General features: G+C 37.8%; 181 protein-coding genes, 3 pseudogenes and 2 riboswitches (1 of these 186 cut by a window edge). Of the genes and pseudogenes, 132 read left to right on the top strand and 52 right to left on the bottom strand.

The annotated features are described in order from the left end of the window. From F4694_RS12980 to F4694_RS12970, 3 genes are all read right to left on the bottom strand, one after another. A protein-coding gene (locus tag F4694_RS12980; protein ID WP_179598482.1) for a LysE family translocator crosses the window boundary here: on the bottom strand, positions 1 to 405 show its 5' portion. Its footprint begins 222 nt before the window's first position; 405 of the gene's 627 nt are visible here — the first part of the coding sequence; its start codon is at positions 403 to 405; its stop codon lies off the left edge, out of view. Between the two features lie 111 nt (positions 406 to 516). Continuing rightward, complete coding sequence (locus F4694_RS12975; RefSeq protein WP_179598480.1) at positions 517 to 978, bottom strand: DinB family protein; 462 nt, start codon at positions 976 to 978, stop codon at positions 517 to 519. 302 nt (positions 979 to 1,280) lie between these two features. Then, entirely contained in the window at positions 1,281 to 1,757 is a 477-nt protein-coding gene (locus F4694_RS12970; RefSeq protein ID WP_179598478.1) for a DinB family protein, read from the bottom strand. A gap of 75 nt (positions 1,758 to 1,832) precedes the next feature. On the opposite strand from F4694_RS12970, the gene F4694_RS12965 reads away from it, so the two are divergent. Together F4694_RS12965 and F4694_RS12960 are read left to right on the top strand one after the other, a co-directional pair. Then, positions 1,833 to 2,831 (top strand): serine hydrolase domain-containing protein, encoded by a 999-nt coding sequence (locus F4694_RS12965; protein ID WP_308806346.1) that lies wholly within the window; start codon positions 1,833 to 1,835, stop codon positions 2,829 to 2,831. After that, the gene (locus tag F4694_RS12960) at positions 2,824 to 3,351 is read left to right on the top strand and encodes a dihydrofolate reductase family protein (RefSeq protein WP_179598476.1); all 528 of its coding nucleotides are present in this window, start codon (positions 2,824 to 2,826) and stop codon (positions 3,349 to 3,351) included. The genes F4694_RS12965 and F4694_RS12960 overlap by 8 nt, the downstream gene beginning before the upstream one ends. A 30-nt stretch (positions 3,352 to 3,381) precedes the next feature. Here the strand turns inward: F4694_RS12960 and F4694_RS12955 are convergent, their stop codons facing one another. Continuing rightward, complete coding sequence (locus tag F4694_RS12955) at positions 3,382 to 3,717, bottom strand: DUF3889 domain-containing protein (protein WP_179598474.1); 336 nt, start codon at positions 3,715 to 3,717, stop codon at positions 3,382 to 3,384. A 112-nt stretch (positions 3,718 to 3,829) separates the two neighbouring features. Between F4694_RS12955 and F4694_RS12950 the strand changes: the two genes are divergently transcribed. Next, the gene (locus tag F4694_RS12950; protein ID WP_179598472.1) at positions 3,830 to 4,492 is read left to right on the top strand and encodes a hypothetical protein; all 663 of its coding nucleotides are present in this window, start codon (positions 3,830 to 3,832) and stop codon (positions 4,490 to 4,492) included. Here the strand turns inward: F4694_RS12950 and F4694_RS12945 are convergent. After that, positions 4,489 to 4,794 (bottom strand): putative quinol monooxygenase, encoded by a 306-nt coding sequence (locus F4694_RS12945; protein WP_179598470.1) that lies wholly within the window; start codon positions 4,792 to 4,794, stop codon positions 4,489 to 4,491. The two genes, F4694_RS12950 and F4694_RS12945, sit on opposite strands and share 4 nt — an antisense overlap. Positions 4,795 to 4,943: 149 nt before the next feature. Between F4694_RS12945 and F4694_RS12940 the strand changes: the two genes are divergently transcribed. Then, the gene (locus tag F4694_RS12940; RefSeq protein WP_179598468.1) at positions 4,944 to 5,567 is read left to right on the top strand and encodes a CBO0543 family protein; all 624 of its coding nucleotides are present in this window, start codon (positions 4,944 to 4,946) and stop codon (positions 5,565 to 5,567) included. 424 nt (positions 5,568 to 5,991) lie between these two features. Here F4694_RS12940 and F4694_RS12935 read toward each other — a convergent pair whose 3' ends face one another. Beyond that, a complete protein-coding gene (locus F4694_RS12935) occupies positions 5,992 to 7,224 on the bottom strand; it encodes a C40 family peptidase (protein WP_179598466.1) in 1,233 nt (410 codons plus the stop codon). A gap of 347 nt (positions 7,225 to 7,571) precedes the next feature. Between F4694_RS12935 and F4694_RS12930 the strand changes: the two genes are divergently transcribed. Beyond that, positions 7,572 to 7,817, top strand: a complete 246-nt coding sequence (locus F4694_RS12930; protein WP_179598464.1) for a hypothetical protein — start codon at positions 7,572 to 7,574, stop codon at positions 7,815 to 7,817. A 292-nt stretch (positions 7,818 to 8,109) separates the two neighbouring features. After that, positions 8,110 to 11,502, top strand: a complete 3,393-nt coding sequence (locus tag F4694_RS12925) for an Ig-like domain-containing protein (protein ID WP_179598462.1) — start codon at positions 8,110 to 8,112, stop codon at positions 11,500 to 11,502. A 204-nt stretch (positions 11,503 to 11,706) separates the two neighbouring features. Here F4694_RS12925 and galU read toward each other — a convergent pair whose 3' ends face one another. Next, the gene (gene galU / locus F4694_RS12920; protein ID WP_179598460.1) at positions 11,707 to 12,591 is read right to left on the bottom strand and encodes a UTP--glucose-1-phosphate uridylyltransferase GalU; all 885 of its coding nucleotides are present in this window, start codon (positions 12,589 to 12,591) and stop codon (positions 11,707 to 11,709) included. A 240-nt stretch (positions 12,592 to 12,831) separates the two neighbouring features. Continuing rightward, positions 12,832 to 13,773, bottom strand: coding sequence for a polyisoprenyl-teichoic acid--peptidoglycan teichoic acid transferase TagU (gene tagU, locus F4694_RS12915; RefSeq protein ID WP_179598458.1), 942 nt, complete (start codon positions 13,771 to 13,773; stop codon positions 12,832 to 12,834). Between the two features lie 227 nt (positions 13,774 to 14,000). Here tagU and F4694_RS12910 point away from each other — a divergent pair, with 227 nt between their 5' ends. Then, positions 14,001 to 14,156: a hypothetical protein gene (locus F4694_RS12910; protein WP_179598456.1), complete on the top strand. Its 156-nt coding sequence runs from the start codon at positions 14,001 to 14,003 to the stop codon at positions 14,154 to 14,156. Between the two features lie 38 nt (positions 14,157 to 14,194). Here the strand turns inward: F4694_RS12910 and F4694_RS12905 are convergent, their stop codons facing one another. Next, entirely contained in the window at positions 14,195 to 14,953 is a 759-nt protein-coding gene (locus F4694_RS12905; protein WP_179598454.1) for an SGNH/GDSL hydrolase family protein, read from the bottom strand. 423 nt (positions 14,954 to 15,376) lie between these two features. Here F4694_RS12905 and F4694_RS12900 point away from each other — a divergent pair, with 423 nt between their 5' ends. The 16 genes from F4694_RS12900 to rfbB all read left to right on the top strand — a co-directional run bounded on the left by F4694_RS12900 (position 15,377) and on the right by rfbB (position 33,717). After that, entirely contained in the window at positions 15,377 to 16,129 is a 753-nt protein-coding gene (locus tag F4694_RS12900) for a YveK family protein (protein ID WP_179598452.1), read from the top strand. After that, positions 16,101 to 16,823: a CpsD/CapB family tyrosine-protein kinase gene (locus F4694_RS12895; RefSeq protein ID WP_179598450.1), complete on the top strand. Its 723-nt coding sequence runs from the start codon at positions 16,101 to 16,103 to the stop codon at positions 16,821 to 16,823. The genes F4694_RS12900 and F4694_RS12895 overlap by 29 nt, the downstream gene beginning before the upstream one ends. A 41-nt stretch (positions 16,824 to 16,864) precedes the next feature. Continuing rightward, the gene (locus tag F4694_RS12890; RefSeq protein ID WP_179598448.1) at positions 16,865 to 17,629 is read left to right on the top strand and encodes a tyrosine-protein phosphatase; all 765 of its coding nucleotides are present in this window, start codon (positions 16,865 to 16,867) and stop codon (positions 17,627 to 17,629) included. Between the two features lie 645 nt (positions 17,630 to 18,274). Further along, positions 18,275 to 18,940, top strand: a complete 666-nt coding sequence (locus F4694_RS12885; RefSeq protein ID WP_179598446.1) for a sugar transferase — start codon at positions 18,275 to 18,277, stop codon at positions 18,938 to 18,940. 119 nt (positions 18,941 to 19,059) lie between these two features. After that, complete coding sequence (fcl, locus tag F4694_RS12880; RefSeq protein ID WP_179598444.1) at positions 19,060 to 20,001, top strand: GDP-L-fucose synthase; 942 nt, start codon at positions 19,060 to 19,062, stop codon at positions 19,999 to 20,001. 18 nt (positions 20,002 to 20,019) lie between these two features. Next, entirely contained in the window at positions 20,020 to 21,099 is a 1,080-nt protein-coding gene (gene gmd, locus F4694_RS12875; RefSeq protein ID WP_179598442.1) for a GDP-mannose 4,6-dehydratase, read from the top strand. Positions 21,100 to 21,522: 423 nt separating this feature from the next. After that, positions 21,523 to 22,332, top strand: a complete 810-nt coding sequence (locus F4694_RS12870) for a hypothetical protein (RefSeq protein WP_179598440.1) — start codon at positions 21,523 to 21,525, stop codon at positions 22,330 to 22,332. Position 22,333: 1 nt separating this feature from the next. Then, complete coding sequence (locus tag F4694_RS12865) at positions 22,334 to 23,758, top strand: oligosaccharide flippase family protein (RefSeq protein ID WP_179598438.1); 1,425 nt, start codon at positions 22,334 to 22,336, stop codon at positions 23,756 to 23,758. A gap of 81 nt (positions 23,759 to 23,839) precedes the next feature. Next, positions 23,840 to 24,901 carry a glycosyltransferase family 4 protein gene (locus F4694_RS32660; RefSeq protein ID WP_218895640.1) on the top strand — a complete coding sequence of 354 codons (1,062 nt, stop codon included), beginning with the start codon at positions 23,840 to 23,842 and terminating at the stop codon, positions 24,899 to 24,901. Positions 24,902 to 24,909: 8 nt separating this feature from the next. Then, positions 24,910 to 26,061, top strand: coding sequence for an O-antigen ligase family protein (locus tag F4694_RS12855; protein ID WP_179598434.1), 1,152 nt, complete (start codon positions 24,910 to 24,912; stop codon positions 26,059 to 26,061). 132 nt (positions 26,062 to 26,193) lie between these two features. After that, entirely contained in the window at positions 26,194 to 27,384 is a 1,191-nt protein-coding gene (locus F4694_RS12850) for a glycosyltransferase family protein (RefSeq protein WP_179598432.1), read from the top strand. 38 nt (positions 27,385 to 27,422) lie between these two features. Next, entirely contained in the window at positions 27,423 to 28,181 is a 759-nt protein-coding gene (locus tag F4694_RS12845; RefSeq protein WP_179598430.1) for a glycosyltransferase family 2 protein, read from the top strand. A 327-nt stretch (positions 28,182 to 28,508) separates the two neighbouring features. Beyond that, entirely contained in the window at positions 28,509 to 29,828 is a 1,320-nt protein-coding gene (locus F4694_RS12840; protein ID WP_179598428.1) for a UDP-glucose dehydrogenase family protein, read from the top strand. Between the two features lie 65 nt (positions 29,829 to 29,893). Further along, entirely contained in the window at positions 29,894 to 31,282 is a 1,389-nt protein-coding gene (locus F4694_RS12835; protein ID WP_179598426.1) for a sugar phosphate nucleotidyltransferase, read from the top strand. A gap of 60 nt (positions 31,283 to 31,342) precedes the next feature. Then, entirely contained in the window at positions 31,343 to 32,410 is a 1,068-nt protein-coding gene (locus F4694_RS12830; protein ID WP_179598424.1) for a glycosyltransferase, read from the top strand. A 287-nt stretch (positions 32,411 to 32,697) separates the two neighbouring features. Beyond that, entirely contained in the window at positions 32,698 to 33,717 is a 1,020-nt protein-coding gene (gene rfbB / locus F4694_RS12825) for a dTDP-glucose 4,6-dehydratase (protein WP_179598422.1), read from the top strand. 103 nt (positions 33,718 to 33,820) lie between these two features. On the opposite strand, the gene F4694_RS12820 is transcribed toward rfbB, so the two are convergent. The 4 genes from F4694_RS12820 to F4694_RS12805 form a co-directional block, all read right to left on the bottom strand. Next, positions 33,821 to 34,087 (bottom strand): helix-turn-helix domain-containing protein, encoded by a 267-nt coding sequence (locus F4694_RS12820; protein WP_179598420.1) that lies wholly within the window; start codon positions 34,085 to 34,087, stop codon positions 33,821 to 33,823. A gap of 209 nt (positions 34,088 to 34,296) precedes the next feature. Further along, complete coding sequence (locus F4694_RS12815) at positions 34,297 to 34,518, bottom strand: helix-turn-helix domain-containing protein (RefSeq protein WP_179598418.1); 222 nt, start codon at positions 34,516 to 34,518, stop codon at positions 34,297 to 34,299. Positions 34,519 to 34,942: 424 nt separating this feature from the next. Then, positions 34,943 to 35,470 (bottom strand): competence protein ComK, encoded by a 528-nt coding sequence (locus F4694_RS12810; RefSeq protein WP_179598415.1) that lies wholly within the window; start codon positions 35,468 to 35,470, stop codon positions 34,943 to 34,945. A 358-nt stretch (positions 35,471 to 35,828) separates the two neighbouring features. Next, positions 35,829 to 36,317 carry a sigma-70 family RNA polymerase sigma factor gene (locus F4694_RS12805; RefSeq protein ID WP_179598413.1) on the bottom strand — a complete coding sequence of 163 codons (489 nt, stop codon included), beginning with the start codon at positions 36,315 to 36,317 and terminating at the stop codon, positions 35,829 to 35,831. 1,598 nt (positions 36,318 to 37,915) lie between these two features. Here F4694_RS12805 and F4694_RS12800 point away from each other — a divergent pair. From F4694_RS12800 to F4694_RS12780, 5 genes and pseudogenes are all read left to right on the top strand, one after another. After that, a complete protein-coding gene (locus tag F4694_RS12800) occupies positions 37,916 to 42,130 on the top strand; it encodes an Ig-like domain-containing protein (protein ID WP_179598411.1) in 4,215 nt (1,404 codons plus the stop codon). Positions 42,131 to 42,856: 726 nt separating this feature from the next. Beyond that, positions 42,857 to 43,018 carry a hypothetical protein gene (locus F4694_RS12795; RefSeq protein ID WP_179598409.1) on the top strand — a complete coding sequence of 54 codons (162 nt, stop codon included), beginning with the start codon at positions 42,857 to 42,859 and terminating at the stop codon, positions 43,016 to 43,018. Between the two features lie 13 nt (positions 43,019 to 43,031). Continuing rightward, entirely contained in the window at positions 43,032 to 43,310 is a 279-nt protein-coding gene (locus F4694_RS32655) for a hypothetical protein (protein ID WP_179598407.1), read from the top strand. Positions 43,311 to 43,741: 431 nt separating this feature from the next. Next, a complete protein-coding gene (gene manA, locus F4694_RS12785) occupies positions 43,742 to 44,686 on the top strand; it encodes a mannose-6-phosphate isomerase, class I (protein WP_257029224.1) in 945 nt (314 codons plus the stop codon). 320 nt (positions 44,687 to 45,006) lie between these two features. Further along, positions 45,007 to 45,339 (top strand): annotated as a pseudogene (locus F4694_RS12780) (DJ-1/PfpI family protein); the annotation flags it as partial. Positions 45,340 to 45,977: 638 nt separating this feature from the next. On the opposite strand, the gene mngB reads toward F4694_RS12780, so the two are convergent. The 3 genes from mngB to F4694_RS12765 all read right to left on the bottom strand — a co-directional run bounded on the left by mngB (position 45,978) and on the right by F4694_RS12765 (position 51,468). After that, positions 45,978 to 48,587 carry a mannosylglycerate hydrolase gene (mngB, locus tag F4694_RS12775; protein WP_218895638.1) on the bottom strand — a complete coding sequence of 870 codons (2,610 nt, stop codon included), beginning with the start codon at positions 48,585 to 48,587 and terminating at the stop codon, positions 45,978 to 45,980. Positions 48,588 to 48,653: 66 nt separating this feature from the next. Continuing rightward, positions 48,654 to 50,594 (bottom strand): PTS 2-O-a-mannosyl-D-glycerate transporter subunit IIABC, encoded by a 1,941-nt coding sequence (gene mngA / locus F4694_RS12770; protein ID WP_179598400.1) that lies wholly within the window; start codon positions 50,592 to 50,594, stop codon positions 48,654 to 48,656. Positions 50,595 to 50,736: 142 nt separating this feature from the next. After that, complete coding sequence (locus tag F4694_RS12765; protein ID WP_257029223.1) at positions 50,737 to 51,468, bottom strand: MurR/RpiR family transcriptional regulator; 732 nt, start codon at positions 51,466 to 51,468, stop codon at positions 50,737 to 50,739. Between the two features lie 77 nt (positions 51,469 to 51,545). Between F4694_RS12765 and F4694_RS12760 the strand changes: the two genes are divergently transcribed. From F4694_RS12760 to F4694_RS12715, 10 genes are all read left to right on the top strand, one after another. Then, positions 51,546 to 52,682 carry a glycerate kinase family protein gene (locus F4694_RS12760; RefSeq protein WP_179598397.1) on the top strand — a complete coding sequence of 379 codons (1,137 nt, stop codon included), beginning with the start codon at positions 51,546 to 51,548 and terminating at the stop codon, positions 52,680 to 52,682. Positions 52,683 to 52,831: 149 nt separating this feature from the next. Continuing rightward, positions 52,832 to 53,776 (top strand): mannose-6-phosphate isomerase, class I, encoded by a 945-nt coding sequence (gene manA, locus F4694_RS12755; protein ID WP_257029222.1) that lies wholly within the window; start codon positions 52,832 to 52,834, stop codon positions 53,774 to 53,776. An 872-nt stretch (positions 53,777 to 54,648) separates the two neighbouring features. Next, a complete protein-coding gene (locus tag F4694_RS12750) occupies positions 54,649 to 55,671 on the top strand; it encodes a LacI family DNA-binding transcriptional regulator (RefSeq protein ID WP_179598393.1) in 1,023 nt (340 codons plus the stop codon). Between the two features lie 68 nt (positions 55,672 to 55,739). After that, the gene (locus tag F4694_RS12745; protein ID WP_179598391.1) at positions 55,740 to 57,104 is read left to right on the top strand and encodes a glycosyltransferase family 4 protein; all 1,365 of its coding nucleotides are present in this window, start codon (positions 55,740 to 55,742) and stop codon (positions 57,102 to 57,104) included. Between the two features lie 34 nt (positions 57,105 to 57,138). Further along, positions 57,139 to 58,470, top strand: a complete 1,332-nt coding sequence (locus F4694_RS12740) for an ABC transporter substrate-binding protein (RefSeq protein WP_179598389.1) — start codon at positions 57,139 to 57,141, stop codon at positions 58,468 to 58,470. 56 nt (positions 58,471 to 58,526) lie between these two features. Further along, positions 58,527 to 59,429: a carbohydrate ABC transporter permease gene (locus F4694_RS12735; RefSeq protein WP_179598387.1), complete on the top strand. Its 903-nt coding sequence runs from the start codon at positions 58,527 to 58,529 to the stop codon at positions 59,427 to 59,429. Positions 59,430 to 59,441: 12 nt separating this feature from the next. Continuing rightward, entirely contained in the window at positions 59,442 to 60,260 is an 819-nt protein-coding gene (locus F4694_RS12730; protein WP_179598385.1) for a carbohydrate ABC transporter permease, read from the top strand. Between the two features lie 10 nt (positions 60,261 to 60,270). Further along, the gene (locus F4694_RS12725; protein WP_179598383.1) at positions 60,271 to 60,960 is read left to right on the top strand and encodes an SGNH/GDSL hydrolase family protein; all 690 of its coding nucleotides are present in this window, start codon (positions 60,271 to 60,273) and stop codon (positions 60,958 to 60,960) included. Between the two features lie 43 nt (positions 60,961 to 61,003). Continuing rightward, complete coding sequence (locus F4694_RS12720; RefSeq protein WP_179598380.1) at positions 61,004 to 62,638, top strand: MGH1-like glycoside hydrolase domain-containing protein; 1,635 nt, start codon at positions 61,004 to 61,006, stop codon at positions 62,636 to 62,638. 42 nt (positions 62,639 to 62,680) lie between these two features. Further along, positions 62,681 to 64,378: a sugar phosphorylase gene (locus F4694_RS12715; protein ID WP_257029221.1), complete on the top strand. Its 1,698-nt coding sequence runs from the start codon at positions 62,681 to 62,683 to the stop codon at positions 64,376 to 64,378. A 39-nt stretch (positions 64,379 to 64,417) separates the two neighbouring features. On the opposite strand, the gene F4694_RS12710 is transcribed toward F4694_RS12715, so the two are convergent. The 3 genes from F4694_RS12710 to F4694_RS12700 all read right to left on the bottom strand — a co-directional run bounded on the left by F4694_RS12710 (position 64,418) and on the right by F4694_RS12700 (position 68,120). Beyond that, positions 64,418 to 65,323, bottom strand: coding sequence for an ROK family protein (locus tag F4694_RS12710; RefSeq protein ID WP_179598378.1), 906 nt, complete (start codon positions 65,321 to 65,323; stop codon positions 64,418 to 64,420). Next, positions 65,313 to 67,097 carry a class I mannose-6-phosphate isomerase gene (locus F4694_RS12705; RefSeq protein WP_179598376.1) on the bottom strand — a complete coding sequence of 595 codons (1,785 nt, stop codon included), beginning with the start codon at positions 67,095 to 67,097 and terminating at the stop codon, positions 65,313 to 65,315. Before F4694_RS12705 ends, F4694_RS12710 begins: the two co-directional genes overlap by 11 nt. Positions 67,098 to 67,232: 135 nt before the next feature. Next, positions 67,233 to 68,120 carry an AraC family transcriptional regulator gene (locus tag F4694_RS12700; protein WP_179598374.1) on the bottom strand — a complete coding sequence of 296 codons (888 nt, stop codon included), beginning with the start codon at positions 68,118 to 68,120 and terminating at the stop codon, positions 67,233 to 67,235. Positions 68,121 to 68,339: 219 nt separating this feature from the next. On the opposite strand from F4694_RS12700, the gene F4694_RS12695 reads away from it, so the two are divergent. The 15 genes from F4694_RS12695 (at position 68,340) to F4694_RS12625 (ending at position 85,846) form a co-directional block, all read left to right on the top strand. Then, complete coding sequence (locus F4694_RS12695) at positions 68,340 to 69,302, top strand: ROK family protein (RefSeq protein ID WP_179598372.1); 963 nt, start codon at positions 68,340 to 68,342, stop codon at positions 69,300 to 69,302. Positions 69,303 to 70,024: 722 nt separating this feature from the next. Continuing rightward, positions 70,025 to 70,903, top strand: a complete 879-nt coding sequence (locus tag F4694_RS12690) for an aldose 1-epimerase family protein (protein WP_179598370.1) — start codon at positions 70,025 to 70,027, stop codon at positions 70,901 to 70,903. Positions 70,904 to 71,266: 363 nt separating this feature from the next. Continuing rightward, entirely contained in the window at positions 71,267 to 72,130 is an 864-nt protein-coding gene (locus F4694_RS12685) for an ROK family protein (protein ID WP_179598368.1), read from the top strand. Between the two features lie 256 nt (positions 72,131 to 72,386). Beyond that, positions 72,387 to 73,892, top strand: a complete 1,506-nt coding sequence (locus F4694_RS12680; RefSeq protein WP_179598366.1) for a BglG family transcription antiterminator — start codon at positions 72,387 to 72,389, stop codon at positions 73,890 to 73,892. A 20-nt stretch (positions 73,893 to 73,912) separates the two neighbouring features. Next, the gene (locus F4694_RS12675; RefSeq protein WP_179599032.1) at positions 73,913 to 74,386 is read left to right on the top strand and encodes a PTS sugar transporter subunit IIA; all 474 of its coding nucleotides are present in this window, start codon (positions 73,913 to 73,915) and stop codon (positions 74,384 to 74,386) included. A gap of 12 nt (positions 74,387 to 74,398) precedes the next feature. Further along, complete coding sequence (locus F4694_RS12670) at positions 74,399 to 74,716, top strand: PTS fructose transporter subunit IIB (protein ID WP_179598364.1); 318 nt, start codon at positions 74,399 to 74,401, stop codon at positions 74,714 to 74,716. A gap of 18 nt (positions 74,717 to 74,734) precedes the next feature. Then, positions 74,735 to 75,820, top strand: a complete 1,086-nt coding sequence (locus F4694_RS12665; protein ID WP_179599030.1) for a PTS fructose transporter subunit IIC — start codon at positions 74,735 to 74,737, stop codon at positions 75,818 to 75,820. A gap of 27 nt (positions 75,821 to 75,847) precedes the next feature. Further along, complete coding sequence (locus F4694_RS12660) at positions 75,848 to 76,699, top strand: class II fructose-bisphosphate aldolase (protein ID WP_179598362.1); 852 nt, start codon at positions 75,848 to 75,850, stop codon at positions 76,697 to 76,699. 25 nt (positions 76,700 to 76,724) lie between these two features. Continuing rightward, positions 76,725 to 77,636 carry a ketose-bisphosphate aldolase gene (locus F4694_RS12655; RefSeq protein WP_179599028.1) on the top strand — a complete coding sequence of 304 codons (912 nt, stop codon included), beginning with the start codon at positions 76,725 to 76,727 and terminating at the stop codon, positions 77,634 to 77,636. 108 nt (positions 77,637 to 77,744) lie between these two features. Further along, entirely contained in the window at positions 77,745 to 78,269 is a 525-nt protein-coding gene (locus F4694_RS12650; RefSeq protein ID WP_179598360.1) for a type 1 glutamine amidotransferase domain-containing protein, read from the top strand. Positions 78,270 to 78,534: 265 nt separating this feature from the next. Continuing rightward, entirely contained in the window at positions 78,535 to 80,454 is a 1,920-nt protein-coding gene (locus F4694_RS12645; RefSeq protein WP_179598358.1) for a BglG family transcription antiterminator, read from the top strand. Between the two features lie 165 nt (positions 80,455 to 80,619). Then, the gene (locus F4694_RS12640; protein WP_179598356.1) at positions 80,620 to 82,566 is read left to right on the top strand and encodes a PTS fructose transporter subunit IIABC; all 1,947 of its coding nucleotides are present in this window, start codon (positions 80,620 to 80,622) and stop codon (positions 82,564 to 82,566) included. Positions 82,567 to 82,632: 66 nt separating this feature from the next. Beyond that, positions 82,633 to 83,592, top strand: a complete 960-nt coding sequence (manA, locus tag F4694_RS12635; protein ID WP_179599026.1) for a mannose-6-phosphate isomerase, class I — start codon at positions 82,633 to 82,635, stop codon at positions 83,590 to 83,592. Between the two features lie 167 nt (positions 83,593 to 83,759). Continuing rightward, positions 83,760 to 84,275 carry a type 1 glutamine amidotransferase domain-containing protein gene (locus tag F4694_RS12630; protein ID WP_179598354.1) on the top strand — a complete coding sequence of 172 codons (516 nt, stop codon included), beginning with the start codon at positions 83,760 to 83,762 and terminating at the stop codon, positions 84,273 to 84,275. 908 nt (positions 84,276 to 85,183) lie between these two features. After that, positions 85,184 to 85,846 (top strand): DNA-binding response regulator, encoded by a 663-nt coding sequence (locus F4694_RS12625; protein ID WP_179598352.1) that lies wholly within the window; start codon positions 85,184 to 85,186, stop codon positions 85,844 to 85,846. A gap of 957 nt (positions 85,847 to 86,803) precedes the next feature. Here F4694_RS12625 and F4694_RS12620 read toward each other — a convergent pair. The 3 genes and pseudogenes from F4694_RS12620 to F4694_RS12610 form a co-directional block, all read right to left on the bottom strand. Beyond that, on the bottom strand, positions 86,804 to 88,084 hold the full coding sequence (locus tag F4694_RS12620; RefSeq protein WP_179598350.1) for an SH3 domain-containing protein: 1,281 nt from the start codon (positions 88,082 to 88,084) through the stop codon (positions 86,804 to 86,806). 379 nt (positions 88,085 to 88,463) lie between these two features. After that, a pseudogene (locus F4694_RS12615) lies at positions 88,464 to 88,840 on the bottom strand (NAD(P)/FAD-dependent oxidoreductase); the annotation flags it as partial. Between the two features lie 27 nt (positions 88,841 to 88,867). Then, complete coding sequence (locus F4694_RS12610) at positions 88,868 to 89,620, bottom strand: DeoR/GlpR family DNA-binding transcription regulator (protein ID WP_179598348.1); 753 nt, start codon at positions 89,618 to 89,620, stop codon at positions 88,868 to 88,870. Positions 89,621 to 89,809: 189 nt separating this feature from the next. Between F4694_RS12610 and F4694_RS12605 the strand changes: the two genes are divergently transcribed. From F4694_RS12605 to F4694_RS12405, 41 genes are all read left to right on the top strand, one after another. Continuing rightward, positions 89,810 to 91,273 carry a CoA-acylating methylmalonate-semialdehyde dehydrogenase gene (locus tag F4694_RS12605; RefSeq protein WP_179598346.1) on the top strand — a complete coding sequence of 488 codons (1,464 nt, stop codon included), beginning with the start codon at positions 89,810 to 89,812 and terminating at the stop codon, positions 91,271 to 91,273. A gap of 122 nt (positions 91,274 to 91,395) precedes the next feature. Beyond that, complete coding sequence (gene iolB / locus F4694_RS12600; RefSeq protein WP_179598344.1) at positions 91,396 to 92,214, top strand: 5-deoxy-glucuronate isomerase; 819 nt, start codon at positions 91,396 to 91,398, stop codon at positions 92,212 to 92,214. 19 nt (positions 92,215 to 92,233) lie between these two features. After that, entirely contained in the window at positions 92,234 to 93,211 is a 978-nt protein-coding gene (gene iolC, locus F4694_RS12595) for a 5-dehydro-2-deoxygluconokinase (protein ID WP_179598342.1), read from the top strand. A 41-nt stretch (positions 93,212 to 93,252) separates the two neighbouring features. Beyond that, a complete protein-coding gene (iolD, locus tag F4694_RS12590; protein ID WP_179598340.1) occupies positions 93,253 to 95,163 on the top strand; it encodes a 3D-(3,5/4)-trihydroxycyclohexane-1,2-dione acylhydrolase (decyclizing) in 1,911 nt (636 codons plus the stop codon). 219 nt (positions 95,164 to 95,382) lie between these two features. Continuing rightward, complete coding sequence (locus tag F4694_RS12585; RefSeq protein WP_179598337.1) at positions 95,383 to 96,159, top strand: endonuclease/exonuclease/phosphatase family protein; 777 nt, start codon at positions 95,383 to 95,385, stop codon at positions 96,157 to 96,159. Positions 96,160 to 96,290: 131 nt separating this feature from the next. Beyond that, the gene (locus tag F4694_RS12580) at positions 96,291 to 96,974 is read left to right on the top strand and encodes an MgtC/SapB family protein (RefSeq protein WP_179599024.1); all 684 of its coding nucleotides are present in this window, start codon (positions 96,291 to 96,293) and stop codon (positions 96,972 to 96,974) included. Positions 96,975 to 97,118: 144 nt separating this feature from the next. Next, the gene (locus F4694_RS12575; protein ID WP_179598335.1) at positions 97,119 to 98,009 is read left to right on the top strand and encodes a metallophosphoesterase family protein; all 891 of its coding nucleotides are present in this window, start codon (positions 97,119 to 97,121) and stop codon (positions 98,007 to 98,009) included. A gap of 61 nt (positions 98,010 to 98,070) precedes the next feature. Beyond that, complete coding sequence (locus tag F4694_RS12570) at positions 98,071 to 99,090, top strand: histidinol phosphate phosphatase domain-containing protein (RefSeq protein WP_179598333.1); 1,020 nt, start codon at positions 98,071 to 98,073, stop codon at positions 99,088 to 99,090. Then, positions 99,080 to 100,372 (top strand): glycoside hydrolase family 125 protein, encoded by a 1,293-nt coding sequence (locus F4694_RS12565; protein ID WP_179598331.1) that lies wholly within the window; start codon positions 99,080 to 99,082, stop codon positions 100,370 to 100,372. The genes F4694_RS12570 and F4694_RS12565 overlap by 11 nt, the downstream gene beginning before the upstream one ends. Positions 100,373 to 100,522: 150 nt before the next feature. Further along, complete coding sequence (locus F4694_RS12560; RefSeq protein ID WP_179598329.1) at positions 100,523 to 101,788, top strand: ABC transporter substrate-binding protein; 1,266 nt, start codon at positions 100,523 to 100,525, stop codon at positions 101,786 to 101,788. Positions 101,789 to 102,039: 251 nt separating this feature from the next. Beyond that, positions 102,040 to 102,978, top strand: a complete 939-nt coding sequence (locus F4694_RS12555; RefSeq protein ID WP_179598326.1) for a carbohydrate ABC transporter permease — start codon at positions 102,040 to 102,042, stop codon at positions 102,976 to 102,978. Next, on the top strand, positions 102,978 to 103,805 hold the full coding sequence (locus F4694_RS12550; protein WP_179598324.1) for a carbohydrate ABC transporter permease: 828 nt from the start codon (positions 102,978 to 102,980) through the stop codon (positions 103,803 to 103,805). The genes F4694_RS12555 and F4694_RS12550 overlap by 1 nt, the downstream gene beginning before the upstream one ends. Then, entirely contained in the window at positions 103,805 to 104,416 is a 612-nt protein-coding gene (locus tag F4694_RS12545) for a YesL family protein (RefSeq protein ID WP_179598322.1), read from the top strand. The genes F4694_RS12550 and F4694_RS12545 overlap by 1 nt, the downstream gene beginning before the upstream one ends. A gap of 42 nt (positions 104,417 to 104,458) precedes the next feature. Then, a complete protein-coding gene (locus tag F4694_RS12540; protein WP_179598321.1) occupies positions 104,459 to 107,572 on the top strand; it encodes an alpha-mannosidase in 3,114 nt (1,037 codons plus the stop codon). Positions 107,573 to 107,745: 173 nt separating this feature from the next. After that, positions 107,746 to 109,782, top strand: coding sequence for a BglG family transcription antiterminator (locus tag F4694_RS12535; protein WP_179598319.1), 2,037 nt, complete (start codon positions 107,746 to 107,748; stop codon positions 109,780 to 109,782). Between the two features lie 12 nt (positions 109,783 to 109,794). After that, positions 109,795 to 110,112, top strand: a complete 318-nt coding sequence (locus tag F4694_RS12530) for a PTS lactose/cellobiose transporter subunit IIA (RefSeq protein WP_179598317.1) — start codon at positions 109,795 to 109,797, stop codon at positions 110,110 to 110,112. A gap of 1 nt (position 110,113) precedes the next feature. After that, positions 110,114 to 110,458: a PTS sugar transporter subunit IIB gene (locus F4694_RS12525; RefSeq protein WP_179598315.1), complete on the top strand. Its 345-nt coding sequence runs from the start codon at positions 110,114 to 110,116 to the stop codon at positions 110,456 to 110,458. Positions 110,459 to 110,472: 14 nt separating this feature from the next. After that, positions 110,473 to 111,777, top strand: coding sequence for a PTS sugar transporter subunit IIC (locus tag F4694_RS12520; RefSeq protein WP_179598313.1), 1,305 nt, complete (start codon positions 110,473 to 110,475; stop codon positions 111,775 to 111,777). 20 nt (positions 111,778 to 111,797) lie between these two features. Next, on the top strand, positions 111,798 to 112,760 hold the full coding sequence (locus F4694_RS12515) for an aldo/keto reductase (RefSeq protein ID WP_179598311.1): 963 nt from the start codon (positions 111,798 to 111,800) through the stop codon (positions 112,758 to 112,760). Then, positions 112,760 to 113,542, top strand: a complete 783-nt coding sequence (locus tag F4694_RS12510; protein ID WP_179598309.1) for a sugar phosphate isomerase/epimerase family protein — start codon at positions 112,760 to 112,762, stop codon at positions 113,540 to 113,542. The genes F4694_RS12515 and F4694_RS12510 overlap by 1 nt, the downstream gene beginning before the upstream one ends. 199 nt (positions 113,543 to 113,741) lie before the next feature. Then, positions 113,742 to 115,550 (top strand): LamG-like jellyroll fold domain-containing protein, encoded by a 1,809-nt coding sequence (locus tag F4694_RS12505; RefSeq protein ID WP_257029219.1) that lies wholly within the window; start codon positions 113,742 to 113,744, stop codon positions 115,548 to 115,550. An 86-nt stretch (positions 115,551 to 115,636) separates the two neighbouring features. Continuing rightward, a complete protein-coding gene (locus F4694_RS12500; RefSeq protein WP_257029218.1) occupies positions 115,637 to 117,250 on the top strand; it encodes an S-layer protein in 1,614 nt (537 codons plus the stop codon). 181 nt (positions 117,251 to 117,431) lie between these two features. Beyond that, positions 117,432 to 119,114, top strand: coding sequence for a DUF4091 domain-containing protein (locus tag F4694_RS12495; protein ID WP_218895637.1), 1,683 nt, complete (start codon positions 117,432 to 117,434; stop codon positions 119,112 to 119,114). Positions 119,115 to 119,136: 22 nt separating this feature from the next. Beyond that, on the top strand, positions 119,137 to 120,054 hold the full coding sequence (locus tag F4694_RS12490) for an ROK family protein (RefSeq protein ID WP_179598305.1): 918 nt from the start codon (positions 119,137 to 119,139) through the stop codon (positions 120,052 to 120,054). A gap of 102 nt (positions 120,055 to 120,156) precedes the next feature. Then, entirely contained in the window at positions 120,157 to 123,276 is a 3,120-nt protein-coding gene (gene lacZ / locus F4694_RS12485; protein ID WP_179598303.1) for a beta-galactosidase, LacZ type, read from the top strand. Between the two features lie 564 nt (positions 123,277 to 123,840). Continuing rightward, entirely contained in the window at positions 123,841 to 124,293 is a 453-nt protein-coding gene (locus F4694_RS12480; RefSeq protein WP_179598301.1) for a hypothetical protein, read from the top strand. 105 nt (positions 124,294 to 124,398) lie between these two features. Further along, on the top strand, positions 124,399 to 125,235 hold the full coding sequence (locus F4694_RS12475) for a hypothetical protein (RefSeq protein ID WP_179598299.1): 837 nt from the start codon (positions 124,399 to 124,401) through the stop codon (positions 125,233 to 125,235). A 102-nt stretch (positions 125,236 to 125,337) separates the two neighbouring features. Next, positions 125,338 to 126,216, top strand: a complete 879-nt coding sequence (locus F4694_RS12470; protein ID WP_179598297.1) for an aldose 1-epimerase family protein — start codon at positions 125,338 to 125,340, stop codon at positions 126,214 to 126,216. A gap of 666 nt (positions 126,217 to 126,882) precedes the next feature. Then, complete coding sequence (locus F4694_RS12465; protein WP_179598295.1) at positions 126,883 to 127,371, top strand: hypothetical protein; 489 nt, start codon at positions 126,883 to 126,885, stop codon at positions 127,369 to 127,371. Between the two features lies 1 nt (position 127,372). Further along, positions 127,373 to 130,210, top strand: coding sequence for an ATP-binding protein (locus F4694_RS12460; protein WP_179598293.1), 2,838 nt, complete (start codon positions 127,373 to 127,375; stop codon positions 130,208 to 130,210). A 27-nt stretch (positions 130,211 to 130,237) separates the two neighbouring features. Continuing rightward, positions 130,238 to 132,640, top strand: coding sequence for a midas domain-containing protein (locus tag F4694_RS12455; RefSeq protein ID WP_179598291.1), 2,403 nt, complete (start codon positions 130,238 to 130,240; stop codon positions 132,638 to 132,640). A 458-nt stretch (positions 132,641 to 133,098) separates the two neighbouring features. Continuing rightward, positions 133,099 to 133,272, top strand: coding sequence for an asparagine synthase (locus F4694_RS12450; protein WP_179598289.1), 174 nt, complete (start codon positions 133,099 to 133,101; stop codon positions 133,270 to 133,272). 414 nt (positions 133,273 to 133,686) lie between these two features. Continuing rightward, the gene (locus F4694_RS12445; protein ID WP_179598287.1) at positions 133,687 to 134,691 is read left to right on the top strand and encodes a substrate-binding domain-containing protein; all 1,005 of its coding nucleotides are present in this window, start codon (positions 133,687 to 133,689) and stop codon (positions 134,689 to 134,691) included. A 17-nt stretch (positions 134,692 to 134,708) separates the two neighbouring features. After that, positions 134,709 to 136,502 (top strand): cache domain-containing sensor histidine kinase, encoded by a 1,794-nt coding sequence (locus tag F4694_RS12440; RefSeq protein ID WP_374757424.1) that lies wholly within the window; start codon positions 134,709 to 134,711, stop codon positions 136,500 to 136,502. Between the two features lie 24 nt (positions 136,503 to 136,526). Beyond that, positions 136,527 to 137,756, top strand: coding sequence for a response regulator transcription factor (locus tag F4694_RS12435; protein ID WP_459426302.1), 1,230 nt, complete (start codon positions 136,527 to 136,529; stop codon positions 137,754 to 137,756). Between the two features lie 189 nt (positions 137,757 to 137,945). Beyond that, on the top strand, positions 137,946 to 138,905 hold the full coding sequence (locus tag F4694_RS12430) for a sugar ABC transporter substrate-binding protein (protein ID WP_179598284.1): 960 nt from the start codon (positions 137,946 to 137,948) through the stop codon (positions 138,903 to 138,905). Between the two features lie 88 nt (positions 138,906 to 138,993). After that, complete coding sequence (locus F4694_RS12425; protein WP_179598282.1) at positions 138,994 to 140,484, top strand: sugar ABC transporter ATP-binding protein; 1,491 nt, start codon at positions 138,994 to 138,996, stop codon at positions 140,482 to 140,484. A gap of 1 nt (position 140,485) precedes the next feature. Next, positions 140,486 to 141,484 carry an ABC transporter permease gene (locus F4694_RS12420; RefSeq protein ID WP_179598280.1) on the top strand — a complete coding sequence of 333 codons (999 nt, stop codon included), beginning with the start codon at positions 140,486 to 140,488 and terminating at the stop codon, positions 141,482 to 141,484. A gap of 44 nt (positions 141,485 to 141,528) precedes the next feature. After that, positions 141,529 to 142,557, top strand: a complete 1,029-nt coding sequence (locus tag F4694_RS12415) for a carbohydrate kinase family protein (RefSeq protein ID WP_308806338.1) — start codon at positions 141,529 to 141,531, stop codon at positions 142,555 to 142,557. Between the two features lie 15 nt (positions 142,558 to 142,572). After that, the gene (locus F4694_RS12410) at positions 142,573 to 143,454 is read left to right on the top strand and encodes a class II fructose-bisphosphate aldolase (protein WP_179598277.1); all 882 of its coding nucleotides are present in this window, start codon (positions 142,573 to 142,575) and stop codon (positions 143,452 to 143,454) included. A 15-nt stretch (positions 143,455 to 143,469) separates the two neighbouring features. Further along, complete coding sequence (locus F4694_RS12405) at positions 143,470 to 144,009, top strand: D-lyxose/D-mannose family sugar isomerase (protein WP_179598275.1); 540 nt, start codon at positions 143,470 to 143,472, stop codon at positions 144,007 to 144,009. A gap of 78 nt (positions 144,010 to 144,087) precedes the next feature. Here the strand turns inward: F4694_RS12405 and F4694_RS12400 are convergent, their stop codons facing one another. After that, complete coding sequence (locus F4694_RS12400) at positions 144,088 to 145,392, bottom strand: cell wall-binding repeat-containing protein (RefSeq protein WP_218895634.1); 1,305 nt, start codon at positions 145,390 to 145,392, stop codon at positions 144,088 to 144,090. Between the two features lie 584 nt (positions 145,393 to 145,976). Between F4694_RS12400 and F4694_RS12395 the strand changes: the two genes are divergently transcribed. After that, positions 145,977 to 146,366: a hypothetical protein gene (locus tag F4694_RS12395; RefSeq protein WP_179598271.1), complete on the top strand. Its 390-nt coding sequence runs from the start codon at positions 145,977 to 145,979 to the stop codon at positions 146,364 to 146,366. Between the two features lie 97 nt (positions 146,367 to 146,463). Here F4694_RS12395 and F4694_RS12390 read toward each other — a convergent pair whose 3' ends face one another. From F4694_RS12390 to F4694_RS12380, 3 genes are all read right to left on the bottom strand, one after another. Next, positions 146,464 to 146,574 carry a YjcZ family sporulation protein gene (locus tag F4694_RS12390; RefSeq protein WP_179598269.1) on the bottom strand — a complete coding sequence of 37 codons (111 nt, stop codon included), beginning with the start codon at positions 146,572 to 146,574 and terminating at the stop codon, positions 146,464 to 146,466. A 163-nt stretch (positions 146,575 to 146,737) separates the two neighbouring features. Further along, the gene (locus F4694_RS12385; RefSeq protein ID WP_257029217.1) at positions 146,738 to 147,454 is read right to left on the bottom strand and encodes a hypothetical protein; all 717 of its coding nucleotides are present in this window, start codon (positions 147,452 to 147,454) and stop codon (positions 146,738 to 146,740) included. A 165-nt stretch (positions 147,455 to 147,619) separates the two neighbouring features. Next, a complete protein-coding gene (locus F4694_RS12380; RefSeq protein WP_179598267.1) occupies positions 147,620 to 149,044 on the bottom strand; it encodes a GGDEF domain-containing protein in 1,425 nt (474 codons plus the stop codon). Positions 149,045 to 149,665: 621 nt separating this feature from the next. On the opposite strand from F4694_RS12380, the gene F4694_RS31755 reads away from it, so the two are divergent. Continuing rightward, the gene (locus F4694_RS31755) at positions 149,666 to 150,007 is read left to right on the top strand and encodes a hypothetical protein (RefSeq protein WP_218895633.1); all 342 of its coding nucleotides are present in this window, start codon (positions 149,666 to 149,668) and stop codon (positions 150,005 to 150,007) included. Between the two features lie 162 nt (positions 150,008 to 150,169). On the opposite strand, the gene F4694_RS12375 is transcribed toward F4694_RS31755, so the two are convergent. The 3 genes from F4694_RS12375 to F4694_RS12365 form a co-directional block, all read right to left on the bottom strand. Beyond that, on the bottom strand, positions 150,170 to 150,526 hold the full coding sequence (locus F4694_RS12375) for a hypothetical protein (protein ID WP_179598265.1): 357 nt from the start codon (positions 150,524 to 150,526) through the stop codon (positions 150,170 to 150,172). Positions 150,527 to 150,700: 174 nt separating this feature from the next. After that, entirely contained in the window at positions 150,701 to 150,889 is a 189-nt protein-coding gene (locus tag F4694_RS12370) for a DUF4177 domain-containing protein (RefSeq protein WP_179598263.1), read from the bottom strand. 78 nt (positions 150,890 to 150,967) lie between these two features. Continuing rightward, a complete protein-coding gene (locus tag F4694_RS12365; protein ID WP_179598261.1) occupies positions 150,968 to 152,254 on the bottom strand; it encodes an NCS2 family permease in 1,287 nt (428 codons plus the stop codon). A gap of 107 nt (positions 152,255 to 152,361) precedes the next feature. Between F4694_RS12365 and F4694_RS12360 the strand changes: the two genes are divergently transcribed. Together F4694_RS12360 and add are read left to right on the top strand one after the other, a co-directional pair. Next, complete coding sequence (locus F4694_RS12360; RefSeq protein WP_179598259.1) at positions 152,362 to 153,231, top strand: LysR family transcriptional regulator; 870 nt, start codon at positions 152,362 to 152,364, stop codon at positions 153,229 to 153,231. Between the two features lie 58 nt (positions 153,232 to 153,289). Further along, a riboswitch (purine riboswitch) is annotated at positions 153,290 to 153,388 on the top strand. Positions 153,389 to 153,455: 67 nt separating this feature from the next. Then, positions 153,456 to 154,448, top strand: coding sequence for an adenosine deaminase (gene add / locus F4694_RS12355; protein WP_179598257.1), 993 nt, complete (start codon positions 153,456 to 153,458; stop codon positions 154,446 to 154,448). 85 nt (positions 154,449 to 154,533) lie between these two features. On the opposite strand, the gene F4694_RS12350 is transcribed toward add, so the two are convergent. Next, positions 154,534 to 156,387 (bottom strand): cell wall-binding repeat-containing protein, encoded by a 1,854-nt coding sequence (locus F4694_RS12350; RefSeq protein WP_179598255.1) that lies wholly within the window; start codon positions 156,385 to 156,387, stop codon positions 154,534 to 154,536. A gap of 276 nt (positions 156,388 to 156,663) precedes the next feature. Here F4694_RS12350 and F4694_RS12345 point away from each other — a divergent pair, with 276 nt between their 5' ends. The 4 genes from F4694_RS12345 to F4694_RS12330 all read left to right on the top strand — a co-directional run bounded on the left by F4694_RS12345 (position 156,664) and on the right by F4694_RS12330 (position 164,797). After that, positions 156,664 to 156,981, top strand: a complete 318-nt coding sequence (locus tag F4694_RS12345) for a PilZ domain-containing protein (protein WP_179598253.1) — start codon at positions 156,664 to 156,666, stop codon at positions 156,979 to 156,981. A 117-nt stretch (positions 156,982 to 157,098) separates the two neighbouring features. Then, complete coding sequence (locus F4694_RS12340; RefSeq protein ID WP_179598251.1) at positions 157,099 to 158,328, top strand: EAL and HDOD domain-containing protein; 1,230 nt, start codon at positions 157,099 to 157,101, stop codon at positions 158,326 to 158,328. A gap of 421 nt (positions 158,329 to 158,749) precedes the next feature. Continuing rightward, positions 158,750 to 159,292, top strand: coding sequence for a hypothetical protein (locus F4694_RS12335; RefSeq protein WP_179598248.1), 543 nt, complete (start codon positions 158,750 to 158,752; stop codon positions 159,290 to 159,292). Positions 159,293 to 159,460: 168 nt separating this feature from the next. Beyond that, positions 159,461 to 164,797: an Ig-like domain-containing protein gene (locus tag F4694_RS12330; RefSeq protein ID WP_179598246.1), complete on the top strand. Its 5,337-nt coding sequence runs from the start codon at positions 159,461 to 159,463 to the stop codon at positions 164,795 to 164,797. Positions 164,798 to 164,860: 63 nt separating this feature from the next. Here F4694_RS12330 and F4694_RS12325 read toward each other — a convergent pair whose 3' ends face one another. The 4 genes from F4694_RS12325 to F4694_RS12310 form a co-directional block, all read right to left on the bottom strand. Continuing rightward, positions 164,861 to 164,998 (bottom strand): hypothetical protein, encoded by a 138-nt coding sequence (locus F4694_RS12325; RefSeq protein WP_179598244.1) that lies wholly within the window; start codon positions 164,996 to 164,998, stop codon positions 164,861 to 164,863. 23 nt (positions 164,999 to 165,021) lie between these two features. Continuing rightward, a riboswitch (cyclic di-GMP riboswitch) is annotated at positions 165,022 to 165,105 on the bottom strand. A 708-nt stretch (positions 165,106 to 165,813) separates the two neighbouring features. After that, on the bottom strand, positions 165,814 to 167,022 hold the full coding sequence (locus F4694_RS12320) for a SpoIIE family protein phosphatase (RefSeq protein ID WP_179598242.1): 1,209 nt from the start codon (positions 167,020 to 167,022) through the stop codon (positions 165,814 to 165,816). Then, the gene (locus tag F4694_RS12315) at positions 167,022 to 167,873 is read right to left on the bottom strand and encodes an alpha/beta fold hydrolase (RefSeq protein ID WP_179598240.1); all 852 of its coding nucleotides are present in this window, start codon (positions 167,871 to 167,873) and stop codon (positions 167,022 to 167,024) included. Before F4694_RS12315 ends, F4694_RS12320 begins: the two co-directional genes overlap by 1 nt. 742 nt (positions 167,874 to 168,615) lie before the next feature. Continuing rightward, positions 168,616 to 169,461 carry a hypothetical protein gene (locus tag F4694_RS12310; RefSeq protein WP_179598238.1) on the bottom strand — a complete coding sequence of 282 codons (846 nt, stop codon included), beginning with the start codon at positions 169,459 to 169,461 and terminating at the stop codon, positions 168,616 to 168,618. Positions 169,462 to 170,015: 554 nt separating this feature from the next. Between F4694_RS12310 and F4694_RS12305 the strand changes: the two genes are divergently transcribed. After that, entirely contained in the window at positions 170,016 to 172,073 is a 2,058-nt protein-coding gene (locus tag F4694_RS12305) for a catalase (protein ID WP_179598236.1), read from the top strand. A 78-nt stretch (positions 172,074 to 172,151) separates the two neighbouring features. On the opposite strand, the gene F4694_RS12300 is transcribed toward F4694_RS12305, so the two are convergent. After that, on the bottom strand, positions 172,152 to 173,123 hold the full coding sequence (locus F4694_RS12300) for an SMP-30/gluconolactonase/LRE family protein (RefSeq protein ID WP_257029216.1): 972 nt from the start codon (positions 173,121 to 173,123) through the stop codon (positions 172,152 to 172,154). Between the two features lie 349 nt (positions 173,124 to 173,472). On the opposite strand from F4694_RS12300, the gene F4694_RS12295 reads away from it, so the two are divergent. The 12 genes from F4694_RS12295 (at position 173,473) to F4694_RS12240 (ending at position 189,902) form a co-directional block, all read left to right on the top strand. After that, complete coding sequence (locus tag F4694_RS12295; protein ID WP_179598232.1) at positions 173,473 to 174,207, top strand: GntR family transcriptional regulator; 735 nt, start codon at positions 173,473 to 173,475, stop codon at positions 174,205 to 174,207. A gap of 291 nt (positions 174,208 to 174,498) precedes the next feature. Continuing rightward, complete coding sequence (gene deoD / locus F4694_RS12290; protein ID WP_179598230.1) at positions 174,499 to 175,218, top strand: purine-nucleoside phosphorylase; 720 nt, start codon at positions 174,499 to 174,501, stop codon at positions 175,216 to 175,218. 123 nt (positions 175,219 to 175,341) lie between these two features. Further along, the gene (locus F4694_RS12285; protein ID WP_179598228.1) at positions 175,342 to 176,745 is read left to right on the top strand and encodes an MFS transporter; all 1,404 of its coding nucleotides are present in this window, start codon (positions 175,342 to 175,344) and stop codon (positions 176,743 to 176,745) included. A gap of 1,277 nt (positions 176,746 to 178,022) precedes the next feature. Next, positions 178,023 to 178,781 carry a nickel pincer cofactor biosynthesis protein LarB gene (gene larB / locus F4694_RS12280; RefSeq protein ID WP_179598226.1) on the top strand — a complete coding sequence of 253 codons (759 nt, stop codon included), beginning with the start codon at positions 178,023 to 178,025 and terminating at the stop codon, positions 178,779 to 178,781. A gap of 707 nt (positions 178,782 to 179,488) precedes the next feature. After that, complete coding sequence (locus tag F4694_RS12275) at positions 179,489 to 180,835, top strand: gluconate:H+ symporter (RefSeq protein ID WP_179598224.1); 1,347 nt, start codon at positions 179,489 to 179,491, stop codon at positions 180,833 to 180,835. Between the two features lie 201 nt (positions 180,836 to 181,036). Further along, complete coding sequence (larE, locus tag F4694_RS12270) at positions 181,037 to 181,846, top strand: ATP-dependent sacrificial sulfur transferase LarE (protein ID WP_179598222.1); 810 nt, start codon at positions 181,037 to 181,039, stop codon at positions 181,844 to 181,846. A gap of 43 nt (positions 181,847 to 181,889) precedes the next feature. Further along, positions 181,890 to 183,641, top strand: a complete 1,752-nt coding sequence (locus tag F4694_RS12265) for a sigma-54-dependent Fis family transcriptional regulator (protein WP_179598220.1) — start codon at positions 181,890 to 181,892, stop codon at positions 183,639 to 183,641. A gap of 284 nt (positions 183,642 to 183,925) precedes the next feature. Beyond that, complete coding sequence (locus F4694_RS12260; RefSeq protein ID WP_218895632.1) at positions 183,926 to 185,272, top strand: four-carbon acid sugar kinase family protein; 1,347 nt, start codon at positions 183,926 to 183,928, stop codon at positions 185,270 to 185,272. Positions 185,273 to 185,366: 94 nt separating this feature from the next. After that, a complete protein-coding gene (gene pdxA, locus F4694_RS12255; protein WP_179598218.1) occupies positions 185,367 to 186,371 on the top strand; it encodes a 4-hydroxythreonine-4-phosphate dehydrogenase PdxA in 1,005 nt (334 codons plus the stop codon). A gap of 127 nt (positions 186,372 to 186,498) precedes the next feature. Beyond that, positions 186,499 to 187,749 (top strand): nickel pincer cofactor-dependent isomerase, group 22, encoded by a 1,251-nt coding sequence (locus F4694_RS12250; protein WP_179598216.1) that lies wholly within the window; start codon positions 186,499 to 186,501, stop codon positions 187,747 to 187,749. Positions 187,750 to 187,960: 211 nt separating this feature from the next. Continuing rightward, entirely contained in the window at positions 187,961 to 188,644 is a 684-nt protein-coding gene (locus F4694_RS12245; RefSeq protein WP_179598214.1) for an urease accessory protein UreH domain-containing protein, read from the top strand. Positions 188,645 to 189,425: 781 nt separating this feature from the next. Beyond that, the gene (locus tag F4694_RS12240; RefSeq protein ID WP_179598212.1) at positions 189,426 to 189,902 is read left to right on the top strand and encodes an LURP-one-related/scramblase family protein; all 477 of its coding nucleotides are present in this window, start codon (positions 189,426 to 189,428) and stop codon (positions 189,900 to 189,902) included. 326 nt (positions 189,903 to 190,228) lie between these two features. On the opposite strand, the gene F4694_RS12235 is transcribed toward F4694_RS12240, so the two are convergent. The 4 genes from F4694_RS12235 to F4694_RS12220 form a co-directional block, all read right to left on the bottom strand. After that, entirely contained in the window at positions 190,229 to 190,567 is a 339-nt protein-coding gene (locus F4694_RS12235; RefSeq protein WP_179598210.1) for a DsrE family protein, read from the bottom strand. Positions 190,568 to 190,682: 115 nt separating this feature from the next. Then, positions 190,683 to 190,862: a sulfurtransferase TusA family protein gene (locus F4694_RS12230; protein ID WP_308806343.1), complete on the bottom strand. Its 180-nt coding sequence runs from the start codon at positions 190,860 to 190,862 to the stop codon at positions 190,683 to 190,685. 69 nt (positions 190,863 to 190,931) lie between these two features. Continuing rightward, positions 190,932 to 192,161 carry a selenium metabolism membrane protein YedE/FdhT gene (gene yedE / locus F4694_RS12225; RefSeq protein ID WP_179598206.1) on the bottom strand — a complete coding sequence of 410 codons (1,230 nt, stop codon included), beginning with the start codon at positions 192,159 to 192,161 and terminating at the stop codon, positions 190,932 to 190,934. Between the two features lie 203 nt (positions 192,162 to 192,364). After that, entirely contained in the window at positions 192,365 to 193,327 is a 963-nt protein-coding gene (locus F4694_RS12220) for a LacI family DNA-binding transcriptional regulator (RefSeq protein ID WP_179598204.1), read from the bottom strand. Positions 193,328 to 193,926: 599 nt separating this feature from the next. On the opposite strand from F4694_RS12220, the pseudogene F4694_RS12215 reads away from it, so the two are divergent. Together F4694_RS12215 and F4694_RS32955 are read left to right on the top strand one after the other, a co-directional pair. Beyond that, positions 193,927 to 195,479: pseudogene (locus F4694_RS12215) on the top strand (histidine kinase N-terminal 7TM domain-containing diguanylate cyclase). 506 nt (positions 195,480 to 195,985) lie between these two features. Further along, complete coding sequence (locus tag F4694_RS32955) at positions 195,986 to 196,060, top strand: hypothetical protein (RefSeq protein WP_179599010.1); 75 nt, start codon at positions 195,986 to 195,988, stop codon at positions 196,058 to 196,060. A gap of 42 nt (positions 196,061 to 196,102) precedes the next feature. Here the strand turns inward: F4694_RS32955 and F4694_RS12205 are convergent, their stop codons facing one another. Then, complete coding sequence (locus tag F4694_RS12205) at positions 196,103 to 197,221, bottom strand: oxygenase MpaB family protein (RefSeq protein ID WP_179598202.1); 1,119 nt, start codon at positions 197,219 to 197,221, stop codon at positions 196,103 to 196,105. Positions 197,222 to 198,321: 1,100 nt separating this feature from the next. Here F4694_RS12205 and F4694_RS12200 point away from each other — a divergent pair. Then, positions 198,322 to 198,681: a putative zinc-binding protein gene (locus F4694_RS12200; RefSeq protein WP_179598199.1), complete on the top strand. Its 360-nt coding sequence runs from the start codon at positions 198,322 to 198,324 to the stop codon at positions 198,679 to 198,681. A gap of 956 nt (positions 198,682 to 199,637) precedes the next feature. Here F4694_RS12200 and pelA read toward each other — a convergent pair. Next, positions 199,638 to 204,275 carry a pectate lyase gene (gene pelA, locus F4694_RS12195; protein WP_179598198.1) on the bottom strand — a complete coding sequence of 1,546 codons (4,638 nt, stop codon included), beginning with the start codon at positions 204,273 to 204,275 and terminating at the stop codon, positions 199,638 to 199,640. A gap of 1,165 nt (positions 204,276 to 205,440) precedes the next feature. After that, on the bottom strand, positions 205,441 to 207,465 hold the full coding sequence (locus F4694_RS12190) for a helix-turn-helix domain-containing protein (protein WP_179598196.1): 2,025 nt from the start codon (positions 207,463 to 207,465) through the stop codon (positions 205,441 to 205,443). Positions 207,466 to 207,613: 148 nt separating this feature from the next. Between F4694_RS12190 and F4694_RS12185 the strand changes: the two genes are divergently transcribed. The 3 genes from F4694_RS12185 (at position 207,614) to sdaAA (ending at position 211,939) form a co-directional block, all read left to right on the top strand. Beyond that, positions 207,614 to 208,843 carry an MFS transporter gene (locus F4694_RS12185; RefSeq protein ID WP_179598194.1) on the top strand — a complete coding sequence of 410 codons (1,230 nt, stop codon included), beginning with the start codon at positions 207,614 to 207,616 and terminating at the stop codon, positions 208,841 to 208,843. A gap of 3 nt (positions 208,844 to 208,846) precedes the next feature. Then, the gene (locus F4694_RS12180; protein ID WP_179598193.1) at positions 208,847 to 210,301 is read left to right on the top strand and encodes a M20 family metallopeptidase; all 1,455 of its coding nucleotides are present in this window, start codon (positions 208,847 to 208,849) and stop codon (positions 210,299 to 210,301) included. A gap of 75 nt (positions 210,302 to 210,376) precedes the next feature. Further along, positions 210,377 to 211,939 (top strand): L-serine ammonia-lyase, iron-sulfur-dependent, subunit alpha, encoded by a 1,563-nt coding sequence (sdaAA, locus tag F4694_RS32645; RefSeq protein ID WP_179598192.1) that lies wholly within the window; start codon positions 210,377 to 210,379, stop codon positions 211,937 to 211,939. A gap of 784 nt (positions 211,940 to 212,723) precedes the next feature. Here the strand turns inward: sdaAA and F4694_RS12170 are convergent. Next, the gene (locus F4694_RS12170; protein WP_179598191.1) at positions 212,724 to 213,170 is read right to left on the bottom strand and encodes a GyrI-like domain-containing protein; all 447 of its coding nucleotides are present in this window, start codon (positions 213,168 to 213,170) and stop codon (positions 212,724 to 212,726) included. A gap of 61 nt (positions 213,171 to 213,231) precedes the next feature. After that, positions 213,232 to 213,609 carry a VOC family protein gene (locus F4694_RS12165; RefSeq protein WP_179598189.1) on the bottom strand — a complete coding sequence of 126 codons (378 nt, stop codon included), beginning with the start codon at positions 213,607 to 213,609 and terminating at the stop codon, positions 213,232 to 213,234. 237 nt (positions 213,610 to 213,846) lie between these two features. On the opposite strand from F4694_RS12165, the gene F4694_RS12160 reads away from it, so the two are divergent. Continuing rightward, a complete protein-coding gene (locus F4694_RS12160; RefSeq protein WP_179598187.1) occupies positions 213,847 to 214,029 on the top strand; it encodes a hypothetical protein in 183 nt (60 codons plus the stop codon). Positions 214,030 to 214,602: 573 nt separating this feature from the next. On the opposite strand, the gene F4694_RS12155 is transcribed toward F4694_RS12160, so the two are convergent. From F4694_RS12155 to F4694_RS32830, 7 genes are all read right to left on the bottom strand, one after another. After that, complete coding sequence (locus F4694_RS12155) at positions 214,603 to 215,343, bottom strand: creatininase family protein (protein ID WP_179598185.1); 741 nt, start codon at positions 215,341 to 215,343, stop codon at positions 214,603 to 214,605. A gap of 15 nt (positions 215,344 to 215,358) precedes the next feature. Then, positions 215,359 to 215,970 (bottom strand): bifunctional 4-hydroxy-2-oxoglutarate aldolase/2-dehydro-3-deoxy-phosphogluconate aldolase, encoded by a 612-nt coding sequence (locus F4694_RS12150; RefSeq protein WP_218895630.1) that lies wholly within the window; start codon positions 215,968 to 215,970, stop codon positions 215,359 to 215,361. Positions 215,971 to 215,982: 12 nt separating this feature from the next. Next, entirely contained in the window at positions 215,983 to 216,900 is a 918-nt protein-coding gene (locus tag F4694_RS12145) for a phosphotriesterase family protein (RefSeq protein WP_308806342.1), read from the bottom strand. Positions 216,901 to 216,967: 67 nt separating this feature from the next. Then, positions 216,968 to 218,236, bottom strand: coding sequence for a PTS ascorbate transporter subunit IIC (locus tag F4694_RS12140; RefSeq protein ID WP_179598181.1), 1,269 nt, complete (start codon positions 218,234 to 218,236; stop codon positions 216,968 to 216,970). Continuing rightward, a complete protein-coding gene (locus tag F4694_RS12135) occupies positions 218,237 to 218,524 on the bottom strand; it encodes a PTS sugar transporter subunit IIB (RefSeq protein WP_179598178.1) in 288 nt (95 codons plus the stop codon). A 13-nt stretch (positions 218,525 to 218,537) separates the two neighbouring features. After that, positions 218,538 to 218,969, bottom strand: a complete 432-nt coding sequence (locus F4694_RS12130; protein WP_179598176.1) for a PTS sugar transporter subunit IIA — start codon at positions 218,967 to 218,969, stop codon at positions 218,538 to 218,540. A gap of 4 nt (positions 218,970 to 218,973) precedes the next feature. Further along, positions 218,974 to 219,747 (bottom strand): GntR family transcriptional regulator, encoded by a 774-nt coding sequence (locus F4694_RS32830; protein ID WP_308806336.1) that lies wholly within the window; start codon positions 219,745 to 219,747, stop codon positions 218,974 to 218,976. A 302-nt stretch (positions 219,748 to 220,049) separates the two neighbouring features. On the opposite strand from F4694_RS32830, the gene F4694_RS12120 reads away from it, so the two are divergent. The 10 genes from F4694_RS12120 (at position 220,050) to F4694_RS12075 (ending at position 229,484) form a co-directional block, all read left to right on the top strand. Next, on the top strand, positions 220,050 to 220,814 hold the full coding sequence (locus F4694_RS12120) for an IclR family transcriptional regulator (protein ID WP_179598174.1): 765 nt from the start codon (positions 220,050 to 220,052) through the stop codon (positions 220,812 to 220,814). A gap of 17 nt (positions 220,815 to 220,831) precedes the next feature. Then, positions 220,832 to 222,295, top strand: coding sequence for an aldehyde dehydrogenase family protein (locus tag F4694_RS12115; protein ID WP_179598172.1), 1,464 nt, complete (start codon positions 220,832 to 220,834; stop codon positions 222,293 to 222,295). Between the two features lie 25 nt (positions 222,296 to 222,320). Then, positions 222,321 to 223,646 (top strand): ABC transporter substrate-binding protein, encoded by a 1,326-nt coding sequence (locus F4694_RS12110; protein ID WP_179598170.1) that lies wholly within the window; start codon positions 222,321 to 222,323, stop codon positions 223,644 to 223,646. Between the two features lie 68 nt (positions 223,647 to 223,714). Beyond that, positions 223,715 to 224,665 (top strand): carbohydrate ABC transporter permease, encoded by a 951-nt coding sequence (locus F4694_RS12105; RefSeq protein WP_179598168.1) that lies wholly within the window; start codon positions 223,715 to 223,717, stop codon positions 224,663 to 224,665. Positions 224,666 to 224,793: 128 nt separating this feature from the next. Then, positions 224,794 to 225,477, top strand: coding sequence for a carbohydrate ABC transporter permease (locus F4694_RS12100; RefSeq protein ID WP_218895629.1), 684 nt, complete (start codon positions 224,794 to 224,796; stop codon positions 225,475 to 225,477). Between the two features lie 15 nt (positions 225,478 to 225,492). Beyond that, positions 225,493 to 225,963 (top strand): RidA family protein, encoded by a 471-nt coding sequence (locus tag F4694_RS12095; protein WP_218895628.1) that lies wholly within the window; start codon positions 225,493 to 225,495, stop codon positions 225,961 to 225,963. Between the two features lie 13 nt (positions 225,964 to 225,976). Next, entirely contained in the window at positions 225,977 to 226,924 is a 948-nt protein-coding gene (locus F4694_RS12090) for a sugar kinase (RefSeq protein WP_179598164.1), read from the top strand. 12 nt (positions 226,925 to 226,936) lie between these two features. Continuing rightward, positions 226,937 to 227,722, top strand: a complete 786-nt coding sequence (locus F4694_RS12085) for a creatininase family protein (RefSeq protein WP_179598161.1) — start codon at positions 226,937 to 226,939, stop codon at positions 227,720 to 227,722. Further along, positions 227,709 to 228,809 carry a mandelate racemase/muconate lactonizing enzyme family protein gene (locus F4694_RS12080; protein WP_179598158.1) on the top strand — a complete coding sequence of 367 codons (1,101 nt, stop codon included), beginning with the start codon at positions 227,709 to 227,711 and terminating at the stop codon, positions 228,807 to 228,809. Before F4694_RS12085 ends, F4694_RS12080 begins: the two co-directional genes overlap by 14 nt. Positions 228,810 to 228,827: 18 nt before the next feature. Next, on the top strand, positions 228,828 to 229,484 hold the full coding sequence (locus tag F4694_RS12075; protein WP_179598156.1) for a bifunctional 4-hydroxy-2-oxoglutarate aldolase/2-dehydro-3-deoxy-phosphogluconate aldolase: 657 nt from the start codon (positions 228,828 to 228,830) through the stop codon (positions 229,482 to 229,484). Here F4694_RS12075 and F4694_RS12070 read toward each other — a convergent pair. Continuing rightward, a complete protein-coding gene (locus F4694_RS12070) occupies positions 229,437 to 230,036 on the bottom strand; it encodes a replication protein (protein WP_179598154.1) in 600 nt (199 codons plus the stop codon). The genes F4694_RS12075 and F4694_RS12070 overlap by 48 nt on opposite strands. Positions 230,037 to 230,686 lie beyond the last annotated feature (650 nt).

Below are 230,686 nucleotides of genomic sequence, written 5' to 3'. Positions count from 1 at the left end.
TGGCAGGAAGGTTAGGAAAAATACCGCTACTTTTGGATTGAGAAGATTGGTTAGGAAACCTTGTTTAAAACAAGACTTACCTTCATATTTATTTTCTGAACCTATTTCAGGCGTGGTATTCTTGCTCCTGAGTGCCCATAATGTTTTCACGCCTAAATACACGAGATACACAGCACCGACGTATTTAAAGATAGAAAACAACATGGCAGACTTTACAATAATCGCTGAAAGGCCAACGACGGCTGCCAATGTGTGAATGAGTAAGGCACAACAAGTACCAAATATCGTTTTAAAGCCGCCTGTTCTACCGACAGTGAGGGTGTTTTTTGTCGCAATGGCCGTATCAGGGCCAGGTAAAAGAATGAGCAGAATGCACATCACGACAAACAAATAAAAGTTCTCCATTTTAACCATCTCCTTTCGAGAATTTGGGTTAACGTTAATTTACCATAAATAAGTAGAATAGTAAGTAACTTTAGTCCTCTTTTTTCTCACATACATGAAAGGAGCCTTGTCCTACTTCATGCATTTCTTCAAATCGAGAATGGTCTGGAGATGCATGCCTTCATGAAAAATAGTTCGAATGAGAACTTGTTCGATGGTGTGCATGCCCAATTCGGTCGGCGGGAACTCTTCTTCCAATCGCTCGCCGTACTGCGCCTTAATCTGAGCAGGTTGTTCTTTTAGAAGATTCTTCAATTCGTCAATCGTAGGTGTCTCTGGAGTGAAGTTTGCGGGTGACGTTCCGTATCCAAACCAAGTTTGAAACTGTTCAGGAACTCCTGCCTTCTCTTTTGTCACAGCCTGAATCCATAGGTATTGGTCGAGATAAATATGCCCAAGGTTCCAGCGGATATTATTGTTGAATCCCTGTGGAATCACATCAGCCACTTCTTCAGATACATTTTCTAGTACCCCTAAAATATAACTTCGATAGGTTTCTAATTGCGTAAACAGCACCTCATGACGACGCTTCATATGTATACCTCCTTTTTTTCACTAGCATTTTATTCGATATAAAATTGGAAATTCCTTCTATAATCTTGTGGTTTTATCTAGACGGGTGGGTTTGGTACGTAAAGTTGGAATTTGGCACGTAAATTTAGAAATCGGCACGTAAAAGATAGATCCGGCAAGTAAAAGATAAATCCGGCGCGTAAATTAGAAATTAGGCACATAAGTCCGTGATTTGGCCCGTAAAAAAAGACTGACTTTGGAAAGTCAGTCTAGGTGATGCGAGGTGCTTCCTCCCATCTTATATAGTATATGTTAGAACAGGATTAAGGGTTACAACCATTCTGCCAATACGCTTCTTTCACCCGCTCGATTTGGGCTAGATGTCCGCGGACATGCTGAACACGATATTCTAGCAATTGTCTGAACGTGAACGGTCCAGCGTCAGTATACATCCCGACACGCTTACTTTGCTCGGCATTCAGCCCCTCTAAAACAGGCACCATGCTGGAACGAAGTAATTTGAACAGGAGAAGATAAGTTTCACGGTCCAAATCCTCATACCTTAACTTCTTAGCCCATGCCTCCTGGTCAAATGACTCAAGAACGGGCGACTCTTCGACTAATACTTTTTTCATTCTCTGTGCCGAAACCATCTCAGAATCCGCAACATGGATAATGATTTCATGAATGCTCCATTGATCCGGGCTAGGTTTGAACCGCAACTCTTCCTCATTCAGCCCTTCAATGGCGTCCAGCAGCAACCCATATCCACAACGATACTCTTCAATCAACTTTTTCACGTCCATATCCCCCTACTAAAGGATAATACCAAGTACATATAGAATTAAAGAATACTAGAAAGGTGTGTGGCTACGATTTTTCAAAAATTAATTTCATATATAGAAGATATAAAGAATCTCAACCATAGCAGCGGGGCCGCACTTGTGATTATCAAGGACAATATGATCGTGCTAGAGCACTACAGCGGCTATCATTCTAACATAAAAAACTCCCGTCCGATTGATGAAACTTCGCAATTCAATGTCGCTTCAGCAAGAAAAAGTTATCTAGGTTTAGTGATAGCATATGCTTTGTATGAAGGTAAAATGAATTTAGATGACCTAGCTGTCCAATATTTTGAACACATAGATAAGGATCTTCTAGAAAAAACCACCATCCGGCATCTGGTTACCCATTCTCACGGCTTACATCAAATGGAGGATGGAGCCATCATCAGGGAGTTTCATCATGGCGAGAGTTGGGCGTATAGAGGGATTAACATCTTAATGATAACCGAACTAGTAAACAGGCTTCATGGTAAAAGCTTCCCCGAACTGCTCGAAGAACGAGTGTTCAAGCCGTTGGGTTTTACAGAAACGGCTTGGCAAACAAAGCCAAATGAAAACTTGGTTCCGGTCGTTGATGCCCCCGAAGAGCCTGCCTCCTATAAATTGGGACAAACAAACAACGGGATGGATTCCAATCTCCATACCTCGGCTCGAGAGTTTGCACAATGGGGAAATCTTCATTTGAACAAGGGAATGGGAATCGTTCCAAAAGAAGTGATTCAATTGGCAACGGAAGTCCAAAGTCCTCCTTTTAAAAATAAAGAATTGCCGCAAAACGGCTTATTCTGGTTTGTCCAAGGTACCCCGGCCAAACACAGCGAATTGGGTGAACGTGTCCCAAAAGGCTCCTATCAAATACTTGGTGTCACCGGACCAACATTACTTGTGATTCCAGAATACAATGTTGTTGTCGCAAAAATGTTCAATAAACGATATAACTATGGAGGTAGTAATTATCTTCATTACCTAAGGGAGTTTAGCAATTTAGTGGCGGATACGTTTCAAGGGAGGATTAACGATGAGTAAACAAAGCAAGTTAGTATTTTACGGTGCAATCAGCTTGGATGGCTACCTCGCCCGTGAAAATCATTCGTTGGATTGGTTATTTGGGACGGAGGGGGAAGAAGAAACAGGTTATCAGGAATTTTACGACAGTGTTGATACGATTTTGATGGGAAGAAGTACGTACGACCAAATTGCGATTCTTTCACCTGAAAAATTCCCTTATGAAGGGAAGGCATGTTATGTTTTTTCCCGTAGGATGACAGGCCAAGATGAACATGTTACATTTATTAATGAAGATATCGCAGGTTTTACGCAGTCCTTGAAGGAACAGGAAGGCAAACGGATTTGGGTAGTTGGTGGTGGAGAAGTATTAAAGCCGCTACTAAGGCTGGTAGATGAATTTATTATTCAGATTGCGCCAACGATTATTGGAAAGGGAATTCCGTTGTTTGTGCCAGGGGACCAGGAAAACAAACTCACGCTGGTCGATGTTCGGCGCTATAAACAGTTTGCTGAATTGCATTATGAAGCCAAAAGATAACACCTGTCATGGACCCCTGGCCGGCCGCCATTACCTAGCCGTTTCTGTATAAGTAACATTGACAACTTGCTCAGTTTCTTTGGTAAATTCAATGTCTACATAGACACCGAATTCTTTTTGATTTTCTTTTAACCATAATTTGAACTTCTCAGTTGTGGTACGGTCTCCATTTTTTCGTCCAACATAAAGATAGTCAACGATTTGCGCGTTCGGATACTTTTCCTTCGTTTTGTCCATTGCTACCTTACTCCACTTAGCATAGGGAGGAGTCGGTTTCTGCTCTGCATAGGCAGCATCGTCGAATGGAGGTAGATAGGCACTGTTACAGCCAAAAAGGATCATTAAACAAACTAGAAGCTTTTTCATGTAAGCACCCCCTTTATGTGTCTTACTATGATGGCATCCAGTGTAAAAAATATGTACTTGGCTTCATAAACGGGATATTAGACCCATTAAAAAAAGGAAGAGGTGCGAGAGCATGAAGAAAAGAATTGGCTGTTTGCATGCACATTATTCGAACATTGATTATATCGAAATAGCACTTTCGGCCTATGACGTTGAGTTAAGTCATTTTGTTGATCCGGGATTGATGGTTCGTGTGATGTCGGACCCGGATTTCACGAAGTCCGATGCCAAAAGGAAAGTAAAGGAACAAGTAGAATGGGTGATGAAATCAGGTGTGGACGCCGTCCTCATCACCTGTACCAACTATATTGCCTTACTGGGGGAACTTTCAACAAACGTACCGATCATTAAGATGGATGAACCGTACTTTGAAGCGCTTTGTCAGATTGACCAGCCCCAAACAATTGTGTTTACCAACCCTGATACTGTTCCAGGAACAATGGACAGGCTTCAGCAATTTGCGAAAAATCATCAGAAGAAGCTGGATATCGAAGTTCAGGTCATCGAGAATACTTTTGCATTAATCATGAGCGGGAAAAAAGATGAGTACCAAAATGAAGTTTATAATTTTTTGAAAAAATATCAGCAGAGGGTTGTTTCGGTTGCACAACTATCAATGGTTAGCGCGGCACAGCAAGTAGAGCAGGAAACATCTCAAACCATTATCAATCCTTTGAATACACTTGTTACATCTTTGGTGAAGCAGCTAAATCTAAATGGCAAAGGAATAGACTAAATTCCTTTGCCGCCTTTAGGAACAAGCGTCGAAATCCTTTCCATTCCAGCAAGGATGGGTTTCGCACGCTGAATTAATGTTTGTGTAGATTCTAGCGTTAATGACCCTTGATGGGCACTCTCGCTGCTCCATACCTCATACACATAAACCGCGTTAGGGTCCTCTGGTGCCACACTGACAAGATATAATTCGCAATCCTCATGATTTTGCAGCGATTCAGCTGCTTCTAAAAGAATCGCTGCCAGTTGTTCGCGCTCGCCTTCTTTTGCAATTAACTTGCCGTATATCCCGAATTTCTCCACATTTCATTCCTCCTCGTGTATGTAACCATTCTACTGTCATCGCCTTAATTCCTTTTACATATACAAATTAAAAAATTTTTAGGGCATCCATTTTTTTACCAGCACTTTGGGCAAATTAAAATGAAAATACGATCAAGGCAGGGAAATCCATGAGTGATGCTCAAAGAGAGGCTTTACATAAGTTAATAAAAGAACAGCAACAGGGATCCCACCAATGGCTAAAATATTGGCTAGAGTATTCCGCTTTTGATACTTGGCAATTTTGGTTTCACGTTGTGATGTTTTTGTCCCCGCTAATCATTCTTTATTTTGCGATGGACTGGAAGAGGGCACTCCAGCTCGGCTTCTATGGATTCAATGTCCATGTTTGGTTTGGCTATTTTGATGACTTTGGTTCGACGCAAGGACTTTGGACGTATCCTTATAAGATGATTCCTTTTGTCGCGCATAGTCTCGGAATGGACGCATCGCTGGCCCCGGTCTCGTTCATATTGGTGTATCAATGGACGACTAAACATAATAAAAACTATTACCTCTATACACTGATATTAAGTCTCGGTCTTTCGTTTGTCCTAAAACCGATCTTTGTCATGCACAATTTGTTCAAGTTCAACTCATGGGCAAATTACTTTCACCTGTTTCTAACCTATGGCGTGATCCTCGTCCTATCAAAAGTGATTACGGATATCTTTTTGTGGCTTCAAAAAAATGCGAAGGAGAACGGCAGCAAAGTGGGAACTAGAATTAAAAAGAAAGGTCCGGTGTTAAAGTAAATTTGGTTACCTGCCAAAAGGTGTGCTCTACCTGCAGATAGGGCTTGTTTACCTGCATAGATTCCATTTAATCTGCATATATGCATTGTTCACCTGCCTAACAAATTCAAAACACCATACTCACCGCTGAAAAAGCCAGGCGGCGGCCTGGCTCAGGTATTTAAATTACCTATATATGGATATTACGCTCGAAAGTAAGCTCAGAGTCTAGATTCAAGTGTGCATTTTAGTTACCTCTTTTATCTTACCTGCCAAAATGAATCCTCCACCTGCCAAATTGGATCACTTACCTGCATAGATTCCATTTTACTTTTACCTGCACATTTCCCAAGTTTACCTGCCTAACAAACAAAACGGCCAATCCACAACACCCAAAACACAAATAAGCCAGGCAAAAATGCCTGACTCCTAAGAAATAATAAACCTAATAAAACCTCTTGAACCCATCAAAATGCGCCTTATAGTAAGAGTTATTCAGGTTTGCGATGCTAATACCTCTTTTCTCATCAGCATGGATAAATTCATTGTTACCAAGATAGATACCTAGATGCGTAATACCTTTTTTATATGTATTTTCAAAAAAGACAATATCACCTGGTTTTGGCTGATCGACGTAGTAGGTACGGCTATAGTAGCCTGCTGCGGAATAGCGGCCGATTTTGTAGCCTGCTTTATTGGCAACATAATAGATAAATCCGCTGCAATCAAAGCCATTTATCGTAGATCCAGCCCAAACATAAGGGACACCCATTACGCTCTTGGCAGCGTTGATGAAGTCCGACGCAAAATCTCCTGTTGGTCCTGATGTTTCCGCTGGCGGGTTCACGACCGCGGCACTACCAGAAACCTTCAGTTTTTGACCCACATAAAGCATGTCTGATGTTAAACCGTTGAGGTCCTTTAATTTCTGAACGGTCATGTTGTATTGCAGTGAAATTTTCCCTAAGGTATCTCCGCTTTTCACTGTGTATTCAGTCGTTTGCTCAGGCGCAACAGGTGTTGGTGTTACAGGCTGCGTTGGAGTTGGTGCTGGCGCTACTGTCTTTCCTGTAACCTTCAAAGTTTGTCCCACATAAATCATATCTGAATTCAAACCATTAACCTGCTTCAATTGTGCAACACTCATGTTGAACTGTAAACCAATTTTGCTTAAAGAATCACCGCGTACAACGATATAGACGGAGTTGGCAGTTGAATCAGCAGGTGGAGTAACCGGAGTCACTACTGGTGGTGGAGTTGGTGTTGTTGCTGCTGTTCCTGAAACCTTGAGTGTTTGTCCAACAAAAATCAAGTCGGAAGTTAATCCATTAAGAGACTTAAGAGCACTAACAGTAGTATTAAACTGCTTGGCGATTTTGCCAAGGTAGTCACCACTTTTGACAACGTATAGACTTGTAGAAGCAGGTGCCGGTGCAGATGCTTCTGACTTTACTGGTGCGTTATCAGCCGAAACCTTAAGTGTTTGATTCACCTGAAGGAAATCAGATGTTAAGTTATTCAAACTCTTTAATTCGGAAACAGTAGTTTGATATTTTGATGCAATTTTCCATAGTGAATCTCCCTTTTCGACCGTATGCGTGCTCGCGTATGCCGAACCAGCATATACCGTCGAAAGGAAGGCAGCAGTCGAAACTGCTCGAACGATTGTTTTCTTCATCTACATTTCACCTCTATTATTCTGGTATATTACACATATTCTACCATGAATTTCCTCTAAAACGGTATAGAAAGTTTAAAAGAATGTCTAGAGCTATGCGAAATAAGGAAGATCCTCATAGTTTAATAGGGAAAAGCTCGCTTTTTGAAAAAAGAAAGTGTTATTTTGACAGCATAAAAGTAGGTAATTTTTTAGCCAATTGCACTATATAATAAATGGACTATTGTCCTAGGAGGTCTATTTTGATAATTCGAAATACCTATTTGAAAAATCGGTCAGGCAGGAATTTCTGCACCTGACAATAAAACTCAGAATGGGGATGTAAAGAACGAAAAAGGAGGGAAAAAGTGAAAAAGTATTGGATAATTACGGCCGTTGCCATCATGGTGATCGGTGCCTCACTTTTAATCTTTTTGAACAAGGATAAAAAAGATACAACAACCGGAGGTCAAAAAGCAGAAGAAACCGTACATAGGACAAATCATGTTTATCAAGTCGGCGGCGGCGTGAACCCGACGGCTTTGGATGATCTATTAAAGCAGAATAACGAAGAACGGGAGCTCCACTTTAATAAGCGGGGCTCTTTTCTATAGGGGAGAGCCTGTATAGGAGCAAAAGTGGCATTTAATAAAAGGAACCCCAAACGTACGTATCCAACTCTTCTATTACTATATTACTATCATAAAAAATCCGAAAAACTGCAACCCACAGTCTTAATATTCATTTAGGTTACTCGTATTAACACCCTTCAAATAGTGTTAAATCCCATAATATTCTAAAATATGACATTAGTTTGAACGATGAACAAAAACTGGCAAAAAAGGTAGAAAAATAGAGTAATATAGCATTGTAACTCAAATAATGTAGAAAAAGGGTGAGTTAATTTTGGGAAGTAAGAGAGAGAAAAAGGTTATACCTACAGTACTTACAGTATCATTGCTGGCAGGAAATTTATTCGGCACCATTCCTGTCATAGCAGCAGGTGAAGCAGCAACACCAATCACAAACCTCGCGACAGGGGAATTTAAAGATGCGGTTGCGCTGGAAATCAACAAAGCAGTCACGGGTGCGCTTAAGGAAAATGTAAGTGACTACTACAAGTTCACTGTTACGGCCAAACAACAAGTCCGTTTTTCAATTCCGAGAGTGCCGAATGTAGGCTGGACAGTGTCTATCTATAATGGAAGCGAAAGTAAGATTACGTACTTCCATACAGGTCACGGTTCACTAGCAACGGGAGTGGAAGAGAAGACAATCGTTTTAGAACCAGGAACATATTATGTAAAAGTTTCTGAGTATTCCCAAGCAGTAGACGTACCGTATCAACTAACAGTTTCCTCTCCATTGTTCTCTAAATCACAAATAACCGTGACAGATAATAAAGACAGTGCAGATGTTGTGAATGTAGCAGGGTTAGAAAAAGGCGATACCATTAATATCTATGACGCAGCAACTGGTGGATTAAGGCTGGCAACAGCAACCGCTTCAGACACCGGACAGGTATCATTGTCCCTTAAAGAATTTGGTCTGGTATCAGGCAAAGTGTATGTAGCATTGAAAAAATCAGGATGGGATGAGAGCCAACGAGTAGAAGTTGAAATCACAGGTGTACAATCGAATCCACTCAAAGCGGATCAAGTTGTCATTGTAAATAATACAGGCGTAGTAGATGTGATAACTATTAAGAATCTAACAGAAAATGATGTTGTGAAGCTTTACGATACTGCCGGCAACTTGCTTGGAACCAGTCTGCCAGCTGTATCAGGTCAAGCAACTATTGAAGTAGCTCAACTTGGCCAAGAAGCAGGTAAAGTATATGTTACTGTAACATCACTGGGTTATGCAGAAAGTGCAAAAACAGAGCTTACTTACTTGGGAGAAAAAGACGTAACACCTCCAGCTCAACCAGTGGTGGATGAGGTAAATGATAAGAATACAACACTTACAGGACAAGCAGAAGCTGGTGCGAAAGTAGAAGTTTTAGTAAATGGAACCGTCATTGGCAGTACGACAGCTGGAGCAGATGGAAAGTTTACGGTCACTATCCCTGCTCAAAAAGCAGGAATAGAATTAGAGGTTAAAGCAACAGACGAAGCTGGAAATATCAGTACAGCAGCAAAAGTAGTAGTAAAAGACGCAACAGCACCAGAACAACCAACAGTAAACCCAGTTACTGATAAGGATACTACTGTAACAGGACAAGCAGAAGTTGATTCGAAGGTAGAAGCAAAAGCAAATGGAGCGAACATTGGTAGTGTAACAGCTGGTGCAGATGGAAAGTTTATCGTGACAATCCCTGTTCAAAAAGCAGGAGTTGAAGTGGAGGTTACAGCTACGGACAAAGCTGGGAATATAAGTACAGTAGCGAAAGTGGCAGTAAAAGACGTAACAGCACCTGAACAACCATCGGTAAATCCAGTAACAGATAAAGATACTTCTGTAGTCGGACAGGCAGAAGCCGATTCTAAAATAGAAATAAAAGCAAATGGAACGGTCATTGGCAGTGCTACAGCTGGGGGTAATGGGAAGTTTACCGTCACAATCCCTGTTCAAAAAGCAGATACAGAATTAGAAGTTACGGCAACAGACAAAGTTGGAAATGTAAGTGAAGCAGCGAAAGTAGTAGTAAAAGACCTAACGGCATCTGGACAGCCATCAGTAAATCCAGTTACGGATAAGGATACTACTGTAACAGGAGAAGCAGAGGCTGGATCAAAGGTAGAAGTTAAAGCAGATGGAACAATTATTGGTAGCTCTACAGCTGGTCAAGATGGAAAGTTTACGGTCACCATCCCTGTTCAAAAAGCAGGTACGGAAGTAGAAGTTACCGCTACAGATAAAGCTGGAAATGTAAGTGCCGCAGCAAAAGTAGTGGTAAAAGACGTAACCTCACCTGTAAAACCAACTGTAAATGATGTAACTGACAAGGATACTATGGTATCAGGGCAAGCAGAAGCAGGCTCGAAAGTGGAAGTGAACGTAAATGGAGCAGTTATCGGCAGTGGCACAGCAGGTGTGGATGGTAAATTTACCGTTACAATCCCCGTTCAAAAGGCAGAAACGAAGTTAGTAATTATAGCAGCTGATGAAGCAGGAAATGTAAGTGATGGGTTCATAGTAACGGTAAAAGACGTAACAGCTCCAGGAACACCAACAGTTACAGAACTAACCGATATGGAAACAGTAGTGAAAGGTACTTCTGAACCGAATGCCACAGTAATTGCGAAAGTCTCTGGTGTAGAAATTGGCCAAGGAGTGAGCGATGGTAGCGGAAATTATTCAATTACGATTCCTGCCCAGCTAAGTGGTAAGGTTGTTGAAGTGTACGCAGTCGACAAGGCAGGTAATGTAAGTATTGCAACACAAGTTACCGTTCAGAAAAAGCTAGTAACCTTAATCGGTGATACAAGATATGCAACAGCTGCAAAGGTATCGCAAACAGGCTGGGAGACCGCAGAGAGCGTGTTGCTAGTAAACGGCTTTGCGATTGTTGATGGATTGACAGCCACTCCATTAGCGTCTGCAAAAAATGCGCCAATTCTATTAACAACAGCAGATTCAATCCCACAAGTAACATTAGATGAACTTGCACGCTTAAAAACAAAAGAAATTACATTAATTGGTGGAGAGGCAGTAATTTCTCCTAAAGTTGAAAGCATGTTAAAGGCAAAGGGTTATAAAGTCACTCGCATAGGCGGCGTAAACCGTAAAGACACCTCTTTGTTAATTGCGAAGGAACTCGATAAGCTAGTCGATGTGAACACTGTTTATGTAGCCTATGCTTTTGGGGAGCCTGATGCACTGTCAATTTCAGCACAAGCAGGTTTGAAAAAACAGCCAATCATTCTAGTAGACAAAACAACAGTGCCAACAGAGACATTAGCGTGGTTAAAAGATGAACAATTAACAGATGCTTACTTTATCGGCGGGGAAGCGGTCATCGCATCTGCGATCATTAACCAAATTGACAAGATTACTTTGGCAAATGTGCTCAATAACCGAATTAGCGGTACAGATCGGCATGAAACGAATGCAAAGGTCATTAGCAAATTCTATCCGGAAGCGCATTTAAACTCAATTCTGGTAGCAAAATCAGAAACCCTGAGTTTAGTGGATGCTCTAACAGCAGGACCATTAGCAGCTAAATTAGGTTCGCCTGTGGTGTTGGTATCATCCTCTTATGGATTGTTATCATCTCAAAAACAAGTTTTAGCTGGTAAACATTCTAAATACATTCACCAAATTGGCGGAGGAGTGAACCTTTCGGGCATGAAGTAATTACATAAATAATAGAAGAAAAATGGAGCTCCGCTTTTGCTAAGCGGGGATACTATTATATATTATTACAATCTTGATATAACGTATAAGGATTCCAACTAGTTATAATAATATTCAATCTAACAAAAAACTGCATGAACAACTAAACAGAAAAAGCTGATACTTATATGTGAACGTATCCATAAAGTATCAGCTTTTTTAAATTTATTTAATAACAGTGTCTTTCCTAACTAACTCTTTTAAAAAGTCTAGTACCTCTTCATGCAGCTCTTCATCCTGCAAAGCAAACTCCACTGTAGTTTTCACAAAACCAATCTTTTCACCCACATCATAGCGTTTGCCTTCAAAGTCATAAGCAAACACACGTTGAATGCTGTTTAACTTCTGAATGGCATCGGTCAGTTGTATTTCTCCGCCAGCGCCGGTTTCTGGGTTATCTAAAAATCTAAAGATTTCAGGTGTTAGGATGTATCGGCCCATAATTGCTAAATTTGATGGAGCTGTTCCACGTGCTGGCTTTTCAACAAAGTTATTCACCTGGTAAAGACGCCCCGTTTGAATCAATGGATCGATAATCCCGTAGCGATGTGTTTCATTTTCTGGAACCTGTTGGACACCAATGACTGAAGAAAGGGTAGCTTCATATTCCTCTATTAATTGTCGCAAGCAAGGTGTGTTACTTTGAACAATATCATCACCTAAGAGAACAGCAAACGGCTCATCCCCAATGAAATTGCGAGCACACCAGACAGCATGTCCAAGCCCTTTTGGTTCTTTTTGACGAATATAGTGAATATCAGCTAGGTTAGAGGAATACTGAACCTTGTCGAGTAATTCAAATTTCCCTTTTTCAGCTAAATTTTGCTCAAGTTCATAAGAAGAATCAAAATGATCTTCAATCGAACGTTTTGATTTACCGGTAACAATAATGATATCTTCAATCCCGGAAGCAACAGCTTCTTCGACAATATATTGGATTGTTGGTTTATCAACAATCGGCAGCATTTCCTTTGGCATTGCTTTTGTAGCGGGTAAGAATCGTGTTCCTAATCCTGCTGCCGGAATAATTGCTTTACGTACCTTTTTCATAAAACTAGTCCCGCCCTTTCAATTTTTGTGTTTTTTAGTTTGTTACAAATGCTTGTTTTGAAGGCATGTAAATATTATACAATAGATTCCTGTAAATAATATTCTGACAATTTAGTGGAAGGCTGATTCAAAAAAGTGGAAAAAAGGTCCTGCTTAATTAAGAAAAGGTAAATGGTTTATTTACAAAAATTAAAAGTAGTTATTTGAAAACAAAAAAACTGATTGGGAAACTCATCCCAATCAGTTTGTAGATGCTGTAGTAGACTCTAATTCTAATTGTGCTTTTAACTCATTTTGAACGCGTAATCGTTCATCTTCAGGAATTTGTAGGTAGTATATTCCGTTAATTTTCGTTCCTGCACCTTTTATTTCCATTTGTTGGATGTTGCTTCCTGCACTTTTGTAATTCTTTTGAATATCAACCATTTGATCAAAGGTTAAATTGGTCTTAACATTTTCGCCAATCGCTTTGAATATATCTGAGAAGTTGGCTAAGCTGGAAACACTTGCGCCCTCTTTGATAACAGCCTGGATAACTTGGCGTTGTCTTGTATTACGGCCAAAGTCACCATTAGGATCCTGTTTACGCATTCTAACGTATGGTAATGCTTCCTCTCCAGTTAAGGTAATTTCACCAACTGGGAAATGGACATTGTCTTGAGTAAACTCGAGGTTATTTATGACAGTTACCCCACCAACTGCATTAACGATATCTTTAAACCCTTCCATATTCACCTTCATATAGTAATCAATTGGGATATCTAAAAAGTTCTCCACGGTATCCATCGCCATTTCGACACCCCCAAAGGCGTGGGCATGGTTGATTTTATCCTCAAATCCTTTACCAATGATTTTAGTACGTGTATCACGAGGAATGCTAAGCATTTTAGCAGTGTTTGTATTTGGATTCACGGTAAGGACAATAATCGTATCTGTGCGCCCTTTATCACTTTGTGAATCAACACCAAGCATTAAAACAGAGAAAGGATCCTTTTCAACAAATTCTACCGGCTCTGTACGTTTTTCAGATTGTTTGCGCTCAATCGGAACATGCATGGTATCGACAGCATTTTTAAAAGAATTGTAGACTGTGAAAGCATAGGTTCCGCATGCAATCATTACCACGAGTAGAACAATTCCAGTGGCCTTCAACCACTTCTTACCTTTTTTATTAGATCTCATATGAGTTTACCTCCGAAAAAATGACATTTTTTACGTCTAAGAAATAGAATACCAAAAATGTAGGGAGAATAATACAAGAAAGTTATTACCAATAGCTTAAATCGTAAATTTATTGATAATATTACACAAATATTTCTATTTTACATTAGTTGACAAATGATTTACAAAATTTGAGAAGTTTAGTAGAATAGGCAAAAGATAAATAGAAGGAAGGAGAAATTTGCCGAATGGGGAGTAAGAATAAGGAGGAAGAGTTTACTCCGAATGAATTCTTTGATATCGTTAAGAAGGCTTATGATCGTGGCGTAAGTGACCAAGGTGTTACTGTTGCAAAATTGATTGAAGATTTGAAAATCGACCTGATGAAAATGAAGGCTCAATAATATAGAAGAAAGGCAAACTAGCTTAAAGCTAGTTTGCCTTATTTTTTAACGAAGTATTCAACAAGGTAATTTGCCCATACGTTTAACCCTTCGGCATTGGGACCGCTTTGAGTCACATAATCATTTATTTGAGGATTATCGGTTGCTGGCCAAGCTGACCAATGGTCTAGATACGTTAAATTGTTTAATGTAGCATATTCCTTTAATGCCTTTACTTGAATGGAATAATAATTAGGAAGATAGAATGGATAGGATGGCTGAAGAATGAAGGTAGTTTCTGGACTTTCAGCCTTAATATCATCCATTATTTTTGTCAAATTGGCTAATGTAACATCAATGGTAGTTGTACCGTTGTCATTTAAAAGAAAGGGTTCAATGACAACGAGCTGTGCCTTTTCTGCTGCTATTTCTAACTGTTTATTCCCTGCAATAAAGTCATCTGACGTTGAATCAAATGTATGAAGTGAAGTAGATATTCGTTTACTACCGAAACTTTCTGTTAAGCCTTGAGAAACCACGTTTCCCCATTGAAGTGCACCAGAGCCAACGAAGAGAATCTTAAAAGGGTTACCAGCCTTCATAGAAAGGAGGAACTGATCTTTTGCGGTTTCAGGCCAATTTCCAGCCATCTTCAAATATTCTTCATAATTGTTAGCCGTGTTATTTTCCTGGTCGACTTTCTTATCATGTTCAGATTTAACGGCCTGTACTGTTGTTTGCTTATTCCAAGAAATATGGCTAAAAGCAAGAACACCTATGCAAACCAACGCCCAAATGGCAGTAAGTAAATATTTCATGTTTATACCCCCAAATGCAATTCTTCTATATAGTATAGCAAAAATATACGAAAGAATTGGATTCTATTTACAAAAAAACTATATAATTTACAGATTACTAGTGAAAGTAGTTTTTTTATTGTGATAATATGAGTAATGTCGTAAAAATTCCATTTAATTATGATTAAAGAACTAAATGGGAAATAAGACCATATACAAAAAACTACAAATATTTACAAAAGGTATGGTATTATTGTTTAGGTGATTTACAAAAAAATTGTAAATCTATTTCCAAGTAATAACTACTTTTATTCTACAAAAATCATGTTAAAATGACATAGGTTGAAATAAATATTCACCACCCGTCACAAATTGACAAAGTTCGACAGGTAAAAATGGTATAATACTCTTTGTTTTAAAAAGACACGCACAGGAGGATCTGTAATGGAAGAAACAATTAGTTTGAAAGAATTACTAGAGACGTTAAAGAAACGACTCGTTATGATTATATTGATTACGCTGACTGCTGGTTTAGTGAGCGGAGTCGTTAGTTACTTTTTCCTTACCCCAATATACCAGACTTCGACACAAATTCTTGTTAACCAAGCAAAGAGTGATCAGGCTGCATACAACTACAATGAAGTTCAAACAAATCTTCAGTTAATTAATACCTACAATGTAATTATTAAAAGTCCTGCTATACTAGACAAGGTTGCAGACGAGCTAAAGCTAGATATGACTGCAGCACAACTGAATGAAAAAGTTACTGTTGGAAGTGAAAAGGATTCACAGGTCGTAAACATTTCCGTCCAAGATGAAAGTGCAAATACTGCAGCGAAAATAGCTAATAAAACAGCTGAAGTTTTTAAAACTGAAATTTCGAAAATTATGAATGTAGATAACGTCAGTGTCCTCGCTAAAGCAACAGTAGCTGAGAAACAATCACCAATCAAACCGCAACCGTTGCTAAATGTGGCAATTGCGATTGTTGTTGGTTTAATGGCATCAGTTGGCCTTGCCTTTTTACTTGAATATTTTGATAACACGGTAAAAACTGAACAGGATATTGAAAAAATACTAGGACTTCCTATTCTTGGTGTAATTGCAACGTTTGATAATCAAAAGATGGAAGAATTGAAAAGACGTAAGTCAGCAGTAGGTAGAGCGAATGGAAGAGGTGAGAGTATTGGTGTTTAAGAAAAATAAAAAGGTAAGAACTATAGACCCAGCTAGAAAACTTATTGCTTCATTAGATCCGAAGTCGCCAATTTCAGAACAATATAGAACGATTAGAACAAATATACAATATTCGTCTATTGATAATGAAATCCATACGATCATGGTTACCTCTTCAGGACCTGGTGAAGGTAAATCTACGTCGGCAGCTAACTTGGCGGTTGTCTTTGCTCAACTTGGGAAAAAAGTCCTACTTGTAGATGCGGATCTTCGTAAGCCGACTGCACATCGTACATTTGGTGTTAATAATTTATTTGGTTTTACAACAGTTCTAACAAAGCAAGCAACGCTTGAAAAAACAGTCATTGAAACGGAAGAAAAGGATTTATTTATATTAACTAGTGGACCAGTACCTCCGAACCCGGCAGAACTTTTGAGTTCAAAATCAATGGAGCAATTCATTGAATCTGCACAAAAATTATTCGATTATATTATTTTTGATACACCGCCACTATTAGCAGTAGCAGATCCTCAAATTATTGCAAATAAGGTGGATGGTTCTATTTTTGTTATTTCTAGTGGTAAGACTGAAATTGAACTTGCAAAAAAAGCAAAAGAATTGCTCGATAATGCACAAAGTAAAATGTTAGGAGTTATTTTGAATAATAAAGAAATGAAGAATAACGACTACTACTATTACTACGGTACAAAATAAATATATGAAATAATTAAGTTATTAGAAAGAGAGTGATGGTCGTGATTGATTTACATTGTCATATATTACCAGGTATCGATGACGGAGCACAGTCTCTTTCTGATAGTATTAACATGGCAAGAAAGGCTGTTGAGCAGGGGATTCATACAATAGTTGCAACTCCACATCACATGAATAGTCGTTATGAAAATCCTAAACATTTAATAATTGATAGAGTCGAAGAGCTTAATAAAAAGTTGATTGAAGAGAATATAGATTTGAAGATACTTTCAGGTCAGGAAGTCCGAATACATGGAGAATTGATTGAAGGATATAAAGTGGGAGAAATTTTGCCAGTAAATCATACCTCTTACCTATTAGTAGAATTTCCATCAAACCATGTACCCCGTTATTCTGAAAAATTATTTTATGATCTGCAAATGAATGGACTAACACCAGTGGTTGTCCACCCAGAACGGAATCAGGAAATCATAGAATCCCCAGATATACTTTATCAATTAGTGAAAAAAGGGGCATTGACACAAGTGACTGCAGGGAGCATAAAAGGTGACTTTGGAAAGAAAATAAAAAACTTTTCACTCCAATTAATCGAAGCTAATTTGACTCACTTCATTGCATCTGATGCTCACAATATTAAGGGACGTTCTTTTAAAATGAGAGATGCCTTTGAAGTTATTGAAAAAAAGTACGGTACTGATATTGCTTACATGTTTGAAGAAAATGCTGCTCTCGCCATCGCAGGTAAGCATGTCTATAAAGAGGATCCTGAAAGTATCAAGAGAAAAAGACTATTCAATATATTTTAAATACTAATATGCCGATAAGAATGGCTAACAAGCCAACATATCATTCAGACTTACAGGCTGAACGGCGAGCCGTCCCTGTCCGATATCCAAGGGAGCACTCGATCACGCTGTGGGAGGGAAGAGAGATCTCCAAATCCTTAGACGCATGTCGTCAAAGGTATGATGTGAGGGCGGGTTAGATGCCCAATTTTAATAATATAAAATACATATCTAATGAAAGCATAAGCATTTGTTGGGCTGCGTTTTTATTAGGTATTTATCTTTTTGCAAATTGGTTAGATCTCCATAGAAAAATTGGCGCGAGGATAAAAATGAAAAGGGTCAGAACTGAGGTCATATCCTAGCGATCCTATGTAAAAGAATTCTATTTGTACCTAAAGTAATGTCTACCCTACTATAACTACAAATATGAGTAGATATAATTCTAACACTGAAATCATTTTGTTCCGAAAAAGACAAGTACTGGGAGCAAATTCCAGAGTTTTTTTAATGTAATTTTTATGGAAAATGTCATTGCGTTTGGAAAGGTTAGGATTTTAATACAAAAAGATATTTCTATTCAGCCAAAAGAGATAATAATGAACTTGTCAAATTCAATAAGAGTTCTAATAGTAATATAGAGTTTGATTGCGGGAGGGGATTCCGTTGGAACATAAGAGACAATTTGATTTTTTTCAGGAATATGCTGTTTCAGAAACTTATATCCAATATCTTTATAAAGAAGAAAAGAGACACTTTTACCATCTGACGAAACGCTTATTTGATATTATTTTTTCATTTTTGGGCTTATTAATTACTCTGCCAGTAATATTAGTATTTGCCATAATAATAAGAATTGATTCTCCAGGTCAAGCATTTTTCCTTCAGGAGAGAGTAGGCCTAAATGGAAGTTACTTTAGAATAATCAAATTGAGATCAATGAGAATTGACGCGGAAAAAGGTGGAGCACAATGGGCACAAAAAAATGACCCAAGAGTAACAAATATAGGTTGGTTTATTAGAAAGACTAGAATTGATGAACTACCACAACTTGTAAATGTTCTAAAAGGAGACATGAGTTTAATAGGACCTAGACCAGAAAGACCGGTATTTACTGCACAATTTAATGAAGAAATACCTGGCTTTGTTGAGCGTTTGCGAGTGAAGCCAGGAATAACTGGTTGGGCTCAAGTTAATGGAGGTTATGATATTACACCAAAAGAAAAGCTTGATCTCGATATGGAATACTTAAATAATCTTAGTTTTATTTTAGACCTTTTAATAATAATTAAAACTGTAAAGGTATGCCTAACTGGTAATGGAGCGAGATAGGGCATACGATAGATATATAAAGAGTAATACTTAAATTAAAAATTATATAAATTATAGTTAGTTCATATTTGTTAGTAATCGCATAATTTGACTATATCATTTAAAAGGGAAGGATAAAAATGAATAATAAATCAAAAATATATGTGGCTGGCCATCGTGGTTTAGTCGGTTCAGCAATTGTTAGAATGCTGAATAAAAAAGGTTACAAAAATATCGTATTTCGTACTAGTAAAGAACTAGACCTTAGAGATAAATTTGCAGTGGATAGCTTTTTTGCTGAAGAAAAACCAGAATTTGTTTTTCTTGCTGCAGCAAAAGTTGGGGGTATTGTTGCTAATAACCAATATCCTGCTGACTTTATTCGTGATAACTTATTGATTCAAACTAATATCATAGACGCAGCATATCGAAATAATGTGAAAAAGCTATTATTCCTTGGAAGCACATGTATATATCCAAAATTAGCACCACAGCCATTAAAAGAAGAGTACTTATTAACAGGTTTACTTGAACCTACAAATGAACCATACGCTATTGCAAAAATTGCTGGGATAAAGATGTGCGAATCATATAATCGGCAATATGGTACAGAATATATCTCAGTAATGCCGACTAATTTATATGGGGAAAATGATAATTTTGATTTACATACTTCCCATGTGTTGCCTGCATTGATTCGCAAATTTCATGAAGCAAAAGAAAATAATGCGGAATTTGTTGAAGTATGGGGTACTGGTACACCCAAGCGTGAGTTCTTATATGCAGATGACCTTGCAGATGCATGTATTTACTTAATGAACAATTATACAGGTAATGAAATTGTGAATATCGGAGTTGGAGAAGATATATCCATTAAAGAATTGGCTGGAAAAATTAAAAAGGTTGTAGGTTATACTGGTGAAATAAAGTTCGATACTACTAAACCAGATGGAACACCAAGAAAATTAGTCGATGTTAAAAAGCTTAATCTTTTAGGCTGGAGAGCCACAACAACTTTAGATGATGGACTAGAGAAAGCTTATAACTGGTTCATAGAAAATGAATTTACTAAAATAAACTAATAAATATAGGAGGACAAAATGAAAAAGGCATTAATTACAGGTGTAACTGGACAGGACGGTTCTTATTTAGCAGAACTTCTATTAGAAAAGGGTTATGAGGTACACGGAATGATTCGAAGAAGTTCATCTTATAATCAAGAACGCTTAGAGGATCTACTTACTGAAGAAGAAGTAGATGCACTTTTCAATAGTGGAAACTTTTACCTCCATTATGGAGATGTTACCGATGCGTTAAACGTAACACGAATAATTGGTGAAATACAACCGGATGAAATATACAATTTAGCAGCGCAATCTCATGTGCGAGTTTCATTTGATATGCCAGGATATACATTAGATGTTGATGCAAAAGGGACATTAAATATCCTAGAAGCTGTAAGAATCTTGGGTTTAACAGAAAAAACTCGTGTTTACCAGGCTTCTACTTCTGAGCTGTTTGGAAAAGTTCAAGAGGTACCACAAAGAGAAACAACACCATTTTATCCTCGCTCTCCATATGGTGTAGCAAAAATATATGGATTTTGGATTACAAAAAACTACCGTGAATCTTACAACATGTTCGCAGTAAATGGTATTTTATTTAATCATGAATCAGAACGTCGTGGAGAAACCTTCGTTACCCGAAAAATTACTTTGGCTGCAGCACGTATTGCACAAGGTAAACAAAAAAAATTAACATTGGGTAATCTTGATTCTTTGCGTGACTGGGGATATGCTAAAGATTACGTTGAATGTATGTGGCTAATTCTTCAACATGATACCCCGGAGGATTTTGTTATTGCAACAGGTGAAATGCATACAGTCCGTGAATTTGTAGAAATTGCATTAAAACACGTAGGAATTGAAATTGAATGGTCAGGAAAGGGCATTGAAGAAAAAGGAATAAATAAAAAAACAGGAGAGATAATTGTTGAAGTTGACCCAAAATTCTTCCGTCCTGCAGAAGTGGAGCAGCTATTAGGTGATCCAAATAAGGCTAGAACATTATTAGGATGGAACCCAACAAAAACTTCTTTTGAAGAATTGGTACGTATCATGGTTACAGCAGATGTAGAAAAGGTCGAGAAAGAAGTAAAAAATAAGAAAATGTTTGATTAATTTAGGATAATTACGGAAATTAATCCGTAGCAGTATTGTGACCCAAGGGCATATACAATGCTATAAAACATTTTGTTTATTTACTACAGAAAATGATATTTCTGCATATTAAAATAATTCAATAAGGAGTCTTCCGTCAATTAGGTGATAATCAATTAGGTTATTAGTAGAAGGAAGGCTTCTTTTTTTTAGAAGTGAATTAGATAATGTTGGGAATTTGTCATAATGCATTGGGCAGGAAAATATTAAGAATTAATACTATTAAAATTAGTATAGTTATAATTAAAAGGTTTAAGCTTATGTTTTGCACTAATAGTTTTAGATTTCTAAAATTAAATTTGATAAAAAAACATATTGCAATACAAAAAATGATTACTGTAAAATCATTAGATCTGTTTAATATGAAGAGGGAGATTGAAGATTTTGAAGATTCTTTTGAATTATGCTGATATCAACTTTAGAAAACAACAAAAGCTAAACTCTAAAACAGGTTTAAATGTAGGAGGATTTGATAAAGTTATAGAATTTAACCCTGAATTATTAGGGGATGAATTTTACAAAGAACATGGATCCTTCGTTGCAAATAATAAAAAAGGGGCAGGCTATTGGATATGGAAACCCTATTTAATACTAAAGACTTTATTAGAGTATTCAAATGAGGGAGATTATATTTTTTATTGTGATTCTGGGGCCATGTTTATTAATTCCGTTGAGTATTTAATAGAGGCTCTAGAGAAGTCTAATCAAGAAATTCTCTTAACTGAAATTCCATTATTAGAATATCAATGGACAAAGAAAGAATGTTTTATTGAATTAGGTTGTGAAGGAGATGAATACAAAAATACTAATCAAATTCAAGGTGGATTTATCCTAATTAAAAATAGCAGAAACACTATAAGGTTTTTCGAAAATTTCATGAATGTTTGTTCTAATTATAAATTAATTAGTGATGTAATGGATGAGAATATTAACAAAGATTTACTTTCACATCGACATGATCAATCTTTATTAAGTTTGTTAGCAAAAAGGGAAAAACTTGAAGTCTTTAGAGATATTTCTCAATATGGGATTAGACCATGGCAGTATATTAAACCTGATAGGGATTACTGTATTAGGAAATACCCGAACTCAACATATCCTCAAATTGTAAATTTATTCCGGAGAGACAATTGGAGAAAAGTACTAGTAAAAGAAAAAATAAAAGATTTAATTGGTGCTAGATTGAGGTATTAAAATGAAAAGGCTAGTTCAAAATTATTTATATAATTTAGGTTATCAGATTATAGTACTTATATTACCATTTATTACAATTCCTTATTTAACCAGGGTGCTCGGTGCAGAGAATCTAGGGATTGAAACATATACACTCTCAATAGTATCAATATTTTCAGCATTTGCAACATCCGGGACAACTGTTTTTGCAACAAGAATGGTTGCAAATTTAAGGAATGAACAAGATGAGTTAAATAAAATTACCTATAATATTTTTCTAATAAGAACAGTTATGGGAATAATTGTTATAATAATATTTTATCTAATTGCATTTAAATTAAAGTATACAAACTTTCTAATCTTACAAATGATATTATTATTAGCAAACGTTTTATTTGATTTCACTTGGTATTTTTCTGGGAAAGAAAGGTTCAAAGAATTAACAACAAGAAATCTTCTCGTAAAAATAGTAGGTTTCCTCTTGACAATAATACTAGTAAAGGATTTAGGCGATTTAGATATTCTAATAATTATAAATGGTTTAGTGTTATTAGTTCCTAACATATATTTTACGATAATATTCTTGCGAGAAGTTGGGAAGCCAAAAAGGAAATATTTTAATACCGAAACACTATTGAACCTTGTTAAGTTGTTATCCCCTTTTTTTTTGTTGGCATTTGTAACTCAAGTTTATATGAATATTGATAAATTAATTATCGAACATTTTAATATGACTTATGAATTAGGTATATATAGTCAAATGATTAAATCTTTTAATGTATTTTTAGCACCAATTACTGCAATAGGGACCATTTTAATGCCTTTTATGTCAAATTTGCATTATAAAAAAAGTCAGAATGAAATGAAAGACATATTAAAATTGAGTACAAATCTAATTTTTCTATTATCGATTCCTATCTTTTTTGGATTGTTATTGATATCGGAGGAATTTGTGGAACTATACTTTGGACATAATTATATTGATTATCTTGGTATTTTTAGAATCGGCCTTGTGTTAATTATAACTGGTAGCTTATCAAATATTATTATCCAACAAGTCGTTTTACCTAATTTTCAAGAAAAAATATATTTACAGGGACTAGTAGTAGCAACAATTGTCAGACTACTAATTTTAATATTGTTTATAAATTTTATTAATATTTATGCTGCAATCTTAGCATTCCTGATAAGTGAACTTTTATTATTGTCTTGGTGTATTTTTAAGACAAAAAAAATAATCAATGTTATTCCTGAACTATTCAGTCTAAATAATCTTAAAATAATTTGTTCAGGGTTAATTATGATAATTGTTTTAAAGATATTAAGCTTAGGGATTTTTGGAAGTATTATTTTGGGATGTTTAATATATCCTCTATTACTGACTATATTTAGGGAGAATTTATCCAAAAAAATAAAATTAAATTTCTCTAAATTGTTTAACAATTAGTTTTTCTTACACTATTTAATGGAATAAATTTAGAGGTTTTGAAGGTGATTTCTCATTACTTTAGTTTAAAATAAATAAAAAGTGATTAAGGTTGTGGAAAATATGCATAAAGTGTATTTGGCCGATAATAGTTTTTCCGGACATCATAAGGTTTATTTAGATTCATTATTGGCTATTGATAGTACAATTGATATTTCTATTGAAACGAAATTTAATCAAGATAAAATCAATATAAATTATTATTTAGATAGATATAAATTCATAAACAACATTACTTCAATGATTGAAGGACCAAATAATAGCTTGATTCTTCATCTTTTATATATTGATAATCTGTATACCAATCCCGTGTTTCCATCTTTTTTGAAAAATCATACGATTATTGGAACATTACATCACTATCCCCAAAATAAAATAAAAATGAAATTATTAAAAATTTTTTCTAGAAAAATTACTTTAATAATTGTTCATTCCGAATATATAAAAAACATATTGAAAAAGAATGGGATTTCTAATGTTGAAGTAGTTCATTATCCTAGTTTTTATGAATATGAAATGATTAGTGATAAGTATGCAATCAAGAAAGATCTAGGAATACCTACTGATAAAATTGTTTTATCTGCTCTTGGGGGAACACGATCAGATAAAGGTCTAGATATATTATTAGAAAGCTTTAAATATATTCCAGATGATATAAAGAGAAAAGTATTATTAAACATTGTGGGTAAAGAAGAAACATATAATGAAGAATTTATAAATGAAAAAATAAAAAATTATGGTATCAATTCAAGAATCTATCTTGATTTTGTATCTGATGAAGATTTTATTTCAAACGTACTAATTAGTGATTTTATTATATTACCTTACCGTAAATTTTTTACTGGAAATAGTGGTCCTATGACTGAGTCTATAAGAAATAATATCCCTGTTATTGGACCTGATTATGGAAATCTTGGTTACTTAATTAATAAATATAACTTGGGCTATACCTTTGATGTAGAGGATCCTATTTCTTTAGCAACAACAATTACCAATGGTATAGAAAATAAAAACAGGGATTTTAAAAGTAAATATAGTGAATATATTTCGGTGGAAAAATTTAAAGAAAGCTACAAAAATTTGTACAAAGGATTAGCAAAATAGGAGAAGTTATGAAAACTAGTTTAATACAGGATAAAATTTTACCCTTCTTAATGGTTGTATTTATCTATAGCTATGCATTAGAGGCAATACTTATAAAAAATATTGATATGACAATACCGACTTTTTTTATAATATGTCTTGTTATAATATTGCTTGTATTTCAGAAAAATTCCTTAAAAATATTTAATGTTGAAGATTATATAATATTAACATTTATTTTATATTTACTGACGCATTCTATTTTTATATCCGAGCCCCAAGAAGCCCTTAAGATAATATTCGGTTCTATAATTGCATTTTATATAGGGCGTTATGCAGATATGTTAAAGGAAGGTAATTACAAATTTCTTAAAAAAACAATAAATATATTCACATATATATTGTTAATTTTTATCTTTATAAATTTTTTTAGTGATAGTAACCAATATAGAGTAACTGTAGGAGAGTCAAACCCCATAGCAATTGGCGAACTTTTGGGAATTTTTGCTATATTAAATTTTTTTGATGAAAATGGAATAAATAAAAGTAAAATTGAAATTTTAAATACTTTTATAGGACTTTTTGTAATTTTGGCGATTGTTGGTAGTAGAGGTGCCTTTTTTGCAACCATTTTATCAATTGTAGTAATCTCGATTATTATTTCTACTTTGAAAAAGAAAATTTATTTAATTTTAGGTATATCATTACTCTCATATCTTTACTTTATTATTACTACAAGTTCGTATGTCTTAAATAAATTTCCAACAATATTTAGATTCTCCTTTAATAATATTATAAATGATCCATCAATTACTGGTAATCAAAAATTTACTGGGCGGTTTGATGTATACTTGGAAAGTATTAGATTATTCCAGGAAAATCCCATTTTTGGTGCAGGCGCAAATGTTGTTTATTCTCACAATATTTTTCTCGAACTATTAGCTTCCACGGGTTTAGTTGGCTTTTTGATTATTGTATTTTTCTTAGCAATACTATTTTTCAGGATTTGGCATTTATTAAAAAATAAATATGCAATCTCCTTAATTAGTGTTTTTATCTTTCTTTTTATTTACAGACAATCTAGTTTTAATCTAACCAACTCTAAAAGTGTATTTTTATTCGCAGGAATAATTGTAAGCATATATTACTCCTTAAAATTGAAATCTAAAAAAGAACTTTAATAAATCTCATTTATCAATAATCTAAAATATAATTAAAATAATTAGAAAAATAGTTGAAGATAAATTTATTAAACTAGTATCTTTACAACTATACGTCCTGAAAAGATATGAGGTAGGTGTATTAGTATTAATATGTACTCAGAAATAACAATTGTAGTTGTGGCATTTAATCGACCAAAATCTTTATTAAGAATTTTAAGTTCAATTTGTAATGCAAATTACGGAAAAGATTCAGTTAGATTAGTTATTAGTATAGATAAGGCTTCAAATAATAATGATGTCATTGATATCGCAAATGAATTTAAATGGGATTTTGGCGAGAAAATTGTAAATGTCCAGGAAACGAACCTTGGCTTAAAAAAGCATATAATTCAGTGTGGAGACCTAACAGAAAAATACGGTAATATCATATTGTTAGAAGATGACCTGTTTGTATCTAAAGAATTTTATAATTATGCAAAGGACGCTTTAAATTATTATAGTGAAAATAATGAAATAGCTGGTATATCTCTGTACTCACATCGGTTTAATGAAACTGCGGGATTACCTTTTCAACCAATTTCAGATGGTTATGATAATTTCTTTATGCAATTACCTTCCTCTTGGGGGCAACTATGGACTGAAAAACAATGGAAACAATTTAAAGAATGGTATATAAGGAATAGTGAAAATAATACTAGGTTTAATTCAAATTTACCAAATAATATTAAGAATTGGCCAGATTCGTCTTGGAAGAAATATTTTACACTATATATGATTGAAGAAAACAAGTTTTTTGTTTACCCTTTTACTTCTTATACAACGAATTTTGGAGATATTGGAAAGCATTATTGGAAAACTAATACTACACTTCAAGTACCAATTAATAATGTAGGGAAAAAACACTGTTTTTCAAATTTAGAAGAAACTGATTCTATATACGATGCTTATTGTGAAAATATAAATTTGTATAAATATTTAATTTTAGAAAGTCCTGATGATATCCTTGTTGATCTTTACGGTGGTAAAAAAGAATATAAAAATAAGCGTTATATAATAACTACAAAAATACTAAATTATAAAATTATTAAGTCTTATTCTATGTCTTTAAAACCTCTAGAAGAAAATATAATTAGAGATATATCAGGAGATCAAGTTTATATATATGATACTTTTGAAAAAGAAATAAAGGGTGGATTAAAAGATAATGAAAACCTACATCATCAACTTGAATACTATTACCCTGGTATGGATATAAGAAAAGCATTTAAATTGTTATTCAATTTATATACAGTAAAGCTAATTTGGAAGGCAATAAAGGTTAAGATTCTAAAGGCTAGATAAAAATGAGCATAACTATTTATGGATAAGGGGAAACAATTTTGAATCCAACTGTTAGTATTATTACAGTAGCATATAATAGTGAGAAAACAATTAAGGACACTATCGAATCGGTTTTATGTCAATCATATCAAAATATAGAATATATAATAGTAGATGGGAAATCTAATGATAAAACCATTGAAATTGCAAGTTCATATAAGAATAAATTTAAAGAAAGATTAAGAATTATTTCGGAAGAGGACAATGGTCTTTACGATGCTATGAATAAAGGTATTACTGCTGCTAAAGGGGATATTATTGGTATAATAAATTCAGACGATTTTTATATTGACAAAAAAGTTATAGAAAAAGTAGTAAGTAGAATGGTTAGGGAAAATGTAGATTCCCTTTATGCTAATTTAGTATTTATTAGCGATATTGATAAGAATAAAATAGTTAGAACTTGGATTGCTAAAACAGGAAGTTTTAGGATGGGGTGGAACCCACCGCATCCAACTGTATTTATAAAGAAAAGTGTTTACGAAAAATACGGATTATTTAATACGAGTTTTAGAATTGCGGCGGATTACGATATCCTTTATAGATTTTTTGAAAAATATAAAATAACAACTACTTATTTAAATGAATATATTGTTAAGATGAGAATAGGTGGAGAATCTACTAAAGGGATAAAAAGTAATATTAAAGGTAATATGGAAATTTATCGTATTTTGAAAAAGTATAATCAAAGATTTTGTTTTTTAGTTCTTCAAATTCGTCTTTTAAGGAAAATATTACAGGTGAAAATAGGAAAATAAAATGTTTATAATATTAGTGAGCATTACCTACTTTTCAAAAAATAAACGATGATGTCATATCATGTGAATCTAATACTCATAAAGCGAATAGGCATTCTCAAGTTTATTATTCGAAATCTTATCAGAGTAAATGGATGAGCTGTAATTGCTGTATACCCATTTAACCTCTCACTTTAGGACAAGTAGAAGAGTTGTTTATTCTAATTGGATGCTCTAAAAGTCATTTGATCAGTCTAATAATAAGAGCAACATAGAATTGGTTCGATAATGTGATAATAAATCTATTAAAATTCAGTGACATTTATTATAAAGGAAGGTGGGACAAAAATGAAAATTGCTGTAGCTGGAACGGGTTATGTTGGCTTAGTTACCGGGGTTTGTCTGGCTGAACATGGTCATAACGTAACTTGTGTAGATATAGACGATAGTAAAGTTGACTTAATGAAGGCTGGAGTTTCCCCGATATTTGAACCTGATCTTGAAGAATTAATGATAAAAAATTTAGATGGATTGTATTTTACTACAGATTATAAAACCGCTTATAAGGATGCGGATGTTATATTTATTGGTGTTGGTACTCCAGAAAAGAAGGATGGATCAGCTAATTTAAGCTATGTTTATGGAGTAGCTGAGCAAATTGCTGAAAGTATAGAGAAGGATTGTGTAGTAGTTGTTAAATCGACAGTACCAATAGGTACAAATGATAAGATTGAAGCTATGATTAAATCCAATTTGTCACATAATGTAAATGTATATGTAGCTTCTAATCCTGAGTTTTTGGCACAAGGTACTGCAGTAAGGGATACACTGCACCCTTCAAGAATTGTTATTGGTGTCGAAGAGCCAATAGCAGGTGAAGTTTTAAAAGAGGTATATAAGGATTTTGATGCACCTATTGTGATTACAAACAGGAAAAGTGCTGAGATGATCAAGTATGCATCAAATGATTTTCTAGCCCTAAAAATATCCTTTATTAATGAAATTGCAAACCTTTGTGAAATTATAGGGGCTGACATAGAAGATGTTGCTCATGGAATGGGCTATGATAGTCGGATAGGAAATAGATTCTTAAATGCAGGTATAGGATACGGTGGCTCTTGTTTTCCTAAAGATACAAAAGCACTGCATTGGCTAGCTAATTTTCATGATAATGAGTTAAAAACTATTAAGGCTGCAATTGATGTGAATGAGAATCAAAAACTTAAATTGGTAAAAAAGTCTCGGAAGTACTTTGATAATTTTAAAGGTCTTAATGTAGCAGTTTTAGGATTAACCTTCAAACCAGGTACTGATGATTTAAGGGAAGCTCCATCTCTTTTAAATATTCCAATTATGCTAGAGGATGGCGCTAATATTAAAGCATGGGATCCGGTTGGAGTAGATAACTTTAAGAAAATATATCCCCATGAAATAACTTACTGCAACACGATTGAGGACACCCTAAAGGCTGCGGACGTATGCTTTATATTTACTGAATGGGATGAAGTTAAGAATTTTGACATAACAAAGTATAATAAGTTAATGAGAACTCCAATTGTACTTGATGGTAGAAACTGTTATGACTTGGCAAGTGTAAAAAAAGCAAACATCACTTATGATTCCATTGGAAGAGAAACTTTATATATATTAGAAGCGTCTCCAGTTTAGTTTTAAGCGATTAAGTATTAAACAATTTTTTTAGGTCCAAGAGGCTTTTTTAATGGAGGGTAATTATGAAACTCGTATTACTATCAGGTGGATCGGGGAAGCGGCTATGGCCTTTATCAAATGATACAAGGTCTAAACAATTTTTAAAAGTATTAGAAGGTAACAGCGAAGAAAAACAATCAATGGTCCAGCGTGTATGGGGGCAATTGGAAACAGTAGGTCTTGCATATTCTTCTGTCATTGCCACTTCTAAAATGCAAAGGGATATGATTCATAGCCAAATTGGAACGGATGTCCCACTTATTATTGAACCTGAACGTCGAGATACATTTCCTGCTATTGCATTAGCAGCTTCTTATTTGTATTCAATTCAAAATGTAACAGTAGATGAAGTGGTTGTTGTATTACCAGTTGACCCGTATGTAGAAGACGGATTTTTTGAAAAGGTAAAAGAATTAGAGAATGTCTTGCTAGATTCAAATGCAGATTTGGCTTTAGTAGGTGTAAGGCCAACTTACCCGTCCTCAAAATATGGGTATATTGTACCAAATGAATATGTAACTAGTGATTCCTATTTTACAGTTAATCACTTTACTGAAAAGCCAAGTGAAGAAAAGGCACAGACTCTTATAGATTTAAATGCTCTCTGGAACTGTGGAGTATTTGCATTTAAATTAAGTTATATAATTGATATTTTACTAGAAAAAGGTTTCCCACTAGATTATGATAAACTATCACTTCAATATAAAAATCTACCAAAAATTAGTTTCGATTATGAAGTAGTAGAAAAGGCAAAGCACATCGTTGCTCTTCCTTATGATGGTTTTTGGAAGGACCTTGGAACGTGGAATACCCTAACGGAAGAAATGGCTACAACCCAGATTGGTAAAGGTGTTTTAAGTGATGATAACGAAAACACCCATTTAATTAATGAACTTGATATCCCGGTTACAGTTATTGGATTAAAAGATATTGTCGTTGCTGCGAGCCCAGATGGAATTTTAGTTGCTGATAAAGCTTCAAGTCCAAAAATTAAAGAGCTAATTAGTGGATTTGAACAGCCGCCTATGTATGAAGAGCGGATCTGGGGATGGTCTCGTGTGCTTGATTATGCGAATTATGAGGGCGGTAACGAAATGGTTACTAAACGTATTTGCATTCACGCAGGAAAAAACTCAAGCTATCATTATCACAACCTGCGCGACGAAGTTTGGACAATTGTCCGTGGTGAAGGTGAATTAGCGTTGGATGATTATATTACTCGTGTTAAAGCAGGAGATATTATCCACCTACCAGCTGGTAAGAAGCATGGTATAAAGGCATTTACCGAATTAGAATTTATTGAGGTTCAAACTGGTATCGGAATTAGTGATGAAGATTTCACTCGCTTGTATTTTGAATGGGATGATGTTATTAATCATTTCCAAAAATCAAAGGCAAAAGTAATATTATAAATTTTTTTCGGGGAAGGACTTAGACTCTTCCCTTTTTTTATTTTGGAGGTGGAGGGATTCTTGAAAACAATTGCATATTACGTATCGGATTATGGATATGGTCATGCATCAAGAAGTATAGCAATAATAAGAAAACTCCTTAATCATGCTGAAATCAATATCATTCTCTGTCATTCCTTCGCAATTTCTTTTATAAAGGCATCTCTTAATTCAACCCGAATAACTTACAGAAACATTAGAACAGACATAGGATACTTTCTTAAAAAGGATTCATTACATCCTGATAAAGATTTACTACTCAAGGAGTATAAGAGCTTCGTACAAGATTGGGATAAATATATCAAAGAAGAAAGAGAATTTCTGACAGTGAATTGTGTTGAATTGGTTATATCTGATATTTCACCATTACCATTTTATGCCGCTGAAGGTTTAGGTATACCTTCTGTAGGGATCTCGAACTTCACGTGGTTTACTGCCTATCAGGGGTTAATTGACGATAGTGAATTACTCACATTTAAAGAAGCATATCAAAAAATGACCCACTTCTATTCCTTAGCAACAAGTCAAGAACAGTGGGACATAAAGACAAGTGTATACGGATTCTACTCAAGGGAAGTTGATTTAAAAGAGGTTAAAAGAATTAAGGAACTTGTCAATCCTCATGGCAATAAGAGGATTGTATTTCTGGGGTTAGGTATGAAAATAGATGTTGGTACACTTAACAAACTTCCCATCTGGGATAGTCCTAACTGTGTATTTCTTGTCTCTTCAAATGTACATGTAGATCGACCAAATATTTTTCCAATACCGAGTGATTATTTGGAATCGCAGAACTATATCGCTGCGTCAGATTTAGTGATTTCGAAAGCAGGTTGGGGAATGATAGGTGAGGCTTTAAGTGCAGATGTACCTCTTTTAATTCTAAATAGACCAAGTATGAAAGAGGATCAAAATACAACAAATTATTTAAATCAACGTAATTTGTGTGAGACAATTGAATGGAATGATTTTTTAAATTATAAAGTTGATACATCTAAAATTAAATCAAATAATAAAGAAAAGGTAAACTCCAATGATCAAGCTGAGAAGATTGCAGCTGACCTATTGGAAATCATTCAACTAGAATAGGAAAATTTATGGAGATTTCTAAAGACACCTAGAATTCAGTACGGATGGCATACGCGAAGAATTGATACTAGTTGGATTGAAATAATGGCTTTTGGAGATTACTCTACATCCATTCGCTCCGCCAAACCAATGTCTTGAATTTTACCTAGCAGATGGTTCATGGTTTTGTCTTCGTCCATCAAAATAATAATCGATGGATAGATTCTTTTCCTTATGTGATAATTTAACAGAACAAATATTTATAACTCATAGTACACATCTTAAGTGCATTAGGAGAAATAGCGAAAATGAAAAAGATTCTTGTAACTGGCGGGGCAGGATTCATTGGTGGAAACTTTGTTCAATATATGGTGAATAAATATCCCCAATATGACATTTACAATCTTGATTTATTAACATATGCTGGTGATTTAGCAAAGCACCGTGACATAGAAGAGAAGGATAACTATCATTTTGTACAAGCAGACATTGCGGACCGTGAGACAATTATGGCTCTATTTGAAAAGGAAAAGTTTGACTTCGTAGCTCACTTTGCAGCGGAGAGCCATGTTGACCGCTCTATTACGGAGCCAGAAATTTTTGTTCGAACAAACGTCTTAGGAACTCAGGTATTATTAGATGCTTCGAAGCAAATTGGAGTTACTAAATTTGTTCATATATCAACGGATGAGGTATACGGTGAATTAGATTTTAACCCAACTACCTTTTTTACAGAGGAAACACCATTACAGCCGAATAGTCCATATAGTGCTAGTAAGGCATCATCTGACTTCTTGGTACGTGCTTACCACGAAACATTTGGTCTTCCTGTCAATATCACTCGTTGTTCTAATAATTATGGACGGTACCATTTTCCAGAAAAGCTAATTCCGTTAACCATTTCTCGTGTATTAAATGATGAAAAGGTACCAGTATACGGAGATGGCAAAAACATTCGTGACTGGTTACATGTACTTGATCATTGTGCAGCGATTGACTTGGTTTTACATGAAGGTGTTAATGGTGAAGTTTATAATGTCGGCGGACATAATGAAAGAACCAATTTAGAAGTTGTTAAAACCATTATTAGTACTTTAGGTAAATCAGAAGATTTAATTGAATTCGTTACGGACCGTTTAGGTCATGATAAGCGTTATGCTATCGACCCTACCAAGTTAGAAAAGCTAGGTTGGAAACCAACGTACACGTTTGAAACAGGAATCGCCCAAACAATTGATTGGTATCTCAACAATAAATGGTGGTGGGAGCAAATCATTAGTGGGGAATATAAGAATTACTTTGACAAACAGTATTCTTTAGACAACTGATTCTGCAATTAAGAAACCCGTACCACCGAAAGTGGATGCGGGTTTCTTCTTTGTAAACCATCGATAATATTCTTTACAAATTATTTTTCCTACTTATTTTGGGTTATGATTTGGGATGCTTTTTTTCAGCATATCTGTATACCATTTCATCTTTAATGTTCTTTAGAAATTCCCAATGCTCCATCTCAAAACTTTCAGCAAGTGAACAGATTGTGTTCAAAGTGGGGGTATTCTCATTGCTTTCAAGCTTTTGTATCGTTCGTGGTTCCAGCTTACTCTTTCCTGCTAACTCTTCTTGTGTCCAGCCTCTCTCTTTCCTCAAACGTCTTAACCCAGTTCCTATGTAAGTATCCTTTTTGGCCTCAGTCAAAGGGATTTCTCCTTTTAGACCAATTACATGATACCAGCTAAATCTTTAACACGAACTGCAATACGTATTTTGAGAATTTGATTGAAATAATCTAAATTTATTTTAGAGAGACATATATTGTTATTTTGTAATTTATTAAGTAGGACACACTTATAAAATTAGTGGTGTAAATCCTTAGCGAATAAACAGGAATAATCGATGTTGTTGAGTTAGTCTTCAATTTTTTCAAAGGTAATAATTTCGTTCATATCATCAATATCAAGCGCATCAGCAATACGGGCAAGATGATGAACGTGAACATTGATCCTCTTTTGGTTCGTTAAATCACATATAGCCGAATGACGGACATCACTAAGGCGAGATAATTTTCTTATTGTCATACCCTTCGCTGAAAGTAGTTCTTTTAATTTTATGACAACGACTCTACTCATCGTTCTTCATACACCCACTCCATTTTTTATAGGTAAAGTTAATTAAGACATGGTACGCTAAAGCATTGCAATAAGGCATTTCCATCCATTGAAGGAGGTTCTACGTGTTAAAACCATTACATAATGATAACTGGATTTACTCCACGTACTGCAGTACTGATAACGGCCTATAATAAAGAATCTCTTATAATTTGCTAAAAACGACACAAATGTTGATTTCCTTTTGAAATACTACCTGAGAATTGTACGTTTAACCGTCTTATTCACCAAAGATTGGTTAAAGAAACAGCCTAATCATTTCATCAGGCTGCTATAAAAAATGATCATAACAGGTTATTAACATCAAGAATGCATATTGGCTCCAGGTTTTGTTTCTAAGCAGATTTATAGAAAATACTAGTTTTATTGGCAATGCAGTGAGACTCTATTTGATTTTGCTCTTCCTTTTTCTAATTTTATTTGGTGGTTCAATGATAAAACATACAGGATTATTGGCATTTTCTATCGTAATTTTGCTTAACTGTTCAGCAGACTTCAATTTGTGATTGAAAGAAAATAGTTTGGAATCGATTATTAATACTTTTCTATTTCGAAACTCTATATGTGTTTTTCGTTTAAGGCTTTGGGTTCTTAAGATATGGTAGGGATTAAACCAAATGGCATCTTCGTTTTTATGTGATTTATCGGGAAAGACACAAATATTATGTATATGGTTGATCATCACAGGGCACATCATATTGTTCCCCATGATAATCTTGGAGGTATCCATTGCTCCTTTTAAATTAAATCCAATACATCTAAGGCTATCATCGAGGATTTCCAAGGGTGATCGATCCACGATGAACACCCGGTCGAACTGCGTTACTAGTGTACACACCTTTCCATTTCGGTCATAAAATCCATACATGTACATCAAATACTGATTGATTAAGTAGTACTTTTCAATAGACAATACATCACTCCTAAGTTTAGAGAATCTTTGTTTCAAATAGAGGGTTGAAATAAGTATCAATACCTAAGTTTGTAATTGCATGTTGAGATATTCAAGATGGTTTTTATCATGAGTAAGGTCTAGTTGAACAACGATAAAACTAGTATAGTGCAGTAATAAAAGAAGGGGATAGCTTTGTAGAAGTATTAAACCTATTTAAACCTTTAATGAAAAAATACCATATAGTAATATATTATTTGTTCCGCATACACGTACCATTGGTGTATACTTTGTGAATAATATCCGATTTTGTCGGTTATTGTAAAAAAGGTGCAGTTCATGTAGTAAATTGACTGCACCAAATTGAAATGGATCTATGTTAATTATGCTTACCTACCTTTACCTTCAATTTTGTTAGTGCCCCTAACCTCCATTGCTTAACAGCAGATACGGACACCTTCTCCCTTTCCGCTATTTCCTTATTAGATAGTTGCTTTATAAAAGATCCATTGACCCATTTTGTTTCTTTTTCCGTTAATCCTTCGCAATAGGTTTGGAATGTTTCCTTTTCAAATAGAGGAGTATTATCGTGATCTTCAATCAAATCAAAGAAACTCATCTCAGGAAAAATATTTTTTTCTTGCCACTGGTTGGTTTGGTTCATTTGGTACAACATTTTCCCCTTCACACAGGTATAAGCGTAATTCGAGAAACTGCCTTTTTTATCGTCAAATGACTTCGTTGCTTCCCATAGTGCGATTAACCCTGTCTGATAGAATTCATCTTCATTTCTATAAATGTGCAAGGAGCGAATAATCTTATGAATCATGGGTTGGTACTGTACAACTAACTCATCAAAGCTCTCCACAGGTAGATCCTTTATGGCAGCGCGCTTCCGTTTTATTCCTAGGTAGCTCTACCATAATCCATTCATGGAGAACGTTCGAATCATAGAAAATTGAATTTAATATAGAAAAATAGATTTAAACTGCAAAATACTTTTCAAATTGGAACATACTGCTCAATAATTCTACTGGGTTATTAAAAAGTATAAGAGTTAACAAAGTACCATGGAGACGGTACTAAAGGAATAATTTTATTGGAGTTTTTCTTGCTTCCGATACCAGTCACTCCCCAGTACGCAAACAAGATAACAGCCCTGTAGGAAGGTCCAATACTTATTTAAAAGCCAGGTCCTGCTATCACTCGATTTCCTTACTAGAAAAGTCTAGGCTGATTCATTCAATTTGACGAAATAGAGATCAAATGACACGAAGAGCATTACTCTTGAATCAAACTGCACGATACGCTGACATAACCTAACGTAATACGATACGTGGGCAAGAAGAAGAAATAGAAAAAGAAGAAGAAAAAAAGAAAATAAAAACAAAAATATACTCTTACTCAAAATATAATGAAACTCCACATTCAATTTTCAACAAATAAAATATCCATTTAAATAATAAAACTCAACCAAATTTGGAAAAATCTTTAGGCTTAGCTCATATATTGGGAATAACATTTGGATCAGTTAGTAAATAGAATAGAAAAAAAAGGAGGAATAGGAATGCTATATTTTTTAGTGATTATTTTACCACCTGTAGCAGTACTATTAAGAGGAAAACCATGTAAAACAACTTGAAAATGACGGTAGATTGGATGACCGTTGTAAAAACGCTATGTTTTTATTAGTACAGAACTATTATGTTTCAGTTGAGGAATAAGGCTTAACTGTTAGGGAAATATCTGAGATAATAGGAAAGTCTCGGCAATTTATTAGGAGTATTATTAAAGAAATAGATAGTTATCAGGTAATTAGCCATAGAGGAGAACGCCCAATAATCTATACAATTAGTGATACGTATTTTGAGTGATTACTACTTAGCCCTTACTTATATAGAGTAAGGGCATTTTTTTACCAGATTATTAACTTGATTATTCCAAAAAGCGCAATCCATAAAGGAACACTTAACCCTATTCCCCAGGATAGACCTTTAGCAAAATTATTATCGTCATCCATCATTATCACTCCTAGGTACTTTATTCCCTAAAATGACGAATGATAATACTAATATCCAAAAAACTTTTTAACAGCTGCATCAACTGCAAAACGATCAGCACTGGATAACGAAATCACTTTATCACCTTGGTTGTAGATTTTATCAAACCAGTTTATAACTTTAAAACTAGTGAAAAATTTGTAGCAAGTAGGTATAAAAGATCATAGTGTCAATGGTTTGGAGACTTCTATCTAGTCTCTTTTTTTTATTACATTTATAGGGATTACAACTTTGATTGATGAAAAAAATGTTGGACATTGTCAGTTTCTGGTTGTGAAAAATGGTAAAATAGTTGTATGAAAAATCGAAATTAATTAGACCGCAAATAAAAGTATCTGAGAAAACAGCGTACTAATTGGAATCGATAATAATCGATAAAAAAATATATTAATAGGGGGATTCCGTTTTGTTTTGGAAAAAGTTTGTAAGTGTTTTTCTGATTTGTGTACTTCTTTTCAGTATGTTCCCGAATCTAAATAAGGTTAAAGCCGAAGGAGGAACAGTCGTTTCAGGACCTATCCTATCTGATACAGTTTGGACGAAACAAAATTCTCCTTATATTATTTCAGATAAAGTCCAGGTAGCAGAAAATGCAACCTTAACTATTGAGGCAGGAGTGGAAGTTCAAGGAGGTACCATTGAACTATGGGGTAACTTTATTGCAGCCGGTACGAAGGAAGCCCCTGTTATTCTTAAGAAAACTAGAATGGCAGAGGCTTCTACTAATAGAGAAACGGTTCAAATCGAGCTTGATTATGTTTTTGCTAAAGAGATTTATCTTGCTAATAATAGCAATGATGGGATTTTAAAAATTTCTAATAGTCAATTCGAAGATTCTTATCTGTATGCTGATACTACAAGTTATATAACCAATAATTTATTCGTAAAAGGGTACTTTTATTTTATTAATGATTTCTATAATAAGTTAATGTCCGTTCAAGATAATAGTTTTTTTCAAAGTAATCTCTATTATCAAAACGCATTTTGGGTATTTGAGAATAATAATTTATATTCTTCTACATTAAGAGTGAGTGATATGAGTCCTGCTTCTACTGTTTATGCTCAATCCAATTATTGGGGCAGTACAGACAGTAAAGAGATTGATAAAATGATCATTGATAGAAATGATGATTTAAATTTATTGGGGTATGTAGATTATTCCAATTATCTAACTCAACCAAATATTAGTGCTCCGGATACTAACAATTTAACAAAAGAGCCTTCCGTTTCAGTGGAGGAACTTACTGATAAAAGTAGCCAATTAAAGGGGAAAATAAATGATGATATCAATCCTCTTTTTACAAAAATAGAAATTTATTATCCGGGAGTTCCTTATGAAATTCTTCCGGTTGATAAAGATGGAACATTTACGATTAAGTTTTTGGAGTACTTAAGAGGTGGGATTGATTTTACCCTGAGAATATCCTACTTTGGTCTTCCGTTTAAAGATATCGCTCTAACTGTCAAAGATACGACACCTCCAAAAAGTCCTGAAGTGTACGAAGTTACGGACCAACAGACACAAGTAGCAGGTGTAGCTGAGGAAAATACGACTGTTTTAATTAAAAATGACCTAGTAGATTTAGGTTCAGCGGTGGCAAATGAGCATGGTAACTTTGTAGTCGATATTCCTCAGCAACAGGCTGGTTCAATATTATCGGTGATTGCTACGGATCATTCTGGGAATCACAGTCTACCAACAAAGGTAACGGTCATTGATGTAACTGCACCTAGTATTTCTATCATAGGGGAAGTTAATGATCGTTCCACCACTGTAACCGGAATAACAGAAGCAGGTTCAACGATTATCATTGAAAGTGGAATGATAGAGATTGGCAAAGGAGTTGCAGACTCTAAAGGGGAATTTTCAATTACGATCCCAAAACAAAAGGGTGGGACAAATTTAATAGTAAAAGCAATAGATCGCGCAGGTAATAGAAATGAAGGTATTGCTGTAACAATAGTGGATAGAACAGCACCAAATGTTCCTGATGTTTATCCTGTTTTGGAAAATGATTCCTATGTATATGGTATGGCAGAAATAGACTCAAAAATAGAAGTAAAAGTTAATGGTATATTACTTGGAACAGGTGAGGCTGGATCATATGGTTATTTCTATGTGGCAATACCTGGCCAAAAGCCAGGGACTGAATTAGAGGTTACTGCTACAGACAAGGCAGGAAATGTAAGTGAAATAGTCAAAACTGTTGTCTATGATATAACACCACCTGGAAAACCGATTGTAAATGAGGTAACGGATCAAGATTTAGTGATTACCGGACAAGTAGAACCAGGTTCATATGTGGAAGTAAAGGTAAATAAAAATGTAATAGGAACCGCTACATCAGAGAAAGATGGTATGTTTAGTGTTACGATTCCTGCGCAAAAGGCAGGTACTATATTAGTGATAACGGCAACGGATAAAAATTTAAATGTGAGTGAAGCCGAGACGGTTGTGGTAAAAGATATAACAGCACCTGCGAAGCCATTCGTAGATGAAGTAACTGATCAAACGACTGCTGTTACGGGTCAAGCGGAAGCTGATTCAAGTATCGAAATGAAGGTGAAGGGTTCTGTTGTAGGAAAAGGGGTTGCTGGAGCAGAGGGTAAATTTACAATTACTATTTCAGCCCAAAATGCCGGAACAGAGTTAGATTTTACAGCGACGGATAAAGCAGGAAATGTGAGTGAAGTTACGACAGTAGTAGTAAAAGACCTAACCGCTCCAGCGAAACCAGAGGTAAATGAAATAACTGATCAAACAACTACTGTTACCGGTCAAGCTGAAGCCGGATCAATGGTGGAAGTGAAGGTAAATAGTTCGGTTATAGGAAGAGGTACGGCAGGAATAGACGGGAAGTTCACTATAGAAATTACCCGGCAAGAAGCAGGAACGGAATTAATGATTACTGCGAAGGATAAAGCAGAAAATGTTAGTGAAGCAGTGATGGTTGTGGTAAAAGATGTCACTGCACCAAGTAAGCCATCCATAACTGAAGTAACTGATCAAGATTCAACGGTAGTGGGGCAAACAGAAGTAGGAGCCAAAGTAGAAGTTAGAGCAAATGGTAATTTAATTGGCACTGGAATTACAGGAGTAGATGAACGTTTTGTTATACCGATCCCAGTTCAAAAAGCAGGAACAAAAATAGAGGTGACTGCAACAGACAAGGCTGGCAATGTAAGCGAAATAACGAATGTCATCGTAAAAGATATTACAGCTCCAATGAGGCCAATTGTAAACGATGTGACAGATAAGGATACAAAGGTTACAGGTCAGGCTGAGGCAGGATCAGATTTAAATGTGAGCGTAAACGGCAAAGTGATTGGAACCGGAGCTGTAAATAATGAAGGTGAATTTTCAATTACGATCCCTGCTCAAGCAGCAGAAACCATTTTGGAAATTAGGGCAACCGATAAAGCTGGAAATAATAGTGATATTTGTGTGGTGACAGTTATAGACGGTATTTCTCCAGTTGCACCGACAGTAGCTGAGGTGACAGATCGAGAAACGGTAGTGAGAGGTACTGCGGAACCTCATTCAACCGTTATTGCCAAATCCTTTGGTGCAGAGATTGGTCGGAGTGTTAGTGATGGCAGTGGAAAGTTCTCTATTACAATTCCTAAACAGACTGCTGGAAAAGTGATTGAAGTTTACGCGGTTGATAATGCTGGAAATGAAAGTACTGCAGCGAAAATCACCGTTCAGAACAAGTTGGTATCATTAGTGGGTGATACGAGGTATGCAACAGCCGTTAAGGTTGCACAAATTGGCTGGAAAACAGCAGACACGGTGTTGTTGGTTAATGGCTTTTCCATAGTCGATGGGTTAACGGCGACTCCGTTAGCTTCGGCAAAGGATGCACCTATTCTTTTAACAGCAACTGATTCGATTCCACAGCAAACCTGGAATGAAATCACACGCTTAAGGGCAAAAGAAATCATTTTGATCGGTGGAACAAGCGTGATTTCACCAAAAGTGGAAAAAGAATTAGTAGCAAAAGGATATAAAGTCACACGAATTGGAGGCGCTAACCGTAAAGATACATCCCTGTTAATCGCGAAGGAACTTGATAAATTAGTCGATGCCAGCATGGTTTATGTAGCATATGGTTTTGGTGAACCGGATGCGTTATCAATTGCTGCACAGGCAGGTTTGAAAAAGCAACCGATTATTCTAGCGGACAAAACGTCTGTACCGACTGACACTATGGCTTGGTTGAAAACAGAAGATTTAACTGATGCCTATTTTATTGGTGGTGAATCAGTTATTGGACCTGGAATTATCAATGAAATGGATAAGATCATCTCAAGGAATGTCCAAGCAAATCGGATTAGTGGCTTGAGCCGCCATGAAACTAATGCTAAGGTCATCAGTAAGTTTTATCCGGAGGGAGAATTAACGAGTATTCTTTTAGCAAAATCCGAAACAGAAAGTTTAGTAGATGCCCTAGCAGCAGGACCATTAGCAGCAAAATTGGGATCACCTGTTTTATTAATATCATCCTCTTATGGAATTTTATCATCTCAAAAACAAGTATTGGCTGGTAAACATGCTAAATACGTTCACCAAATTGGCGGAGGTGTTAATCCTTCTGCTGTAAGTGAGATGGTGCAGTAGAATATGTTGAGAAATCTTGTTTAAGTCTTGAAGTATATTATAAAGACATGAAGAGTGACAGATCTTTTCCTGCCTAAATGAAGCAAAAGATCTGTCACTCTTGTTACATAGTTATCTCCAATAAAATTGAGAAAGAGCTCCATTGTGATTCAATTGAGGGTACTCTAGTAGGGAATCTTCATATAGGTAGCAGCTCTTCGTTGAGGAGTCCCCTGTAACTTTATTTGTAATTGTAATAGTTTTATGAGAACGCATGTCTTCGTCTTCGGGGAGAAAACACCTCAATGTTTGTGGTCGGAAACTGTATTGAACCTTATGAGGTATTGGAATCACGATACGCTGACGTAACGTTATACGATACGTGGGCAAGAAGAAGAAAAAGAAAAAGAAAAAGAAGAAGAAAAGAAAAAAACAACAACAAGTTCTTACTCCAAATATAGTGGAACTTCAATCATCAATTTCCTAAACCTAATATTTTTTAATACCCTATCCATTTTGCATTTTTAGCTATATATATCAGGTTGAAGGAACTGAAAACCTACAGCTGGATTGCTACAATTTAATGGCCGATACAAGATTCCCTTACAACTAGGATTTAGAAAGGATATTGTTTTTTTAATGTTAATCTGTAACAGATTAATCATTTAGACAAAATCATATTTTATTGGATATTAACCCATTAATGAAAACGCTGTAATTACCAGTGAAGTTAAAGGAGGGGTTAATATGCAAGTGAAAACTGAGATAGATGTTAGAAGAAATGAGCAAAATCCTCTTATTTCACCAGAGGATGTGAAGCCTTCTCGTAGTGATTTTACAATTGAGTGCGTTTTCAACGCGGGTGTGGCGAGATATAAAGATGAAGTAATCCTGTTGATGCGTTGCTGAGAGACCTGTTCAAGTGAATCCTGAGGTTCTACGTGTACGGGTTTTAAAAGAGATAGATGGAGAATACGTAGTTGATGTTTTAGATATTGATAGAAATAATTCAGCATATGATTTTTCTGATCCCCGAAAAGTGAAGCAAATTGACATTGATACCTATGTGTTCTTAACATCGATGTCGCATTTACGAATTGCTCGTAGTAAAAATGGTGTGGATTTTGAGGTGGAAGAAAAGCCATTTTTATACCCTAGCAATCGGTATGAAGGTTTTGGATGCGAAGATCCACGTATCTAAGGTGAACGATTAATGGGAAAAAATTAATAGATTGCTATAAGTGTTATATACCCTTGGGTGCAATGTGGCTGTCGTCAAATCCGTAAAAAGCGGGGAGGTCGGCAGTCTTATTGTTTTCACAGGAAAGCCATTCAACATTTATTTTACACAAAGATAGTTCTAAGTTACTGAGTACAAAGGATTTCGCAGAGTTTAATCAAACGATTAATTAGTTGATTTATAGCTAATCAAACGTTTGATTAAAAATGCTGTATTTCCTATTATGATGGGCTTTCTAGCAGAGAAAGAATAAAAAATTTGTTGATATTTGAATTGCTGTTATATAGCCACCCTCCATAAACACTATCTTTAGTATAATGGGTGTAATAAAAAACGGTGGCTGTCACCGCATTGTGGTAGTATATAAAATACATTTTTTAGGAGGAATCCAATTGCAACCTTTATTTTTGAAGCCAGTTTTTAAAGAGAGAATTTGGGGAGGTACGACCTTACATACAGCTTTCGGGTATGAGATTCCAAATGAACATACAGGAGAGTGCTGGGCGATTTCTGCGCATCCCCATGGACCATCAATCATTGAAAATGGTCCCTATGCAGGAATGGGATTGGATCAGGTATGGAGGAAACACCCAGAGTTGTTTGGAAATCCCATAGAAGAGGTTTTTCCACTGTTAACCAAGATATTAGATGCCAATATGGATCTTTCTGTCCAAGTACATCCAGAGGATAACTATGCAAAGATACATGAAAATGGCGAGCTAGGGAAAACGGAATGCTGGTATATCCTTGATTGTAAAGAGGATGCTGATATGATCTTTGGTCATAATGCTCAGTCAAAAGAAGAGTTAATACAACAGATTAACGAGGGTAATTGGAATGAAATGCTTCGTCGGGTAAAGATTAAACCAGGAGATTTTTTCTATGTGCCAAGTGGAACGATACATGCTTTATGTGAGGGGACACTCGTACTAGAAACGCAACAAAGTTCCGATACAACCTATCGTGTCTATGATTATGACCGTCGTGATGATAATGGAAACTTACGTGAACTTCATTTGGAAAAAGCCATTGATGTGACCACGGTTCCGCATCGTGAAACGGGTGTTACTCCAAGTGTGGAGGAGAAGGAAAACGTTAGGATTACAACTTTCGTAGAATCTGAGTTTTTCTCTGTATATAAATGGGATATCACTGGTAAGTCTACTTTCTCCTATGATGATCAATATTTATTGATGAGCGTGATTAATGGGGATGGAAGTCTTGTTCATGATGGGGAACGTTACACCCTAAACAAAGGAACGCATTTCATTATTCCTGTTGGTTTAGGAGAATTCAGTATTGAAGGAGATTGCCAATTTATTGTCTCCCATAAATAAAAGAAAGCGTAAATGGACTTTTATTAAGTTCTTTTACGCTTTTTTTGCCACTGCACTTTAATAGGGACACAGAAAAACTCAGAAAATTGTAATTGTTTATTCGCTCTCACTTTCGTGCTGCTCTTTAATTCAGTAGGAAAAGCAAAATTATATGAAAAAGCTTCCCGTAAACAGGAGGAGCCAGTTCCAGCTGGCAGCATGTACTAATAGGATTGAGTACCAACTGTAAAATCAAAAAGAATCCACATGGGTTACTAGTGGATTCTTTTTGATTCTTCACTGTAGTGATTGAGTTTAAATCTACAAGGGAATTGGATTATATGAGACTACAAGGAACGAAAATTATTAGCCTGGAGCATTATGAGTTTGAAGACTTGGAACTTTGGTATCCGATTTATAGACTTCGAGAAGAAGGAGCCATTGTCCATCTAGCTGGGGAAGAGGCCGGAAAAGAATATATAGGGGAGTACGGAGTACCTGCCCAATCGGAATACGCGTATGGCGATGTTAAGGCGGATAACTTTGATGCAATATTAGTACCAGGGGGATGGGCTCCAGATAAAATCCGTCGATTTCCAAACGTAATATCCTTAATACAAAAAATGAATGCAAGTGAGAAGGTAATTGGCCAAATATGCCATGCTGGCTGGGTAAAATAAAAAGCGTAAATGGGCTTTATTAAGGTCCTTTACGCTTTTTTGCTTTTCTAGTTCATATCCTTATGTAAAAAACGGTGATAAAATCCACAATATAAACGGTTAAAAATTCCCCCAAAAATAACAGATAATTGTCTCGATACAATAAAAATTATTGAGTGGAGAGGCAAACAGGGTAAAAAGTAATTTTTTTTAATAGCGATGCCCGTCACTCCCGAGTTTTGTCGAAAATGATAGGTTGTTTGATAGCTAAATAGTTATAGAATGGAGTTGCCCTGAAAATTGTTAGGGTGGGTGGTTGTCGATTTCTTTCCTGTTAGGAAAAGAAGTGATGATCATGGAAGCGTTTCTTGAACTGCTTGTCTAGTTTTCTCTAAAAGAACCTTAAAAAAATCGCAAACTATGAGCCTGTTTTTTTACAAAATTCGATTTCATTCAAAATATATGTCCGATTGGGTAAAAAAGAGAGCCGCTCATTGGGATTACCTGTTAAGTATTAGATTTTTTTAAATAAAAATAAATTTTTCCTGATATTTTTATAAAAAATTTTTTACTGGAATAGCTATAAATGATGTACAAATATACCAAAAAGGCGTGAAAGATCCCTAAATTAGAGGAGCTCTCACGCCTTTTTACTATAATAGTACTGTTTTTACCTGATTATGTTTTACAGGAACGGTAAATTGGTTGTTTTCCATTTTCAACGGTGTAACTGCTTTTTCGTTCAGGTTTCCTTCTTGTACTTGATCGATGAAACGGTTGATAGTAAATGATCCGTTAATTTCTGTTTCAGTCGGGTTGAAGAATCGAAGAACGAATCGATCTTCTTTTTCTGCTTTTTTCAATGTGCTGAGAACAGTATTATTGCTTGTTTCTTCTAGGAGACTAAAACTTACTGGTGTTTTGATGCCAGTAGGATTTAATTTCATTGCGTTATAAGGTATTTTGTTGTACATCTGAATCGGTGTTGTATATTCCTTTGCGGCCCTGCCGACATTTGCATTGGTGGTTGAGCTTTTATGTGTTAGTATCGCAAACTCTAAGTTCAATTTACCAAGCATTTGTGAGTCTGGGGTTGGTAATTTAATACCGGATGGACGACCTGGTCGTCTTAGCATTTCTTCTTTACCTAATACACCGACGCTGCGGAATAAAGTAATCGCAATCGTATCATACTTTTCATCAACGATTTCAAATTCGCGTGTGCTGTTGGTTAGAACGCTAACTCCATGTTCATTATCAGAAAGACCAACGAATGTAAGCATTGGATAAATGGAATCTGGGCGCTCATCCCAATTTTCTTCTTTCCAGTAATCCATTGCTGAATCATAAACATTGCGCTTAATGAAACCGAATTGGTTGTCTGAAACTGAGAAGGAAGAAGCAATCCCGGTCGGAATCAATGTACGAAGACGATGATCCTTCGCATGGTTATTGATTTCAGCATCAATCTTTATGATTGACTGGTGATTAGGGATTCTTACTTTCCAGTGAACTTCAACAAATCGATCCACTTTATTCTTTTTACGGTTTTCTAAATCCCCAGGTACATCAAGCTTCACTTGAATATCGATTTGTCCTTCATAACGATTTTGAGTGATTTTTACATCTGCTTCAACATTGTCACTGTAAATAAGTGTTTCATCAGCAAGTGGTGAGAAGTCATATTCGTCACCATCATCTCCGCCGTTTTCTAAACGGAGCACTTGGTCAAACTCCTTTTCAAGCTGTTTGTCATAGATTTTCAACGTTCCATTAGGATTCACAGATATAACATAATAATCTGTTTCAATGGAATCTTTTTCAACCAGAGTATTACCCATATTGCTTTCTGCGTTGACAACAAAGTATGTTTTATAACCCATCGCTGGGATAGAATCTTGTAATTGAATCGTATATTGGAAAAATGGATCATAGTTGCCGTAGTGAACAATTTGACGGTCAATCAAGCCTGGATCCAAGATTTCTTTTTTCAATACTTCAAGTGGAATGGTACTTCCATCTGCATCCTCAAGTGTAAAGGAATTTAGTTTTGTAATAACAGTAGTGGTGACCACATCTTTACGCTCATAAGGAAGCAGGTTAAATGCTGTTAATCGATCCTCTTCACGAGTAGTGTCGATGGAATCGGTAATTTTTCGCTTATAGAATTCAATCAATTGATCGGTCTTTTCTTCTGCTAGGAAGAAACGGTTGATGATTTCACGATGAACTTTATCAGAGCAGCAGCAGCCGATACTGTCATGAGCATGGTTTTTCATGATTTCTTTCCAAATCAACTCGATTAAACCATGATGATATTCAAAGCCTAAAGAATAGGCAATGGAAGCCAATGGTTCCAAGATATTCGTGATTTTATTTTCGATCCGAGCGTTCGCTGCTTTAATATCCATACGAGTCGAATAGATGCTTCGATGAACACGCATGTATTTTCCGTCTAAAAATTCACCTTGAATCGTCGGTAAAGTTTGGTTCTTTTCTAGTTCTGCAAAGACATTTTCATATTTGCTTAGGAAAAATTCACGATCCGGGTATAACTTACGAAGTTTTTCCATGATCGTAAAAATGTTCTTTTGAATCGGCATTTGGTCGTGACCATTAGGAAGAATGATGTTTTCAGTTGTTGCCCCGCGGTCAAGAACAGTAAAGTATTTGTTGATACGTTCCTGTAGTTTTTCTTCATCTTCAGGAAGGTACTTACCAATGGCATAGCCTAATGGGAATAATTGAACAAGAACCTTAGAACCATCATCACTTTCCCAATAAAATTCCGTTTTATTTGTGCCATGACGTTCAGAAGTACCCCGCCAGAAAATCGAATACTTAATGTCAAAGCCATTTAAGATTTGCGGCATTTGAGATGATTGACCAAATGAGTCCGGCAAGTAACCAATCATCATTGGTTGGCCGAATTCCACTGTATCTTTTAGTCCGTATAAAAGGTTGCGAACAATGGATTCTCCGCCAACAACCATTTCGTCGGTTTGGGTATACCATGGACCAATGATAAGTTTACCTGCTTGGACGAGCTTGTGAACACGCTCTTTATTTTCTGGCTTTACTGCAAAGTAGTCTTCAAGGATGGAAGTTTGACCGTCCAATACGTAGTAAGGATAATCTGGATTGTTTTCAAGCATTTCCATGATTTCTTCCATATTGTTAACTAACAAAATCCGAGATTCTTCGGTTGAAAAGTACCACTCTCTGTCCCAATGCATGTGGGGTATGATATGAACTTTTTTCATGATGTCCTCCAAATATTTTAGGTACCTAAGGAATTTACCCTAGGTACCGTATTTTTTTTTCAATGATTATGCCGCTTGTTTTGTTACAGCTACTTCTTTATTTTCCTTTTTCAACTTGCTTTTTCTAGTGGCGATTAATAATACCATTGATATAAGAGCTCCGATAATCGCTGCTCCAAACCAAATGCTGGCAGCGAGAAGGATTGGTTGTCCTTGTACTAACGCTAAGGAGAAAATACCTGCACCTGGAACATTTAACCCAATATTGAAATAAGCAACAATTGCACCTGTTACGGCCGATCCTGCAATTAAGGAAGGAATTACGCGTAATGGGTCGTTAATCATGAATGGAATTGCGCCTTCTGTGATACCTGCTAAACCAAGAAGCCATGTTTGTTTCCCAATTTCCTGTTCTTCTTTTGTAAAATATTTTTTACCGATAATCGTCGCGCCTGTTACAGAGAAGGCGGAAACCATTTTAACAGAAGCAAAAGCGGCGTAAGGAACGATGTTTCCGCTCGCCATTGCCCCGATACAGAACGTGTAAGCCGCTTTATTTACTGGACCTCCCAAGTCAAAGGAAACCATGGCACCAAGGATGGCACCTAAAAGGATGGCGTTTGCACCTGATAAGCCCCCAAGCCAATCTACTAAGCCTTGGTTTAACGCAGCAAGCGGTTTACCGACTACGAATAACATGATGGAACCAACAACAAGAGTTCCTACAACTGGGTAAACCCAAAAACTAATGAATCCTGCAAAAGTACCCTTTGGCTGGATCTTTTTCTTTAAAAACTTTAAGAAGAAACCGGCTAAGAAACCGCCAAGCATACCGCCAAGGAAACCTGAGCCAATTAAGTTGGCTGCCACACCGGCTGCGAAACCAGGTCCAAGCGCTGGTTTATCCGCGATGGAGTAGGCCATATAGGCTGCTAGAATTGGTACCATCAACTGTCCGAGTAATCCGCCGCCAAGCTGTCTTAATAACCATAACCATGAACCTTCTTCCGCGTATACCTCTTGAAGACCGAATGCCTGTGAGATTAAAACGGCTGCGGCTAATGTCATACCACCGGCAACGATAACCGGGATAATATAAGAAATACCTGTTAGGATTGAGTCTTTAATTTCTGTTTTAAATGATTTTTCTCCTGTTTCATCTGCTACAGCAGCTTGATTTGGATTGTATTGCTTCTTAGGAGTCTTTTCAGCCTTATCCAATGCTTCATGGATTAAACTTGTTGCATTACGAAGCGGAGCTGCGACGGATGTTTTCACCTTTGGCAGGTGTGCGAAACGTTCCTCATTTTTAATCGCTACATCATTTGCAAAGATCACCGCATCTGCTTTTTTCAATAAAGTCGTTGTATGGCGATCCTCTATACCGTTTGCCCCTTGCTTTTCAACAAATACTTCGACACCTAATTCTTTACCTGCTTTTATAAGGGCCTCTGCAGCCATATACGTATGGGCGATTCCTGCAGGACAGGCTGTAATCGCGAGAACCGTTTTATTCAAACTTTTTGCCGCTTTTGATTCTTTTTCTGCTTCTACTTTGTCTAATGCATCATATAACTCGGCATTTGTTTTTGCATGTAAAAGTCTATTTTTATAAGCTTCGTTTGATAATCTTGTGACAAATTCTGAAAGTAATTGAAGGTGGGTAGAACCCGCTTCATTCTCTGGAATTGCCAATAGGATAATTAATTGTACTTGATTGTTCGGATCAATACTTTCCCAGTCTGATAGCGGTTTTTTCAGGGTTGCAACGGCAAACGATGCTTCCTTAACTGTTGTTGATTTTCCATGGGGAATCGCCAGTCCTCCTTCAAATCCAGTTGGTGATAGTTTTTCTCTATCTAATACGGCTTGTAGAAATTTCTCTTCGGAATGTATTTTACCCGCTTCACCGAGCTGGTTTACTAAGTACTGAATGGCTTCTTGTTTTGATTCAAAGACCTTTCTAGTACTAATTAAGCTTGGTGAGGTAAGAACTTGTAGTTGCATAATAGTTACCTCCATGTTGGTGTGAAAGTGTTTTCAATTTCATGGTCTTATCGTAACAAAAAAAAAATAAGAAGATCGATTCTTCTTATTTTTACACAAAGAGAAAAATATAAAGCGGTTTCATGTGTATATGTACACATTTTTAAAAATGGTCCCAATAAAATTGCGATAATGTCTGTATTATAACCATCACTGGTGTCCGATCAGTAATGTTGTAACCGTTCTTTGTTTTTTTAGGGGCATAGCAATAGAGATTGATTGCGGCTGCTTCTTGCAGTGAGTTCCGAGTAAAGTGGGTCAATGAAATAATCGGAATCTCCCTTTGTTTTGCTTTTTCAGCCATTTCGAGCACTTGTGGCGTTTCACCCGATAAGCTGACCAGGAATAAAACGTCGTGTTGATTCATTTGATCCAGCATATGAATCATTTCATGACGATGGATATAATGTTCCGATGTTTTACCTACTACTCGTAGATTACGGGCCATCATGTCACAAAAGTCAGCCGAGTCGCCAACACCAAAGAAAAGGACATGCTTTGACTCGTGTAACATCTTAGCAGCTGTCTCGATTCGTTCCATATCAATAAGGTCAAATGTCTTTTGGATAAAATAATAGGAACTATCCTCTTCAGGAGTTTTGGCCGAATCCAGTTCTTCCTTAATACTACTTTTGAGGTGTGAAAAACCATCATAGCCGAGCTTTTTTGAAAGTCGGGTAATGGTGTTAGGTACTGTGTACAGGCTGGCGGAAACGCTTTGAATTGATTGGTTGACAAAGTCCTGCCTGTTTTTTTCGATATATTCAACAATTTGGTCATCTGTATCATTTAACTTATATTCAAACTTATGTACGCGTTCTTCAAATCGCATCATGTTCACCCCAGGATTTCAGTCATTTTATTATAGCAAAGAAATAGAAGATTTCACTAAGGGTTTAGGAGGGATTCATCATGAATATTTTAGTAGCCATGGATTCTTTAAAGGGAAGCCTTTCATCCGTTGAAGCAAATAAGGCTATCGCAGAGGGGTTTTTACAAGCGAATTCAAATTTTATTGTCAAAACGGTGCCGGTTGCGGATGGCGGAGAAGGAACGGTAGAGGCATTGGTGTACGCTACAAATGGAAAGTTTGTGGAAACCGTTGTAACCGGACCGATTGGGGAGTCTGTTCATGCTAAATACGGGATACTAGGAGATGGAGTTACTGCGGTTATTGAGGTGGCGGAAGCTTGTGGATTACCTTTATTAACGAAGGTGAAACGTAATCCACGAATAACAACCTCATACGGTGTTGGCGAGATGATTTTACATGCCATCGACAAGGGTTGTAGTGGTATCATCGTTGGTCTTGGAGGTAGTGCGACCAATGATGCGGGAGTCGGAATGCTCCAGGCGCTTGGTTACCGGTTTTATAATCAGGAAGGCGGTATGGTTGGGTTTGGCGGTGCGGAGCTTAATAACATTGTCAAAATAGACGGAGAAAAGGTTGCTGAACGTGTAAAGAGCGTGAACTTTCGGGTTGCCTGTGATGTCACGAACCCGTTACATGGAGTAAATGGTGCAGCCTATGTATTCGGTCCGCAAAAAGGTGCCACTCCAGAAATCGTTTTGGAATTGGATGAAGGTCTGAGGCACTTTGCTGATGTAGTGTTGAATCAATTCGGGTTAAACCTGCAAGACATTCCAGGTGCAGGTGCAGCTGGCGGATTAGGTGCGGCATTTGCCGGTTTCTTGGGAGCTAAATTAGAATCAGGTGTAGATCTGATATTAGGTCAAGCTCGTTTCGAGGAGAAGCTCAAAGGAGTTGACCTCGTCATTACGGGCGAGGGAAAACTCGATGGACAAACCTCTATGGGTAAAGCACCCGCAGGAATTGCTAAATTGGCAAAAAGGAAGAGAATTCCCGTCATCGCACTGGCAGGTGACATTTCTGAAGGTAACCCATCCTTACACGAATCAGGTATTAGTGCCTACTTTACGATTGTGACCGGCCCTGTTGAACTGAAAACCGCCATGGTACCGGAAATTGCAAAAAATAATATGAAAAGAACGGCAGAACAAATCGGAAGAATTCTCATCATGAAGTAGATATGCCCGAGGTTATTTCCGTGATTTTATTATCTTCTTCTTCCAAAATAGTGATTATAATGAAATCACCCAAAACACCTTTATTTCGCCAACATTTATTAAAACAAATTAAAAATGGTGCCTGTCACCGGAATTTGGAGGTAATACTCTTGCAACCTTTATTTTTGAAGCCGGTTTTTAAAGAGAGAATTTGGGGCGGTACAGCCTTGAAAACAGAGTTTGGATATGATATACCAACTGAAAATACAGGAGAGTGCTGGGCGATTTCGGCACATCCAAATGGACCATCTGTGACTGAGAACGGCCCTTATGCGGGAATGGGGTTGGATCAGTTATGGAAGGAGCATCCAGAGTTGTTCGGTAATCCTAAGGAAGAGGTATTTCCCCTGTTAACCAAAATATTGGATGCCAATATGGATTTGTCTGTCCAGGTTCATCCTGAGGACACCTATGCAAAGGTTCATGAAAATGGTGAGCTAGGAAAAACGGAATGCTGGTATATTATTGATTGTAAAGAAGATGCCGACATGATCTTCGGCCATAATGCACAGTCAAAGGAAGAGTTAATTGAACAGATTAGTGAAGGTAAATGGAATGATCTGTTACGCCGTGTGAAAATTAAGCCCGGTGACTTTTTCTATGTACCAAGTGGAACGATCCATGCATTATGTGAAGGGACCCTCGTGCTAGAAACACAGCAAAGCTCTGATACGACGTACAGGGTATATGATTATGACCGTCGAGATGCAGATGGAAACTTGCGTGAACTTCACTTAGAAAAGGCGATTGCTGTAACTAATGTACCACATCAGGAAAACGGTGTTTCTCCAAAAGTAGAGGAGAGGGAAAATGTCACCATTACTACTTTCGTAGAATCTGAGTTTTTCTCTGTGTATAAATGGGATATTAGCGGTAAATCTACTTTCTCGTATGATAATCAGTACTTATTGATGAGTGTGATTAATGGGGAAGGAAGCCTTGTTCATAATGGGGAGCGTTATACAATAAACAAAGGTACGCACTTTATTATTCCGGTTGGTTTAGAAGAATTTAGTATTGATGGGGATTGTCAATTAATTGTTTCCTATAAGTAATTAAAAAGCGTAAAAGGACTTGTAAAAAGGTCTTTTTACGCTTTTTTATATTCTAATACAGGCAGGCTACAAGTCTAGACAATATTCTTCGTTAAATAAGTTTAAGAACCTTAACATCAAGAGGTAATTTCTAAATCTAATCAATCGTTTGATTAACAGCAATTTTTGTCATTCCAAGTCAAAATCTGTCTTCCACTTCAGGTTTTGTGGATGTATCTCAAATATTGTAACCAAGTCCTCGACAATAATTTATCATAAATAATAGCCAAAGTTCATTTTTCAAAAGGGCTCGTATCGATTCTAATCAAACGTTACGTTAACTTTTTTGATATTGAAAGTACTAGGGCCATGTCATTGGAAGAGACAGGTGCTTAACTTAGTTGCTTAACTAAGTACCTGGATGACTCTTGTTTCGAGCCGAAGGTCTTCCCAGTACTGATTAGGCTTGCTGCGGAGAGTGCTTAGTGTTGCATTACGATTACTTCCTGCAATCATTTTAAGGGTCTATCGTAGCGGAAAAATAAGAAGAGCGATTCTTCTTATTTGTACACATGTTTTTTTGGATTAAGCGTTTTCATGTGTATATGTACTCAATTTTAATAGTGGTCTCAATAATTTTGAGATAATTTCTATAATAGAAGTTATACGGAATAACTTGAAAAGAACTGCGGAGAGGCTTGGACGAGAATTGAATCGTTCCCTTTCGTGGGATGAATAAATGTTTATTAATAAGTCATGGTTTTATAGGTGTCTATTACAGAAGCATTAAAAAAATTAAAAAATATTTTATAAAAAAATTGTAAACGATAACAAGGTCATGTTAAGATGTATACAGATTCCAAAAACGTTTTCGGAAATTTAGGTGAAAAAGTATGACTTCTATTAAAGACATCGCGAAAAGAGCTGGAGTATCTGTATCTACAGTTTCTAGAGCACTGAATAATTACCAGGATGTTAATCCACAAACAAGAGAGAAAATAATTCAACTGGCAAGGGAATTAAATTATTTTGCTAATGCTGCTGCCAAAAGTTTAGTTCAAAAACGTTCTTATACCATTGGGGTTTTTTTTGGTGATCAAATGAACTCCGGGTTTGATCATCCATTTTTCCTTGAAGTAATCTCTGCTGTCAGAGAGGTAGCTGGCAATGCCGGGTATGACTTGCTTATCTTTACGAATTCTAATAAAAATAGAGCAACCTATACGACGCTTTGCAGAGAACGGGGAGTTGACGGTGTATTCTTGATTTTGACTGGAGAAGGGAAAAAGAAAAATGAGCAGCTGGTTGAATTACAAGAAAGCGGCATCCCATGCGTAGCGATAGATTTACCTTTAGAGGGTGAAAGATGCAGCTATGTAGAGTCAAACAACTACTTAGGAGCGAAGAAAGCTGTTAACTATTTGTTAGGCCTTGGGCATAAAAAGATTGCCTTCATCGGCGGGGATGAAATTGGTAAGCTTAGTTTTGACCGGCTATATGGCTATAAAGCTGGACTAAGCGAAGGTGGAATTGAGATCGATTCTGACCTAGTGAATCTTGGTTATTTCTCAGAAGAAAAAACGAAAGAAGCCACCAAAACCGTATTAAATAAACATAAAGATATTACAGCATTTTTTGTTGCAAGTGATAGTATGGCACTTGTTGTAATTGAAACTTTGATAGAAAATGGGTATCGGGTGCCTGAGGACATATCTGTTATTGGGTTTGATGATATTAAAGAAGCTTCACAACATAAACCAGCCCTAACCACAGTGAGACAATCAAAATATGTAATGGGCAGTGAAGCAATCCACTTATTGATGAAAATTATTGATGAAGCTACATATCGGCCATACCCAGTGGTGGTACCTTGTGAATTGATTATTAGAGAAACAACAGCTCCTTGTAAGAAATAATTTTTTTTTGCTTTTTACCAAAAACGTTTTCGGTAAAAAACAAAAATACATAAAATGAGGTGACAATTTTGAAAATAGCGTTAACCCACTTTCGAGTTGGTGAAACCGACGGAGTTTCACTTGAAATGGAAAAATGGAAACTGATTTTTGAACGAATGGGGCATGAGGTTGTTTTTTTAGCAGGAAGTGAAGGTTTAGTAGATTCATATATCATTGAAGAGCTTCACTATAAGCATCCTATTAATGAACGCATTGTTGAGAATGCTTATGACAACCTAAAGGATTATCCTGATGAAGATTCATTGAAAAAAGAAATTCTCGATTATGCACATACAATTGAGCAAAAACTACTAGATTTCATCCAAAAAGAAAAGATCGACATCATGATTCCGAATAATATTTGGTCCTTGGGTTGGGGATTGTCAGCAGGAATTGCCTTTACGAATGCGGCGAAAAAATCAGGGATAAAATTTGTCGCACATCACCATGATTTCCATTGGGAAAGGGAACGTTACAGCAAACCAACCTGCGGATTTGTCCAAGATTATCTTGAGGAATACTTTCCACCAAATCTAGATAATATCACTCATGTTGTCATCAACCAGATTGCCAAGAAAGAGCTGGAGGAGCGAAAAGGAATTATTGCAACGGTTGTTCCGAATGTTTTTAACTTTGAAGCTGAAACTTGGAAAGTTGATGATTATAACCAAGATTTTCGAAAGTCGATCGATGTAGGGGAAAATGACATTCTTGTCTTACAAGCTACCAGAATCACGGAAAGAAAAGCGATTGAGCTGGGAATTGAAGTCGTAAGTGAAATGAAAAGTGCCATTCATCTAAACAAATTAAAGCACCTTTATAATGGAAAATTGTTTAGTGAAAACAGCAAAATCGTTTATGTTTTAGCAGGCTTACCTGAGTCCACTCCTCAGTACCTTCAAGACTTAAAGAATAAGGCTGAAAGTCTGGGTGTAGATATCAGGTTTGTAAATGATAAAATCGCCCATTCAAGAAGCATCGAGAAAAATGAAAAGGTTTACTCTTTATGGGATGCTTACGTATTCTCGGATCTAGTTACATATCCTAGCATTTTAGAAGGTTGGGGGAATCAGCTGTTAGAGGCTGTTTTTGCAAATAAACCGATGGTTGTTTATGAATATCCGGTCTATTTAACTGACATTCAGGATAAAGGATTTTCGTTTATTTCACTTGGCGCTAAACATACAACAAATGATCAAGGATTAGTAGAAGTCGAGAATGAAAAAATCATATCAGCAGGAGCAGAAGCAAGGAACATCCTTTCTGATGCAAAGCTATATAAGGATGTCACGGATATCAACTTTGACATTGCAAAAAAATATTACTCCTATGAAGCACTATATGTATATCTGCAACATCTATCAATCTTCAATAAAGCAGCAATGCAGCTTTAATTGTATATAAAAATAATAGTAAGGGTGGTTTTTTATGAGAAAGTTGATTTTGCTAGTAATCTCAGTTTTGACACTGTCTTTAGGGTTATTGGGTTGTGGCAATGCAGAAGAAAGTTCAACCCCAGGTAAAAAAAGCGAATCAAAAGAGCCTGTCTCTATTAGAATGCAAATTGCATGGCCTAGTGATTCTGACAGGGGCTTAGCAGTTCGTGAAGTTTTGAATCAATTCGAAGCAAAGAATCCGAATATTAAAGTTGAATTGGTTGGTAGTGCTCAAGGAGATCAAAAATTATTAACACAGATCCTAAGCGGAAAAGCTCCAGAGGTCATTCAAGTAGCATACAGAGATCTACTTGGGCTGGCACCTCAGCAAGGATTTAACGATTTAACGAAAGAATTAAGTGGTCTGAAAGATAATTACTATGAGCAGTCTTGGGATCAAGCTTTATATGAAAAGAAAGTGTATGGACTTCCTTGGTTGGGGCATACGATTCAGTTAGTTTATAACAAAGATTTATTTGAGAAGGCTGGAATTAAAGAGGCTCCAAAGACGTGGGCGGAGCTATATGAAGCTGCAAAAAAATTAACTGTCGACACGAACGGAGACGGAAAAATCGATCAATATGGAATCGGGCTTGTAGGTAAGCAAACATATGATATCACTTGGATGGTTAATATGTTTATGACTCAGGCAGGGGCTGAGTTAGTAAAACAGGATGGAAACGAATATAAAATTGCAGTTAATTCACCAGAAGCAAAAGAAGCACTTGAATTTTACAAGAAGCTGGTTACAGAAACATCTCCTCCAGACACCACCAATAAAGATGGCGGAGGTGTAATGGCCGATTTCCGCAACCAAGTAGTCGCGATGGAATTCCAAGGTCCTTGGGGAGTTACAGACATTTGGAAATCAGGAAACACTTTTAAAGTTGGAGCCGCAGCAATGACGGAAGGTCCTGCAGGAAAAGGCGCAGATGTTTCGACTTATATGCTAAGCATCCCTACTGGAGTCGAAGGTGCAAAATTTGATGCATCAATTGAACTAATTAAATATCTAGGTTCTAAAGAAGCACAGGAAATGATCATGAAGGGTGAGAAAATCAACGGAGAATATTACCCGTTTCGAATTCCTATCCGTAAAGATCTTGCAGATATGCAATATTTAAAGGATCATCCAGAGTTCAATATTTTCATTGAAGGGTTAAAGTATCCTAGTATTTCAACACCGATTCCGGCATGGACACAAATTGAAACAGAAGTGTATACAAGTATCCTCAACCAAGTTGTATCTGGCCAGCTTAGTATTGAAGAAGGCTTGAAAACAATTGAAGAAAGAGGAAATGACATCATTAAACAGTCCAAATAAGTTTTTGGAGAAGAGCACCTATTTTAGGTGCTCTCCTTGTGAAGGGGGACAGAGCAGTGAGGAAAATTCGAAGTTCACTCGGTGATTTGAGCAGTTATATATTTATTTTACCTACTATTATCGTTTTAGGATTATTTTTGGTTTATCCAATCCTTTGGTCCTTTCTAGCCAGCTTTAAGGATGTTAATCCTATCCTGCTGAAAAACTCGAGCTTATTTGAAGTACCCGGAACTTTTGCGGGGTTGGATCAATATATGCAGGCAATTGATAATCCATTATTTTTTAAATCCATTTTTAACACACTTTACTTTGGAGTCATTTTTATTCCCATCACGATGTTTGCCTCTGCTGGTCTGGCGATCCTGGTAAATCAGAAATTAAAAGGGGTAAATTTTGTCCGTTCCGTCCTTTTTATCCCTTATATCATATCCGTCGTCAGTGCCAGTTTAATCTTTATGTTCCTTTTTAATGGGGATAGAGGGCTTGTGAATGCATTACTTCAAAACTTTGGTGTGACTGGACCGAACTGGTTATCAAGTACCCTATGGGCAATGCCGGTCATTGCCATCATGCATTGTTGGGAAAAAATCGGCTATTTCATGTTGATTTATTTAGCTGGATTGCAAAACATCCCCAAGGAATTGTATGAAGCTGCTGATGTAGATGGCGTCACTACGTTTCAAAAATTTAGACTGATCACTTGGCCGTTATTAGGGCGGGTATCTTTGGTTGTGTCTATTTTATTAATCATTGATGCACTTAACATTTTCCAGGAGATCATCATTATGACTGGAGGTGGCCCTGCGGATTCAACGATCACGGTTCCGTTCTTAATTTATAACGAAGCCTTTAAGTATTTTAGAATCGGACCTGCAGCTGCCATGTCTTATTTGTTATTTGTTTTTGTCATTGTCATTACCTTTGTACAAAAAAGGATTGTGGATAAAAGATTAGGATAGGAGGGGGAAAACATGAAAAACAATAAGTCCATTTTAACGATATTGCTTTGGAGTACTGGTATTATATTTTTACTTCCCATTTATTGGTTAGTCATAAGCAGCTTTAAAAGCGATGCGGAGATTACTCAATTTCCTCCAACATATTGGCCAAAGGAATTCGTCTGGAGTAACTACCCGCAAATATGGGATTTATTGAATTTTGGTCAAACCATGATCAATTCTATAATTGTTTCTATAACTACAACTGTTTTAATTGTTGTTTTTTCTACTATGGCTGGTTATGCCTTTTCGAAGAAACAGTTCTTAGGTAAAAATATATTATTTGTTGCTCTAATAGGAACAATGACGGTTCCACCAACAGTATTATTACTGCCTTTATATTTTATTATCTCGAAAATGGGAATGTATGATAGTTTGACAGGGTTAATTTTACCCTTTTCTGTAACCGTGTTTGGTATTTTCTTTACCAAACAATATATTGATGATGTTCCAACAGAATTACTCGAGGCAGCAAGAATAGATGGATGTGGAGAGTTGCGTATTTTCTTCCAAATGGTCGTCCCATTAATTAAGCCGGCGATTACTACATTAGCTATCATCATGTTTGTGCAAAATTGGAATTCATTCACCATGCCATTGGTTTTACTTCAATCTGAAGATAAATTTACCATTCCGTTGCGTTTGGCTATGCTTGCCCAACAAAATGTGGCTGTTCCTTGGTCACATATTCTAGCAGCGAATGTCATCTCACTGCTACCTGTAGTCATTTTATTTTTAAGTCTGCAAAGACAATTTATTTCAGGGATCATGTCTGGTTCTGTGAAAGGGTAGGAGGATCATCATGGGCAAAAAGAAAATCATTGCTTGCTTAGGAGACTCCATGACGGAATTTTGGGGTTCTGAAATGCCGGAGTTAAAAGAAAGTTTATCAACTGCATTTAGTGACGTGGAGTTTGAATTGCACAATTATGGTGTAAGTGGAACACGGACTGAATATGGAAAATATCGAATTACTCATGATTATCCCAATCCATTTAAAGACGGAAATATGAAATGTTTATCTGCCGTTAGCCCGGATTTAATCATTGTAGAGTCGTTTGCCTATAATCATCGTTTGGATGGAGAACACCAAATTAAAAACTATCAAAATGAATTGCGTCTGCTCATCAAGGAAATTAAAGAAACCACTCCAGCAGAGATCATTTTCTTAGTGACCATTCCACCTGACAAAGAAAATTTTTTGGATAATATCCCTACCTATAGAAATGTCAATATTGAACTTAGAAAGGAATGGGCCGAATATTCGGATCGTTACCTGAAAGCTGCTCTTGAATTTGCGAAGGAAGAAGGTCTTCCTCTAGTGAATGTATATGAGCGTGTACAACAAGAAGTTCATCAGGGAACACCGATTCATTGGTTTATTGACCAAAATGATCATATTCATCCAAGTAGATATGCTTACCGTTTTACGGCAAAAGAGATTGTGAACGTTATTGAAAACTATCAATTATTGACTACTGATGGAAAGTAAATAAATAGAATATATTCGTTTATTAATAAAGAGAGGTATCTTAATGGGACATCAATTCTCTAAAACCCAACAGCGCGGACAGTTTTTTAAGAAAAAAACATATCAGGATACACCAATTATTCCATTTAGTGAAGCACGCCGTTTAATCCCAGAGCCCATTTGTGAAAACTATCCGATTGAAATCGATTGTTATTGGCGGACATGGGAGCTTGCTTATCAAAATGTTTATGCACCTACAAAAGAGAGCGGATTTGTCAGCAATTTTGTCGACGCGGCCTTTAATGATGACATCTTTATGTGGGATACGGCCTTTATTACGATGTTCTGTAATCTTGCCCATCCCTTTATCCCGGGGATTCGCTCGCTAGATAATTTTTATTGTAAACAGTTTGATAATGGGGAGATTCCAAGAGAAGTCGTTAGAGAAACGGGCGATGATTTCTCAAAGTGGGTGAACCATGATCGGAAACCGCTTCATTCCTACTTTCATAACCATTATCAGCATCGCGGTTTACATGGCGCACAGCCGCCAAAGTATGATGACATGCATCATCCAAAGTTAGGCCGAGAAGTAGAGACGCCTCCCTATCTTACTTTGGATAACCTGAACCATCCAATTATGGCTTGGGCCGAATTGGAAAGTTATCAGCAAACGGGCGATTTCGAACGTTTAGAATTGGTTTGGAGGCCTCTTTTTAAATACTATGGAGCACTGTGTTACCACTTATATAATCAATATGGGTTATTTGTTACAGATTGGGCGAGTATGGATAACTCACCTAGAAATAAGTACCTCGGCAGCGGTGTGGATATAAGCTGTGAAATGGTCTTGTTTGCCCGTAACTTAATTGAAATGGCACAAATCATTTCCGCAAAATCGGAAACTATTGAACTGGAAGTCACAGAGGCTATTAAACGATTAGAAAGCGATGTACGTAAATTTACAGAATCCATCAATGGTTTGATGTGGGATGAGAAAAAAGGGTTTTATTTTGACATTACCGATGACGGTGAACGTGCTCCGGTTAAAACGATTGCTGCGTTTTGGTCCTTGTTGGCAGAAGTGGCAACTAAAGAACAGGCGACCCGTTTAATTGAATGGCTTGAGGATCCGAAAACCTTTAACCGTGTTCATCGTGTGCCGACTCTTGCTGCAGATGAAAAAGATTACAATCCAAAAGGCGGTTACTGGCAGGGATCGGTTTGGGCGCCAACCAATCAAATGGTCGTCCGTGGTCTTGAGAAATATGGATATGATGAATTAGCAAAAGAAATTGCCATCAACCATTTGGAAAATGTTGTCCAAGTTTTTGAAGATACAGGGACCATTTGGGAAAATTACGCACCTGATAGTGTGACCGCAGGTGATGCGAATAATGTAGATTTTGTTGGCTGGTCAGGGATTGCCCCGATCTTATATTTCGTCGAATATCGACTAGGCATACGCGGAAATGCCCCGAGGAATGAACTAACTTGGAATATCGACATGAGTTTAGGGGAAATCGGCTGCAATCGCTATTGGTTTAATGGGAAAACGATTCATCTTCTTGCTGTACCACAGGAAGATGGGACTGTGAACGTGAAGGCAGAAAGTGATGGTCCTATAACACTAAGGGTGAAGGTAGATGGACGTGAACAAATGGTTGAACTTAATGGACACCTGCAATTTATTCTTTAAACCAATCCGTTAGGAAAAGAGATGTTGAAGGAGGTAAAAAAGATGATGAGTACAACAAGTTTAGAAAAACGGGAGAGTATCATCCAAAAGCTAGAGTTATTGTATGGCGATAAGGCCCAGGAATTCTATCAAAGTATTGAAAAATTAATTGAGAAAAATTCAAGTGCGGATTTGTCACCGAAGCCATGGGTAACAGAAGATGATGTCATGCTGATTACCTATGGTGATTCCATTAAAGAGGATGGAAAAGCACCCTTGCAAACATTGCGGGAATTTTTAGTGAAATATACAAAGGATACAGTATCGGCAGTTCATATTTTACCGTTTTATCCTTATACATCCGATGATGGATTTTCGGTAGTGGATTATCGGGAAATCGACCCACAACTAGGCTGTTGGAAAGATGTTAATGACATTGCTGATGATTTTGATCTGATGTTTGATGCGGTCATTAATCATATATCCAAGAGCAGCGAATGGTTTCAAGGGTATTTAAATAGTGATGAAAGGTATAAAGATTTCTTTATCGAGGCAGATCCTTCCTTAGACTATAGTAAGGTCACTCGCCCAAGAGCTTTACCTTTACTGACACCTTTTGAAACAAGTGAGGGAATTAAGCATATTTGGACAACGTTTAGCGATGATCAAATCGATATTAATTTTAAGAACCCAAAGGTAATGATCGAGATTCTTGATATCCTAAATATGTATGCAGTGAATGGCTCACGGTTCCTAAGACTCGACGCTATCGGTTTCATGTGGAAAAAAGTGGGGACAACCTGTATGCATCTTGAAGAAACCCATGCCATCATTAAACTCATTCGGGAGGTTTTGGAACTAAGTGCACCTGGTACGATATTAATCACAGAAACCAATGTTCCGCACAAAGATAATATAAGCTATTTTGGGAACGGTTATGATGAAGCGCAAATGGTTTATCAATTCCCATTGCCGCCATTGACTCTTTTCTCCTTCCAAACGGGGAATGCCCGTAAATTATCAGAGTGGGCTGCAAGTCTTGAACCTACAACCGACGCGACATCTTTCTTTAATTTCCTGTCTTCTCATGATGGAATCGGTATGAGACCGACGGAAGGGATCTTATCGGAAGAAGAAAAACAATTCATGGTTGATCAAACCATTGCCCATGGCGGCCTTGTCTCTTATAAGGATAATGGCGATGGAACAAAGAGTCCCTATGAGTTAAATATCAACTACCTGGATGCTTTGACACACCCCGACGCGGAACAGGATGTTCGTGTAAATAAGTTTCTTGCTGCTCACACGATTTTATTATCCGTCATCGGAGTTCCGGGAATCTACATTCATAGCTTGCTTGGCTCTCAAAACTATTACCAGGGTGTAGAAGAATCTGGGATTAATCGAAGAATCAATCGTGAGAAACTAAATAAAGAAGAATTATTTGCTGAGTTAGAAGCAGATACGCTTCGGAGTGCGATTTTTAAAGAGTTTGGAGCTCGCATCAAGCTAAGAAGAGCCCAAAAAGCTTTCAGCCCGAATGCGAAGCAGGAAGTGTTATTTTTAGATGATAGAGTTTTTTCTATTAAAAGAACGAATGTAGAAACAGGCGATGAAATGGTTGTCCTTGTCAACGTATCTAATGTTACCGTAAATTTAGAAACAGGGTATTCAGGTTTGGATATTATTGGGTCAGAAGAAATTGTTAATACTGTGACGTTACAGCCATATCAATCCATGTGGATCAAAATCAAAGAATAATAAAGAAAAAGGAAAACGACCAAGATCGTTTTCCTTTTTCTATGCAAACATTAGAGAAATACCTAGAAACGTATAATGTAATGCATCCTCAAGCTCATTTACTTTCGTGCTTGTCCTTTTTAGTTTCTCCTCTAAACTGATTTGAAATAGATCGAAGCTCTTGGCTATTTGTCCGCCGATGATGATTCGATGCGGCTGAAAGTTTTCGATATAAGGGAGCAGCATTTCACCAAGGTCACTGCCGAATTGAGTGAAAATGGCCTTGGCAGTACTATTTCCACGTCTGGCTATCTCTGCGAGTTCTTTCACATCAACCTTATTTACATTAATTGCAGCGGCAGCCTGTAAAATACCTCTCCGCGAGAAATGATTGTCTATGATGGAATCCCGAAAGGGTTGATTGTAAAGATATCCTTCAGGTGGAATGTTTTCAGCATTTTTTATTATTTTCCCTTGGTCAATAAATACTGAACCAAGTCCAGTGCCGATGGTCAAGCAAATCATTCGCTCATTCGGAAAGTTTTTACTTGCTCCCAGTCCAAAAAGACACCCGTCATTCTCAAATAACAAATGGATTTTCTTCGTTTCCAGCCAAATTTCAGTAGCGTGTAATCTTTGGAGTAGTTGTTCCCGGAGATTTACGCCGTACAAGGACTCAAACTTATTCAGCCCTTTGATATAGCTTATTCCATTTACATAATCAAAAGGACCAGGGAAGGTGAAGCCAATCCCTAGTACTTTTTGATATAAACCAGCGTTCTCTTTGTATTTTGCCGCAAGGGAATTGAGTATGCTGACTAAGTGAGTAATGATGTTTTCTTGGCTTTCATGCGACCGTGCTTCAAATTGACAAATGGTGTTATCGAGAATTCTATCTTGTTCGAGTACGCAAGCCTTGATATAGGTCCCCCCGACATCTAAAGCAAACACCACATCAGCCTTCAATGAAACTCACATCCCAATTTGGTGAAACTCCTGCTTTAATGAGCTTACATGGAGTAGATCCAAGATTGATAATTTTATAGCCGCCCAGCACTGAAGGTAGAATATAAGATTCAGCATAGGCAAGTTCAACAAAAACAGATTCGTCTGCAAGAGAAACAATCCGGATACGTTCTCCTTCGACGAGATTATACATAACGAATTCATTGTTCGTGTTATCCATCCATTCGGTTTGAAGATGAATTCGTCTTACATAGAATAGGAGATCATCTCGTTGGCCAAGCAAGTATTCTTCATTCTCACCTTGTGTTTGGATAAGCTGTGGTACAGGAATAAGATATTCTTTCACCCAATCTGTTTTTTTATCAAAATCAATATTTTCAAATGCATGGTCAATGTTGACTGGGCGCGGTTTTCCGTCCAAATCTTTCCGTAAATAATCATAGATTTTAAAGGTAAACCACCAGGTAGTAGATGAAATTTCAAGAACAAGATTATCTTTTCCAGAGCAGTGAACCGTCCCAGTTGGAATAAGGAACAAATCGCCTTTTTCTGCAGCGAATTCATTTACATAGTCGGTGAAAGGCATGGGTACAGCAGTTTCTTGCGCTTGTGTCACCGCATTCAGGAATCCTTCCCGGGTACAGTTTTCTGTTAATCCAAGGTAGACCTTCGATTCGCCCTTTTTATCCATAATGTAATAGGATTCTTGCTGCGTCATTAGTTCATTAAAGTGCTTCCGGACATATTCTTGCTTTGGGTGAACTTGGCAGGAAAGATTATCTCCATCAATTGTATCTAGATAGTCGAAGCGTACAGGAAAATAATCGCCGAACAACCTTACATTGCGTTCCCCCATGATGGTTACGTGTTCATAGGCCATAATGATGAGAAAGGGTACTTCGATGATGGTATCTTGATAACCGATAAGGATTGAATTTTCAGGTGCAATGGGCTCGAAGCCCCAAGCGCAGTTTACCCAGTCCTCTGGTAAATCGACCATTTCTTTCAGATACTGGCCGCCCCAAACCCCTGGAGCGAAGAAAGGCTTTACCCTCATCGGCGCGCGTGAAATGTGTGCAATGATTTCTTTTAGTCCAACACCTGTAGTGGCAACTGGTTTATTTGGCTGATTCATATCAACGTAAACATCAATCTTGGTTATTAGTTGTTTCCGGTAATTCTCGAGGATTGGCCATTCCACGAAATAGGCAATCTTATATTTTTCCACTCCGTCCCGGTTCCAAGTCATCCCGAAATTTAAAAGATGGTTCTTATATTCTAGCTGTTGAGCTTCTCTAGAAATGTCGAGAAAATAGAATAGATCGCATTTGCCCTCTGTAAGCCAATAGGCACCTGGACCAAAAACAATGACCACTTGCTTTGTGGTAGTATCATTTGGCAGTGAATGAGCGAAGGTTGACTGGGCATCATCCACAAAGTATATAGATACATTTGCTTCGATTACATATCCAAAAGCACGATTATCAGTAATGTTCTCTGCAAATTGATGACGAAGTTGTTCCCCAGATTTTAAGTAGCCAGTGGTACTGTGAACCAATGGAGTGTAACCTTGTTTTTCAATTGTAGCAATTAATGGCTGAAGGAACTTTTGATAATCAACACCATGAGTCCCGTCTATGACAAGAAGTGGGATTCCATTTTGCTGTTTTTCCAAAAAAGATAAGATGCCATTAATGATAGAATTATAACCAACGGTGAGTGGATTGGTATCGAGCTGCTCCCGAACCGGGTTTACCGGATATTTATTGAACATGATGTAGTTCCTCCCTATTTAAATCGTTTCTACATTCATTATATCTATCGAATGAAGTGAAGTATTTACATAAGGAAGTCATGTTTTTTCAAAAAGAGGACATAAAAAAACCTTCCGTAATGGAAGGAAGTTCTACTAATTAGTTTGGAGTTGTTTGTTAAATTCACCTGGTGTAACGCCAATGATTTCCTTGAAAACAGTGGTGAAATAATGGACAGTATCAAATCCTGTTTCTGATGCAATGGATTTAATCGATAAGTCAGTGGTAGTTAAAAGAATGGTAGCAAGGTTGATCCGTTCATTCCTAACATATTGGGTAAAAGTAACTCCTAATTCCTCTGTAAAGAGTCTAGATAGATGCCGGCTTGAAATACGCAAGTTATCTGCTACGTCCTTTAAGCGAAGTGGCTGAGATAGGTTATCTCGAATATATAATTTTGCCCGGTGAATATGCGTTGTGGATAATGGTTGATTTTTAATGTCTTTATCGTTATGGTTTTCTTTAATAAAATGCTCTGCCAATGAAAAAATCAGTGAGCCGCTAGTTGAAATGATGGTATCATGGATAAAATTCGTGGATTGCTGCGCTTGAAGGATCAACATTTTCCACATCATTTCAATAAAGAGATCTTCCTCATCTTTTATAAGGAAGGGTTCTACGGTAGATAGGAGCTGAAACAATTCTTGCCCTTTATCTGTTGATTCGGCATAGATTGGTTCAAAGGCAACAAATAATATATACAAGTCATTTTGGCTGATGATTTGATGTTTAATATGGGGACGAGATATGAAAAGTGTCCCTTTGGATAAGGGGTATTCTTTTCCATTCTCCAAATAAATTCCCGTACCACTCACGATATAACAGACTTCAAAAAAAGAGTGTTTATGCAGCATATTGGATTTCAGGGTTTTGTCTCCACCCCAATAGTGTAAATACAAAGATCCTTCTGTTCCTTTTATATAAACAGCGTGTTGGTTCAATAAGGTAATCCCTTTTTGCAATTGGTTTTGAGTTAACTCCATGGCAGTCTCTCATTTCCTCATCAATATTGACGACCGTTGCTAGTTTCTACTTAATATTTATAGTAAAGTGTCAAATAGGTTTGTCAAGGGAAGATTGTTGTTGTCGACGATAGAGCAACACAGAGATTGAAACGGTCTTATTTTATAAAAAGATGACGCATTGTTGTATAGGCGATTATTATGTGCCTGTCTATACTGAAAAAAAGGAAGTGAAATCTATTGTACAATCATTATTATCTTGCGTTTGATGTAGGTGGGTTATTTATCAACGGGGTGGTATTAAATAGCCGCGGAGAAATAATGCCTAATTCTGAGTCTTATTTTCCTTCTAAAAGTGATGTAGGCCGTGAAGAGTTATTAAATCATTTTGTACAAATCATTTGCCGGCAAATCGGAAAGATTTTAGATAAGTATTTTATTATTGATGGCATCGGTTTTGCTTTTCCAGGTCCTTTTGATTATCAAAAAGGAGTCTCTTTTATAAGTAAAGTGAATAAGTTCGAATCCCTCTATGGGGTGGATTTACGAAATGAATTGACGATGAGATTACGTCAGCAAAAGGTGTTTTTCCTGCATGCTGCTCAACCATTTCGTATCGTGTTTGAAAACAATGCGAATATGTTTGCTTTGGGTGAATGGGTCACTGGTAAAGCGAAGGATTATCATCGAGTCATGTTTCTAACCCTTGGAAATGGTACAGGATCTGCGTTTATGGAGAATGGAGAAATAATAAAAAATCGTGAGGATGTCCCGCCAAACGGTTGGGTTTACTGTCATCCTTTCCGTGAATCCATTGTAGATGATTATCTTTCAACGAGAGGAATCCTTCGTATTGCACAGCAATTAAATGTCAATCCAAACATAGGTTTGAAAGAAATTGCGGATGCTGCGCGATCCGGTCATAAAGATGAAAAAGAAGTGTTCCATAGATTCGGTGAATTATTAGGGGAAATGCTCCTGATATTCATTAAACCATTCCAACCTGATGCTGTGGTTATTGGAGGACAAATTGCGAAAAGCTACGATTTGTTTATGGGTCAGGTACATAGAGCATTAGATAATCAACAAGTCAGTATTTTGTTCTTAGACCGAACTTCTTATCCTACATTTGTGGGTCTTTCTAAAGCCATTACTTTGGAAAAAGAGGGACAGGAAATAGAGAAAAGTGAGTTCAGATTATAATATTCTGACCATGCCGTTGCAAATGGTGGGGAAGGTGCGGTTTTATTAAATATATGGTGTCGACTGTCGAACAATCCGAGAAAATTTGGAATTGACGGGGAAAGAGATTATAGTGGAAAGTTATCAGAATTAATATATTTTATTTCGACTTATCTAAATATGAATTTTTTGTCATCTATGCAATGATCTTTTCCCACTCTCCATGCCATTGTTTTTATTGTAATTTAGTAGTATTGTCTTTTTCACTGCTTACCATTATGAGCCTTATGGTTGCAGCCAAAAAGGAGACCATCAGTTATAGATTTTACAAAATGAAGGAGCTTACCAAAATTAAACCTGTTACATAAGTAATTCTGAAGAACATTATGGTACTTCACCAATGGGATTTGAACTTAGGAACAGGATTTGGCACAAACGATTGGTTAGTGTGCTATTTTCTAATCAAACGTTTGATTGAATATTGATATTCGTTGCTAATTGTGAATTTTATTTAATTGAGTAGAGAAAAAGTTGTCGTGAGACTTCCACAGTAAGGCAATCTCATATTGATAGTTAGCCTTTTATTCATGAAGCGTTTATTCTTGGAGAGAATACCACCTTTTCGAGCCAAAAACTGGGCTCATTATATTGGATTTGTTTCCACATTCAGCTAATCTGGTTTTACGGTCATAATAATGATTAGATAAATATGAATTGCCATATTAATGAGATGAGGGAAAAAAATGATTGTTATTGAGAATGATTGGTTGAAGGTCAATATTGATAGACACGGTGCGGAAGTACGTAAAGTGACGCATAAGAAAAATGGGCTCGATTATATGTGGACAGGGGATGAAGCTTATTGGGGGCGAGTCTCTCCTGTGTTATTTCCGATTGTAGGACGGTTAAAGGAGGATCAATATCAATTGGATGGCCAGACCTACAAGATGTCGCAGCATGGGTTTCTGCGTGATGTTGAATTCGCTGTGGATGAACAGACATCAGCCACTGTTTCTTTCGTGTATGAGTCTCTTGGCTCCCACGTTCATGTATATCCTTATGACTTTACAGCGAAGATTCGATATCGTCTTGAAGAGAATTCATTGATTGTTCAGTGGCAAATCCTGAATGTAAATAACGAAGAGATGTATTTTTCAATTGGTGCACATCCTGCATTTAAGATTCCGCTGGAAGAAAATGAGACCATTGAAGATAACCAAGTGAACCTTGCACCGGCGCCGAATAAGAGTGCGATGGAATATGAGCTAAAGAATTCCCTCATTCATGAGAAAGGGATAGTAACTAATCTTTCAACAATACCACTCACAAAGTCCATATTTGCCCATGATGCCCTTATTTATAGCAACATCGATAAAGTCACATTGGAATCTAAACAGTCGAGATATGGTGTAGAAGTTATGTTCCAAGGTTTTCCGTTTGTTGGGATTTGGTCAAAGTATTTGGAAACAGATGGGACAATCGCTCCGTTTGTTTTCATTGAACCTTGGTACGGCATAGCAGATACTCACGATACAACAGGAAACTTAAAGGAGAAGTTTGGCGTGAATAAGCTTAAGGCAGGAGAAACCTTTCAAGCGGAATATATGATGAAGTTTTATTAAAGGAACCGGGTGCCAGGCACCACAAGTGTTTTCTTCGACACTAAATCTTCTTAAAGCAGGAAAAAAGTTGTTTTGTCAGAAGGACTTACAAACTATACAATTTCGACAATTATTTTACACAAAGATAGCCTTAAGTTACTTAGTCCAAAGAAAATCCGAAGAGTTTAATCAAACGTTTAATTAGTTAATTTATAGCTAATCAAACGTTTGATTAAAAATGCTGTACTTCCCATGAACATGGGCTTTCTAGCGGAAAAAGAGTGAAAAATTTGTAAATATTTGAATTTCCGTTATATAGCCACCCTCCATAATCTGTATCTTTAGTATAATGGGTGTAATCTCAAACAAAATGGAGGAATGTATATGTTGGGTGCAATTGAAGCGGGTGGTACGAAGTTTGTTTGTGCTGTCGGCGATGCTACAGGGAAAATCATTGAACGTATTCAGATACCAACCACAATCCCTGAGGAAACCATCGTCCAGGTTATTGATTTCTTTAAACAATATCCTATTAAGGGGATGGGAGTAGGATCTTTCGGACCGATTGATGTGAACAGGGATAGTCCTACATATGGATATATAACGTCTACACCAAAACTTGGCTGGCGGAATTATCCGATTGTACGAACCTTAAAAGAAACCTTTGGTGTGCCTATCGGGTTTAATACAGATGTGAATGGGGCAGCATTAGGTGAGGCAACGTACGGAGCAGCCAAAGGGCTGGATAGCTGCCTCTATATAACAGTCGGGACAGGGATAGGAGCAGGCGCTGTGGTACATGGTAAACTCCTACAAGGATTTTCGCATCCGGAAATGGGGCATATTCTTGTTAGAAGGCACCCAGAAGATACGTATCAAGGAAAGTGCTCTTATCATCATGATTGCTTAGAGGGACTTGCGGCGGGACCAGCCATTGAAGAGCGCTGGGGAGATAAAGGGGTAAACCTTGTAGAGCGGTCCGAAGTTTGGGAAATGGAAGGCTATTATATTGCTGAAGCTTTAATGCAATATGTGCTGATTCTTTCACCAAAGAAAATTATTCTCGGCGGTGGAGTCATGCATCAAGAGCAGGTTTTTCCATCAATCTATAAACATTTGAAGAATCTATTGAACGATTACGTCTCTTTACCTGAACTGTCTGAATACATTGTCCGTCCAGGACTTGGAGACAATGCTGGAATCATAGGAGCCTTATTGCTAGCTCAACAAGCGATAGAAGAGAGATAAAGGGGAAGGTTACACCCTAAACAAAGGAACGCATCTCATTATCCTGTTGATTTAGGAGAATTCAGTATTTAAGGAAATTGCCAATACATTGTCTCCCATAAATAAAAGAAAGCGTAAATGGACTTTTATCAAGTTCTTTTACGTTTTTTTTTGCCCGTGCACTTTAATAGGGACATAAAAAAATTCAGAAAATTGTAATTGTGTATACGTTTTCACTCCCGTATCATAAAGACATAGAAAAGAGGTGATAAGTTGAATGGCATATGAGTTAAATGAACGCCAGCATAAGATTCTTAAAATCTTGAAAGATAAAAATGATTATGTTACGGCTAACGATTTGTCTGCTCAATTGTCTGTTTCGACGAAAACAATTTATCGGGATATCCAAAAAATATCAGACCATCTAATGAAGAACTATTCCCTCAGCAAGAAAGAAAACCTCGGATACTTACTTACACCAAATGACAACGTTGAGAAAGACGTGCAGGTTATCTTCAACAGTTCTAAAGAACGGCGGATCAATTTATTACTCTATCTTCTTTCGATAGCTCCAATGAAAACTTCCATCCAGAAGTTATCAGAGAGATATTTTGTAAGCCAAAGCTCTATCATTAACGATTTCAAATTTATAGAGGAAAATATTGGGCCTTATAACCTTCAATTATTAAAAGGAAATGACGGGTCTTTTATTGAGGGGCATCAGCTTTCAATCAATCGATTAATGTCCGTAATGATAGAAAGTTTTTTAAAACAATCAGGCGATCCGTTTAGCCAATATCACATCCCAACATTTATCGAAGAGGTAAGAAACCATTACAATAGGCTATATGAGATCAAAAAGTTTCTTCATGAAATTCAGGAGGAACAAGAAATCCTTTTAGATCAGCCATTTTATTTAACTTTATTTTGCAGCCTTCTTTCCATTATCGAGAAACACGTTAATTATTCACAATATCCATACAGGGAAGAGTCATTTGAAGCTTTGGATAAACAATCGAACGCCTACCATATTACTGTTGAATTGGTCAGGAAAGTGGAGTTATTTTATTCATTTAAAATGGAAGAGTTTGAGGTTCATAAGCTTTACTATATTTTGAAAGCGTATAAACTGACTTCTAGATTTCTGCTGAATCAAGATACAGAAGAAATCATGAACGAGAAAGTGAAGCTGCTTTCCAAACAGCTGGTAAGAAAAGTATCTGAAAAAATAGGCCATAACCTGGAAGATGAGGAATTATTACAGGATCAGTTAACCTGTCATCTTCACAGCATGGTGTACCGCTTGAACCACGATATTTATATTGTGAATCCCATTTTAGAGTCTATTAAATCGAATTTTCGCGATGCTTTTCAAATGGTTAAACAATGTATCAATCAGGTAAATAAAAACGGGAAGTTTGTGAAAAGTTTATCAGATGAAGAAATAGGATTTGTCACGCTGTACTTTCAAATTTCAATTGAAGAGCGGCTATCAAAAAAGATTCCTATATTAATAGAATGTACGAGTGGAATTGGAACTTCCCATTTGTTGAGTGAAAAGATAAAGAAAACATTTCCGAACATTGAAATCAAAAGAATTGTTGCCCAGCACCGACTCCAAAAAAGCGATTATGAAGATGTGGAACTGGTGATTTCCACGGTGAAAACCCATAGCATCATCGATAAGCCTACTATTTTGGTTAGCCCGATTTTAAACGATGAAGATAAAATGAAAATTGATCAGTTTATTGGTCGCTACTATAAGAAGCAAAAAGCAATATGAAAGGGGACTTGAGATTGGAAATGAAGTTGGAAGAAATTGATATTACGAAAGTCATCACAGAGGAATTAATAGATTTAAACCTGAAGGCAACGACGAAAATGGAAGTCATTGAGGAATTAACACATTTACTGTATGTCAATCATTGTATTGATAGTGAAGAAGGTTTCATTAAGGATGTGTTATATCGTGAGCAAGAGGGGGTGACAGGGCTTGAAAAGGGAATAGCCATTCCACATGGAAAATCTGAAAGCGTTATCAAAACGACGTTGGCTATTGGCCGAACGAAACAGCCAGTGGAGTGGGAATCGTTGGATGACAATCCAATCAATATTATTCTCTTATTTGCAGTGAAAACTTCCGATGCCACTACGGTCCATATTAAATTATTACAAAAAGTGGCTACTTTATTAGCAGATGATGAAGTTCTTCAGAGCCTTCAGGAAGTAGAAACAAAGCTAGAGGTCATTAATCTATTGTCCAAAAATAATGAGTAGGGGGATATCGTTATGAATATTGTAGGAATTTCAGCTTGTACGGCAGGCATTGCACATACGTATATTGCAAAGGAGAAATTAATCAAGACAGGTCAAGAACTTGGCCATAACGTCCGGATTGAAACTCAAGGAACCATTGGAATCGAGAATGAACTAACAAAGCAAGAAATTGAGGCTGCTGATTTAGTCATTATAGCTGCTGATATTAAGGTAAGCGGAAAGGAGCGTTTTAAAGGAAAAAGAATTATCGAAATCCCGACACACATTGCTATTAAGGCACCGAAGCAATTATATAAAAAAATCGAAATGGAATTAAGCGCTAGCAAATGATAAGGAGGAGCTCGTATGTTGAAGAAGCTGCAAATTAAAAAGCATGCATTAACTGCCATTTCGTATATGTTACCTCTCGTTGTTGCATCAGGTCTGTTGATTGCTATTGGAAATCTAACAGGCGGTACAGTGATTGAAAATTATAAAGAAAGCTTCTCTATACCGTCCGCACTCGTTTCGCTGGGTGTCCTGGGTATGGGATTACTGGCGCCGGTTATTTCCGCAGCCATCGCTTACTCCATTGCCGATCGTCCAGGGATTGCGCCAGGTCTATTAATGGGTTTAATAGCAAATGCGATCGGTGCAGGGTTTTTAGGTGGAATGTTAGGCGGTTTTATCGTAGGATTCTTTGTTCTCTTCCTTAAAAATCATCTAAAGGTTCCAAAGTGGGCAGAAGGTTTAATGCCGATGATGATCATTCCGTTAATTTCTAGTGTGGTAGTAGGGTTGTTAATGTTTTTCGTCCTAGGTCTTCCGATTGTATGGGCGACTGATGGTTTAACCTCTTTCCTAACAAACATGCAAGGATCAATGAAATTCGTCTTTGGTGCAATCCTAGGTGGAATGGCAGCTTTTGATTTCGGTGGACCTGTTAACAAAGTAGCTTCCTTATTTGCAGATGGTCTATTACTGGAAGGGATTTATGAACCGGAAGCTGTTAAGATCTTAGCTTCAATGGTTCCTCCGTTTGGAGTCACTATCTCATGGATTCTGGCAAAAGCCCTTAGAAAGAAGCGATATACGAAAAAAGAAGAAGATAATATTAAAATTGCCTTTCCAATGGGTGTCTGCATGATTACAGAAGGTGTTATCCCGATTGCAGCGGTTGATCTACTTCGTGTCGTAACCTCCTGTACATTAGGTGCTGCTGTAGGCGGAGGCTTATCGATGATGTGGAATGTAGGTTCACCAGTTCCATCAGGCGGAATGTTTATCGTCCCGGCAATGACTCATCCATTGTTATTCACTTTAGCTTTATTGATTGGATCTACTGTTACAGGAGTCATGCTATTTTTATGGAAAAAAGAGCCGGTTGAAAATCAAGATTTTTCACTGGATGAGGAAGAAGAAGAAATGGACTTATCTGGTATAAAGATTTCATAATCAAATGCTTTCTGGAGGGGGTGCAACATGTACGTTTCGATGAAAGGAATATTGGGACGAGCAAATGAAGGGAAATATGCGGTAATGGCCTTTAACTGTTTTAACCTTGAGACCGCTAAGGCAGTTATTCAAGGGGCACAAGAGTTGCGGGCACCTGTTATTATCAGCCTGCTGCAAGACCATCTAAAGGATCACTTAGGAAGCCATTTATTAACCAAGCCTATTATTCAGATGGCCAATGAAGCAAGTGTGGAAGTAGCGATTAATCTTGACCATGGCCAGGATATTGGTTTTGTTAAAAGGTGCTTACAAGATGGTTTCTCGAGTGTCATGATGGATGCATCTGCTTACCCATTTGATCAAAATATTGAAATTACGCGCGATATGGTTGAGTTTGCTCAAACCTACAACGCAAGTGTAGAGGCAGAGGTAGGGAATATTGGATCAGCTAGTGATATCATGACAGGCGATAGTATGCACACTGACCCTGAACTTGCGATTGAATTTGTTAAAAAAACAGGTATAGATGCTTTAGCGATTTCATTCGGATCTAGCCACGGCAATTATCCAGAAGGTTTTGTTCCGAAATTTAACTTTGATATTGTGGAAAAAATAAAAAAGGAAACCAATATTCCGCTCGTGCTGCACGGAGGATCCGGCTGCGGTGAGGAGAATATTAGAACGTCGATTGAATTAGGGATTAATAAAATTAATGTTGGTTCTGATTTTATGAAAGCGCAAGTGGATCAAATTAGGTATGAGTTAGATAAGAATCCCGCCATTAATCTCTTTGATTTAATCCACAGCACAATTGATGCTGGTAAAGAAGCTGTCAAGTATTATATTAATCTTGCAAAATCTACTGGTAAATCTTTATAAAAAAACAAGGAAAGAAGTGTTGATGATGTTAGTAACGATGAAACAATTATTGGAAGTAGCCAAGGAAAACCAATTTGCCGTTGGGGCATTTAACGTCGCGGATAGTTCATTTTTAAGGGCCGTTGTGGAAGAGGCTGAGAATGCTGAATCACCAGCAATTATTGCAATCCATCCATCTGAATTGGAGTTTTTAACAGACGAATTCTTCTCTTATGTGAAGCACCGTGTATACGAAAGTCCTGTACCATTTGTTATTCATCTCGATCATGGCGGTTCGATTGAAGAAATCTTAAGAGCGATTCGATGCGGTTTTACCTCTGTCATGATTGACGGTTCGCTGCTCCCATATGAAGAAAATGTTGCCTTAACGAAGAAGGCCACTGAAATCGCCCATGCGGTAGGAGTATCGATCGAAGGAGAGTTAGGTACCATTGGAAGTACAGGGAATTCAGTGGAAGGCGGAGTTACCCAAGTAACCTATACAAACCCGGCTGAAGCAAAAGATTTTATAGAGCGAACAGGCGTTGATACACTAGCGGTTGCAATTGGTACAGCTCATGGGATTTATCCAAAGCATATCAAGCCAGAATTACAAATGGATCTGTTGGCTGAAATTAATCAGCTAGTAAGTATCCCATTGGTACTTCATGGAGGTTCTTCAAACCCGGATAGTGAAGTGGCACAATCTGTGAAACTAGGAGTAAGTAAAATCAATATATCTAGTGATATGAAACATGCTTACTTTAAGAAGGCTCGTGAAATACTGAGCACAACAGAATATTGGGATCCAAATGTTATCTATCCAGAATGTATTTTGGAAGCACGGAAGGTAATTAACCAAAAAATGCACCTCTTTAATTCAGTAGGAAAAGCAAAACTATATGAAAAAGCTTCACGTAAACAAGAAGAGCAAGTTCCAGTTGGTGGTATGTACTAATAGGATTGAATACCATTTGTTAAATCAAAAAGAATCCACATGGGTTACTAGTGGGTTCTTTTTTGATTCTTCACTGTCGTGATTAAATTCAGAAGGGAATGGGATGATATGAGATTACAAGGAAAGAAAATTATTAGCCTAGTGCATCATGAGTTTGAAGACTTGGAACTTTGGTATCCGATTTATAGACTTCGAGAAGAGGGAGCAGTCGTCCATCTTGCTGGAGAAGAAGCCGGAAAAGAATATATTGGGAAATACGGAGTTCCTGCACAATCGGAATACGCGTATGGCGATGTTAAGGCTGAACAGTATGATGCAATATTAGTGCCAGGAGGGTGGGCTCCAGATAAAATCCGTCGATTTCCAGAAGTACTATCCTTAATACAAGAAATGAATGCAAGTAAGAAGGTAATTGGCCAAATATGTCATGCAGGCTGGGTGCTCATTTCTGCCAAGATTCTAGATGGAAAAAAAGTAACAAGTACACCTGGAATACGGGATGACATGGAAAATGCAGGAGCAATTTGGTATGACGAACCTGTCGTTACAGATGGTCACCTCGTATCAAGCCGCCGTCCCCCTGACCTCCCTGATTACATGAGGGAATTTATCCATGTTTTAGAACAAAAGTGAACATTGGGGACGGTTCTGGTGGCTTTTGTCTCTTAGGAATTCTAAGTAATTAAGGATTCCAAGGTATGATAGCGGTCACGAAAGATGTAGTCGATCGTGATCATTGAGAGGTTCCGTTCGGAAGGAGCCGTCCCGATGGTACGCTAATTAAATTTGTTTTGCAAATCCTACTTCCACCAGCATGTTAATTCTGGCACTCAAGTTTGATTTGGCCTGAAATTCACGATACACTTTGGTATATTGGAATTTTGAGCAGGTGCAAAACATGAATAGTAGACAGAAGGAATTATTGAGGTTGTTACTTCTTCATAAGGAAGATGACCTACAAATAAAAGATTTGGCAGCGGAGCTGTGTTGTGCGGAGAAGACGGTGCGGAATGATTTGGACCGGCTTGAGGAGTTTTTGCAGGATTACGAAAGTGCACACTTGTATCGCAAGCCTGGAATTGGTATCGGGATAGAAATTGACGAACATGACCGATCGGAAATCATGCGCGGCCTGTTAGTGAATGAGTCGAAGACACTGGAAGAGCGCTTGTTCGAGATGGCTTTTCAGCTGTTAACAAGTCATAAGCCTTTCACCCTGCAGTATTGGGCAGACCGCTATTATGTGCCGAAACCGACCATAAAAAGAGATATAGAAACAATTACCAATTGGTTGCAGCGCTATGGTCTTGAGTTGATTTCAAAACAGCGGCTTGGGAATATGGTTCAAGGCTCAGAGTTGAAAAAACGTAATGCTCTGGCACACTTACCTGAACTGATTCCAGCCTTTTCGAACACAAACAATGTCGTGCTGGATTTATTTTTACCCTATGAGATCGCTGCGGTGAGAAAAGCATTAATAGACATGCAACACACCTTTTCCGTAACGTTCACAGATGAAGCGGTGGAAAGTTTATTGGTGCATGCATTAATCATGGTTAAACGGATAAGGCAAAAGTCGCCGGTTTTTATTGAGCAGAATGAAAAAACTGTAACTCATACACATAAAGAGTATCAATATACCGAATGGCTTTTCAATCAACTAGAAGCGGCATACCAGTTGAAATTTCCAGAAGAGGAAAAGGTGTACTTTACGTGGCATCTGATTAGCGCGAAACGGATGGCGGAGGGTTCGGATCAGGAAGAACTACAATACAATGAAGAAACAAGTCAAGTCGTTCACTCGCTGATTGAGAGGATGGGAAAGCTGACACTCTTTCCTTTTGAACAGGATTTGATTTTACGAAATGGCCTTGCTGTTCACATGCATTCGGTAATTAGTCGAATTCGCTATCAATTCCCGATTACAAATCCTCTGCTTGCAAATATTAAGCATATGTATCCTTACATGTTCAGTATGGTGATTTTGTCATTAGAAGAAATCAGCAAAACTTTTGATATTGAAATCCCGGAAGATGAGGCTGCGTATATTCTCCTTCATTTTCAGGCCTCCATTGAACGGCTTGAAGGTAAACGTGAAACAGAGAAAAAGAAAACGCTAATTGTTTGTCATATGGGAATTGGCATGTCCCATTTACTTGAGGCGAAAATTGAACAGCAATACCAAGACATTGAAGTAGTCGCTTGTGTCGGAAAAGCGGAGGTCAATGAGTTTTTAAGACAGAATTCAGTAGATTTTATTATCACAACCGTCCCGCTTGAAAAGGTAGGCACAGACACCATTGTGATTTCACCACTTTTTGGTCAGGAAGATAAAAGGAAATTAAGTCAGTTCGTTGCGAAAATCCAAGTTGATGAATCAACTAGCCCATTCTTACCTTATATAAATGAAGAACTTGTGTTTTTTAATCTTAGTAAAGAGCACCGATACGAGGTTGTTGAAATGTTGGCCATGGCTCTTTATAAAGAAGGCTACGTAAAAAGAGAGTTTATTTATAGTTCGGTAAAGCGCGAACAGAAATCAGCGACTGCAGTTGGTGGAGGGATTGCGATTCCACATGGAGATCCAGCGTACATTTTGAAGCCTGCTATCGCGGCAGCAGTTTTACGGGAACCATTGATTTGGGGTGAGGAGAAAGTTTCGCTTGTCTTTCTGCTTGCGCTCACAAAGGAAAATCAAGCTGAGCTCCGTGAAATCATCGGGAAAATTGCTTCGATAAGTGATTCACCACTTGTTGTGCATGAGTTAACAGAAACCGAGAACTTCCACAGTTTTGTGAAGGTGCTTGAGGAATACTAGAGTAAAGAGAAAAGGCAGTGGGTAAACCCCCACTGCTTTTTTAGGTTTAAATAAACACATTTTACCGCTGGTTGTGGTAAAAATATAAAAAAATAACTGGACAAGGAGGGTTTACTATATAAGTAAGCGATTACTAAATCTATTAAATAGTCAGGAGGAACTAGCATGGCGAAAATATTAGCTGTAACAGCTTGCCCTGTTGGTATTGCTCATACGTATATGGCTGCCGAAAACTTGCAAAAGGCAGGCAAGGCGCTGGGCGTCGATATAAAGGTTGAGACACAAGGTTCCATTGGTGTTGAGAATGCATTAACAGAGCAAGATATTGCAGAAGCAGATGGCATTATCATTGCCGCCGATAAAGAAGTACCAAAGGAGCGTTTTGCGGGTAAAAAGGTTATCATTACTGGCGTTCAAGATGGCGTTCATAAGTCAGAAGAACTGATTAAAAAGGTGTTAAGCGGAGATGTTCCTGTATATAAGCCAGAGATGGCCGGTGCTAGTAAGTCAAGCGAGGGGAAAAAGAAAGACAATCCGATTTATAAGCACTTGATGAGCGGGGTTTCTTACATGGTTCCATTTATCGTTGTTGGGGGATTGTTAATAGCGCTTGCATTAACACTTGGCGGCGAACAAACACCAGGAGGAATCGTGATCCCAGAGGATTCCATTTGGTCTAAAGTTAGTGCACTTGGTGGAACAGCGTTCACTTTTATGGTGCCGATTTTGGCCGGATTTATTGCCGTAAGTATTGCTGACCGTCCGGGACTTGTACCAGGGATGATTGGCGGTTACATTGCAGCAAACGGCAGTTTTTATGGCAGTGAAGCGGGTGCTGGATTTATTGGTGGTATTATTGCAGGTTTCTTAGCAGGTTATGTAGCGTTGGCGATTAAAAAGATTAAGGTCCCAAAAGCTATACAACCAGTCATGCCAATTATCTTTATTCCGATTATTTCTTCAGTCATTGTTGGATTATTGTTTATTTATGTAATTGGGGCACCTGTTGCTTCTATATTCGAGTCATTAACATCTTGGCTGGCTGGAATGCAAGGTGGAAGTTCCATTTTACTAGCCATTATTCTTGGCGGAATGATTGCCGTTGACATGGGTGGCCCATTCAACAAGGTTGCATTTCTTTTCGGTTCTGCGATGATTGCTGAAGGAAACTACGACATCATGGGGCCGATTGCGGTTGCGATCTGTATTCCTCCGATTGGTTTAGGTCTTGCAACATTTATTAACAAGCGCAAATTCCGTCCAACGGAAAGAGAGGCAGGAAAGGCTTCATTTACAATGGGTCTATTCGGAATTACTGAAGGGGCGATTCCATTCGCTGCCCAGGATCCGCTCCGTGTCATTCCAAGTATTGTTGTCGGTTCAATGGTTGGTTCTGTGATTGCCATGCTTTCAAATGTAGGGAACAGAGTGGCACATGGCGGCCCGATTGTCGCGGTATTAGGCGCGGTTGATAACGTAGTCATGTTCTTTATTGCAGTGATTATTGGAGTACTTGTAACCGCGTTTATGGTTATTGCTTTGAAAAAGAATGTTGACGGTGAAGTAGCTGTTACTGGTGCTGAAAATGTTGGTGGCACTGCAACACCGGTACGAGAAGATAAGATTGAACAGTCTACTGTTACTGATACAGAAATAAAGAAGTTAACCGATATTACAAGTGAATTCTTGATTGAAACCGATTTAGCAGGTACAACGCGTGATGACGTCATTGATGAGTTGATTGCGAAATTTGATGCGAGTGGTGTGTTAAGCTCGAAGGAAAAATTTAAACAAGCCATCTTAAATCGTGAAGAACAAAGCTCAACTGGACTTGGAATGAATATTGCGATTCCGCACGGTAAATCAACTGCGGTGAAACATCCAGCAGTGGCTTTTGGAATCAAACGTGACGGTGTTGACTGGAAGAGCTTAGATGGCACAGATGCAAAACTAATTTTTATGATTGCAGTCCCAGAAAAAGCTGCAGGTGATGCACATTTGAAAATTCTTCAAATGCTATCACGCAAGTTGATGGATGAAGATTTTAGAAATCAATTATTAAAAACCACGACAAAAGCAGATGCATACAATTTGCTTGAAGATATCCAATAATCTTGTTGAAAAGAGAGCGAAGACCATATGCTCTCTTTTCAGCTATCACAGAAGGGAAAGATGATGATGTACAAAACAGAACCAATTTTTTTACAACCGGTATTTCAGGAACGAATTTGGGGCGGTGAGAAATTACATACGGAGTTCCATTATGAAATTCCCTCCGCTCATACTGGGGAGGCATGGGTGATTTCTGCACATTCTAATGGACCAAGCATGATCAAAAATGGACCATTAGCAGGAAAGACACTAGCAGATGCGTGGAAGGAACAAGGTGGGCTTTTTAACAAAGCTACTAGTAATGATGAAGAGTATCCATTGCTGGTGAAAATATTAGATGCAGCCGAAGATCTCTCTGTCCAAGTGCACCCGAATGACCAATTCGCTCGTGAAGTGGAAGGTGTTCCCTATGGAAAAACAGAATGCTGGTACGTGGTCAGTGCAGAAGAAGGCGCAGAATTGGTATTAGGCCACCATGCGAAAACCAAGGAAGATTTGGCTCAGATGGTCGAGCTAGGAGAATGGGATCAGTTGCTCAGAAAGATCAAAGTCAAAGCTGGAGACTTTGTCTATGTTCCAAGCGGGACGATTCATGCCATTGGAAAAGGAATTGTTATTCTCGAGACTCAGCAGAGCTCTGACATTACGTACCGTGTCTATGACTATGATCGGATCGATGCGGAGGGCAATAAGCGGGAATTGCATCTTGAACGTTCGATTCAAGTAACAACAGTTCCTCATCAGGATGCCTCGGTCGAGCAAACCGAAACAAATATTGGGGATTTGGTAGAAAAGAAGCTTGTTGAGGAGCAATACTTTACTGTATATCATTGGAACTTGAACGGCAAGGCCCTAAAGGACATGACAAAGGATTTCTTACAAGTAAGTGTCATCGACGGGCAAGCGGCTCTAACTATTGGAGAAAACACCTTCCAAATAGAAAAAGGCACTCATTTCATCCTGCCAAACGGAATCGGAAAATATAGCTTAGAAGGTCATGCAGAATTTATTGTGTCACATGTTTAATCATCAGTATTTATGATGGCCTTTAAGGATAATAAGAATATGAAATCCCAGAACATAGAGAAGAGGGAAAAAAGATGATTGTCATTGAAAATGAGTGGTTGAAGGTCAGCATTGCTTGTTTCACCCAATAAATTTAAGGGTACTGTATGGATAAGGAGTTGATGATAATGAGTAAAAAAATTGCTGTTTTACTAACGAATGACTTTGAGGATTCCGAATATGTCGAACCTGTACAGGCTTTTAAGGAAAAGGGGCATGAGGTAACCATAATCGAGATGGAAAAGGGAAAAAACGTGAAAGGAAAGCAGGAGAAAATCGAAGTCGTTATTGATGAAAGCATTGATGATGTATCCCATGGAGAATTTGATGTACTTTTCATACCAGGCGGATTTTCACCGGATATTCTTCGTGCCGACGAGCGTTTTGTTCGTTTCGCAAAAGCATTTATGGAAGCTAAAAAACCTGTATTAGCCATTTGTCATGGACCTCAGCTGCTTATTACAGCAAAAACGCTTGAAGGGCGTGACGTAACTGGCTATAAATCCATTCACGTTGATCTAGAAAATGCTGGCGCTAATTTACATGACAAGGAAGTAGTTGTTTGCCAGAACCAGCTGGTCACAAGCAGACAGCCGGAAGATATACAAGCATTTGTGCAAGAATCCTTAAGAATAATAGGATAATAGTTAGGCAGAAGGGGATCCTTCTGCCTAACTGAAGTTGTTTACCCGTTATCCCCACAAAGATAATGCCAAAAATCCTTGTTGGTTTTGCAGCTATGTACAGTTTTAGGCTTTTATCGACTGTATCGAAATAAATCCAAAAAAGGATTTTTAGTAGCTGCCCTATGACAGCTACTGTTTTTTTATCTGAAGAACTACTATCAGCTGGTCTGTGTTTGAGTTGATAGTTAAGCGGAGAAATTCTGCCTAATTCGTAATTAGTATTAAAAAAGCTTAAATAGAAGGAGAGATTACGCCTATTGGCTCAAGAAATTCGAAAATGGGGGGTTTTGCTTTGATTAAGCGAAAAACCTCCGCTTATTTCCCCCGATACGAGCTCCATTCTGCGTTTAACCGGAAAACCTCTGCTTATTATTTTACTTTTGCTGATTACTCGATTAAGTATAAGACATATTAACTAAGAGACACCGCGTTTTTGTACAAAAAGATGAACCAAAATACGGTTTTTTGATGGAGCCAGGGATTAATATAAGTGTTCTTATCGGTAATAGGATAATATTGACAAACTTAAGAAATCTACTAAACTAAAAATAGTTCTATACTCAAATTCTCCTTTTATAATACTCCAAGTCTTTATTTGCCCTTTAATTTCTTCAACAACAATTTAAGCAACATCCCTCATTGATTTTACAAATATTACCTATTTCAAATGAATACATAATCGAGATGCTCCATTATGTACGTTGTTTAACTGCCCATGTTACTGATTCTTTCTTATTAAAAAGGAGTATATAGATACTATTTGGCAATCCACTTTGAAAGTAGAATATATTGAGGAAAGAACGGTTTCCAAAAGGCTAGCTGTTTTAATTGATTATGCCCGTAATACAAGTAGGAGGAGAGATGCAATGGGTTTTGAAGAAGAATACCAGACCTTTATAAATGCTCACTTACAGGAAAGAAATGGTGAACGGTTGCGGCGCTTGCAAGAAGGCTCCCAACATGCGGAAAAGTTGTTTTTGAAACAAGTTTGGTGGCCCATATTCCACCATTTTCGTTATCTGCATCCAGAATATGAAGTTGATGATTTTAAGGATGGAAAAAGGTATTTGGATTTTGCTTATATTCGTCCCGCCATCCGGATTTGCTTTGAGATCGACGGATTCGGCCCTCACTTAAAGAACATAAACAGATGGCAATTTTCCGATAGTCTGGAACGTCAAAACCAATTGGTGATTGACGGCTGGACCGTGATCCGCTTTTCTTATGACCACGTTAAAGAGCATCCTCGTCGATGCCAACAAATTGTTCAGCAAGTGATTGGCCGATGGCTGGGTGATGAACTGGATCAGACCACTCTGTCCTTTGCAGAAAAGGAAGTGCTTCGGCTAGCGATTCGCAAAGGAGAAGCCATATCCCCTAGAGAAGTTGAGGCGTATTTGAATCTGAGTGACAAGACGGTGAAAAAAGTACTTTCACAACTAGTCGATAAGAAACTACTGAATCCGGCATCTGGGATTGTAAGGATCCGCTCTTATCGGTTGGGGGATCAGGTTAGGCATCCAATCTGATAGATAGACGGAGAAATTTCTCTTAATTAGTAAATAAAATTAAATATGACTTCAATAGACGGAGGAATTCCGCCTATAGACTCGAAAAACGTGAAAATGGGTGATTCTGCTTGGTATAATCGGAAAACCTCCCCTTATATACCCCAGAACTAATTCTATTATGAATCTAACCGAAGAATCTCCGCTTATGTAACTTACTATTCTTGTTTACCCAAATTTAATATCTAGAGGTTTTCTGTTATATAGATTGTTCCATCCAGGTGTTTGCCGGATAGTTCAATTGGTCACTGTTACGAACCCTTGTATAGAAAGTAGGTTCAAATAATAAAAAAAGTGGCCATATTTATTGTAAAATGGAAGCACCTATCACAGACAGCGTGAAGTGAATGGAACCGAATAAGCCGAGGAACGGTTGGATTAATAGTTGACCCCATTCAAGATCCAGAATATGGACATGTCTGGGAGAATTACGTAACTATTACTAGAACAATATAGATATAGGGGAACCGCTCGAAGGGCATTTGAACTATTATTATCACAAAATATTGAGAGAAATTGGAGCTGCACAGTTCACAGAGATAACATTGCGATAGATGGCTTAGAAAGAATGGTACTTGGGAATGGTTTCAAAGAGGTGCCAACAGGAACAGAGGCATACAAATCATGGGTATTGAATATTTAATGCGCTCAATTCGAAAATCCATGCACTATCGTATTGTCGAAGATCATTCCTGAAGTCTTATAATATTAGTTTTATTTAAGAATTTGGGGACAGTCCTCCGCTCAGCTCAATAAAAGGGCCATTCCTGCTCATATTCGGAGCGTGAATGGCTCTTCTATTTTAAGTTCTATTAAAAGAAACAACATTAATGGATGGACTCATCTGTCTTTTTTCAGCCTTTGAAAAACCTTTGTCGGCCTTTCAAAAGACCTGCATAAGAACTGTTCACATGATTCCTAATGAATAGAAAGGAGGTTCATTTTTTGACCTCTTTTTGCTTCGAAAGTTAGGGTTACTTTTTCTCCTTTATGTGCGAATAGTACGTTGATCATATTGCCTGCTGCCTTTGCGTCGTAGGTGCTGCCGTTAGACGTGATAAATCGGAAGGTTCCATTCGGTTCGACATCTCCAATTTGAGCTGTCACCATTAGTTGGTTTGCAGTAGATACAGTTGCAGCAGGGACTTTGATTTTTTGTCCAATTTTTAGCCGAGTTGGCTCCAAAGCTGGATTGAGTGTTTGTATGGTTGAGGCAGGGACCCCTAAAGCTTTGCCGATTTTTGTAAAGGTATCTCCACTTTTAATCTCATACACAGATGAATCAACTGGTGAGCTGTTGTTGTTACTAGACTCATCTGGTGCAGTAGCTGGCTGTTTTTTCGTTAAAAAGGTTTCACTCACATACGCTGTTTTGCCTTGGAATTGAATCTTGGCCCACCCTTTTGAACTGGAGATTACCGTTACACGATCATCGAATTTTAACGAACCTAGGACAGCACTGCTGGTAGTAGCAGCTGCACGAACTCTTAAAGAAGATGCCGTTACATACATGGTTTTCGTTTGAGCTTCGACTGTAGAAGTGCCTGCTTGTGCAGGTGCCTTTGTGAGATAGTCAGCGCTGACGAAACAAAGCCGCCCTTTGATCAGAATGCCAGCCCAACCATCTTCGATAAATGCAACCTTCACGATATTTCCTTTTTTATAGGTTCCAATTAAACTGCTTTCCGTGCTTGGCTGTGAGCGGATATTTAGTGTGGTAGCGGTCACCGTTCTATCTTCTACTTTTGGTAAAAGAATTTTTTTGCCGTCGATGGAAGTCAGTCCATTGGCCTCTAATATTTCTTGGGCTGTGACACCATGCTGCAACGCGATGGTTTCAATTTTATCGCCGCTTTTTACCTGATAGGTGTATTCTTGAATATGAATGGCTGCATTGGCCGTGCTGGTGTACAAACCAAGGACAACCATAAAAATGCCAGTCACGACCAGTTTTTTTACCACATTTTTTTGAATCCATTCGTGAACCTGTGATACATATGTATTCCAATTAGTGTGGATATCCTTTAAAAACCCTTGGACATCTAGGACATTTCGAATATCAAAATGGATACTCTTATAATATTCACGTTTTTCCATTCTTGTGGTGAAAACAGGAACACATTTCGCCTGCTTGCCTTTTCCATAGGTTTCTTTCCTGCTAAGTGTCCATTCACCATTAACAACTAATTGTGTAGTCAAAATAACTAATTCCCCTTATCTCTCTCTAAATTATCTCTTACTCTGTAATATTCGTAATACTTTACCATTTTCTGTCCCAAAACTGTCATAATAAGTCGAAAAATGTATATATTGGAGAAAATACCGTTTTTCTGTCCGCATTGTTGGGGTGATTGGTTGTCGATCTTCTTCCGTAATTGCGGAAGGAGGCGATAATGATGGAAACATTTCTTGAATTTCTACGAGAAGTTCCTGAAGGGAATTGTGCAGGAAGTAACCGCATATTCGTGTCGGAAGAATGTTCTAGAATACAAGAAAACCACCCTGCGTCGCGAAAGCAAAAGGGTGGTTTAGCTAAAATAAAAACATTGTTCCAGAATCATTCATTCTTTCTTTTATCTTATCTTATCTTCTGTATAGTATCCTGTTCATTCCCATAAAGATTGTCCCAAAGCTCGTAAATTTTCCTGCGGCCGTTTGCAAGTTCTGGGTTAAATTGGATAGCAGCGTTTTGACGGACAGTATGAACGTTCTTCATTGCCTGTTGAAGTTTCTCGTTGATATCAGTGCTGCCTTTTCTAGCGTGTTTAGCAATCGAAATGTCAGCAGTTGTTCCTTGGGCCATGGCGATTTTTCCGCTTTGGAATGATGCGGAACATGTCCACCAAGTTCCGGTACGTATTGGAATGGGCACCCGGCAACGGCTGTAAGCTCTGCTAATGGATACAAGCCACCTGCGATACATACGAAATCAGCTTCGTAAATTTTTTCCGTTCCTTAACGTTTGATTAGATGATATTATCGTTATTCTGCAATAACCAATTTTACATTATTCTCCGCCACGAGGTTCTGGTACTCAAGACTGGGCATTTTATCAGTAATTAAGTAATTAACTTTGTTTAATTCACAATAAGTTGTTAATCCATATTGACCAAATTTATTATGATCAACTAATAAATAGATTGTTTTACTCCTTTCCACAATTTTTCTTTTTAATTCTGTTTCAAGAAGAGAAGCGTTTGTAATGCCGTTAGTAGGTGTAATACCGGTTGAAGCCATAAATGCCTTATTGATATTGTAGGTATTTAATATTTCTATATTATTGTTGATACCAAAAGATTTGGTTTTTCTCTCAAGAACGCCTCCAATCGTTATGATTGTAAAATTTTCATAAGGAAGAGATCCAACAATAATATCAATATTATTTGTAATGATTGTTATGTGCTTTTCTTTTATATGATTAAGCATCTCTGTGGTTGTAGTTCCCGAATCAATAAATATGATATCTCCATCCTCGACAAAAGTGGCTGCTGTCCTGCCTATGATTCTTTTTCCATGATGATTTCGTACTTCCCGTTCATGATACGGCTCAAGTTTTTGATTGACGGCAATCCCGCCATAAACTTTTTTGAAAGCTCCTGTATTTACTAACTCTTGAAGATCACGTCTTATCGTATTTTTTGATACGTTAAATTCTTTGACAAGCTCATCTAGGGAGGCAGACTCCTGTTTTACTACATATTCCTCTAATTGTTTTATCCTTTTTTCCTTTATCATCTCTATCCCCTCAATCATAAAAACCCTCATTTTTTATAATGTTAATATTACCACAAGTTAATCAACAGTTCACCAATAATTAACCAAAAAATCTTGACTACAAGATTCTTAACTATTATGATTTAATCATAAGTTGCCAAAATTTAACGAAAATATAACCAATTTTTATTGAAGGGATGGAATAAACAAATGGGAGAAATAAGAAAACTTAAAAATTTTATTAATGGTGAGTGGGTTGAAAGTAAATCGGCTGTGTATGAGGATGTATATAATCCTGCAACGAAAGAGGTAATTGTCCAAGTCCCTTTATCTACATATGAAGATGTTAATGATGCAATAGAGGCTGCACGGGTGGCATTTGAAGATTGGAAACTAGTGCCTGTCCAGCAGCGTGCTCGAATTCTATTCAAATTTCAGCAGCTGCTGCAAGAAAATAAAGAAGAATTAGCTCGTTTGATTACAATTGAAAATGGGAAGAATCTCGCCGAGGCACTAGGAGAAGTCGGCAGAGGAATCGAAAATGTAGAATTTGCAGCTGGCGCCCCTACCTTAATGATGGGAGATTCTATAACCACCATTGCAACAGATGTGGAAGTGACTAGTTATCGCTATCCTATCGGAGTAGTCGGCGGGATTACACCTTTCAATTTTCCAATGATGGTTCCATGCTGGATGTTCCCAATGGCAATTGCGGTAGGAAACACATTTGTATTGAAGCCATCTGAAAGAACACCATTGCTCACCGAAAAATTAGCACAATTATTAACGGAAGCAGGTCTGCCAAAAGGTGTGTTTAACATTGTTAATGGAGCTCATGATGTTGTAAATGGTCTCCTAGATCATCCCACTGTTCAAGCTATTTCTTTTGTTGGTTCTAAACCTGTTGGTGAATATGTTTATAAACGCGGAAGCCAGAACTTAAAACGAGTTCAAGCGCTTACTGGTGCAAAAAACCATTCGATTGTTTTAAATGATGCAGATATAGACCATGCGACAACAAATATCATCAGTTCTGCATTTGGTTCTGCTGGAGAACGCTGTATGGCTTGTTCCGTTGTGACAGTAGAGGAAGGTATAGCAGATGAATTTATGTCATTACTTCTAGAGAAAACGAAGAAAATCAAAATTGGAAACGGCTTAGATGAAGGTGTGTTCTTAGGACCCGTGATTCGAGAAGAAAATCGAAAACGGACTCTTGGTTATATTAATCAAGGTATTGAGGAGGGGGCAAAGCTAGTATGTGATGGGCGTGAAAATTGTTCTGAAGATGGTTATTTTGTTGGTCCAACTATTTTTGATAGTGTTACGACTGATATGACCATTTGGAAGGATGAAATATTTGCTCCAGTCCTTTCTATTGTCCGTGTTAAGCACTTGAAAGAAGCAGTAGAAACAGCAAACAAATCAGAATTTGCAAATGGAGCCTGTATTTATACATCCAATGCTTCAGCTATCCGTTATTTTAGAGAAAATATTCACGCTGGAATGCTGGGGATTAACTTAGGTGTACCCGCTCCGATTGCATTCTTTCCATTCTCAGGCTGGAAATCTTCATTTTATGGTACTTTGCCTGCGAATGGAAAAGATGGTGTTGAATTCTATACACATAAAAAAGTTGTAACAGCCAATTATAAAGCGCCAATATTTGAGTAATGTACCTGAAGCTATTATTCTACTGTACTTTTAGTAGGATAATAGCTATTAACAGTTTTTGGCATCCTTTGTAACATTTTTTATCATATAGGTTACTGAATTTTTTAAGGAGGGAAATTATAATGAACACATTACTGCGGAAACCCATTTTCCAGTCATCTAAGGATGGAATCACCATTGTTCATGACGTAACAACTGATAATTCTCCATTGAAATATGTTGGATTTAAAGTTGTCGATTTACTCCCTGGTGCAGCATATGTGCAAGAACTTGAAAAAGAAGAATGCTGCATTGTAGCGTTAACTGGAAAAATCAATGTTTCTGATGGTGAGCATACATTTGAAAATCTAGGTACGAGAGCAAGTGTTTTTGAAAAAAAGCCGACGGATAGTGTCTATGTTTCAAATGAGCGCACTTTTGAGATAGTGGCAACAACAAAAGCAAGAGTGGTTCTCTGTTATTCATCTTCTGAAACACAATTGCCGACGAGATTGATTAAAGCAGAAGAGAACAGTATTGAAACTCGTGGTAAGTATAGCAACAAACGGTTAGTTCATAATATTTTGCCTGATTCAGATCCATCTGCTAATAGTTTGCTAGTTGTGGAGGTTTTTACTGAAAGCGGTAACTGGTCAAGCTATCCTCCCCATAAACATGACCAGGATCAACTCCCTGATGAATCACTATTGGAAGAGACGTATTATCATGAAATGAATCCAAGACAAGGTTTTGTCTTTCAACGTGTGTACACGGATGACCGCTCCATTGATGAGACAATGGCAGTAGAGAACGGTGATGTTGTTTTGGTGCCGGCAGGTTATCACCCTGTAGGCGTTCCAGATGGATATGAGTCCTACTATTTAAACGTAATGGCTGGTCCAAAGCGAATCTGGAAATTCCATAATGATCCAGCTCATGAATGGATAATAGATCGTAAATAAACTAGAGGAGATTGGAAAAATGAGAATAAATTTTCATACCGATCGTGAATTTGATCTTATTGCGATTGGAAGGGCATGTATGGATTTAAATGCGGTAGAATATAACCGGCCAATGGAAGAAACAATGACCTTTAAAAAGTATGTAGGCGGTTCGCCTGCTAACATTGCAATTGGGGCAGCGAAATTAGGATTAAAGTCAGGTTTTATTGGCAAGCTCTCAGACGACCAGCATGGACGTTTTATCGAACAATACATGCGTGAAGCAGGAGTAGATACTTCTAATATGGTGATAGATAGAGAGGGGCATAAGACTGGGCTTGCTTTTACGGAAATTAAGAGTCCTGAGGAATGCAGTATCTTAATGTATCGCGAAGATGTAGCTGATTTGTATTTACAGCCATCAGAGGTAAGTGAAGAGTATATAAAAAAGTCAAAAATTCTTCTTGTATCAGGAACGGCACTTTCAAAAAGTCCATCTCGTGAAGCCGTGTTAAAAGCAATTAAATATGCCAAGCAAAACGATGTGAAAGTCGTATTTGAATTAGATTATCGGCCATATACATGGGGATCTTCTGAAGAAGTATCCGTTTATTATTCACTTGTTGCAGAGCAGGCAAATGTGGTGATTGGTACTCGCGATGAATTTGACATGTTGGAGAATGTTGTAGAAGGTAACAATGAAACAACAATTCGGTATTTGTTCGCTTACTCACCAGAGTTAATTGTCATTAAACATGGTGTTGAAGGTTCTTATGCGTATCTAAAAACTGGTGAAACGTGCAAGGGCCTGGCTTACTTAACGAAAGTACTAAAAACATTTGGTGCAGGGGATTCATATGCTTCCGCTTTTCTATATGCATTAATTACTGGTAAAGATATTGAAACAGCATTAAAATATGCCAGTGCTTCTGCGGCCATTGTTGTCAGTAAGCATAGTTCTTCAGAAGCAATGCCAACAGCAGCAGAAATTGAAGCGCTGATTAAAGAAAGATCGTAAAAAAATAGAAATAGAACAATCTTTCCGAGGTGAAAATAGCGATGGGGAAAATTAAATTAACAACGGCACAAGCATTAATTAAATTTTTGAATCAACAATATCTTCATGTGGATGGTGAAGAATTTCCATACGTAGAAGGGATCTTCACATTGTTCGGCCATGGAAATGTATTAGGTATTGGGCAGGCACTTGAACAAGATTCAGGACACTTAAAAGTATTTCAAGGGAAAAATGAGCAAGGGATGGCCCATGCTGCTATTGCCTATAGTAAACAAATGCTTCGCCAAAAAATCTTTGCTGTTACTACATCTGTTGGTCCAGGAGCAGCTAATTTAGCTGCAGCTGCAGGTACAGCATTAGCAAACAATATTCCCGTATTATTTTTGCCGGGTGATACCTTTGCTACAAGGCAGCCAGATCCCGTCTTACAACAAGTCGAGCAGGAATATAGCCTAGCTGTAACAACAAACGATGCGTTGAAACCGCTCTCAAGGTATTGGGATCGCATTACTCGTCCTGAACAATTAATGTCAAGTCTACTCCGAGCTTTCGAAGTCATGACAGATCCGGCAAAAGCGGGTCCTGCAACCATTTGTATATCTCAGGATGTAGAAGGTGAAGCATTTGAATATGATGAAATATTCTTTGAAAAACGGGTTCACTACCTTGATAGAACGATACCTGTACAGCGTGAATTAAATGGGGCAGCAGAGTTGGTGAAATCTAGTAAAAGGCCCGTTATTGTCGTGGGCGGCGGATCAAAGTATTCTCAAGCGCGTGATATATTAATCAAACTTTCCGAAACTCATAAGATCCCATTGGTCGAAACACAAGCTGGGAAAGCGACGGTCGAGTCTTGGTTTCCGTACAATTTAGGCGGTTTAGGTGTAACGGGAACATTAGCAGCAAATAAAGCGGCACAACAAGCAGATTTAATTATTGGCATCGGAACTAGATATACAGATTTCGCCACTTCCTCTAAAACAGGCTTTAATTTTGAAACAGCAAAATTTTTAAATATTAATGTTAGTAGAATGCAAGCCTATAAATTAGATGCTTTTCAAGTTGTAGCAGATGCTAAAACCACCTTAGAACAATTGGCACCATTACTAGAAGGTTATCAAACTGATTATGAAAATACCATTTTTGATTTGAAAGAGGAATGGATTAAAGAACGTGACCGTTTGAGTCAAGTAACTTTTCATCGCAAAAATTTCGATCCCGAAGTGAAGGGTCACTTTTCTCAAGAAATCCTAAATGAATATGCGGATTCTTTAGAAACTGAACTTTCGCAAACCGCCGCATTAATTACGGTAAATAATTCGATTGATTCTGACAGTATTATTGTTGCCTCTTCAGGATCGCTTCCAGGTGATGTACAGCGGATTTGGAATCCGGAGGTGCCCAATACTTATAATGTAGAATACGGTTATTCTTGTATGGGTTATGAAATATCCGGTGCATTAGGGGTGAAGTTAGCCCAACCAGATAAAGAAGTGTACTCACTAGTAGGTGACGGAAGTTTCTTGATGTTACATTCTGAACTGATTACAGCCATTCAATATGGGCAAAAAATTAATGTGATTCTTTTCGACAATGCTGGGTTTGGCTGCATCAATAACTTGCAAATGGGAAATGGAAGCAGCAGCTATGGTACAGAATTTAGAACATTTGATAATCAAATCCTGAATATTGATTATGCAAAGGTGGCAGAAGCTTATGGTGCAAAAGCCTATCATGCTACTACATTAGAGGATTTAAAAGCAGCCATTGAAGATTCGAAAAAACAAAACAAGTCTACGTTTATTGAAGTGAAGGTTCTGCCAAAAACCATGACTGATGGGTATGAGAGTTGGTGGAATGTCGGCATAGCGGAAGTATCTCTGAATGAAGAGGTTCAAAAGATTTACCAAGACAAGGTGGATATGAGAAATAAAGCTAAGCAATATTAATTACGCTTTATTCTATGAATACCCCTTGTCCGTTCACTGTTATGTGTGAAGAAAGGTTTGATACCAATGGCTGTAACCGTAAGAATTTAGTGCCAATGGGTGAAATGCTTTTCATATGCAAAAGAAGCCAAATATGCTGTTGGCCACTTTAACGTAACTGAAAGCTAAAATAAGAGAATTCGGCTCTAATTATAAAGCTTAGCAGGTGAATGGAGAAATATGGATATCGTAATCATGACATTTAATTTAAGGTATGATAATGCCTCTGATGGAATAAACAGCTGGACTAACCGGATAGGGAAAATCGTTCATATCCTAGAACAGACACAGCCAGCCGTTATCGGTACACAGGAATTGCTTCCGACCATGATAACAGATTTTGCTAGAAGGCTCCCTGATTATGATTGGTTTGGGAAACCGAGAAGAAGTAATGATGAGCATAGTGCTATATTTTTTAGAAAAGACATGTTTCGGGTTATAAATAGTGGGACTTTTTGGTTGTCTAAGACACCATCAATAGAAGGAAGCAGCAGTTGGAATTCATCATTGCCCCGAATTTGTACATGGGGTGAATTTCACTGTCTAGACCAACCTAATAAATTCAGAGTATTTAATACTCACTTGGATCATATGAGTAAAGAAGCACGCGTTAACGGTGTCCGGGTTATTAAGCAATATATGGATACATTGAATCGAGAGGACTATCTTCCACACATGTTGATGGGAGATTTTAATGCGTATCCTAACAGCGAGGAAGTAAGATTTTGGCAGGAAGATCCCCAATTCACGAGTGTTTTTTCAACTATGGATAGGCATGAGACCTTAAGAAAAACATTTCATGATTTTGAAGGTGGATATCAAGGCGAACCCATCGACTATATATTTGTATCCAAAACCGCACAAATAAAGAGTGGCAGCATCATTTATTCTAAGGTGGATAACATGTATCCATCTGATCATTATCCTGTCTGTGCACGAATAAATATTCCAGTCTAGATAAAGAGAAGGAAGGGTATTTTCCCTTCTTTTTTCTATATCTATTTTAAAGATTCATCGTTAAGGGGGAATTTCGTACTAACAATATCAATTTGAGGGTGAATAAGGTGTGGGAATATCTTACTTTTAACATGGATGTATTAATGAAATTTGGAATTACAGCTGTCTTAGGGTTGATGATAGGTTTAGAGCGGGAACTTAAAAGAAAACCAGTGGGTTTAAAAACATGTTTAGTGATATCCATTGTTTCCTGTCTTTTAACCATTGTTTCGTATGAGGCTGCCTATATAGCCCCCCGTTCGGAGCTAGGTGTGGCCGTCACAATGGATCCACTGCGTTTAGCTGCACAAATTGTCTCTGGAATTGGATTTTTAGGTGCGGGTGTGATCTTAAAAAGGGGAAATGATAGCATTTCAGGATTAACAACTGCTGCCATTATATGGGGAGCAGCAGGCATTGGTATTGCAGTTGGAGTAGGTTTTTATTTTGAAGCCATTACGGGTGCATTGTTTATTTTGATAAGTGTGCAGCTGACTCCTCTTGTCATGAAATTCATAGGGCCTAAACAGTTGAGAGATCAAGAAGTAACATTGAGGATTGTTGTTTCGGAAAATAAATATTTAGACGAAATCATAAATGAAATTCGGAATGATCATTTTTCTATTTATCGGTTGAGTATTCGTAATAACAATGAAGGGGGATATCAAATCAATCTTCAGATTGGAATCCATTACAAACAAAGTGTTACAAGTCTCTACAATTTCACTAATAGCATGGATGGAGTTGTTAAAGTTGAATTAGAGAGTGCTGCTTGACATGGTATTTAATTCGTAAATAACTATTTTGTTGATATACTTCGACAAATTGTGTTATTAAGAGCATTCTGTACCTAAATTGTGATGATATAATCTGGGAATGAAGATAAATCTATAAATCTATTTATTTGGAGTGAGAGAGTAATGGAATTATGTATTGGAAAAGATGGTACCTTTACTATTTTACAATTAACTGATTTGCATATTGGTTCAATGCCATTTAATGAACGAGACTTATTTACATTTGATCACATAAAAGATATGGCGGATAAAGCTAATCCGGATTTAATTGTCATTAGTGGTGACTTAATCTGGTCAGAAGGGGTTCCAGATCCAAAAGCTAGTTTTGAGGAGTTAATACAGGTTTTAAATGATTTGGAAAAACCGATTGCCATTACATATGGAAATCATGATACAGAGGAAGGAATTAGCCGTTCTGATTTACGTATGTTAGAAGATCAAATTGTTTTGTTAGTAGAGAAGAAAAACCTGCATGTAGTTGAGGACCGAGAATCTTACTGTGTTGAAATAAAAAATCAGGCTGGTGAAATATCGAACGTATTGTACTTTATTGACAGTGGAGCAGAAGATCCGTTGAAAATTGGCCAATATGAATTTGTTCACCCGAATCAGGTTACCTGGTTTAATGAAGTATCCAAAAAATATACAAATAGAACCAAGAATTTCAAACAGGATTTACTCATTCTTCACATACCACTTCCTGAATATAAGGATGCGTTCACTAAGGGCCAAGTAAGTGGGACTAAATATGAAGATATTTCATCCCCAGAGGTGAATACTGGTTTATTTACATCCTTATTATTAAATGGGAATGTTGCAGGTGTCTTTTGTGGACACGATCACGACAATGATTTTGTTGCGGATTTTCAGGGAATTAAATTGTGCTTTGGAAGAATTAGCGGTTTTAATTGCTACGGTGAACTCCATCGTGGTGCGCGGGTTATCACGGTATATGAAGAAAAGCCTTTTGACACCAGGATTATCGAAACGGAAAAATATTTGCACTATAAGTGAGACAGTCCCTTAGTCCAAACGTAATTATCTAAAAAATCTAAAAAGGAAGGAATGTGAACGAATGAAAGTAGATTATCATGTTCATCTTGAAGAAGGACCATATTCCCTATCTTTTGTGGAAAGAACATTAAAGGCGATCGAGCATTTTGAACCGATTAAAGGAGAAAGACACACCAAAGAATGGTTAATTCAATCGATGAATACGATTGCTAACCGCTTATCAGAAACAGAATATTCAAAGTGGTGGCTAGATTTATATTTACAAGAGGCTTTGAATAAAGGGCTGAAGGAAGTAGGGATTGTCGACCACTTATATCGTTTTAAAGAAACTAGAGATTATTTTAGAAAATATATGGACCTCGAATCGAAGACTATTGGCGTAAGGCAGTTAGATTGGCTTAATAAGGTGATGGTAAGAAATTTCGACGAATTTATCACGATGATTGATTCAGCAAAGGAAGAATGGGAAAGAAATGCTGTTACATTAAGACTAGGAATTGAAGCCGATTACTTTGCAGGCGGTGAAAAGGAGTTAAGCGACCTTTTAAGCAAATATCAATTTGATTATGTTATTGGTTCTGTCCATTTTTATAATGGATGGGGCTTTGATAATCCAGAGCTTCAAGAAAAATTTCAAGAATATGATTTAGTGGAACTCTATAAAAATCATTTCGAGACCGTTAAAAAAGCAGCGAGAAGCGGATTATTTGATATTGTTGCTCATTTAGATAATCTTAAAGTTTTTAACTATCGTCCCAACGAAGATTTATTAATTGATTCATATAAAGAGGTTGCCCAAGCATTGGTTGAAATGGATGTGGCAACAGAAATTAATCCAGGCTTGTATTATCGTTATCCTGTGAAAGAAATGTGCCCGAGTTCGCGGTTTTTAGATATATTAGTTGATTACGGGGTTCTCTTTACCACATCATCTGACTCTCATTTTCCAAATGATATCGGCATTTTCTCCGATCAAATTAAAAATATGCTGCTAGAGCGAAATGTCTCGAAGGTTGCCACTTTCAAGAATAGACAGAGAATCATGAAACCCTTTCACCAGGTAGCAAATAATGCCCTGTAGAGGAGGAGACAGGTTGTATAAAGAAATTCTATCAGAAGCAAATAAGATGGTAAGAAATCAGATTCAAGATCAAAAAGTGGTCGATATGTTTGAAAATTGTTTTGGTGATACATTAACAAAAACAACCAACTATTTGGATGATGGAACTGTATTTTTGGTAACAGGGGATATTCCTGCCATGTGGTTAAGAGATAGTACTCTGCAATTAAGACCGTATTTGCTCTTCTTAGGTAAATATGAGGAAATAGATCGTTTGGTTGAAGGTGTGAGCAAACGTCAAATACAGTTTATTTTACAGGATCCTTATGCTAATGCCTTTAATGAGGGCCCAAATGGGAACAGATGGGATGATGATATACCATTGCAAAAGCCCTCCATCTGGGAACGAAAGTATGAAGTGGATTCTTTATGTTTTCCGTTTCAATTAGCCTATCAATTTTGGAAGTATACAGGGAAGACTAGTGTTTTTACAGATTCTTTTAAGAAGGCAGCACAAACGGTTATATCTCTTTGGAAAGTAGAACAAAACCATACAGATTTTTCTAGTTATACGTTTCAAAGGCCAGGCACAAATGAACTTAAGTCTGATGGAAAAGGATCTCCAGTTGGCTATACGGGAATGACCTGGTCGGGCTTTAGACCAAGTGATGATGCGTGTTTTTATCATTATTTAATCCCTAGTAATTTATTTGCTGTAAGAGTTTTAGAAATGCTGTCCGAAATCTTTGAGGATGTTTATCAGGATGCTACTTTACAAATAGCTGCAAAGAATTTATCAGTAGAAATTGAGCGAGGCATTCAGCAATATGGACTAATAAAAAATGATGCTGGGGAATGGATTTATGTGTACGAAGCAGATGGATTAGGAAATTCCTTGCTTATGGATGATAGTAATATGCCAAGCTTGTTGTCCTTACCTATGCTAACGAACCATTCAAAGGCAGATAGAATCTATCAGTCAACAAGGGCATTTATTTTAAGTGAGCAAAATCCATATTACTATAAAGGACGATATGCGAGCGGCATAGGAAGCCCGCACACACCAAAAGGGTATGTTTGGCCCATTTCTCTAGCCGTAGAAGGAATTACCGCCAGCAGTCAGGAGGAAAAGTGGGAGAAAATTCAGCTTATATGCCAGAACGATGCCAATACAAAACAAGCACACGAATCCTTTGATTGCGATAATCCTTCGAATTTTACTAGAGAATGGTTCTCATGGGCAAATGCCATGTTTTGTGAATTAGTGTTGGATTTTTGTGGTCATCCTGTAAGCTGCAAGTAATAGATTACATTTATAACTTTTTTAGAGAATATTCGATGACAAAAAGTGTTATTCGACCCTTTGAAAGCGCCGTCATTAATTTGTAAGATTAATATGTAAATGAGCCATAAAGGTGAATTTATTCTATTAAATTAGTAGGGGGAAAAATTAATGAGAAAAAGAAAAAAGTTTTTCGGATTTCTTAGTAGTTTACTGGTTTTAATGTTAGTTTTAGCTGGATGCTCAGGTTCTGACGAAGCCGGCAGTAAAACATCAGATGGTAAAGTCAAATTAACCATTAATTATTATGTTGGGGCAATCAGTAAAGGTTCCATGGATGCAGCAAAGAAGGCTTTTCCAGATTATGAATTAAACTTTGTTGAATTACCAGCGGATAATAATTATGATGTTAAATTAAAAACAAGCTTGAATTCCAAATCAGCCCCAGATATTGCAACTGTTAACAGTAATATTCAAGATTTCCTCCCTTACGCTGATAAATTTGTAAACTTATTGGAATATGATGCTGATAAAATAGCTGACCAATATGTTGAGTGGAAATGGGAAGCAGCTAAAACCGGCGATAAAAAGAGTATGATTGCAATGCCATTGGATATTGGTCCTACTGGATTGTTCTATCGTGTCGATTTGTTTGAAGAAGCTGGACTTCCTACCGATCCAAAAGAAGTTTCAAATTTGATTGTTACGAAGGAAGATTATTTAGAGGCAGCCAAAAAAATGAATGAAGCAATTGGGAAACCTATGTTCCTCTCAGCTGTCGGACTACTCGGAGAACAATACAGAGCACTAGATTCAGGTATGTATAATGAAAAAGGAGAATTAACTCTAGCGGACGGTCAATTGAAAGACGCATGGGATTTCGTCGTTAAAGCAATTGATGCAGGTTATACATTAGGAACCAAGTCAAATTCCATTGATAATGTGAATGCAATAAACGAAGGAATGTATGGTGCCTATATCGGAGCCTCTTGGGGTGTAATGGATGTAAAGGATGCAGACAAGTCTGCTGGAAAATGGCGTATTGCTAAGACTCCAGGTGGTTACTCAAACCAAGGCGGATCTTATTTAGCAGTATTAGGAAATACAGCTAACCCTAAAGAAGCTGTTGAGGTAGTGAAATATTTAACAAATGAAGAAAGCCAATTAGCTAACTTAACCGAAAATAGTCTTTTCCCTTCATTAAAAAGTATCTATGAAAAGCCAGAAATGATTAGTAAGGATGAATTCTTTGGTGGACAAGATGTAAATGAGTACTTTATTGATGCGGCTGAAAATATTACTTACGTTTATCGTGATACAAGAGACACCTCTGCATTCACCTATTTCGAAGATCAAATTAGCTTAGTAGAATCACAAGGTAAGGATCCTGAGAAAGCTTGGAATGATGCAGTAAAGAAAGCAGAAGTATTGAAATAATAAATAGAGATTAAGCAGTTCTTTACATGCTTAATCTCTATCTTCTTTTTTAACGTTTACATATACATCAATAAGTCATGTTACTTCCATTTACTATCTCTCCATTTCTTTAAATAGAAACTCTTGAAAATATTTCACTATTCCATAAAAGTAGAAAAATATGATTTTCGTGGATAGTAATAGCTCGCTATCATGAAAATTTAAAATATATTTGAAAATAGGTTAACAAGCCACAATATGAGGTGAAAGTCATGGATGATACGATCAATGATGTGAAAGATAAGAAGAGTTTTAAGGATAAATACAGCAAAATTTCAGAAAAGGCAACTCCTTATATATTTATAGCTCCATTTTATATACTCTTTCTTATTTTTGGATTATTCCCCATTGTCTTTTCTGCTATCCTAGCATTTAGTAAATGGGATGGTATTGGAGATGTACAATTTACTGGATTAGAAAACTTTAAGACTTTATTAGCCGATACAGACTTTTGGTTATCGATAAAAAATACGCTGATCATTTGGGTTATCCAAACCGTTCCAATGCTAGTTATCGCTCTAGTGTTAGCTTTCTTAATTAATCTTAGTATCGTTAAGCGAAAGGAATTTTATAAAACAACCTTTTTCTTACCTTATGTTACATCGGTAGTGGCAGTCACGATTCTTTTTGGGCTTATATTTTCCAATCAGAGTGGATTAATCAATGCAGTTTTGGAATTGTTAGGGAAGGAACCGATTGCTTTTATTGATAGCCCATTCTGGATTCGAATTATTATTGCATTAGTTGGTATCTGGCAATATCTAGGTTACAACATGATTATTTACTTTAGTGGCTTGCAAAAAATTTCAGCAGACTATTATGAAGCAGCCATCATTGACGGCGCTTCAAACTATCAATTATTCACCAAAATAACAGTCCCATTATTAAAACCCATTATTTTATTCACAGTGATGATGTCTACCATTGGAGGTTTACAAGTATTTGCTGAAGCACAAGTACTCGTTCCAACCAATGCAACAGCTGAGGGAGGCGCGTTAACCATTGTGTACTATATTTACCAAACCGCATTCCTGCAAAGTAGATATGGATATGGCTCAACTATCACCTGGGGATTAGTTGTCATCATATTAATTATTTCCTTAATTAACTGGTACTTAACATCTTACAGAATAAAGGGGGAGGATGACTAATGAAGAAATTATCACTTTCTACTATTGTTATAAGGTTTACATTAATTGTTGGAGCTATTTTCTCTTTATTCCCCTTTTATTGGATGATTGTTATGGCAAGTAGAACCAATAGTGAGATTTTTGCTATTCCTCCCTATTTAACATTAGGTGGACATTTAATAGAAAATACCATCATTGTCTTAACAGAAACCAATTTCTTTCAAGCTTTTTTGAATACGGTATTTTATGCTGTTGTATCCACGATACTGATTCTGTTCTTTGATTCTTTAGCAGGATATACATTTGCGAAAATGAAGTTCAAAGGAAAGAAAATACTGTTTGTGTTTTTGCTAGCGACCATGATGATCCCAGGGCAAATCAACATCATCCCGCAATTTATCATGATGGATTGGATGGGCTGGGTGGGCTCTTATAATGCATTAATCATACCAGGAATGGCGAATGCATTTGGGATATTCTGGATAAAGCAGTATTGTGAAAATGCAATTCCAGATAGTATTATCGAAGCCGCAAAGATGGATGGATGTAGTACATTTGGGACCTATTGGAGAATTGGTATTCCTATATTAAAACCGGCCTTGTCTTTCTTAGCAATTTACTCGTTTATTGGTGCCTGGAATAATTATACATGGCCGTTAATTATATTAAATGATGAGTCGAAATATGTAATATCACTGGCTTTAACAAGATTACAAGGGTTATATTTTACAGATTATCCACTTGTCATCACTGGTACATTAATAAGTACTATACCGGTACTGCTCATATTCTTCTTCTTTAGCAGGCAGCTCATGGCAGGTATTACGGATGGAGCTGTTAAAGAGTAATGAATAAAGATAAATTCTTTTCTTTACTAGATAAAGTAATGGATACCATATTGTTAAGTCTATTAATCTTAACTTTCTCATTGCCTATCATTACCATAGTTGCTTCCTTTTCTGCCGGTATTCATGTTTTCCATCAGAAAACTACAGGAGTCGCTTCAGGTAACTTGTTTCAGCTCTTCATAGCTAACTTTAAAGCGTCCTTTTTTAAAGGATTAATAGCTGAAGTCATCCTTTGCTTTTTCTATTTACTTGGTCTGCTAAACTTTGAAATTGCCCAAACTACTACTCGTCTTACTAGTATCTTGATCTATTCTCTGTCCATATTTTTCTTAATGGTTATAACGTTTAGTATGATAAATTATATGTTCGTAATGACCACTAAAGAAGAGCCAGTGAAAGAGATGCTGCGGAAAAGTATTATAATGACTTTTGTTAAATTTCCTTATTCCTTTGTTATAGGAATTTGTTATTTCATATTCATTGGTTCTAGTATTATTTTTCCTCCCTTGATTATTATTTCAATTGGTGCAGTCTGTTATTTACACCAAAAGTATGGAAGCAAAATATGGAAGTCAGCTTGGCAGCCAACCTCAGAAGCTGCGCATATGTAATGCCACAAGCTGATAATGGTCCTATTGAAAGGCGGATGCAATATGTTTTTTACACAAGATAAATTAAAAAATAGAATTGAAGAATTAAATAGCTATCGTTATCAAAATCGTATAGGAATTAATGATTGGTACCATAAAGAGGATGAAACAAAATCAGAAAAATACCCGCCACGAAGAGACGAAACCTGGAAAGTGTTTCGCCGCGGCGATACATGGTCAGGAAGGGACTATTATATTTGGTTATCAACTGAACTGAGTATTCCAGATACAAAGGATAAAGAGATTGTATTGCTTTTTGATTTTGGAAAAACAGATGGCGGAACAAATTCCGGCTTTGAATCCTTACTTTTTATCAATGGAGTTCCCTATCAAGGCGTTGATGCCAACCATAAAGAAGTCTTTTTAAGAAAAGAATTTTATGGTACTACGATTGAGTTGAGCTTGAAATTATGGTCAGGCTTAGAAGGCGGCGGACCGCCAAGAATCAGTAAGCATGAATTTAAATATAGTGATATTGCCTATCTTCAGCCAGATGTAGATGATTTATATTACTCAGCAAAAATGGTTTTAGAAACGGCGAATATTCTTGATAAAAATGACCCTGCTAAAGTTGCTTTAGAACAGGTATTATCCAAAACCTTTAAATGTATTGATTGGTCAGAGCCTGGCAGTACCTTCTTTTATGAATCATGTCAGGCTGCAAATCGTACTTTGCAAAGTGAAGTTGAAAAATTTGACAAGCATACACCTGTAACAGTCACAGCTATTGGCCATACTCATATCGATGTAGCTTGGTTATGGAGATTAAAACATACGAGGGAAAAAGCAGCTAGATCATTTTCTACGGTTTTACGATTGATGGAGCGATATCCAGACTACTACTTTTTACAATCACAGCCACAATTATATTCTTATATCAAAAAAGATTATCCAGAAATCTTCGAGCAAATCAAGGAAAGAATTGAAGATGGATTGTGGGAAATTGACGGCGGTATGTGGCTGGAAGCAGATTGTAACATTCCATCAGGTGAATCGATTGTAAGACAGCTATTATATGGAACTCAATTCATGAAAAATGAATTTGGTAAAGAACCTAATTATTTATGGTTACCTGATGTTTTTGGATATTCATGGGCATTGCCGCAAATTTTGGTTAAATCCAATCTAAAAACCTTTATGACCACAAAAATCAGCTGGAATCAATTTAACAGAATGCCACATGATACTTTTTGGTGGAAGGGTATTGATGGAAGCGAAATATTGACGCATTTCATTACAACACCTGAACCAGAGGACTATAATACGGATTCATTCCACTATACGTATAATGGCGTTTTAGAACCAAAAACGGTTAAAGGAACCTATGATAACTATATCGATAAGAACATTAATCAAGAGCTGCTTCTAAGTTATGGCCATGGAGATGGCGGAGGCGGGGTAAATAGAGAAATGCTTGAACAAAGGAGAAGATTGGATAAAATTCCGGGTCTTCCTCATGTTAAGACAGGTTCTGCCAAGCAATACTTTGAGAAACTGCATGAAACGGTAGAAAACACAGATGAATATGTACATACCTGGGATGGAGAGCTTTATTTAGAATACCATCGTGGAACCTATACATCCCAAGCCTTTGTAAAACATATGAATCGGAAGCTTGAATTAGGTTACAGGGACGCAGAATTTCTAAGATTATGGGCCTTAAAAGAAAAAGAACAGATTGAATATCCAATGGGAAAACTGCATGAGGGTTGGGAGATTATCCTTCGAAATCAATTTCATGATATTATACCTGGTTCCTCTATTCACGAAGTATATGAGGATGCGAAAGTCGAATATGGTGAGGCACAGGAAATTTTAGCTGCGATAAAAAGTGAATTCCTTGGTAAAGTGGTAAAAAATAATCAATTTGATTGGACTATTTTTAATAGTAATGCATGGGACCGCAGTGACTTTGTTTTTATTTCCGAAAGAGAAAAGAAAATGAGTTTTGTTGATCAGTCTAATACACTACTAGAATCTGTGGAATTACCGGATGGTTATCTTGTATATGTTCAACATATTCCATCACTAGGTTATAAAACTATTAGAGGAATAAACAAGAAAGAAGAAGTAGTCCTTGAAGGTAATGGTTTTAAAGTTGAGGACCTGAAGGTTGAAACGCCATTTTATGTCATTGAATGGAATAACGAAGGACAATTAGTTGGACTGTTGGATAAAGAAAGTGGTAGACAAGTGCTTGCAGGTAAGGGAAATGTGTTCCAATTATTTGAAGATAAACCGATGAACTTTGAAGCATGGGATATTGATATTTATTACTCCGAAAAAATGAAAGAAATAACCGCAAGTAATATCAGTATAAAGGAAATCAATCCATTGTTTGTGGAAATTGAATTTACTTATCAATTTGGAAAATCGTCGATGACGCAAAGGATGATTGTCTATTCAAAAACAAAACGGATTGATTTTAAAACAAATGTTAATTGGAATGAACGCCAACAATTATTGAAAGTAGCGTTTCCTGTCAACGTTCGGACGACAGAGGCGACTTATGATATCCAATTTGGGAATGTGAAACGCCCTACACATTGGAACACAAGCTGGGATATGGCACGATTTGAAACAGTTGCCCACCAATGGGTGGATGTATCTGAATATCAGTTTGGAGTTAGCCTGTTAAATGAATCTAAATACGGTCACGATATTAAAGATCATGTTATCCGATTAACATTATTAAAGGGTGCTATTGATCCAGATCCTACAGCAGATATTGGCTTACATGAATTTACGTATAGCTTATTCCCACATAGCGGCGACTTTATTCAGGCTAATACCGTTCAAGAAGCGTGGGCACTCAATTGTCCGCTAGAGGCATTGCCAGGAAGAGTTCCATTTGATGCTGCGCAGCTGATTGAGTTTATGAATGAACCAAAAATTTCAATTGATGCTATTAAAAAGGGAGAAAATTGTGATGGAGTCATTGTCAGATTCCATGACTACACGGGTGGAACACAAAAAGTAACATTCAAACCGAACTTCCCATTTCATTCATGGACTGAAACGGATTTAATGGAAAATCCAATCATGGAAAGGTTTACCTCAGACGTGGTGGAACTAACTGTAAAACCATTCGAAATTAAAACGATACTGTTTGAATAGATCATAGAAGGGAGAGGGGGAGTATGCCTTTAAAACTGTTGATTCATCTCTCCCCTCTTTTTCTATTGTAATTTATAATAATAACTTTTCGTTTTTTAGGCGTCAAAAATTGTTACATAGATGATTGTTTCAGTACTTATTCTTTTTTATATTACAAATAGGGGGTAGCAATCATGGTGAGATTAAAGCAAAGAGAGCTGCAAATATTAGACTTTTTACTAAATCAAGAAAACTTCATTACTTACAAGAGTATCTCTGAAGAGTTAAATCTCACCGAAAGGCAAGTTAGGTATGACCTGAATAATGTCGAAAATTTCTTGATCAAAAACCAGCTGGACATTATTAAGAAAAATCATAAAAGAGGCATTATGGTGTTGGAAAAGGATGAGGTTAAGAATAAACTGCGACTTTTCAAGCAATTTACGACCACTCAAGAGTATAAATACTCAAAGAAAGAGATTCAATATTTCATCCTGCTTAAATTATTAATTGCTGATGAAATCGTTCCTGTTTCAGAGTTTGAAGATATTTTATTTATATCCAGGACATCTGTATTAAATCATTTAAGCGTAATTGAAGAAATGCTCTATTCTGAAAATCTATCATTAATTCATCAAACTAGAAAAGGTTATTTCATTTCAGGGCCAAAAATAAAAAAATATAGCTTATTTACAAGGGCATTAATGGAATTAATTAATATTAGGGAAATTTACAGTTTTCTTATAGACAATGAAAAGGTTTTTTCAAAGCAAGCCGAATTAGTTTTATTCAATTTGGTTGAAATCGACTATTTGTATCAAGCCTTACTAGAGTGCCAGGAAATCGAAAAGTTTATTGGGAAGGTAATAGATGACCGCAATTACGTTTTACTACTAATCATTGTCATGAAAATTATCAAAGAAAATAATGAGTGGCATTTTGATCCTATTATCCAGGATGGAAAAAAACAGTCTGAACATGAGTCCCTACTATTAAATATCATTGGAAATGTGAAAGGTCATTCCGCTGATAACAGCCATAACAATACAACAAAATTCCTCGAAGAAATTGTTGAATATATAAGCAAGGCCTACCATGTTGATTTTACAGCAAATCATTCTTTTATGACCCAATTAAAAGCTCATATAGATTCAATGGTTCAAAGAGTGACACAATCGATATTTGTGAAAAATCCAATCTTTCATGAATTTGTCTCAGACTATAAAGAGCTATTTTTGGCCACAAAATCTGCATGTGAAAATGCTGAGAAATATTTGGATACGAAAATTGGGGACCAAGAAATTTCATTTATTTCAATTTACTTTGCGTCTGAAATAAGAAGACAGGAAGATCGTAAAGAAAAGAAAGCGAAAATCTTAATTGTTTGTGTGGAAGGTTTAGCAATATCACAAATGATCATGACGCAAATTAAGAAAATATTTGAATATGGAGAAGTGAAAACACTACCAGTTAGGGAGTTTAATAGGGAACACTTAAACAATTATGATTTTATTATTACGACCATTGATATTCCCGATGTTCAATCTTCAAAAATATTAAAAGTAAATAATTATTTACAAAAGAAGGATTTAGAAATTTTACAACAGCATTTAAGTTTAAAGCTTGTTATGAAAGAGAAAAAAGAACTAGATAAATTTAATCTCATAATGAAAACGATTCGAGAAAATACCAGCAGCATTACGAATTTAAGCAAACTAGAATTAGACTTAATAAATATCCTATCAAAAGGTGAAACAAGAGTACCTAAAAAGGAAACTCGCAGAATTCACTTTAATGAGACAAGTATTACTAAGGACAAAACAATTCCAAGCAATAGATGGGATTTAGCAATCAAAATTGGAACAAGTTCTTTAATAAAAAATGAGCTCATTCTAAAAAGCTACGAAAATAAAATTATTACAAATTTGAGAAAGTTTGGTCCCTATATGGTAGTTGCCCCAGGGGTGATGATTGCCCATGCAGGGATGGAGGATGGCGTTATTGAAGATTCCATGTGGATTACGATATTACCAAACGGAATCAATATAAATGATAGATTCGAAAAACCGATTAAGTTAATTTTTACTTTAGCTTTTAAATCAAAAGACACCCATATGCTAGTTGAAAATATAGCAAAGTTAGCATTAGATCATGAAAAGGTTGAAGAGTTAATTAATTTAAATTCAAATACAGAAATATACGATTTGATTATTGCGACAATTTATAGTTAAAGGGTGATATTTATGGAAAATGGACAGGTATCGTTTGAGATGATTTCAAAAGCAGGAGAGGCATTTTCAATTCTTGTAAAGGCACTGGAATATGTACGAACTGGTAATCCAGAAATGGCAGAGCAAAGTATCAAAGAGTCAGAGAAATTAATGAATGAAGCCCATAAATTACAAACTCAATTAATTGTTACGGAAGCAAATGGCGGTAAAAATGAATTCTCAGTCTTATTAATTCATGCACAGGATACACTTATGAACACAATCCTTATGTCAACGATTGTGAAAGAAATGATTAAAATGTTTCAAACTTTAAAGAATGGAGAGAGATAAAATGAAGATTAGCAATAAGCTGCATATTCTATTGCTTTGTAATTTAGGTGCCTCAACAGGGATTTTAGTTTCTACGATGAGGGATATTGTTAGCAAAAGTGAGAAACTAAGGGATAAAGATATTAAAATAGAGGCTCGCCCAGCTGGTGAATTAAACGAATATATATCTAATTTTGATGTATTGCTTCTCGGTCCTCAAATTGGACATCGCTTTGATGAACTAAAGGAAATTGCAGATTCTTATCAAAAACCTTTAGAAATTATTAATACAAAAGACTACGGAACTATGAATGGAGCAAATATTTTAAAACAAGCTATTTTAATGGACTCTCAAAGGAATAATTAAAGGAGCTAGTTTCAATGAAATTACTCTATAGTTATTTAGAAAAACGGATAACTAAAATACAAAAGGCAATTGCTCCTATGGCTGGGAAAGTCGAAAAGCAAAAGTATTTGGCTTCTATTAAAAATGGATTTAAGGATATCACTCCTGTCTTATTAATTGGATCGTTTTTCTTGGTTTTTTATATCATTTTACAATATCTTCAGCAAAACTATGGAAGCTTCAGGCAGTTAGATTTAATCATTTTTAAAATTCCGGTTCAACTTACATATGGTATGCTCTCAATTTATGCTGCCATAGCTATTTCATATAGACATGCTAAAAGAATTGAGACCCAGATCATACCGTCGATATTTTCAAGTGTTTTTACAGTTGGAGTTGCAATTGGCGGGATTACTACTAGTGGAATACAATATGAAAATTTTAATTCAGAAGGTTTATTAGTGGCTTTAATTGTGTCCTTATTGACAGTTGAAGTATTAAATAAATGTACTAAATATAACTTAACAGCAAAATTTAAACATATCCCTGAAGGCAGTGTCCATACCTTTCAATTAATCATGCCAATTGTTTTACTCTCATTTCTTTTTCTGGCAGTAAATTTTTTAATTGAAAGAACAACTGAACAATCAAATATATCAGAGTATATGTTTGGCCATTTGTTTTGGGGAATTAAATCGATTGATACTCCGGTTATGGTATTTATCATCGTCTTCCTCGAGATGCTTTTTTGGTTCATCGGAATAAATGGTTATGCTGTTTTAGCTGGCTTTGTACTTCCATTTGCCACCTATTATTTGGGGGAAAATATTTCGGCATTGATGAACGGAGGTCAACCTGAATATATTTTCACCCCTAACTTTTGGGACTACTTTGCTAGTTTATCAGGGGCTGGTTTTGCAGGTGCACTGGTCATACTAGCTTTATTCAGTAGAGTGAAGGAAATCAAAAGTGTGGGTAAAACTTCCATCATTCCTAGTCTTTTTTCAATTACTGAACCCATTCTATATGGATTGCCTATTACTTTTAATATCTACTTGTTTATTCCATTTGTAATTGGAACCCCTATATTAGCAACGCTTCAATGGTTTGTATTTAAGTGGGGGTTTGTTAATATACCAGTCGTTCATGTTGCAGATGCGCCCATTCCTATTGCTCAATTACTATCTACCATGGACTGGCGAGTATTATTGTTGATAATCGGTGTATTTCTACTTGCCATATTGATGTATTATCCTTTTTTTAAGCTTTATGAGAAAAGTGTAGAGCAGCAAAACAATAAGGTTGATGACAAATATGCTGACCTTGACTTAGACTTTTAAACATTATTGGAGGAAGAAAAATGAAAAATATTACAATTGTCGGAACCAGAAAGCAGCATCCCATTTCTCTTTCATGTTCAAATATTGTGATGGGATCCGGCGATTTTTTGAGACTCGACAATATAGATTTTGCCGCACCCGTTCTAGATGAATATATGGCTCTTGGTGGAAATACCTTTGATACGGCAAGACATTACCGTCATAGTGAAAAGGCGTTAGGAAAATGGATGGATATGAGAGGCAATAGAGACAAGATAAATATTTTTACTAAGGGCTGCCATCCTATAAGGGAAAATGCTAATCAACCAAGAGTAACACCGGAAGCAATCGAAGAAGACTTAATGACCAGTTTAGAATATTTAAAAACAGATCATGTTGAACTTTATGCCTTGCATAGGGATGATCCAACCAAACCTGTTGGACTCATTATGGAGGCCCTTCACAAACAGGTGGAGGCTGGAAGAATATATGCAATTGGGCTTTCGAATTGGGAGTTAGATAGAATTATAGAAGCTGATACGTATGCAAAAGAAAATGGATTGACACGTCTAAGCTTCAATAGTCCAAACTTAAGTTTAGCCAAACCTTTAAAGCCACGTTGGGAAAATTGCGTATCCGCAAACAGTGAAATGGTGAAATGGCATGAAGAAACACGTCTTCCGTTATTTTCTTGGTCTAGTCAAGCAGGCGGATTTTTCTCAGGGCGCTTTTCTCCGGAAGTTATAGTGGATCAGGAAATTGCGGATGTTTATTATAGCGAAGAAAATTGGGAGAGATTCAACCGTGCAAAAATAGTGGCTGAGAAGAAACAAGCAAGTCCTATTCAAATCGCTTTAGCCTATGTATTAAATCAATCATTCCCTACAGCAGCACTTATTGGTTCTGAAAACAAGGAAGAATTGGTAAATTCCATTTCAGGTTCTACGATTGAATTAACTTCCGATGAAATCCGTTTTTTAGACCTTAAAAGGGGAGAGCTGTAATGAAAAATTTTAAAAGTAAAATTGCAGCTCAAATGTATTCCGTAAGAAAAGAATTTGCAGAGGACGCAGAGGGCACGTTGAGAAGACTGCGTGAAATTGGTTTTGAAGCTGTTCAGCTGGACGGAATGAGAGGGAATGACCCCCTTAAAGTTGCTGCTTTACTTAAAAAATATCATTTTCAAGTTGCAGGTATGCATATCAAACATGAACGTTTTTTTAATGATGTTGATGGAATTATTGAAGAGGTCTATTTGTTTGGCTGTAAAACCATTTTCGATAAATATATTGATGATGATGAACAAAATGAACAAGGTTACCGTAAGACAAAAGCAACTTTGTTGGAAGTTGCTCAAAAGTTGAGTCCTTTGGGTTTTAGGGTCGGAATACATAACCCTGAATACGATTACAATCATTTAGTGGATGGACGGAAGGTAATTGATTTTATCACGGATCCAGTAAATGGCATTTGTATCTACCCTGAACCGGATACCTACTGGATGACTATTGCTGGTGAAAATCCAGTTGAAACTATAAAGAAGTATAGTGGGAGAGCCCCTATCCTCCACTTAAAGGATTATCAATCTGGATATGATTTGAACGATATGGAAAACAACTTAATCGAGGTTGGCAGCGGTGAAATTGACATGAAATCGGTTGTTCAATGGGGCGAGGAAAATGGTGTTGAATATTATTGTGTTGAACAGGATTATTCTAGAATTGGAATCTTTGAAAGTTTAAAAATCGGTTTTGATTATCTAGTTAGCCTGGAAAGGGAATTGTAACAAGAAAGGGAAATTTGAATAATAGGACGACATTTTGCGAGCACTGCAATTATTGAACTAAAGTTGTCTAGATAGCCTCGTGTTTGGTACGAAGGGCGCTAAGCATATGTTACAAGTCGTTTGATCGAAGGTCTGCGATACGTAATGATGTTTTTGACCATAGATAATGATAGCTATTAATGAGAGGAGGAAACGATGTATGAAAATGAAAAATACGTTATTAGGTTTATCGGTCTTTTGTATGATGATTCCAAGCTTTACAGAACCAGCAGAGGCTAAGAGTAATGCAGCTAAACAAGAAACGAATAGTATTGTAGCAGATTGGAAGTTTTCAAAAGATCATGTGCAAAGTGGAACGTTTGAAAATGGGAATATCATTATTGAAGATGCAAGTAAAAATGGGAATGACCTAGAATTAGTGACGGTGGGTGATCCATCTTCACCAGGCTTGGAAGGGTTGGTAAAATGGTCTGAAGACGATTATTACAATCTAGACAATGTAGAAAGTTTACAATTCGCTAATTATAAAAATGCTCCCGCGGGAAGATATTTCAAAACAACGAATGGTGCACCGATTAATTCCGAGAAATTTGATAACGGGTTTACCGTCGAAGCCATTTTCAAATTGCCCGGTAATTTTAATAGTAGATTACATAGTTGGATGGGAATTTTAACAAGACAAGGGCAGGCCGCCGATCTTAATAAAATAGAAGGTGAGAAAGAAATCCTGACTACGTTATCTGTATCCAATGATAAAGAAATTCAATGGACAAGTCATCCATCTAATTTGAACTATAATGTGACGAACTGGTCCCGTTCATTAAATACAGACGAATGGTATCATTTGGCGATTGTGAATGATGGGCAAACGACGACTTTAACTGTAAATGGCGTTAGTGATTACGGGAAGTCAATAGAGGTCAAAGGCATAGCTTCTATAGAAGGAAAAGGCTGGAACATTGGTGCTTCCGAGTGGGGAAATGAATTAGACGCATTATTTGCAGGTAACATCCAAGAAATACGAATTGCTAATAAGGCTTTGACTAAAATGGAATGGCTTGTTCAAGATGCTCGTGATAAACAACCAGTTGAAGGAACAAACGATGAAATACCATTCTTGACAAATAAAAATAATTATAATTTTCTTTTTGTTCCAGATACACAAAAATACTCAAATATGAATCCTGAGATATTTGCTAGCCAAATGAATTGGATTGCTAAAAACACCAAGAAGAACAATATTGTCATGAATGCATTTGTTGGAGATATCGTCGATGGGAATACAGAAGAGCAATGGAAAAATTCCCTTGAAGCCATTTCTTACTTAGATAAAAAAGAAATCCCTTACATTATGGCAGCTGGAAATCATGATTATGCAGCTGGAGACCCTTTCTTAACCTATTATGGTCCACAACGCTTTGCGAATAAAGACTACTATAAAGGATCTTCTCCTTCGGGGTATGGGTCTTACACAATAGTAAAAGCAGGCAGCTACGAATACTTATTCTTAATTGTTGATATGAAAAATCTCCAAACAGATATAGAATGGTCAAAAAATGTCTTAATTCAACACAAAGACAAACCAACAATCATCGTTTCTCATGATGTGATTTATCCTGAGACGGTTGATGATAAAACCGTTGCGGTTGAGTCGAATAGGGGACAAATAATCTGGAATGAACTTGTGAATGAACACAATCAAGTATTTATGACAGTGAATGGACATTATTTTGGAATCGTCCATCAGGTCAAGCAGAACTCAGCAGGGAACGATGTTATTCAAATGCTAGTCAACTATCAAGCAGATTATCGAGGGGGAAATGGCTGGCTGAGACTTGTTGAATTTGATGAAGCTAAAAACAAACTATTTTTCCGTACCTATTCACCGTTTGTAGATGAAATGTCAAAGAAAGAAAGAACGTATGTTGATTTTAAATATTTAACAAATGAATACAACTTATTTGAATTAGATTTAAATTTTAAAAAGAGATTTAATCTGAATAAATAAAAAAGGAGAGGATTGAAATAATGGGGGGTAAACTAAAGACTATTATTTGCGGTTCGATTGCGGCGTTCACTCTGTCACACGGAATTATGACAGTATCAGCAAAGTCAACAGATTCTCATAAAGATGCAGGTAAATGGATGTCTGGCGAGTATCATGTCCATACTATACAGTCGAGTGATGCGTCAGAGCCTTTTATGAAGTTGGAAAATATATTAAATGCTGCCTTCCGTGAGAATATTAACCAAATGCCAGCAGAAACGATGATAAAAGTACCTTACGGCAAGCCTTTTGACTATATTATGCTGGCCGATCATTTGGGTAATTCTCCTAGAGATCCGGACGGTAATGAAAAACCTACTGCACGTTGGGAAGCCATTCAAGATCAGATGACCAAAATCCGTTCACTACAAGCTGCTGGAAAATTCACTGGCAAGTTGATCTATCCCGGTTTTGAGTGGGATATGATGGATTTGGATCACGCTTCAGTTGCTATTATTGATTCCAAAAGTGATACCGTACCAATTGATGGGATTCGTCAGTTTGAATGGTTATACAGCTATGATACAAGTACAGATAGATTTAAATCGAACGAAGCCGAACTATGGGGAGACAGACCTGATAGGGATAAGCTGAAATCAGATAAAAGTAAAACCTTTGAAGCAATTGAATGGTTAAAGGATAACTATCCTGATAGTTATGTATTGCCGAATCATCCGTCCAGGCACAATGGGGGCGGCGGAGAAGTTAAAATAGAAGATCTCCGTAAGATGAACGACATTGCACCAGAAATTGTCTTTGGCATGGAAGGAATGCCAGGAAATCACATGGCCGCCAGCTTTAATCGATCTGAGTTATCTGATATATACGGTGGTGTGGATGTGATGGTGGCTCAGGTAGGAGGCGCATGGGATGCAATGCTTGGAGAAGGGCGCCATTTCTGGAATTTTACCAATTCGGACTTCCACTTCAAGGTAAGCAGCAATCGAAAATACTCAAGCGGTTACTGGCCTAGCGAATATCAAAGAAACTATACTTGGGTCAAGGGCAATGAGTTCAAGGATATCGTAGAGGGCATGCGGTCAGGTAAATCCTTCAGTGTATATGGCGATCTCATAAATGCACTGGAATTCAATTTGAAAGGAAATAAAAAGCAAGCGGAAATGGGTGAAGATTTGCAAGTGTCTAAGGGCGATCAAACAACTATTACCATTCGCTTTAAAAGTCCAGAGTACAATAACTACGCACCAATTACCGCTCATGACATTTCCGTTACGAACAAGGTTCAGGTTGATCATATAGATTTAATTTCTGGTGAGGTAACTGGCAAGATCGACAAGAGCCAATATGCCACCAATACGACGAACGATACGACTAAAGTAGTCAAGCGCTTTACGAAGAAAGACTGGGGAAAGCCGGGGAAAGATGGCTATTATACAATCACCTACAAAGTAAAGGCGGATACGGACAGATATTATCGCCTGCGAGGTACTAACCTTGGTACTGATGTGGAAGGCTACATGAGTAATGGTGAGCCGCTGAAAGATCAATCCTTTGACTATGAAGGGACTCCTACACCCGAGCAAAATGAAGAGCGTTTTAACAAAATCAATGACCGCAATTACACCAGCATGTGGTTTTATTCCAATCCGATCTTTGTAAGTGTTACTGAATCAAACCCTGATAAAGCTTTAAAACAGTAAAACACGATTGAAATAGAGACGAGAGACCAGCCGCATCTAGTCATTCTTTATGAAAAATATTTTACTATTATTTAAATCCCTTAAGGAAAATGCCATTTTGTTTCTTAAGGGATTTTTGTTAACTGGATGGAAATTCAAAATATTAGAGTAATATTTCATATTAATAGACAGGAGGATTTGAATGATAGAGAGCAATTATTCCTTCGAAACAAGATGTTTAAGCCCGCTTGTAAAAGTTTTTGCTGATGAGGAGTTGACTCACCCTTCATTTATTCAGGCAACTTCTTTGAGAAATGAGGTTTTCTCCTTTCAAATTGCTTATAAATTTGTTGGAGAACCAATTAAAAATATTAATGTGGATGTACAATCAGATTTCCAAATTCCGGTTCGAGTTCGAAGCGTTGGACTTGTTCCATCGGAATACCCAAGCTTTTATGATCATGATGACCAAATCCTCCGTTCTACACCAGGGTTATATCCTGATCCACTATATCCAATCGGTGAAGAGGGGATGATAGGTTATCCTAATCAATGGCGTTCTGTTTGGGTAACGGTTTCAGTCGATAATAAGGATGAACCTGGTCTACATAAAATCACTATCAAGTTTACCAATCACCATGGAGATAAAATGGGTGAAGAAAAATTTATTCTAGAAGTTATTCCTGTTGAGCTGCCTGAACAACAATTAATCCATACGGAATGGATTCATTCTGATTGTTTGGCTGTCCACTATGGGGTAGAAGTTTTTAGTGAGAAATATTGGGAATTGGTTGATTCTTATATAAAAACAGCATCGGACCACGGAATAAATATGATTCTTACTCCTTTGTTTACCCCTCCACTTGATACAGACATAGGAGGAGAGAGGCCTACTGTACAATTAGTTGAGGTGGAAAAGCAAGCGGATAAATATTATTTTAATTTTGACAAATTGACACGCTGGATAGATATTTGTTTGAGGCGCGGTATTAAATACATTGAATTCTCCCATTTCTTTACCCAATGGGGTGCAAATTACGCACCAAAAATTATTGCGTCAATTGATGGTCAGAAGGAAAAGGTTTTCGGTTGGGATACGGATGCAAGCAGTGATAAATATAAAAGTTTCCTCTCTCAATTTTTACCGCAGATAGCTCAATATATTAAAGATAAACATTTGGAAAACCAGGTTTACTTTCATATCTCAGATGAACCAAACCTTGAACACATGGAATCCTATAAAAATGCAAGTGAAATAATGCTTACCTATCTATCGGAGTTTTCAATTATGGATGCGTTATCAGATTATGAGTTTTATAAGAACGGATTAGTGAAAATACCAATTCCAGCAACGGATCATATTGAACCATTTTTGAATAACGGTGTGCCAAATCTTTGGACTTATTATTGCAATGCACAATATAAACAAGTTTCTAATCGATTTTTAAATTTCCCATCTGTAAGAACTCGTATTATCGGATATCAACTTTATAAACATGATATTAAGGGCTTTTTGCATTGGGGCTATAACTTTTGGTTCTCGCAATACTCGCACAAAGCAATTGATCCCTTTAAGAATACAGATGCTGATATTAGCTTTCCTTCAGGAGATGCCTTTTTAGTCTATCCCGGAGAGGATGGTCCTATTGAATCTATCAGATTAGAGGTTTTTTTTGATGCCCTGCAGGATTTAAGGGCATTGCAATTATTGGAAAGTTTAATAGGGAAGAATGAAGTCATTGAATTAGTAGAAGGTCAATTAGAAGGCCCAATTACTTTTAAAGAATACCCATGGAATAGCGAGTGGCTTTTGGGAATCAGAGAACAAATTAATCGGAAAATAACAAAATCGCTTAATTTAAAAATTACAAGGGAAACTAGTTGATTCTTAAGGGGGGAGGATAATCATGGAATCAATAAAAGATAGCAGATATACGATTGGAATTGATTTAGGAGGAACGAATGTTAGGGTAGCATTAGTGGACTCTAATGGTACCATCGTCAATGAACTAAGCAAACGTACAGAATCCGATAAAGGTGGTACATATTTAATAGAAAGATTGTTTTCTATGATTGATCGAGTGAAAGGGAATTATCAGATTGAGGGGGTTGGTATCGGTTCACCAGGTCCTCTTAATCCTTCAGAGGGGATGATAGTAGACCCTCCCAACCTACCAGGTATTCATAATTTTCCTATTGTGCAGGAGTTAGAAAAAGGATTATCCATACCTGTATTTCTTGAGAATGACGCTAATGTGGCAGCTCTTGCTGAAGCACTAGTTGGCGTGGGGAAAGGAAAATCAAGTGTTGTCTATATCACTGTTAGCACGGGTATAGGTGCTGGTATTGTAATTGATGGAAAGTTATATTCAGGAGCAAATGGAAATGCTGGAGAAGTTGGAAATATGATCGTACTTCCCCGAGGACCGCAATATTCTAATTTAAACAGTGGCGCGTTAGAAGTCATGTCATCTGGGACTGCAATTGGAAGCAATGCAAGGGACATACTTGCTATTAGGGGAGGGGCAAAAGAGGTCTTTGAATTAGCTATATCTGGGGATAAGACTGCACTTTCCATTATAGATACTGCAACTGAATATTTGGCAATCGGTATAGCAAATTTAATGCATATTCTAGATCCAGCTATATTTGTTTTAGGTGGGGGAGTCATGCAGCAAAAAGAATTAATATTGCCGATGTTAAGAGAAAAAACAAGTAAATATTTATATCCGAGTATGCAGCCCCACCTGTTAATTGAACCTGCTAAATTAGGAACAAAAGCGGGAGTTATTGGTTCGGGACTATTGCCATGGGGACGGTTCTGATGGCTTTTATCATCTAAAGTACCAATGCTAGTCGCTCCTCGAGTTTTTTCCAAGATTGATTGTTTAATAATCACTAAAAAGCTAGTAATTAGGAGGTTACCTATGATAAAAACATTAAAAAAATACCAGTACGTTCCACCCGAAAACGGTTATCCTGAATGGAATAATAATCCGGAAATCTTTCAACTGAATCGTCTACATGCTCATGCGACCCTTATGCCGTATGAGACAGTGGAAGAAGCGTTGCAAGGGAATCGGAACGCTTCCAGCTATTATTTTTGTTTGAATGGAAATTGGAAGTTTCACTTCTCTGAAAACCCTGATCAACGGATTCGGAATTTTTATGAAACAGAATACAGCGATCGCTCATGGGATGAAATCAAGGTCCCATCCCATTGGCAGCTCCAGGGGTATGATTATCCACAATATACTAACATAACTTACCCTTGGGAAGGCAGGGAGGATATTAAGCCGCCATTTGCCCCGACAAACTATAATCCTGTTGGGCAGTATCGAACCACATTTACTGTTCCGAAGGGATGGGATGGACAGCCTGTTTATCTTCATTTTCAAGGAGTCGAGTCCGCCTTTTATGTGTGGGTGAATGGGGAATTGGTTGGTTACAGTGAGGATACCTTTACGCCTGCAGAATTTGATTTAACCCCTTATCTTCTAGAGGGTGAAAATCTTCTTGCGGTCGAGGTGTATCGTTGGTGTGATGCCAGTTGGCTGGAGGACCAGGATTTTTGGAGAATGAGCGGGATTTTCCGAGATGTCTATTTGTACTCCTCTCCAGAGGTACATATCCGTGATTTCTTTGTTACTACAGATCTGGATGAAAACTATGAAAATGCACAATTAAAGATTCAGGCAAAGGTAACCAACTACTTTGAACGTCAGGTGGGCAGCATTACATTTGAAGCAATGCTGTACGATTCTGCAAAGAGAGAGGTCTTGGATGAGAAACTAAGGTTCGCTGTAGATATTGATGGGAAAGCAATCGCTGCAGTAAATGTTTCACAATTAATCGAAAATCCACTGAAATGGAGTGCAGAGAAGCCTAATCTGTATACACTTGTTTTAAGTTTAGTAGATCACAAGGGTTCTCTCATTGAAACGGAAAGCTGCAAGGTCGGTTTTCGCAAATTTGAGCTAAAAGACGGACTTATGAGGATCAATGGACAAAGGATTGTGTTTAAAGGTGTGAACCGTCATGAATTTCATGCAGAAAAAGGGCGTGCCCTGAGTTATGAAGATATGCTAGCAGACATCAAATTGATGAAACAGTTCAATATCAACGCCGTCCGTACCTCGCATTATCCAAATCATCCCTTATGGTACGAACTGTGTGATGAATATGGTCTCTATGTGATTGATGAAAACAATCTTGAAACGCATGGTTTATGGTCCCCTGGTCAAATAGATGAAGGAGATACCGTCCCTGCTAGTAAGCCTGAGTGGACAGAAAATGTTCTAGATCGCTGTAATAGTATGTTTCAACGGGATAAAAATCATCCTAGTATCTTAATCTGGTCGCTTGGGAATGAATCCTGGGGTGGGGACAACTTTCTGAAGATGCACCAATTTTTTAAAGAACATGATCCTACGAGGCTTGTGCATTATGAGGGTGTAATCCATTGCCGGAAATCCGACGCAGCTTCCGATATCGAAAGTACGATGTATGTAAAGCCGGAGGATGTGGAGAAGTACGCAAACAATAATCCAACCAAACCTTATATTCTTTGTGAATATAGCCATGCGATGGGGAACTCATGTGGAAATCTGTTTAAATATTGGGAGCTGTTTGACAAGTATCCGATTCTTCAAGGCGGGTTTATTTGGGACTGGAAGGATCAGGCTATAAAGACCCAAACAGAGGATGGCATTGAGTATTTGGCCTATGGCGGTGATTTTGGCGATACTCCTAATGATGGAAACTTCTCGGGGAATGGTCTAATTTTTGCAGATGGAAGTATTACCCCTAAGATTTATGAAGTCAAAAAGTGCTATCAAAATGTGAAGTTTAAAGCTGTTGATTTGGATAAAGGTGAGGTAAAAGTCATCAATCAAAATCTTTTCAGTGATCTTCGTGAGTATGATTTGATGTGGGAATTATTGAAAAACGGAAAGGTTGACGATACAGGATATGCACAGCTTGCAGTACAGCCCAATCACTCAAGTGTAGTAACCCTTTCCTATACATTGCCTGAAAAGCGTTTGGATGAATACATCTTAACGGTTTCCCTTCATTTGAAGGAGGAAACGTCTTGGGCAGAAAAAGGCCATGAAATTGCCTTCGAACAGTTTGTCTTTCCTTTTGAAAAAGTATCAAAGAGCACCCTTGGTTCCCAAGCGGTGAGGGTCGAGGAAGGTGACGCTAAACTGCAGGTTGAGGGCGAGGATTTTGTCGTTGAATTCAATAAAGTCCTTGGTGAATTGGTTTCTTACTCCTATAAAGGACACGAATTGCTAAAGAGTGGTTTTGAACCGAATTTCTGGCGGGCAGCCACGGATAATGACTTTGCCAAAGGTATAGGAATGTCGGTAGTATCACAAACGTGGAGAGAAGCTGGAAAAAACAGAGCTTTGAAGAACTTCCAATTTTTTAAAAAGGGCAATGGAGCCCAAGTTGAAGTAAGGTTTCAGTTAGCTACCACTGTCCCAACTCAATGTAACATCATTTATGAGATTCTTGCGAATGGTCAAATCAAGGTGACGCAGACCCTTGTCCCTGGTGAAGGATTGCCGGAGATACCTGAAATCGGGATGATGGTGACGCTTGATCAGACATTTGAGAATATCACCTGGTATGGTAAGGGACCGCATGAAAATTATTGGGATCGCTCAACGGGAGCCAAGATTGGGACTTATAGTGGGAAAGTAAAGGATCAATATATTCCATATTTAAAACCTCAGGAATGTGGGAATAAAACAGAGGTCAGATGGGCCGCCATTACGAACAATGAAGGAATCGGTCTACTGATTAACGGGCTGCCAACTCTTGAAGTGAATGCTCTTGGTTATACCCCGCATGAGCTTGAGCAGCATGATCACGTATATAAGTTGCCGGAAAGCGATAAAGTCGCCTTACGTATCAATTACAAGCAAATGGGTGTCGGCGGAGATGATAGCTGGGGGGCAAAAACGCATCCGGAATTTACCCTTTACGCAAACAGGTCGTATACCTATTGCTTTACACTGCAAGGGATTAAAATGAAGTGATTAGTAAAGTGACAGGAAGGGCAAGTGTTCCTGTCCTATTTTATTTGAAAATTGATAGGGAGAATAAAAAATACTAATCAAATTTGAACAACAAGCTCCAGGTAAGATTTAATTTTTTAAAATAGATAAAATATTTTTTCCCAAAGGGAATTCCTATTGATATTAATGTCGTAGGGACTCATTTTCGCAGCTTCCCTCTAGGTGTAATGTCCTAATTATCCTATAATCACCCAATATTTTAAAATAAAATTTTTAAAGGAAAGGGGAATTGAGGCGTATCCGTATTTGTTGGAATTTAACGACAAAGATTTTGCCTCTATAAAGTATAAAATCCTTAAATAACAGGTTTCATACCTGTTTTACACAATTGATTGATTAGTAAATCTATTAGTTAATCAAACGTTTGATTGAAATACATGTTAATCGTTGCTAATCGTGGATTTGATGTAATAGTGTAGAGGAAAATTTGTCGAAAGGTAGCAAACAATAAAGAGAGAAAAATTGTAAAAATTTCATTATTAGCAATGGTATAATATTGTAAAAAAGTAAGAGGGTTGTGACATAATGAAGATTCAAACGCAGGACTTTTATCATGGTGCAGTGCTAACACAAATAACGGAGCACCCATCCTTCAAAGCGTTGAATAAAGTAGATTCGTTATATGGCCATTACTTGGTGAATCATGATACTAAATTGTTTGTAAAGTACTTATCCAAGGAAAGTTCACCGTGGAATTTTAGTTTACATAGAAATGAGTTACAGGCAATCTCAGATGATCATGAATCATCCGCAAAAGTGTTCTTATGCTTAGTTTGTGGGGAAGAGACCATCTGTGCACTCAACTATCAGGAGATTACTACTTTAGTAGATTTAGAATCTGAAAGACAAGAAATTAATATAAGTGTACCACCTGGAGGATCCATTTGGGTTAGCGGAAGTAAGGGTGACCTGCCAAAAACGATTAGACATAACTCATTTCCTGAAAAGTTATTTGTAGAGCAAATGATTGAGATTTAAACGGGTGACGAGCTTAACAGTAGAATTTTTCAGAGCTTAGAAGTGTTTTACTAGGCTCTTTTTCTCATGGAGAAAGGCCATTTTCTTGAATTTTTGGAGGGTAACATGGATGCTATATTAGAATTTTCGCTTGGAGTATATGTTGTTTTAGGAATCATCATCTTCCTATTTTTAAAATTGATTTTTCATTTTTCATCAAAAATGTCATTTTGCTTGTCAGCAGTACTAGCAGTTTTATTGATAGAATTCCCTTGGATTAGTCTTGTACTTGGATTGATTTGTTTTTTTATAGTAAAAAAGAAGAGTAGCAAATATATCACTACAGGTCTCACGATTCTGTTACTTGCGACTGGTTCTTTATTGTCTCATGAAATAGATAAAACAGCAGAGCAAGAGTCTCAAGAGGTTGTACATAATAGTGTAAGGAATATGGAGTCAATAGAAGAAGAAAAAAATGAAGGTCAAACTAATAACGAAGAGGAACCACGAGCACAAGTTGAGGTACCAGCAGATGTTCCAGATGAGAACACTCAAAGTGTGCAAATAGAAGAAGTTAATGCAACTGAAATCGTGGAGGAGGAAACATCAGTAGATACAAGTGAAGTTATTGAAAACACTGTAACAGAAGAAAGCCCCTATTATTATGAAGAGGTTGTTTATGATGATGGAAGCTCGTATAAAGGGAATTTTGTGAATGGTTTATATCACGGATATGGAATGCTCACCTGGGCAGATGGAAATAAATACGATGGTGATTTCGCAAATGGCTACTTCCATGGAGAAGGTACCCTTACATGGTCGGATGGAAGTATTTATAAAGGGCAGTTCCGAAATAACTTACAGAATGGTTACGGTGAAATGACTTGGCCAGATGGAACAATGTTCAAAGGGAATTTTGTAGATGGAAATTACACAGAAGATGGGGAGTGGATTTATCCGTAATGATCAATGAACTTGGTTCCACTTGTCAGCTAATCTGGTTTTACGGTCATAATAAAGATTAGATGAATCTGAAATGTCAATTTAATGAAATGAGGGAAAAAAATGATTGTTATTGAGAATGATTGGTTGATGGTTAATATTGATAGGCACGGTGCAGAAGTACGTAAAGTGATGCATAAGAAAAATGGGCTGGATTATATGTGGACAGGGGATGAGGCTTATTGGGGTCGAGTCTCTCCTGTCTTATTTCCGATTGTGGGGCGATTAAAGGAAGACCAATATCAACTGAATGGCCAGACCTACAAGATGTCGCAGCATGGTTTTCTGCGTGATGTTGAATTCGAAGTGGCTGAACAGACATCAACCACCGTTTCTTTTGTATATGAGTCCCTTGGCACCCACGTTCATGTATATCCTTATGACTTTACAGCGAAGATCCAATATTGTCTCAAAGAGAACTCGTTGATTGTTCAGTGGCAAATCCTGAATGTAAATAAGGAAGAGATGTATTTTTCAATTGGTGCACATCCTGCATTTAAGACTCCACTGGAAGAAAATGAGGCCATTAAAGATTACCAGGTGAACCTTACACCGGCGCCAAATAAGAGTGTGATGGAATATGAGCTAGAGAATTCCCTCATTCATGAGAAAGGGATAGTAACTAATCTTTCAACAATACCACTTTCAAGCTCCTTATTTGCCCATGATGCCCTAATTTATAGCAATATCGATAAAGTCACATTGGAATCTAAACAGTCAGGACATGGTGTAGAAGTTATGTTCCAAGGTTTTCCGTTTGTTGGGATTTGGTCTAAGTATATGGAAACGGATGGAACGATTGCTCCGTTTGTTTGCATTGAACCTTGGTACGGCATGGCAGATACCTATGATTCAACAGGAAACTTAAAGGAGAAGTTCGGTGTGAATAAGCTTGGAGCAGGAGAAACCTTTCAGGCTGAATATATAATGAAGTTCAATTAAAGTTAAAGGAGACAATCGAAAATCTTGCGCTAAAAAAATTGATGACCAGGATTGTCTCTGAGCCCTATCCGCAATGATTCGGATAAGGCTTTTATTTTTAACTTAGGTTAATCATCCACGATAGGCTTGGAATGTTTCCTTTTCAAACAGAGGGGAAGCTTCTTGTTCATAAATCGTGCCAAGAAATTCTCCTGGGGATAAATATTTTTTTCTTGCCATTGGTTGGTTTTCATTCATTTGATACAACATCTTCCCTTTCATTCAGGTATAAGTTTAATTCGAGAAACTACCGTTTTTATCGTCAAATGACTCCGTTGCTCCCCATAGTGCGATTAGCCCTTTCTGATAGAACTTATCTTCATTTCTATAAGTGCAAGGATTGTCTTATAAATCATTGGTTGGTACAGTAAAATTAACTCGTCAAAGCTCTCCACAAGTAAAATCCTTTATAGTGATTTAATGGTCAGATTTAAGAGATACACCTCTGACCCAAGCAATAGCATAGAATAACTATGATAAAAGGAACTAATTACCTAAAACTCTATTAATACCTTCTACCTTTTTCTTGGAAATTTTATTCACAAAATTGTCAAAAACTGTTTCGCAAAACGAAAAAATTAGGTAAAATGAATTGGGTAAAAAGAAACAAGGGGAGAGATACATAAAATGAAAATTTCTGCAATGAATATTGTTCAAGAGGATGCCCATATTTTCTGGGATAGGGCGTCAATGGCACCACAAGTAATGACTCGTATTGAGGAAGAACTAAGAGCGGCGAATCTTCCTGTTAAAGCAGGTCTCGAAAAGGTTTCAGCAGGTATGTTAAAAGGTTCTAAACAATTTCTAGTTATTGAGGGCCCTAAAAAGGACGTAAAGATTTTAATCTCAGCTGAGGGATATGGTAACTTCCTGCATGTCTTTACATATATGTTATCGGAGCCAAGCATGTTTAAACAATTAGGTGCTAGTTTAACAGCGGTTGCTTCTAAAAATCCAGGAGCGGCTGGTTTAGCTTATAACTTAAGTCAGAATCCATTTGATCAACAAGAATATTCTATGTTCTGGAACTCGGTTACTAGTGTGGTAGACTTCTCACTTCATAACCTAAACTTGAAAAAAGGTTTTGCAGGTCTTGAAGTGCCTGTAGGAGTGTAAGATGTTAAAAAAACTGGGGAAATTTTTCACACAAGTATTAAAGGAAGAATCCCAGGTAACAGAAGCCCCTTTGGCCCAGCCAGAGCGGGCTTCTGTTGCAGAGTGGGAGCAACCATCGGCACTTCAACTCACTGAATCTGGTATTTTAATGGGGAATCAGCAAATTTGGGTAGACAGTGAACCTGAATTCAGGCAGGTGGGTTTGTGGGCCGCAGAGATCAAGCGCATCCCCGATTCCATGCAAATTCATGAAAATGAAGAACAGGCATTAAGGCTTACGTTGGACTATTTTTCACGAACATTGGATCAATTGTCCACCTTCCCTAGCAATTCATTGGAATTAGTGTGGGATTGCATTCCGGATCCGAATAGCCCAACTAAGGCAAAAATTAGTTTATATTTAATAGGGCGCGTTCTGACTGATAGCAGAACGGATGTTGTGCCTGTCACCAATCGATTTTGGCAACTAATCTCATCTGCCTTTCCAAACAAATATTACGCTCTTGAGCGAATTTCCACGTCACAGATTAGTGAGATTCAACATCATCGCAATGTATCCTATACAGCGGTGGTTAATAAAAGCCAGATGCTGGCGGATTCTCAATATGTTCCAAATGGGGATTTCTTTTATTGGACGAATCCTTTTCCAAGAAAGCTACCAAGTTCATTAGAATTTATAGCGGAATCCTTAATTAATTATGGAGAGCGCTGTTCCCTCTCCTTTACTCTTGCCACGACAGAGTGGACACATGAGGAAGGGAGAGCTATCGAACAAGTTGCGAATTTCCTTCATGGAGCTGCCAATGGCCAACAACATCACTATTTTGGTCATGTTCCACCTGATACGAACGCCAAACTGGCATTTCCGAGTTATCAATATTATCTAAATGAGTTACGAAAACCATGTTTCTTATATAAGATCCAGGTTTTTGGTGAACAACCTTACACGGATTCCCTGATTTCAGGTCTTCGTAGTTTGCTAGTTTCCACTTCCCAGGATGAGATCCCTTCAGAAATTGATATTTTCGAAGGGGAGTACTTTCGGGATGGAGTAGATAAGTTTCTGACCGGTGCTTGGGATCCGGGTTATGTCCAGCATTGGCGCGAATCGAACGGGGCGACCTTTTGGGAACGTGAAGATGCCCCGCATATGTTAAGAAGATTACCATATCTGGTTACCAGAGATGAAGCAGTGAGTTTTTTTCGCCTGCCGATTGCGATTAACGGGGAATTTCCGGGCATTACAATTCGGGAATCGAAAGGAAGCCGTGTAGCACAGGTTCCACCTGAAGCGACACAGGGAGATATTCCACTTGGAAACGTGGTTTCACGTGATCAGCTTACTGATGTTCCAATTAAAATTACCCTAAGTGATTTGAAAAAACATATGCTCGTCTTGGGAGTTCCAGGATCAGGGAAAACTACCTTTACGTTGGATGTGGTCCAACAGTTATGGAACAACCACGGTTTACCAACGTTGGTCATCGAACCAAGTAAAAAGGAATATCGATCACTTCTGTCTGTTATACCTGATTTGCAAATCTTTACTGTTGGAAATGAAGGGGTATCGCCATTCCGCCTCAATCCATTGGATGTTCCAAATGGTGTAACACTTGAAGTTCATTTGTCTTCGCTAAAGACAGCGTTTATGGCAAGCTTTCCGATGGGAGGCCCGCTGCCCGCATTGTTTGATCAAGCATTAAATGATACGTACCGACAATATGGATGGAGAACATCGAACCAAGGAGGACAAGGTCTGCCAATTCCGTCATTCCGTGACTTTGTGGAAGTATTTCGGAATATGGATTTAGGATACTCGGCAAATACTAGCAGTGATATTTTGACGGCAGGTTTGGTCCGCCTCGAGTCCATGCTCACCGGTACAAGGGGCAGATTGTTTGATACAGTCAACAGTGTCCCGCTTGAGGATATCTTAAGCAAGCCAACCATCATCGAACTAGATGCAATTATGGATCCGGATGAAAGAGCACTTATAATGTCACTTTTGTTGATTCGATTAAACGCTTATCTCAAAGTGACCCGATTAGCGGGTTCCCCTTTAAAACATGTGATGTTGTTGGAAGAAGCCCATACATTATTGGCGGAAACTAAGGAAGTGTCTGATGATAAAGCAAAAGCTCGCTCAACAGCTGTAGAGCTGTTTACGAATATGTTAGCTGAAGTAAGGAATTTGGGAGAGGGACTTATTGTAGTCGATCAATCACCAACGGCTATATCGAGCAAAGTGGTCCGATACACCGGCATTAAAGTGGCTTTCCGTTTGGTGGATCAAGAGGATCGACGTGTGGCAGGAGAAAGCATGAACATGGACGACACACTTAAACGTGAGTTTGCATCGCTTAAACCTGGGGAAGCCTTGACCTATTTTGAAAAATTACCTCGACCGCAGCTCATTCAATCAAGGGATTTTAAGGAGTTATATAATGTTCAAGAATCCTTTACTGATACAGAAGTGAAGGAACGCTCAACTTACTGGGAGACTCGCCAAGACCGTTTGATCCCATTTTATGAATGTCCAGCCGTTGGATGTAGTAAAACATGCCGTCGGTATGTACGTGAAGATTCCGAGTACTATTCCGCAGATCCAAGTCGTCTACAAGCGTTTGAGGAACTCATGAACACCACACTTGAGACAAAAAGTCGAGCACGCTTTAATGAAGGATGGACTCGTATCATGCCAGATCTAATGATGTCTGAAGAGGAGAAAGATATTTTTACCGGATGTTTCTTAATGCACTGTCTGCGCAGTTCCACAAAACAAATCAAAACACACACAGGGCGGTCCAATTTTATACAACAAATGAAGGTGCCGAAATAATCGGCACCTTTTTGAAAGGGGAAAATTATGAAACGAAATGATTGGGATGAAGGAGATGACATTCCTTCCTCTGCACCTCAGAAGCCAGCGGATTACAAACGTGAAAATGAGTCCTTTGAATTTAGTGACATGGAGGAACCGGGAAAAGGAAAAGCGCATTCGAAAGAATCTTTGGACACCACGATAGAACGAAATAACGAGTTATCGCCAGAACAAGGAGAGAAGTCATCGCTGGAGCGTTACCAAGAGGCGAAGGAAGCGGTGTTTGGTAAAGCAACCGAAGAGAATACTTCCTTTTTTGATGAAATGATGGAGAAAGGGAAGAAAAACAATCCAGAAGATTTCCGTTTTGAGGATGATCTGGCTGGCAAGCAAGAGAAAGATAGTGACTCAGTGGAACGATACCAAGAGGCGAAGGAAGCAGTGTTTGGTAAGGAAACGGAAGAGAATACTTCCTTTTTCGATGAGATGATGGAGAAAGGGAGGGGAAATAATCCAGAAGATTTCCGTTTTGAGGATGACCTGGTCGGGAAGCAAGAGGAAGACGGTTTTTCTTTGGAACGATACCAAGAGGCGAAGGAAGCAGTGTTTGGTAAGGAGACGGAAGAGAATACCTCCCTTTTCGATGAGATGATGGAGAAAGGAAAGGAAAACAATCCGGAAGACTTCCGTTTTGAGGATGACCTGGTCGGGAAGAACGAAGAGGATGGTTCTTCTTTAGAACGATACCAAGAAGTGAAGGAAGCGGTGTTCGGTAAGGAGACAGAAGAGAGTACCTCCTTTTTCGATGAGATGATGGAGAAAGGGATGGAAAACAATCTAGATAATTTCCGTTTTGAGGATGACCTGATCGGGAAGAACGAAGAGGATGGTTCTTCTTTAGAACGATACCAAGAGGCGAAGGAAGCGGTGTTTGGTAAGGAAACGGAAGAGAATACATCCTTTTTCGATGAGATGATGGAGAAAGGGAAGGAAAACAATCTGGAGGACTTCCGTTTTGAGGAAGACCTGGCCAAAAAGCAAGAGGAAGATACTTTCTCGTTGGAACAATACCAAGAGGCGAAAGAAGCAGTGTTTGGTAAGAAGACGGAAGAGAATACCTCCTTTTTCGATGAGATGATGGAGAAAGGGAAGGAAAACAATCCGGAAGACTTCGGTTTTGAGGAAGACCTGGCCGAAAAGCAAGAGGAAGATACTTTCTCGTTGGAACAATACCAAGAGGCGAAAGAAGCCGTGTTTGGTAAGGAGACGGAAGAGAATACCTCCTTTTTCGATGAGATGATGGAGAAAGGGAAGGAAAACAATCCAGAGAATTTCCGTTTTGAGGATGACCTGATCGGGAAGAACGAAGAGGATGGTTCTTCTTTAGAACGATACCAAGAAGTGAAGGAAGCGGTGTCCGGTAAGGAGACAGAAGAGAGTACCTCCTTTTTCGATGAGATGATGGAGAAAGGGAAGGAAAACAATCTAGATAATTTCCGTTTTGAGGATGACCTGATCGGGAAGAACGAAGAGGATGGTTCTTCTTTAGAACGATACCAAGAGGCGAAGGAAGCGTTGTTCGGTAAGGAAACCGAAGAGAATACTTCCTTATTTGATCAACTTAATGTTAATACGGAATCCAAGACGGATAAAAATGAACGGGATTTGATTAGACGTCTACGAGAAGATATTAATCCTGGAGATAAAGCCATAAGGACCATGAAGGAAGCCGGAAGTGATGTTGTAAATGACGGTGTAGATACATTAATTGACGCAAGTGCCGAAGCATTGTTAACGGAATTGGTATTACAGGATATCTATCAGGAGAAAGATACAAAAGGGCTTTGGGAAGATGTTGGAGATAAATTTGTTAGCAAATTAGAGGAAAAACTGGATTGGGAAAAGTGGTTTCCGGAAGCTATGCCTGGTGATGTGGATTCCGAAATGGAAAAGTTCATGGACGATATGACGGAAGCGTATAACGTTAATCCGGACATCGCTAATACAATGGATATATATGTAGGTGATCGAATTGACTTGAAAACCGAAGAAATCTTAGCTGAAGGTAAAGAGGTTACCGATGAGATGTTAAGGGATTGGCGAGATGAAGCAGTTGGAGAAGTATTGGAGAAAACGTCTGAGCTTCTTGTCGGGGAATTTTTAGGATTTGTTCGTCATGTTCATAATCGATATGAGGAAGGCAAGAAAAATGGTGAAGGGGCGACGTTAAAGGAGCAACTCCGCAATTCGATGGAAGATTATAAAAAAGCTTATGACGAAGGTAGGTTTCTTCAGCACATGAGGGATGGTTTTAAACAAGAGGCATGGAACGTAACTAAAGATATAGCCAAAACCACTTTTGCTCTCCCGCGGTTAGGCTACTCCGTTGGAAAGGTAGCCTATTACGGTATTCGTGCTGGAATTCGAGCAAATCAAAGAAAAAGATAGGTCAATTTTAGAAAAAATGGTATAGCCAAAAGGGTTTGTCTATAAAGGGGTTAAGCACTATTAATCAATCGATTGTGTAAGGCGGGAAATCAGAAAGTCACTAAAGTATGCAACAGTTATAAGTGTAACCCATCCATCTGGGGTGGGATCGGTAAAAATATTGATACTATTAAACGACAAATATTTTTCCTCTATCAAGTGGGATAGCTTTAAATAACCTGGTTCATGCCGTTTTTACACAAACGATTGGTTAGTATATTTTTGTATAATCAAACGTTCGATTTAATGTTTGATATTCGTTGCTGATCGTAGTTTTTTATATAATGGAGCGGAGAAAAATTTGTCGAGTGTCAGCAAAACAATAATGAGTTAGCTTTTAGAAATAATAATTACGAGTGAAAAGGGAAAAGTATTAATTGGTGTCTATACACCACTAACTTCGATGTGGAGGGATATTCGTGGATATTCGCGAGGGCTTGATTCCAACGGTATTGGGTACGGCTGTAACAGCAACTGGGTATGCCTTAAAACAAAAACGAGGTTCCAACAAAATGATCGCAAATACGGTTTTCGGATTCGGTCTTGCACACATTGTGTTAGGGGCCATCGACCTTGTAGAACATCGAGGTTAGGTAAGAGGCGAGCACCATTGAGTGCTCGTCTTTTTTTATTTGGTGATTCGGGTCGACACATTTCTCATTCAACTTGAATATAGAGCTCTTTATTAACAAGCCATGGAGCAAATTTAATTAAACGATTAGTTGAATATTTCTGCGTTAATCAAACGTTTGATTAGGATTGCTTTAAATGCCGTCATACCTCAGTTTACACCTCGTTTGTGGAAGAGAAATTGTCGAAAAGAAGAACTAGTAAAAAGTGTGAATTGCTAAAATAGTAATAGAGACTGAATTATAAAATTCCTGTTCCGCACCTATTTGACCTTCCCACTAATTCCGACAAAATAAGTAAAGCTGGTAAATTCGCTACCAAATGTCCCCTTACTTTTTTATAATACTAGTATGTTAAATTTTGAGAGGGGGGTTCAAGTGAAAAGACTATTATTTGTGTATTCTCTATTAATCATCGCCTTTCTACTGTTTTTAATGAACTTTCAATCACGCGAATCCATCGCAAGTTTGGATGGAAAGCCAAAAGGACTACAGGGTGAAATGGATGAAAAATATGTCATGGTTACCTTTCAAGCCGGGATTGATTATTGGAAAAATATATTAAAAGGTTTTGAGGATGCTGCACAGACACTAAATGTATCCGTGGAATATCAGGGTGCTGCCCAATATGATGTGAATGAGCAAATCACCGTTCTTGAACAGGTTATTGCGAGGAAACCTTCAGGGATTGCAATTTCTGCTATTCATCCGGATGCACTAGATGTAACCATCTATAAAGCCATTGACGCAGGAATTCCAGTTGTCTTATTTGATTCTGATGCTCCCAAAAGCAATGCCTATTCGTATATAGGCACAAATAATTATAATGCGGGTGTTACCGCAGCCCATGAAATTGCGGATATGATTAATCATAGTGGAAAGGTTGCTGTTATCACGCTCCCTAATCAGCAAAATCAAATCGACCGGTTGAATGGTTTTAAAGAGACGATTGAAAAGCAATTTCCTAACATTGAACTTGTGGCAATAAAAGATGGTGAAGGCAATCAATTAGTGGCCAGGCAAGTGGCACAGGACTTATTAACTGAACATTCGGATTTAAAAGGGATTTTCGCAACAGAAGCAAATGGGGGAGTTGGGGTTGGGGAGGCTGCTCTTCAGCAAAATAAAAGCAATCAAGTTAAAATAGTTAGTTTTGATACAGATAAGCAAACGCTTGATATGGTGAAGGACGGGACGATTACCGCTACCATTGCTCAAGGAACGTGGGACATGGGGTACTGGTCTTTAAATTACTTGTTCCATCTTCGGCATGATCTGATAAAACCTCAAATGGATCCGTATACAAGCGATATTCTCCCGAAAATGGATACGGGCATCGCCGTGGTAACAAAAAGAAATGTAGATAAATATTATGCGAATTAAGGCAGCTGTAGAATTGAGTGATAGCATTGAGGAAAATAACTTCATTAGAAATAAATGATTTACCCATTCGTTTTAAAATTATCGCACTATTGCTGGTCATCAGTATTCTGCCCTCTATTGGTTTTGGTTCTTTAATTAGTATTGGGGTAGATAAGGTAATTGATAAACAAACAACGGGGCATACCCTGCAATTACTTGGTCAAGCAAACAAATCGCTAGAATCATACATAGAAAATATGCAGGATATTTCCTATATCATTTCATTTAATCCGGAAATTAACACTTTTCTTCAAGGTGGTGGAGATCCTGGAGGTGATAATCATTATGGGATGAGGCAATTTTTGCAAGGGTTCACAACCATTAACCCTGAGATTGCTGGTATCTTAGTGATAAATAGTAAGGGTGACTATATTAGTAATGAGATGTATGCGCAAGATTTCCAAACGGTAACGGATGAAGAGTGGTATCGAACAGCTGTTGAGAATAATGGTATTTTTAAGATCATCGGGCACCCTGCGAATAGGAGTTTTAAGACTCACGTAAATTATCAGAACAGTGAAATTGTTTCGGGGGCACGCGCCATCATGGACCCCGAAACACAAACAGTGATTGGAGTTATATTAATTGATTTAAAGGTACGAGTGATATCTGAAGTGATTGAGGATATAGAATTGGGGAAATCAGGGTACTTGATGGTCATGGATGACGAGGGGGAGTTCATTTATCCACCACAACCTTTGCTAAAGGATCAAATACAACCAAGTTGGTTTGAAAAAGGTTCTTCAGGGACTTTTTCCAAAAGTATAGATGGAGAAAACATGCAATTCATTTATAGAAAATCCCCCTTTGCAAATTTAACCACCATCGGGATATTTTCATCCAACCAATCGGTGATGGAAGCCCGCCAAATTAACTTTTACGTGATTACTTTTTTATTTATAGTTTGCGCGTTCGGAATTGGAGCATCCTATTATCTTTCCTATTCGATGTCAAAACCGATCAATCAATTAAATGCTTTTATGAATCAAGTAGAATCAGGGGATTTATCGATTCGCTATAAGGGTGATCGGGCTGATGAAATTGGGATGCTAGGACGAAGCTTCAATAAAATGTTAGAACAAATTAGCAAATTAATCTCTTTAATTGAAATCCAGGGGAGGCAAAAGCGGGACGCGGAATTACAGACGCTGCAGTCACAGATTAAACCACACTTTTTATACAATACATTGGACACGATTAATTGGATGGCCCGGAAGAAAGACGCACTGGATGTGGCGGAAGTAGTTGAATCCTTATCACAGTTATTTCGAATTGGCTTAAGCAAAGGAAACGACATCATCCCATTAGAAAAGGAAATCGAGCATATTTTTAGTTATTTAAAAATCCAAAAAGCTAGATATAAAGATAAATTGAATTATAGTATCTCGATTGATTCAAAACTATACAATCTGTCAGTGGTTAAACTGATCCTCCAGCCAATTGTGGAAAATGCAATTTATCACGGCATTAAGGAAAGGAGGGGGCCGGGGCATATCTCGATTACTGGCGAGGAAAGTAATGGAAATTTAGTCCTTTATGTGAAAGATGATGGAGTTGGAATTCCAGGTGAAAGATTAGCTATTTTAAATGAAAACTTGTCTACTAACTTTGACAGTCTGGAGGAAACGAAAATGACGAACCATATTGGTTATGGAGTCATGAATGTACAAGCCAGAATTAAGTTAACGTATGGAGAGCCGTATGGTCTATCCATTGATAGTTTACCTGGTAAAGGTACAACTGTGAAAATTCTGCTTCCTTTAAATAGATGAACTTAGCTCCTAAAACGTAAAGAGGTGGTATGTTTGCAACCGTTATTAAAAGTATTAATCGCAGACGATGAGCCCAATATTCGAGAAGGCATTCGCTATTCAATCGACTGGCATGAAATTGGGATGGAAGTGGTAGCAGAAGCCGAAGATGGTGAAGAAGCATTGGAATTGGCGCTAAAATATGAAGTGGATGTCCTTTTAGCTGACTTGAATATGCCAATTATGAATGGATTAACATTAATTAAGAATTTAAAAGAAAAGCTTCCAACATGCAGGGTAGTCATCATTACGGGTCATGATGAATTTAGTTATGCTCAAGAGGCCTTACGATTAGCGGTTGAGGATTATATCCTAAAGCCAATTAAACCTGATAGTTTAACAGAGGTTCTTAAAAAAGTACATCATAAACTGCAAACGCAGACAGCGCAAAGAAAGTATTTAGAAATAGCCTCCAATCACATTTCACAAAATACATTGCTCATTCAAGAGCAGTTTTGTCTAAATTGGGTTGAAGGAAAGTTGTCAGATGGAAAAATTAAGGAGCAGTTAGGCTTTTGGGGGCTTCCAGAGGAAGTACCTCTATTACTGGCAGTTGTTCGAATTCAAGAATTAGAGATTAGTAAACAGCCACTCATACAGGGGACGGAAAAGGAAGTTTTTATCTTTAGGGTTAAGCAAATTATAGTAGAAATCTTGGAACTGCAACCAAAGTTAGTTTTTAGTGATGAATCCGGGATGCTATTTCTATTATTGTGGGGATATGTACAAGAAGAGACCTTTTCAAAAATTGAAAGAAGGATAGAATCCAATTTACATGTATCTCCAACACTTTTTTCAACGTCGATCACGGGAGATTTCGATTCTGTTCCTTCTTGCTACCAAAGCTATAAGCAGAAGGATCATGAAGAGTTTCTCCTTTCTCCGATTGTTAGGCGTGCAAAAACCTATATACGTGAGCAATATACAAATCCTGATCTTACTTTAGAATGTGTTGCCCAACAGTTACAAATATCATCTGTATATTTAAGCAGGATGATTAAGCAAGGGCTGGGGACGTCCTTTGTAGGTTTAGTGACTGAAATGAGAATCAAAAAGGCCCTGATGCTGCTGAATTCTACCAATCTACAAGTGAATGAAATAGCAGAACAAGTAGGGTATGAATCGCAGCATTATTTTAGTACTGCTTTTAAAAAGGTAGTAGGTGTTTCTCCCAATCAGTATCGAAAAGGGGCTGTACTGCTGGCAGATAGCTAAATTCCAAACAGGAGGGTGGGGACCAATTGGGTTCTCACTCTTTTGTTATATTAAAATGAAAACGCTTTAAATAATGTTAAATTTTTATAAAAATTGTTAATTTTCTAAAAAGACGAGTTGGTATGCCCTTGGTATGATGTGTGTAGAGAAAGGCAGCCAGCCTTACTTACTAAAAGAGGGGGAAGTACAATGAAAAAATTTGTTTCTTTGTTTTTAGTTGCATTACTAACGTTTGCATTAGTTGCATGCAACAAAGAAGGTGCAAGTGGTGGTTCGAATGGAAAGGATTCTGATGATCAAATTGTTTTTGGATACACCTCTATGACACAGAATAATCCATTTTTCCAAGTACTTGAAGAGTCAATTCGCAAGGAAGTAGAGAGTAAGGGCGATAAGTTAATCACCATGAATCCAGCAATGGATGTATCTCTTCAAATTAACCAAATTGAAGATATGATTGCACAGGGCATCGATGCTATTTTCTTAAATCCAGTAGACTGGGAAGGAATTAGACCTGCGCTGGTTATGCTCGAAGAAGCAGGTATCCCAATCATTAACTATGACACAGAAGTTAAAGACTTTAAATATGTTACCGCTTACGTTGGCTCGGATAACAAGAATGCTGGCCGTGTAGCTGGTCAAGACTTAGTGAAAAGATTCCCAGATGGTGGGAAAATTGTCATCCTTGATAGCCCAACGATGAATTCAATCAATGACCGAATTGCAGGCTTTGAGGAGGCGATAAAAGGAAAAGGCTTTGAGGTAGTTGCCCAGCAAGATGCTAAAGGAGACTTAGAAACAGCCCTTGACGTGACAGAGGATATTCTTCAAGCTAACAAAGATGTAATCGCTATCATGGGTGGGAATGATCCTACAGCCTTAGGTGCTTTAGCTGCAGTAAAGGCTGCCAATAAAACAGACATTGCCATTTATGGTGTGGATGGATCTCCAGATGCAAAAGCTGCCATTGCAGAAGGCGGACCGTTTGTTGGTACAGGAGCACAGTCACCCATTTCCATTGGAGTTAAATCTGTAGAAGTAGCTTATAAAATTCTAAACAAAGAGAAAATCGAAAAGAGAACGCCGGTCGAAACCTTCTTAATTAACAAAGAAAACGTTGGGAAATATGGGGTAGATGGCTGGCAGTAATAGGAATCAATAGAATTAAGATTAGTGGTGGCTCAAAGTACAAGTATCCGTTTTGGGCCACCCTTTATCATTTAGTGAGGTGGATGACATGAGCGGCAAACTGTTGGAAATGAAAGGGGTAACGAAGAAATTTCCTGGAGTTTATGCTTTAAAAGGAGTTGATTTTGACCTTGAAGCTGGAGAAGTTCACGCACTTCTAGGAGAAAATGGTGCAGGGAAATCAACTCTAATGAAAATACTGAATGGTATTTACAGCATAGATGAAGGGAAAATCTTTATAAAGGGAAATGGGGTTCAAATTTCAGGGGTAAAAGATGCACAGAAATATGGCATCAGTATCATTCACCAAGAAATCAGTTTAGTTCCTTATCTATCAATAGCAGAAAATATCTATTTAGGTAGAGAACCTTTAACAAAAGCAGGGTTAATTGATAAAAGAACCATGTATGAAAATGCTCAAAAATTTCTAAACGATTTCGACTTAGGGTTATCTGCTAAAACAATGATTCATACCCTCAATGTTGCTCAACAACAAATGATCGAAATCATAAAGGCTGTATCCTTTCATTCGAAAATTATTGTAATGGATGAACCCACCTCTTCGTTAACGGAAAAAGAGGTAGATTTCTTATTTAAAACGATTCGCAATTTAAAAGAGCAAGGCGTCGGGATGGTTTATATCTCACATAGAATGAATGAATTATTTGAGATAACAGATAGAATCACGGTTATGAGAGATGGTACGTATATCGGGACCGTTAAAACAAAAGAAACGACCAATGAAAAATTAATCTCCATGATGGTTGGCAGGGATTTAACCAATTACTATGTTAGAGATTTTTCGCCATCCGGGGAAAGTGTCTTAAAAGTTAGTAATCTTACGAAAAAAGGTGTTATTGAAAATGCGAGTTTTGAATTAAGGAAAGGTGAGATCCTGGGCTTTTCTGGGTTAGTAGGCGCAGGGAGATCCGAACTTATGAAGTGTATCTTTGGTTTAGACTCATTTGAACAAGGTGAAATATTTGTAAATGGTGAAAAAACAACGATAAAGAATCCTAATGATGCCATCAGAAATCGGATTGCTTACGTGACAGAAAATCGAAAGGAAGAAGGATTGTTCCTCATTCAATCCGTCCGGTACAACATCACTATTAAAATTATGGATGAATTTATCAAGTTCTTTAAGGTTGACTCTAACTATGAAAATAATGAAACCAATAACTATATAAAGGAATTATCGATTAAAACACCAAGCCCTGACCAAGAAGTAAAAAACTTAAGTGGCGGAAATCAGCAAAAAGTTTTGATTTCTAGATGGTTGGCAACAAAGCCAAAAGTTCTAATTCTTGATGAACCAACAAGAGGTGTTGATGTTGGTGCAAAGGCAGAAATCTACTCAATTATGAACAGGTTGGTTAAAGAAGGTGTTTCCATTATCATGATTTCCTCTGAACTCCCAGAAGTGATCAATATGAGTGATCGGGTTGCTGTTATGTGCAAGGGCAAAATTCAAACGATATTAAATAAAGAGCGTTTTAGTCAAGAAACGATTATGCATTACGCTACAGGAGGTAATTGACATGGCTCAAGTGTCTATTCAGGCAAAAAAGAAAGAAAATATGCTTTTAGATGTTGGTATTGGGATGAAAGAGTTTGTTCGAAATAATTTAGGTATCTTAATCGGACTTTTCGTTTTATGTATTATCATTTCTGTCATCAATCCAAACTTTTTAACATCTAATAATCTACTAAATGTATTAAGACAAACATCGACCAATCTATATTTGGCCCTGGCCATGACCATGATTATTATTTTAGGCGGAATTGACCTTTCTGTAGGGTCCATTATGGCCGTGGTCGGTGTTGTGACAACTACGCTAATTGCCTCTTTAGGGGCTCCGGTTTTAGTAGCGGTTGCTGTAGGCCTTTTAGTAGGGGTATTAATTGGAGCGGTAAATGGATATGTAGCTGCTACTACCATTATTCCTCCATTTATTATTACCCTTGCAACGATGAATATAGCACGTGGAGCCGCTTATGTTCTGACAGATGGAAAACCAGTACGTGTTATGTCTGACTCTTTTAACTTTATCGGATCAGGTTACATTGGGGGATTCTTACCAACACCCGTCCTATACTTAATTATTCTGTTAATCCTTTGCTACTTTATTATGAATAAAACCAAGCTTGGCCGTCATATGTATGCCGTTGGAGGGAATGCAGAAGCAGCTAAATTCTCGGGTATTAATATCAAGAAGGTAAAGTTCTTTGCTTACGCATTTAGCGGGTTAATGGCTGCAATCGCAGGGATCGTACTTGCTTCACGTATGTTCTCTGGACAGCCAACTGCGGGAAATGCTGCCGAACTTGACGCGATTGCAGCGGTAGTTTTAGGTGGAACAAGTATGACAGGCGGTTACGGCAGGATTGGTGGTACCGTCATTGGTGCTCTGATTATTGGTGTACTTAGTAATGGACTGAACTTAATGGGTGTAAGCTCATTTTGGCAATTTATTGTAAAAGGGATCGTCATTTTAGTAGCCGTTTATGCGGATGTTATTAAAAGAAGGAAGGGATAGTAGTCTAGTCCTGAAAAAATTGTTTTATAGGCGGTGAACATGTTGTGGGCACTTCATTGAAAGAAGGAATTGCATTCGCAGGTACGATTGCTGTGGATGAAATTAAGAAAATTGAAAAGTACCCTAATAAATCGGAACTAACAACCATCCGAAGTGTTGCAAGGTCAAATGGAGGAGCAGTATCTAATTGTGCGATTACTCTGGCAAAAATGGACCCTAATGTGCCGATTGAACTTGTTGCTCTTCTTGGTGATGACGATAAAGGACATTTCTTAAAAGAGAGATTAGGAAACTATAAAAGTATTGATATGAGTCATGTAAAAGTAGTTGGAGATACTCCCTTTACAGACGTGATTCAGGATCAAGACGATCATACCAGGACTTTTTTTACCTACCGGGGCAACTCTCGTTTTTTTGATGAGAATACCATCGATTTTAATAGATTAAACGCTAAGATACTCCATATCGCCTACATTCTATTATTAGATTCTTTAGATCAAGAAGATAGTGAATATGGCACAAAGATGGCGAAGGTATTGAAACAAGCTCAGGATAATGGGATTAAAACATCCATCGATATTGTTAGTGAAAATAGTAACCGATATGAAAAACTTGTGCCTCCCTGTTTAAAGTATACAAACTACTGTGTGATTAATGAGCTAGAGGCAGGCAAAAGTGTTGGAATCAGCTTAAGAGATGCATCAGGTGAATTAATCACTGCAAACATCAATAAGGTTCTTTATAAACTTAAAGAATCTGGCGTCAAAGATTGGATAGTGATCCACACTCCGGAAGGCAGCTTTGGCTTTGATGGAACCACTATCTATAGTATTCCTTCTTTAAGGCTAGAACGTCACTGGATTAAGGGAACAGTAGGTGCAGGTGATGCCTATGTGACCGGTGCATTATACGGAGCTCTTAAGGGCTTGAATCTGCAAGAGTCAATGAAATTAGGAACGGCAGCTGCAGCATCTTCTTTATTTGAAGAGGACAGCACTTCTGGAATTAAAAGCTACGAACAACTGGTGACCATGTATAAGGAATTTCCGAAAAGAGAAAAAATTGAATTGTAAAAGGAGATCGATAGGATGCTAGTTACATTAAAAGAAATTTTATCAAAAGCGGAAGAGGGAAATTACGCAGTCGGTGCTTTTAACTCGCCAACCTTAGAATCTGCAAGGGCTGCTGTTGAAGCTGCAGAAGAATTGCAGGTACCGATTATTTTGTCGCATGCAGAAGTGCATTTTGAGATTACTCCCCTCGAAATCATGGGTCCGATCCTTGTGGAATTAGCTAAAAATGCTAGTGTTCCGGTAGCGGTGCATCTTGATCATGGTTCAGATCTTGAAAATGTTAAAAGGGCGATTGATATTGGTTTTAGCTCTGTGATGATTGATGCCTCCCATATGAGTTATGAAGATAATGTTAAAACAGTCGCAGAAGTCGTTGCATATGCCCAAAAGCGTCAGGTTTCCGTAGAAGCAGAACTAGGAATGATTACGTCATCTGGCATTGGCGGAGAAGAAACGCCAGGTGGAGAACATCATATGGATGGAGATGCTGCAGATTTTTATACAGATCCTGAAGTAGCAAAAGACTTTGTTGAGAGAACAGAAATCGATGCACTAGCAGCATCTTTCGGAACGGTTCATGGAATCTATCTCAAGGAACCAAACCTAGATTTTGCGCGACTAAAATCGATTTACGAAAACATCCAAAAACCAGTTGTTATGCACGGTGGTTCGGGATTAAGTGAAGAAGAATATGTAACGGCTATTAATTCTGGTGTGAGAAAAATCAACTATTATAGTTATTCTGCCAAAGCGGGTGCGGAAGCCGTCAAAGAATATATCGATAGCCACCCCAATCATTTTTATCATGACTTTGCAGTTGTTGCAAAAGAGGCGATAAAAAGGGATGTTAAAAGGGCGATGGAAATTTTCTCATACAAACACAAGGCAGTTAGGTAAAGAGGAGGAAATAGAGTGAACCGACAGGTATATGAAGAAATAAAGGACAAAGCTTTAGACTTGTTTAATAAGGCAAATATCGTTTTGACAGAGGATGAAAAACAGGCACTAGAAGTTGCTGATTTTGGACTGGAAAAGATAGAGGATACAGGATTGCAACTGATCACGTACGTCAATACAGATCTGGTTTGTGCAAAGGAACTCGCTTTACTGCCATACCAAACTTGTCCTGAGCATAAGCATCCAAAAAAGGAATTTGATGAAGGAAAAGAAGAGACTTTCAGATGCCGGTATGGAACCGTTTATCTATACGTAGAAGGAGAAGAAACAGCCAATCGCTCTACTCATCCACCGAAAGGGGATGATGAATACTACACCGTATTCAATGAAATTATTTTAAAACCAGGTGAGCAATATACCATTTACCCGAATACACTTCATTGGTTCAAAGCAGGAAGTGAAGGGGCGATTGTCTCTGAATTCTCGACCAGAAGTACCGATGAAAGTGATGTGTTTACAGATCCTAGAATTAAAAGATTACCGGAAATAGACTAAAAGGTTAGATTGGAACATCGACGTTAGGTAAAAGACGAGCACCAATGTGTGCTCGTCTTTGCTTAGTTAATTGTATCCTTACTCTAAATTTCGAATGACATCCCATAAATCACGCTCTACCTGGTCACTAACAGCTCCTGAACCGCCTAAAATCGTAAACTTTATTGCGCTAAATTCTCTAATAACCTCTTTAGTATCTTCAGTCAGGTATGTTGGTGGTGTAAGTAAAATAGGGGACCCAGATACTCCTGCTAAAACAGAACCGGACAATGCGTCAGGGAAATTTGCTCCGCTGGCAAGATAGACGACATTATCATAGCCCATCATCAAAGAAACTAATAAAGAGGTTTCATACCTGTCTTGTCCAGCAATTCTCTTTGGCTTTGGTAAACCGCTAAAGACTAATTCTGAAACTGCATTGGTTCCTCCGATTACTGTTGTGGTAATAACCCCTTTGGTTCGTAACGTCTCAGCTGTAACAGCTGGTAATGTTGTTGTCTCTGACAATAGAATAGGTATCCCGCCTAAGGACGCATAAGGAGCGATAGATAGAGCATCCGGGTAGTTTCTACCATTCACAATCACGGCTTCAGAAATTTTCCCAGGAATAGCTTTAGCGATGTTAGCAGCTGTCTCAAATCTGTCTTTTCCTGCGATTCGATTAACATGTAGTCCAAGTGTATTACGAAGGTAATTTTCTACTTGTTGCGAAATAACGGCTGTTCCTCCTACAATGGTTACGGTCTGTACATCACTTTTTTCAATGAATGATAAAACCGTGTTAGGTAGTTGATTCTTTCTAGTTAGAAGAATAGGGCCACCTAAATAAAATGCCAGAGGTCCGGCAGCTAGTGCATCAGGAAAGTCCTCACCAGTAGCTAGAACAATGTCTTCTGTTCCTTCTGCCCAACGCTCATTGGCAATTTTAGTTGCGGTTTCATATCGGTCAGCGCCAGATATCCTATTAACAGAAGGAGTAGTAAAATACATGTTGAATGTATATCCTTCTCCATTAACCGCTAAATCATTATCCCCAGAGGTTATTTGAATATAATAGGTGCCGGGCTGTACCACCTGATCACCACAGTAAAATTCTCGGCTACCTTCCTTCTCGCCGCAATCGAAGTAAGATGTTCCATCTTCACTAATTAGTGCTGGAGAAACAGCATTCACCCTGTCGTGGCTATATCCCCATAATGAAAATAACCCTTGTTCAGGTATAGTAATCTTATAATTATCAACGTCTATGTTTGTAAGCGTACCTGTTACAAAATCATCTAAACGAATTTCGTTCGCTGTAGAAATATCATCATTTGGTTCCTGTTCATAAACGGATGTGCCTGCTTCTGCCTGTATTGAAGGCAAACAACTCCAATAAATCATTGTAAAAATTAACAGCAGTCCAACCCATCTTCACATCCCGCACTCCTCCTAAATTTTCTATCAATCTACTAAATTATAATCCTCTTCCAATATATTGAATAGATGGTATAACTTTTAAAAATTGGGAGGAGTGATTTAAAAATACATTAACCGACAAAAATTTTGTTCCATTTAAGGATAAAGTTCGTTTAAAAAAGGGTTAAAGCATGATTTAATTAAACGTTTAATTAGTAAATTTTGTTATAACTAATCGTTTGATTGGAATCACACTAAAGGTTTATACATATTTTGCATGGGGAAAATTGTCGAAAAGAGGATCTAGTAAAAATGGGGGAGGCTTTAAAAAAAGGGTGACGAACGATAAAGTGCACCTCTTTGTGGGAGTTTCTGCCAAGATAAGATTTCTAATTTTAGTGAACAAATTACGCAATATTTCGAAGAAAAATAGAAAGATACTGCGGTGAAAAAGGAAGTTGGATACGAGACGATTAACAAAAATTCTTTATTTTTATTCATAATTTTGTCCACACCATGGGACAACTCCATTCATAGCTTATGGTAAAGAAATTAGGAGGGAGAATTTATTGGCAGAGAACGATAAAGATTATAAACTGAATGGAGAAAATGAACGTTTCACAAGATTAATGTTTGGAAACCGTAATCGGAATAGCCACTTTGATGATACCGAAGATGATTCACAATTTAAATCAGAACAAAAATACAATTCCCAATTCGTTAGGCAATCAAAAGACTTCGATGATTGGTTTTTGGGGAATAGGAGAAAGGTATCGGCAAAGAAATCAACCACTAATCTAAACCCGATTGAAAATACGCTGAAAAATGTCGATATTGAATTGCTTATGGAAACAATGCATATGTTTATTACAACCTCTAATCAATATAAACCAATAATTAAAGAAATCAGCCCTCTTTTTAATCGCTTTCTTAAAAAGTTCAAATCCAAAAAGGATTAAAAAATCAGAATGTGTCTCATTTTTGTGTAAAAAAGAAAACAGAAGCGTCGGTTGACGCTTCTATCAATAAAGAATGTTACAGGATACTTTTACAAGGTTAGTACCCGCCCATGAAACTTGCACCAATAATAATTAAAAGAATAAAAAGAACCACGATTAGTGCGAAGTTCATTCTAGATCCACCACCATATCCGCCTTGGTTTGACATAATGTATCACCACCTCTTCATAGAATATATATTATGGAATGATGGTAAATCTGAAATGGACAAACATGGATTTATGAATTTATCCGTTTAATTACTTTTCAGCTATGATTTTGAGGTGGAATTACTTCAGCATTGGAGAATATTGTGAAGAAGTGCACGTAAGTTAAAGGGTACTTGAGTTTTGTTCCCCGGGTTTATCATGCTCTTCCATTTTCCTGAATTTAATATCATCACTTATTTTCTTTTCATCCTGGTTTTTCAATGCGAGGACTGCCGCCTTCCCGTCACTGGGTGACCCATCTGAAAAATACATAGGAAATAGTGAAAAAAACAGGATATAAAATGAGAAATAGGTAAACTGAGACCAAAAAACTGACTCATCTAGAACCCCCTGAGAAATGAGGGAGTGTACCAGAAAAATACTTAACAGGTTAAATAATGACCCACCAAGGTATATTAATGTGTTTGTGACACGGTTATCATGCCTTAATGATTTAAACTCACAGGCCCCATTCCAGAAGTAGTATTTCCTTACTTCAATATTCCAAAAGGAAAAAACCATTGGCCCGCAACCGATTATGATTTTTTTCTCTAATCCTCTGAAAAGCGTAACAAAAAAAACATGCCCACTTAAATGGATAAGAGTAACGATAGGCAGGATCACGAAAAAGGAGATTAGAAATTTTATTATATCTGCGATTACAAACATGATTATCCTCCTCAAATATTCTATGTAGAATATGTAATTTCGTAGTGTACAGAACGTTATTTTATGTACCCAGTAAATGAGAATGTTAACTGGAATAAATTTGCAGGATAAGTGGAGTGCTGGATGTATTTCTATAGTAGAAAAGAAGAAGCAGCCTGATGAATTGTTCATGGGGGCTGCTTCTTTTTTTGGGAGTGATTTCCTGACTTTTTGGCTACGTGAAGGCTAAGTTGACGGAGTGTATTATCCATATTCAACCATAGGATGCGCATCACAAGGACCAAGCGGGCCGTGCAAATTTCCGATGCTTCCCAAATAAAAAATGCGCCATTTGTTTCATCTGTGCATGAACTTTTCTTTATACATTTCCTGGTCCGCAAGTTCAAGGATTTCATCAGGGCTAAGGTTGGTTCCTGTTCGATATTGATACAAACCGTGGCTGGCTGAGATTGGATAGGGCTTTTGGCCAGTTATAACCAACTCCTGAAACTCACTTTGAATGCTGGACCAGATTGCCTGTACGACGTCCATTTGTCGCTCGAAAAATAGAATGATAAATTCATCACCGCCAAGGCGGAAAAGAACGTCCTTTTCTCTGATATGGCGCTTGATTGTTTCGCAGCAAGCAATAATCAGGTCATCGCCAGCAGAATGTCCGTACCTGTCATTTACCATTTTTAAATTATTTATATCAATATAGCAGACGATGAATTCTGATACTCCGTCCGTAAGGGATTGTGAAAGGATTTCCATCCCTCTCCTTCTGTTGAGGACCCCTGTAAGTGGGTCAAGCGATGCATGATGATAAAGCTCTTCTTCCGTTTCCTTCAAATCTGTAATATCTGTGCTTCCAATAAGGACACAGTCCTCCCCTAAGTAATTGACCAGTTCAAAATTGAGCATTGCCCATTTCTGTTTATATTTGACCATATAATTTTTTAAGCACTGATGTTCTTCGAGTTTTTTTGCTATCGTTTGCTTTTCCTCAGGCGTGGACAGCATGAACCATCCATCAAGCTTTGTCATATCTTTATTTTTCAAATGAAAGTATTCGATGGCCTGCTGATTCAAAAGCGAAATGTTGCCAGTTTTAAGGTTGAAAAGGACCAATGGATTAGGATTCATGTGAAATAATCTGCGAAAGCTCTCTTCATTCTTCTTTAGTTTCCATTCGTTTGTAAAGTTATTTCTGCGAAAGGAATAGAAGGCATACGCAATCGTAAATGAAATGACAGCGGCACCTGTTGAATTCACCAGCTTAAATAGGAACGAAAAGTGATTTTTTTCAAGCAGCAACAACCCTGTCATGAAAAATAGATGAATTCCTGTGATGAGGCCAGCCTGGTGCCGGGGCTGGACCGGGAAGATGACAGCAGCGGCTAAGAGAATAATAATATAAGCATAGATATTACCGTTATTAAGCTGGCTGTTGATTGAAGAGACGGCGCCTATAAACAAATAAAGAGATAAATAGGTGAGAATAATCGATCCTTTGGCATTGCCCCTCCTCCGGCGGTAGAGGATTAAAAAGATGAGGGAGATTATCAGACCAATAATATGAAAGGTTGAAAGGATAAATTTATAAATCGGGTTGTTTAGTTTCTCCAAAAGGATAAAGTCCACAATGAAAAAAAGAGGATATGTGAAGATAAGCATATAGGAAACATGCTTAATTCGCTCGAATAATAGGTTTTCATTACTCTCAATAAATTGATGCTCCAAATCATTTTCACTCGTTGCGTTTTTTGCCAATAAATTCATCAGAACAACCATCCTTGTAATCAAATCACACATGTATTTTATCATTGAAAACAGCGACCTGTCACGGAAGTAAGGGGTGGGTTCTGTTGATAATTTATTCTAGACAAAAAGGATAAATTTCGCTTGCTAAAAGGGCTAACGTACAATTTAATCAAACGGTTAGTTAGTTGAATTCCTTTTAATTAATCGTTTGATTAGAATGGTATAAAATATGGTCAGACCCGCACTTATTCACCATTCGTAGGGTGGATTTTGTCGAAAGTTGGATTCATTAAAAAGGGTCAACGTATGATTAGAGAGTTATCCAATCAACTAAAACCCTTTCCATCATAGCTAGTTACGTTAGTATATAGAATACAGAATACTATGGTTTTTGCAGTTCTCATATTCCCACCATTTAAATTCTATTAGAAGAGGTTGTTAAACACTTGTTCACTATCACAGAAAATCAAAACATTTTTTTCCTACATGGGGAATATTCTATTTCGATTGTGATTCTTTCTGTTTTCATTGCCTGCTGTGCTTCTAATACAGCTATTTCCTTGAACCAGAGAATGCAGCAGAGTAAAAGTGAAATATTGAAAACAAAAAATATTAGTGATAAACATGAGAAAAGGGGGAATGCATAATGGAATTCAATTTGGGGACTTTGCTATCGTTCTACCATCTTTACCTATTACGATTATTGCTATCATTATGATTTTCTTATTAATAAAGTGGAGCAAGCAACTAGAAACACGACGTTTTACCATTTTCTTTTACTTTCTGATTAGCACTTACATTGCTCCAATTTTTTCACATAGTTCAAAAGGAGGTGTCTTTCAGCTGTGGATTCCATTGGGATTTATAGTAGTTTTTTTCTACTTACATTACAGCAAAAGAAACCATCCTTCTAAAATGAAGGCAAGTATTTTAGGACTTTCCATAGCGTTATATCAGTTACTTCTTAAATATGTCGGGTAGTTTTTTGTGTTGATGGGCTAATTTTGAATGCTTTTTTAATTGAACTTCCTCTCTTATGGACTTACTAGACAGATAGTGTAAAGGAGGAGTCAAAAAATTACCAAAGTATCCTTTATGGCACTTTGGTAATGGTTGAAATAATTTGATTCATAACTTAAACAATTACCTAAAAGCATAATTAAATAAGCCGAAATATAATGGTCCGATAAAGATAATTAATGGAATTTCGATAAAAACTAGTTTAATTGCTTGAGGCGTATCATCGTCATCTTTAACCTCTTCATTGAACTTTTTGAGACTAAAATAGACATCCCAAAATAAGCCAAATACAAATACGAATTTCCATAAAAGCGGAGAAAGAATCTCTGTATTCGTAACATAACCAAATAAACCTATCCAAGTAATGACGGAAATTACAAAATCTAAGATACCAAAGGTTTTTCTATAACCAGTTATCAGTATTGCAATAGCAGCAATTGCCAGAAAGGCTAAGTAGCAATACCAAAGAATATCTATCATAACTTTTATGTCCTCTCCCTTGAGTTTATTGATTTCATTATAAATTGAATTATTTTAGATATAAATAAAATTAATACACAATTCGAGAATCGTCATTTGGTTTTGATGGCTATTGAAGGACAAAAAGCACATACGCATATCATATTGGACCAATTGTTTTTATTGGAAAATAATTTAATTGAGAGATCTTTCAAAAATAATCTCAAAAAATGAAGATGCGCCATTTCCAGAAGTAACCGGAGCAAATAATTGAACGAATCTCCACCCATCTTTTGCGTGCTTGGCAATGATTTCATGATAATTTTCTTTCGGTACATTGTTCCATCTACTAAGCTTAATTTGAATAAATTTATATTCGTACATTATTTGAGCCTCCATTTAACAAAGATCAATGTAACCTGCAACCACTTTAAGATTTCCATGGTTTCTGCGCTTATTTACTTAAAATACGTACTGAATAACAAAATTGCTAAAAAACAGAATGGCAATAAAATAAAGAGCAGGGTGAACTTCCTTCCCTTTCCCCAATAAAAGTTTCAACAATGGGTATAGAACAAAGCCAATTGCCATTCCATCTGCAATACTATAGGTTAATGGAATCAATACAATAATCAGGAGTGCCGGAAAGCTCTCTGTTAAGTCATCCATGGAGATATGAACAATGTTTTGCAACATAAGAACACCTATTAATATGAGAATAGGCGAAACCGCACTAGCGGGTACAATCTTAATAACTGGTATAAATAAGATCGAAGCAAGAAACAATATTCCGGTCACAATGGTGGTTAACCCTGTTCTTCCGCCGGCTGTTATTCCAGCTGCTGATTCTACAGATGCAACCGTGGGACTCGTACCGAATATTCCAGAAGCCAAAACCGAAATACCTGTTGCCTGTAGAGATTTCTTACCATCCTCAGTGCTTTTTAACATCTTGTTATGTCCATGAATCAAACCAATATTTTCAAATACGACCACCATTGCTAAAGAGATTGAAGTTAACCAGAAGACTATATTCCCTGCTTGTGCCCACGATAATTGCCCAAATACACCTAGATATTCTTGAAGAGATGGCATTGTAAGGGAAATCCCCTCGACTTTAGATCCTCCAATCCAAATCGATAACAACGATGTAATTAAAATACTTAATAGAAGGTTTCCGGGTACATTTTTAATAAATAAAATTACCGTAATTATCAACCCAATAATTGTAGTGACGGCACCGGGACTGCTTAAATTTCCAATTGCAAGCAGGGTGTGCTCGGAATCTGTAATAATACCTGCATTGTCAAACCCAATTAATATCAATAAGATTCCGATTCCAATGGTTATGGCTTCTTTTAAGGAATTAGGAATCGAGGATGTTATCACGTTCGCTACGGGTGTAAAAGCAATCACAACAAAAATAAGCCCTGTAACGAAAACCATCGCCAACGCTTCTTGCCATGTAAATCCCCCTGATTGAACGATTGTATAAGTGAACATCGCATTTAGCCCCATACCAGGAATGAGAAGAATAGGGGTATTGCTCCAAAAACCAATAATTAAACATCCAAAAAAACTAGTTAATATCGTCGCAATAATACCCGCCTCCAAAGGAATACCAGCTGCAGCTAAAATCGTGGCATTGACAATAATAATATAGACAACGGTTATATACGAAATAAAACCGGCAGAAAGTTCCTTTGCAAGCGTCGTACCATGTTGCTGTAACTTAAATAGACGTTCCATGTATTTCTCCTTTCTCGTTTGTTGGTTATCGTAACATGGACATGTCTATATGAAAAATATATAATTTGTTTCAAAACCATATATTTTTTAAATGAAGGAAGAAGACTATGGACATTAAACAATTACGGTATTTTATCGCTATAGCTGAAGAAAAGAATATAACTGCGGCTGCCAATCGGCTTCATATGTCACAGCCACCTCTTAGCATACTCTTGAAACAAATGGAGGATGAACTAGGTGTAAAATTAATCGAGAGAAATGGAAAGCATATGGAATTAACCGATAAGGGACATCTGCTTTATCAACGTGCTCGGCAATTTGTGAATAGTTTTGAAGAAATAAAAAATGAATTAAAGGATACAGAAGAGGGGAAAAAGGGCGCACTAAATATAGGAATCAATACTTTATCTGTTTCAGGTTTCTCGGAAATGCTTCAATCCTTTCACCAAACTTATCCGCTTGTGTCATTAAAAATTGTGCAAAATGATTCTATTTATTTAGCTGAAATGGTTAAAACGCGGGCAATTGAAATGGCATTTGTACGACTTCCACTTGAACATCAAGAATTAACCTATCATCATCTTATTAATGAGCCTTTTATTTTTGTGAGCAAAAAAGAAATAAACACTATATCCTTAGAAGAGATATCACGTATGCCCCTTATTATTCCTAGTACAGAAGGCTTAGGTATATATAATACGATTCTTGAAGCTTTTACTAGGCAAAAGCTTCCACTAACGAGTATCGCAGAATGCTCTGATATGCATGTATTAATGGAATTGGTTAAGGGAGGAATGGGAGTAACGATTGTGCCAAAGTCTGTTTTTGATGTCTATGGGGAAAAAACACTTTACGGGGCACCAATCCACAATGCCAACATGATCTCTTCTTTAGGAGTCATTTGGCGTGAACATCATTATGTTTCTACACCTGCCAGAAATTTTGTGAAACTGGTACAGGAATATTATAGACATTAAACACTTATTAGGTACCATGTTGACAATCTAAACGTTTTTTATTATCCTTTAAAAAACGTTAATGAATTCAATAAAATTTCGTATAACTCCAATAATATGGTTTGGAGGTCTCTACCAGGAACCGAAATTCCTGATTACGAAGAAAGTACAAGATTTGTATTTTCTTCGTAGTCAGGAATTTTTTTTTGTATCTTAATCCAATAATTTATTCCAGGGGGTCAAAAATGAACTTTTTAGCATTGCCAAAAATAGAACTTCACTGTCATCTAGATGGAAGCCTTAGGGTTGAAACAATTATCGATATTGCCCAGAAGGAAGGCATTCCGTTACCCTCATTTGATAAGAATGAACTGCAAAAGGAACTGATTGCTCCGTTAGAATGTGAATCCCTTGATGAGTATTTAAAAAGATTTTCTCTTCCTAATTTGGTCATGCAGTCCAAGGGGAACTTAAGAAGAATTACTTTTGAGCTATTTGAGGATGCAGCAAGGGAAAATGTGAAATATATGGAAGTCAGATTTGCCCCGTTACTTCACACATTAAAAGGGCTGGATGTTGAAGAAGTTATTCAATCTGTTATAGAGGGGATGAGGGAAGCTGAAAGCTGTTACGAAATAAAAGGAAATATAATTTTGTCTTGCATGAGGACAATGTCTGTAGAAAGGGCATTTCAGGTGGTGGAAAAGGGGAAAAGGTTTCTAGGGAAAGGTGTAGTGGCAATTGATTTATGTGCATCAGAAGAAGAAGGTTTTTGTGAAAGATTCATAGAGCCGATTCTCTTAGCCAAAGAATATGGCTATAGAGTCACTATTCATGCTGGTGAAACGGGAATTGGGAAAAACGTTCTAGAAGCTGTTAAACTGTTGGGTGCTGAAAGAGTAGGACATGGAGTATTTATTAAAGACTGTGCTGAGGCTTATAGGATCGTGAAAGAAAGACAGGTAGTGCTTGAAATGTGTCCAACCAGTAATGTCCAAACGAAAGCTGTTCATCATTATTCTGAACATCCAATTTATACGTTTCATAAAGATGGAATAAAGGTGACAATTAATACGGATAACAGAACAGTATCTGATACTACAATGACAAAAGAAATCCATCTAGTTAACAACGAATTTAATCTAAGTGAAGAAGATTACCGGCAAATTTATTTAAATAGTATAGAAGCATCCTTTGCTGACCAAGAAACGAAAGAATGGTGCTTGGAACAATATTAAACGGAAATTAGACTTAGTGATCATATCTTTTATTTTATCTGTTATAGAAAAAAACCAAGGATTTCTCCTTGGTTTTTAAAACTAGTTATTGAAGCGAATATGTTGCTAATTCTGCTAGTTCATTGTCAACATTAACAACATCCGAACCTCCGAGGAGGGTGAAAGTATGGATACTGCGTTGTTTAATGATAGTTTCAATAGGTGTTCGAACATCATCTTTTGTTACTAATAATAGCGAAGCGTTTTTCTTTGCCGCCAGTACAGCACCCGTTAATGCATCCGCAAAGCCTGTACCTGTTGCTACTAGTGCTTGCTGATCCCCTAGATCAAAAGCATTAATAATTTCTGCAGCCGTATCATAACGAGTTTCACCTGCAATTTGTTGCACAGTTCCTGGAAGTTTATTAATTACTGGTGCATTCAATGCATTCTCTCCACCGATAGCATAGATGGTTGATTTTCCTTGGAGTGCTTGCATCGTAGACTCCGGTATATAATTTGGATTTGTTAAAAGTATTGGAATTGCATTTCGAGCAGCATATGGTGCAACTGCAAGAGCATCCGGGAATTCAAAGCCCGTTGCGACAATTGCCTTTCCATTAGTAGAACCTAATTCATTTGCAATTAATTGGGCTGTTTCAAAACGAGTTGCTCCACCAATTCTCTTCACTTCTTTGAGATTCATAGAAACCAACGCATCTTCAACTTGTTTACTTACCGCTACTTGACTTCCTAATATAATCACTCTGTCTGCACCAAGTCTTTCTATTTCCTTCTTGGTTGCATCTGTTAGTTTTGCGGTTTCCGTTAATAAAATCGGTGCATTATATTTGTAAGCTAAAGGTGCACCTGCTAGTGCATCTGGAAAGTTCATGGCCTGTGCAAGAACAACTGTATCAGCGCCATCCTGCCAGCCTTCTTTTGAAATTTCAATAGCAGTCTCATAGCGAGTAGCACCAGATACCCTTGATGTAATCGGCTCTAGTGCACCTGATGTTACATAGCCTGTTCTTCCATCCTGTAATTGGATATGATAACGAACCCAATGGCGGAAAGGTGATTGTAAAGAGGTGTCATAAAAAACGGTTTCTTCAAGAATCTCAGCAACTTGTCTGCTACTTAGAGGATTATTACCTGCTCCGTCCTTGCTGGTTCTCAAATTAGTACCGACAACTGTGTACACTTTATCGCCTTCTGAGAATAATTGTCTAGACTTGGTTAAAGGGCCCGGTACTTCATAGTGCAGTTTGTTAAAGATAAGCGCTGTATCCTCATCCGCAGGATCATATTTAAAATCTTCTCTAGTAAATGGAAGAGTTTTTAAGGTCATACCATTATTCTCTTCAATAAATTTAAATACCTCTTCCTGATAGGCAGTTGCATTTCTGCTGCCATCAAGTTTCTTAGTAGGGCTATTTTTTTCCACTACGCCATTGTAGGCCAACACTGCAAAATACCAGTTTTCGATAACATCTCTTGAGTTATCATTGATCGTAGGAATGACCCCGCGTATGCCGAGCTCCCACTTTTCATTTAGAATTTCTAATCCTTTATCAATATTATATTGAATATCGTTCTTCAAACTTTCCTCATTAAAGCGTCCACTCTTATCGGTTACTTGCATAATGCCAATCCCGCCATCATTATTCTTATTGAATGTAGGGATCGTCTGCTCTTTATCTTCCCACTGCTGCCAATTTGATTCCCTGAAGGCCACTGCCTTAGCAACTTCTGGAGGAATTCCATGAGCAATTGCACTTTCCGTCAACATCTCGTTGATCTCACTACATGTGTATTCCACACCTGGTTGTGCACACGGATATGTCAAAGCCTGTGACTGAGAAGTAACCCTTTCAAAATTTTCAGCCGCAAATAATGACTGCGGAGAAGATGTAACCACAAGCAAAAATACTACTAAGATACTAAAAACTTTTCTCATAGTTGCCCCCTATAATATATTTGTTATCTACTATTCTAACATCTTTATCCTATTATTTCTAAAAATATGGGATAACTGGAAACTTCTTTATCGAAAGATGTAATAAAAAAATAAACTTAACTAAAGTAACAACAAATTCTGACAAATTTTTCAAATAATATTGCTATAATTTATAATTAATAGAAATATCAGGTATTTTAATTTGGTGCTAAATACCTATAATTATTATAATATAGGTCAAAGGAAAACGTTGTGGATTTTTAAGGGGATATACATATGCTTAATCGTCGAGAATTCAATAGAGTGAAATTAGATAAACCCATACTAGCGACGTTAGAACTAATAACTCGATCATTTTCTAATGATTTAAGTTTGAACGATGTTGTCTATGTACATGTGGTTGATATTAGTGCAGGTGGGCTAAGATTTATTTCTAAGGTAGAGCTTTTCGTGAATTTTTTAGCAAACTATAAGATACATTTGACCTTAAACAATAATGATCTAGTCTTTTTGGGGAAAATAATCAGAAAAACAAAAATTAAAAATAGTTATTATGAGTATGGTATCAGGTTCGAATTTGATTTAGTTATTTAGTAGGGGAAGACTCATCTAGATATCCATTATATCTAGAGTTCAAACGAACGGAACTTTTATTTATTCATATGAAGCAAATACAACATACATAGTATTGCGCGTTTGAGGGGGATAAGTATGGAGGTCTTCGTAGCAAGACAACCAATATTTACTAGAGAGAAAGAAATCATCGCCTATGAATTGCTGTACCGTAATAGCCAAAAAAATAGTTTTTCAGATATTAATGGTGATGTGGCTACCACCGATGTTATTATTAACAGTTTTTTAAATATCGGTATGAATGAACTGTCGGATGGAAAACCTTGTTTTATTAACTTTACAGAAAACTTATTGCAGTCAGGGGTTCCTGCCTTTTTTAAACCAGATGAGATTGTAGTTGAGATTTTAGAAAGTGTTGAAATCGGGATTGAATTAGTGAATATTTGTAAAGAACTTAAGAGTAAGAAATTTCAAATTGCTTTAGATGATTTTATTTTCAATAAAAACAATAAGCATTTCTTTTCCTTGATTAACTATATCGATATTATTAAAGTTGATTTCAGAAATACAACCGAAGAAATGCGACGAGTCATTGAGCGTGTTTCGTTAAAATATAATATCAAATTACTTGCAGAAAAAGTTGAAACGTTAGAGGAGTTTGAATCAGCTGTAGATAAGGGCTATGTTTATTTTCAAGGCTATTTTTTTTCTAAGCCTGTAATCGTTTCCACCCAGGAAGTTCCGGAGTATCTTCAAAACCATTTTCAAATCAACCAGCTTCTTTCTAAAGATGAACCGGATCTTAATGAAATAACGTGGTTGATAGAACAAGATTTATCGTTATCTTATAAACTACTTAAACTAGTTAATTCACCAGCATTTCGGGGCGTCAATAAAATAAACTCCATCAAGCAAGCTGTGGTTCGTATCGGCTTGAAGGAACTAAAAAAGTGGTTATACCTACTGTCGATTAGGGGAAATGTCAATGAATATAGTGAATGGACGAGAGAAATTTTACATAAAAGTCTTACGAGAGCAAAAATGTGTGAAGCCCTCGCTAAACAGAGATATCATCAAAATGAATCGTCCTCCTACTTTTTAACAGGTATGTTTTCCCTTATGGATACATTGCTAGGGATGGACATGAATCATATTTTGAAATTAATGCCGCTGGCGGCAAACATTTGTGAAGCCCTTAAAGGGGAAACGAATCAGCTGAAAGAAATTTTAAATTTGTGTATTTCAATAGAAAAAGGAGATTGGGAAGACTTTGATTCTTGGTGTGACAGATTGAAGATTGAGGATCACTTTGCGCTAAATCAATACAATGAGGCTTTTAAATGGACTAAAAGTATTATGATGGTTTAATTTTGAGTAAAGCCTACGGACAATCTGAAAAACTCGAGAACCTTCCGTTTTATCTTATACGGAAGGTTTTCTTGTATGTAGCCAGCTTTAAGCAAAATTGTGGAAGTTGTTTTCCTTATAGTCGGCATTTTTTCATGTTAGTGCACATTTTCACATTGATCCGTTTCGGAAATTATGATTGTGTTCTTTCTTGCCCACAATGAATGCATTTATCAGTATAATAGCTAAATTTATGGTATCTACGAATAAAACAAAGAATAGCTTTTAATTTTCTCATATGTCAGTACTCCTCTAGTTGTTTTTACATGGAATACTGCTCATCATACAGAATGAACATTAAACCACGATTACAAACAAATTAAGAACTATGACAAGGGAATTAAATTAAAGTTGCAGCGATTATTTTGAAAGGCGGATTAGAGTGCTAAAAGCCAAAAACATCATTCCTACTATCAGTTTTGTATTAGTCATTTTTATTATCTATGTCTCTGATATACCTACATATATACAGTTGGTACTTACCATTTTTTCTATTTCATTTTTATTACCTATTGCCAGAAAAGTCATGTTTGAAGATAGACTTAGAAAAATAAAGACAGCTTTGTATACAACACTTATTTTCTCATTTGGGCTTACTGCAGCATCTGTAATTGCGGCTCTACCTTCTTTTGATGTTTCTATTATTATAGGATTTCTATCTACTGTATTCTTCAGTTCTATAGGAATTTTTTGTTATGGAATTCCTGTTTCTATCATTGCAGAACTTATATCGAACAGATACCTTGAAAAACGTGCTTTTATATCTGCCGTTATCCATATAGGATTTGGTCTATTTACTGCTGTTTTTAGTCTGTTTGACGACGTGTACGGTCTTGTTTTCATTATCCCAACTATATGTTCTATTATTTTTTTCCTGATGGATGAATTCACAAAAAGAAAAACTGGAGGAAAGCGATTAACTTGAGTTACTTTTTTGTTAATCTTAAAAAACAACATTCCATAAAACTGGAATTTCATATAAACTTATTTATTGTTGCAGTAAAATAGTACTATGCTCTATCAAAGGGATCCCGTACATATTCCTTTTGATAGACCAAGATAGAAGAGATTAAATATGGAAGAGGTTGGGGACTTGAGGAAGGTAGTAGCAATCATACTTGTAATACAACTGATACTCGTCAATGGGGTTGTATATGCACAGGAACAAGGAGTGAATACTCCTAAAACAGAAGAAAGTATCAATGCAAAGGTCATGGGAGGCAGTGAGCCTAAACAATCTTTATCGGTAGAGGCTGATTATCGGGATCCAGCTAATTATCCACTTATAGCAGAGAACGGTTTGGTTGATAATTTACTTGATAGTTATCTAGGTTATCAATCTATCTACTATAAAAATGTTACTGATTCTACATTATATTCCGATTTTATGAGAATTCAATTGTACTACGGCTCCAATCAGGCTTATTCAAAAGATAGCAGTTTAACCATTGAGTTTTATAAGGAAGATAATAACTATTTATCGAATGTAGGATATACACAATATAATACGGCAGGGATTACGGCAACGTATGTAAATTCACATATTGCTAAAGCTGATTTCACCAATGAGCCTTATATCTATATGAGAGTCGGTATTTCTAAAACGGCTTATGATGCCTACTACTCAGATGTCACGACTTTTAAGGTTTCGAATCCATTTTACTCTTCAGGTGAAAGTACAGAAGCGGATTCGTATGCAGTCATTAGCAATGAATCTACCAATGCTTTTTCAACGCAGCCCACAGGTATGTTTAATCTAGAAACCAAGAACTATACCATGGATGAAAGTTTAGAGCAGGATGCCTACAAGGTAGATTTTAATAAACCTTTTGATATCGCTGCGAATAAAGGCAAGCTTTTTCAAAAAAGCACAAAATCTATTCTTCAATCTTTCAATAAAGGCGACTATAACAATTTTTGGGTAACGAATTTACAAACTAATTCGGATTATCAAATTAATGCTAGATTAGCCTACAGCGGTACGAAAGCGAATGTATGGGTTCATGAGAACCAAATAACTGATTTGCAAGCGGAACAGCTGGGGAAAGAGTTTGATGCGAAAATCTATTCATCGGTCACGAATAATTTTGGCCGTGAATCAGATGTGAATGCTGATGGGAAGATCAATATTTTAACGTTTGATATCCAAGACGGATTTTCTGGCAGTGGGGGATATGTCGGCGGATATTTCTGGTCGGGCGATCTCTATAACACTACCAATTCTAATAAATCCGAGATTTTTTATATTGATACGTACCCAGCAATGGGGATGGGGTCCACTAAAGATGTGACAAGTGCATTTGAAACGCTGGCACATGAATTTCAGCATATGGTGAACTTTAATCGAAATGTTCTCATTGAGAAAGGAACCAGTAACATGGAAACCTGGCTGAATGAGGCTCTATCTATGGCAGCAGAACAAATTTATTCTGGTCAAGGACTAAGCAGTCGAGTGAATTATTATAATTCGTCGAATGCCATTACAAATGGTCATTCTCTTTTGTACTGGGATAATAGTGGTGACACGCTATCAAACTATGCTTTGTCCTATTTATTTGGGCAGTATATTAAACTTCAATCAAACCAAGGGGATTCTATTTTTAAAGAAATCCTAAATGATACAAGCAATAACTATCAAGCAGTAGAAAATGTTGCGAAAAAGTATATTAGTCCTGATATGAACTTTGGAAAGTTAATGACGAATTTTAGAATTGCCTTGCTGTTAAAAGAGTCAACAGGACTATACGGCTTTAAAGGTGATCCGTTTTTTGATGCATTAGAAGAAAAAATCTATACAGGCAGCTCTGCTAACCTTCGTGGAGGGGGCGCTGTGGTTACAACCTATAATTCTAAAGACGGCTTTCAAATCCCATCCGATAAGGGCGGAGATGTCACCTACACGACTTATTCTATGAAAGGGGAAACTGGGGAAGGTGATACTACCCCTCCAGCAAGCCCGATAGTTAACCCCGTTAGTGATGCAGACAATCAACTAACAGGCTATGCGGAATCCGGCGCAGCGGTCTACGCAAAGGTCGGCCAAAGTGAAATCGGAAGAACCACCAGCAGTGGAGGAGAATTCACACTCGTGATCCAGGCACAACCAGCCGGTACCGTGATCCAAGTCTATGCCGAAGACACAGCTGGAAACTTTAGTAATCCAACCAGCATCACCGTTCAGGACAAAACTGCTCCAGCATCTCCAATAGTAAACAAAGTTTCCAATAAGGATACATTGGTGACAGGCACCGCAGAAGAGGGTTCTACAATGGATGTACATGCAAATGGGTTTGTGATAGGTACGGGAACAGTTGAAGCAAATGGTCAATTTTCTGTAGCTATTCCGTTGCAGACAGTCGGGACGGAGTTAGCGGTAACGGCGACGGATCTTTATGGAAATGTAAGTGAGGCAGCCACAGTTACTGTTACTGAAGAAAGTACACCTGTTTCTTTCGTATCCCTATCCGTGGATAAGAAAATGGTTGAGTATGGAGATTACTTGAAATTCTTTATTGACACATCTGAAAACTCAACGGTTCGAGGTGCATTTATTAACTATATTGCACCTAATAGTAAGGTGATTCAGTCGATACCACTTGCCTATGATGGACAAAATCTTACTTTTCAGATGACTATAGATAGCTCGATGGAACTTGGGAAATGGATCGTTGATTCTGTTGAGATTGTTGATCAGAATGGAAATTTTATAGTTATTGATGCGAATTCAGTGGATTTAAGTGCAGGGAATTTTACCATCCTTTCATCAGTCGCTCCACTGGATAATTATATTGTAAGTTCAGATGAAACCTGGTCGAACAAAACGGTGTATTCAGATGTTTACATTGCTCCGGGTGCCGTCTTAACAATCAACCCAAACGTCACGATTTACGGAAATGTCTATGTTCTAGGTGGTTTACGCAGCTATGGCGGCCTTAAATTATACGGGACGCTAAAGGCCAATGCCATTTACTTTGGTTATTATACTCCTGCCAATGGGCAGGCGGTTTTAACAGGGTCAAACACTATTTCTACGATCTCAGCTAGTAACCGGATTCTTACCGAAGTGCCATTTACTCTCTATGACACTCCGCTTGTCAGCAGGGATGGCAGAGTAAATCTATCTGGGGCAACACTTCCTTTTGTGGTGTTGGAAATCAATGGTCAACATATCCCATTAAGGTCAGATGGGACATTTAAAGTGAACGATTTTTATATTGGAAACAATGCTTCCTTGAATATTAAAATCACAGATTTATCCGGATATAACTATTACCAGTCCTTTGAAGCAGCAGAGCTTTATATTGATGATTTCGACACGAATTCACAGTCGATTACGGGGAAAACATACCCTAATTCAACACTTAAGGTAGTAGAAAATAATCAACTTTTAGGAACGACTACTACGAATGAGCAGGGATATTTTGAGATCCAGCTTGGAAATCTAGTAGAAAATAGCACCTTAACATTTGAAGTCTATAATACTCAAAATGAACTGTTAACATCCAAAGAAATAATGGTTATGGACAATACTGCACCAGAGGCACCTAGTGTAAATCAGGTATCCGATCAAGATCTTGCGGTAACCGGTTTAGCAGAGAAACACTCAACTGTTGAGGTGAATGTCAATGGAAACAACATTGGCAGTGGTACAGCAGGTGAAGACAGTAAGTTTACTGTTATAATTCCTGTTCAAAAGGCTGGAACGGAATTAGTGATTACGGCTATAGATCAGGCTGGTAATGTAAGTGGAGCAACCAAAGTGGTTGTCGAAGACGTAACGTCCCCTCTTAAACCAACTGTAAATGAAGTGACGGAAAAAGATACATTTGTTACTGGGCAAGCAGAAGTGGGATCTACCGTTGAAGTCACTGTTAATGACTCCATAATAGGAGAGGGGATCGTTGATGGTTATGGGAATTTCTCAGTGGCTATCCCTGTCCAGCGGGCTGATACACCATTAACAATCTACGCAATCGACAAAGCGGGACATAAAAGTGAATCTGTCCAAGTAATGGTCAAAGACGTAACAGCTCCGGAACACTTCAATCCAGAACCAGTATCAGACCAAGATACTTCTGTAACGGGTCAAGTAGAACCTAGTGCGAGGGTAGAAGTGAGGGTGAATGGTAAGGTAATTGGAACTGATATAGCAAGAGAAGACGGGCATTTTACCGTTACGATTCCTGTTCAAAAGGCTGGAACTCTATTAGAGCTGATAGCCATCGATAAAGCAGGGAATGCAACGGATGTTGTCACCATCGCGGTAATGGATATCTCATCGCCAGAAACACCGACTGTCATCCAGCTGACAGATCGCGAAACTGTTTTAAAAGGAACTGCGGAACCTGATACTACTGTTATTGCGAAGGTTTATGGTATGGAGATTGGCCGGGGAGTTAGCGATGGTAACGGAAAGTACTCTATTACCATTCCTAAACAGACTGCCGGAAAAGTAGTTGAAGTTCATGCGGTGGACCCTAATGGAAACGTAAGTCCGGCGGCAAAAATTACAGTTACGAACAAATTTGTACCATTAGTTGGTGATACGAGGTATACAACAGCAGTTAAGGTTGCACAAACAGGCTGGGATACAGCAGACACAGTGTTGCTGGTTAATGGCTTTGCCATTGTTGATGGGCTAACAGCGACTCCGTTAGCTTCTGCAAAGGATGCACCGATCCTGTTAACAACAGCGGATTCAATTCCACAGCCAACCATGAATGAAATCACACGCTTAAAAGCCAAAGAAATTATTTTAATCGGCGGCACAAGCGTCATTTCACCAAAAGTGGAAAGCGAATTAGCAGCGAAAGGATATAAAGTCACTCGCATTGGAGGTATTAACCGTAAAGATACTTCCCTATTAATTGCGAAGGAACTTGATAAATTAGTGGATGTGAACACGATTTACATGGCCTATGGCTTTGGTGAACCGGATGCACTTTCGATCGCCGCGCAAGCAGGTTTGAAAAAGCAGCCTATCATTCTAGCAGACAAAACGTCTGTACCGACTGAAACCTTGGCCTGGTTGAAAACGGAAGGATTAACGGATGCCTATTTTATCGGTGGTGAATCGGTAATTGGAAATGGAATCCTTACTGAGATTGATAAAATCACCTCTGGGAATGTTCTTGGAAATCGACTGAGCGGCTGGGATCGTCATGAAACCAATGCGAAGGTTATTAACAAGTTCTATCCGGAGGCAGAATTAAAGAGCATTCTTTTAGCAAAATCAGAAACCGCAAGTTTAGTAGACGCACTAGCAGCAGGACCGTTGGCAGCAAAATTGGGATCGCCTGTTTTGTTGGTATCATCCTCTGTAGGACTTCTGCCAGCTCAACAACAGGTTTTGGCTGGTAAACAGGCTAAATACGTACACCAAATCGGTGGAGGCGTTAATCCTGCGGCTGTTAGTAAGATTGTTCAGTAGAATATAGTAGAGAAAAACCCCTCTTTTGAAGAGGGGTTTTAGACTGTGTAAACATAAATTATTCTATATTGAGTTGGCGAGTATCGTCACGGCTGCACTCAGAACGACGGTGCCAATCATAATTGCAATATAAAGTAGGTTTTTCTTTATTTTCTTCTTCCGCATTGCTTCTTCAGGTGTGGTCCACATACTTTTTGACATCAAAAATTCCCCTTTTTTTATTTGATGGTAACTGGCTGGCTGGTCCTAGAACAGAAGCCCCTATAGCTTTGCGTCCTCATCTTTCAGTGAGTTTGCCTCTAACTAAGTACCCTATATTATAAGCATAAGAATAGTGAAAAGTCACTAGATTTCGACAAATTTCGTGATAATTCACCTATGCGCTTTGCTAGCCATTCTGATAGTATTGGTCCATATTCTTTTTGACTCAGTAGGTCTACAAGTTCTTTTGGGTGAACCTTGGTTTAAATGAGGATGTTGTTCACAGGCATTAATGTTGGTAACTAAAAAACGGTTGTACTAATTTTTGTTGTTTAGCGGATTGTCTTTTCTAGGACACCCTCCCGATTTTCTTTCGCAGCAACAGTTATTTTATCAGCATTTGCGGTATTTAAGAGGTTTGTAGTATGTCGATTAAGAGATATGTTGAAAAGAGTTAACCATTGCCTGTGTATTACTGCAGACCATTAATGCCCAGAAATGGACGGTTCTGTTTTTCGTCATTAGACGGAAAACTCAGACAGAATGAAGGGAAACTCAACATGCTCAGCTTCCCCTAGTAGTAAATATCAACTGGTTAGTCATATGATTTTAAACAAAGTTTGGTATTATTCCGAGCAGTATTAATATAACATTTACTCCGAGTCCAATGATGTTTACGGGGGGATTTATAGGAATATGTGACCAAGGGTTAGGTATTTTAACGTTTGAATTAATGATCTTGAATGTTGTCAAACGCTTGATTAAAAGGCACATGAATTGTTCATGCGCCTACTCTATTTTTTGGTTTGGAATTTTTATTTGAAGTCAACAAGAATAAAGGTTTCGTCATCGCTCTTATGATATACATTTTTTTCATTATGTAGGCACGTTAAAATTTCCTGTTTCAGTCTACATAAAGGTAATAATGCCGTTTTCCTTAATAATGGGGCTAAATAGTTTGAAGCAAGGGGATCAACACCATCTGTGTAAAGGAGCAGTCTGCCTCCCTTTTTGTAGGTGAAAGTATTTGTTTTAAATACAACATCCTCAAATGTTCCAAGTGGTGGAGCTGTAGAGCTTAATTCATATTGCGTTCCATTAGGGTCCTGCCATAAAGCAGGCGGATGACCAGCATTGACATAATCAATTTTTTGCTTATCTGTATCGATTAACAGATAGATAGCGGTCGAATAATGCCTAGCCTCCTCATTGTTATGAAACAATTTGTGAAGGTGGCTATCCAGTTCTTTCATCACAAGATCAACAGGAAATCCTGCTGAAATCAATCTTTGAAACAGAGAATGAAGAGTCATGGTGATTAATGCTGAAGAAATACCATGGCCCATCACATCAAGCAGAATGATTCCATAGCGATATGGATCAATTTTATAAATCCCGTAGATATCACCGGATAATTCACCAGATGCATTATAGAATACTTCCATTTGAAATTGATCATTGTTAATCGGATCGGTTAATGATGTTTCTTGAATGATTCTCGCCAGCTCTAACTCTTTCTTTGTTTCGATTTGATATTTTTGATTTTCTTGGTTCAGTTCAAGTAGTGCTTCTTTTTGGATTTCCAGCTTTTTAAGGGTCGTCTCTAATTCCGCCATCGCCTTATGTTTTGCTTTTAAGGCTTCTTCGGTTTCTTTTTTTGCTAAAAGCAATTCATTTTCATACTCGTTTCTTTTATGCATAGGAATCAAAATACAATCCAATACTGTTCTCTCTTTTTCCCTCTTTAGGAGAGCATTGATCAGAACGGGAATCTCTTCTCCCTTAGTGTTCACAAGTGAGATATACATTTCCTCTACCCGATGTTCAAGTTTTACTAGTGGGAAAAAATAAAACTGTACAAACAGACGGGCAGGGACAGTGAGGATAGAATTGACATGCTGTCCTATTAATGAATCTTGGTTGTAATTAAGTATCTTGAGCAAAGTTTGATTAATCGCTAATATAAAACCATCTTCTGATAGTGTAAGAAATCCACAAGGTGCTTGATCTAATTGTTCGTCCATTAAAGCGTAACCCCTCTAACTGCTGGGCTGCCTACTACAGATACAGATGCTTCGTTCAGGTATTGGGTAATGAGGCGAATCGTCTCCTCGGGATGACTCATATGAGGACAATGTCCGGTTGCAGCCATTATTTTTAGCATACTAGTAGGAAGATGTTGATGCATATACTCTCCTACTGCTAATGGAGCAATAATATCATTGGAACACTGTAAAATAAGTGATGGTACTGTTACTTTTTTTAAATCACTGCGGTTATCGGCGAAAAATGCAGCCTCCGCAAATTCCCGTGCAATAATAGGGTCGGTGGAGCAAAAGCGCTCTTCCAGTTGACGTTTAACTTCTGGCAGCTCCGGATTATTGGTTACCGTCTGAGCAAACACATTTGCCCAGCCTATGTAATTTTTCTCCATCATATCAATCAAGCCGAAAAGCTCCTCTTTTTCAAAGCCGCCGTAATAATGTGGAGGATCATTTAGGTAGCATGGGGAAGGGCCGATCATAACGAGGCGAGAGAAGTACTCAGGATGACGCAATGATGCTAGTAACCCAATCATGCTCCCAACAGAGTGGCCAACAAATACAATATCCTTTAAATCTAAGGCTGTACAAATATCAAGCACATCTTGTGCGTAGCCTACAAGACTACTATATCGTTTCGAGTCATAAGCATGTATGTCTGAATGACCCAAACCTACGTAATCAAATAAAATAACTTGGTAGTCCTTTTCGAAGGCTTCAGCAACCGACTTCCAAACCGTTTGGTCACAGCCAAAGCCAGGAGCAAAAATCATTGATTGTTTACCTTTGCCTTTAATCTTTACATTATTCCGAAATAAAATATCCTGGTTCATCCTGATTCTCCTTTCTATTTTTCTATATTTATATCATATCACTTACATCCAAAAAATGGGGGTTTCGCTTGTAGTACATAAGACCTCACTTTAAAAAACGTTATATTGAACTATGTTTTTCCTTATTATCCCCCTCTATGTAAACCTATTATCAATCAAACGTTTAGGTGGTATTTTTAATAGTAGAAGATTGGCAGGTTGTGTATTTTGGTAGTTTTTACTTTTCTTTTAAGGCGCAATCTAAAAAATCTAACCTGATTTTCGACAATTACCTCGCCTGAATTCAAGGGAAAAACCATGTACAAGGGGTTCATCCGCAATTTAATCAAGCGTTTGATTAATAGAATTTGAATTAACTAAACGTTTGATTAGAATGGCATTACGTGCTGGTAATACTGCGTTTTCTTCTCTTTAACCGGAAGAAAATTGTCGAGATGATTTAGTGAAAATAGGTTATATTTCCTTGGTCTTTAAATCACATCTTGCTAGTAGAAGAAACCAACCCGAATTCCTTGGTGCTGCTGGATTCCTTCCAAAGCTAATCAAACGATTGTTTAAAATCGATTCCTGTCATATCTCTGAAACCTTGTCTTAAGAAACTGCCCCAATCCTCGACAAAAAACTTTCTTAAAAACAACCAGGGGTTCGCTTATTTAAAGTATTAAAGGCGGTTTTAATCAAACGATTAATTGAAAATAAGGTTGACGGACCGTGTCGAAGGTTGGTAGGTCCGTTCTCAAATTTAGGACTCGGTGTGCAGCCAATCATAATACATGACTTCGCCTGTTCTGAGCACATAGCGTAACGATTGACGCTCATTTCTGTCTTCAGGCAATTGAGCGAGATACAGCTCTTTTAATTTGTTTGTTAGAATGCCATAAAAGAATGCCACCGGTTTTGCTACAGTTTTGGTAGATTTAAGTTTACGGACCAGCTGTTTAAAAGAGTTAATAGCAATAGCGAGAACGTCCTCTGTATGTTGGTGACAATCAAATCGAAATGCTGCGATTTGGACCATATGCCAGTATTCTTCAATGGTTTTCGCATCAGTGAAAAAGTATTTTACGAGCTGGACAAATGTTTGTGGAACTTTATCACTAACAAACGTGTGATCGAGTTCAATCGGCGCTTCGTTACGTTTAGTAGTCTCTTTATGATTAGTTTTTAAAAGATTATTAGTTTCTTTAGGGTGGTTCAATTTTTCGGCTTTGGGTGGTTCGCTTTGTGGGAACCGATTAAAACAATATAAGTTACTCGTCTGGGAGCCATTTTTTCGTTCAGTTTCATAGATGGTGAGGATGCCTAAATCTTTTGCTATGCCGAGCATTCTTTTAAATGTGGAGCGAGAGATTCCGTTCCCTTGATATTCCTCATTAATCGCTTTAAGTAACGTCCCAATCTTTGCATTACAAACTCCTGGTACTTTTACAGAAAAACGAACCAGCCGTTTCAAACCGACAAGCTCACCTTTTGAGAACTCCTGTTTCTTCACCGCCAACCACATCTCCACATGCGTATTGAACTCTTTCAAACTTTCAAACTGAGAATACCGTTCAAACCCTTCAATTCTGCCTGATTTCAAATTCACAAAAATGCACCAGCCTTTCTACCCTTTATATATAAATCGAAAAGGGAAACGGACAGGGTAGTTTACAGAAAGTTGTTACAAAGTTGTGAACCTCATAACAGCATTTGACGGATCAATTGAAGGATGATGAAAAAGGGAGTTCCCTCATTTCATGAAATCCGGCAAATGATTGTCAGGTGTTTAAGAGAAATGGTTGAAGACATGTGGGGAAAAATTTTTATCTGAGTAGGAAGAGCCACTAAAAAGTGTATTTGCATAAATATTTGTAATATTGAATAAAAATACATTTTGTGTTACTATAATAATAGTTTAAATTCTTCTGAGTTTAGACCTCCTAAAAAGGACTTAGCCTAGACCACTAAGTTCAACTTTGACCTTTGATTTTATGAATCAAAGGTCTTTTTTTATTTTCTTAAAATCTGGGGTCAGTCCCCGACTCAGCAATTTTTAGCCTCAGGTGAAACAAATTTAAAAGGTATGTTTAATCTAACTCTTACTAGGGTACGAGATAAGTAATGTTTTTACATAATAAATACCTAGAGGGAGGAACGATCATGAGCGGCAAGGGGAAGAACGTGAATGAAAACAGTAAAAATGAGCAACTAGAGCAGTTCCGGGTTAATGATGAAGGCAAACTAATGACGACCAATCAGGGGTTAAAGGTTTCGGAGGATGAGTTTTCCTTAAAAGCAGGTGAACGTGGCCCGACTTTAATGGAGGATTTTCATTTTCGCGAAAAGATGACGCACTTTGATCATGAGCGTATTCCGGAGCGTGTTGTGCATGCTCGCGGCTTCGCTGCCCATGGTGAGTTTGAAGTGTATGAGTCAATGAAAGAGTATACTAAGGCAAGATTTTTGCAGGATCCTTTTGTTAAAACGCCTGTGTTTGTCCGGTTTTCTACTGTTGCAGGCTCACGGGGATCAGCTGAGACCGTTAGGGATGTCCGTGGCTTCGCGACAAAATTTTATACTGAAGAAGGTAATTATGATCTAGTTGGCAATAATATTCCGGTTTTTTTCATTCAGGATGCGATTAAATTCCCAGATTTGGTGCATGCTCTCAAACCCGAGCCTCATAATGAGATTCCACAAGCTGCAACGGCCCACGATACATTTTGGGATTTTGTCGCGAACAATCCAGAAACTGCCCATATGGTCATGTGGCATATGTCAGACCGTGCAATTCCACGTAGCTTTCGTATGATGGAAGGGTTTGGCGTTCACACCTTCCGATTTGTTAATCATCAAGGTAAAGCACGTTTTGTAAAGTTTCACTGGAAGCCTATTTTGGGCGTTCATTCATTAGTGTGGGATGAAGCGCAAAAAATCTCAGGTAAAGATCCTGATTTCCATCGCCGTGATTTATGGGAATCCATTGAAAGCGGCAATTTTCCTGAGTATGAATTAGGTGTCCAAATGATAGAGGAAGAAGATGAATTTAAATTTGATTTCGATGTGCTCGATCCAACAAAATTATGGCCTGAAGAAGAAGTACCGGTGAAAATCATTGGGAAAATGACATTGAATCGTAATGTCGATAATGTTTTTGCTGAAACGGAGCAAGTAGCATTCCACCCAGGTCATGTCGTACCAGGTATCGATTTCACGAATGATCCTTTGCTTCAGGGCCGCTTATTTTCCTATACAGATACACAATTACTTCGCCTTGGAGGACCAAACTTTCATGAGCTGCCGATTAATCGACCTGTATGTCCGTTCCATAATAATCAGCGTGATGGCTTTGGACGTCAAACTATTAACAAAGGGAAGGTTAGCTATCATCATAATTCACTAGCATCAAATACACCTATTCCCGCAAGTGAAGAAGAAGGTGGGTATGTTCATTATCAGGAAAAAATAGAAGGCAGAAAGGTACGAGGCCGCAGCGAAAGCTTTAAAGATCATTTCTCTCAAGCTAGACTGTTTTGGAACAGTATGAGTAATACTGAAAAAGCGCACATCCTTGACGCATTCCGTTTTGAGCTTGGAAAAGTAAAGAGTAAATATGTACAGCAACAAGTGGTCGATATGTTTGCGAGCGTTAGTTTAGAGCTCTCAACGGCCATTGCGGATGGGATCGGTGCAGCCCCGCCTCAAGGAGAAGTCTCAGAATCAGAAGTAATGAAATCATCTCCAGCACTTAGCCAGATAAATACAAAGAAACGACCGGAAACACGTAAAGTAGGTGTGATTATTAGCAACGGTTATAACGGTGCTGATGTATCGGAAGTATTGAAAGCCCTAAAAGCAGAAGGCATTCAAGTTGAAATCATTAGCGATAAGCTCGGAACATGCAAAGGTTCTGATGGTACAGAGCTCGAAGTTAACCATACTTTTTTAACGGCGGATTCTGTATTATTTGACGCTATCTATGCAGTTGGTGGAAATAGTGAATGTAAGAAGTTTAACCAAAACGCAGCCTATTTCATTAACGAGGCATTCTCTCACTTCAAGCCGATTGGTGCCACAAACGAAGGCATAAAATGGCTGCAAGCGGGGAATTTAATTAGCAGTCCCGGCGTTGTAATTGGAGATGATATGAGAGAGTTTGCGGAGGATTTTGTAACATCTATTTCTGCTCACCGCCACTGGGAACGCCAAATCGTTTAAACCTAAACCAGAGAGACGAATAATAACAAACCGCTGGGATTATACTCAGCGGTTTGTTAAATATATTTGCTTTAATAGCTATTGTAACCCGTAAGGCTGCAACCCTTCCTTTTTGACCTTAATTCGCCAGACTTCATTTTTCAATGACTCTGTTACATAAAGGTATCCATTATGAAAAGTCAGATTGGTGGTAAAAGTCCCCGCATCCTTAGGCAGGCGAATGGTACCGTATTTAAATCCACTGGCATCAAGTACGACTATTTCGCCAGCCTGGAAATGGGCTACATAAAGATTTCCTTCCGTATCGACGGCCAAACCATCTGGACCGATTCCGCCTTCAAATTGACCGAAGACAAAGGGTGTTTCACGCGCGTCTTTAGCCTCTTTTGAAGGCACAGAGATAATTCGATTGGTAGCGAATTCAGAGATATAAACACGTTGACCGTTTGCTGATATCGCAATTCCATTAGGATACGCAATACCTTCTTGAAAGAGTACTGGTTCTTTACTATTCGGCGGCAGGTAGAAAACACGGCCTATTGGTTTTGTTGCACTCGATCCCATTGGCTCTGTAAAGTAAAGCCCGCCAGATTGGTCAAATACGAGGTCATTTAAGCCATTTAAAGGCTTGCCATTGTAAGAATCAACAATGGTCGTGCGCTCTCTCGTAACAGGGTCATAGGCGTAAAGTTTTCCCGTAACATCTGTGATAAAAAGGCGTCCATCCTTGTGGAATTTGGTCCCTACAGGGAGGTCCCCTACATATGTTTCCACGATTGAAAGCTTATTGTTTTCGACCTTAATAATTTCGCCTGTAGGCGGACTAACCATCCAAATATTCCCGCCACGGTCGAAATTAATACCCTCCATAAATCCACTTCCAACAGCCACCTTTTCCCACTGACTATTTGGATGGACAATTTCAGAAATAGAATGACGTTCCTCTTTTGGCACTGGTTTTGTTACATATAACGATTTTGCTCCAACGACTGTAACAGTAATAAGGGACAGTATGATTAATACAGTTGTTGCTAAAGCCCTTTTTTTCATTTTATACATTCCTCCTTTTTAAACTATAGTTTTCACACAGGGGTAAAAGTCTGTATGTCGTTTTAATTTATCACAATATTTTGAATATATGTAATAGAGAAAAACAGCTAAGTTTATTTAAAAATAAGTAGTTTTTTCTTCTATTTAGTAAATGTGAATTTTGTTATATTTAATAGTTTTACACTTTACTATAAGTAGGAATTGTATAAGTGGCGGAAGGAAGAGTCGCTTTTTTAAAGAAAATAAATACATGGGAGGGATAGTTGATTAATGTGCGGAAAATAGTTTATAGTTTATTTGTTAATAAGAATGAGCAGGGCCAATAGTTTATTTAAAGGTGTGTAAGAGAATGAATATAAAACCAGAGGATCTTCAGAAAACCAAGCGGCCATTGTTTGCGATTGTTTATGATAAATTGTATAAACTTATCATGGATGGAACGTTTCCTCCTGACAGCAGACTACCAACAGAACCGGAATTGGCCAAGCTTTTTGGCGTCAGTCGGATGACACTGCGGCACGCATTATCACGATTGCAGGAAGATGGTTTGGTTAAGAATATCCATGGAAAAGGAAATTTTATTACAAAATTTCATCATAATAAAAACATGACTGGCTTAGAAAAACTGGGAAACCCCATATATAAATGCATTTCAGGACAAATCGATGATGTCGAAATACAATTTCGAATTGAACTCATAAGTGATTACGCGAAGCAGGTTTTAAATCGGAGTATGACCGCTGTTGTTGCCATTGAACGTTGGTATAAAAGAAATAATCAAGCCGTAGCCTTTGCTTTTTCAGTCATGGCTATTGAAGCCGTTTCGGAATTGAATTTAGATTTACAAGATGAACAACAATTATTAGATATGATCGACAAAAAAGTATACGAGCTTGCAAATTCTGCGACCATTGAACTTAGACGTTCCGACTCCATCCCTTCACTAAAATATGAGATAGCTAACGATAAAGATTGTGATTTAATCGTTGAAAGCGTCTATATAAGTGATAAATATCCTGTTATCTATAATAAATTTTATATTCCAACAGAATCTAGCCAAATAACCATTAATTCAGCCAAATAGAGACAGTGATAGAGTTTGTAAATACGTAGCAATTTCCCATCAAATTAGGTGGGAAATTGCTTTTTTTTGTTACAAAAACGTCATATTTTTTTTAACAAGGTAGTTGTGAACCAAATAATAGTATGCTATTCTTTTTATTGTTGCTATATGTACAAGTTTTTATACAACTATACAATGATATGTAATTTTAGATGAGTTTTGTACAATTAGTTGTAAGCGGAAACAAGTGGAAATTTTTTCGCTATGCCTTGGACAGACTACAAATAAACAGGATAAAAGGAGAGAGTACAGATGAATACAAACGGACATAAAGAAACTGCGCATATCAAACCAAATGGAGTAGAGATTGCAGAAACGATCCTTTTGCCAGGGGATCCATTAAGAGCAAAATTCATTGCAGAAACCTATTTAGAGGATGCAGTCCAATTCAATTCTGTCCGCAATATGTTTGGGTACACAGGAACGTATAAGGGAAGAAAAATATCCGTTATGGGTACCGGAATGGGTATGCCGAGTATGAGCCTTTATTCTTGGGAACTAATCCACGTATTTGGTGTGAAAAACTTGATTCGCATTGGTACTTGCGGTGCAATGCAGGATCATATGAACTTATATGATATTGTTTTTGCCATGGGGGCATCAACCGATTCACGGTACGTACATCAGTACAATCTCCCTGGACAATTTTCCAATATTGCTTCCTTTGCATTATTAGAAAAAGCGAAAAAGGTAGCCGATCAAAAGGAACTCCCTGTTCATGTTGGAAATGTCCTCACAAGCGACATTTTTTATAACGCCGATGAAACAGCTGTGGAAAAGTGGCGTAAAATGGGAATTCTATGTGCGGAAATGGAGACAGCTGGTCTTTATATGAATGCTGCCTATGCAGGGGTTAACGCGCTTACAATTTTAACGGTAAGTGATCATATGATTCGACATGAACAAACGACACCGGAAGAACGACAAGTTGCGTTCACCAATATGATGGAAATTGCCTTGGAACTGGCTTAAGAGCACGACAATAAGCATTTGAATACGATACCAAGCAAGGATGTTTTGTACATGCGAGCCGTGAATCGTGTTCAAATGCTAGATTTATACGATAGAGATTAACGAAAAGAGAGGGAAACCGTAATGACCACCATTAGCGCAAATGCGACCATAACGGAAACTCAGGAATATAGTGTTAAGAAAGCTGTGCCTGTGATGCTTCTGTTATTTCTATTATGTTTAATCATTGATAATTCATTTAAAATTGTTTCTATCGATATGGCAAAGGATTTTCATATTTCCGCAACAACAGTGAGCTGGCAGGCAACCTTAGCCGGGCTAGTCATTGGAATTGGAGCAGTGGTTTACGCGGCTTTGGCAGATTCCATTAGTATTCGAAAGCTTTTAACCATCGGGATTATTTTAATTTGTGTAGGCTCCGTAATGGGCTATCTTTTTCAACATTCTTTTTTACTCGTAGTTGTTTCACGAATCATCCAAACAGCAGGTTTGGCTTCAGCTGAAACCCTATATGTGATCTTCGTTACCAAACATTTGCCTGTACATGAACAGAAGAAGTTTTTGGGGTTGAGTACAAGCAGTTTTGCTTTATCACAGGTTATCGGTGCATTAACGGGGGGCTATGTTTCTACGTATTTTCATTGGACAACTCTTTTTCTAGTTCCATTAGTCACTCTCTTTACCCTTCCGTTTATTTTGAAATACCTGCCTAAGGAAGAGACGAAAAACAGTCATGTGGATGTAGTAGGATTATTCCTGGTTGCGGGTATTGCTGCTTCCCTGCTGTTGTATATTACCGATTTCAATTGGGTTTATCTTCTAGCATTTGTGGCAGCGGTTGCTTTATTTCTTGCTTATATCAGCAAGAATTCAAGAGCATTCATTGGGATAACTTTCTTTAAAAATAAGCAGTTTATCTCATTACTTGGAGTCGCTTTCGTGATTTATTCAGTCCAATTAGCGTATATTTTCTTGTTTCCATTTTTGCTAGAAAAGCTTTATGGCCTAAAGTTGGATACGATTTCACTATTATTGATTCCAGCGTATTTATTGGCTGCGATCGTAGGAGCGCTTTCTGGAAAAATTGCAAAGGTGCTCGGAAGCAGACAATGTATCACGATCGCCATGACTGGAATGATCGGCAGTTTGTTGTTGGGCGGTTTCTTTGTAAATACCTCCGTCATTGTCTTTGTCCTATCCATGATTGTATTCTCGAGTTCTTTCGCGTTGATGTACGCACCAATGCTAGAATCATGTATTAGCACGATTGGAAAAGATAAATCAGGGACAGCCATTGGATTTTATAATTTAACACTAAATGTTGCGATGTCAATTGGAATTGCCTATACTGCGGCGATGATGGACCATTCCGCTATGCGTTCCAATATACTGGGGTATTTAAGCCAACCGGACGCTTCCATGTTTAGTAATATCCTTTTTGTTCTCGTACTCATAACCGCTTTTAGCTTATTCCTGTACTGGGTATTGGTTGGGCGAAAAGTGAAAATGACTGTGCGGGACTTGTAGAAAGGGCTCCAGGAATATTTTTGGATCCAAATGAACATCATAACGATTATATCGAGCCACTCTTTTGGTAAAGAGTGGCTCTTTTATATATTATGACCAAGGGGACGGTTCCTGTGGGCTTTTTAACCTTGGCGCTGAAGATTGGTTTCGACTTCTTTTTCTTTTTATATTGGTCTTGAATCTTGTATTTAAAGGAGTTAAGCCCTATTTATTCAATAGATTGTGTAAAAGGGAAGATTCAAATTATTTGCCAAAGAATGCAGTATTAAGGGGAAATGGCTCACATGAGGGCATTTGACAAGCTAACCATTAAAATCTACTCCATTCGCCGACAATTATTTTACCTAAATTAAGTGAGGAAGCTTTACATGGCGGTAATAAGCCCTTTTTTACACAAACGTTTAATTACCATGCTGTCTTGGAGCAACCCGTCAATGATTGTAGAAAACCATTTTTATGGGCGAGCTTTGGGGGATATTAGAAAAAAGCAATACCAATGGGTTTATTAGCCATCTTAAGAATGGGATGGCTAAGTTTTCTACATGGAATGGAAATGATAAGAACAGGTCATGCACCCATCTAATAAATAGACGGAAAAATTCCGCCTATTTCGAAAATAGCATTGAAACTTGCCTAAATAGACGGAGAGATTCCGCTTATTGACACGAAAAGCGGGATAATGGGGGATTTTGCTTTGCATAAGCGGAAAATCTCCGCTTATATACCCCGAAATGAGCTCCCCTTTGGTTTTAACCGGAAAACCTCCGCTTATTATTTTACTTTCACTGGTTACTTAATTAAAAATAGGAAGATTCCATCATCCTTTTAATCAAAATTATCTAAATAAAAAAAGGGTTGAACTGTATTTGTATAGTTCAACCTTTAATTCATCGATATAAGTCCTCATTTTATAGAATTACTGTTGAAAGTCCCCCAACGATAATTTTTCGGGAATAAATTTACTCAAGCAATCATCTCCCATGGATTATTAATCATTATGCTGGTTTTCATTTATTAATTCGTAAAAAGATCTGCCTCCTTTTTGAAAGCGAAACCGCTTAGGTGGGTGCTTCACATTTGGGAGGACGGAATCGTATAAAAAAGAAAATGTGGATGAAACATCTGGAATCAGTGGCAAACCAGAAACTTTCCATTATGCATTTTTGCAAAGATTATTCTATAATGGGGGGGCTGACAAATAGTATTTTGGAACAAACCTAAGAAATACTATTTGAATGGTTCGAATTGAACAAGATCGTTTAAGGTGTGTGAAAACAATGTTGGATGAGATATTGAGGCAAGTTCAAAAGGGAAAATTAAGTGTTTCAGAAGCGAAAGAAAAGTTAGCAACATATGAGAATCTAGGGTTTGCAAAAGTCGACCATCACCGAAAGAATCGTCAAGGGTTCCCAGAAGTGATTTATGGGGAAGGGAAAAAGAAAGAACAAATCCTTTCCATTATTCAAGCAATCAGATCAAAAGACGATGATGTATTAGTTACACGAGTTTCAAAAGAAAAAGCGGATTATATCCTTGGTGAATATCCTGAATTTACATATAACGAAACGGCACAGATTCTCTTCTGGAAAAAAAGCACAAATAGAATGGAATCTTATCAAGGGTATATTGCCATTGTTTGTGCGGGTACATCAGATCTTAGAGTAGCGGAAGAGGCTGCTATTACAGCTGAAGCATTAGGGAGTGAAGTTCGCCGCTTTTATGATGTAGGTGTTGCGGGGATCCACCGTTTATTTGATGTTATTGAAGAAATACAACAAGCGACTGCCTCAGTAGTAGTAGCGGGAATGGAAGGAGCGCTTCCAAGTGTTGTTGGCGGGCTCGTATCACATCCTGTCATTGCCGTTCCGACAAGTGTTGGCTATGGGGCAAATTTAAATGGTCTGTCTGCGTTGTTAACGATGCTGAATTCATGTGCATCGGGCATCAGTGTTGTAAATATCGACAATGGCTTTGGTGCTGCCTATAACGCAGTACTGATTGATAACATAGGAAAAAAAGGAGCCAAACAGGGATAAAACACTATATATCGATTGTTTTTCAGGGGACAGCGGTGCATTGGAGCTCTCCTACGGCTGGGGTTTGGAAGACAATCAATTACAATTCATGAAAATGTCCACGCGGATAAAGGTGTTATGCCTTTATCCGTATTTTTTTTGAAAATAGATTCGTAATACGTTGAAAATTTTTAGGACAGAATAACCAAAAGAGAGAGAGAAACAGAATGTAATATCCCGTTGGTCAAGATCAAAAAGACGTTGATCAAACAGGTGTTGCTGCAATAAATAGCGGTTTGTTATCTATAACTTTAAACTGTTGAAAAAATAAACACAAACATTCCGTATTTACCTATTGACAAGAATTATTGTTACATTATACAATGATAGCGTTCACAATGTGATGTGATTACCAACAGTTCCGGCGGGTTCTGTTTTATTTTTACTCATAAAGTGGATAAACGTGTTGCAATATTAGATAATTTCCATGATATAGGAGATATTATTCAAACGCTTTCAAACAGAACTGAAGCAATGTTCTTACCTTTTTACTTCTAATTTTCCACTGTAAGCCTTTGCAAGTATATAGAGAGAGTAAGAGTGTAAGTGATTTTTAAAGAGTAAGAAGCGTTGATATGAAAGACATATCTATATATTTCATGTGTAAAAGGAAATACATTGCAGCATTTATATTTAAAAACTTTTTGAGAGGACATGGGGGGACAATTATGCCGTTATTAATTGTTGCATTAGGGGTACTTGTATTAATTATTTTAATTATGGGTTTAAAACTAAACACATTTGTTTCATTAATCATCGTTTCATTTGGCGTGGCGTTAGCGCTTGGGATTCCTTTAGTGGATGTTGTTAAATCCATTGAAAGCGGTTTAGGAGGAACACTGGGCCACATCGCTTTAATCTTTGGTATGGGTGCAATGCTTGGAAGGTTAATCGCTGATGCAGGCGGAGCTAACCGTATTGCGGTTACCTTAATTGACAAATTTGGAGAAAGAAGAATTCAGTATGCTGTTCTAGCTGCTTCATTTATTTGTGGTATCGCATTATTCCTTGAGGTTACAATTGTATTATTAATACCAATTATTTTCTCCATTGCAAAAGAATTAAAAGTTTCTATTGTACATTTAGGTCTACCAATGGTTGCAGCGGCCTTGTCGACTCACGCTTTCTTGCCGCCGCATCCGGGGCCAACTGCAGTTGCTGCTGAATATGGTGCAAATATCGGCTTAGTTTTAGTTTACGGAATTATTGTGGCAATCCCGACTGTTCTAATAGCGGGTATATTATATCCGAAACTTGCTAAAAAAATAGTTCCGACTGCTTGGACTAGAGAAGGCAGTGAATCATTTGGTATTCAAAAAACATTCAAAGAGGAAGAAATGCCTGGTTTCGGAATCAGCGTATTTACAGCACTATTCCCAGTGATCTTAATGTCAATCGGTGCAGTGGTTGATATTCTTCAGGCAAGTATGGGATTTGAAGATAATTCCATGGTGCAAGTGATTCGTTTTATCGGTAACTCATCAACTGCTATGGTACTTTCCTTATTATTAGCCATCTACACAATGGGAATCAGCAGAAAAGTTCCAATGAAGGAATTAATGAATACATGTGGTTCAGCGATTAATGCATTAGGTATGCTATTGTTAATCATCGGTGGCGGTGGTGCATTAAAACAGGTCCTTATTGATGGCGGTGTTGGTGATTATGTAGCTCAGCTATTTGAAGGCTCCAATATGTCACCAGTCTTATTTGCATGGACTGTTGCGGCAATATTACGTGTTTGTTTAGGATCAGGAACTGTTGCTACTTTAACAGCGGCAGGATTAGTTATACCAGTACTTGGTACAATACCTGGTGTTAATCTTGAACTCGTTGCATTAGCGACTGGAGCTGGCAGTGCGATTGCATCTCATGTTAACGATGCAGGATTCTGGATGGTTAAAGAGTCTTTAGGTCTAACCTTGAAAGAAGCATTTGGCACATATACGGTACTTTCCACTATTGTTGGGGTATCAGGATTAATTTGTACTTTACTCTTAGATATCGTTTTATAGCATAACAGCAGAAACCATTTTATATATCCCATATAAAATGGTTTCTTTTTTTGAAATAGGTTGAAATCGCTTTTCCTTTTCATGAAATTCGCTTATAATGAGAATGTGTTGCAAAATGCAAAGGTTTGCTTTTGAAGCAATGAATTTACCAAATCATACCATCAAAACTAGGTTAAAGATATAGAGATAGGTGGAATTAGGATGACTGAGAAGTATGAAAGATTGAAAGAAATTTTAAAAGAGATGGGCAATGTTGTGGTTGCTTTCTCCGGTGGGGTTGACAGTACATTTTTATTAAAAGTGGCGGTTGATGTTTTAGGAGTGGAAAATGTTTTGGCTGTCACGGCTGATTCGGAAACGTATCCTTCAAGTGAATTAAAAGAAGCCAAGAAGCTGGCCCTATTGATTGGGGCAACACACCAAATTATTGAAACCTCCGAATTAAGTATCCCCGGCTATGCCGAAAATGATCGGAACCGTTGTTATTTTTGTAAAAACGGGTTGTTCGAAGAAATCGTTCCAATCATGCACGAGAAAGGGTTTAAAAACGTTGTATATGGTTTAATTGCTGATGATATGAGTGAACATCGCCCAGGAGTACGTGCGGCTAAAGAACATGGCGTCCGTGGTCCGCTCCAAGAGGCCAATCTTTATAAAGAAGAAATTCGTGACCTATCAAAACAATTAAACTTGCCTACCTGGGAAAAACCATCATTTGCATGTTTATCATCGAGAATTGCATATGGGGAAAAAATTACGATTGAAAAATTAACAAAGGTTGAAAAAGCTGAGGCTTATCTAAAAGGGTTAGGGATTAGACAGGTACGCGTACGGACTCATCAAGAGATTGCAAGGATTGAAGTGGAGCCTAAAGATATGCCGGTCGTTTTAGCCTGCCATAAAGATATCTTGGAAAACCTTCAACGATTTGGATATAAATATGTTACGCTTGATCTTCAAGGCTATGTAAGCGGCAGCATGAATAAAGTGTTAACAACCAACGAGCAATAGTCCATAATGGAAAGTAATGACAAGGTAGTAGGTGAAGGGGAAAATGATTAAAGCATTGGTTATTGTCCCTTATGAGGGATTATATGAAATGATGAAAGAGATTCAACAAGAAGTGGAAGATATTCTTTTCGATATCCAATTGGGGAATTTATATGAAGGTGTCGCCATTGCTAAGGAGGCTGAAAATAATGGCTATCATGTCATCATCAGCCGCGGCGGTACGGCTTCCATGATTCAGGAGGTCGTATCCATACCAGTGATTGACATTCAGGTGTCGGGCTATGATGTATTACGTATTATCACACTTGTAAAAGGATTTTCCCGTAAAGCTGCGATTGTTGGATTTTCGAATATTACACAAGGAGCTGGTACGATCTGTAAGCTTCTTGATTTGGATATTAAAACTTTGACGATTACAAAAGATACGGAGGTTAAAGAAAAATTAACCTATTTAAAAAATCTTGGCTATGAAGTAGTAATCGGTGATGTGGTTACCGTACAAGCGGCAAAGCAATTGGGGCTGACAGGAGTTCTCATTACTTCTGGAAAGGAAGCTATTTTTGAGGCTTTAGAAGAAACAAGAAGAACATCTCGCATATTCTCCAAGCTGCAGCAGGATGTTTCTATGTTTAAATCTATTCTCGACTACGACGACCGGGCTGTCGCGGTTTTTAATCATGAAGAGAAAATGATTTATGGGAATGAATTTTATTATCACGAATTCCAATGGTTCAATTTAGAGGATTCGGCAGATATCAAAAGGCTGATTCAAGAAACGGCATCAACACGTAAAAAGCAAACAAAGACCGTTCATATTCATCACTCATTCTGGGAAATAACCGCTTGCCCCAAAGAAGAGACAATCGTTTTATTTTTTGAAAAAGACCTTCTTGATCAAGCTGGTATAAATAAGGGCGTTAACTTGAATGCAATCGAATATCGCACATCTACATCATATGTCCCTATTTCTGGAAAAAGCAGTCCGATTCAGAAGGTGTTAAAACAAATAGACCAATATAGTATAAGCGAATCTCCTGTGTGGATTTCTGGTGAAGAGGGAAATGGGAAAGAATTGGCTGCCCATTCGATTTATATAAAAAGGAAAACAATGAATGAACCTTTTATTGTCGTACATTGCGACTTATTAAGTGCGGAACAACTGAAAGATCTTTTTCAAAAATACCCTGCAGGTGTAATCTTTTTGAAGAACATCGATAAATTGAACTTTGATCTGCAAAAGGAGCTATACAAAATAGTCAAGAATGAAAATAATAAGCTGCAATGGTTAGCGTCCTCTGAGGGTAATATAGAAGAAAAAATCAAAGATGGTACGTTTTATCGTGGATTGTATGATACATTGGGACAATCAAAAATTTATATACCGCCACTACGGGAACGAAGAGAAGATATTGAGGATTTAGTTCATGTATTTATCTCTGAATTGCATCCGAAATATGGAAACGAGGTAGTGGGAATTCGCCTAGATGCATTAGAAGAGATCACCAACTATGATTGGCCAGGCAATGTAGAACAGCTTAAACAGGTAATCGAACAATTATTTATTCAGACACGTTCCTTTTACATCGATAAGGAAGATGTGGAAAATGTCTTAATAAAATTAGAGCAGCCAGAGTTCAAGAATGATGTGTTAACTTCTATCGATATAAGTGGTACATTGGAAGAAATCGAAAGACAAGTGATAACGAAAGTTCTTGAAGAGGAAGGGTTAAATCAATCCAAAGCTGCTAAACGGCTAGGCATTAATCGTTCTACTTTGTGGCGCAAGCTTAAATAACAGCTTGCGTCTTTTTTTGTGAAAAAATGGTGCAAATAACAACACAATGAAATTTCGCGTGATTTTTTAAACAAATACATTGCTAAATGCAACATTATAAGTTATTATTAGTAGAGTTGAAAGCGTTTTTAGCTTTGGAAAATAAAACAGTATATCCACCGTATAAGTCTATGTTGCAGAATGTAATGAGAATCAACATAAAAGCTTATTATATAGTCATGAATAGGTAGTTTAAATCAGATGGAACATAATTAATAGTAAATTGATTTATAAAGGGGGTCGGGATGCAGGTGAAACTGGCGGTTATAGCAGATGATTTAACAGGTGCAAATGATACTGGGGTCCAGTTTGCAAAACAAGGTTTAACGACAACAGTCCTATTTTCAGATACACCATTACAACCTACCCATTTAAGTGAAGATGTCATTGTCTTAAATTCAGATAGTCGTGCATTAAATGCTGAAAAGGCTTATCAAGTAGTATTGAAGCTTTCTTCAGAATTGAACACAATAGGCGTTTCAAGTGTTTTTAAGAAGATCGATTCGACCATGAGGGGAAATATTGGTCCTGAAATTGATGCTGTAATGGATGTATTCAAGTATAAGACTGCGTTTGTCGTACCTGCTTTTCCGAAAAGCAAACGGATTACAATAAATGGAAATCATTATGTCAACGGTATACTGTTAGAGGAAACGGAAATCGCTCGAGATCCTGTCAACCCAGTTGAGGAAAGTTATCTGCCGAAATTGTTGCAGGATCAAAGCAAGCGGAAAATCGAATCTATCTCGATTTCTGATGTGCGAAAAGGAAAAAGTCATCTATCACAAAAAATGAATGAGTTGACTTCAGGTGATAGTTCAAAAATAATCATCGTTGATGCAACGACAGATGAAGAACTGAAGACCATTGTCGAAGCGGCTAAAATTTTTCATGATGATTTTCTTTGGGTCGGTTCCGCTGGGATTGCCTATCATCTATTCGACACAGGTAAAAGTGAAGAGTCGTTGCTTAACACCCAGGTCGGTGAACGACTTCCGGTGCTAGTGGTAGCAGGCAGTGTGAATCCTGTCATTGATCGACAAATTCAAGATCTTAAAGCAAAACATCATGTTGAAGAAATTGTCATATCTCCTGAGGAATTCTTTTTTGAAGGTAGGAGAAAACGTGAAATTGAACGTGTTGTTAAAGCAGGTCAAGTATTCCTGGAAAAAGGCGATTTAGTGGTAACCACCAATCGTGAACGAGAAGCGGTCAATCAAGTGAAAGAGCTTCAATGCCAGCTTGGTCTATCAAACTTTGACGTAGGTAATACTATTGCCGAATCAATGGGAGTCATTGCAGGTGAGTTAATTAAAACCAAGCACATTTGCGGGACTGTTTTGACAGGTGGGGAAATTGCAGGAGCGACATGTAAAATCCTAAATGGCGAAGGGATTCGTGTCATTGGTGAGGTCGAAGCTGGCATACCTTACGGGAAATTATTCGGTGGATTATTTGACGGTATGCCGCTTGTAACCAAAGCGGGTGCATTTGGAACTGAACAAGCCCTTTCAAAGTCTCTTCGAACCATAACGGAAGTAAATGCACATGTTAAAAACTGTGATTGGCGAGATATTTACGTATGTAAATAGGAAGTTTTTTTGATGAATAACGCCAAGCTTTTGTGGTTATCAAATTCGACAAAGCTTGGCGCAAAATAAGATGTGATAACGGGAGGAATCGATTATGGCTACATATAAACCAGGTATTGCGATTACAATGGGAGATCCTTCAGGAGTTGGACCTGAAATTATCGTTAAATCTTTGAACGATAAAAACATCTATGAAAATTGCCGCCCATTTGTAGTTGGTGATCTAAAAATTCTTAAAAGAGCTTTGAATGTAACAAATATTGACCTTCAATTAAATAGCATTGCAAATCCTGAAGAGGCAAAGTTCGAATACGGGACAATCGATATTATCGATTTGGATTTAGTATCTGAGGACCTGCCATGGGGACAGGTTTCTTCTGAGGCTGGAAATGCTGCATTCCGCTATTTGGAAAGGGCAATCGCCTATGCGAATGAAGGTCAAATTCAGGGGATTTGTACGGCGCCTTTAAATAAAGAAGCGCTTCATAAAGCTGGTCATATTTATCCGGGCCACACTGAAATCTTAGCAGAATTAACAAATACAAAAGATTACGCCATGATGCTATCTGCTCCTGGCCTAAGAGTTATTCATGCGACAACACATGTTGGACTAATGGATGCGATTAAGAAAAATAATGCTGAACGTCAATATACAGTTATCAAGCTTGCACATGATACATTACAAAAAGCAGGGATTAAATCTCCTCGAATCGCGGTTTGCGGGATTAACCCCCATGCTGGAGAAAATGGTCTTTTTGGAAATGGTGAAGAAGAAGAAAAAATCATTCCTGCTGTAGAAAAAGCGCAGGCAGAAGGAATGAATGTACACGGGCCGCTGCCAGCTGATACGTTATTCTTTAGAGCAAAACGCGGGGATTTTGATATTGTTGTGGCACAATACCATGATCAAGGGCATGGGCCAATCAAGGTATTGGGTCTTGAAGCTGGGGTTAATATTACTGTCGGTCTTCCAATCATTCGTACAAGCGTTGACCATGGGACAGCTTTTGATATCGCTGGAAAAAATATTGCGGATGAGCTATCTTTAAAAGAAGCAATTCGCATGGCGATTGAATTAGCTCCTGGTAAATTGTCGTAATGAAATGAATCATGATGGTACTAGCAAGAGGTCATTAGATGGTCTCTTGCTACCTTTGTATTCCTACGGTTTACATACTTTTAAAGTAAGAGATCTTTATGATCAAGTTTGAAAGGGGACTAATATGATGGGTTTTCCGAAGGTCGCTAAAATAAGACAAAGATTCCAGGTAGAAAGTTTACACGATATTCCTGGAACGATTTCAGAACAATTTAACCAGGTAAAGGCTGATGAGAAAATTAAGCCTGGTATGGAAATTGCTATTACCGTTGGAAGCAGGGGGATTGCAAATATTCCATTAATCGTTAAAAGTGTTGCAGATGAAATTAAAAAGAGAGGCGCTAAACCGTTTATCATTCCTGCAATGGGAAGCCATGGCGGAGCGACAGCTGAAGGGCAAGTGGAGGTACTAGATGGATTGGGTGTAACCGAAGAATCCACTGGTTGTGAAATTCGCTCTTCTATGGATGTTGAAACAATTGGAGAAACGTCAGAGGGTATCCCTGTTTTTATTGATAAGCATGCTTATCATGCAGATGGAATCATCGTTATGGGACGTATTAAGCCGCATACTGATTTTAAAAATAAAATTGAAAGCGGCATTTTAAAAATGGCATCGATTGGAATGGGAAAACACAAACAAGCATTGGCTTTACACACATATGGCATTAAAGGAATCAGTGAAATGATGCCTGAAGTTGGAAAAGTAGCGATTCGTAATTCAAATACCCTATTTGGTATAGGCATTGTTGAAAACGCTCATGAAGAAACAGCCATCATCGAAGCAATTGGATCGGATCAAATTGAAGAACGCGAAAGAGAATTATTGAAAAAAGCCTTTGATCTAATGCCAAGCCTTCCAGTGGATCAAATGGATATTTTGGTAGTGGATGAAATCGGTAAAAACTACAGTGGCACGGGTATGGATACAAATATTATCGGCCGGATTCGTGTATTGGGTGTAGAAGAACCGAAAAAACCGAGTATCAAATATGTAATTGCTTCAAATTTAAGTGAAGCCAGTCACGGTAATGCGTTAGGAATCGGGTTAGCTGATTTAACAACAAAGCGTTTATTTGAAAGTATTGATATAAAAGTAATGAATGAAAATGTTGTCACCAGTACATTTTTAGCCCGTGCCAGCATTCCAATTGTCCTTGACAATGACCTAGAAGCACTAAAAGCAGCTCTACGCGCAAACTGGGGAGTCGCTTGGGAAGAGGCAAGAATTGTAAGGATTCCAAATACTCTTCATATTGGGGAGTTACTTGTATCTGAAGTCATTTTTAATGAGTTGAAAGATAAAGAAAACATCGAAGTATTAGAGGGTCTGCATGAAATGAAGTTTGATGAAGACGGTTATTTCTTACCGATGTAATGGCTATGTTAACTTACAACAGTTTAATAAGAGGTAATTAGAAAAACAAGGCATTGCTCCTAGTAATGCCTTGTTTTATGGTTAGATGATATTATATTTGGAAAAAAGGAGTATATTTTGGTCTATTAAAAAGGAGAAGACAATAAGTATGAAACACATTAGTTTTCTCCCAATTTTTTATAGTTTCATAAAATAGCTAGGAGGTTTCTAAATGGATGTAAGTTTTGTATCCATTCTTGCATTAGGATTTGTGCTAGGAATCAAACATGCAATTGAACCGGATCATGTCATAGCCGTATCTACTATTGCTAGTCAAAGTAAAAAGCTATTTCGTTCCTCTCTTGCTGGAGTGTTTTGGGGTATTGGCCATACTGCAACATTATTTATAGTTGGAATTATCTTACTTATTATGAAAGGTCAAATACCGGAAAAGTGGGCTATGTCACTTGAATTCCTGGTAGGTATTATGCTTGTTTATCTTGGTATATCAACTATCACCTCATTAAAAAAAATCCACGTTCATCAACATGAACATGAAAGTGAAACTATTAATCCACATGGGACCCAACAAAAAAATTTTTCCTATATAAAATCTATGATAATTGGTCTCGTTCACGGTCTTGCTGGAAGTGGTGCAATAGTAGTTTTAACGATGAGTACCGTTAAGAGTGTGTTCGAATCGGCTTTTTATATCCTTATCTTTGGCTTTGGAACAGTGATTGGTATGCTTTTCTTTACAACGATTCTTGGAATTTCGTTTACTTTTAGCGCAAAAAGATTAAGATTGAATAAAACTCTTACACAAATTACTGGAGTAGTTAGTACAGTGTCTGGCATTTATTACATGTATAATTTAGGGATAGCAGAAGGATTGTTTAAATTGTGGTTGCAATAGTTTCCGAACTTACGGTTCATTAAATTGGTTATTTTTTTCACTGTAAGATCAGTTACGGTGAACCTTATCATAAGTAAATGGGGTTATTAGCCAAATGCCTCTCCTTAGGGATGGGCTGGCTAAGTTTGCTTAATGGAAATATAAATGATAAGAAGAGGTTAAGCACCCATCTGATAAATAGACGGACAAATTCCGCCTAATTCGAAAATAGCATTGAAAATTGCCTAAATAGACGGAGAGATTCCGCCTATTGACTCGAAAAACGGGAAAATGGAGGATTTTGCTTTGCATAAGCGGAAAACCTCCGCTTATTTACCCCGAAATAAGCTCCCCTTTTGATTTAACCGGAAAATCTCCGCTTATCTACTTCTGCTGGTTACTCTATTGAGGAAAAGACTTCTTACTTAAAAGGAAGTGAGATGAACCGTAGCATTAAGTGGTTCTTCGGCATAGCTACGAACCTAGTTCTTAAGGAAGCTAATTAGTTGAAAAACATAAAACTAGGTAATAGGAATGAAAGGATCATCATTACCACTCCAAGGACTATCACCAGGCGATACTTTTTCCATATCCCCAAATGGATGACAGCTAATCCTATGAGAAAACCTATAAAAATAATAATTCCACTTGCTCTTATAATGATGTATCCTCCGAGTAAAGCAAACACCAAAAAACTTATGATAATCAACAAATAAATACGCCCTTTCGGATAGGAATCATGTTCGACTTTTTTACAATATATATAATAACATTGAAAAGTTTTAATAAAGGGAGGCATACTATGAAGCAACTTTATATAAAACAGAAGGTATTCAGTCTTAGTGGTAAATTTACAGTTAAGGACCAGCAGGAGAAGGATGCTTATTACGTGGAGGGCAGTTTTATGCAAATTCCCAAGACCTTCTCCATTATGAATACCATCAGGGATGAAGTTGCACGTGTTACGAAAAAAACGTTCAGTTTTTTACCGAAATTTTTGGTTGAGGTGAATGGACGAGAGGTAGTAACGATTAAGAAGGAGTTTTCCTTCCTTAAACCACAGTATACCATTGAGGCGGCGGGCATTGTCGTACATGGGAATTGGTGGGATATGGATTTTGAGGTAATACAGCATGGTGAGGTAGTAGGTAAGGTGAGCAAGGAATGGTTCACGTGGGGAGATAGCTACAGGGTTCAAATAGTGGATGAAGAGATGGAGACCATTATGATTGCGCTTGTTGTTGCAATTGATTGTGTAAAGGCTGACTCCTCAGGTTAAATGAACGGTGTGCCTGTCACCATCCAGAGAAATTCCAATGAGTCTAAAAATCGACAAGACTTTTATCAGAGACTGGTAAAAGTTCTTTTTTCATTTTCTATAATTCCAATAATCTGTATCTTATCTAATGACCTTCTATTGGAGTGTGTCTCCAATTTTAAAACCTTGCTCTCAAATTTTATTGTCACCTTCTTGACAGAAGACCAATTGGATTTTCCTTTTTAGCTGTAGTTTATGCTGAACCTATAGGAAGTTTAACAGGAACTGCACCTCAATTGTTGGTTATTAATTCAATAATGGTAGGTGCAGTTTGAATTTATTCAAGATCAAGATAAGGTAATGACTTCGTATTTTGAGGCTAGCTCAATAAATTGGGCCATTCCACTGATTTTCCCAACTACAAGCTTATCGTTCAGTTCATAAAAGTCTACACATGTTTTACAAGCAAGAATGTCGATACCCTTATCCTCCAGATCTTTTAATTGGAGAGAAACAAGCGAGCTGTCCGTTAACGTAAACACACCGCGATTCATGCAAAAAACAGCGGCGGGCAGCTCTTCCCTTTGCTTAAGAATAGTAAAGAAGGTTTCTACTATTCCTTCTCCAAGCTCTGGTTCGCCTTTGCCAAGCTGATCTGAAGCAAGTAAAATGACTTTGTTTTTCAATTTATCCACCTCACTGATTTAATAATGCCATGTTTAGTTGCAGTTTCTTCCATCCAAAAAGTACCCCTAGGTTGATTTTTTATGTCTGCACTATAGGTACTTTTTTATAAACATGCTATTTAACGACTTTGATATAAAAATAGATATCCTGCCCTACTTTTTCTGGTTCCTTCAGCAGCTGGTAGCCGTGTTTGACGGCCTCCTCCGGAACACTTCGAAAAGATTGAGGACAATCTGCGATGACTTGCAAGACTTCCCCGATTTTCATGGTTTTTAGCGCATCCAGCGCAAAAATGACAGGGTAGGGTCATGGCTCGCCGCGAATATCTAGGGTGTAGTTGACATCGATCACCTGGGACATGTATTAGGCCTCCTTTGTAACGTGAGAAATTTTTTCCGTTTTTTGAAGATGAATTCCCTTTCCATAACGGAACCGCTTTTGCCACCAATCTGATAGGAAAAACCAAGCAGCTAGCATGGCCAGCGTTCCGAAGAGAGCTCCCATTGGCCCCCATTGTTCGATTAAGTTGACTTTTGGCCAATTTTCTACAAGGGCATGATAGATACCGAGATGATCCCAGCCATAGGCAAGAGCTGTGGCGCCAACGATGTTACCTGCACCTACAACCCAGAATAACAATTGGCCTTCCATTGCCCGATACATCATGCCGGTCTCACAACCGCCGGCAAGTACAATGCCAAAGCCAAAGAGGAGACCGCCGATGGCTGTGCTAGGAGCGGCCATTTTAATAATGGCGACGGAACCGTTTTGAATATAGAAAAATGTGATGATAACACTTATTATCATCCCAACGGAAATGGCTTTCGACATGACAGCCCTCCCGCTGACCCATAAATCGCGGAAAGCAGATGTGAAACAAATTTGTCCTCGTTCAATTAGAATTCCAAACAGGGCTCCTGCTATACAGGCAACTCCTAGGAGTGGTTTGTCTGTTGCGAAAAAGAATAGAATAATTGCGAGATAAAGACAGGCAAAAATAACGCCAAGTACCGGTTGAATATTCCTTTTTTCTACATGCTGGGTGACAACTGGTTTCATCGGGCCTTTTGTCAAGGTTGGTTTTCCCCGCCACCACATGGTATTTACAACTTTCACGCCAAAGTAGGTGCCAACCGCAGTGGTCAACATAAAGATCCAGGAGTGGAATGAGAACTGAGGCACACCTGTAAAAAAGGCAGCCAAATTGCATCCAAGGGCAAGGCGTGCGCCAAATCCTGCGATGATTCCGCCAATAAAACCCTGAAATAAACGCCGCTTTTGTTTTGGCACGCGGATCTTAAAACTGTTGCTTAGTAAAATGGTGATCAGGGCGCCAACGAGCATCCCAATGACGATCCAGCCATCGGTCCGGCTGATAGGCGTACCGTTAATGCCCACTAGTTGAAAATACGCCCATTGCGACACATCAACACCGAACCATTGTAAGATATGCCCGCCTAATCTAGTGAATTCCCCGGTAACCGCCCAAACCGTACCCGTAATCCCGAAGTACAATGCACTGACCAGGCCGGCGATACTAATGGCTATGTATGGATTCCAATATTCTTTAAAGACTTTTTGATAGAAATTCATTAAACTTATCTCCTCCTTTATTGCAATTACCCAAAAATGACGAAGAAAATGCCGGGATATATCCTGGCATTTTGAAGGGTCCGTTTATAGACAATATAAAGGGGATTTGGATACAACACAATTCGTTTTATCGATAAGATAGATTGTTAAACATCGGAATGCTAGATGATATGATTTAGAGGAGATTTTTGTCCTTCATTATATTAAACAGTTTGTCGCTCAATTAATTTCACATTTATCTCTTCGTGGGAATTACTTCTACTGTCTAATGCTTGAAGAAATAATTTTTCCCCGATTTCAACCAAAGGAATTTCAAGTGTTGTGATATGCATGATTTTTGCAACCGGTTGGTTATCGAATCCCATTATAGCAAGGTCATCAGGTATTAAAATTCCTTTTTCCTTACAGTAGGTTATCATGCCAGCAGCAACGATGTCACTGGTAACCAGAAGGGCCGTTGGCGGGTTGTCCATTCTAGTCAATTGTTGTACCACTTTTACCCCATCTTCAAATTTGAGACATTCATAAAAAATATAATCAGGGTCAAATGACAGGTGTTCCTTATCCAAAAAATCTCTGTAAGCCTTCTCCCTTTGCCTACTATTGGTTCCTGATTTTCTCCCCACACAATAGCCAATTTTTCGATGTCCTTTATCATATAGATACTCTAATGCATTGTAAAAACATTTATAATGGTCGATGAATGTTGAAGATACATTTCGACCTCTCGAATCTTCGCAAAAAATGATTGGACCGTATTCCAGATATTCGTCTATAAGATCCCATCCGCAACTTCTTGAACAGATAATAAGTGCATCGATTTGCTTATGCTGTAACATCTCTAAAGCTTCAATTTCTCTGACTACCTCATAATTGGTTTGAAATAGAACCAACTTGTAATTGTACTTTACAGCTTCCTTCGCAATCCCTTCAACAAGCAAGCCAAAGTAAGGATGATTTGTAAATGGAATGACCACCCCTATAAGAAAGGTTTTTCCTTTACTCAGATGAACCGCATTTATATTCCGCTGGTAATTGTATTCCTCCATCGCCTGAAGCACAGCTTCCTTTTTTTCTTTACTTACATAGGGATGATTATTTAATACACGAGAAACGGTTGTAACGGATACTCCAGCTATTTTTGCAATATCTTTAATATTTGCCACAGTGATAACTCCTTAAAAAACTTTTTTCTTGCTATGATACGCGTTTCATAAATTACACTGATTGCGCAATGAATAAGGGAGGGACTAAAATGTCCATTATAATAGGTATTATCTGCTTACTATTCTTATGTGGTTCGGTTCTGATACTATCATCATTTCCAATTTCTCAATACAAAAAAAAGCACCCTATAAAAAAGAAATACGATAGCAAGATAAATGATTATTACCGCATTTTATTTGATGTATATTTTGAATAATCCACATCCAATTTGAAGTGTTCTTTAGACAGGAACACTTCATTTTTAAAACATAAAATTTAATTTTAACCTGCATTTTTGCATTATGAGGTCAGCCAGAAAATACTTCCGGTTGACCACTTTTTATATGGTCTTATTATAACAGTAGCTACTGGTAGAACATATCTGTCCGTGGGGATTGAACGTTAATAGGTAGGGTAACCATACCATAAGTGAAGGCTGTTTTTTTAGATTCATTTTACTGAATGTTATATTACAAAGTTTGGATTCAATTAACATCCACAAATATTTTTGAATGTGCTACAGTAAAGAAAAAGTGTTATTCAAATGAGGTATTAAAACGTGAACTCGCAATTGACAGCTTACATCACTCTTATTTGTACATCAGGAGTACTTAATTTGTATTTAGGCCTAAACGTATTTTTAAGGCGCCATAAGTTTACGAATATTGCTCAATTTTTTATTGTTTATACCGCATCGATCACGATCTATTGCTTTGCTGCTGCTTTTGGTTTAATGGCTACGACTCTTGAGGAACTGAAGTTTTGGACGATTATTCAATATGTTGGGATGCCAGTCTCTTCACCCTTGGGGCTATTGTTTATCATGAAGTATTTAGGTTTCAAGTTATCGAAAAAATGGTATATGTCGCTTCTAACCATTCCCTTCGTTAGTTTGTTGATGGTTGCTACCAATGATTTGCATCATTTACATTATCGAGTATTTGAAATAGACCCAATCCTGGGAGTTCCTTTCATTTACCAGGAGATTGGCTTATGGTATATGATTCATGGTGTTTTCACATTTGCTTGTATGTTTGTTGCTTTTTTCCTCGTCCTTTCTCGTTGGAGAGAGACAGCTAAGGAGTATCGTCAGCAATTATTTTCGTTGTTGCTCGGTCAATTGATTCCTATGCTAACCGCTTTTCTTTATTTAATTGGATTCACGCCTGTAGGGATCGATCCGGTACCAATGGTCTTATGGCTGTCATCCCTTTTATACTTGTGGGCGATTAACTCCTCACGATTGTTTTCGCTAATGCTCATTGCGAAGGACGCGATATTTAATAGTATCAATGATGGTGTAATGGTGCTCGATGAGTCCTATCGAATCCTTGAGTTTAATCAGTCGTGTAAGAGGATGTTTCCCCCTTTAACAAAATCCATGTTTGGGATGGACTTTGGTGAGGTTTGGTATGACTTATCAGGAGCCCCCTTTCCTTCAAGATTAGAAAATACTGCAATCACTGAAGAAGTAGAAATAGTCATGGATCACGAGAAGCGTATTTATCAGGTAAGTACTTCAACATTGGAACATGCCAATAATCGAAAAGGTTTATTGCTTATTTTTACGGATATCACGGAGTTAAAAAGGCTGCAGGTGAAATTAGAGCGCCAAGCCTATTTTGATGAATTGACACAAATTTATAATCGACGAGCATTTTTTCAAAAATGTGTGCCAGACTTTGAAGCTGCAAAAAAGGTATCGTCCCCTTTCACAATCATATTGATGGATATTGATTATTTTAAAAAGGTAAATGATACCTTTGGTCATCATATTGGGATCAATTGCTTGTCCATGTCGTGGATGTTTGCCGGGCGCAATTAAAGGAAGGCATGCTGTTTGTGCGGTATGGGGGAGAGGAGTTTGTTCTTGCTCTCAAGGGTTGCTCGCTCTCGGAGGGCGTAGCGTATGCGAATCAGCTGCGCAAGGCTATCGAGGCAGAGCCGCTCATTACCACAGAGGGAGTGATTTCGGTTACTTTCAGCAGTGGAGTGGCGGAGGCAGTGAATGAGACAAACGAAACTCTTTACCAGCTCTTGAATAAAGCAGATAAAGCTTTGTACGCTGCGAAACGAGAGGGACGTAATCAGGTACAGGTGTATGGAGGGTAATGCCGGTGCCTGTCACCCTCGATTGAAAGGGAATGTTTCATCGACAAGATTTTTCATGGAAAACAGGTAAAAGTTCTTTTTTACTAGGGCTTAAGGTATTTTTAATCATACGTCTATGTGGTTTTTTCTATAGTAGAAGTTTGTCAGGTTGTGTATATTAGTAGTTTTTCCTGTATTTTTTAAGGATCAATCTAAAAATATTCTCTTGGTTTTCGACAAATACCTCGCCTGAAGTTGAGAAAAAAACTATATAACAAAGGGGTTCATCCGCTATTTAATCAAGCGTTTGATTAGTAGAATCTGAGTTAACTAATCATTTGATTAGAATTGAATTACGTGCTGTTAATTAAGCGTTTGCTCCTCTTTAGGAGGAAAAAAATTGTCGAAAAGATGACTTAGTAAAAAGAGGTCATTTTGACCACTATATAAATATAAAGGAAGGGGTTCCTTGCACAATGGTGTAAGAGACCCCTTCCTTTTTTTAATTTGTTTGGGCAGATGGAACCATATACGATGGTGATTTTGCAATTGGTTACTACCATGGAGAAGCTACACTGACCTGGCCAGATGGAACGATATGAAGGGATTATGTAAATATACATAATCCCGGTATTGTTTTATTGTTACACTATTTTTTCCTCAATTCCCCAAACCTTCCGCAGTTCGGTTGGTATGAGAAATGGGGTATATTCATAATCAGTCATGGCAAGTGACTGGCGTTTAATTAAGGCTAACCCAAGCCGGTTGACCATACTTCCAAAAAAGCCCGTATAATCCGAATCAAGGAAAAAACCCATTAGCTCTTTGTATTTCATAAGGTTTTGCCAATTGGAGTGCGGAACTTCCATCCAGTCTGCTATGTCGTCCCCTACGGTTTCTCGAATTAGAGCAGGGATTATGTTGTCAAACATCTGACCGGGAATGAGGTGTGCATGAAAATCAAGTAGGGCACGGGTCATCTGGACCCCTTCAGGAGACGGTCCATGATGTCTTTTTTTAATCATTTTCTCCAACTGAATTGCTTCTTCCATGGTTTCTGGGATAATATCCTTCCGAACTCCCAGCATAATTCCGACGATTTTCCAAAAGTATAGGTAATCTTCCGCCTGTTTTTCTGTTACGTTCATACCTAAATGGCGAAGCCCGTCTATGATGACAATGGAAAAAGTTAATAGGGTACCAAGCAGATCCTCCTGACAGATGGGGATGCCATTTTCTTTTTCATCCCATCTTCCGGTCTTTTGAACCAAATGGCGAATGGCTGAATGCATTAAACGGACTTTCTGAATGGCTTTAATACCTTGTCCCCCGGGCTCAAGTCCGCCTGGCGCCATGACATGAAGAACAAATTGACCTGTTTCTGCTATCCTGCGGTATGCATTTTGACCTAAACGGTAACTGAATGTAAGGACCTTCACACCTTTACGCGCTGCGTAACAATTCACAAGAGAGGATGTTGATAATAAGAAGGTGATGGCAATGCCATGTTCTCGAAATAAATCAGTTGCGTTTCTTATTCTGGCTAAGTCCACGCCTTCTGGGCAATTAGCTGTATCCTTGAGCCAGAATTCTATGGTATCAGGGAGTTCTTTCGGATACTCTTGGTCATTGTACATTAATTGCTTCAACAAATTATTTACGGAGCCAACCTGACTGTTCTTGAACAATTCTTCAATTATTCGGTCTGGTATTGGATCCCCTTCCATCCGTAACTTCTCCAAAACCCCATCTGTATATAACATCTATTTCCCCCTCTACTATTCCCTGGTAGATTATAAGACTGAAATAATTTATATATATTCCTGCTAATATGAAAACATGTTGGATGGTGTGAACTCTATCATTTTGGTATCCGAGTTTAATGAGGACTTCATCTTCCGGTTCTATATTAATTACTTCTACTGAAAATTTCCATACCTATCACCTACGGGAAAAAAAAACAACGTTTTTTCTAATTTTATCAAAAGGCATGTATTTGGTAAAATCGAAATTGTTGAAATTTTGTGATAAATACCGGTTAAACAGGTGTGGTGAACCTTACCATAAGTAGGTGAGGTTTTTTAATCTCTTTTCAAAATCACGAAAGAAGGACATTTTGGAGGGGAGAATCGTATAAATAAAGAAAAATGGTCCTGGTTAATTAAAAGAGATATATTTTTGGATTTTATTGATTTAGGTAAAGGGGAAAAACACCTGTTAAATAGGATAAAAAATTTTTTTAATAAATGATAAATTAGTAACTATTTGAAGGTTAAGCGACTGTCGGATTATTAATCGGTTGGATAACAAAATTAGGTAATGGTAGCCCGATAATATTTGGGCTCATTATTCGAATGTTTAATTTATATGTTCTATTACTATTTTATGAAAGCTGCTGCTTGCTAAGATTAATGTAGGCGCAATAGCGTTTAATTCAGGTGCCTGTCACTCCTCGTTGTTGTCGAAGAATTGATAGGCTTTTAGATGGTAGAACATAAATAGAATGGAGTTGCAACTGAATATTGTGAGGGTTGGCGGGTTGTTAATCTTTTTTTCCTTTTATTAGGGGAGGAGGTGATATTCCTGGAAACTGTTCTTGAAATCCTACGAGAAGTTCTAAAGGGAATTGTGCGCGAAGTTGTTAAGGTGGAATCCATAGTAGATTTTAGTTTTATGGAGTAACCTGCTTAAAGGAATGAAGGAAGATATCAAGAACTGCTTCTGTATCTTGGTCCGTCTAAATAATATTTAAATTAGTTTGAATTGTTGAAAAATATCACAGACACTGAATTCCAAGAGCAATATAATAGACAAAAGTTAAGTAGTTAATCTGTTGAAAATAAGAGAGAGGGAAGGTACAGTGATGAAAAGAACTGATTTACCGATTGTCTATTCATGCTCTGGGTGTTCGTCGGCTGCACAAACGGCTAATTTGATTGCGATTAAAATGGATCGAGAAAAAGTAGCAGAAATGTCCTGTATTGCCGGAGTTGGCGGGGATGTGAAGCCGCTTGTACGAACCGCAAAATCCGGGCGGGAGATTATTGCGATTGATGGATGTCCATTATCCTGTGTGAAGAGCTGCTTAGCTAGGCACGATGTCTCGCCGCAACATCAGTTCGTCCTATCTGACTTTGATGTTCCAAAAATAAATGGAAAAGACCCTGATTCCGACCTTTTTGAAAGTGCCTATCAACGTATAATCGGTGAGATGTTGGTGTAAATATCGGTGCATGTCACTCCCCGGATTTTGTCAAAAGATTGATAGGCTTTTAGAAAGCTAAAAAAGTGATAGAAGGGAGTTTTAGCTGAATATTGTTGGGTGGCAGGGTTGTCGATCTTCTTTTCCTTCATTGAGGGAAGGGGGGATAATACTGGAAACTTTTCTTGAAATCTTACGAGAATTTCTGAAGGGGATTGTGCGTAAAGTTAGTGCATATTTCTTTCGGAACAACGTACTAGAAAACAGGAAAACCACCCCGACCCGTAGCAAGCAAAAGGGTGGTTCTCACAAATATTCCACATTGACAACCACCACTCTGACGGTTGGGGCTGCATCGAGAAGTGTTTGCAACAACACTTCTTTTTTATGAATTCGTCTTCATCTTTATAAATGTGCAACGATTGGATAAACTTATGGATCATGGGTTGATATTGTACAACTAATCCGTCAAAGCTCTCCACTGTAAAACCCTTCAGGGCAGCGCGCTTCCGTTTTATTCCTAGGTAGCTTTACCATAATTGATTCACAGAAAATCTTCGAATTCAGGAAAATAGGATTTAGAAAAATAGATTTAAAGGGGAAAATTTATTTCAAATTGGAACAAGTAGCCATAGATTGCGATTGGTTTTTTATAAGTATAAGAGTTAATATAGGTTACCGTGGGGACGGTTGTGTTGGTTGTATTAGGAAATAGAGAAGAGTGCCAACCTGGTAGGTGACACCAAGGTGTGTAAATGAATCTTGAATATAGAGAAGTAATTGCTTTGTGCGATTAAAAGAACGGACATACAACGTTCTTCTTAAAGTGGATATTTCAGGGTACGAAAAAAGGGAGGGATCCTTAGTAAACAGGGACAGGCACTGTTCGTATTCATACAGAAAGAGAATGAAGCACAAGAACCAAACAGTCCTCATGCTTCATCTCTCCAGATTAGTTTGTATTGAAAATGAAAATGTTACTTGCTTTTAGAACCGGAAGCCGAGGCCTCTATTCTATATAAGTTTCCTAATTCCAAAGATTCGCCAGCAGCGTTTTTAGACTGATCCCCAACGACTTCTACGTATACTCTGTTTTCATAGTAGCCAGTTGTGTTGGCGATATTTAATAATTTTTGCGGCCATTCTCCTGCCCAGCGATAGCCGTCTCTTCTTTCTTTTTCAATCTCTAAGATGTTGTGTTTAATGACACCGTCTCTTCCTGAGAAAATCGGGCGATTGGTGCCAATTTCATAGAAGCGGTACCACGTATTGCTGCTTTCGTCCGGGTAGAAATATTGCCCATTTTGATCGCCTGATACATACTTCGTTCCCGCCAATTTTGCCTCTTCAAACCAATTTAGAGCTCCATGAATGGCAGCCTGAACCTCAGTTGAAGGATTCGGCAGTGACATCAAATACTGGACAATCCCTACAGATTCCGAACCAGAGATGGAAGGATGTTCATACGCACGAGCCCCTTTTGGTTCGTACGTCACTGGGTCATGCTGAGCACACCATGCGGTTACTTCACCATCTACCTTAATTTGCGATTTTAACATATAATCCAGCCCACGGCCCAATGCATCATCAATCTGCTCAGAAAGTTGCTCGTCACCTAGGTTGGAATTAAACGGATACTTCTTTTCTTTAACCATCGTTAATACACTCATAACACGAACCATCGCATTATCATTAAAGGTCACATAATCTGAGTAACCGCCTCTTGCCGGATAGACCTGCGGCCAGCCGCCGGCATCAACCTGCATCTCTAGTAAAAAATCAATTCCTTTTAAAACGGATTCCTTATAACGAGCATCACCTGTTTCTTTATACATCAGAGCTAAAAAGAGAATCTCGTTTGTTGTTGCGTCATTATCAATCGTCCCTAGTTCACCATGATTAGTTGAATACCATTCAGATTTCGGTTCTTTCCCATCCCATGGCCGTTTATATTTTTCCACCCAGTTTTTAAACCAGCCGCCATGATCCATCTGCCAGGTTAAGAGGGCATCCGCATGCTTAATGTCTTGCGTCCGATCCCCTGTATAATAGTCGGCATTCAAATATGGAATATGGAACGGATCTTCCACTTTCGGCAGCGTAATGGTTCCATCTTCTTGAAAGGCTTCCTTCGTTTTGATCACCGCTACGGTTTGGTTATCCTTATTCACCTTTGTGGTGATGCTTTCCACTGTCATCAATGGTTTAAACCCAGGATTGAGAGCTGCCCAATCGTTCGTAGCTGTTTGCAATTTAACATCACTAGAATCAAAGTTTTCTAGCTTGCTATTAAAAGTAACCTCAACGGTATTTGCATTTGTTGTTTCACTTTTGATAATTTTAACGGGGCCATCTGGCACAGCATTCCCTTTTGGGACCACATTGATGGTGACAGATTCGGCTTCATTCCCTGCCTGATCAACAGCGTTAATCGTAATGTTATTTAACCCCGGATTTAGATTGACTTTTGTGCTAAAAGTCAAATCTTCCGATACATTTACTTTCTCACCATTCACCATAACGGTTCCTGCTTCGCTCAGCTTCCCTGTAATCGGCTGTGGATTGTAGATTACATTGTAGTGATTCCCGTTTTTTTCTCCTTTAAGATCATCGATGGATACGACAGGTTTCTCATGATCATAAACAATTTTTAACACTGCAGGAATAGCCTGATTCCCTGCTGCATCTACAGCTCCCACTGTAATAGTGTTCAAACCGTCATTCAGCACCACCGTCGTGCTGAAGCTGCCATCCTTTTTTAAGAAAATTTCCTTCCCATTGACAGAAACGGCTGCTTCTTTATCCACTTGACCTGTAATTGTAAAGCTTGGTGTATTGACAATGGAATCTTGTTGATCAAGTGAAATAATCGGTGCTGACAGTGGTGATAATGGGATAATCCCGATTCTCTCAGGATCCCAGCCGTCAGATCCTTTCATCACATTTTGCACCGTGTATTGATTCGCTTCCTCCGGCGTTAATTGTGTGGTCCATGGATCCCGCTTTTTCGGGTCTGCCCCTGGCCCCATGTTATTGTATTCTGAATATCTGGCTGTTTTCTCGTTTTCAACTTTCCCCCAGTTATCCCATCCGTCAGGAACAATCGATGCATCCATTTCGGTGTTGATATAGGTGACAGCTGAATAAGGACGCCAAGGTCGCCCGAGATGCACATTGGTCACGCCTTCATCTGAGGTGATTTTTGAATCTGAAAAAACATACCCATACGGTGTGACTTGATCGGTACTAGCTGCGGTTAACTTACTGCCTGTACGCTTGCTATGAAGGTGACAGGTATCAAACAAGGCTGTGGCTCCGCCAAAAATGAAATCCACATCCCCTTCTACGTAGCAGTTTTTATAATACTGTCTTCCTGTATGGGCATATAAGGTGTCCTGGTATCCTAAAAACTGCACGTTTTCAAAATAGAGACGATCGGCCCTTACATAAGCGGAAACTGCTTGACCTGTTCCTTGACCGGAGTCGTTCTGGATAGTTAAATTTTGGGCAATAAAATCATTGGCATTGATAAAGATACTTGAACTATTGGAAGTGCCTAATGGTTTGCCGTCTGGCCCAGGCGTATTTGCATTATCATTATAAACAAGTACGGTTCCTTCCTTACTTTCCCCTACAAAACTCAGATTGGTTTTGCTCTTAGGGATCGTTAGCTTTTCACGATATTGACCATTTTTTATAAAAATAACATGCCGTTTCGTACTGTTATCAGGTGCAGCATCAATGGCTTCTTGAATCGTTTTAAAGTCTCCGCCTTCTTTCGCTACAACCGGTACTTTCGCAGGCGTAACGGCGATGGGTTCGGAGCCTAAACTTTCCCCTTGCTCATTGACAGCGGAAATTACATAATCATAAGTATCACCGTTTGTAAGACCTATATCTTGATAACCGGTAGAGTGTATATTTCTAGCAATGACCTCATATTGACCACTGTTAAACTCACCGCGCTTGATGGTATAGGAATCTGCGCCAGATACAGCGGACCAGGTTAAGGCAGCTCTGCCATTACCGGCAGTAGCGTTTATACCATTTGGAATGGCAGGTACACCACTCGTCGATACAGCGGCACCGTTAATCGGTTGGGAATTTGCACTTTCGGCAGTATCGTTCTTGGCGGATACGACATAATAGTACTTCTTGCCATCGGGAATCTCGGTATCTGTATAACTGGTTTCCGTTACACCGTTTTTGATGACCTCATAGCCGATGCCCTTTTGTTTACTGCGCAAGACTTGGTAAGACTCAGCACCATTGACGGATTCCCAATGAATGGTTACCCCGCCAGTGCCGTGACTTGCTGAAAGTCCGGTTGGAGCTTGCAGTGGCGCTGCAGGGACTGCCGTTATAGCTTGTGAATCTGCACTCTCACCGCTACTCGTTTCGGCAGATACGACATAGTAATACTTCTGGCCATTCTCTAACCCTGTATCCCGGAAGTCGGTTTCTACCATTTTTTCAGCAATGGTTTGATAAGGACCCTCCATCGTGGTACTGCGTTTTAGATTGTAGGTTACCTGTTGCGCCGAACTCGGTTCCCAGCTTACATCAACCTGACTGTTTCTTGAAATAACCGTCAATTCTTTTGGTGCAGAAGGCAGGTTTGAAGGATCTGGAGCAGTAGGTGTTGCACTTACGACATTTGAATTCACACTCTCGCCGTTCTCCGTTACGGCAGATACGACATAATAGTAAGTCGTTCCATTGGTTAACCCTGTATCCTGGAATTGGGTTCCCTCTATTTTTTCAGCAATGGTTTGAAAAGGACCCTCTGGTGTGGCACTGCGTTTCACATTGTACGTTACGTTTGAGACAGAATCATTTTCTTCGATACCAAGAGCCCACTTGACCGATTCGTTAACCAGGTTCCACCCAGCTTCAGTCATATGGTCTTCTTGACCTGCAAATAAAAACGTAGCAACCTGCCGGGCAGGAACGGGGTCACCATTTACATTTTTCGCACCTTTTTCGTATGCAAATATCGTGGCTTTGGTAGGATCATCTGCTGCAGTAGCAATGATGATGGCCTCTTGACCGGGCTTTCCAAAATTTACTTTACCAGCCTGGTTATACACTTTAACCGTGCCGCTTAATCCGGCAGAAAGGGGATGATTGCCATCCTTGATGGTAAGTGAATCTTGATTTTCATAGCTTCCAAAGGTGCCTGAAGAAGTATCACTTAGATGAATATCATCCAGTGCGAACGGTTCCGCATAGACAACCGGAACGGGGGAATTCATAAACTTTTTGCCAATATAGGAGGATCCTGAGGATTCCCCGACAAATACGACATCATAGGCAAGTGCATCCTCAGTCGTTACCTCGTTATCCTTTTTAAAAGTGACCGAGTACCCAAGCGATTTCAAATGAGCTATTGTTTTTTCATCGGCCGGGATCCCTGTCCCCACAAGTAATACTCTTTTTCCTTCAACCAATGGATCCCAACTTACATCAACTTGACTGTCTTTTGATACAGCACTTACTCCAGTTGGTGCTGGAATTTCAGTTGGTTCTGCTGCTGAAACCGATTTAAGAGCAGCATTCTGTAGAACTGAGAGCAATAAGATCAAACTTAGAAAAATATTGAGTAATTTTTTCATTCGTTCCTCCTTAAGTGTAAACCCTTTCATTTTAAGGCGAAATGCTACCTTCTCCGAAATCGTTTCCTTTGTTACCCACTTGGTAAAATCATAAACAATCCCTTCCTTTCAAAAAATGTGCCCTTGCAATTGAGATTATAAGTAAATGAATTTTTTAAATATATAATCATTTTTACAGAGTTAAGCTAAAAGTCCTGCAGGAAGATAAAAAAGGAAAGGAATTGAGCATAACTTCGGGACATGATTATGGCTATTATCCTATCCGATTATGGAGTCAGGGGATCGGTGCCAATCGGTGCCTGTCACCGCTCGTGGACAGATTCCACCTGAGGTGGACAGTTACCAATACACTGTCACTCCCCGAAATTATCGAAGATTGATAGGTTTTTAGATTGGTAAACAGTGATAGAATGGTGTAGTTGAATATGTTGGGGTGGTTGGTTGATGCTCTTCTTTCCGTTAAGGGAAGGAGGTAATTATCATGGAAACATCGTTTAAGGTGTCAGAAAGCTGTGGAACAAGAGAAAGGGGATCTTTCATCGACATGAATTTTCCTAGAAAACAGGTAAAAGTTCTTTTTTAACAGGGTTTAAGGCAATTTTAATCAAACGTTTAGATGGTATTTTATATAATAGAAGTTTGTCAGGTTGTTTACATTACTAGTTTCTATTGTCAGTTTTAAGGAGTATTCTAAAAAATCATCACTTTTATTCGACAAGTTCCTCTCCTGAAAACAAGTAGAAACTCATATGTCAATGGGGTTCATGCGTTATTTAATCAAGCGTTTGATTAGTAGAGTTCGAGTTAACCAATTGTTTGATTAGTATTGCATTACGTGTTGGTAATGCTGCGTCTGCTCGTTTTGGGTAGGAAGAAAATTGTCGAGATGATGGGTTAGCGTTAACGGGTTCCATACATGTATGCGCAGTAAAGGTGAACTTACGAAAACAATGAGACATAATGCATTTCCTAATAAGTTTTTTTACATTCAGAGGAATTGCCATCTTGGAATAACCTGTCGGTAATTGTATTTAGATTTTTCGGAATATGCCTATATGTAAAAAAGATCACCAAATTAAATAGTGTGATCTTTTTTACTTTATTTCGTACCTGTCAAGCTGAAAAATTGCTAGACGGTGAAAGACTAACCCGAGTAATGCGGTAGTCATGTAAGTGAGACGATTGAATTTCTTAAATAACATGCAAGCTGAATTTTTAATATATCTTCTGGATTCGAAAAGGAAATTTGAAGCTTTTCTTCGATCCTTTTTAGTCTTTGATATAAAGTATTTACATGGATATGCAAAAGTTTGGCTGTTTGTGTTGCTTGACGATCATTTTCCATATAGGCAAGCAGGGTTTGTTCCAAATCCAAAGTACCATCTTTATCAGATGTGAGGGGATTAAAAACTTCATTAACAAACGAGTTCAGGTCATCCATGGGTTGATGAATAAAAAGATGATTAATGCCAATATCTTGATAATTTACAATAATTTTAAGCTGCCTCGAGATTAGAAAGGAAAGGGCTTTATCCGCTTCGGAGTAACTTTTTGCTATATTATCCATACTTGGATAGCAAGTACCAATCCCTATTTTTAGCGATTCTTCATGAACATTCATCCAGCTGGAATGAATAAGCTCTAGTTTCTTTTTTACATAATCCTGATCTGCATAGTGATTAAATTGGCATACCAACGTCACTTTATTTCCATAACCAAAAATGATTGAAACATAGATTCCTAAAAGTTTTTTGATTTGGGCAATTAGTTTATGCATTTGCATATTAAGAAAGTGAAAGTCAGTGTGAGGATGGATATGAATGGTGACTGCCATATAATAGGGATGATCATCCATTCTAAGCTCAATGGCCTTTTTTCGTATCAGGTTATATTCTCGGCACTGAATGAAGTCATTAAATAGATCATTTGTTTTTTGATAATAAGAATCCACTAATGTTTGTTTTCGGATAATTTCTAATGCAATCACAGAACTTGCCTGTTCCATTATCATTTTATTTAAAGGAAAAAAATCATCTTCCTCCATTTCTACTGCAATTATTCCAATCGGAACGTCAATTGCAATAATAGGGTGGATATACAAGGACTGACTATTAAGAGACTCAGTAAAAAAAGATTGGGTTTTTAATTTTGTATTAATCTCTGAAGGTAGTTCCCTTTTCCATTGGGTTGGACTAGAGTATTGTTGATGATCTGTTAAATCTACGATCATTAATGGATGATTGATCATCTTTTTTATTTCATTTGCGATTTTTTGTAAACCCTTACTTTGAAGCGACAGTTTTATTAATGTATTGTGTATGGTATCTCGTTGAATTAAGAGATCATTTTGTTTTTTGAGATTTTGGTAGAGTTTCGAATTTCTTAATACAATCGAGACCTGATCCGAAAAGCTTTCTAACAGTTGTTGATCATCTTTCGTTAAAAGGGGATAAGGACCATTTTGGTAGACAATCAATACACATAAAGTACGCTCCTCCACCTTTATTGGAACTGAAATAATAGATTTCAAATCGTCTAATTGGACAGAATTATACAGATGAAATAGATTATCAGATGCAATATTAGATGATTCTGAGATAATTTCCTCTATATTGGTAAGAATAAAAGATTTATTATCTTTAAATGTTTTCCCGATAATTCCTTCGCCAACCTTCATCCGCATTTTTTTGATTTCTTCATTTGGTCCGCCCGTCCAAGCTTTAGGAAACAGCACATCTAAGCTTGGTTCGTACATCCATAGAACTCCCATATCCGCTGCAGGAATAACAGATAAGGCATTTTCTAATATTTTTTTTAACAGGTTATCTAAATCTTCGAGGACGGAGATATCACGGATACTTTCCATCATTTTGTTCCTGATATATTTTTCTCGATCTAGCATTACTTGCAAGTAATATAAATCGATGATTGGATTAAGTTCTTGCTGATTGTTTAGTACGGAGGATTTACTGATTCTAATGACAATGGTTGTATGATTGGAATAATGGTAGTAAAGATCGGTGAAAGTTTCATCGGTACGTATATTTCCATTGAAAAATCTTTCTGGTGTGGGAGTTTCTTTATCAAAATGATGGGATAATACAAGTGAAAAATCTAATCCCTTTATACTTTGCCACACCTGAAAATGTGAAAGGCAGCAGTCATCTATTAAAAATTGTTTTAAATTCATCAATGTCTCCACTTTTACAAACCCTCCAAAGGACTATGTAGAACTCCACATAATTTATGTCCTAATTATATAGGAATGAACATTGTTTGAATAGTTGTAATTTTCTATAATTAAATAGAATTCAACAAATCTAGCTAGGAGGTTTTATATGGTATCCAAATTATCGCAGAACTGGAAGTATGTCATTATCATCTTGCTATTTTTAGGGTGGTCAATTGGAAACTTTGATCGATTTTTCATGAATTATGCGATTTTAGGTATTTCAAAAGATCTCCAATTAAGTGCCTCCCAGACAGGAATTGTTTTAAGTAGCTTTTTTGCAGGTTATGCCTTAATGCAAATTCCCGGTGGGTGGCTCGCAGATCGTTTTGGTTTCCGAAAAATTATTATCATCGCTGTTTTTGCTTGGTCCGTTTTCACGATTTTGTCAGGAATGGCATGGTCCTTCATGTCCTTAATCCTCATCCGATTTCTTTTTGGGCTTGGGGAAGGCAGCTTTTTTCCATCCGCCTCAAAAGGTATTGCTAGTTGGTTTCCGCAAAATGAACGGAGCCGTGCCATGTCCTTCATGCTCACTTCCGGTACGATAATGGGAGTAATAACACCAATCATTGGTACCCAATCCATGCAAAGTGTCGGTTGGAGAATGATTTTTTATATGGCGGGTGCTATTGGAATTATATTTGTCTTGCTATACGTCTTTTTCTTAAAAGAGCGGAAAGGTTCAACTGTAGGAATTACTGAAAATCCTGCTAAAAGTAAAGCACCTTTACGAGAGGTTTTGAAAACCCCGATTATATGGAATTTGTTCATTGCCTATTTTGCGATTTATGCCGTGCAATGGGGATTAATGGCATGGATGCCAACATATTTAGTAGAGGCACGTAATCTTGACTTAACATCCGTTGGGTATATTTCAGCTATTCCAGCGTTTGCAGGAATTATCGCGATGCTTGGAAGTGGCTATATTTTAGATAAATTACCTGAGGGGAAAGATAAGGTAATTGCAGCGATATTTGCAGTATTAACGGCGGTTTTTCTTTATTTAATGGCTTTTGCGCCAAACATAGCCATGTTTGCTGTCTATCAAAGTGTGGTTACTGTATTCATGTCGTTTAATATTATTCTCATCATCTCAGCTCCATTAAAAATGTTATCAGAAGAGGTTGTAGGAACGGCAAATGGTTTTATTAATACAGGTGCACAATTCGCTGGTGTACTTACTCCAATGCTAATAGGATTTTTAGTCGATGCTTTTGACGGTTCTTATACGGTTGCTTTTATTATGCTGATTATGTTTGCTCTATTATGTGCTGGATCTTTATTTTTAATAGGCTATAAGAAAGAGGTTCCTTCTTTCAATGAAAATATTAGTTAGGAGATGGAAAAATTGACTGCTCTATCAGAAAAAATTACAAATTTAATAGATAATAAACGCACCTTATTTACACAGCTAAGTGATCAAATATGGGAGTTTGCTGAAACCAGATTTGAGGAATTCCGTTCAGCTGAGTTGCTTTGTGAAGCAATGGAAAAGGAAGGGTTTGAGGTAAAAAAGGGAATTGCTGGTCTTGAAACAGGCTTTATCGCCTCCCATGGATCTGGGCATCCGGTCATAGCATTTCTCGGTGAATACGATGCTTTGGCAGGACTAAGCCAACAAGCAAGCATCAATAAGTTTGAGCCCATTAAGAAAAATGGAAATGGCCATGGCTGCGGACATAATTTGCTGGGAGTAGGTGCGTTAGCTGCAGCTATAGCGGTTAAGGATTATATGAAAGAACATAAGCTTGCTGGAACTGTACAATATTTCGGCTGTCCGGCCGAAGAAAGTGGATACGGGAAAACATTTATGGCAAGAGATGGTTTTTTCAAAGATGTGGATGCTGCCTTCTCATGGCATCCTGCCACAATGAATGCTGTCATGAACTCCACTGCTAATGCGGTCATCCATGCACACTTTAAATTTAAAGGGAGAAGTGCCCATGCCGGTGCAGCACCACATTTAGGAAGAAGCGCTTTAGACGCAGTCGAACTGATGAACGTTGGAGTCAATTATATGAGAGAACACACAATTGATGAAGCTCGGATTCATTATGCTGTAACCAATACAGGGGGATTAGCTCCAAACGTCGTTCAAGCTGAGGCGGAAGTGACGTATTTAATCCGTGCACCGAAACCATATCAAGTAAAAGAGCTTTATGACAGGGTAGTAGACTGTGCTCGCGGTGCGGCACTTATGACGCAAACGAAGGTAGATTACGAAATTCAAGGTTCCTGCCATAATTTAATTCCAAACCTGACCCTTGAAAAGGTAATGCACCAATATATGCAAGAAATAGGAGCTCCTCTTGCTACTGAACAGGATATAAACTATGCAAAAACCATCTATGAAACTTTGACGGACGAGGAGAAGCGTGCCGCAGCTTTACAAGTTGGTAAACAGGGGGATTCTCAATTAGCCGAACGACCTATTGCCGACTTTATCGTTCCTTTTTCAGAAAAAGAAACATTTATGGGAGGTTCTACAGATGTTGCCGATGTTAGCTGGAATGTTCCAACTGCTCAATGTGTTACTTCCACCTGGGCGTTTGGAACACCGTTTCATACTTGGCAGGCTGTGGCACAAGGTAAAGAAAGCTATGCCCATGATGCCATGCTATTAGCTGGAAAGGCAATGGCATGTACTGCTATCTCGGCTCTTGAAAACCCAGAATTACTTGAAAAGGCGAAGAAGGAATTAGTAGAAAGGCTTGATGGTGAAACCTATGAGTCGCTAATCCCCAAAGAGCTTACACCTCCGAAAAATAAAAAAAAGGTGTATCAAACAATATAAAGAAACAGGAAACAAAGGTGACGGTTCTTATGGCTTTTAGGCATAAGGACCGTTTTCTTTAAAGGGAGTGAGCATATGTCTTTTACGAGTTTAAGAGAATTAATGGAACTTGCTGAAAACAAGAAAATAACGATTGCGGATGTAATGATCACTACAGAGATACAACAGAAAGGTGATCCTAGAGAAACGATACTCGAAAAAATGGCTGAGCAATTTGCAGTGATGGAGGAGGCCGTCCGTAAAGGAACGATGAGTCCCGTTATGTCCCGTACCGGTTTGACAGGCGGGGACGGGCACCGCCTTTACCACTATGCAGAAAATGGGAAAACCTTTGTCAACCCTGCGACATTAAATGCTGCAGCGAATGCACTTGCCGTATCAGAGGTAAATGCAGCGATGGGGAGGATTGTGGCAACACCGACAGCAGGCTCCGCAGGAATCTTGCCGGCTGTACTGGTTCATGCCCTTGACAGCGGAAAATTTACCCGTAAGCAAATTGTCCAGTCCATGTTTACTGCCTCCGCGCTTGGCTTATTTATTGCTAATAAAGCGTCAATCTCAGGGGCCGCCGGCGGGTGCCAGGCCGAAGTCGGATCTGCCACAGCCATGGCAGCCGGCACCCTTGTGGAGCTGGCCGGCGGTACACCGACGCAGGTTGGAAATGCTGTTGGAATCGCCTTGAAAAATTCACTAGGGCTGGTTTGTGACCCAGTGGCCGGCCTGGTGGAAATCCCATGTATCATTCGTAACGGTTTACATGCGATTACTGCACAAGCCGCGGCAGATATGGCGTTAGCAGGGGTAGTCAGCACCATCCCTCCGGATGAGGTAGTCCATGTGATGCATGAGGTAGGACAGCAAATGCCGGAATCGTTGAGAGAAACGGGGATAGGCGGTCTTGCCGGAACTCCAACAGGAAAGAAATTAAAAGAACAGATTTTCAGCGAAAAAACTAGTGGCTGTGGTCCGGCAAAATACCAAAGTGCCTATGAAATTATCGGCCCTGTAATGGTTGGCCCTTCAAGTTCGCATACGGCAGGGGCTGTTCGAATTGCGAATATTGCCTACCAGCTGTTAAATGAAAAACCATTATATGTGAGGTTCTCATTAATGGGCTCCTTCGCTGAAACCTATCAAGGACACGGAACAGACTTAGCGCTGTTGGCAGGTGTTATGGGATTATCGACTCTAGATGATGGCATTCAAAATGCAAAGGCAATTGCCGAAGAACAGGGCTTACAATATGATTTTACGAAAAGGGTGCTTGGAAGTTATCACCCTAACACCGTTCTTGTAGAATTATCAGGGGCCTCACGTACTGTAAAGGTGTTGGCCAGTTCTTTAGGCGGCGGCAAGGTGGAGGTTCAGGAAATGGATGATTATCCGTTAAAATTTTCCGGCGAACGGCCGACACTTGTGATCCGCCATACCGACCGAAAAGGGGTTATCTCAGAGTTATTGAAGATTCTTTATCAAAAAGGGTTTAACATTGCCCGCATGGCTAATGAGCGTTCAAAAATTAATGGTCCTGCGATAACCATTTGCGAAATTGACAATAAAATCGAAGAAACTGTCTTAGCTTTATTAAAAAAGGAGATCCCGATTATTGACGAAATTGTCTTGGTTCAAACTATGTAGTTGTCTAGTATCAATGGGGACGGTTCTCTCGGCTTTAATTTTCAGGGTTCTTAATTAGGGAACAACTGCCAGCAATCACCATTGTAGAAGGCTATTTTTTATCGAGGATGGAAAAGCAACTGATGATAGCGGTTGCATAAATATTTAAAATATTGAATAAATATTCATACCATGTTAATATAATACTAGTTTAAATTCTTCTGAGTTTAGACCTCCTAAAATGAACTTAGCCTAGACCACTAAGTTCAACTTTGACCTTTGATTTTAAAATCAAAGGTCCTTTTTGTTTTCTAGTCAGCCGCGAAGAAAAGCTACCTTTTATGAAAGGTCCAATTTATTACTAGCGACTTTCTTTTATTAGATAAAAAATTTTTTACAAAAAAGAGCTAGTCATTAACAGGATGAAATTCCCACATTCTATTATTGTAAAGTAAGGAAGCATAAAGCAGGTCACCTATAATCCAAAATAATAAGGTGGGGTAAAATTCATTCCAACGCTTCCAAACACCAAATAGTAGACCAATAATAATAAAAAAGACAACGAACGATGTTTGCATAAAATTCACCTAAAGAAAATGTAATTGTTCTTAATAATATGTCCATTTTTAACCGTCAGCTTCAACTTTCGAATTTATTTTTATCACTTACAAAAGAAAAAGAATAATCTAGAGAGATATTTTTCTATTTAATCAATCGATTAATTAGTTTCCAATTTGTCTATGGCTGTATACTAAAGTAAACAAACCGCCATAAGCTGGCGGCTTGTTTTTAAAACAGTAGGATTTTAAATATAGATTGGTAAATAAATCTCTACTTCTTCTACATCATTTTCTATTGGATGATAGGTTTCGATAATATGTGATTCAAGATCCCTTTTATATCCCTGTTCATCTGCCCACTTCAATAAAATGTTATGTAAGGTACCGATATTACTTATTCGTCCTCTTGTAGTGACATAGTCCTGTGTCGTTTCGAAATAATTCATCCCAACTGGAACTTTATTTAGAGGTTCATTAACCATTATTCCTACATAATAGTAACCTTCCAGATGGTCGGCGTCCCTTTTAGGTTCGAAAAGTGCTATTTCAGTACCCGATTGATTTTCAATTTCATCTAAACGATTTAGAAATTGTTGGGCAAGTTTTGGAATCTCAGTACCAAGATTAGAAAATGCTCCACTGCCTTTTATGCCCACAACTCTAAATGTCTTCTTAACTGTTTTACAATCCATCAACGATCCTCCCAATGATAAAAAATCACTTGTATTCTAGTTCTCTTCCATTTTAAAAAATCTATTGGCAAACTCCTAAAGGGTTATCATCTGGATCATAGAAAGTAAAGAATTTTGTAGTTCCTTCGCCACCAATGGGATTCACTTTTACATTCTTTTGGAGTAACAGTTTGTGGGTTTCATCTATATTGGTAGGAATGAAATTATAATATTTCCCCACCCCAAAATTATTTTCCGGAAACTTCATTGGTTGATGATTTAAAGTTCTGACCAGACATACTACTGTTGGAGATTGTTCTCCAATCTTCATTACGGCTGCCTCTTCTTCCATGTAGATTACTTTAAATCCCAGTACTTCTTCATACCATTTAGCGGACAGCTCAGGGTCTTTAACAGGTATAAAAACCCCTTCCATCCCCTTTAAAAGTGGTTTGGTCATATTTTCTATCTCCTTTTGAAAATTGTATTATATTTACAATTCGATATGTCACGGATATGTCCTCCTTCAGATTTTATTAAACTAGCCTGATTTGTTCGTTATTATCTTGGTCTAAAGATTCAGTTTCCGATCATTAGACATTTTTAATCAATCAATTAGTTAGTAGAAAACTTAGTAGAATATTGTCATGGTGAAAAATGGTAAAATATATATGGAAAGAGAAATGAGGGAATCATAATGAGCAGCGATCCTGTTGAGGCTTTAGGTCTTTATAGAAATTCTATTAAAAGGTATCTTGCTAAGGAAATAGGTTGGCATATAGAAAAAGAGATAGGATTAGGTGATGAATGGAGACAAGAAAGTGCCTTGAATGAAATTGTCGCAAAACATTTTAACAGAATGTATTTATTGCAGGATTAAAGAGGGTGAGGAAATTGTCTCTACAAAGGGGGTATCTTCCACAGCTTGACTGTTAACTCCATAACTCTCCATTTTAATCCTCCCTCTAATGCCAAGAAGTTTTCGTATTTTAGCCAGCTCAGCTTTTACTACTTCTTCATTAGCGGAGGCTGTTCATTCATCAGCTGTGCACCGGTCTCCGTCGCATCTAGGATTGTACGTGACCGTCCGTTAGCGTCAATTTGTTTACCTACTAGGCTAAAATGTAGAGCTGGTGATTGTAGTTTTCATCGCTTTTAGCAATGTTCAATCTTTACATTAGAAACCCATGGCACTTTTACAGAAAAACGAACCAGCCTTTCTACCTTTATTAGAAATCTAGAGGGCATAGGGACATGGTGGTTTACAGAAAGTTGCTACAAAATTGTGTACTTCTTAGAATGAAAAAAGATTCAGCAATTTGCTGAATCAAAAGAAAGATATAAAAAGGGGTATGAATAGAAATTTCGATTATTTTTATCTTACCCTTCGATAATGAAGGGGGCGAAATCTAGAAAAAAGGTGTTCAGCCTCTAAACTGGACACCATAATCTTTTACTTTTTGGTTTCTTCGTAAGCTTCTAAGATGATTTGTTCCATTTCTGGTAGGAAAAGTTTTAACATGGTTTCTCCCTTTTCTTTTGTGGCCAATGTGGCATCCCCATAGACGCCGCTTTTACTTAGATTACCAAGTGAGATGGAGGATTTTCCATACAATCTTGGCTTTTCAGGATATTCACTAACTGCCTTGTTCATGTCAACGAGTTCCGGCTTAAGAGCTAGCATTAAAGAAGTTTCAAATTCACAGGCATGAATCATTCCGTGCCAGGTTGGTGATTTACAATGCTCTTCCATGATTTTGTTCAAGTTTGGATAGAAGAGATAAATCACAGGAATGTCTAACTCATCCGCAAGCTCTCTGGTTGCGTATTTCATGCTGGCATTATTGGCGTCATGACCATTCACAAGGACTAACATTTTGATGCCGTATCTTTGTACACTATGTGCTACATCTTTTATCACTGCCTCAACATGGTGCTGTTGAAGGGAGACGGTCCCTGGAATATCCCTCCAAACCCATGAATAACCAAATGGAAGAGAAGGGAGCAGTAACGCACCTGTTTGCTCAGATAGTTTTCTTGAAATTCCTTCTGCCAAGAAAATATCTACCCCTAGAGGTAAATGGTGACCATGCTGTTCCGTTGCACCCATTGGCAGAATGGCAACTGGGAATTCCTCAATTGCTGCCTTCACTTCGTCTCTGGTCATGTTGATTATTTCTTTGGCTTTTTGCATGTTCATCACCTCTCATTACTGTAATATCGAGACGTATTTCATTGCTGTGTTTTTAATTTTATCCTTATCTGCTTTGGTTGCTCCACGAGGTACAAGGTCGCTGCCAATTCCAAAAGAAGTGCAGCCAGCAAGGTAGTATTCCTGAATATTTTCTAGTGAGATTCCGCCTACGCCCATAAGATTGATATTCGGGAAAGGCCCTTTTAAGTTTTTGATATAATTTGGACCGAGATTATTTGCAGGGAATAGTTTAACTACTTTAATTCCTAGATTTAATGCCTGCATGATTTCTCCAGGTGTAAAAACACCAGGGAAGACTTCCACGTTTAAGTCCAGTATTTCAGTCATTAATTCTTTATCCCATCCTGGAGTAATAATATACTTAGCTCCCGCGGCGATGGCCTTTTTTGCCTGCTCGGTGGTTGTTACGGTACCGACACCTAAATGAATCTCATTGCCAAATCGATTATTCAGCAATTTAATACATTCTAGACCTTTTTCTTCCTCGCTTAAAGAAACTTCAACCCAGTCAACTCCACCTTCAATTAAGGCTTCTTGGATATCGATGACTTCAGATGGATCAACTCCACGGATAATGGCTACAATCGTACCTTTTTTGATATTCATTGTTTCACCCACTTAAAACTGGCCGAGCCAGCGGGCAGGGTTTTTAATGAAAATGGTATCGATATCTTTCTGGCTAACACCTTCATCTAATAAGCGTGGGATGAATTTTTTGAGAATATATTCAAAACCAGGACCGCCGCCATAGGCATGAAGGTAAGCCTTTCTTCCCATATCTGCAGAAACCAGTAATTGTTCAACAAATCCGTGTTCAATCATATTTTTAATTAATTCAATTCTTACACTGTCAGGGTAGTACTTGATCTTACTAGCGCCATCAAACTGAACATAAGCACCTCTTTTAGCAAGCTCTAGGTGGTAATACGGATCAGCATTACGGTCACTATGACCAACAGCTACTTTTGTTAGGTCAACTCCCTCATCTTCAAGGATGTCTAGCATTTCTTGCCCCATTGTACCTGCTTCGGTATGAAGCCACACTGGTGCACCCGTTTCTAATTGTGCCCGAGACATCGCTCGCGTTACTTTTTCTTCTAGAGGATGAATCATTTGGTCCCATGAACCTGACTTTAAAAATCCAGCCTTTGCTTTTGTTCCGTCCATTCCGATGGTTATATCACGGACCAGCTTTTGTGTAATCTCTTCAATTTCTAACGCTTGAACCCAACGTGGGAAGTAGATATGTTTGTTGAACCCCGTTGTCATGACAAGATTAACACCGGTTTCCTCAGCCATGCGGACCAGCCATTTGGCATCACGCCCATAGTCAAGTGTTGTAGCGTCTACTAATGCATTACCCCCAGCACGTTTAAATCTCCACAATTCACTAACACTCGCTTCGTAGTCGGTTAACTCCAAATCTCGATCCTTTTGACTTGCTGGTGGATTTGCCCATAAATGTTCATGGCTATATGTGAACCCTAAATCACTTGCCTCGATATCTCCTAAGACTGTACGAACTTTTCCCATTATGCTCACTCCTATTAATATTTAAATAGTGAGAGGAAAGAATTTTAGCTCTTCCCTCTGACAACATCATTTAAATTCCGATTCCAAACAACATGCCAACTAGACGAATAAGAATCACGACGATGATTGCATCTGGAGAAGCAAACCATAATCCTTCAACGCCATATTTGGTTACATCCACAAGTGGATACGCTAATGCTACAAGTAATGTCCAGGAAAAACCTAGGAAGAAGCCTGAGATAATTGCTCCACGTCTCCCGCCGGTTGCGTTTCCAAATACCCCTGCAGCGCCTCCCATGAAAAACAGACCGATAACGGATGGGAGTACGACAACTGGTAAAATGCTAGAGATGGCTGTTACTAATAATCCACCAACTAATGCAGCTAAAAATCCGATGGTTACTGCAATTGGCGCAAATGAGTAGAAAATTGGAACGTCCAAAGCTGGTTTAGCTCCGGGAACGATTTTCTCTCCAACCCCTTTAAAAGCAGGGACAAGTTCACCTAAGAACATCCGGACACCTGCAAGTAATACTAGAATACCGACAACGAATGTTAGTGCAGACATGATTGCGAATTGGATGGAATTTTGACCGCCGGCAATTTCAGCCATTTTAGCTGAATCAACAAAGAAGGAGGTGATGACATAAATAATTACCATAACAATTCCCATTAACACACTCATATCTTTTAGGAAATCTATCGACTTTGGAACTTTAACATCCTCTGAAGATTGCTCTTTATTTCCTAATTTTCCGCCAATCCAACCCGATAAGCTAATCCAAGAGCTTCCCCAGAAACCGAAAGCAACATGATCATTGCCGGTTACCTTACGGACAAAAGGCTGAGAAATAGCAGGGAATAAGACCATAGAAATACCCTGAATAATTGAACCTAACACGATTGTTGTAATAGATGAAAGACCCATTTGGTCGAAAACAATCGCCATTGTTCCTGCAAATGAGAACATCATATGACCTGTTAAAAAGATATATTTCCATTTTGTAAATCTAGCAATAATGAGATTGATTAAGAAAGAGAATACTAGAATTAGTGCAGTCTCTGTACCTAAAACTGTTTGGACCCCTGCAACGAGAGCATTATCCTCAGCAACAACTCCTGTTAATCCGAATGCTTCGTTGAACATTGTACTAAAAGGTATTAAGGCTGTAACAATAATGTTAGAACCTTGTTGAAGCATTAAGAAACCAAATATCGTTTTTAAAGTCCCTTTAATAATATCTGATGTTGACTTTCTGAGGGCGATTAAGCCGACTGCTGCAATGATCGCTAAAATGATGGCAGGATTACTCAGTATAGATACGATAAAATCTAGCATCTATTTCACTCCTTTAGCGAGCTTTTCGATAACAGGCATTACTTTTCGTTCGATTTCATCCTTATCTAATAGATTATTGATAGCTACTACTTCGACAGCTTCATCACTTAATTCAGCTGCAATTTCACTTGAAGCAACCATGAAGTCACAGGTTTTTCCTTTTGCAGAACCTAAATCAACAGCTTCTCCATTAATCGTAAACCCGTGTTTTTTTCCAATCGCTTGTACTTCCATTAATAGCATTAATGATGTTCCAAATCCCATTCCACAAACTGCAACAATATTCATTTTTCCCCACTCCTTATTTTGTAATTGAAATAATTTCTTCTTTACTATCTGTAGTTAAAATTGTTTTAAGCTTTTCTTTATTTCCTAAGATAGCGGCTAAGGATTGCAGCATTCCAATATGAGTCGTACTATCAGTTCCGCAGAGAGCACAGACAATCTGAACGGGGTCATTGGTTGGGTGGCCAAAGACCACAGGGTTTTTAAGACGGACAATGGAAACGCCTTGTTGAATTACCCCTTGCTCAGGTCTTGCGTGTGGTACTGCAATTAAGGGGGCAATGACAATATAGGGGCCAACATCTTTTAGCCCTTTCACCATTGCTTCAACATAGCGTTCTTCCACTTTGTTATCTGCGACCAGTAAAGCACCCGCTATTCTAATTGCTTCTTCAGGAGTAGTGGCTTCCACATCTAAACTAATTACCTTTTCTGTTAGTGCTAACATTCCATCACTCACCTTCCGTGTTAAAAGATTTCATTTTATTTCTTCCAAAAAGGTCAATATCGTATTGATAGCGGTCAGAGCGGTTTGCCATTTCGACCAATTCGAAAGGGGTTCCGTCAGGCAGGTAGGATACCCGAGTAATATGAAGAATCGCTGAATCAGGTGAAACTCCTAATTCTAGAGCTTCAAGGTCATTAGCAATTCTTGCTTTGATTCTTTCGTGTGCCCTTTCAAGCTGGATTCCGTAATCCTCCTCCAGCACTTCGTATAGTGATTCTTTTCGCAATCCTTTTTTTATAAAATCAGGTACAAATTTGGAGCGGAAGTAGTTAATAATGATGGATATTGGTTCACCGTCCGCACATCGCAGCCTCTTTAAACAAATGACCTTTTCGCCCTTTGATAGCTTTAATTCCTCTACGATCTTCCTCGAAGGTTCAATTTCATTCATAATGAGATTTTTTGTTTCAGTTTGCTTCCCTTTAGCCCTCATTTCTTCGGTCCAGCTTGTAATCGAACCTGCCTTTTGGACAATTTTCCTAGATTGAACGAAAGTTCCTCGACCTTGAGTCTTTGTAACGACTCCCTCTTTGACAAGTTCTTCGATCGTCTTTCTAACGGTAATTCGACTGACTCCGAATCTCTTTTCTATTTCTGCCTCTATTGGAAGAGCATCGCCCTCCTTTAGATTCTCGTCGATGTAATCGAGGAGTGCTGCTTTTAATTGTTGATAGAGTGGCTCTTTTGAGTTTTTATCTAATGATAAAATGGATATCACCTCATCCTAAAAGATTATAATGAATGCGCTTTATTTATTTATGTTTAAATAATAACATTATAATGAATTTTGTCAAATGATTATTTATAATTGAATACATCATGATGTATTTGAATATATCGATCGTAATCTATCAAAATCATAATTACTTAATTATTGATAGAAAGTCTGACAACGTTTTGTAAAAATAATTTAAATTCTTGGTTGACAGGTAAAAAGGAACAAGTTACTATAATATCAAAATTGTTGCAATATTTAGAATCGTGTTGCAAATGATGCAACGGAATAAGGGTGTGGTACAAGTGAGTACGATTGACAGAGCTTTAACATTAGTAGAGCAAATTGTCGAAAGACCTATGAAACTACAAGAAATCGCAAAAGAACTTGATGTTCATAAAAGCAGTGCCTCACGGATCGTAAAGGTCCTTGAAAAACACAAGTTCTTAAAAACAGAGAATGGGGTGATTTATCCAGGGTATGGCATTCTCCAGCTTGCATACCTCATTAATGAAAAGTTAGACATTAGGAATATTGCTCGTAATCATATTGAACACTTAGGGGAGGTAACAAGAGGGACGATTCATCTATGTATACTGGATGGAAATGAAGTCGTTTACATAGACAAAAAAGACAGTCCTTACCCTGTCCGAATGCATAGTCGAATTGGTAATCGGGGTCCTGTTTATTGTACAGGTGTTGGGAAAGCCATACTTGCTTACTTACCAGAAAATGAAGTAGAGAAGTTAATGAATAGTATTACCTTTAATTCATTCACAAAAACAACAATCGATAATCGTGAGGATTTACTAAAAGAATTAGCCTCTATAAAAGAGAGCAGTATTTCAATTGACAATGGAGAGCATGAAGAAAGCGTGCGATGTATTGCTGCGCCAATATTCAATTTCGAAAGAAAGCCAGTGGCAGCAATTAGTATTTCTTATACAACCACGAGAAACACATTAGAGGATTTATTCCAATACCGGAGTCTTCTTCTTGAAACGACAAAAGCAATCTCAGCTGAACTAGGTTTTGTTCCATCTCTAACAGAGATGGTTAATAAATATTAATTGCAGGAGGGTACAAAATGGCAATCCAAACAAATACTGAAGTAGCAAAATTGTTAATTGGCGGGCAATGGGTAGAAAGTACAGAGGGGAAATATCTAGAAACCTATAATCCAGCTACTGGTGAAGTCGTAGGTAAAGTGCCTGAGGGAACGATAGAGGATATTCATAAAGCGGTAGCCGCAGCAAAACAAGGACAACCAGCATTAGCTGCTCTATCCTTATTTGAACGCTCCGCATTGTTAAATAAAATTGCTAATGCACTTGAGCTGAGGAAAGAAGAGATTGCTAGAGTTTGCAGCTTGGAAGAAGGGAAACCACTTTACGGTGAAGCCATTTTTGAAGTGGGTGCAGCGGTACAAGGTTTCCGTAATGCAGCTGAGCAGGTTAAGTACTTAGAAGGAACCACCATCCCGGTAGAAGGTAAAACCAAAAAGGCATTTAATTTCTATCAGCCGAAAGGTATTTATGCTGTCATTACACCATTTAACTTTCCAGTGAACATTCCTGTTGAATACATTGGGCCGAATATAGCAGCAGGAAATGCCATTGTATGGGTACCGGCACCAACTACTGCGTTAACGGGACTTAAGTTGGCAGAGGTTATTCAAAGTGCTGGAATTCCTGATGGAGTATTAAATGTTGTCACAGGCAAGGGTGAAGTGATTGGTGATGAATTAGTAGGACATCCGGATATAAATGGGATCGGTTTCACGGGCAGTACACCTACTGGTAACATCATCTCGCGTCGTGGTGCAGGAAAACATCAAGTGATGGAGCTTGGTGGAAATGGACCAACTATTGTACTTGAAGATGCAGATGTAGCTAAGGCTGCGGAATCAATCTTTTATGGCTGCTTTGTCAATGCAGGCCAAACATGTTCTTCCACTGAACGAATTCTCATCCATGAAAGCCTGCAGGATGAATTCGTTGAAAAATTATTGGCAAAGGTACAGGCAGAAATTAAGTTAGGCGACCCGCTTCTAGCAGAAACCACCATGGGACCTCTTCATAATGAAGGAATTGCTTCCAAGATGGACGCACATGTCCAAGATGCGATTGCGAAGGGCGCAGAACTTGTTTATGGAGGAAAGCGTGCCTCCGGATACTCAACCAATCTTTATTATGAACCTACAATTCTTAAGAATTGCTCACAGGATAGTCTAGTGAATTTAGAAGAAACCTTTGGTCCAATTGCACCTATTGTTACGTTTAAAACGAAGGAAGAGGCGATAGAAATCGCTCGTCAAGGCAATTTCGGGCTACTTGCTTCTGTATTTACAGAGAGTTCAAAAAATGCGTTCTTTTTCATTGAAAACTTAAAGCATGGCATTGTAAATATTAATGAACACTCGAATTATTGGGAGTTGCATATACCTTTCGGTGGTGGTGCAGGAACAAAAAGTGGTCAGGGACGTATTGGCGGAAAGCAGCTAATTGAAGCAATGAGTAATCTGAAGACGGTTATTTGGGAACTTTCTTAAATACGAATTGAAGGGGTTGAATTATATGAAATTTAAAATGACATTGATCGGTTTACTGGCATCAATGATGGTATTTACAAGTGCGTGCTCTAAAGATACAGGTGCTGACACAAACACAACTTCTTCAGGTAATTCAAACAAATTAGAAGGAACAACTTTGAATGTATTAATTAAGACTGGCTATGAATCTGAAGCTATTACAGCTTATGAAGAAGATTTTGAAGAGGAAACAGGTATTGAATTAGAGATTGAAGTAGTGGATGAACCGACATTAAGAAAGAAGTTCGTTCTTGATAGTACAAGTAAAACAGGTGCATATGACGTGGTGGCGACACAATTCTGGTATATGCCGGAATACATTCAAGGTCAATTTTTAGAGCCATTAGATACGTTTATTAAAGACAAACCATCCGAATGGCTAGCTGCTGATGATATTAGTGATGGTTTAAAGGGCACTTTTAAAGACGCTGATGGCAAGTTATATTCCTTACCAGTGTCTGCATCAAGTGGTGTTCTTATGTACAGGAAGGACTTATTTGAAAAGTACGGTATTGATGTACCAAAAACAACTGAGGATGTTCTCGAAGCTGCTAAGACACTTAAAGAAAAATTACCAACAGATACCGTTCCATTTGTAGGAAGAGGAGAATCTTCTTCAGGTTCCTTTGGAAGCTCAGCAGGCTGGGCATGGGCATACGGAGCTAGTGTATTAGATAAAGAAGGAAATGTTACTGTTACAAGTCCAGAAATGAAACAGGCTATTTCGGATTGGGTAACATTGATGAAGGATTATGGACCAACAGATGCATCGGCAATGGGATGGGATACCATGTCTGAAATGTTCCGACAAGGAAAAGCCGCTATGAACTTTGACATGAGTGGTTTTCCAAGTGTTTATACCGATCCAAGTGTTTCTTCTGTTGCGGATAATGTTGGAGTAGCCATTATCTCTGGACCTGCAAATGAAACAGCACAATGGGTATATGCTGAAGGGTTGGGTATTAGCAAGTATTCGAAAAACAAAGATGCAGCGTGGCAATTCCTACAATGGCGTACTAGTTTAGATGTTGCGAAGCAAGAGGCTGCAGATGGTTTAAGAATTGACTTCCCGCTTGATTCTATTTACGAAACAGATGAATTTAAAGATGCAACAGAGTCTTTAGATTTTGCTGGAGAACTGCCAAAAATTATGAGTTCATTTAATTCGGCATACTGGCCAAATGTAGTTGAATTTGACAAGTTAGGTCAGGAGTTCCAGAAGGAAATTTCCTTAGCGATTGAAGGCAAACAGGATGTTGATAAAGCTTTAAGTAATGCTCAAGCCAATGTAGAAGCTGTTGTAAAAAAGTAAGACTGTTAACTATATAGAAACAGGGACAATTGGTTCCTGTTTCTAATCTAATCTTGAGGAGGGGTGTAATGAGTTCCCAGACAGATTATCAACTTACGTCATTACCTAATAACAAGCTTGTTAAGAAAAGGAGAAGCTTTTCTCGTATCGTAAAAAACCCTGCCTTTTTATTTCTTCTTCCAACGATTATTGTCTTTGTTCTACTGGGTGTTTATCCTACTGTAAGTGCCATTTGGACAAGTTTATTAAGCTATAACTTAACAGAACCATCGAATGTTGAGTTTGTTTTCCTCCAAAACTATATTTCTATTTTTAAGGAAGGACGATTTTGGATTGCCCTTTGGCACTCTGCACAATTTGTAGTGACAGGTGTTGGTCTTTCCTTTGTAATAGGTCTCTTCATTGCCATGCTTTTAAATAAGATTACACGCTTTAAAACATTTTATCAGGTAGGTTTTTTGATCCCTATGGTTATTTCTCCTACTGTAGCAGCTTATAACTTTAAGTTTATGTACAATTACAATTTTGGAATATTTAATAGCTTACTAGAAAAAGTAGGCTTGGAGAGAATTGACTTTTTAGGAAACTCTGCAACCGCCCTTTGGGCAACTGTTGTTATTGATATTTGGCAGTGGACGCCATTAGTCATTCTTATCCTATTAGCGGGACTTGAAACACTGCCAAAGGAACCATATGAAGCTGCACTAATTGATGGTGCGAGTCCGTTAAAAACGTTTTTCAGCATTACCATTCCGTTGTTAAAGCCCTTCATTATCATTGCAATTCTGATCCGGTTAATGGATTCATTGAAGGTATATGAATATATTCAGCTGGTAACAGCTAGCGGCCCAGGGACCTCTTCTGAAACGCTAAATACATACTTAGCGACGGTTGGTTTTAACTGGTTTGAAATGGGGAGCGGTTCAGCGTTGGGGTTAATTGCACTTAATATTACGTCATTGTTATCCCTCTTCTTAGTAAAGAAAACAAATATGTTTAAAGCAGGTGAGGAGCATTGACACTAAAGAAAACGTCCATTTACATCATTCTTACTGTATGTTTAATTATTTCAGTATTTCCATTTTTTTGGTTGGTTCTCACATCCTTGAAACCTGGTAATGAAGTACTGGAACCTACTTTTTTGATCATGCCTATTTTCGATAATTATGTAAACGTTCTTACTGACGCAAAGTTTTTGAATCGTTTAGGGAACAGCTTTTTTATAAGTATCATGACTGTGATCATTACTGTTCCAATTGGTTGTTTAGGTGGTTATGCCTTTGCGCGATTACGTTTTAAAAAGAAAGATAACTACTTTTTCATGCTATTAACTACTAGGATGGCGCCGCCAGTTGCTTTTGGTGTTCCGTTTTACCTGCTGCTTTCCAATAATCATTTGGTAGACACCTATACAGGTTTGATTAGTGCTTATGTTTTTATGAACTTAGCGTTCTGTATTTGGTTAACACGCGGGTTTTTTGAGGAAATTCCATATGAACTAGAAGAAGCCGCCTATATGGACGGATGTAGTAAATTAACAAGCTTCATAAGAATTACTATTCCCTTATCAGTTGGTGGAATCATTACAACTTCCATTCTTATGTTCATTATTACATGGAATGAATTCTTTTTTGCATCAATCTTAACAAGGAATGAAGTAGCTACCTTTACCGTACATTTGACCACATTCTTTGGATCGAGACGTATTGATTGGGGAGAATTAGCAGCAGCATCAACGATTGTCAGCATCATCCCGATTATCTTCGCGATAATGACTCGAAAGTTTATTGTTCGTGGCTTTTCACTCGGTGCGGTAAAGAATTCAAAGTAAAAAAAGGAAAAGGGGTTGAGTTCAATCGAGACGGTAGAAGAAGTTTTAGAAAAATTAGATCTACGTTTGCCAGAGCCAGCCAAGCCAGTGGCGAGCTATATCCCTTCTGTTCGGACCGGTAACCTGGTCTTTATATCTGGGCAAGGGCCAATAGAGGATGGAGGCTATAAATATATTGGAAAAGTCGGAAGTGATTTGACCTTAGAAGAAGGCTATGATGCTGCCCGCCATGTGGCATTAAATTGTTTATCTGTATTAAAACAAGAAATTGGAGATTTAAAAAAGGTGAAAAGAATTGTCAAGCTATTGGCATGGGTAAATAGTGCACCTGGATTTAACCAGCAGCCGAAGGTCATAAATGGTGCCTCCGATTTATTACAAGCAGTTTTCGGTGAGAATGGCAGGCATGCTAGATCTGCAGTTGCGGCAAATGAATTACCATTTGATATCCCGGTTGAAATAGAAATGGTTGTTGAGGTCGAGTGAAGGAGGGGACTAAATGTTTGATATCGTAACGATTGGTGAGAGCATGGTTGTTTTCAACCCTACCGAGATCGGGCCTATGCGGCATTGTCAAACCTTCCGAATGCAAATGGCCGGTGCTGAAAGTAATGTAGCTATTGGTTTAGCACGGTTGGGCCATAGTGTTAGTTGGTGCAGCCGAGTGGGGGATGATGAGTTCGGGAAATACATTGTAAACACCCTCCGTGCAGAAAATGTGGATGTATCCATGGTTAGGTTTGATTCTGATAACCGTACAGGGCTCATGTTTAAGGAAGAGAGAAAAAAAGGATTATCAAATGTTTATTATTATCGAAACGAATCCGCTGCTTCAAAACTATCAGAATTCGATATACAACGTGCCTGGATTCGAAAAGCGCGAATTCTTCACCTTACTGGAATTACACCAGCCTTAAGTGAAAGCTGTCGAAGTGCTATCTTTCAGGCCATCAAGCTAGCAAAAGAAGAAGGGATTCCCATTTCCTTCGATCTTAATATGAGAACGAAGCTGTGGGAAAAAGACATAGCTGTATCAGTATTAACTTCTATTATGAAAGAATGCCATTATTTCCTCCCAAGCTATCAAGAAGGAGTATTACTCTCTGGCATAGACTCAGTAAAAGAAATGGCTGAGTACTTTTATCAACATGGCCCGCGTGTTGTGGTGATTAAAAAGGGAGCTGAAGGATCTTATCTTTTAGACCAAGATGGTGGTAGATGGATCCCGCCTTTTCGAGTAGAACAGGTCATGGATTCCATTGGAGCTGGGGATGCTTTTGCAGCAGGTTTTTTATCCGGTATATTAAACGGATCTACAAATGAGGAGGCAACAAGGAGAGGGAATTTGCTAGGGGCATATTCGGTATCCGTAAAAGGAGATTGGGAGGGACTTCCATCTGAGAAGGAGCTCAGCCAAATTTTCACGGTGGAAGACGCGATTAGATAAGGGGGAAAAAAGATGGAGAAAATTATTTGGAGTGACTATACCACATACGAATTAAAAGAAATAATTGAAAAGGAAAATCCAGTCGTCATTGTAACCGTGGGTGCAACAGAACAGCATGGTCCCCATTTACCGCTGAATACGGATACAGATATTGGCTTTAATATAGCGAAGAGAATTGCCGCGTCTTCACCGGTGAAGACGCTGGTGGTTCCGCCAGTTTGGGCAGGATTTTCCCCACACCATATGGATTTTACGGGAACCATTTCTCTGAAACAATCCACACTTTTTGCTGTAACATACGATATTATTGATTGTTTAATTAAGCATGGGATCAAGAGAATCATTTTATTAAATAGTCATGGTGGTAATATGTCTTTATTAAAAACTGTGGCTGATGAGATTGGTGTTGTTCATAAGATTTCCCCATTATATGTGACCTATTGGAACCTGATTTCAGATGTGATCGGAGAAATTCGCCAATCTGAATTAGGCGGTATGAGCCATGCTTGTGAACTTGAAACCTCATTAAAAATGATATTCTCTGAAGATGATGTTAGATTCGAACTTGCAAAGGACGTAATGATAACAGGGAATTCATTCTATGGAGTAGATATGTTTGCAGGTAATAAGGTAGGTATATATAGACCTTTTAAAGACTGGACTGAAACCGGACAGATCGGCGCGCCTACTCTAGCTTCTGTCGAAACTGGGGAAAAAATTATCAATGCGGTTATTAATCGATTTGTAAAATTAATTGAACAAGAATGGGCGGGTGAATTAGTAAATGAAAATTGTTGATATTGAGACTATAGCGGTTCGGGTTCCATTAATTAAGCCGTTTAAAGCCGCTTATGGAGTCAGGGATACTGCGGATTTTGTTCTAGTAAAAGTGTTTGCAGATAATGGACTGGAGGGAATTGGAGAAGCAGCAACCATTCCAATTTATGACGAAGGTAGTCAGGCAAGTGCTGTGTTTGCCATCAATCGTTATCTTAAACCATTATTAATTGGTCAGGATCCTCGGAAAATAGGTCTTATCCATGAGATGATGGATAAAGCGATTAAAGGTGAGCGTTACGCCAAAAGTGCGGTTGACTATGCTCTATATGAGTTAACTGCAAAATATTTCAATCTTCCTGTGTATCAATTGCTTGGAGGAAAAAATCGTGATATTCAAGTTACAGCTGTATTAAGCGCTGGCAATACAGAAGAAATTGTAACGGAGGTAACAAAGAAAAAGGAAGCAGGTTATAAGGTATTTAAGCTCAAGATTGGAACTGATCATACCCAAGATTTGGAGCGGGTGAGACTGATTCGTGAAGCCATCGGTTATGATGTTGATTTACGCTTAGATGGAAATGAAGGCTGGAGAGGTAAAGAGGCCGTTCGTAAAGCAAAAGACATAGAGGAGTACAATCCTTCGCACTTAGAACAGCCGGTCCCTAATTGGGATTTAGAGGGTCTAAAATATTTAAGAGAAAATTCATCGATACCCATTGTTATTGATGAAAGCGTCTTAACGTTAAAGGATGCGTATAAGGTCATTAAATATGTTGGGGGAGATATCCTAAATATAAAAACAGCTAGATCCGGTGGATTATTCCCTTCCCTGAAAATAGCAGCTACTGCCGAGGCTGCAGGAGTAACTCCTCTACTTGGAAGTATGTTAGAACTGGGTATTGGGACAATTGCCAATGCGCACTTTGCAGCCAGTTTAACAGGGACTAATTTAGCAACTGAGCTTGTGGGACCGCAATTTGTTAAAAAAGATATTTTGAGAGAAGATATAGTCTATGAAAATGGTTATCTAGTCCTTCCTGAAGGACCGGGCTGGGGTGTAGAAATTGACCGCGATATGGTGAAGGAATTTACCGTTACGTTATAAATTAAAGGGGTTGGCAGTATGGAAAATGCACTCTCTAACAGGCTCAATACTGTAAATGAATTACTAGATGCGAAAATAATATCAATCCTCAGACATGTTCCTGATTCCCACCTATTAGATGTGGTGGGTGTACTTATTGAATCGGGCATTCGAGCAATTGAAGTAACGCTGAACTCTAAAAACGCAATTTACCATATAGAAGAAATTGCGCGGGTCTATGGTAATTCAGTATTGTTAGGTGCTGGAACAGTAACAAATGGACAGGATGTAGTGGACGCTTATAATGCAGGTGCTCGTTACATATTAACTCCTTATGTAGCAGAGTCAGTTGTTGTTTCATCTCAATCCAAAGAGATGCCTGTTATCATGGGAGCAATGACGCCTACTGAAGTAGCTAATTCCAAAGCAATGGGAGCAGACCTTATTAAAATATTCCCTGCAGAAAGATTAGGTTCTGGTTATATAAAAGATATTTTGGCTCCTTTAGATGACATTAAAATATTTGTGGTAGGCGGAATTAACTCCTCAAATGCCAAAGAATATCTGGATGCGGGAGCGGTAGGCATCGGTGTTGGTGGGAATTTAGTAGATAACAGGATGTTTTTAACTGAAAATTGGAAAGAGATGCTATCTAATAAAGCTCAAGCATTTGAATGGTTGAAAAGAGAAGGGTAACTGACCCTTCTTTATTTTTATGTCCATCGTTTTCCGGGAATCGGGTTTAAAGCTCTTCCCGGTCTTTTCATTCAGGTACTGAATAATGTCTGCATACGGGATAGTCTTTTTCTCTGTAGTAATCTCTGAAGTACTCTCTGGTATTGCTTGGTTCAAGCTGAACTGCATAGGAGTCTGTTCTGATACTGCCGCCGGTTCAGATTGAGCCGTGGATGGCCCACATCGTTTCTCGATTTTTAGCAGTTGCTCATAATCGATCGTATACCATTTCGTTTTATCCAGCTGCAAGGCATTCCAATTGGCCGATATCACTATTCCGCTTTTTTCTAACGAATAAAACGTCCGCCGAATGGTACTAATCGACCAAAAGGGGAACTGCTTCTGCCAATCCTCATAGGTGTTGTACACCCACTTTTTCCCTTCAATTTTGCGCTTACTAATGCTAAGCCAATAATGAATCTGCTGCAGAACCACCGCCTCATTCATTCCAATCTTCACGGCAAGAGACGGAACAATCACCAATGGGGCTTCATTAATCAATAACGTACTCATTTAAATCTCTCCTCTTCTTATCATCGAAACAGTGGAAACTTCGTAGGTGGTATCCTCGAACTGCTCACTGTTTTCTCACCCTTTATATATAGACAAGAAGGGGAAAAGGACAGGGTCAAAAAAACTTTTTTATCGATAAGCCTAATTTGTGTCGAAAGTGAGAACACATTCTTCGACAGGTTTCTTTTAATGATGAGGAAGGGCTCGTTTTAACGGCGGGGTTTTCAGTGCTTTTAATCAAATGATTGATTAGTTGAGTAAAGAGTTAATCAATCATTTGATTAAATATGCTGTATTTCCTTTTATTTGGGGTTTTTGTCCATTTTACTGGCGAAAAAATTGTTGGGCTTTGGAGGTTAATCATATTGGCGAAAGGGGGGTTCGAATAAACAAAAGTGAAATTTGCCATAAGTAAATGGGGTTATAAGTTATCCTTAAGGTTTGGATGGCCAAGGTTTCTTAATGGAAATAGAAATGATAAGAACAGGTTAAGCACCCATTTGATAAATAGACGGAAAAATTCCGCCTAATTCGAAAATGGCTTTGAAATTAGTCTAAACATACTAACATTAGTAGCACAAACCAAGGCCATGGTTTGTGCTACTATTTTTTTATAGTAGAAGTGAAGGAAGGTCGATCCGTCTATGGGA

The organism is Neobacillus driksii (assembly GCF_013409995.1).
GTDB classification, from domain to species: domain Bacteria; phylum Bacillota; class Bacilli; order Bacillales; family Cytobacillaceae; genus Neobacillus; species Neobacillus driksii.
The sequence above is the reverse complement of the archived record's forward strand: the minus strand, read 5'-3'. Positions and strand labels throughout refer to the sequence as shown.

Coding starts and splice junctions, on each gene's coding strand:
- F4694_RS12490 (WP_179598305.1), top strand. CDS start 119,137: ATGGAATCAATAAAAGATAGCAGATATACGATTGGAATTGATTTAGGA.
- F4694_RS12675 (WP_179599032.1), top strand. CDS start 73,913: ATGAAGTTGGAAGAAATTGATATTACGAAAGTCATCACAGAGGAATTA.
- F4694_RS12835 (WP_179598426.1), top strand. CDS start 29,894: ATGAAACTCGTATTACTATCAGGTGGATCGGGGAAGCGGCTATGGCCT.
- F4694_RS12705 (WP_179598376.1), bottom strand. CDS start 67,097: ATGTTCAATAAATATCCGGTAAACCCGGTTCGGGAGCAGCTCGATACC.
- F4694_RS12380 (WP_179598267.1), bottom strand. CDS start 149,044: ATGAATTTATTGGCAAAAAACGCAACGAGTGAAAATGATTTGGAGCAT.
- F4694_RS12750 (WP_179598393.1), top strand. CDS start 54,649: ATGACTTCTATTAAAGACATCGCGAAAAGAGCTGGAGTATCTGTATCT.
- F4694_RS12315 (WP_179598240.1), bottom strand. CDS start 167,873: ATGAACCAGGATATTTTATTTCGGAATAATGTAAAGATTAAAGGCAAA.
- F4694_RS12935 (WP_179598466.1), bottom strand. CDS start 7,224: ATGAAGAAAACAATCGTTCGAGCAGTTTCGACTGCTGCCTTCCTTTCG.
- F4694_RS12260 (WP_218895632.1), top strand. CDS start 183,926: ATGCAGGTGAAACTGGCGGTTATAGCAGATGATTTAACAGGTGCAAAT.
- F4694_RS12135 (WP_179598178.1), bottom strand. CDS start 218,524: ATGAATATTGTTGCAGTTTGTGGAATGGGATTTGGAACATCATTAATG.
- pdxA (WP_179598218.1), top strand. CDS start 185,367: ATGGCTACATATAAACCAGGTATTGCGATTACAATGGGAGATCCTTCA.
- F4694_RS12115 (WP_179598172.1), top strand. CDS start 220,832: ATGGCAATCCAAACAAATACTGAAGTAGCAAAATTGTTAATTGGCGGG.
- F4694_RS12720 (WP_179598380.1), top strand. CDS start 61,004: ATGGGACATCAATTCTCTAAAACCCAACAGCGCGGACAGTTTTTTAAG.
- F4694_RS12295 (WP_179598232.1), top strand. CDS start 173,473: ATGAATATAAAACCAGAGGATCTTCAGAAAACCAAGCGGCCATTGTTT.
- F4694_RS12645 (WP_179598358.1), top strand. CDS start 78,535: ATGAATAGTAGACAGAAGGAATTATTGAGGTTGTTACTTCTTCATAAG.
- F4694_RS12765 (WP_257029223.1), bottom strand. CDS start 51,468: ATGATGCGATTTGAAGAACGCGTACATAAGTTTGAATATAAGTTAAAT.
- F4694_RS12425 (WP_179598282.1), top strand. CDS start 138,994: ATGAGCGGCAAACTGTTGGAAATGAAAGGGGTAACGAAGAAATTTCCT.
- F4694_RS12550 (WP_179598324.1), top strand. CDS start 102,978: ATGAAGAAATTATCACTTTCTACTATTGTTATAAGGTTTACATTAATT.
- F4694_RS12525 (WP_179598315.1), top strand. CDS start 110,114: ATGAAGATTAGCAATAAGCTGCATATTCTATTGCTTTGTAATTTAGGT.
- F4694_RS12540 (WP_179598321.1), top strand. CDS start 104,459: ATGTTTTTTACACAAGATAAATTAAAAAATAGAATTGAAGAATTAAAT.
- F4694_RS12960 (WP_179598476.1), top strand. CDS start 2,824: ATGAGTAAACAAAGCAAGTTAGTATTTTACGGTGCAATCAGCTTGGAT.
- F4694_RS12670 (WP_179598364.1), top strand. CDS start 74,399: ATGAATATTGTAGGAATTTCAGCTTGTACGGCAGGCATTGCACATACG.
- F4694_RS12360 (WP_179598259.1), top strand. CDS start 152,362: ATGGACATTAAACAATTACGGTATTTTATCGCTATAGCTGAAGAAAAG.
- F4694_RS12300 (WP_257029216.1), bottom strand. CDS start 173,123: ATGAAAAAAAGGGCTTTAGCAACAACTGTATTAATCATACTGTCCCTT.
- F4694_RS12545 (WP_179598322.1), top strand. CDS start 103,805: ATGAATAAAGATAAATTCTTTTCTTTACTAGATAAAGTAATGGATACC.
- F4694_RS12090 (WP_179598164.1), top strand. CDS start 225,977: ATGTTTGATATCGTAACGATTGGTGAGAGCATGGTTGTTTTCAACCCT.
- tagU (WP_179598458.1), bottom strand. CDS start 13,773: ATGAGATCTAATAAAAAAGGTAAGAAGTGGTTGAAGGCCACTGGAATT.
- larE (WP_179598222.1), top strand. CDS start 181,037: ATGACTGAGAAGTATGAAAGATTGAAAGAAATTTTAAAAGAGATGGGC.
- F4694_RS12130 (WP_179598176.1), bottom strand. CDS start 218,969: ATGTTAGCACTAACAGAAAAGGTAATTAGTTTAGATGTGGAAGCCACT.
- F4694_RS12190 (WP_179598196.1), bottom strand. CDS start 207,465: ATGAATTTAAAACAATTTTTAATAGATGACTGCTGCCTTTCACATTTT.
- F4694_RS12640 (WP_179598356.1), top strand. CDS start 80,620: ATGGCGAAAATATTAGCTGTAACAGCTTGCCCTGTTGGTATTGCTCAT.
- F4694_RS12725 (WP_179598383.1), top strand. CDS start 60,271: ATGGGCAAAAAGAAAATCATTGCTTGCTTAGGAGACTCCATGACGGAA.
- F4694_RS12470 (WP_179598297.1), top strand. CDS start 125,338: ATGATTGTTATTGAGAATGATTGGTTGATGGTTAATATTGATAGGCAC.
- F4694_RS12420 (WP_179598280.1), top strand. CDS start 140,486: ATGGCTCAAGTGTCTATTCAGGCAAAAAAGAAAGAAAATATGCTTTTA.
- F4694_RS12680 (WP_179598366.1), top strand. CDS start 72,387: ATGGCATATGAGTTAAATGAACGCCAGCATAAGATTCTTAAAATCTTG.
- F4694_RS12500 (WP_257029218.1), top strand. CDS start 115,637: ATGACAGTATCAGCAAAGTCAACAGATTCTCATAAAGATGCAGGTAAA.
- F4694_RS12340 (WP_179598251.1), top strand. CDS start 157,099: ATGGAGGTCTTCGTAGCAAGACAACCAATATTTACTAGAGAGAAAGAA.
- F4694_RS12150 (WP_218895630.1), bottom strand. CDS start 215,970: ATGAATATCAAAAAAGGTACGATTGTAGCCATTATCCGTGGAGTTGAT.
- F4694_RS12740 (WP_179598389.1), top strand. CDS start 57,139: ATGAGAAAGTTGATTTTGCTAGTAATCTCAGTTTTGACACTGTCTTTA.
- F4694_RS12385 (WP_257029217.1), bottom strand. CDS start 147,454: ATGAACAATTCATCAGGCTGCTTCTTCTTTTCTACTATAGAAATACAT.
- F4694_RS12460 (WP_179598293.1), top strand. CDS start 127,373: ATGTTAAAAAAACTGGGGAAATTTTTCACACAAGTATTAAAGGAAGAA.
- F4694_RS12850 (WP_179598432.1), top strand. CDS start 26,194: ATGTACTCAGAAATAACAATTGTAGTTGTGGCATTTAATCGACCAAAA.
- F4694_RS12070 (WP_179598154.1), bottom strand. CDS start 230,036: ATGAGTACGTTATTGATTAATGAAGCCCCATTGGTGATTGTTCCGTCT.
- F4694_RS12085 (WP_179598161.1), top strand. CDS start 226,937: ATGGAGAAAATTATTTGGAGTGACTATACCACATACGAATTAAAAGAA.
- F4694_RS12690 (WP_179598370.1), top strand. CDS start 70,025: ATGATTGTTATTGAGAATGATTGGTTGAAGGTCAATATTGATAGACAC.
- F4694_RS12605 (WP_179598346.1), top strand. CDS start 89,810: ATGGGAGAAATAAGAAAACTTAAAAATTTTATTAATGGTGAGTGGGTT.
- F4694_RS12075 (WP_179598156.1), top strand. CDS start 228,828: ATGGAAAATGCACTCTCTAACAGGCTCAATACTGTAAATGAATTACTA.
- F4694_RS12910 (WP_179598456.1), top strand. CDS start 14,001: ATGGGGAGTAAGAATAAGGAGGAAGAGTTTACTCCGAATGAATTCTTT.
- F4694_RS12565 (WP_179598331.1), top strand. CDS start 99,080: ATGCCCTGTAGAGGAGGAGACAGGTTGTATAAAGAAATTCTATCAGAA.
- rfbB (WP_179598422.1), top strand. CDS start 32,698: ATGAAAAAGATTCTTGTAACTGGCGGGGCAGGATTCATTGGTGGAAAC.
- F4694_RS12520 (WP_179598313.1), top strand. CDS start 110,473: ATGAAATTACTCTATAGTTATTTAGAAAAACGGATAACTAAAATACAA.
- F4694_RS12170 (WP_179598191.1), bottom strand. CDS start 213,170: ATGGATTGTAAAACAGTTAAGAAGACATTTAGAGTTGTGGGCATAAAA.
- F4694_RS12515 (WP_179598311.1), top strand. CDS start 111,798: ATGAAAAATATTACAATTGTCGGAACCAGAAAGCAGCATCCCATTTCT.
- F4694_RS12940 (WP_179598468.1), top strand. CDS start 4,944: ATGAGTGATGCTCAAAGAGAGGCTTTACATAAGTTAATAAAAGAACAG.
- F4694_RS12165 (WP_179598189.1), bottom strand. CDS start 213,609: ATGACCAAACCACTTTTAAAGGGGATGGAAGGGGTTTTTATACCTGTT.
- F4694_RS12580 (WP_179599024.1), top strand. CDS start 96,291: ATGGATGTATTAATGAAATTTGGAATTACAGCTGTCTTAGGGTTGATG.
- F4694_RS12400 (WP_218895634.1), bottom strand. CDS start 145,392: ATGATTTATTGGAGTTGTTTGCCTTCAATACAGGCAGAAGCAGGCACA.
- F4694_RS12370 (WP_179598263.1), bottom strand. CDS start 150,889: ATGTACGAATATAAATTTATTCAAATTAAGCTTAGTAGATGGAACAAT.
- F4694_RS12950 (WP_179598472.1), top strand. CDS start 3,830: ATGAAGAAAAGAATTGGCTGTTTGCATGCACATTATTCGAACATTGAT.
- F4694_RS12650 (WP_179598360.1), top strand. CDS start 77,745: ATGAGATTACAAGGAAAGAAAATTATTAGCCTAGTGCATCATGAGTTT.
- F4694_RS12105 (WP_179598168.1), top strand. CDS start 223,715: ATGAGTTCCCAGACAGATTATCAACTTACGTCATTACCTAATAACAAG.
- F4694_RS12345 (WP_179598253.1), top strand. CDS start 156,664: ATGCTTAATCGTCGAGAATTCAATAGAGTGAAATTAGATAAACCCATA.
- F4694_RS12865 (WP_179598438.1), top strand. CDS start 22,334: ATGAAAAGGCTAGTTCAAAATTATTTATATAATTTAGGTTATCAGATT.
- F4694_RS12555 (WP_179598326.1), top strand. CDS start 102,040: ATGGATGATACGATCAATGATGTGAAAGATAAGAAGAGTTTTAAGGAT.
- galU (WP_179598460.1), bottom strand. CDS start 12,591: ATGAAAAAGGTACGTAAAGCAATTATTCCGGCAGCAGGATTAGGAACA.
- F4694_RS12465 (WP_179598295.1), top strand. CDS start 126,883: ATGAAAATTTCTGCAATGAATATTGTTCAAGAGGATGCCCATATTTTC.
- F4694_RS12320 (WP_179598242.1), bottom strand. CDS start 167,022: ATGGACGAACAATTAGATCAAGCACCTTGTGGATTTCTTACACTATCA.
- sdaAA (WP_179598192.1), top strand. CDS start 210,377: ATGTCTTTTACGAGTTTAAGAGAATTAATGGAACTTGCTGAAAACAAG.
- manA (WP_179599026.1), top strand. CDS start 82,633: ATGTACAAAACAGAACCAATTTTTTTACAACCGGTATTTCAGGAACGA.
- F4694_RS12610 (WP_179598348.1), bottom strand. CDS start 89,620: ATGATAAAGGAAAAAAGGATAAAACAATTAGAGGAATATGTAGTAAAA.
- F4694_RS12535 (WP_179598319.1), top strand. CDS start 107,746: ATGGTGAGATTAAAGCAAAGAGAGCTGCAAATATTAGACTTTTTACTA.
- F4694_RS31755 (WP_218895633.1), top strand. CDS start 149,666: ATGCATAATGGAATTCAATTTGGGGACTTTGCTATCGTTCTACCATCT.
- F4694_RS12575 (WP_179598335.1), top strand. CDS start 97,119: ATGGAATTATGTATTGGAAAAGATGGTACCTTTACTATTTTACAATTA.
- F4694_RS12365 (WP_179598261.1), bottom strand. CDS start 152,254: ATGGAACGTCTATTTAAGTTACAGCAACATGGTACGACGCTTGCAAAG.
- F4694_RS12240 (WP_179598212.1), top strand. CDS start 189,426: ATGAAGCAACTTTATATAAAACAGAAGGTATTCAGTCTTAGTGGTAAA.
- F4694_RS12900 (WP_179598452.1), top strand. CDS start 15,377: ATGGAAGAAACAATTAGTTTGAAAGAATTACTAGAGACGTTAAAGAAA.
- F4694_RS12285 (WP_179598228.1), top strand. CDS start 175,342: ATGACCACCATTAGCGCAAATGCGACCATAACGGAAACTCAGGAATAT.
- F4694_RS12815 (WP_179598418.1), bottom strand. CDS start 34,518: ATGAGTAGAGTCGTTGTCATAAAATTAAAAGAACTACTTTCAGCGAAG.
- F4694_RS12795 (WP_179598409.1), top strand. CDS start 42,857: ATGCAAGTGAAAACTGAGATAGATGTTAGAAGAAATGAGCAAAATCCT.
- F4694_RS12855 (WP_179598434.1), top strand. CDS start 24,910: ATGAAAACTAGTTTAATACAGGATAAAATTTTACCCTTCTTAATGGTT.
- mngA (WP_179598400.1), bottom strand. CDS start 50,594: ATGCAACTACAAGTTCTTACCTCACCAAGCTTAATTAGTACTAGAAAG.
- F4694_RS12250 (WP_179598216.1), top strand. CDS start 186,499: ATGGGTTTTCCGAAGGTCGCTAAAATAAGACAAAGATTCCAGGTAGAA.
- F4694_RS12205 (WP_179598202.1), bottom strand. CDS start 197,221: ATGTTATATACAGATGGGGTTTTGGAGAAGTTACGGATGGAAGGGGAT.
- larB (WP_179598226.1), top strand. CDS start 178,023: ATGTTGGATGAGATATTGAGGCAAGTTCAAAAGGGAAAATTAAGTGTT.
- F4694_RS12140 (WP_179598181.1), bottom strand. CDS start 218,236: ATGCTAGATTTTATCGTATCTATACTGAGTAATCCTGCCATCATTTTA.
- yedE (WP_179598206.1), bottom strand. CDS start 192,161: ATGAATTTCTATCAAAAAGTCTTTAAAGAATATTGGAATCCATACATA.
- F4694_RS12100 (WP_218895629.1), top strand. CDS start 224,794: ATGCCTATTTTCGATAATTATGTAAACGTTCTTACTGACGCAAAGTTT.
- F4694_RS12110 (WP_179598170.1), top strand. CDS start 222,321: ATGAAATTTAAAATGACATTGATCGGTTTACTGGCATCAATGATGGTA.
- deoD (WP_179598230.1), top strand. CDS start 174,499: ATGAATACAAACGGACATAAAGAAACTGCGCATATCAAACCAAATGGA.
- F4694_RS12685 (WP_179598368.1), top strand. CDS start 71,267: ATGTTGGGTGCAATTGAAGCGGGTGGTACGAAGTTTGTTTGTGCTGTC.
- F4694_RS12350 (WP_179598255.1), bottom strand. CDS start 156,387: ATGAGAAAAGTTTTTAGTATCTTAGTAGTATTTTTGCTTGTGGTTACA.
- F4694_RS12200 (WP_179598199.1), top strand. CDS start 198,322: ATGAAAAGAACTGATTTACCGATTGTCTATTCATGCTCTGGGTGTTCG.
- F4694_RS12715 (WP_257029221.1), top strand. CDS start 62,681: ATGATGAGTACAACAAGTTTAGAAAAACGGGAGAGTATCATCCAAAAG.
- add (WP_179598257.1), top strand. CDS start 153,456: ATGAACTTTTTAGCATTGCCAAAAATAGAACTTCACTGTCATCTAGAT.
- F4694_RS12660 (WP_179598362.1), top strand. CDS start 75,848: ATGTACGTTTCGATGAAAGGAATATTGGGACGAGCAAATGAAGGGAAA.
- F4694_RS12505 (WP_257029219.1), top strand. CDS start 113,742: ATGAAAATGAAAAATACGTTATTAGGTTTATCGGTCTTTTGTATGATG.
- lacZ (WP_179598303.1), top strand. CDS start 120,157: ATGATAAAAACATTAAAAAAATACCAGTACGTTCCACCCGAAAACGGT.
- F4694_RS12760 (WP_179598397.1), top strand. CDS start 51,546: ATGAATATTTTAGTAGCCATGGATTCTTTAAAGGGAAGCCTTTCATCC.
- iolD (WP_179598340.1), top strand. CDS start 93,253: ATGGGGAAAATTAAATTAACAACGGCACAAGCATTAATTAAATTTTTG.
- gmd (WP_179598442.1), top strand. CDS start 20,020: ATGAAAAAGGCATTAATTACAGGTGTAACTGGACAGGACGGTTCTTAT.
- iolB (WP_179598344.1), top strand. CDS start 91,396: ATGAACACATTACTGCGGAAACCCATTTTCCAGTCATCTAAGGATGGA.
- F4694_RS12840 (WP_179598428.1), top strand. CDS start 28,509: ATGAAAATTGCTGTAGCTGGAACGGGTTATGTTGGCTTAGTTACCGGG.
- mngB (WP_218895638.1), bottom strand. CDS start 48,587: ATGAAAAAAGTTCATATCATACCCCACATGCATTGGGACAGAGAGTGG.
- F4694_RS12560 (WP_179598329.1), top strand. CDS start 100,523: ATGAGAAAAAGAAAAAAGTTTTTCGGATTTCTTAGTAGTTTACTGGTT.
- F4694_RS12895 (WP_179598450.1), top strand. CDS start 16,101: ATGGAAGAGGTGAGAGTATTGGTGTTTAAGAAAAATAAAAAGGTAAGA.
- F4694_RS12905 (WP_179598454.1), bottom strand. CDS start 14,953: ATGAAATATTTACTTACTGCCATTTGGGCGTTGGTTTGCATAGGTGTT.
- F4694_RS12955 (WP_179598474.1), bottom strand. CDS start 3,717: ATGAAAAAGCTTCTAGTTTGTTTAATGATCCTTTTTGGCTGTAACAGT.
- pelA (WP_179598198.1), bottom strand. CDS start 204,275: ATGAAAAAATTACTCAATATTTTTCTAAGTTTGATCTTATTGCTCTCA.
- F4694_RS12570 (WP_179598333.1), top strand. CDS start 98,071: ATGAAAGTAGATTATCATGTTCATCTTGAAGAAGGACCATATTCCCTA.
- F4694_RS12655 (WP_179599028.1), top strand. CDS start 76,725: ATGTTAGTAACGATGAAACAATTATTGGAAGTAGCCAAGGAAAACCAA.
- F4694_RS12585 (WP_179598337.1), top strand. CDS start 95,383: ATGGATATCGTAATCATGACATTTAATTTAAGGTATGATAATGCCTCT.
- F4694_RS12275 (WP_179598224.1), top strand. CDS start 179,489: ATGCCGTTATTAATTGTTGCATTAGGGGTACTTGTATTAATTATTTTA.
- F4694_RS12975 (WP_179598480.1), bottom strand. CDS start 978: ATGAAGCGTCGTCATGAGGTGCTGTTTACGCAATTAGAAACCTATCGA.
- iolC (WP_179598342.1), top strand. CDS start 92,234: ATGAGAATAAATTTTCATACCGATCGTGAATTTGATCTTATTGCGATT.
- F4694_RS12475 (WP_179598299.1), top strand. CDS start 124,399: ATGGATGCTATATTAGAATTTTCGCTTGGAGTATATGTTGTTTTAGGA.
- F4694_RS12480 (WP_179598301.1), top strand. CDS start 123,841: ATGAAGATTCAAACGCAGGACTTTTATCATGGTGCAGTGCTAACACAA.
- F4694_RS12630 (WP_179598354.1), top strand. CDS start 83,760: ATGAGTAAAAAAATTGCTGTTTTACTAACGAATGACTTTGAGGATTCC.
- F4694_RS12455 (WP_179598291.1), top strand. CDS start 130,238: ATGAAACGAAATGATTGGGATGAAGGAGATGACATTCCTTCCTCTGCA.
- F4694_RS12390 (WP_179598269.1), bottom strand. CDS start 146,574: ATGTCAAACCAAGGCGGATATGGTGGTGGATCTAGAATGAACTTCGCA.
- F4694_RS12410 (WP_179598277.1), top strand. CDS start 142,573: ATGCTAGTTACATTAAAAGAAATTTTATCAAAAGCGGAAGAGGGAAAT.
- F4694_RS12730 (WP_179598385.1), top strand. CDS start 59,442: ATGAAAAACAATAAGTCCATTTTAACGATATTGCTTTGGAGTACTGGT.
- F4694_RS12625 (WP_179598352.1), top strand. CDS start 85,184: ATGGGTTTTGAAGAAGAATACCAGACCTTTATAAATGCTCACTTACAG.
- F4694_RS12510 (WP_179598309.1), top strand. CDS start 112,760: ATGAAAAATTTTAAAAGTAAAATTGCAGCTCAAATGTATTCCGTAAGA.
- F4694_RS12375 (WP_179598265.1), bottom strand. CDS start 150,526: ATGATAGATATTCTTTGGTATTGCTACTTAGCCTTTCTGGCAATTGCT.
- F4694_RS12160 (WP_179598187.1), top strand. CDS start 213,847: ATGAGCAGCGATCCTGTTGAGGCTTTAGGTCTTTATAGAAATTCTATT.
- fcl (WP_179598444.1), top strand. CDS start 19,060: ATGAATAATAAATCAAAAATATATGTGGCTGGCCATCGTGGTTTAGTC.
- F4694_RS12495 (WP_218895637.1), top strand. CDS start 117,432: ATGATAGAGAGCAATTATTCCTTCGAAACAAGATGTTTAAGCCCGCTT.
- F4694_RS12530 (WP_179598317.1), top strand. CDS start 109,795: ATGGAAAATGGACAGGTATCGTTTGAGATGATTTCAAAAGCAGGAGAG.
- F4694_RS12325 (WP_179598244.1), bottom strand. CDS start 164,998: ATGTCAAAAAGTATGTGGACCACACCTGAAGAAGCAATGCGGAAGAAG.
- F4694_RS12245 (WP_179598214.1), top strand. CDS start 187,961: ATGGATGTAAGTTTTGTATCCATTCTTGCATTAGGATTTGTGCTAGGA.
- F4694_RS12180 (WP_179598193.1), top strand. CDS start 208,847: ATGGAAAAATTGACTGCTCTATCAGAAAAAATTACAAATTTAATAGAT.
- F4694_RS12080 (WP_179598158.1), top strand. CDS start 227,709: ATGAAAATTGTTGATATTGAGACTATAGCGGTTCGGGTTCCATTAATT.
- F4694_RS12265 (WP_179598220.1), top strand. CDS start 181,890: ATGATTAAAGCATTGGTTATTGTCCCTTATGAGGGATTATATGAAATG.
- F4694_RS12155 (WP_179598185.1), bottom strand. CDS start 215,343: ATGCAAAAAGCCAAAGAAATAATCAACATGACCAGAGACGAAGTGAAG.
- F4694_RS12185 (WP_179598194.1), top strand. CDS start 207,614: ATGGTATCCAAATTATCGCAGAACTGGAAGTATGTCATTATCATCTTG.
- F4694_RS12700 (WP_179598374.1), bottom strand. CDS start 68,120: ATGGAGTTAACTCAAAACCAATTGCAAAAAGGGATTACCTTATTGAAC.
- F4694_RS12430 (WP_179598284.1), top strand. CDS start 137,946: ATGAAAAAATTTGTTTCTTTGTTTTTAGTTGCATTACTAACGTTTGCA.
- F4694_RS12305 (WP_179598236.1), top strand. CDS start 170,016: ATGAGCGGCAAGGGGAAGAACGTGAATGAAAACAGTAAAAATGAGCAA.